Source organism: Rhizobium sp. PL01, assembly GCF_033447125.1.
GTDB lineage: Bacteria > Pseudomonadota > Alphaproteobacteria > Rhizobiales > Rhizobiaceae > Pararhizobium.
Genome location: NZ_JAWQUM010000004.1, coordinates 230,687 through 449,593, shown reverse-complemented (window position 1 = coordinate 449,593; position 218,907 = coordinate 230,687). Strand labels below are relative to the sequence as shown.

Here is a 218,907-nt window from a genome sequence, read left to right as displayed (position 1 = left end):
GCATCTTCCTTTCAGTACTTATGAGCGGTCAGCAGCCTCCGGTCTATGTTGGATCGGAGAAGACCTGTCGTGAGGTGATGATTGATTTCGGCCCCATCTGGCCGATGGCCCGAAACCATGAGTAAGGGAGCAACCGTTCGTCGCCGGGAAGCGACATACCGCAAGGGCTACCTTGCCGGCGCCAGTACTCTGCACGAAGCGATGAGGGTTACTGAGCAAGTTGCCGATGTCCTCAAAGAGGATGGCGGCGGCTGGATGTCATGCACAGGCTGCCACGAGACCGTCGATAGGCAGGAAACCGGGCGCTATCCGTGGAGCAATATTTTCGACTGCATCACAGGCTATGGATGCCGGGAATGCGGCGGCATCGGCGTACGTTGGCATGAGCCGATCACGGATGCTGATGTGAGGGCTATGTTGTCTTGCGACGAGGTCGCCTCATGAGTAGCCGCCGCGACCGCATCCGAGCGAAGATCATGGCGCGGGTCGAGATCGACCCCGTTACCGGCTGCTATAATTGGACAGGGCCGACTTCTGGCAACGAGGGTCGCGGCGCAGACTACCCACGTATGTCGCTCGATGGGCAGACTGTCGCCGTGCACAAGGCCATGTGGACTAACGAGCACGGTTTCATTCCCGGAAAGAAAGAATTGGATCACGTCTGCCGCAACCGCCGTTGCGTCCGGCCAGATAACGAAAATCACGTCCAGATGGTGACCCGAAAACGCAACGCGATGCGACGCGAAGAGGCGCGGCGGGCGAGGATGAGCTGTGAGGAGATCCTGTCGTGACCGTTCCAGCTTTCATCAAAAAGGCCGACCTCTCTCGCATGGCTGAAGTTGCCAGCGCGCAAAACGTCTGCGTTGAAGTCGAGATTAACGGCAGCAAGATCCGGGTTTTCCCGGCTCCGGAGGCTACTGCCGACACAAAAACCCTTGCGCCAAGAACCCGGATTAAGCTTTGATGCTAGATATGCCGCGCAAATTGCCCCTGAACGTCACCAAAGAGAAGAACCGCCACGGAACATGGGTGTTCTACTACCGTGTCGACAAAGGTCCGAGGACCCGTCTGCATGGCGAGCCTGATAGTGACCAGTTCAAGGCAGAATACAAAGCGGCAGTATCAGGAGCTCCTATTGAGAAGCGCCGGCAGACGGGTCCGGTTCAGTCGCTGCGCTGGCTCGTCGATCGTTACATGGAGTCTGCAGGTTGGAAAAATCTCAGCGTTGCAACACGCAAGCAGCGCAGCAACTTGTTCAAAAAGGCCATTGAGAATTCCGGGGATGCCGACTTCCGTGACATCACACAGGCGGATATGCGGGGCGCCGTTGACGATCGGGCCGACACGCCGGCGCAAGCTAACTGCCTCCTGAAGGCGATGCGCGGCCTATTTGAGTGGGCTTTGAAAAACAATCACGTCGATATCGACCCAACAGTAGGCGTCGAAACCATCAGCTACAAGTCGGACGGCTTCGCGGCATGGACGGTCGCGGACATCCGTTTGTTCTGCGCTAAGTGGAAGATTGGAACGAAGCCGAGGTTGGCGCTGGAGCTTCTCATGTGCTCCGGCCTCAGGAGATCGGATGTCGTTCACGCCGGCCGCCAACACATGAGCGGCAACCTATTCTCGATGCGGACGGCGAAAACCGGAACCGAAATCACCGTCGAGTTCACCGATCGCCTGATCAAGGTTATCAACGCCACGGAAACAGGCGACTTGCACTTCCTAATAAGCTCCCACGGAAAACCGTTCACGGTCGAGAGCTTTGGCAATTGGTTTAGGGATTGCTGCCGGGAAGCTGACATCGAAAAAAGCGCCCACGGCATCCGAAAGTTTGCAGCAACGATGGCTGCGAATGGCGGAGCGTCATCGCATGAGATCATGGCGCAGTTCGGATGGGCATCGGTGCGCCAGGCTGAAGTCTACACAAAGAAGGCCGATCGCAAGCGACTCGGCGTGAGCGGTTCGCGCGTCGCCGCAGAACAAACAGAGAAGGAACTTTCCCCGCACCTGATTTCCAGTGCGGGTAAAATTGGAAATAACAAAGCAAAATCAAAGGCGAAATAGCGCGGTGGTGCCCCGTGCCGGAATCGAACCAGCACTCCTCTCGGAACCTGATTTTGAGTCAGGCGCGTCTACCAATTCCGCCAACGGGGCACGGATACCTTTCGGGGTAGCAAAAAGCGTTTACACGAACCGTTTCGGAACGGTCAACCGGGATTTTGCAGATCGGCGGGCTGGAATCACAAAACTGTGCAATTCGCATCCGCAGCAAATCATTTACAGCATGGCCAATCCTGCCTAAAAGGCGGGAACTGAAACTGGAAATCCTTGATGCTTCGACGCCTTTACGACTGGACAATGTCGCTCGCCGCCCGGAAATCCGCCGAAGCGTGGCTCGCAGTCATCGCTTTCGTCGAGAGTTCCGTCTTCCTGGTTCCTGCCGACGTTCTGTTTCTGCCGATGGCGCTTGCCCGGCCGGAGCGTGCCTACCGTTATGCGCTGGTGGCGACGATCGCTTCCGTGCTCGGCGGCATTGCCGGCTGGTACATCGGCCACTATGCGTTCGAGGCACTGGCCAAGCCGATCCTGCATTTCTACGGCAAGCTTGAAGCCTTCGAGGCGATGAAGGCATCGGTCGGCTACGAGACACTCGTGCTTCTGCTCGTCACCTCTGGCTTGGCGCATTTGCCGCCGATCAAGGTCGTGACCATTTTGTCCGGCGCCGCCAACATCAATCTCGGACTGTTCATTGTCTCGGCGATCGTTGCCCGCGGTGCCCGCTTCTTCCTTTTGGCCTGGCTTTTGCAGCGCTACGGCGAAGAAATCCGCGATTTCATCGAAAAGCGCCTCGGTCTGTTGGCCGCCGCTGCCGCCGGCCTGCTGATCGCCATGTTCGCCGCCTACCGTTTCCTTGCCTGATATCCCGATGGAGCCCTCCGTGAGTGCAAGCCTGACCCAGCCATCCCGCGGCCTTCTGCCGTCCGTCCTCGCCACACTCGGCATGACAGGCACCGTTGGCGGCGCGCTCGCCTTCGAACATATCGGTGGCTATATTCCCTGCGCGCTCTGCCTGATGCAGCGCACCCCGTATTATTGGGGCATTCCGATCGGCGTCGTCGCGATCGCCGCTTCGGTTTTGAAGCTTCCCGCCTGGACGACGCGCGCACTGCTTGTCGTCATCGGTATCCTGATGCTGGTCGGTGCTGGTATCGGCGTCTATCACGCCGGCGTCGAATGGCATTTCTGGGAGGGGCCTGCGACCTGCGCAACATCGGCAGCAGGCGTTTCGGGCAATGTCGGCGATCTGCTTGGCGATCTCGACAGCAAGCATGGCCCATCCTGCGGGGATGCCGCTCTTCGGGTGCTCGGACTTTCCTTTGCTGGATGGAACGTCATCGCCAGCCTGATTCTGGCGGCAATTGCGCTTCGTGGCGCTGCCAAGGCGTAAACGGCTAGCCGAGAAGCGCACGGTTTTTCAAGCAGCATATCCTACCGTCCGTCATCCTCGCCCTTGTGGCGGGGATCCAGCTGCGCCATGTCCATGGCGCAAAAAGCCGCTCACACGACAGACGTCGCGTGGCTGGATTCCTGTGGCAGGCACAGGAATGACGGAGGATTTTGAGGCCAATTGCCTTGTTGGCAATCTCTAAAAATGGCCAAAGCCCTCAAGGCTGCAGTTCGACATCCCAGTAGAGATAGTCCATCCAGCTGTCATGCAGATGGTTTGGCGGGAACAAGCGGCCGTTGTTGTGGAGGTCCTGCACCGTCGGGTGGAACGGCTTCTGGTGCGGGAACATGGCTGCCTGCTTTGGCAGCTTGCCGCCTTTGCGCAGATTGCAGGGCGAGCAGGCGGCAACGACATTTTCCCAGGTGGTCTGGCCGCCGCAGCAGCGCGGGATCACATGGTCGAAGGTCAGATCATCCGGCGATCCGCAATACTGGCATTCGAACCGGTCACGCAGGAACACGTTGAACCGGGTAAACGCCGGATGGCGGGACGGCTGCACATAGCTTTTCAGGCAGACGACACTGGGCAGGCGCATGGAAAAGCTGGGGGAAGAGACCTGATGATCGTATTCGGCCAGGATATGCACACGGTCTAGGAAAACGGCCTTGATCGCGTCCTGCCAGGACCACAGCGACAAGGGGTAATAACTCAGCGGCCTATAGTCAGCGTTCAGCACGAGCGCCGGGAGGCCGTGTGGTGAGACTGCAATCGTCAAGCCAGTATACTCCTGCTCGATTCGGCACCTGCACCTTCTATATTAGGCCCGTTACGTCAGGATTGTGAAGCCAAAAGGAAAAAGGAAACAAAAGATTCGCTTTTTGCCTTATGGAGTGGCTGGCGTGCCATCCCGGCGCATTTCAGTGGCATAATAGGCCCAGAACAAACGCGCTGCGACACTGCGCCATGGCGCCCAGAGTTCGGTCAGCGAATCAAGCTCGCGCACCGAGGGGCGCATCTCCAGCATCAGCGCATGGCCGACCGCATTTTGCAGCGCCACATCACCCACCGGGAACACATCGGGATGACCGGCGCAAAACAGCAGATAGACCTCCGCCGTCCAGCGGCCGACGCCCTTGATGGCAGTCATTTCGCGGATCGCGGCACTACCCTCGACCGAACAGATCGCCTCCAGATCGAGTTCGCCGTCGAGCACGGCGCGGGCCACCCGCCGCAGCGTGTCGGCCTTGGCGTGGGACAGGCCAACCAGCCGGCAATCCGCGTCGGACATGGCCGTGACGCTGACGGCATCGATAGCGCCGAGTGCGGTTTCCATTCGGGTCCAGATGGCCGCCGCACTGGCTTTGGACACCATCTGCGAGACAATGATGTTGGCGATGCCCCGATAACCCGGGTCGGCACGGCGCAGCGGCACAGGCCCAGCTTTCGACACGACATGCTCCAGCCGCGCATCGAGCATCACCAGCCCGTTCAGGCCGGCATGGATATCCTCATGCGTGCGGATGATCCGCATCCCAAATCTCCTCCGGCGCCGTCGCCGCGCGGTCCTGTATATCGGCAAAACCCATGGCTGGAAGCCCGCTTCCATGCCAAGAAGAAACTATGAACAAAACTGTGTCAAAACAACCGGTGTTCCGGTTCGCACCGAGCCCGAACGGCCAGCTCCACCTTGGGCATGCGCTATCGGCTATCCTCAATCATGACATGGCAAAAGCAGAGCGCGGCCGCTTCCTGCTGCGGATCGAGGATATCGACATCGCTCGCTCCACGCCGGACTTCGAAGCCGGAATTGTCGAGGATCTCGAATGGTTGGGGCTCGACTGGGAAAAACCGGCGCGGCGGCAATCGGAGCATCTCGATCTCTACCGCCAGGCGCTCGGCAAACTGATCGACAGGGACCTGGTCTATCCGGCCTTCCTGACGCGGGGTGCGATCAAGACGGCAGTCGGCGAATTCGAGGCGAAGGGCAAAACCTGGCCGCGAGACCCGGACGGTGCACCGCTCTACCCCGGCGAGGAACGCAAGCTGTCGGCCGACGCCCGGCAGCGCGCGCTGGCCAGCGGTAAGCCACACGCTTGGCGGTTGGATATGACCAAGGCGCTGGCGCATGCGACAGAGCCGCTGACATGGCAGGAGAGCGGTAGCGGCCCGGACGGCGAAACCGGTGTGACCGCAGCAAACCCGGCGGCTTGGGGCGATGTCGTGCTGTCACGCTCGGATGCGCCATCGAGCTATCATCTGGCGGTGACGCTGGATGATGCGCTGCAGGGCGTCAGCCATGTGGTCAGGGGGCACGATCTCTTCCACGCGACATCGGTGCACCGGCTGCTGCAAAGCCTGCTCGACCTTCCCCAGCCGGCCTATCATCACCACCGGCTGATCCTTGGTCCGGATGGCCGCAAACTTTCGAAGAGCAATCGCGACACCGGCATCGCCGCGTTCCGCCAAGCCGGAAAGACACCGGACGATATCAGGACGATGATTCTATAGGACGTTTTCCCTGGGGACCTCTGTTTCCCCGGCCGCGTCCTCCATCTTAATCTCATCCTGCCTGCGTCCCATGATGTGGCGGATCACCATGCGCTTGACCTTGTATTTCATGATCGCCGCATTGATTTCCGCGCCGAGAATGAAGATGACCCCGACAATGTAGAGAAAGACGAGCGCGATCATGATCGAGGCGAGGCCAGCATAGGTCGAGACGTAGGTGGCGAAAGCGGCGATGTAGGAGGCAAAGACATAGGCGCCGATGGACCAGGCAATGAGCGTCAGGATGATGCCCGGCAGAACGTCCATGATTTTGCGGCGCCCATCCGGGAGCCAGAGGTGACTGACGATCAGGCCCGTGGTCAGCATGACGAACACGCCGACGAGGCTCCAGCTGTCGATCATGGTCAACAGGCCGTTGAACCACGGCAGATAGGTGCCGGCATAGCGGATGGCCAGCGGCACGGCGACGAGCAGCAGGCTGACGATAGCAAGGACCAGCACGCCGGCCAGAACGAAGGCAAGACTTGCTACCCGGGTCTTGTACCAGGGCCGGCTTTCGGCAACCCGGTAGGCGCGGTTGAGCGAGACGCGCAGCGCTTCGACGCCATTGGAGGCGAAATAGGCGGCGGCCAGAACCGACAGCGTCAACAGCCCGCCACGCGGAATGGTCAAAACCCGCACCACTTCATCGGAAATCGGCTTGGCGATCGATTCGGGCCAGGTATCGAAGATGAAATGCACCGCCGTCGTCGCAAACTGGTCAGCGCCCAGAAAGCTGCCCAGTGCCGTACCGAAGATCAGGAAAGGAAAGATCGCCAAGAGAGTGGAGAGCGCCACATGGCTCGCCATGGCCCAGCCATCGTCTTCACTGAAATGCCAGACGGCATCGAAGACGACCTTCCAGGCTATGCGAATGAAGGCCGGCATTCTCTCTCCAACTGTCTCATCATGCTGCTGCGATTGTAACCCGTTCATGAATATGGGAAACCGGGTGACAATTTCTACAGGAAACCACCCATAATGACCGACCGTCCCTCGATAATCGTTACCGGCTGCTCCTCCGGCATTGGCGCATGGTGCGCCCGCGCGCTCAAACAAGACGGCTGGCGGGTGTTTGCCACCGTCCGGCGGGCGGAGGATCTTACCCCTCTGGAAAAGGACGGTATCGAAGCCTTTGTGATGGATTACACCAAGCCAGACACCATATCCAAGCTTGTCGATGACGTGTTCGCCCTGACCGGCGGCAGGCTGGATGCGTTGTTTAACAATGGTGCCTATGGCCAGGCGGGCGCAGTCGAGGATCTTCCGGTGGAAGCGCTGCGCCTGCAACTCGAAACCAACGTGATCGGTTGGCACGATCTCACCCGCCGGATCATCCCGGCAATGCGGGCGCAGGGCCACGGACGGATCGTCCAGTGCTCATCCATTCTCGGTATCGTGCCGTTCAAATGGCGTGGCGCCTACAATGCCTCGAAGTTCGCTCTTGAAGGCCTGACGCTGACCATGCGCATGGAGCTCGAAGGCAGCGGCATTGAGGTCAGCCTGATCGAACCAGGACCAATCACGTCGCGCTTCACCGCCAATGCGCTGATCAATATCGAGCGGTTCATCGACCTCAAGGGCTCGGTGCATGCCGTGGAATACGAGAAGCAGCTGAAGCGGCTAAAAGGCGAGAGCGGACCTGCAAAAGGCAAACTTGAGCCCGATGCGGTGTATACTGTGCTGAAACGCGCATTGACCGCGAAGAGGCCGAAGCCGCATTACATCGTGACGCAGCCGGCCAAGCAGGGTGCGCTTTTGAAGAAACTGCTTCCGGCCGGGTTGTTTTATCGTGTTATCGGCCGCCTCGGCTGAGCTGAAAGGCAAGGGTTAAGTCACATGCATAGTTTTCTCACCGGTTTGACATTGCTCGTCATGGGCCTTGTCGCCATCGTTCTCATCCGCGGCCTCTTGCACATGGCAAAGGGCGGCGATGGCAATACATCCAACAAGCTGATGCAGGCCCGCGTGTTCCTGCAGGCGGTGGCGATCCTCCTGATCATGCTGACGCTGTGGATCACCGGCGGTGGCCGCTGATCGATGGTCAAACTCAACAAGATCTATACGAAAACCGGCGATGACGGCACAACGGGCCTGGCCACCGGCCCGCGCCGCCTGAAAAGCGACCTGCGCGTCGATGCCTATGGCACGATTGACGAAACCAACTCCTTCATCGGGCTGGCACGCCAGCATACGGTGGACATCGCCACGCTCGATGCCATGCTGATGCGCATCCAGAACGACCTGTTCGACCTTGGCGCCGACCTGTCGACACCGGATACCGGCGAGACGCTGGCCTATGAGCCGTTGCGGATCATCGCCGCTCAGGTGTCGCGGCTCGAGGCCGAGATCGACGAGTTGAACGCTGATCTCGATCCGCTGCGCTCGTTCGTTCTGCCCGGTGGTAGCGGTGCTGCAGCCACGTTGCACATCGCCAGAACCGTGTCCCGCCGGGCAGAACGGCTGATGGTGGACCTTGCCCGGATGGACGGCGAAATCGTCAGCAAGGACGCACTCGCCTATGTCAACCGTCTCTCGGATTTTCTCTTCGTCGCAGCCCGCTGGACCAACGACAAGGGCAAGTCGGATGTGCTTTGGGTTCCCGGCAAAAACAGATAAGCTAAAAACAAATAAGCTTGGCGTTCAACGCCGCCTTGAGGGACCGACGCGCCTATGTTCATACCGCTGCACGACGCGAATTCTCTGAAGCATATCAAGGTCCAATATGTCACGATCAGCCTGATCGTCATCAATACCCTCGTCTGGCTGATCACCGGGCCGCTGCTGGCGCCGGAAGAACTCACCAATGCCGCGACCATGGGCCTGGGCTACATTCCCGCCATCGCGTTTGACTACGCGCATCTGGCACCGAACCTCGTGCTCGTTCCCGAAGACGCCACCTACCTCACCTATTCCTTCCTGCACGGCGATTTCTGGCATCTGGCTGGCAATATGCTGTTCCTCTGGGTGTTCGGCGACAACGTGGAGGATGCGCTCGGGCATTTCCGCTTCCTGCTTTTCTATTTTCTATGTGCCGCCGCCGGAGCGCTGACGCACGGGCTGATCAACACGGAATCGCAGGCGCCACTGATCGGTGCGTCGGGCGCCATTTCCGGTGTTGTCGCCGCCTATTTCCTCCTGCATCCGAAGGTCCGCGTCTGGGTGCTGGTGCTGTTCCGTATCCCGCTGCCCCTGCCCGCTTTCATTCCCCTCGCCTTCTGGATCGGCCAGCAATTCTTCATGCTGCTCATCGACCCCGACGGCGGCGTTTCCTGGGGTGCGCATGTCGGCGGCATCATTGCCGGACTGATCCTGGTTGTCGTTTTGCGACGCCGGGATGTACCGCTGTTCGACCGGACGATCGTCACGCCACGCGCGGTGCGACATGTTGAAGCAACGGCTGCAACGCCGCCGGCGCCTGCAAGCGAACCCATCAAGAAGCCCACCCCCTGGGGCAGACCGACCTGACACCTGTTGTCGCAGTTCGGAGTTGCCGAAACATATCCATTGAAAACAGCATCTTGGCGGTAACGTGGTGGGGTCTGGACTTCAAAGGCACGAGAAAGACGGTTATCGCATTCTAATTTCATATTGACGCGCACGTAAACGTCAGTATTTTTCCCGTGGCAATCTTGCGAGGAGCTTAGGAGCAAAGATTGTAATTGGAGAAAAAACGCGTATCGATGTCGCCAACCGACAATCAGGCCGCTGCGTTAAAGCGCATTTTCTCGCAAACGTTTCGTAAGGAAGGACATCATGAAAGTTCTGGTCACCGTCAAGCGTGTCGTCGATTACAACGTGAAGATCCGGGTGAAGCCGGATGGTACGGGTGTCGAGCTTGCCAATGTGAAGATGTCGATGAACCCGTTCGACGAGATTTCGGTCGAGGAGGCGTTGCGGCTGAAGGAGGCCGGCAAGGTCGAGGAAGTGATCGTCGTTTCCGTCGGACCGGCCAAGGCCGAAGAGACGTTGCGCACGGCGCTGGCCATGGGCGCCGACCGGGCGATCCTGGTCGAGACCGACGATGCTGTCGAACCGCTGGCGGTTGCCAAGATCATCAAGGGTGTGGCGGAAGCCGAACAGCCCGGGCTGATCATCGTCGGCAAGCAGGCCATCGATGACGATTCAAACCAGACCGGCCAGATGCTGTCGGCGCTGCTCGGCTGGTCACAGGGCACATTTGCCTCGAAGATCGTACTCGGTTCGGACAAGGCGTCAGTGACCCGCGAAGTCGATGGCGGCCTGCAGACGATCGAGATCAAGCTGCCAGCCGTTGTGACCACCGACCTGCGCCTCAACGAGCCGCGTTACGCGTCACTGCCCAATATCATGAAGGCAAAGAAGAAGCCGCTGGACAAGAAGACCCCGGCTGACTTTGGCGTCGATACTGCGCCGCGTTTGAAGGTGCTGAAGACCGAGGAGCCCTCGGGCCGCAAGGCCGGCATCAAGGTCAAGAGCGTCGCCGAACTCGTCGACAAGCTGAAAAACGAAGCTGGCGTGCTTTAAAGGTCCAGGAAAAGGGAGACTAACACCATGGCCATTCTTCTTCTGGCTGACCACGACAACGCAACGCTGTCCGACCAGACCGCCAAGGCACTGACGGCCGCCCAGAAAATCGGCGGCGACGTGCATGTGCTGGTCGCAGGCAAGGGCGCTAAAGCCGCTGCCGACGCGGCTGCAAAGCTGTCCGGCGTTTCCAAGGTGCTGCTTGCCGAAAGCGACGACCTTGCCAACAATCTGGCTGAGCCTTTGGCGGCACTGATCGTTTCGCTCGCAGGCAGCTACGACACCATCCTGTCGGCCGCCACCTCGACCGGCAAGAACGTTTTGCCGCGCGTTGCAGCGCTGCTGGACATTGCCCAGATTTCGGAAATCACCGAAGTCGTGTCGTCCGACACGTTCAAGCGGCCGATCTATGCCGGCAATGCCATCCAGACGGTTCAATCGGGTGAAGCCAAAAAGGTGATCACCGTGCGCACAGCCTCGTTCGCCTCGGCATCCGAAGGCGGTTCGGCATCGGTCGAGACCATACCGGCTGCAGCCAATCCGGGTCTCTCGACCTTCGTCAAGGACGCGCTGTCCTCGTCGGATCGTCCGGAACTGACCTCGGCCAAGATCATCATCTCCGGCGGCCGGGCGCTCGGCTCGTCTGAAAAGTTCCAGGAGGTCATCCTGCCGGTGGCCGACAAACTCGGTGCCGCCGTCGGCGCATCGCGCGCTGCGGTCGACGCAGGCTACGCTCCGAACGACTGGCAGGTCGGCCAGACCGGCAAGGTGGTCGCACCGCAGCTCTACATCGCGGTCGGCATCTCCGGTGCCATCCAGCATCTGGCCGGCATGAAGGACAGCAAAGTCATCGTCGCCATCAACAAGGACGAGGAAGCCCCAATCTTCCAGGTCGCAGACTACGGCCTCGTCGGCGATCTGTTCGCCATCCTGCCGGAGCTTGAAAAAGCGCTGTAAGCCTTTTGAAAATACAACCCACGGCCGCGCAACTCTGCGCGGCCGTTTTTCGTTTTAGAAGCAACGTCTTTCCTGAACCCACAATGGCTTCCACCTCGAATAAAGGCTGGAAAATTGGCCGCGATGCCTTTATCACTGGCATCAGGATACCTCGCCCCTAAGGGCGTTTTGCTTTTGCACGAACGGAAGCGCGATCGCCCTTTCGTATGAATGATGGAAATCGGTTCGATGATCAAGAATGTCGGAATAGTTGGCGCTGGACAAATGGGCTGCGGCATTGCCCAGGTATCGGCTTCGGCCGGCTACAAGGTGCATATCTACGACATTTCCGCTGATCGCGTTGAAGCAGGCCTTGCAACCATCAACGGCAACATGGCGCGCCAGGTGTCTTCCGGCAAGCTGACGGACGAAGAGCGCAAGAAGGCGCTGTCGCTGATCAAGGGCTCCGCCGACGTCAACGACCTGTCGCCGATGGACCTAGTGATCGAGGCTGCCACCGAAGACGAAAGCGTCAAGCGCAAGATCTACGGCCAGATCTGTCCCGTTCTGAAGGCCGATGCCATTCTCGCAACCAATACCTCTTCCCTGTCGATCACGCGGCTTGCATCCGCGACCGACCGGCCGGAACGTTTCATGGGCATTCACTTCATGAACCCGGTTCCGGTGATGAAGCTGGTCGAACTGGTGCGCGGCATTGCCACCGAAGAAGGCACGTTTGCGACCGCCAAGCAATTCGTCGCCACACTCGACAAAACCATCACCGTTGCCGAAGACTTCCCGGCCTTCATCGTCAACCGCATCCTCCTGCCGATGATCAACGAGGCGATCTACACGCTCTATGAAGGCGTCGGCAGCGTCGATGCCATCGACACCGCCATGAAACTCGGCGCCAACCACCCGATGGGGCCGCTGCAGCTCGCAGACTTCATCGGGCTCGACACCTGCCTTTCGATCATGCAGGTGCTGCATGATGGGCTCGCAGATTCGAAATACCGCCCCTGCCCGCTGCTGGTCAAATATGTCGAGGCCGGCTGGCTTGGCCGCAAATCGGGACGCGGCTTCTACGACTATCGCGGCGAAGTTCCCGTTCCGACGCGCTGAACCGGTGATCATCTCCTAAATCAGCGGTAGAACATTCAAGCGATTTTAACCTGTTTCCGCCACGGTCAAGCCTCAGCAAAAGGCCGGGCCATGACAGTTCAGCGCAGACTACGCTTCGCAGCTTTCATGCTGTGTTTTACCGGCCTGTTCTTCGGCGCGCTTTACTACGTTCATTCGGCTTTCATCACCTCCTGGAACGAGACACAGTTGCGTCAGCTCGCCATCGACACGGTGACGCGCACCGAACTGGCGATCGATTCCGCCACCATGAAAATGAGCGACGTTATCGTCAACCGCAGCACATCCTGCGCCACCCTCGCCCCGATGGCGATGACCAGAGCACTCTACGGCACCAGCATCATGAAGAACATGCGGCTGGAGACGAAGGACGGTGCCTGCTGGAGCTACGACGAAAAGAACGAGGCGCTCGAACAGGCGATCGCAAACGCAAAGCACAATGAGACCAACAGCCCCGGCTACTCGCTCTTCTCCCTCGGCTTTCCGGGCTGGAGGGGCCTGGGTGTGCGCTGGCAGTACGGACAGGACGAAAACCTTGTCGAAGTGCTAGCAACCGGTGGCCTGTTGTTTGCCATTCTACCCGACCATCTGCGCGACAGCGCGCTGATGCAACTAACCCTTTCAGACGGCTCGTCCTTCGCCAGCTATCACCCCGAGCGGAAATGGGTGGCGGAAGACAACAACCTCGTCAACTTCGAAGAAAACTCCACGCGCTACCCCATCAAGTTCAGTTTGCAGGTGGATGCGGCCACTCTGGCTACATGGAACCATGCGTTGTCACCGCAACTGATCGCGATTGCCGCTGCGCTTGGCCTTGGCTTCGGTTTCCTTGCTGCCCGCGGCATGATGCGCAACACGTCCATTCTCGACGAACTCGACAGCGCTTTGACGAGCGGCCAGATCCAGCCCTATTTCCAGCCGATTTTCGACCTGGAGGACCGCAAACTTCTCGGCTTCGAAATGCTGGCCCGCTGGATCAAGCCGGATGGAACGATGATCCCGCCGCTGGCCTTTATTCCCCTTGCTGAAAGCAGCGGACGGATCGAGCGTCTGACAATTGAGCTGCTTCGACAGGCTGGAGCCCAGCTCGGCAGTCTGCTCCAGGTACAGACCCAGCTCAAGCTGACCTTCAACGTCACTCCCGATCAATATCTGGCGGATGATTTCGTCGACAGTCTGATTTCCAACACCACCCGTTTCAATCTCCCCCACCGCGCCCTCGTCGTTGAGGTCACGGAACGGCAGGCAATTGCCGACAAAAGCCGCGCCGCCATGGTCACCGGCAAACTGAACGATGCCGGCCTGCGCGTCGCCATCGACGACGCCGGAACCGGCCATAACGGACTATCGGCCATACACGCGCTGGGCGCCAACTACCTGAAGATCGACAAGTTCTTCATCGATGGCGTGACGCTCGATCGCAAATCGTCGGAACTGGTGGAAATGCTGGCCGGGCTGGCAACGAAATTCGGCATGATCGTCGTTGCCGAGGGTATCGAAACCGAAGAGCAGATCACCGCGTTGCTGCAGCTGGGCATCCGCGAAGGACAGGGTTTTGTCTATTCCCGCCCCGTTCCCGCCGCAGCGATTCTGGCGATGGCGACCAACGGATCAACCACACCGAAGAGAAAGAGCCCGTCCCGTTTTCTGCTGAGCGCATGAGATCCGTATCACGACGGCAAACGAACGATCATTTCGATCTCCAGCTGCAGGCCCGGCGCAGCCAAAGCGGCAACCCCGATGCCTGTGAGGCTCGGCTTCGCACCATCAAACAGGGCGTGGATATGCGGCCACAACACATCCAGTCGCTCCGGGGTCATATCGACCATATAGGCCCGCACCATGACGAGATCTTGCGCAGACGCGCCGATGGCGTCGAGAGCTGCCCTGGCATTCTTGACGACGAGCACAGCTTGTTCCGCCAGGCTTTCGGGTGCTGGCTCACCATTTGGCCGCCACGCGACCTGTCCCGAAATGAAAGCGAGTCTCCCCGGCTCGGCGATGGTGATCTGTGAATAGCCGATTGCGCCTGCGTCCGGCAGCGATGCCGGGTTCATACGCGTCAATGATTGTGCCATGTCTGTTTTTCCTTCCGCTGATAACATGGGCTTTCCTATAGCCGGTCAATTGGCGAACGGGCGTCCACACAGAAGCGAACGGCCGCAGCGCAGCGATGGTCACGGGCCGGAACTTTCGATCGATTACAGCAATCGAACGCCCTATATAGCCTGCCGGGCGCTACCCTAAATGTCTGCCCGAGTTGCCGGAGTTGCCCATGCTGCGTTCCAATCTGAACGATATTCTCGTCTTCATGGCCGTCGTTGATACCGGAAGCTTTATCGCCGGAGGAAAGACCATGGGCCTCTCCAGGTCGGCGGCAGGAAAGGCCATCATCCGCCTGGAAGACCGGCTTGGCGCACGCCTGCTCAATCGCACGACACGAACGCTTAGCGTCACCGATGAGGGCCGGGTGTTCTACGAACACGGGCTGCAAGTTCTCGCCTCCGTGGACGAAGCCGAGGCGAGCGTGGCAGGGCAGAGCGGTACGCCACGCGGTATCCTGCGGCTCACCCTCCCCGATGCCTTTGGACGGCTCGTGGTTCTTCCCCTGCTGAAGACCTATCTGGCCACCTGGCCGGACATTCAGGCCGAAGTGAGTTTTACCGATCGCGTTGCCGATATCGTTGATGAAGGATTCGATCTGGCGGTGCGAATCGGCGTGACGACGCCGGATACGCGGCTTGTTTCCCGGGTGGTCGCCACCCACAGAGCGCTGCTTTGCGCCGCGCCATCCTACCTTGATGAGCGTGGTAAACCGGGCGATATCGATGCGCTGTCAACACACGACTGCCTGATCTTCAGCAGCGGAAACCAGAGGCAAAGCTGGCGTTTTCGCGCTGATGGCGGCTCGTGGATCAAGGCGCAGGGCCGCAGCCGGTTGCGGCTGGATAGCGGAGAGGCAATCCGGGATGCCGCGATTGCCGGACTTGGCATCGCGTTTCTTCCAGACTTTCTTGTCGCAAACGACCTCAAAGCGGGCCGCCTGCAACAGGTTCTGCCCGGTCGCGCGGAAGAAGAGGTCAAGATCGTAGCGATCTATCCCAACCGACGCCTGCTGGAGCCCCGTGTCCGGCGCTTCATCGACTTGATGGTCGATGAGCTTGGAACACGAAACTCCAATGCAGTTGCCTCGAAATCCATCCGCAAGACACAACTGTAACACGTCAATCCACTGGCGCCTCGCTAATCCATTACTCCCTCGTCCCGAAGCGCGCGCTGGACTGCGGGCCGCGCCTCGACGTCGGCGATATAGGCGAGCAGCCTTTCAGGAACCGGCATTTCGATCATCCGTGCCCAACGCAGCGTCACATAGAGCAGGGCGTCGGCCACACTGAATCGGGATCCGAGCAGATAACGGTCGCTCATTTGTCCGGCAATCAGGACGAACCGCTCCTCGACCATGCTCCGAAGCATCGCCACCGCTTCGTCGCCGGGCAGGAAGAAGGAGAAGGCAAAGGGCTTTTGCACCTCGACTGACAGGAACGCCAGCATCTCGATCAGACGATGCCGCTCCATCCCGATTGCACCTTCATGGCCCGCCGTATGCTGATCGATCCAATCGAGGATCGCCACGGTTTCTGTCAGCGGCACGCCGTCTTCGATTTCGACCAGCGGGACGTAACCCTTCGGATTGATGGCAAGATAGTCGCCAGTGCGATCAATCGTGCGCGTCACGATATCGACCTCGAACAGCTCCGGTTCGAACCCGGCTTCCACAAGCGCAATATGCGCAGCAAGCGCGCTGGTGCCCGCTGAATAGTAGAGTTTCATCTTAGTAACCTTTCTTTGCGGCTGAGCCGTGCTTCAAGCGGCCCGCAGGTCGCGAGCGAGATAAGCGGCCAAGCCGTCGAGCATGGCGGCCCAGCCCTCCTTGTGGCCCTCCGGGCTGTCACCGTCGAAATAGAAGCCGGTCTCGGTCAGCCTGAAATCCGTTCCGCTAACCGTCTCAACGAGTTCCAGCAGGACAGTACCGGTAAACAGCAGGCCGTTTTCGTGCGAAACCGTGCTCGAGTAGACGATGAACTGATCGGCGCGAATGGCGTGATAGTGGACCGAGTTGATGTAGGGCTCGGCGCCAATAGGGCCAAATGTCAGGACATCGGTGTGGCCGACACGAAAGTCGAAAGCCCGGTAGACCATGTCCCACCCATTGCCCGGTGCGCTCCAGTCGAGAAGCGCCTCGCGGTCCGACCAGGCGGCAAAGACCTCCGATGGGGCAGCGGCAAGGCTGCGTTCAAGAACGATAGTGGCGTGATCGATGTTTGGCATTTTCATGTGCTTGTTCCCTGATGTGTGTTGAATACCGGGCAACCCTAGCCGCTTGCCACCAAGCGTTTGAGTGGCAGGATAGACAAAACCGGGGCATACGTGCCAAATTGCGATCATGTTTCCAAAACAGTTCACACCGCCACCGCTGCGCGTCAGCATTCTGGTTCTTCCGGAAACAGCACCGATGGCCGTCTACGGTCTCTACGAAGTGCTTGGATCGGTTGGAAAAATTTGGCCGCAGCTCACCGGCGAGGTCGAAAAGGTGAGGGAAATTGCCCCCCGTATCGTCGCAAAAGCGGCCGAACCTTTCACATCCGTCATCGGTGTTCCGATCACACCGCAGGCGGCAATCGGCGACGACGACGACGCCGATGTCGTCATTGTCTGCGATATCGAATTGCCGCTGCGTGGCGATCCCGAAGGCCGGTGGACGGAAGAGATTGCATGGGTGCGGGCGGCACTGGATAGGGGCGCACTCGTCTGTTCGACCTGCAGCGGCTCGGTGCTGCTTGCCGAGGCGGGCCTGCTCGACGGATGCGACGCAGCTTCCCACTGGAGTGCCGCCGAACTGTTTCGCGACCGCTACACAAGCGTCCGCTTCCGGCCCGACCGCATTCTCTGCGACAGTGGCCACGAGGGCCGGTTGCTGACCGCCGGTGGTGCATCGTCGTGGCAGGACCTGTCGCTCTATCTGATCGGACGGTATTGCGGATCGGCAGAGGCGATGCGCGCCTCAAAGATCTTTCTGATCGGCGATCGCAGCGGCGGACAATTGCCTTTTGCCGCGATGACGCGGCCGCGCCAGCACGACGATGCCGTCATCGCGGAAAGCCAGACCTGGATTGCCGACCACTACCCGGAGACAAATCCGGTGACGAAAATGGTGGCGCAATCGGGCTTGGCGGAACGCACCTTCAAGCGGCGTTTTACCAAGTCGACCGGCTATACCCCGGTCGACTATGTGCAGGCGATCCGCATCGAGGAGGCCAAGCAGATGCTGGAAAGCACCCGCGACAGCATAGACGGCATTGCCGCCGAAGTCGGGTATGAAGACCCGACTTTCTTTCGCCGCCTGTTCAAGCGCATCACAAGCCTCAGCCCGGCGCAATACCGGCAGCGGTTCCAGCCCGCCGCCATCCGGCCTGGAGCCTAAATCTACACGCCGCCGGTCGCAGCCTTCACCAGTGCCCTGGCATCCTCGCTATCCCAGGCGGCCGGACCGTTCATCGACGAGATCAGGCACCCCTTGTCGTCCATCAGCAGGGTGACGGGCAGACCGAAGGCAAGGCCTTCCTTCTTCAGCTGATTGAAGACACCCATCGACGCATCGCGATAAAAACCGAGATCGTGCACACCGGTTTCATTGAGGAAGGCCGTCGGCTTGGCATCGTCGCCGATATCGATATTGACGGCGACCACCTCGAACTTGTCGCTACCCGCCGCTTTCTGCAACGCGTTGAGAGCCGGCATTTCCTCACGGCAGGGTCCGCACCAGGTTGCCCAGAGGTTGAGCAGAACGGTCTTGCCGCCGAAATCAGCCAGCGTCAAATCCTTGCCGTCCTTGCCCTTGAAGGTCAGCCCCGACAACGGACGCGGCTCGCTGACCGGCGCCATGGCGGCGACCTGACCTTTAAGGAACGGCGTGATCGCTGCAACCTTGTCTTTTGCCGCCTCGCAGGTCTTTGCATCGGCGGTTTCCACCGCCACACCATTGCCAGACCCGCTTTCCCTGACGTATACCGCTGCCGCACCGGCGATCAGCCCACCGAGGGCAGCGATCATCACCAGTCTGGCGGGGGGAAAGCGTTTCTTCTTGTCGTTCACTTCATTTTCCAAAACAGGTCATTCTCCAGGGCGGGCATCTTCATGGGCGACGGCACTTCTGAAACCAAAAGCTCCAACCAAATGTGGGGCGGTCGCTTTGCTCAAGGACCGTCGGCGATCATGGAGGAGATAAATGCCTCGATCGGCTTCGACAAGAAGCTTTTCGCTCAGGACATCCGCGGCTCAATAGCGCATGCGACCATGCTGTCGCATCAAGGCATCATTTCGGCAGACGATAAAGACAAGATCGTTCACGGTCTCGACACGATCCTGTCAGAGATCGAAAGCGGCCAGTTCGAATTCTCCCGCCGCCTCGAAGACATCCACATGAACATCGAGGCGCGTCTCAGCGACTTGATCGGTCCGGCCGCCGGACGCCTGCACACTGCCCGCTCGCGCAACGACCAGGTGGCGCTCGATTTCCGCCTCTGGGTAAAGGAAGAGCTGCAGAAGTGCGAGGGCATGCTGACGAGCCTGATCGCCGCCTTCCTCGACCGCGCCGAAGAGCATGCCGAAACGGTGATGCCCGGCTTCACCCATCTGCAGACCGCCCAGCCCGTCACTTTCGGCCATCACTGCATGGCCTATGTCGAAATGTTCGGCCGTGACCGCCAGCGCGTGCGCCATGCCATCGAGCACATGGACGAAAGCCCGATCGGTGCTGCTGCCCTTGCCGGCACCGGCTTTCCGATCGACCGCCACATGACCGCCAAGGCACTCGGCTTCCGCGAGCCGACCCGCAACTCGATCGACACGGTATCGGACCGCGACTTCGCGCTGGAATTCCTGTCGATCGCCTCGATCTGCGCCGTGCACCTGTCGCGGCTGGCCGAAGAGATCGTCATCTGGTCGACACCACAATTCGGCTTCGTGCGCCTGTCGGATGCCTTTTCCACCGGCTCTTCGATCATGCCGCAGAAGAAGAACCCGGATGCCGCCGAACTGGTGCGCGCCAAGACCGGCCGTATCAACGGTTCGCTGATTGCGCTTCTCACCGTGATGAAGGGCCTGCCGCTCGCCTATTCCAAGGACATGCAGGAAGACAAGGAACAGGTGTTCGATTCGGCCGAGAGCCTGGAACTGGCGATTGCCGCGATGACCGGCATGGTCCGCGACATGACCATTCGCGTTGACCGGATGAAGGCTGCGGCCGGTTCCGGCTATTCCACCGCCACCGACCTTGCAGACTGGCTGGTGCGCGAGGCGGGCCTTCCCTTCCGCGACGCCCACCATGTCACCGGTCGCGCCGTGGCGTTGGCCGAGCAGAAGGCTTGCGAATTGGCTGAACTGTCGTTGGCAGATCTGCAGGCGATCCATCCGGATATCACCGACAAGGTTTTTGGCGTGCTGACCGTCGAGGCTTCGGTTGCCAGCCGTACATCCTTCGGCGGCACCGCACCGAGCGAAGTGCGCAAGCAGATTGCCTGGTGGCGAACCCGCAACTGAGGGTAAGATTCAGGGTGCACAATGTCCTGAAAAGCCGATATGAGTTTTGACGAATTTGCGAAGAAGGGCTGATTGCCCGGACCGGGAACCATAGATGCTGTCACGAAACACCACCATTTTGATTGCAGCCCTTGCCATAACCGGCCTGACGCTGTCCGGCTGCGGCCGTAAGGGCGACCTCGATCGTCCGGGTTCATCCGCGCCGATCAACACCAAGGCGGCGGCGGGCAGCGCCGAACAGAAGGATGAAGCGCCAGGCAAGCGTTTCTTCCTCGATCCCCTCCTGTAACAGAGCACACCAGTGAACCATTTCGAATATCGTGACGGCATTCTCTTTGCGGAAGACGTCTCCGTCATCGACATCGCCAAGGCGGTGGGCACACCGTTCTACTGCTATTCCACCGCAACGCTGGAACGGCACTACTCGGTCTTCTCCAAAGCCTTCGCCGATGTCGACGCCATGGTCTGCTACGCGATGAAGGCGAATTCGAACCAGGCCGTTTTGAAGACGCTCGGACGTCTGGGCGCCGGTGTCGACGTGGTATCGGGTGGCGAACTGCGCCGGGCGCTTGCGGCCGGCATTCCGGCCAACCGCATCATGTTTTCCGGTGTAGGCAAGACAGCCGCCGAAATGGACCTGGCGCTCGACGCCGGCATCTACTGCTTCAACGTCGAATCCGAACCCGAACTGGAAGTGCTGAACGCCCGCGCCGTACGTGAAGGCAAGAAGGCGCATGTGTCCTTCCGCATCAATCCGGATGTCGACGCCAAGACCCATGCGAAGATTTCGACCGGCAAGAAGGAAAACAAGTTCGGCATCGCCTATGAGCGCGCCCGCGCTGTTTATGCCCATGCTGCAACCCTGCCCGGCATTCAGGTGACCGGCATCGACATGCATATCGGCAGCCAGATCACCGATCTGCAACCCTTTGCCGACGCCTTCAAGCTGTTGCGTGAGCTGGTCGATGCGCTGCGCGCCGACGGCCACAACATCGATCACGTCGATGTCGGCGGCGGTCTGGGCGTGCCCTACAAGACGGACAATACCCCCCCGCCCTTGCCCGACGCCTATGCTGAAATCGTCAAAGACCAGCTGCGCGAACTCGGCTGCAAGATCATCATGGAGCCCGGCCGGCTGATCGTCGGCAATGCCGGCATCATGGTCACGGAAGTCATCTACGTGAAGGACGGCGGCTCCAAGACCTTCGTCATCGTCGATGGCGCCATGAATGATCTGATCCGCCCGACGCTTTACGAGGCCTATCACGAGATCCAGCCGGTGCGCATATCGGCCGCCAACGCCCCGCGCATCAAGGCCGATATCGTCGGCCCGGTTTGCGAGACCGGTGATTATCTGGCACTCGACCGCGAAATGGCCATGCCGAAGCCGGGTGACCTGATCTCGGTCGGAACGGCGGGTGCCTATGGCGCGGTTCAGGCTGGCACCTACAACAGCCGCCTGCTCGTGCCTGAAGTGCTTGTGAACGGCGGTCGCTTCCATGTGATTCGTCCGCGCACGACCTATGAGGACCTGATCGGCCTTGATTCGGTTCCTGACTGGCTCGATTGACCAGAGGCGGGAAGCTTCCGATCTGCCACTGTTGATAGCGCCGCTGCGAGCCGCGAAATCGATCACGATTGCGTTGTCGCCCTCGTCTTCGCCACAAAGAGTGTTATCCTTCACGGGCACGTTTCAATCGTTGAAAGGGAACGGATGACGGAAATCCGGCGGGATAGTTCGACGGCGGCGGCAGGCTTTATGAAAAGTCTCGCGGTCAAGCGGACGCTTGCGCGCCTGGTTCTCGTCGCTGAGCAAGCAGCCCCACGCGCCTTGCCGTTGTTGGCCGTCGTGCTGCTGTTTCTCTCCGCCACCTGGTTCGGCTTTTTCCGCGTTGCCCCCGGCTGGTTGCATGTGACGGCGCTTTTTGCCTTCGCAGCCGCTTTCATCATCTTCCTGATCCCGCTGTTTCGCCTACGCGTCCCCGGCATTGCCGAAGCGGACCGGATGCTGGAGGAGCGCAACGACCTGCCGCATCAGGCAATCCGCGTGCAGGACGATCAGCCGGCCACCAGCGGTGCCTTCGGCCAGGCGCTGTGGCACGAGCATCAGACGCGCATGGCGCGAATGATTGGCGCGCTGGAAGCAGGCCTTCCCAAACCCGACATTGCCCGCACCGACAGCTACGGTCTGCGCGCCGTTCCGGTGCTTTTGGCCTGCGTTGCCTTTGCTTATTCCTACTCCAACAAGGCCGGGCTCATTTCCGATGCGTTTCACCCGCCGCAGCAGATCGCTGCGACGCCGGATATCCGCATCGATGCCTGGGTGACGCCACCGGCCTATACCGGCCGCGCACCAGTCTTTCTGACTGGCCGGCAGGGCACGGAGCAGGTTGCCGACAGCGCCGAACCTCTGCGTATCCCGCAATTCAGCGAACTGACCGTGCGCATCACCAGCGGCGGTGAAGACACACCGGTGACTTACCTGGAAAACGGCGCGGCCCAGCCGCTGGTTATCGCGGCACAAGCTGCAAAGCCCGGCAAGGATAGCAAGGCTCCAGTCGAAGCAGCACCTGCCGATCCGGCAAAGCCCGGCAGCGACACCCATATGATGAAAATCACCAAGGACGGTTCGCTCTCCGTCGGCGGTGAACAATGGGCCTTCACGGTGATCCCGGACAGCGTTCCGGATATTGCCTTCGACGGCATTCCGCGGCCAACGGTGGCCGGTGCCCTGGAAATCGGTTTCGCGGCCAAGGACGACTATGGCATTCAGGAAGCCTGGGCCGAGATCGTCCCTCTGGACAAGCCCGCAGCTGACGCCCGGCCGCTCTATCCCTTGCCCGAGTATCGCCTTGACCTGCCAAAGCGCAATGCGCGCGAGGCAAAGGGGCTGACCAGCCGCAATCTCAGCGAACATCCACTGTCTGGAAAGCGCGTCCGCGTCACGCTGGTTGCAAAGGATGCGGCCGGACAGGAAGGCCGAAGCGTGCCGCAGGACATGATCCTGCCCGCCCGGCCATTCTTTGAACCGCTTGCAGGCGCGGTTGCCGAGCAGCGGCAGGTGCTTGCGCTCAATGCCAACGACCTGCCGCGCGCCATCGAACTCAATGACGCATTGTCGGTGCGTCCGGATGAAAATATTCCCAACCTGACACATTTCCTGCTGCTGCAGTCCGCGCGCACCCGCATGGCGCTGGCACGCAATGACGACATGCTGCGCGATGCGGCAGGCTATCTTTGGGATATCGCGCTCGGCATCGAAGGTGGCGACATGGCGCTGGCTGACAAGCGGCTGCGCGACGCCCAGCAGAAGCTGTCGGACGCTCTGGAGAAAGGCGCATCGGACGAAGAAATCACCAAGCTGATGCAGGAACTGCGCGATGCCATGAAGGACTACATGGAGGCGCTGGCCAAGCAGGCGGCCAAGAACCCGCAGGTGGCGGCCAATCCGAACCAGAACAACGTGCTGCGTCAGCAGGATCTGGAAAAGATGATGAACCAGATCGAGAACCTCGCCAAATCCGGTGCCAAGGACCAGGCGCGCCAGATGCTGTCGGAAATGCAGCGCATGATGAACAATCTCCAGGCCGGCCGGCCGCAGCAACAGCAGCAGGGCCAGGAGAACAGCGAGATGCGCAAGCAGATGGACAAGCTCGGCCAGCTGATGCAGGAGCAGCAGCGGTTGATGGACGAGACCTTCAAATACGATCAGGCCCTGCGCGACCGCATGCAGCGTGGCGATCCGCTGGAGGGGGAAGATCAGGAACTGTTCGGTCAGGACATGCCGCAGCAGCCCGGGCAGCAGCAGAACGAAGAGGCGCAGCAGCCCGGCCCGCTCGACAATATGACGGCGGAAGAGCTGGAGCAGGCGCTGAAGAACATGCAGGCCCAACAGGACCAGCTCGGCAAGCAGCTTGGCGAATTGCAGAAGGGCCTTGAAGGCATGGGCATCAAGCCAGGCAAGGGCTTTGGCGAGGCCGGCCGCGAGATGAAGGGAGCTTCAGGCGCCCTTGGCAAGGGACAGGGCGAACAGGCCGTCGGCAGCCAGGGCCGCGCGCTGCAGGCGCTGCGCGACGGCGCGCAGGACATGATGCAGCAGATGCAAAGCCAGGGACAAGGTCCCGGCCAAGGACAGGGCGTGCCGCAATACGGCCAGAATGGCCGCGACCCGCTCGGCCGCCGCCAGCAGAATACCGGCCCGGACTTCGGCGATCAGGTCAAAGTGCCGGATGAGATCGACACCCAACGCGCCCGCGAAATCCTCGACGAGATCCGCCGCCGCCTCGGCACGAATTCATCGCCGGAAACGGAGCGTCAGTATCTGGAAAGGCTGCTGGATATTCGGTGAAGCAGGAGGGAAATCGATGTTGCAGAGTCACACCTTGGCACGTGCGGTCGGCATTGGCCTGACAAGTGCCTGTCTTCTTTTCGTCAAGCCTCTGACCGCCGCCGATCAGGAGCGGTGGCCCGGCAGCAAAGTTGGAGAGCCCACTCCGAAAGCCGAGGGCATGCCGCCCGAACTGGCGAAACGCCTGGCGAATTTCGACGACCTCGATTTCCACGTCTACACTGGCCAGCAGTGGGAAGACCTCCACAAGAGCCACGCCAAGGATATCGTCGTGCACTACCCGGACGGCCACACCACCAAAGGTATTCCCGACCACATCAAGGAATTGGAGTTCTTGTGGACCTTTGCTCCCGATAACCGGATTACCGAACATCCGGTCAGATTTGGCACCGCCGACGCCGAATGGACTGCCGTGATGGGATCTCTGGACGGCACCTTTACCAAGCCCATGGCTCTTGCGAATGGAACGGTTATTCCCCCGACACATAAAACCTACCATTTACCTATGGCAACCTTGGGGCACTGGAACAAGGAAGGCACGATGGATGAAGAATATCTGTTTTGGGATAACGCCGCTTTCATGACGCAAATCGGGGTTGGTAAATAGGCGCGCTGTAATTTTTGGGTCAGCCTACTCGCTGGCCCCGCCCCTCATGGCGCTAAGACGCGCGCGACAGAAAGAGGCCTAAGGCATCGAGCATGGCCGTCAAACCTTCGGAATGGCTTGAAACTGCGACGAGCGGGCCGCTCAGGCCGCCAGCGCGACCGCGACCGCCTTACGAATATCCGGCAGGGTAAACGGCTTGGAGACGACATCAATGACCTTGCCGGTCAGATTGTCGGCGCGTTCGCGCTGTTCGGCATAGCCGGTCATCAACAGAATTTTCAGTGCCGGAAAGGCTGCCGATGCCTGATGGGCAAGTTCGATGCCGTCCATGACAGGCATGCGGATATCCGACAGCAACAGATCGAAATTTGCGTCATGAAGGCAGGCCAGCCCCTCGGCACCATCCGCCGCTTCGACGGTCTCATGACCATCCAGCTGCAAGGCACGGGCAACGAAACGGCGCAGGCCGTCCTCATCTTCGGTAATCAGGATCTTCGCCATCATGGCCTCCGTTTCGGCAACACCTCCGCCGGAAACCGCCCACCATTGATGGTGCCAGATCCCGACTGCAGCACAGCCGCTGCGGGATCAACACCACCAGAGTTTTCTTTGTTTTCCGTAAACGCGGATGACCAGATCAGGCGCTATCCACAGCCGGATGATTATTCGGCGTCGCCAGTGACGATGCCGACGAAAGGCAGTTCGCGGAAGGCGTAGGCCACGTCCATGCCGTAACCGACGACAAAATAGTCGGGGCATTCAAAGCCGACATAATTCGCTTCGAGATCGGTCTGGCGCTTGACCTTCTTGTCGAGGAGAACGGCGATGGTCACCGACTTGGCACCGCGCTCCAGCATCAGCTCCTTGGCAAAACGCAGGGTACGGCCTGATTCGAGGATATCGTCGATCAGGAGAACATCGCGTCCATGCACATCGCTATCGATGTCCTTGATGATCTTGACGCCCTGCGACACGGTGCCTGTGCCGTAGCTGGACAGCGTGATGAACTCGACTTCCGGGGCAAGGCCGACGGTGTGCATGGCACGGATCAGGTCGGCGGCGAAGATGAACGAGCCTTTGAGCACGGCAATGACCAGCAGATCGCTGAGCGGCCCCTTGGCAATTTGTTCCGCCATTTCAACGTTTCGCGCCGCAATCACTTCGGCGGTATAGAGCGGATCGATATTTTTTCCACGGACGACAGGCATAAGGATAGTCTCCAGAACAATAGTGGAGACTGCGTTTTATGCCTCCGGAAGCTAGCCGCTTAGCACAGTCAGGGCGCCGAATCACCCGGCTGACCAAAGGAAACCGCGACACCGGGCAGTTTTCCACCTGTGTGTAGGAGGCGTGTCGAGAAAGAACGGCTCTCGCCGGGGGCGAGAACGGCTGGGCTCTGCTCGATCCGGGTGGCTGTCCGGCGGTGGCCGTTGGCAATCACATCGACCTGGATAGCCGGAACCATCTTCGGTGCATCGGAGTGATTTTCAACCGCGCCATAGACCGACAGGATTTTCATGCCATTGGCGTCGTTGAGCGACGTGGTGACATCGCTGATCGACAATGCCGGTACGGAGGTAACAGCAGGCTGGTACTGTGGCAGGCTGGCGAACAGCAGGAAGACCGGAGCGCACAGGCACGTGACGAGGACGGCAAACGCCTTGGGGGATGCAGTCTGCAGCAGGCGCTCGAAATGGCTCACCGCCCATCCGAACGCCGATGCAACGCGGTGCGGGCTCTGCGCCGACTGAGGTACACGATTGTCGTTGAAAACCGGATAGACGTTGCGCCGGCCATGCGATGCGACAGTCTCGAATTCGGCATCGACGATATCGGTGCGAAACGGCTTGCCTCGTGCGGACGTGGCTCGCCCGCGACGTTCGGGCGGCAGGAAATCCATCCGGCCGGTGGTGCCGTTGGAGCGGAAAGCGTTCATCGTCTCTCCTTCGCAGCCCTCTCGGCCACGCCAGAATGCCCTGAGCATCAGGCAAGCCAGATTCGGGCATTGAAACAAACCTTTCCCAGACGTAAACCTAAATGGTTAATGCTTCGAAAATGACGCTGCCGCAGCGGTCTGTTTTCAGGCAAAATTAACCACTGTTTAACCATGTTGGCGCTGTAACAGCGATTGCTGCGCTATATGCTGCAACAAGGGCCATGAGCCTGCCGCGAATACGTGGCATGCTGGATCGAAGAGAAGCTGGACACTGACCCGTTGATTCATTTTGAAAATGTCGGATTGCGCTATGGAATGGGCCCGGAAATCCTCCGCGACCTGACCTTCGACATTCCCAAAAAATCGTTCCAGTTCCTGACCGGCCCTTCCGGCGCCGGCAAGACCACGCTGTTGCGGCTGCTGTTTTTATCGCTGCAACCGACACGCGGCCTGATTCGCATGTTCGACCGCAACATCTCGACAATTCCGCGCGAAGAATTCCCGATGCTGCGCCGTCGCGTCGGTATCGTCTTTCAGGATTTCCGGTTGCTCGATCATCTGACGACCTATGAGAATGTCGCTTTGCCCCTGCGCGTGCGCGGCAAGGACGAATCGTCCTATCGATCCGACGTTCTCGAGCTGCTTGGCTGGGTCGGGCTTGGCGAGCGCATCAACGTTTTACCGCCGGTTCTCTCGGGCGGTGAAAAGCAGCGCGCGGCAATCGCCCGCGCCCTGATTGACCGGCCGGAGATCCTGCTGGCAGACGAGCCGACGGGTAATGTCGATCCGCCGATGGCACGGCGGCTGCTCAATCTGTTCCTCGAGCTTAACAGGCTCGGCACCGCCGTCGTCATCGCGACGCACGACCTTTCGCTGATGGATCAGGTCGAGGCGCGCAGGATGATCCTGTCGCAGGGACGGCTCGATATCTATGAGTGAAGCCCCCGCCAGCAACCGAGCCGGTCCGGCTGCGCCGCAAGAGCGCAAGGCGCCCATGCGCGTGCGACCAACGGCGCCCATCGTTCCGCCAGGGAACGTCTCCGGCAATGCGCTGGTGCTGGTCATTGCCATCATGGCCTTCCTCGCCTGCCTGACGCTCGGAGCTGTCAGCATGGTACGCTCAACGGCGCAAAGCTGGGAGAGCCAGATTTCCCGCGAGATCACCATCCAGATCAAGCCGGACGAAAAGCTCGACATGGAAAAGGCACTGGCCGACGCCCGTGATCTTGCCCTGACCTTTAACGGCACGACGAATGGCACCATCGTCGACAAGGCAGCCACCGCCCGGCTGCTGGAGCCGTGGCTGGGGGCTGGCCTTGATCTCGACGATCTGCCGGTGCCGCGCCTCGTGATCATCACCATCGACGAACAGAACCCACCCGATTTCGCCGCCATGCGAACAATGCTGACGGAAACCATTCCGCAGGCCTATCTCGACGATCACCGCACCTGGGTCGACCGGCTGGTCGCCATGGCCCATACGACGGCACTGATCGGTACCGGCGTGTTGGTGCTGGTGTTTTCCGCCATGGTGCTGACCGTGGTCTTTGCCACGCGCGGAACGCTTTCCGGCAATCGCCACATTGTCGAGGTGCTGCATTTCGTCGGCGCCGAAGCAGGCTTCGTTGCTTCAGAATTCCAGAAGCACTTTTTGAAGATCAGCCTGAAAGGTGCCGGCGCCGGCGGCCTTCTGGCCGCGGCCTGCTTCGCAGTCGCAAGTTTCTGGCAATCGCGATCGCTGGCCACGCCGCAAAGCGACCAGACGAATGCCATGTTCGGCAGCTTCTCCATCGGCTATACCGGCTATCTCGGCATTGCCGCGATCATGATCGTCATCGCGCTTTTGACGACACTGACGGCCCGTTTCACCGTGATGCGCACCATTTACGAGATCGACCTCATCCGGTCCGATCCGGCACGCATCGACGGCAATCAGACCTGACCAGCATGACCGCCATGTTTTGCACCCATTCCTCGCCGCAATCTGCTTCTATTGGAGAATCACGGCTGGCGGAGCACCCAAGACAGCAATGAGCGACAGCGGCGAAACACGGCAGAAGGGAACGTTGGTGCGACGGCATGTGAGCCTGCGCCGCCGGATTGTTCGCCTGACATTTTACGTGCTTCTGCTGATCGCCGGAGTTGCCGCCGCCGGTTTCCTCTATTTCGCCGATTCCGTTGCCTCTCTTCAGCCACCGGACAATCCCAAGGCAGACGCCATCGTGGTTCTGACTGGCGGCTTCCAGCGGATCGACCAGGCCGTGGATCTGTTGAAAAACGGAGCCGGAAGGCGGCTATTGATCTCGGGCGTCCACCCCTCGACCACCGGCACCCAGATCCGCCGCAACACTCAGAGCTCTGCTGACCTGTTCAAATGCTGCGTCGATATCGGTCATGATGCGATCGATACGATCGGCAATGCCAACGAGACCGCCAACTGGATCCGTGACAACGGCTATCGCAGCATTCTGGTCGTCACCAACAATTACCATATGCCGCGCAGCCTGCTCGAGTTGCGCCGGGCCAATCCGGAAATCGAGTTCATTGCCTATCCCGTCGTCAATTCCGATTTGAAGAGCACCAACTGGCTGGCAAATCCGATAGTGCTGAAGACGATCCTTCTGGAATATCTCAAGCTGACGATCGCATCTGCGCGCGATGCGCTCGGCGCTCATCCGGCAAGCGGATTGCGAACCGAAACGAAGGATGCCAGCCGCAGCCCATAGACATCGTGCTTGATCGCGCCAACCCAGCTGTTTTCCTTGCTGGAATATTGGTGTAGGCAGCGGGCTAACCTTTTGCTGCGAAAGCCTGCCGATGATTATCCTGCGCTCCTTCCTGTTCAACATCGTGTTCTACATCAACATAGTCCTTCAGATGGTGGTGATGACGCCGTTCTATTTCCTGGCGCCGCGCAAGACCTCCTGGTTCGTTCCGAAGAACTGGGCACGCAGCAATCACTGGCTGTTCAGGGTTATGGTCGGCACGACGTTCGAAATCGAAGGGCTGGAGAATATCCCCGAGGGCGGCTACATCTTTGCACCCAAGCACCAGTCGTTCTGGGACGTCTACGCGCTGCTCCCGTGGCTGTCGGACCCGTTCTTCATCCTCAAGCGCGAACTGGTCTGGATCCCGCTGTTCGGCTGGTATGTGCAGAAGCAGCGTATGGTCCCGGTCAATCGCGGTGCGCGCGGCAAGGTGATGGCGGCGGTGATGCAGCGCGCCAAGGACGAACTGGCGACCGGCCGCCAGCTGATCATCTATCCCGAAGGCACCCGCCGCCCACCGGGCGCACCGCCCGAATACAAGTACGGCATTGCAAGGCTCTATCGTGATCTCAACATGCCGGTAATCCCTGTCGTCATGCATCCGGGCCTGTTCTGGCCGCGCCGCAAGTTCCTGCGCTATCCGGGCCATTTCAAGGTGCAAATCCTGCCGCCGATCCAGGCCGGGCTCGATCCGGACGTCTTCCTGAAGACGCTGGTCGATGTCATGGAAACCGCCAGCGATGCACTGCTGATAGAGACGGTGAAGAACAACCCGCATGTACCGCTGCCGCCAACAGCTGTGCAGCGTCTGAAAGAGCTCAAGGAACTTGGCACTCAGGGCTAGAGCTTCGCCCTCTCGACGATGGCGGCCACCTCTTCCAGCCAGTGATCGCGAATGCCCATCTCCTTCAGATGGGCGAGCGTGTTGACCACATAGTCGGTATTAGGCCCCGACTTTCCGTGGGACACGGCGACAGTGGCGGCGGCATCCTCGGCGCTCAGCGCACCTGCATATTGCGCGTGGGCGCGGTCAATCGTGTAGGTGAGAGCCGCAACCCGGCGGCCATCGGCAAGCAGGATCGGCATTGTGCGCTCGAGATAGACATGGGTGACCAGTTCGCGCTCGCGCAGGTAACCGACAACGTCGTCCTTATCCCTCAATGACACCTTGAAGGCCATGCCGCGGCAGGACCCGCCATGGTCGAGACCAAGCACAAGGCCGGGACGTTCCGGCGTTCCCCGGTGCACGAAGGAACGGACGCAAAGCGCGCGCCGGTAGCCGAAAGCCCGTGCCGCCATCTTGTCCTCGAAGGCAAAGCCGGGGTTCCACATCAGCGAACCGTAGCCAAACACCCAAAAATCGTCCATATCCACTGCCATTCATATCCATGCCATCCCGCCGCCACAAAACGGGGTCAGGAGCGATGGACAGATCACACTTGTGCTTTCCTAACGCATCTGTCCGGCAATCGGAATCGATTTCCTGCACGATCCTGGACGAGCGCAACAGTGGACAGCCAGACAGCAGACCGAAATTCTCGTGTCGCAGCACGGGAGCGAACGCCAGAGCCCGGAGCAGACTATGACCGCAGCAGATATCGCCGTCCCTTCGGCCGGCAGCCGGAAAATCAGATGGCTGGCGATCGGCATCGTGCTGTTCCTGATCACCTATTCCGGCGCATGGTTTCTGGCAGCCAACCAGATCGAGACGCGGCTGTCGGCTTTCCTGACAGAGAAGAAGGCGAGCGGCTCATCGGCCGAATGCGACGACATGAGCGTGCGCGGCTTTCCCTTCCGCATCGGCCTGTTCTGTGACAGCGTACGCCTCGATGACATGACCCGTGGGGCATCGGCATCGTTTGGTGCATTACGCTCGGCAGCCCAAGTCTACCGACCGGGGCATGCCATCATAGAACTCGACGGCCCGGCCGAAATCCGCTTCTCGCCCGGCATGACCGTCTCTGCAGACTGGCAATTGATGCATGCGAGCGTGCAGGCATCACTGTCGGGCCTCAATCGCACCTCTCTGACGTACGATCAGCTGGCCGGCACGGCCATGCTGCCGGCCTTCGAGGACGATGCAGCACCGGGTGACACCCATAAGGTCATGTTCAATGCCGGACACGGCGAGGCACATTTTCGCCAGAACGGCCCCGATCTCGACGCCGCCCTCAGTGTCGACACATTCGATCTGAAACTGGACAACGGCTTGAGCCTGTTGCCGCCTGTCAACGCCAGCACTGACATGACCTTCGTCGATCGTGCCACCTTGATGGAGCGAGGCGGATGGAAGCCCGGCGCTCTTCGCGGCAGCAAGGGCGAAATGCGCAACCTGACGCTCGATCTCGGCAACGGCATGGTGACATCCGCATCCGGCCCGTTCAGCGTCAACGACCAAGGGCTGATCTCGGGAGAATTCAGCGTCACGATGAAGAATATCGAAGGCTGGCGTCAAAACCTCGTCAAGGTGTTCGACGACGAGGACGGCACCGTCATGGTCAACAACATCGCCAACATGCTGACGGCCTTGGCCGACGGCAAAAACGAAGCGACCGTCAAGCTCAATGTTCGCGACGGAATCGCGTTTCTGGCGTTCTTCCCGATTGGAGAACTGCCGCAGCTTTAAGGGCTGACGCCTGCGCGGGCATACCTTACCCCTCAATCTCACCGACGGTAGAGGCCCCTCATCCGCCCTGTCGGGCACCTTCTCCCCGTCGTGACGGGGAGAAGGAATACGCGGCAAACTCCTTAGTTCCCCCTCCCCGGCTGTGAGAGGGCTAGAGTGAGGGGCTAAGCGTGACGACGTTTCTGCTATTTCTGATCCATCGCATGCCGCCCGAAGTCGGCCATGTCCGTATCCTGGCCGGCCTGGACGATCGAACGGCGAATAGTGCGGGTGCGGGTGAAGAGGTCGAACAGCTTGTCGCCGTCGCCCCAGCGGATCGCCCGCTGCAGATAGGCGAGATCCTCGGAAAATCGCGACAGCATTTCAAGGATCGCATCCTTGTTGTGCAGGCAGACGTCGCGCCACATGGTCGGGTCGGAGGCGGCAAGGCGCGTGAAATCGCGGAAACCGGAAGCGGAATATTTGATCACCTCCGATTCGGTCACCGCTTCCAGATCGTCGGCTGTACCGACGATGTTGTAGGCGATGATGTGCGGCAGATGCGAGACAATCGCCAGAACCTTGTCGTGGTGTTCCGGGTCCATGTCATCGACCATCGAGCCTAGCGTCTCCCAGAAGGTACGCAGCTTGGCCTTGGCCGTCTCGTCGGTATCCGGCAGCGGCGTCAGGATGCACCACCGGCCCTTGAACAGCCCGATAAAGCCCGCATCCGGGCCGGAATACTCGGTACCGGCAATCGGGTGACCCGGAATGAAATGCACGCCTTGCGGCATATGCGGCGCCATCTGAGCGATGACCGAGCCCTTGGTCGAGCCGACATCCGTGACAATCGCGCCGGGTTTCAGGTTCGCGGCGATCTCGGCGGCGACAGTGCCGGAGGCGCCGACAGGCACCGAGACGATCACCAGATCAGCATCCTTGACCGCATCGGCAGCCGATGTGGTGTAGCGGTCGCCGAGACCAAGCTCCTGCGCCCGCTTCAACGTCGCTTCGCTGCGTGTCGAGACCACGACGGAACCGGCAAGGCCCTTGTCCTTGATTTCGCGTGCGATCGACGAGCCGATCAGGCCGATGCCGATCAGCGCAATGGTTTCGAACTGCTTTGCCATCACGCCCGGCCCATAAACTCGGTGAGAGCCGCAATCACGCCCTCATTGGCTTCCGCCGAACCGATGGTCATGCGCAGCGCATTGGGCAGACCATAGCCACGCACTGCCCGCAGAATGAACCCACGGCTGGTGAGAAACTCGTCGGCTTCTGGCGCGCGCTTGCCGTCAACATCCGGGAAATGGATCAGCACGAAATTGGTAACCGACGGCGTCAGCCGCAGACCGAGCGACGAGAACGCATCGGTAAGCTTTCCGAGCCACAGCGAATTGTGCTCGAGGGCAGTCGCCATGAAAGCCTGGTCGCGGATGGCAGCAGAACCAGCGGCAATGGCCGGGGCGTTCATGTTGAACGGTCCGCGCACCCGGTTCAGAGCATCGATGATGGCAAGCGGCGCGTACATCCAGCCGACGCGCAGAGCCGCAAGCCCATGGATCTTCGAGAAGGTGCGGGTCATCACGACGTTCTGGTTGGACGATACCAGTTCGAGACCGGCCTCATAATCGTTGCGGCGGACGTATTCCGCATAGGCAGCGTCGAGAACGAGGATAACATTCTTCGGCAGACCGGCCTGCAGGCGTCGCACTTCGTCGACCGGGACATAGGTACCTGTCGGATTGCCTGGGTTTGCAAGGAACACCATCTTGGTGTTCGGCGTCACCGCGGCAAGGATGGCATCGACCGTGACATGGCAGTCGTTTTCCGGCACCGTGACCGGCGTAGCACCCGCGCCCATGATCTGGATCTTATAGACGAGGAAGCCATGCTCTGTGATGATGGCCTCATCGCCTGGGGCGAGATAGACGTGGCAAAGCAGGCCGAGCAGTTCGTCGGAGCCGTTGCCGCACATCAGATTTGCAGTGTTCAGACCGTAGACGGAGGCGATGGCTTCACGCAGTTCGATCGCCTGGCCATCCGGATAGATTTCGAGCTTCGCCGCTGCCTTTTGGAAGGCCTCGATCGCCTTCGGGCTCGGTCCCAACGGGGTCTCGTTCGAGGACAGCTTATAGACCTTGGCCACACCCGGCGCATGCTCCTTGCCCGGCACGTAAGCGGCAATATCGAGGATACCGGGGCGTGGTGTGGGGCTCTGGATGTCTGTGCTCATGGGATCAGCTTTCGGCGACAGGGAAATGACGCTCAGCCAATACCGGTGCAGCGGGTTTTTGTCGAGTGTGGCGCGGCGTCACAAATCGATTCGATGCGCTGGCCGCAACGGCCTTTCCCGCGTCGTCGGCACACCCTGCGGCGCCAGCACGGGCACGAAGACGCGGCGCGAGGCGCGGGCGGCCACCGGCAAGCCCTGATAGAGCCGTTTTTGCGCCTCGACGATGATCACGCCTGAAAACACCGGCCAGAGCGACCGGCCAATGCGCTCGAAGGCCTGGCGCATCTTCAGAATCACTTTGAGTTTGGAGGGTGGAAAGAACAGGGCATCGGCGGAAGCACCGGGGGTGAAATTGGTTTCGCGCAACAGTGCTGTCAGCTGTCCGCGCGAATAGGGACGGCCGGACCCGAAGGGGGTGTGCTCCATGCGCGCCCAAACGCCGCGGCGATTCGGCACGACGATTACCAGACGGCCGCCGGGTGCGAGAATCCGCCAGAGTTCCTTCATCGTCTCACGCGGGTTTTCCGCAAATTCGAGCGAATGCACCATCAACACCCGGTCGATCGACGAATCGGGCAAAGGCAATTCCTCGTCGAAGATCAGCGCCGTCGAGGAAAGTTCGGCGACCGGCCAGTTCACCGCCCCTTGGCCCGCCGGCATGAAGGCAAAGGTACGTTCGGTATCGGCGCGAAAGCGTTCGAGGTAGGGAACGGCATAGCCGAGCCCGACCAGCCGTTCTTCCGGCAACCTGGCCCAGACCGACGATAGCGCCATGCCGATCGATTGTTCGGCAAAGCGTCCGAGGCGGGAATGATAGAACTGGCGAAGGTCGACGATATCTGCGTGCATGCCCTCATGTTAGACTGGTACGGGTGGACTTCAAGACGGCGCTCGCTACATTCGATAACGACCCGCCCTCCGCAGGAATCCTTTCATGGCCAAACTCGACATCGAACTCTTCCCGTGCCGCACCGATAATTTCGGCGTGCTGATCCACGATCCGGAAAGCGGCGCAACCGCCTCGATCGATGCACCGGAGGAAGCGGCCATCCTGGCGGCGCTGAAACGCCGTGGCTGGACGCTGACGCATATTCTGACGACCCACCATCACCCTGACCATGTAGACGCCAATCTGGCGCTGAAGACGCGCTATGAGGCGACGATCATCGGCCCGGAAAACGAGGCCTCGAAAATTCCCGGCATCGACATGACCATCGGCGACGGCGGCGATTTCGAGTTTGCCGGTCACAAGGTGCATGTCTTTGAGACGCCAGGGCATACGGCCGGGCATATCTGTTTCTACTTGCCCGACGACAAGCTGCTGTTTTCTGCCGACACGCTGTTTGCGCTCGGTTGCGGGCGGCTGTTTGAGGGCACACCGGCGCAGATGTGGACCTCGCTGCAGAAACTGATGGCGCTGCCGGACGATACGGCCGTTTACTTCGGCCACGAATACACGCTGTCCAATGCGCGTTTCGCGGTGACGGTCGATCCGGACAACGCAGCCTTGAAAGCCCGTGCCGCCGAAATCGAGGCCCTGCGCGCCAAGGGCGTCTTTACCGCACCGACGACGCTGGGACTGGAAAAGACCACCAATCCCTTCCTGCGGCCGCACGACGCCGGAATACGGGCACATTTGGGACTGCAGAGCGCCTCGGATGCCGAAGTCTTTGCTGAAATCCGCAAGCGCAAGGACAATTTCTGATGGATGTTCAACTGCCCCTGTCGGCCCAGGCGATCATCGAGACCTTGAAAATGCAGCGCCATCCGGAAGGCGGCTGGTATATCCAGACGTTCAAGGATACGGCGGGCGGCCCGCGCGGCCATTCCACCGCCATCTATTATCTGCTGGAGCGTGGCGAAAACTCCCACTGGCACCGTGTGCGCGATGCGGTCGAGGTCTGGCACTTCTACGCAGGCGCACCGCTGACGCTGAGCATTGCCGAGGACGGCAGACCGGCGACGACCGTCACGCTCGGTTCCAACATCCTGATCGGCGAACTGCCGCAGGCCATTGTACCCGCCAACGGATGGCAGTCGGCAACCTCGCTCGGTGCCTGGACACTGGTCGGCTGCACCGTTTCGCCGGGCTTTGATTTTTCCGCCTTTGAGATGGCCCCGGCAGACTGGCAGCCACCGGAAGCGTAAACTTTATTCGGCAGGCTGCGCTGCGGTCGAGCGCTCACGGAAGATGATATCCTTGGCCGCCAGAACCGCACCGCCCGTGACGAACAGGCAGGCAAGCGCGATACGCCACGACGGTTCAGCAAAGCCGAAAGCGATCAGCACCAGCGTCGACAGAACCGGTGCCGCATAGCTGGCGACGCCGAGGATCTGGATATTGCCGTTCTTGACGCCGTAATCCCAGGCGTAGAACGCTGCCCCCACCGGCAAGAGGCCGAGACCCGCGACAGCGATCCACTGCGTGGCCGTTTCCGGCCAAACCGTCGTTTCAAGGCCGAGATGGCAGAGGAACGACAGAGCCGCCGTCGCCAGGCAGAAGCCGGTGACCACGTCCGTCGAGACGGCCTCGAATCGCCGCGTCAACAGCGAATAACCGGACCAGGTGAACGCGCAGGCCAAAGCCGCGCTGTAGCCCATGACGTAGGCATCATCGAACTGCACGCCGTTGCGCGCAACGATCAGGATCGTGCCGGCCAGGCCACAGATAGCCCCAGCGACATGATACCAGCGCAGCCGTTCACCCGGCAAAAGGGCTGAACCGACCACGATCAGCAATGGCCAGAGATAGGCGATCAGCCCGGCCTCGACCGCAGGGGCGTTCCGAAGTGCCGTAAAATACAAGAAATGATAGCCGAACAGTCCGGCAATGCCGACGATCCAGACTTTTGCGGGTTGCCGCAACAGCTTGAGCCGCTCCGGCTTGAGCGCAAGCACGACTAGGCCGGGAATGCTGCCGATGGAAAAGCAGATGGCGGAAAGCTGGAAGGGCGGCATGGTACCGGATGCTGCCGTGAACAAAGCCAGCAGCGACCACATCAGGACCGCAGAAAAGCCGATCAGCGTTGCCTTGACTTTCATGCGTATGCCCCCCGGCCTCAATGCAAATGTCAGCTTCCGAACCGCGTTGCCCAGATGGTGACCGGGCCATAGCTTGTCGGGATGCGGACATAGACCGGAGCATATACATTCACGGCGTCGGCCTTGGCAAACCAGATTTCCATGGTTTCCAGCTTGCGCAGGTAGTCGACGTCATCGCGCCCCTTGCGATAGCCGGACTTCGGCACGAACTTGATGCCACAAACGATTACATCGCCCTGAAAACCCTCTGTCTTGAAGGGGCGCGTACCCTTCGCGGAAAGTTTCAGGTCCATGCGCGATTCGCCGTCGAAGACCGGTACGCTTTTCGGGCAGACACGCGTATCACCCGGAAAAATCAGGCCCGACAGCGGATCGACGACATTGCGCATATCCGCTTGGGTAACCGGCACCCAGTTCTTCGGGATCTTGCGCGGCGGTTGCATGGAGGCCGAAACGACATCGCCGTCGCGGAACTGGACATCGATCGCCCGGCGCTTCTTGCCGGTCTGATAGCGGACTTGATATTCCGAGGCGCTCAACTTGTCGCGGCCGATAACGCCGGATACCGAGGTCTCGCCCGAGGTCTGGGCGAAGATATCGACAAGCCCCGCAGAATTCATCGTGCCGGAAATGGTGTAGCGCTTGTCGTTCAACGCGGTGTGGAACGATGCCTTTGCAATCGGCAGGCCGGCAAGCGAGATGCTGTAGTCCGTATTGTGCGTCACATCGACGGCATACGCCGTGCCTGTGGAAAACGTTGCCGTGGCAAACGCCAGAACCGCCGAGACACCGATGCGCAAGTTCATTCCAGATGCCCTTCCATTTTCGCTTACGCGACACGTCCGTTCCTGTAACCCTAGGCGATACGGCGGGTTTGCGGCATTTCTGCGCCGCGAAACCCGCTTTTGCCGCAAGCCTTTAACCCATGGACCAATAAAGTGGAATTGGCCGCCGCAAAGATGTATAGGGCGTGAAGAATCCAAACCGAACGATATCTCCGGCTTGAAAGACCCCGCGTTTCTCAAGAGTTTTTCCCGGAAAACGAAGGTTTGGCTTGACGCCACGGCTCTCGCTGACTATAGAACCGCAACTTTCCAATCATGGCCAACGGAATGCGGCCTGGGCTTATGGCCCGCCAACGCATGGACCGAAGGCGAAAAGAAAAATAGGTGCATCATGTCCCGTACTTGCGAATTGACCGGTAAGGGTGTCCAGTCCGGCAACAATGTGAGCCACGCAAACAACAAGACCAAGCGCAAGTTCCTTCCGAACCTGTGCCAGGTTACGTTGATTTCCGACGTGCTCGGTCAGCGTTACCGTCTGCGTGTTTCGGCCGCGGCCCTTCGTTCGGTTGAACACCGCGGTGGTCTCGACGCATTCCTGATCAAGGCTAGCGAAGTCGAGCTGTCGATGCGCGCGCGCCTGCTGCGTCGCCAGATCGTCAAGAAGACGGCTGAAGCCGTCGCTATCGCCGCTTAATTCAGCGGACTTGGCTCTACAGATTAAAAGGCTTGCCAGGGCAACTGGCGAGCCTTTTTCTCGTGTAAGATTGACACTCAACCGTTCGCGAGTTGCCGGGCACAAAGCTCGGTGAATTGCGGATTCAGATGACTCCAACTGGTGGCATACCCCAGGATAAAAAAATGCTGACAAACCGCACGTTCCTCACCTATGTCACGCTGATGACCCTCGTGGTCGTGGCCTCCAATTTCCTGGTCCAATACCCCCTGCCCGGCTCGATCGCTGGCATGCAGCTGGGTGATCTCCTGACCTGGGGCGCCTTCAGCTATCCGATCGCCTTCCTCGTAACCGATCTCACCAACCGTCAGTTCGGACCACGCACCGCCCGCAAGGTGGTAATGGCAGGCTTTGCCGTCGCCATCGTCCTGTCGGTGCTGGTCGCTACGCCACGCATCGCAATTGCCTCGGGTTCGGCCTTCCTGTTCGGTCAGCTTCTGGATATCTCGGTGTTCAACAAGTTGCGGACACAGAGCTGGTGGCGCGCGCCGCTGCTCGGCTCCTTGTTCGGCTCCTTCCTCGATACAGCGATCTTCTTTTCCTTCGCCTTCGCAGCCTTCTTCGTCTTCTTCGGCCCGAACGATCCGTTCGCGCTCGAAAATGCTCCGATCCTCGGCATGATGACGGCAGAAGCGCCGCGCTGGATCTCCTGGGCGCTCGGTGACCTCAGCGTCAAGATCATCGTCGGATTGGTGATGCTGCTGCCGTACGGCGCGCTGATGAGCGTGATCAAGCCGATGCCGGGAGCAAAGGCAAATGCCTGATTCGAGAACGGTCTAAAAGAATCAAACTCGCATCACCTCGTGATGCGAGTTTTTTCTTGGGCGCGATTCTATTCGATCAGCCGGAATTCCAGCATCAGGTTTCGCTCAAGGATAGAGTGATTGTCGTCGGAAACGATAATGAGGCGGATGTCGCCACCGGGCTCAACGACAACATCCAGACCTTCCATATTATCGATCTGGTAGCCCATGTCGGCGTTGAGCAAAATCTCACCGTCGACCACCGCGCCCGGCTTGATATCGTCGCCCTTGATACGGCGGATCTGCATGCCAATGCCTTCGGCAAAGCTGAAGCGCCGCTCTAGAATCAAAAAATCGCCATTGGGCAGAAACGCGCCGTCCGTCACCGCGAACGGACCTTTCCGGACAACCCCGAAAATGCCCTTGCGCGGACCATCAAGGACGGCGGCCAGAAGGTTTCCGTTCTTGTCGAAGCTCAGCTCTGAGACGACAGTAACACTGCCTGCAAGCGGGCTGTCCTTTGGTGAAACGGCGATGGTTTCAAGCCCACGATTGCCGCGCAGCGCAGTGAACGGGATCAGAAGCGGCATGGTCGCCACTGGCCCGGACTGGGCAAAGCCTGGATCCGGATAGACATCGACGCGGTGGAGCCCCTCATAGCTGGCGAGAACCTCACCGTCGCGCAGCGCCACGCCCTCACAGTCCATACGCTCCTTGACCTGCTCCGAGCGGCCGTTGGCATCGATCATCGAGGTGACCGTCAGATTGCTCGTGCCTGCCAGCCGGCCCTTCTGGTCGCGCTCTATTGCACCTTCGACCCAGTGGCCGGTGTCCATGATCGCGAGGAAAGATTTCCGATCCGGCCGAAAGCGGATCGACGAGATCGCACCGAGCAGCGCATTCGACGACGACATCTCGATGCCGCCTAGGAACTCCAGCTTGCCGAACAGCTTCTGGTCCGAGCCGATCTTGAAGTTTTCGATCTGCCGGCTCTTCACCGGAACGACTTCCGAAGGCGCCAGCGGGGCAGCAACCGACGGCACGACGGCCAGGAGCAGTGAAAAGGCGGCGGCCTGGATTAATGTCGCTTTCAAAAGACGTCCTTCCGGCATGCCGGCAGGGAACGCAAAACGGCTCCCGAAAAATCATCACGCAATATGGCAGGCAGGACCGGGACAACATGCCGTGCCCCGGTCAGACAACATTATGAGTTAGCCGCGCCGCCGCGCCGGAGCAGCCCGGCGGCGGGAACTCGCGTCGTCGAACAGTGACGCCAGCTGCTCGGTCATCGCGCCAGCCAGTTCATCGGCATCGACGATGGTCACGGCCTTGCGATAGTAGCGCGTCACATCGTGACCAATACCGATCGCCAGCAGTTCGACCGGCGAGCGCGTTTCGATCTGATCGATGACCGCACGCAGGTGGCGTTCGAGATAGTTGCCTGGATTGACCGACAAGGTGGAATCATCGACTGGCGCACCATCCGAAATCATCATCAGGATACGGCGCTGCTCGGAGCGGCCGAGCAACCGGTTATGCGCCCAGATCAGCGCCTCACCGTCGATGTTTTCCTTGAGCAAGCCTTCGCGCATCATCAGGCCGAGATTGCGCCGTGCGCGGCGCCACGGGGCGTCTGCGGACTTGTAGATGATGTGGCGCAGATCGTTGAGGCGGCCCGGCGTCTGTGGCTTGCCGCTGGCCAGCCATTTTTCACGCGACTGTCCGCCCTTCCAAGCCTTGGTGGTGAAACCGAGGATCTCGACCTTGACGCCGCAGCGCTCAAGCGTGCGAGCGAGAATATCGGCGCAGGTTGCAGCGACCGTGATCGGCCGGCCGCGCATCGAGCCGGAATTGTCGATCAGAAGCGTGACGACCGTATCGCGGAAATTGGTATCCTTTTCCCGCTTGAAGGAGAGTGGCTGCATCGGGTCGATGATCATGCGCGTTAGCCGCGCCGAATCGAGATAGCCCTCTTCCAGGTCGAATTCCCAGGAACGGTTCTGCTGCGCCATCAGGCGGCGCTGCAAGCGGTTTGCCAACCGGCCGACGGCGCCCTGCAAGTGTGCCAGCTGCTTGTCGAGGAAGGCCCGCAGACGGTCGAGCTCGGCTTCGTCGCAAAGCTCTTCGGCTGTGGTGGTTTCGTCGAACTCTTCGGTGAAGACGCCGTAGTCGACCTTCTCGTTGAAATCGTCGAAGGGATGGCTTGGCCGCTTGACCTCGCCGGGCGTTTCGCTGTCGTCCTCGCCATCATCCGACATCTCCTCTTCAGAGATTTCGGCGCCGTCCATTTCGCCTTCGTCCATCTGCTCGTCGGCAGATTCGTTTTCGTCGGCGGGGGCAGCGTCGGAACCGGCATCCTCGTCGGAGCTGTTTTCGTCCTGCTCCTGGCTGCGCGGCTGGTCTTCGTCGGTCTGGCTTTCCTGATCGTCGGGCTCGACATCGTCATCGCCGTATTTCTCGGCCATCTCCATCGAGGTCAGCATGTTGCGTATGACACGCGCGAACGCCTGCTGGTCATTGACCGCTGCAGACAATTCTTTCATGTCGCCGGCAGCTTTTTCTTCGATGAAATCGCGCCAAAGGTCCAGCACCTGGCCTGCGGAGGCCGGCGGCTTCTGGCCGGTCAGCTTTTCGCGCACGATCAGGGCAACCGCCTCTTCGATCGGAGCATCGGCCTGGCGGTCGATATTGCTGAAATTGGCGCGGGCGTATTTTTCATCCAGCATCGATGTGAGGTTGCTGGCGACACCGCTCATGCGCAGCGAACCGATCGCCTCGACGCGAGCCTGCTCGACAGCATCGAAAATGCCGCGCGCATCAGCGCCCTGCGGCGCCATCGTCGCGTGGATGCGGGCACTGTGGCAGGCCTTGCGCAAAGCCATCGAATCGCCGAGCCCGCGGGTGACCGCGAGCTCCTGGCGCGTCGGCCGCTTGGAGATTTCCGGTAGCCGCATACGCTCGCCGGAAAGTCCCGGACGCTCGTTGGCAAACACGACTTCGATTTCCGAATCTCCGGCAATCGAACGGATGCAACCGGTCAGTGCGCGGCGGAATGGCTCCACATCCACGACACCGGCCGGTCTTGCTTTCGAATTATCGCCCCGGCCTGCCATGGATCAGGCCGTGGCTTCGAGCACGATATTGGCAGCACTTTCTTTCAGCTCGACGCCGAAGGCGCGCTGATAGTGTTCCGCCACCAGTGCCCGCTCAAGCTCGTCACACTTGTTGAGGAAGGTGACGCGGAAAGCGAAGGCAATATCGCCGAAGATATGGGCGTTTTCAGCCCAGGTGATGACCGTACGCGGGCTCATGACGGTCGAGAGATCGCCGTTGATGAAGGCTGCACGGGTGAGATCGGCAACACGGACCATCTTCGAGACGGTGTCGCGGCCACGATCCTTGGTGAAGCCCTTGACCTTGGCGGCAACGATATCGACTTCGTTGTCGTGCGGCAGGTAGTTCAGCGTGGTGACGATCGACCAGCGGTCCATCTGCGCCTGATTGATCTGCTGCGTGCCGTGGTAGAGGCCGGTCGTATCGCCAAGCCCGACGGTGTTGGCCGTCGAAAACAGGCGGAAAGCCGGGTGCGGGCGAATGACGCGGCTCTGGTCGAGCAACGTCAGGCGGCCGGAGGATTCCAGCACACGCTGGATGACGAACATCACGTCCGGGCGGCCGGCGTCGTATTCGTCGAAGACCAGCGCGACATTGTGCTGGTAGGCCCAAGGCAGGATGCCGTCCTTGAATTCGGTGACCTGCATGCCGTCCTTGACGACGATGGCATCCTTGCCGACGAGATCGATGCGGCTGACATGGCTGTCGAGGTTGACACGCACGCAAGGCCAGTTGAGGCGGGCCGCGACCTGCTCGATATGGGTCGATTTACCCGTACCGTGATAACCGGACACCATGACGCGGCGATTATGGGCAAAGCCGGCGAGGATGGCGAGTGTCGTCTCGCGGTCGAAGAGATAGTCGGGATCGAAATCCGGCACATAGGCATCGGCCTTCGAATAGGCCGGCACGCGCAGATCGGTATCGATACGGAAAACGTCACGGACGGAAACTGTCGTATCGGGGAGGTTGGAAATATCGAGGTCTACCTTGCTCATCATGTCTCCAGCACGGTAAAGCCCCTTGACTCGAATGGCGGGGGCGTTCCCGTCTATGCCTTTATAAAAGTGTGACCGTAATAAAACGGGTTCCTAGCAGAAGCCAGCCTGTTTTAACAATTGATATGCCTGGATCACGGCGCGAAAACGCTCTTCCGATCCCCTGTCTCCGCCATTTGCATCGGGGTGATGCTTTTTTACAAGCCCTTTGTACGCCGTCTTCACATCTGCCGCAGTCGCATTGGCATGCAGACCGAGCGTTTCGAAGGCCTTGGCCTCCAATGTCTTCAATTTGCGATGCCGTGGTTCCTGCCGGTTAGCGCGGGCACGCGCCTGATCGACGAAGCCGAAAGGATCGCGCATGCGAGCCTGAGCGCCGGCCGACCCGGAGCGTTGCTGCGACTGCTGCGGCGCATTCTTGGCATTCTTGTTCACCCCCACCGTCCATGTCGGACGATGGCCGGTGATGGCTTCCTTCTGGTAGCGGGCGATCTCGTTATCGGACAGGCCAGAAAAGTAGTTGTAGCCCTTGTTGTATTCCTTGACGTGCTCGAAGCAGAACATGAAAAATTCATTTTCGGCGTTGCGGCCCACAGGCGCGCGGTGAACAGCATTCTCCTCGCACCCGTCCCACTGGCACTTGGGTGCCATCGGCTCGGGTTTCTGGGTCACCCTACGGCGCGTCCGGATCCCGTCAAAGTATTTTGAATCAAGTTTCATGGCGCTAATTATGGTGCGTGGCGGACGCCACAACAAGAATTGACAAATGGGAATGTTGCAGGCTTTGTGAGGCTATTTTGCACCGCGCAAAACGCAATCCCGCACGGGTCGTTCGTTTGATATCGATGCTTACGGAAAAGCCAGAAAAACGGGGCCAAAACATGTCACTTCAAAGCCGCATCGAAACAAAACTTAACGCCGCCTTTTCGCCGGAACGGCTGATCGTTGTCAACGAAAGCCATCTGCATGCTGGCCACCATCCGGACATCGACGGCACCGGCGAAACGCATATGCGGGTGCGGATCGTCTCCAGCGCATTCACCGGCATGACCCGTATTGCACGTCACCGCGCCATCAACGACGTGCTCAAGGAAGAGATCGATGCCGGGCTGCATGCGCTGGCACTTGAACCGGCTGTTCCCGGAGAAACAACGCGCTGGTAAAATATAGATAGGTTAAATTCCAGCAACAGCCTTGGCTCGCATGGTTTAGCTCTTGCGAATTGACGCGGTTACAGCCTGCACGTACAATTGCAGGTGGGGACTGAGAATATACGGGCCGCTGCGTCCGTCCAATATTATGACATATAGAAAATTTCATTATAGGCGGAGCCGGTTCAAGGTTGTCCGGGAAGCCTCTATTTTGGGGTGAAGATGATGCTCAGGAGGTTTGGGCTTGTCGCGGCGTTCTTCGCCGCATTTCTATCATTCAGCGAAGTATCGGCCGCAACGCCATCCGCTAAAAAAGTGGCGCTTGTCATGGGCAACAGTGCCTACAAGCACGCCGTCGAACTGCCGAACCCGAAAAACGACGCCAAACTGATGGCGGAAACATTCCGCACAGCAGGCTTCACCGTTATCGAGGGCGAGGACCTCGACAAGACGGCGATGAGCGCATTGGTCGATCAGTTCACCGAGCTCGCCTACGACGCCGACATTGCCGTCGTCTACTATGCCGGCCACGGCCTGCAGGTCGATGGGCGCAACTATCTCGTGCCAATCGACGCGCAGCTGGAAAAGGCCGCGCAGTTGCAGACGCGCACGGTGCCTGCCGAAAAATTCCTGGCCGCCCTGCCGCCGGATCCGGCCGTCAGCATCATCATTCTGGATGCCTGCCGTGATAATCTACTGGCCCGATCGCTGGCAAAGGCGCTGCCGGCCAGCCGTTCAGCCTCGATGGGCGTGGGTCTGGCACCGGTGCAAGCCAACAACCAGACGGCCGGTGCGGGCGGATTACTGATCGCCTATGCGACCGATCCCGGTGCCGTTGCTTATGACGGCAAAGGCATCAACAGCCCTTATACGACAGCACTTGCACGGCATCTGACGACACCCGGCCTCGAAATCCAGAGCGCCCTGACACGCGTCCGCGCCGATGTCTCGGAAGCGACCGGTGGCGCCCAGCACCCCTGGCACAATGCTTCGTTGTCTCGCGAAGTCTTCATTGGCGGAGAGCCTGCGGACGAACCTGCTGCAACGACGCCGCAAGAGGCTAAACCAGCGACTGCGGCGACCACCAGTGCCAACGACGTCAACTGGACGGTCGAACAGAAGCTTTGGGAAGAGGCCTCCAAACGCAACACCGCCGCGCATTACGAGCTTTACCTTCAGCAATATCCAAGCGGCAATTTCGCCACCCTTGCCAAGCTCAATCTCGACCAGCTGAAAGCGACGGCGACCGATGAAGTCGCCTCCGTTTCTCCAGCCGGCGAAGCAACGGCCTCCGCTTCCCAGGTCCGTACCGCAGTCGCCATGCCGGACGACGTCAAGCTCAGCGTCGGAACACCGGAAACGGAAACCGCCCTGAACCTCGACAAGGAAGGCAGGATCGATCTGCAGCTGCGGCTCGGCGCGCTGGGTCACGTCACCGGCGGTGCGGATGGTGCGCTTGGTGCCAAGTCACGGACAGCAATCGGCGCGTGGCAGCAGCAGAACGGCATGGTGGAAACAACCTATCTGACGCAGCAGCAACATATGTTCCTGGTGGTTCAGACCGACCCGATGATGCCGCAAATACGTGCCCAGTATGAGGCCCAGAAAGCTGCCATCGCTGTTCGCAAGACTCAGAACCCAGCCCGTCAGAAGGTGGCTGGACAGCGCGTCAAGCGACAACACAACGACGAAGCAACCCTGGAAGGCCCGGTCGAACGCAGCGGCAACAGCAGCGGAATGGACCCGGCAGGGGCGGCTTTCGCAGGCGGTCTGCTTGGTGGCACTCTCGGCGGCATTATCGGCAGCCGCTGAGACTGAGCCGTTTTAAGCTTGGTACGTCATTCAATGCCTTCGCTTTTCATCGGAAGCGGAGGCATTGTTGCATCGTCGGCAGGCCGTATCCGGAGCCGTGTGATCCGGTTCTTCACCCGCTTCATCACCGTGAAGCGTTTGCCGTAGAAAGTGAACGCCTGCCGCTCCTCGGGAATAGTCTTTGACTCATGGATGACGAGGCCGGCCACGGTCGTCGCCTCTTCATCCGGCAAGTTCCAGTCGAGTGCACGATTGAGATCGCGGATCGGCACGCTGCCATCGACCACGATCGAGCCGTCGGCTTCTTGGCGCACACCCTGGATTTCGATATCGTGCTCGTCGGAGATATCGCCGACGATTTCCTCAAGAATATCCTCCAACGTCACCAGCCCCTGAACCTCGCCATATTCATCGACGACGATGGCGAAATGCACCTTGCGCCGCAGGAAGGCGTTGAGCTGCTCTTTCAGATTGGTGGTTTCCGGCACGAACCACGGTTTTTGCGCAATCCGGACGATATCCAGATTTTCCGGCTCTACATCTGGTTCGGCCAGCGCCCGCAACAGGTCCTTGGCATGCACGACACCGATGATGTTATCAGTCGATCCGCGCCAGACCGGCATGCGGGTGTAAGGGCTTTCGAGCACGGTGCGAACCGCCACTTCCGGCGCATCGTCGGCATTGATACCGCGCATCGAGGTGCGGTGGATCATGATATCGGAGATTTCGAGTTCACCCAGATCGAGAACGCCGCCGAGCCGGTCGCGGTCTGCCTTGATGACGGACCCTTCGCGGTGGAGAAAATCGACGGCACCACGCAACTCTTCATGCGCGGTCAGCATCGGCATTTCCGACGACAGATTGATACCGAACACACCAAGGATGCGCCGCACGATCCAGTTCACCAGGCTGGAAACCGGGCCAACCACGAGGACAACGATATTGACAGTCCGCGCGACCGTCAGCGCAAACCGGTCCGGTGATGCGATCGCCCAGCTCTTCGGCAGCACTTCGGCAAAGATAACCAGAATGACGGTCATGGCGAGCGTCGCATAGGCAACGCCGGACGCACCGAAGAAATGCAGAAAGAGACTGGTGGCGATCGACGATGACAGGATGTTGGCCAGATTGTTACCGATCAGCAACGCCCCGATCAGCCGGTCACGGCGCTCGATCAAGCGGTTGACCATACCGGCCCGCTCATCGCCATTGGCCTCGAGCGTATGCATGCGGGATCGTGATGCCGCGGTGAGCGCGGTTTCCGAGCCCGAGAAGAACGCCGACAGCACGATCATCACAAGAATGATCAGGATGCCCGGACCGTAGTCCGTCACGAAAAGCGTGAATGTCTCGTTGCTCATCCCGGGTGCTTTTCCTTCAGAAAGGCGCTGACTTCCGATCCCGGAACATCGTCTGCAACAAACGACTGGCCGATACCCCGCGTCAGGATGAAGGTGAGTTTGCCACCGCTGACCTTCTTGTCCTGCGCAATCGCATCCATCAGCTTTTCCACAGGCGGCAGGGTGCCGGGGATCTCATCCATGCGGGTCGGCAGGCCGACCGTCCTCAGATGCGCTTCGACCCGTTTCGCGTCGTCAGGACTTGCGAGATTCATCCGCGCCGAAAACTGATGCGCCAGCACCATGCCGATCGCAACACCTTCGCCGTGGACCAGACGTGTCCCATCGTACTGTGTCGCCGCTTCCAGCGCATGTCCGAACGTGTGACCCAGATTGAGCAGGGCTCGCCGGCCATTCTCGCGCTCATCGGCTGCGACCACATCGGCCTTGGCCTGACAGCTGATGGCAATCGCCTCGATACGGGCGTCGCCACCGGCAAACACAGCCTGCCAGTTGTTCTCCAGCCAGGCGAAGAATTCCGGCTTGTCGATCAGACCGTATTTGGCAACTTCAGCATAACCGGCCTTGAATTCGCGCGGGCTCAGCGTATCCAGCACATCGGTATCGGCCAACACCAGATCCGGCTGGTGGAAAACGCCGATCAGGTTCTTGCCATGCGGCGAATTGATACCGGTCTTGCCGCCGACGGATGAATCCACCTGAGCCAAAAGCGATGTCGGGATCTGGATGAACCGCGATCCGCGCCGGGCAATGCCGGCGGCAAAACCGGTGAGATCGCCGATGACACCGCCGCCGAGCGCGATGACCGCATCGTTACGCTCGATCCGGGCGCCGAGGATCGCCTCGCAGACCGGGATCAGGTGTTCGAAGCTCTTGGTCTTTTCACCCGCCGGCAGAACCAGCGAGACGGCCGTAATGCCATTCGCTTTCAGGCTTTCCATCAGCGGCTCGAGATAGAGCGGCGCGACATGCTCGTCGGTGATGACGGCCATGCGGCGGCCCTTCAACCGCCCGGCGATCTCGCCGGCTGCGGTGGCGATCAGGCCGGGGCCGATGAGGATATCGTAGGAACGCTCGCCCAGATTGACACGGACGGTTTTACGGGCGGTGGATAGGCTGGCAGCGGTCATGGCTTCACTTCTTCGGGAGAGTGGCGAGAGCGGCGAGAACCTCTTCCACCATCACCTCTTTCTTGACATCTCGGGACAGTACCGTCAGGTCCGCCTGCGCATAGATCGGATAACGGGCGTGCATGAGATTTTCGAGCGTCTGTTTCGGGTTTTCGGTTTTCAGCAGCGGCCGGGTATCGCGCTTGTTGACGCGCTCCCACAGCACATCGAGTTCGGCATTCAGCCAGACGGAAACGCCATGGCGCTTGATATGCTTGCGGGTGCGCTCATTGATATAGGCGCCACCACCGGTGGAGACGATGCGCGGGCCGGTGTTCAGCAGCCGCTTGATGACCCGGGCCTCCAGCGCACGAAACTCGTCCTCGCCATAGGCTGCGAACAGTTCGCTGATGGTCATGCGCGAGACGCGCTCGATCTCATGATCGGAATCGACAAAGGGAACCCCGAGCGCCGACGCCGTCATTCGGCCAATCGCCGATTTTCCTGCCCCCATCAGACCGACGAAGACGAGGTTTCGTCGCCCGAGCGCGGCCTTCGCCCGCTCGATCAGCGCTTCGGAAACCGGTTCAATCACGTCGTTCATGCAGTTTTAATTTCCCCGTTCCGTTCCGGTATCGACAAAACAGCCGGAAGCGTCAAGACTTCACGACATACAACGCAACGCGAATCCGGCGCGATACAGCGGTTCTTGCACTTGCAAACAGGCATGGTCATATAGACCCCTGACCCTAGGAGTTGAAAATGCCCACCCTGTTCCGGTTCCTGTTCATCTGCGCCCTGATCGCCGGCGTGATCTATGGGACGATGGTGGCGCTGGTGACCTTCGTCAATCCTGTGGAGCGCGACGTGACCATCCGCATCCCCTCCGAACGGATCAACAAACCGCAATGATCGATCTCTCCGCCGCCCATATGGAATCCTTCCTGGAGATGATGAGCGCCGAGCGGGGTGCTGCCAACAACACGCTCATTTCCTATGAGCGCGATCTGGAGGACGCCTACTCTTTCCTCAAACAGCGCGGCGTCAAACCGACGGATGCCGCCTCGGAGGATCTGCGCGCCTATCTCTCGCATCTGGCACAGCAGGGCTTCAAGGCCTCGTCGCAGGCGCGGCGGCTGTCGGCATTGCGGCAATTCTACAAGTTTCTCTATGCCGAAGGTTTGCGCACCGACGACCCGACCGGCGTTCTCGACGCGCCGAAAAAAGGCCGCTCGCTACCGAAGGTGTTGAGCGTCGACGATGTTTCCAAGCTCATCGGCCAAGCGGAACAGGAAGCCGCACAGGGCGGCAACGATCCCGTTGCACGGCTGCGCATGCATGCGCTGATCGAACTGCTCTATGCCACCGGTATGCGGGTGAGCGAGCTTGTGTCGTTACCGGCATCGGTGCTGGCGCAGAACGGCCGCTTTCTCGTCGTCCGCGGCAAGGGCAACAAGGAACGCATGGTCCCACTGTCGCATTCGGCGATCCGCGCCATGCAGGCCTACGGCACCGCGATGGCACGAGACAATGCCGCGCAGAAAACGCCACCACCGGAAAGTCCGTGGCTTTTCCCCTCTTCAGGCAAGGCTGGCTACCTGCCGCGCCAGGTTTTCGCCCGCGACCTCAAGGATCTTGCCGCCCGCGCCGGCATCCGGGTTGCGGCGATCTCACCGCATGTGCTGCGCCATGCCTTTGCCAGCCATCTTCTGGCGAATGGCGCGGACCTTCGCGCCGTACAGGAACTTCTCGGACATTCGGACATTTCAACGACACAAATCTATACCCATGTACTGGAAGAACGGCTGCATCAGCTGGTTCAAAACCATCACCCTCTTGCCAAACAGGCGAAAAAACAGGATTAGGAGCGCCAGAACCCTTGGCCGGGACGACGGGATCGTCATGTCCGAAGCCACTGACGCAATATGATCGGAAACGCATCACATGCACAATTATCTCGATTTCGAAAAACCAATCTCCGATCTCGAAGGCAAGATTCACGAGCTGAAGAAGATTGCCAGCGAGGACGAGAGCATCGACACGGCCGACGAGGTCGAGCGTCTGGAAGTGCGCGCCCGCGAGGCGATGGCCGAAATCTATTCCAAGCTGAACCCCTGGCAGAAGACGCAGGTCGCGCGCCATCCGCAGCGCCCGCACTTTCAGGAATATGCCGCAAACCTCTTCACCGAATTCACGCCGCTGGCCGGCGACCGCAAGTTTGCCAATGACGAAGCCATTCAGGCCGGTCTGGCGCGCTTTCGCGGCACGCCTGTCGCCGTCATCGGCCAGGAAAAGGGCAACGACACCAAGTCGCGCATCAAGCACAATTTTGGCAGCGCCCGTCCGGAAGGCTACCGCAAGGCGATCCGCGTCATGGAAATGGCTGACCGGTTTGGCCTGCCGTTGATCACCCTGATCGATACCGCCGGCGCCTATCCCGGCATTGGCGCCGAAGAACGCGGCCAGGCGGAAGCCATCGCCCGTTCGACGGAAATGTGCCTCAACATGCGCGTTCCGATCGTCTCTGTCGTCATCGGCGAAGGCGGTTCCGGCGGCGCCATTGCCATTGCCACCGGCAGCCGCGTCTATATGCTTGAACACTCGATCTACAGCGTGATCTCGCCGGAAGGTGCGGCCTCCATTCTCTGGCGCGACAGTACCCGCGCCAAGGAAGCGGCAACCAACATGAAGATCACTGCCGAGGACCTGAAGTCGCTGGGTATTATCGACGGCATCATCACCGAGCCGGTCGGCGGCGCGCATCGCGATCCGAACGCCGTAATCGAGAAGACCGGTACCGTCATCGCCGACGCGCTCAAGGAACTTTCGGGCCGTACCGGCGACGAATTGCGCTCCGACCGCCGCCAGAAATACCTGTCGATCGGCCGTCAGCTCTGATCACATTTGCTGGCTTCTGAAGGGGTCACGCGGAAAATGGAGCGCACGGTCCAACCTTGGCCATATTCGTGCGCTCTGGAACGCTTGGGGCAAGGCGGTTTTGTAAGGTTAATATTTTGTGAAGTATAAGGGCATATTGATTCCCTGTGGACCGCCTGCACGGGAACGCCACGTTCGACAGTTTTCTTGATGGACCTTTGCCGATGCGTTTGACACATCTTGTTGCCACCGCTGCCATCGTTGCCCTGCTTGCGGGCTGCACCGCCAATGAGGTGGTGGATACCGTCGATGTCGACCTGAAAAAGGTCTCCAGCAAGGTCAATTATCAGCTATCCGGCAAGATCGTCCAGAAAATGCAGGCGATGAGCATGGCGAAGGATTCGCCGATCATGCTGCGTATCTTCAAGGAAGAAGGCATTCTCGAGGTCTGGAAGGCAAACTCTTCCAACCGCTTCGAGATGTTGCGCCAGTACAAGATCTGCGCCTGGTCGGGCAAGCTTGGCCCCAAGGTCAAGGAAGGCGACCGTCAGGCGCCGGAAGGGTTCTACCCGATTTCGCCGGGCCAGATGAACCCGAACTCCAGCTATTATCTCGCCATCAACACCGGCTTCCCCAACCGCTTCGATCAGGCCAACGGCCGTTTCGGCACCAATCTGATGATCCACGGCGCCTGCTCGTCGTCCGGCTGCTATTCGATGACCGACGAGCAGATGCAGGAAATCTTCTCGCTGTCGCGCGATGCCTACAAGGGCGGTCAGCAGGCAATCCAGTTGCAGGCCCTGCCCTTCCGCATGACAGCCGAGAACATGGCGCGCCATCGCAACAGCCCGAACATCGACTTCTGGAACATGCTGAAGCCCGGCTACGACCAGTTCGAGATCACCAAGCGGCCGCCGGAAATCAACATCTGCGAGAAGAAATATGTCTTCAACCAGCAGACCGATGGCAAATTCAGCCCGACGGGCCAATGCCCGGCCATGTCGACGCCGAATGTGATGCAGCTCGCGCTGGATTCCTACAATCGCAAATATAACGAAGATTACGCCAAGGCGACGAAGAAGCTCGACGGCATGGTCTGGTATGAGCCGAGTGAAGCGGAGCGCAAGGCGATCGTCGCCAAGCAGCGCGTCGGCAAGGAACTGGCCTATGCGCCAACAGGCACCTCGCTCGACGCCGGCAAGCTGATGAAGGTTGCCGACCTCGAAAAACAGGAAGCCCGCCGCACTGAGCTGGAAGACGCCAAAAAAGCGATCGAGATTCAGAAGGCGGAACTCGATAAATCCACCCGTAACGGCAAGAACGTACCGGTACCTGCAGAAAATCCTCTGCCCAAGCCGGTCCAACAGGCTGCCGTCGAGCAGCCAGGTGCCGTACGCAAAGGCTTCTGGAGTAGCCTGTTCTCCAAGGGCGGCGCCGATGCGCAGCCGCTGGAGCCCGCAGCCGTAGCCTCTGTCGATACGGCGCAGCAGCAGCCTGCCGATCAAAAGCGAGCGGTGCAGCAACCGGCAACCATAGCGACCACCCAGCCAGTCGCGTCCGCGACGGCAAAAAAGCCGGCTGATGCGGCAGCGCAGGCAGCAGCAGCCACCGAGGCAGCACCCGTGGTCGAGCAGGTCGTTGCCGAACAGCAGCCGAAGAAGCGGCCGTTCTGGAAAATCTGGGGCAATTGATGCCCGATGGCCTGACCTATGACCTCAAGGGGCTGAAATGCCCCTTGCCGGTCTTGAGAACCCGCAAGCGCATGCTCTCCCTTGCCCCCGGCACGTTGATCACGGTCGAAACGACCGACCCGCTCGCCATCATCGACATCCCACATTTCTGCAATGAAGACGGTCACAGCCTGGAGCAATCCGAGACGCTGGCTGGCGGACATCGTTTCGTCATCCGCAAGAAGGCCTAGGGCACAGAGCCCGTCGCTGATGCCATTTCGGACTTTCGCCACCCCCTCTATTCGGCTCGCCGATCCTCGTCTAAAAAATCTGAAAAAAATCAGGGGCGATGTCGATCGGGCCAAGGCTCGTTCGTCGTATGATCAGGAAAGTCATTCAGGCTTCCATCAATCAGAGGAGAAGACAATGCGTGTGATGGTTATCGTAAAGGCGACGGAAGATAGCGAAGCCGGCATCATGCCGACGACCGAGCTTCTGGAAGCCATGGGAAAATACAACGAAGAACTGGTCAATGCCGGTGTCATGATGGCCGGTGAAGGGCTGCACCCGTCGGTCAAAGGCAAGCGGATCGCTTTCGACGGTCCGGGCCGCGCCGTTATCGACGGCCCTTTTGCCGAAACCCGCGAGCTGATCGCTGGCTTCTGGCTCTGGGAGGTCAAGGACATGGCCGAAGCCGTCGAATGGGCAAAGCGCTGCCCGAACCCGATGGCTGGACCAAGCGAGCTCGAAATCCGCCAGGTGTTCGAGGCGGCCGATTTCGGCGAGGCGTTTACGCCGGAACTGGCCGAGCAGGAAGAACGGCTGCGCGAAAAAGCAGCCAAGCGCTGATATCAGTCGATCAGCGTCAAGCCGCCACCGCGGCTTGACGCAACCGCTGCCACTCGCTTAATCCGGAAGCATGGCGGCAAACGACATACATCAAGCAATTGAAACAGTTTTTCGGATCGAACAGGCCCGGCTCATCGGCGGCCTGGCGCGGATGGTGCGCGATGTCGGACTGGCCGAAGAGCTGGCGCAGGATGCCCTGGTGACCGCCATGACCGAATGGCCGAAGACCGGTGTGCCAAAAAATCCGGGAGCCTGGCTGATGGCCGCCGCCAAGCGCCGCGCCATCGATGGCTTCCGCCGAAAGAAGATGCTCGTCCGCAAACATGCCGAAATCGGCCGTGATCTCGAAGACGAGCGCGATACCAGCGTTGAGGATGTCGAGAGAGCGCTGGACGACGATCTCGGCGACGAACTGCTGGGTCTGCTTTTCGCCGCCTGCCATCCTGTCTTGTCTGCCGAGGCGCGTGCGGCGCTCACCCTTCGGCTGATCGGTGGGCTGACCACCGACGAAATCGCCCGTGCCTTTCTCTCCAATGAAGCGGCCATCGCCCAGCGCATCGTCCGGGCCAAGAAGACGATTGGCAATGCCGGGCTGACCTTTGCCGTACCGCGCGGACCAGAACGCAAGGAGCGCATCGCCTCGGTGCTGGAGGTGATCTACCTGATCTTCAACGAAGGCTATGCGGCGACCTCTGGCGAAGACCTGATCCGCCCTGCCCTGTGCGCTGAAGCCCAACGCCTTGGGCGCATCCTTGCTGGCTTGTTGCCGGATGAGCCGGAAGTGCTGGGCCTGCTGTCGCTGATGGAGATTCAGGCCTCCCGCCTGAACGCCCGTGTTGCCCCGGACGGTTCCCCGATCCTTTTGACGGAACAGAACCGTGCCCATTGGGACCAATTGCTGATCCGCCGCGGACTGGCGGCCCTGCAGCGCGCCGAAACGCTCGGCGGCGCCAACGGTCCCTATGCCCTGCAGGCGGCGCTGGCAGCCTGTCACGCACGCGCCCGCAAGGCGGAAGATACCGATTGGCAGAAGATCGCAGGCCTTTACGATACGCTGCGCGGTGTGATGCCGTCGCCGGTGGTCGATCTCAATCGGGCGGTGGCCCACAGCATGGCTTTCGGACCGGAAACCGGTCTCGCACGCCTCGACGAAATCGATCCGGCAGCGGGCTTGCACACCTATGTTCCACTACCCGCCGCAAGGGGAGATTTTCTGTTCCGTGCCGGGCGGCTGGCGGAAGCCAGAGTCGAATTCGAGCGTGCGGCCGACCTCACCCGCAATACCCGCGAAAAAGCGTTCTTCCTTGCCCGGGCTGCCGCTTGTGGCTGATCGGCTCGCACGGTCTAATCCGCCGGGCCATCGTCCGCCAACAGATTGTGATCGGCCCATTCACCTTTCGGAATCTCGCTGCCAACAGCGAAAGCAAACGATACGACCTTCTTCAAATCCGGCGTGACCTCGCAGATGAAACCGATATTGTACCAGCGGCGCTTGCTGCGAAACGCCCCGCCATCAGCCTTGAGTTTTTGCCCGGAAAGCTCGGTATCGGCCATCGCATAGGCCACCAGAAAATCCGGCTTCAGCGCCGCCTTCCGGATATGAACCTGCTCCATCGCCTCAATGTTGCAGAGCTGAACGATGCGCTCTGAAGGTGCGAGCTGCCCTAGGGCCTTGCGCGCCTTGGCGCTACGCGGATCGGCCAGCACCTTCGCCGACTGGAGATGCGTCGCCTTGACCATGACGCTTGGCTCCGGGCGGCGGCGGTCGGTCGGCAGTGCGGCAAAATCCGGCACTGGACTTGCGGTTGCTGGCTCCGGCAACGCTTCGCTCAAGGGCGCTGCGCGGGTATCAGTAATCGCCAGACGGCTTGCGGCTTCAAACTGCTGCTGCGTCAGCACATCGACAGTGACGCTGTCTTCTGATGACGATCCCTGCCGCCGCGGCGTCACGGCCAGAAGCAGGGCAAGACCGATCACCATATGGAAACCGCACGAGGCACTGAAGCTCCAGCCGCCGGGACGGCTCGGGGTATAGGCTGGCGCCCGCATGTTGCCGATGACTTCACCCGCCTCGAGTAACATGCCAGCCCCTTGCCCGGTGCGTTACATCCGCAAACCGGGAACCGCCAATGGATTGTCTTCCAGCGCCTGCCTGTCTGGCCGGTCGATGCGCGGCTTACCGGTAAAGGCATCAAAAAGATCGCGCACAAACGCTTCCGGCAGGTCCTTGGTGATCAGAACCATGCGGGTGCGCCGGTCTGACGGATCGGGCCACGCGGCCATGCGCTGAGGCATATGGAATACGGTCTGCACGCCATGCAGGATCAACGGCCGATCCGGATTGTCGGACATCGAGACGATCGCCTTCATCCGTAGCAGCTTTTCGCCATGAGCGGAGCGCAAGAGATCAACGAACATTTCCAGCGCCATCGGATCGATCGGCCGGTCGTGGACAAGGCTGAAAGAGCGGATATCGGCACCATGCCGGTTTTCGTCATGATGGTGGTGATCATGGTGATGGTGGTCATGACCACAGTTCTCGTGGCCGCAATGCTCATGGTCATGGTGATGATCGTGATCCGACGCCGCCTCGTCCTGCAGCCAGCGGCCGACATCGGCGATCTTGGTGGCCGGATCGTAGAGTCCGCAATGAAAGAGCTCTGCCTTGCCCGCCTCCGGCAGGTCGCCATCGATCATCGGTGCGCGCGGATTGAGCGCCCTGAGCCGTGCCTTCAGCGAAATCACCGTGTCCGGGGTCGCAAGCGACATCTTGCTGATCACCAGCCGGTCCGCCATTGCGACCTGCTTGACCGCCTCTTCGTGATGATCAAGCGTCGAAAGACCGTTTGCCGCATCGACCACAGTGACGACGCCATCGAGCCGGTAATTCTGGGCGATGATGGGATTGCCCATCACCGACTGCAGCACCGGTGCCGGATCGGCAAGGCCGGTCGTCTCGATGACCACCCGCTTCAACGGCTTGATCTTGCCGGTCTGCATCCGGTCCATGAGATCGGCCAGCGTATCGACCAGCTCGCCGCGCACCGTGCAGCAGAGGCAGCCGTCCGACAGTTCTATGATCCCGTCGCTCGATGCCTCGACCAGCAGGTGATCCAGCGAGACATCACCGAACTCGTTGATGATCACGGCGGTATCGGTGAGATCAGGATCCTTCAGAAGCCTGTTGAGAAGGGATGTCTTTCCAGCACCGAGAAAGCCGGTGAGGATCGACACCGGTACGGCGGTCGAAACAAGACTCATGAATTATCCGATCAGTAGGCGGAAGCTTAGAAAACGGGGCGAGGAACCGGGATCGGCACATTGGCGGCATCGCCCTGCGCGGCCTCCGTCTGCCCCTTGCCATTGACATCGGCCACCTTCTCGGTGCCCGGGATAAGCCCGGCGGCGACAAGATTCAGCGGGCGATTGATCTCGTGGATATAAGGCGACAGCAGTTTCTGCCGTCCGCCTTCATCACGATTTTCCGACCGGACCTTTGCTGCCTTCGGATTGCAGATGTCCTTGCTGACATCGATGACCGTGTCGCGGGTCTCGCCGTAGGGTGCGATCTGGCCAAGGCCCGGCTTACCCGCATTGCTTGACGTCAGGCCGAGCTGCAGCAAGCGTGCAGATTCATCCGCCCGTCCACCAAGGCTGTCTGCGCCGAGCACGACGGACACGACGGCGCGTCCGTTGCGGGTTGCCGAGGAGACCTGATTGAACCCGGAGGCGCAGATGAATCCGGTCTTCATACCGTCGGCACCGTCGAAACGGCCGATCAGCATGTTGAAATTCGGATAATTCTTCTTGCCGGTGGTGAAACCTTCATAGGCAAAATAGGCCGCATATTGCGGGAATTCGCGCTTGATCGTGATTGCCAGAACGGCAAGATCGCGGGCCGTCGTGTACTGGCCGGGCGCGGGCAGACCGTTCGGATTGACGAAATGCGACGACGTCATGCCGATCCGCACAGCTTCGGAATTCATCTGGTTGACGAACGCGGGCTCGGAGCCGGCAACCGTCTCGCCGATTGCAACGGCAATATCGTTGGCCGACTTGATCAGCATCATCTTCAGGGCGCTGTCGAGCGTCACCGCCTGGCCGGGCTTGTAGAACATCTTGCTCGGCGGTTCGCCGGCAGCGTTCTTCGACATCACGACTGGCGTTTCCAACGTCAGCTGGCCGGATTTCAGCGCGCGAAAGGTCGTGTAGGCCGTCATCAACTTGGTCAGCGAGGCCGGATACCACTTTTGGTAAATTTCCCGCTGCTCATAGACCTTCAGCGAACTGACATCGACAACCAGCTGCGGATTGGCCGCGCTCGGCAGGGCCGCCGAAAGCAGCGACGCGCAAGCGCCGGTCAGGACTGCGAGTAGCTTCAACGCGCCGCTCTTGCGAATTCCAGTTGTCACCACGTCAAACCTCGAAATTTCGGGAATTGCCTCGTATCGTCCCGCTATTTAACCTATATGGCGAGGTGATGGCAAAGACCATTCTTTTGCGCCGATGCCAAATATCCCGTATCCCATGCCCGCAATGGACCCACAGGAAGCCAAAATGCCTATTTTGAACCGCGCAGCAGAGCTCCAGACCGAAGTCACGGAATGGCGTCGCCACCTCCACACGAAGCCGGAACTGCTGTTTGCCGTCGAAAATACGGCGGCTTTCGTCGAAAATAAATTGAAAGAGTTCGGCGTTGACGAAATCGTGACAGGTCTCGGCCGCACCGGTGTCGTCGGCCTGATCAGGGGTAATCTTGGTGAAGGCCGCACCATCGGCATGCGCGCCGACATGGACGCGCTGCCGATGACAGAGACCAGTGGCAAGCCGTGGGCCTCGACCACGGCGGGCAAGATGCACGCCTGCGGCCATGACGGCCACACCGCCATGCTTCTGGGCGCTGCAAAATATCTCGCCGAGATACGCAATTTCAAAGGCGCGGTCGCGGTGATCTTCCAGCCGGCCGAAGAAGGTGGCGCGGGCGGCCATGAGATGGTCAAGGACGGCATGATGGAGCGGTTTGCCATTGAGGAAGTCTATGGCATGCACAATATGCCGGGCATGCCGGTTGGTCAGTTCGGCAGCCGTGTCGGGCCGATCATGGCCTCGACCGACGAATTCAACATCACCATCGATGGCCGCGGCGGCCACGCGGCCCAGCCGCACAAGACGATCGACCCGATCGTGATCGGCTCGCAGATCGTCAGTGCCTTGCAGACGATCGCCTCGCGCACCGCCGATCCGCTGGCGTCTGTCGTCGTCTCGGTCACCAAATTCAATGCAGGCTTTGCCCACAATATCATTCCGGAGCAGGCCATTCTTGCCGGCACCGTACGCACGCTGATGCCGGAAATGCGCGACATTGCCGAAGAGCGCATCAAGCAGATCTCCGAAAATCTGGGCGCCGCCTATGGCGCCAAGATCCGGGTTTCCTACGGCCGCAACTATCCGGTCACGGTCAACCACCGTCAGGAAACCGCCTATGCGCTTTCGGCGGCAGCAAACATCGCCGGAGAAACCCAGGTATCAGGTGACCTCGATCCAATGATGGGCGGCGAAGATTTCTCCTATATGCTGCTCGCCCGTCCGGGCGCATTCATCTTCATCGGCAATGGCGATACGGCCGGCCTGCACAACCCGGGCTACGACTTCAACGACGAGGCGATCCCGCACGGCATCTCCTACTGGGTTAAACTCGCCGAAATGCGGCTGGCAGCCTGAAACTGCCCCCGAATGGAGGATCGGACTCATGCCGATGCACGAGATAGACAAGATCGACCGGCGGATTCTCAATATCCTCCAGGCGGACGGCCGGATCACCAATCTGGAACTGGCCGACCGCATCGGGCTTTCCCCCACCGCCACCAGCGAGCGGCTACGCCGCTTGCTGAAGGAAGGTTATGTCTCGGGCTTCGGTGCGCGTCTGGATCCGCATAAGCTCGGCTTCGGGCTTCTCGTTTTCATCGAGGTGATGCTCGACAAGACGACACCCGAAGTGTTCGACAAGTTTGCCACCGCAGTCAAACAGGCGCCGTCAGTGCTCGAATGCCATATGGTCGCTGGCGGCTTCGATTATCTCGTCAAGACCCGCTTCGAGGACATGAACGCCTACCGCAATTTCCTCGGCCAGGTGCTCTGGACCCTGCCCGGCGTCAAGGAAACGCGGACCTACGCAGTGATGGAAGAGATCAAGAACGACGGGCCGCTTCCGTTGGGCTGAGCTGCGTCTGCGTCCACCCCGAACAACCGGCCCATAACGGATACTCACAACCCCATCAGGGCCGACCAGACTGCGCTGGCACGCGGCGTAAGCCTGCCGCAGTTATCCAAGCAATCTTGATGGTGCCTCGCCCCTCAATCTCAAGTTGCTGCCTTTCCAAAACTCCATATTGTGCGCACGTACGACGATCAGAGATGTGATTCTCGCTTCAACCTGAATGATAGCGGGCGCACGGTTGCGTCGTGCGATGGAGCGTTTTCTTTAACGTCAGTGGAAGTCGATCATGGCCTTAGCGCATCTGAAACACTGGAACATATCGTTTGGCGAGGGCCAGCCTCTAGCCGTTATCGCAGGCCTCAATGTCCTGGAAAATCTGGAATTAGCGCTGGATGTGGGGCGGCACCTGAAGGCCGTCACGGCCGATCTCGGCTTGCCTTTCGTGTTCAAAGCGAGCTTTGACAAGGCCAACCGCTCCTCAAATGCCAGCTATCGCGGTCCCGGGTTGCAGGATGGCCTCGCCATGCTTGCGGAACTCAAACGAACCTTGAATGTGCCGATCGCTACCGACATTCACCAGATCGATCAGGCAGAGGCGGTTGCCGCCGTTGCGGATCTGGTTCAGATTCCTGCATTCCTTTGCCGCCAGACGGACCTGATTGTTGCTGCTGCCATTGCCACAAGCCGTGCCGGTGGCCTGCTGCACGTCAAGAAAGCCCAGTTTCTCGCCCCTTGGGACTGCAAGAACATCATCGCCAAAGCGCGGGCGGTTGCACCCGATCTCCAGATCATCTTGTGTGAACGCGGCAGTTCCTTTGGCTATAACAATCTGATCGTGGACATGCTCGGCATTGCCGAAATGCAGCGCCTCGGCGTTCCGGTTACCATTGATGCGACCCATTCCGTGCAATTGCCGGGTGCAGATCCCCGCACCAACGGTTCTTCGACGGGCGGACGCCGCGAGGGTGTCCCCATCATCGCCAAGGCAGCTGTGGCGGCCGGTGCGGATGGCGTGTTCCTGGAGTTTCATCCAGACCCCGACCGCGCGCTTTGCGACGGGCCAAGCTGCCTTCCCCTCGACACGGCGGCAAGCCTGCTTTCGACCCTGTACGCGGTACATCAGGCGGTGCGAGGTGAACACAGAAGCTGACGCGAACAGTGGTTAAAGGCCAAAGTACCGTTCGCCCACATCACCACAATTTTGGTGCTTTTCAAACGGCACCGATTGCGCATAGGCTCACGTGCAGCTCGGTCATCGAGCCATTTTTTTGAGGGGTCCCATGAAGAAGATTGTTTTCGCCGCCGTACTTTTGCTCGCGGCCGCATCCACTGCGAATGCGCAAACCGTAAACGCCGGCAAATACACTGTCCAAGGCACCAATCTCGATGGGTCAAGCTATTCCGGCACGGCTGAGATAACGCTCGCCAGCGAAACCACCTGCGTCATCGAATGGAACACCGCCGGGGTCAAATCGACCGGCGTCTGCATGCTCAACGGCGATGCCTTTGCAGCAGGCTACGTCTTGGAAGATGAAATGGGACTGGTCGTCTACAAGGTCAACGGCAATGGCACGCTTGATGGCAAATGGACGATCACCGGCAAGGACGGTTCCGGCACGGAAGTGCTGACCGAAGTAAAATAACCCCTCTGACGGGGCGGACGCGATAAAAAGGCCGGCAAGGTGAACTTGCCGGCCTTTTCGTTTCCATGAATTACAGCGTTGCCATATCAATGACGAAGCGGTAGCGCACGTCGCTCTTGATGACACGTTCATAGGCTTCGTTGACCTGATCCATGCGGATCAGTTCGATTTCCGAGACAATGTTGTGCTCACCGCAGAAATCCAGCATTTCCTGGGTTTCCTTGATCGAACCGATCATCGAACCGGCAAGATTGCGACGGGCCGGAATGAGCGAGAAGGCATGCACAGGCACCGGTTTCTCCGGAACACCGAGCAGGACGAGCGTCCCGTCCACCTTCAAGAGCCCGAGATAGGCGTTCCAGTCGATCTCAGCCGAGACAGTGCACAGGATGAGGTCGAACGTGCTGGCCAGCTTGGTGAATGTTTCAGCGTCGGCGGTCGCATAATAATGGTCGGCGCCCAGCTTCAGGCCATCTTCCTTTTTCGACAGCGACTGGCTGAGGACGGTGACGTCAGCACCCATCGCATGGGCAAGCTTGACGCCCATATGGCCAAGACCGCCCATGCCGACGATTGCGACCTTCTTGCCGGGACCGGCGCCCCAGTTGCGCAGCGGCGAATAGAGCGTGATACCGGCGCATAGCAGCGGTGCTGTTGCCTCGAACGGCAGGTTCTCCGGAATGGAGAGGACGTAGCCTTCCTTGACGACAATAGAATCGGAATAGCCACCCTGGGTCGGCGTCTTGCCGTCCGCTTCGACGCTGTTATAGGTGCCGACAAGGCCGGGCATGTACTGTTCCAGATCGACATCGCGGCTGGCGCAGGCGGTGCAGCTATCGACGAAGCAGCCGACGCCGGCCCGGTCGCCGACCTTGAATTTCGTGACCTTCGCGCCGACCGCCGTAACAATGCCAGCGATTTCGTGGCCGGGAACCATTGGGAATACCGAGTTGCCCCACTCATTGCGGGCCTGATGGATATCCGAATGGCAGATACCGGAATATTTGATGCTGATGACGACGTCGTCCTCGCGGGGCTCGCGCCGTTCGAATGTGAAGGGCTGCAGCGGCTTCGACGCATCCGTCGCAGCATATCCTCTTGCCAGGGCCATGGGTCACTCCTTTATTTGATGAAGCGGGGATTGTGATGGAAGCACAGATCGCCTCTCCCCGAAAGCATACTGGCAGATCACGCCTGCAGAACGTTAGAGCAATCCTGCAAGATTATTGTACGATCCTGCAAAACGTGCCGCCAAGGTTTTGCATATTACCACAGAACGACTAAATTCCGGTTTGCGAGAAGAAATCTAAATAGCTGGAAAGACTTTCGATTATGACAGCTTCACGAACCCCGCGCAGTCAGGAACTGATTGATCTCATTGCCCGTTTCGCCAAGGAGGATGGCGATCATCAAACGGCCATTCCAGGTGTAAGCGTTCATCGGCGCTCAGGAACCGGCACGAAATCCTGCGGTTCCTACAAGCCGAGCCTGGCATTGATTGCACAAGGTGCAAAACAGGTAGTGCTCGGCGACGACGTCTACCGCTATGGCGGCGCCGATTATCTGCTGACCTCGATCGACCTGCCGGTCACCACGCAGATCGTCGAGGCTTCGGAGGAAAAACCCTATCTGAGCGTGACATTCGGGATCGATACCACACGCATTGCCGGATTGCTGGATCAGGCCGGCGCGCAAACCGGCACGCCGGCGCCTGCGACACGAGGCATGTCGGTAAGCTCGGTCACCCCGGACCTGGAAGATGCAGCCATCCGCTTGCTTCGGCTTCTGGACCGGCCGGACGACATTCCGGCTCTGCTCCCGCTGATCGAGCAGGAGATCATCTACAGGCTTTTGACCGGCCCACAGAGCGCGCGGCTGCGCCAGATGGCGGTCACTGAAAGCCAGTCACACCAGATCAGCCGTGCCTGCGTCTGGCTGAAGGAACATTACGCCCTGCCGCTGAAAATCGAGGATCTGGCCAGCCGCGTCAGCATGAGCGTCTCCTCGCTGCATCATCATTTCAAGGCGATCACCGCCATGAGCCCGATGCAGTACCAGAAGCAGCTACGGCTGCAGGAGGCACGGCGGCTGATGCTGGAGGATATGCTGGATGCAGGCTCCGCCGGTCATCAGGTCGGCTACGAGAGCCAGTCGCAGTTCAGCCGCGAATACGCCCGCCAGTTCGGCGAGCCGCCGCTACGCGACGTCGGCCGCGTCCGCCGCAGCCTGATGGACCGGTTGACTGGCGGCATGGAAATAATGAGCGAGGGATAACCACCCTTCGTGATGCGTTCGCCGCCCAACGGAAGGCTTCTGAAAAGCCGATTGCTAATATTCCGGCCGGCTTCGTGGTAAGCTGGTGGTGAGGAGAATCACCATGATGCCAATCACCGTGCGCCTGAGCTCATGGCGGGAGGGACAGCTTCTGCGGGAACCGGTGCTTCTGACGGCAATGGGATTGCGAGAAACTTTGCTTGTGGCCCTCGGCCATGACGAAGCCAGGGTTAATTTCGTCTGCCGCCAGGTGGAGGAAACAGGCGCCTACGAACTCTTCGACCTCAACGAATCCTCTACGAAGATCGAGAAGATCCTGCAATCCTAGGATCTCGTTGCGGGCTCTTGCGCTCGCCCTTCCGCATGGGCAGGCCGCTTGCTCCTACCTCACCTCATCCTAGCGTCTGATTGAAAAAGATACCGTGTGTGAGAGTGTGCCGTAGCAGTACCCGTTTAGATCAAAGAGACAAAGGCTGAGCCGACTGCGGTTGCGAGATAATATGAGGCAACGCAAGCGACTGCGAACAGCGCCATTGCAGCGATGACCATCAACCCATCCCGCTCCGCCAGCGAGACCGCGATCAAGGCAACCGCCAGTGCTGGAAGTGTGTTGCCGAATGGTATTGGCAGAGCAATCAGAATAGCGAGCAGCAAGATGGGGATGGCAAGCACGATGCGTGCCTTGCGCCCTGTCAGCACGGCAAGCCGTCCAGGCGACAACCAAGCCTCAAAACGCAAGACCCACGGCCGGGTCGCCGAAATGGTCGCCTCGACAGCCTTCAACGGAAGCACGCGACGCCCGATCCACTCGGGCAACCACAACCTGTTTGCCCCCACCATCATCTGAACAGCAACGAAGGCGAGACAGGTTCCGAAGATAAAGCCGAAAGGGCCTGGCATTGGAATGATTGTTGGCAGGGCCAGAATGAGAAGCGTAAAGGCGACACCGATCCGGCCTTCTCTTCCAAGAACGCGTTTCAATTCCAGCCCGTTGTCATGCCTAGCCCGATCGAGGAGTTCCAGCATGAAGTCGGACCCCTTGATCTTGTCTTCTTCGATCCGGCTCTCGATGCTTTCTGCGTCCAACGGCATCAATCCGTACAGTGACTATCGAGCAACGATTGGCGATGGCACGACTTCAGCAACTCGTTTGCCTCGTCATTGCTGAAGATGACGCCGTGCGCTTTCAGGTCGCCGGTCAATTTGGCGATGATATCGGCATCGCCGGCCATTTCATAATCGCTTTCGTGCGCGTCTCTTGCATAGGCGGACAAATCACCGCCCAAAAGGCCGAGCTTCTGACCAACCCAGTAACCGGCGAGGTGATTGCGTCTCGCGCGGATCTCGTTGATCGGAGAATGCTCGAGTTCGTCACCCACCTCTGTCACGGTGTTGTTTTTCATATCGGCGTTCATTTCTGTGTCACTGTTTCTGTTGCTTGATGTCAGAGGGAGGCCTCAAGAGGCCTCTTTCTGAAGTTCAGCGAGCGCAGCATCGCAGGCGGGATGAACGCCCGAAAGAAACTCTTCCGGCTGGTACCAGCCGACGGTGACGCCGACCACGGAGGTGACGGCCCAGACCGGCTGTTCGCCTGCTTTGGTGATCAGGAGCGGGGCACCTTCGCGCAGGCAAGTCTCGCTTTGCTCGACGATGGCAGGGGACGCATTCGCGCCGATGATTGCTTCACGCAAATCCGCTTTCGCGGGTTCAACGATCATCGAGGCTATTGCGGATGACATGATTTCGAGCAGCATTTTTCTTATCCTTATTGAGTGAATGAAGTGTCAGTCTGTGGGCTACCCTTAATGGGCAGCCGTGTTGTCCTTGCGGGTTTTCATCAAACTCCAGACCACGCCGCTCGCGATAATGGCGAAGGTCATCGACAAGGACAGAGCAGCCGGGAATTTCTCCAGGCCAAGAAGATAGGCCACGAAGACCTTGGAGCCGATGAACACCAACACGATGGCCAGAGCCGGCTTCAGGTATTTGAAACGGTGGATCATCGCATCCAGCGCAAAGTAGAGCGCGCGCAAACCCAGGATAGCAAAGATGTTGGAGGTATAGACAATGAACGGGTCGGTCGTGATCGCGAAGATCGCGGGAACCGAGTCGACGGCAAAGATCACGTCGGCAATTTCGATCAGCACCAGCGCCATGAACAACGGCGTGATGAACAAAACCATCTTTCCGGTCTTTGGATGCGGCTGCTTTACAAAGAACCGCTCACCATGATGCGTGTCCGTGACGTTGAATTTGCGGCGCATGAAGGACACCAGCGGATTGTTGGCAATGTCCGGATCGGACTCTCCAACGAACAGCATCTTCAAGCCGGTAAAGACAAGGAAGGCCGCGAAGATGTAGAGCACCCAGGAGAATTCGGTCACAAGTGTTGCGCCAAGGCCAATCATGATGGCGCGCAACACGATGACGCCGAGAATACCCCAGAACAGCACCCGATGCTGGTAAATGCGCGGTACGGCAAAGAATGAAAAGATCAGGGCGATGACGAAGACGTTATCCAGGGCCAGCGTCTTTTCGACGACAAAGCCGGTGATATAATTCATGCCGGCTTCAGCGCCGAGATACCACCACACCCATGCGCCGAACGACAGGCCAAGAGAGATGTAGAGCGCCGAAAGCTTGAGGCTTTCCTTGACGCCGATTTCCCGGTTTTCCTTATGCAGGACACCGAGGTCAAATGTGAGAATGAGAGCAACCAGCGTGATGAACGCTGCCCACATCCAGAGGGGAGATCCCATCCACTGGACGAGCATAAACGAAAGGTCCAAAGCCTTCTCCTTCGCCGGCATACAATGTCGAGGAAGGTCCGACATCGTAAAGCGCCGGCGGCTTTACCAGAGGGGCCCGGACCACGGGTCTCGCCCTAATTGGAGCTGCGGATCGGGCCGTTCAAGGGCCGCGCAAATTTTATTTCAAGGATCTTCGCTTTTCCGAGCGGTTGCCTTGCAACCTGCTGGCCCAAATGGGCGTCCGAAGCCAAATTGGCCTTTGAGGCAGGAATAGCGCTGTATATCTAACCGGTTACCAAGGATAATGCGGGACCTTGCGGCATGACACAAGCCGCTCGCGCTTACCGTAACGCTCTTCTAGAGCGCTACGTTAAGCGCCTGAATGTCGGCCCGTCCTGGGGTTCCTATGCGATCGCAGGCACCGCGAAATGATCCGGTTCTTGACCGTTGCGGGCGCGCGCAATCATCAGCTCGAACGCCTTTTCCAGATGACGTATGAAGCGCGTGGTATCAAACAGCGGCGCGACCGTACGCTGCGCGGCAACCTTGTCTTTCACTGCACGCAGTTCGTCCGGGTTTTTTGCCAGCGACACGCAGAGTTCGACGTAACGTTCTGGAGTATCCGCAACCAGTTCGCCAACCCCAAGCGCCCGCAGCAAGCTCTCCGTCACCCGGGAGGCAAAATGCGTGCCCTTAAAGGTTGGCACCGGCAGGCCCGCCCATAATTTGTCCGATGTCGTCGTGTGACCATTGTAGGGAAATGTATCCAGCCCGATATCCGCCGCCTGAAGGCGGGCAATGTGATCCGGATAGGCAACCGGATCGGCGAAGATGATCCGGTCACTGGCGATGCCTGCATTTTCCATCCAGCGCACCAGATTATCCTGCGCAAAACGATTCGAGCACATGACCCACAGCACGCTGTCATCCGTTCGCCGCAGAATATCCGCCCAGACCTCCGCCGTCGCCGGCGTTATTTTGCGTTGGGCGTTAAACGAAGCAAAGACGATGCGATCCTCCGGCAGGCCGAGTGCGCCGCGTGGGGTCGCGGGCGGCAGTGGACGGCCGATATTGTCATTGGACTGGTAGCTGTCTGGAAGCAGGCAGAATTTTTCGTGATAAAACGGCCGGCTCGTTTCCGGCGTCACAACGGCGTCGGTGAGGATATAATCGCAATCGATGCCTGTCCCCGATCCGGGAAATCCGAGATAGGCGACCTGGATCGGGGCAGCACCAAGATTGAGCAGCCCGGCGCGGGAACCCTTCGTATGTCCCTTGAGATCAACGAGAATATCGATGCCAGAATTTCGGATCACCGCCGCTGCATCCTGATCCGAGAGGTGTCCAATCCGTTGCAGGTTGGGATAGGTATCGCGTGATCCCTTGTCGATTTTGATCAGGTCATCGTCTGTGTTGCAGAAAAGCGCCACGTCGAAGCGCTCAGGGTCATGCTGGAGCAGCGCGCTCTGAAAAAGACGCATCGTGGCATGCTGATCGCTGAAATCCGCCGAGAGATAACCGATCTTGATCCTGCCGGAAAATCTATGCGGCACCGCCCGCCTTGATGCTCTCGACGCCGGCGTAAAAGCCATTGCGTCATGCACCTTCATCTGTCGCGCATTGATGCCCTCGTCGCCGCACCAGCCGATATGGCGATGCGGAAACTCTGCGGCCAGATAGCGTTCATCGCCGGCTTTCAGCCGGTCCAGAAAGCGCTGGTCATCCATCTGCGCCTCGTCGATGCACAGAAATTCGTGCAGACAACGGCGATAGGTTTCCTCGGCATTGGTATCGAACTCGCCGGTTTTCGCGGCGAGCCGAGCTATGTTCAAAGATGCAAAGGAATCGTCTGCTTCCTGCAGCATATTGGCAGCAAGTGCCCGCAGCATCGCCTGTTTTGGACCGCCCAGCTCCGCCGCCTTGATATAGAACGATGCCGCATCGGCGAATTTCTCCGTCTTTGCATAACATTGGGCAATCAGCAGAAGTTCGTTGAGTACGAAGGATTGCCGGCGGTCCGGCGACAGAATGCTCAATGCCCCGTGATAGTTACCATCATTGTAGTCACCGAGCGCTTTTGAAAAAGATGCCGACATCGACGGTCCAGACGTATCTGTTGATAAACCATCACTAGCGAAACCGGCTGGTGCAAGGCTGGATCGACTGGAAATGCCAGGTAAGCCTCGCGCACCCGACGCGGCCTAAAGCTGGAGACCTCAATCGCTTGGACACGCCTGATGACACAGCTTACCCTCTGCATGCCGAGCAATCGCGATCTCCGGCACTCTGCCTGCGCGATCGAAACGGCGCTGATCTACGCGGAAAAAAGGGATTGCCGGCTTGTCGTTTCCGACAACTCCAGAGATCCCCAAAAACGCGCGCGCTACGAAAACAGCCATCCACGTCTGACCTATGTTGTCCCGGCCGGTGATAACGGCCTGCAGAACATGATATCTGCTTTGTCAAAGGTCGAAACGCCCTTCCTGATGCCGATGGGCGATGACGACGAGATTTATGGCCTAGATGACAAGCAGCCGTTCGAATTTTCCGATCTTCCTGCCGATGTGATCGGCGTTCGTCCGCAAACATTCATCTGGACCAATGAAAAAGGGGTGCAGCAGGTCGATCGTTTTTCGATCATCGCCGATGACGCCGGCAGCCGGATGCTTGAATATAACGGCAAGGCCAACGGCAATAACGCGCTCTACTACAGCGTCTACCGCTCGGATCTCTTCAAAAGCCTGTATTCGCTGTTCTCACAAGCCCATCCGACACGGGGTGGTTATTGCGACTGGGCCTTGAGCTTTGCGCTGTGCGCCGCCGGAAAATTCCTCTCCGATGATTCGACGATCTACCGCTACGACCTCGGTCGCTGGGCGACGAGCAGCACGCTGGAAGCCGCAAAAGCCAACCTCTATCTGCAGGCAGGATTGCCCGAAACAGCAGAGCATTTTTCGGCTCTTCTGCGTTTCATAGATGTCCATGTCTTTCTGATCAGCCTGCCTCTTCCGGAGGCCGAGCGCCGGACTGCGCAGATGACCAATGCCCGGCTGGCGCTCCGGACGTTTATACACGAAGTCGCAAAAACGCCCGATCAATACGATTCCGAAGTGGTCTATCTGGCTGACTTGGTCAGTGCGACCCCGGACCTCGACACAGCTTTCCAAATCTCGCTGCTGATCATCGACCGGCTGCAGGAGGGATTGGCTGAGAAATATGTGCTATTCGTAAGGGCCGCGGGCGGAGTTGCTTGAGGATAGCCGCTACGGCGATTACGATCCCACGCCCCCTATATCAAACGCCATCATTCTCTATCATTATGCATTATTTTCAGACTCTTAATCTGGCACGACACATAAACTAAACATCCGCTACCAGTGTGCTACCAGGTCACTTCCACGACGCCCCCTTCCCGCGCGAGAAAGAGATGGCTCCGCCGTATCGGCATATCTAGCCCAAGTCAGGAAATTCAATCTTCCCAGCATCTTTGTAACGCGGTAGTGATGCCGAACAACCGGGGGGCGAGCTATGGGGTATCTAGGCAAGGATTTTGGCACAACGCCTGGGGATTTGCGGGCGCAACCGCCGGTCGCTATTCCTACGAAAAGCAGGTCGAAAAGCGCGTTCCAAAACATCCGGCGGCATATCACTCGCGATAAGAAGATCCTTGAAATCGGCCCCCTTCTTCGCCCGATGGCGGCAAAGCGCGACCGCTACAATGTTTACATCGTGGACAAACTCGACCGCGATGGCCTCATGCGGCACTACCGACATCTCGGAAGCGATGTCCATCTTATCGAAGAGGTAGATTTCGTCTGGGAAGACGGAACCCTCCTGGACTCGATTCCCAATGAACATCACAGCACCTTCGACGTCGTCTTTTTGAGCCATGTTCTTGAACACGTCCCCGACCCGTTGGGCTTCCTGAAAAGCTGCCATAGTCTGCTCAAACCAGGCGGAGTGATCTCCATCGCTCTGCCCGATAAGCGGTACTGCTTTGACCTGTTCCGACCTCTATCGACCACGGCCGACTGGCTCGAGGCGTCACGAAACCGTGACGCGGTTCATACCCGCAAAACACTTTTTGAGACGTCGATCACCGCCGTGGCGAAGCGCGGGATGATTTCGTGGCCCGATAAAGACGCGATCATTGCAGAGCAGATGACCTTCGTCACCATGTCACTCGGCGAGGCATTCAGGACCTATTACGGCGAGGGCCAAAGCAACGCCTACATTGATTGCCATGCGTGGGTCTTTACACCCGCAAGCTTCGCCCTCATCGCTCACGAATGCTATGCGCTGGGCGTCTGCGGCCTTTCTTTGGAAAGCGTCACAACTACGCAAAACGGAGAATTCTTTGCTCACCTGCAGTTCGCCGAACGGCGGGTTATCGATCATCACGAGCGCCTGCAGTTGATGGCATTGGCAACCCGCGAGCAGGTCGAGGGATACAAACTCATAGAGCCAGCCAGAAGCCGCCCTATGCGGGCGGCAGCCAGGGTGGTGGTCGCGGGTGTACCGAAGATGAAGCGTGCTATGCGCCAAGCTGTATTGGTGGTTTTGTCCAGCATCTTGCTCGAATGCGAGCCATTAGGATGGATCGCATTCTAAGCGGGGCTTGTTTGCGGACGCGTGTATCGATTCACGATAACTAATAAAATGTGGTAGCGGGAGAGGGACTCGAACCCCCGACACGCGGATTATGATTCCGCTGCTCTAACCACCTGAGCTACCCCGCCATCAGACTGAGACTTGGGCGCTTGGCCGCTGTCGTCGCCGTCAGTGGGCGGCTTATAGGGTGCGGTTCATGCCGGTGTCAAGCCGGGCCGTTTCAAAAAACAGGAAGTTTTTCAAGGGACGGTGAACATTGGCGGGGACGACACAGGATGGACCGTCCCCTGCCCTCAATCAGGCAGCAACCACACTCTGCAGCAGGTCCTTGAGCGCAGCTTCGGCAGCGGCCTCCCGTTCGGAGCGCAGGATGAAGCCGCCGCCATAGACACGCGCGTCCTCGCCGATACCGGAATAGAGCGCGCATGCCTGACCGGGGGCAACGCCCGCCTCGCCTTCCAGAAGCTCGACCGAGACGCCATCTGCATCGGCGCGCAGGATCGCAGGCGCCGGCTGACGGGTGGAGCGGACCTTGGCGAAACAGGCAAAGCCATCGGCCGCCACATCGAAAATATCGCCGTCACCCAGCCAGTTGATATCGCGCAGGTAGACGCGGCGCGTTTCCAGCGCTTCCTTCGGGCCGACGATGACGCGGCGCGAGCGGGCGTCGAGATGCACGACATAGAGCGGCTCGCCGGTGGCAACGCCGATGCCACGGCGCTGGCCTATCGTATAATGCAGAATGCCGTCATGGCTGCCGAGCACGCGGCCGTCGAGATGGACGATGTCGCCGCCCAGAGCCGCATTCGGCTTCAGCTTGTTGATGATATCGGCATATTTTCCCTGCGGCACGAAACAGATGTCCTGGCTGTCGGCCTTCTTGGCGACGACGAGACCCATGTCTTCGGCAAGCTGCCGGGTTTCCGCCTTGGTCAGATTGCCGAGCGGAAAACGCAGATAGTCGATCTGCTCCTGCGTGGTCGCAAACAGGAAATAGCTCTGGTCGCGATCGGCATCCGTCGGACGAAACAGCGCGCGGCGGCCCGGAGCGTCGGGCGTCGGGTTCGACCTCGACCGGATATAGTGGCCGGTGGCCAGTGCATCGGCACCGAGTTCCCGGGCGGTGGCCAGCAGATCGGCGAACTTGACGGTCTGGTTGCACGCAACGCAGGGTATCGGCGTTTCGCCAGCCACGTAGCTTTCGGCAAAGGGATTGATCACCGTTTCGCGAAAACGCTGCTCATAGTCGAGAACATAATGCGGAATGCCCAGCACCTCGCAGACGCGGCGGGCATCGTCGATGTCCTGGCCAGCACAGCAGGAACCGGCCCGGTGGACGGCGGCGCCATGATCATAGAGCTGCAGGGTGATACCGAGAACGTCGTAACCTTGCCGTTTCAGGATGCCGGCCACCACGGAACTGTCAACGCCGCCGGACATGGCAACGACGACGCGCGTATCTTCGGGCTTGCGATCAAAATCGAGACTGTTCACGGTATCCAATCCGGTATTCCGGTCCATCGGTGGGTTGTTCGGCATTTTCGCGCGACCATACCCTGTTTCCTGCAAACGGCCAACGCCGCAGCCGACGGTTCCCGGTTCAGACCGGCCATTCCGTAGCCGCTATATAGAAAGTCGCGGGGAATTGAACAAGGGCAAGGGGTTTGCCCGGCTCAGATCAGCTTCATCCGCATGGCGCGCGCGATCGCCTGCATGCGATTGACGGAATCCAGCTTGCGGGTAGCGGTCTTGAAGTAGCTGGAAACCGTATAGGCGGAAATGCCGAGGATGATGGCGATCTCGTCACTGCTCTTGCCAGCAGCAGCCCAACGCAGACATTCGATCTCGCGCGTCGACAGCTTGTCGCGTGCCGAGGCGCCGACTTCAAAGGTGCGCTCAAGCGTTTCGAACAGTTGCAGCAGGGTCAGATACAGATCGGCCGTCTCGGTCCTGTCCGGCTCGCCCCGCGATCCGCAGAGCAGGGCGGCAAATGCTTCCCCGTGGGTGGTGTGCAGCATGACAGCAAATGTATTGCTCATAGCCTGCCCGGCAAACAAGGCATCGACAGTGTCGCGCGCCGCGGTCCCATGCGCGTTGAGCAGGGATTGTGTTGCGCCGAAGATCGGCAGCTTCGTATGGCGCAACCGTTCGACCAGCGCGCTCGCCTGGAAAACCATCGCCGCGTCATATTCCCGTACAAGCTCCGACGGCCAGCTGCTCAAAACGAGACGTTCGGCGAAACGCTGCTGCTCGCCGAACGGAATGCGCGCGATCATGAAGTGGCTAAAGCCGAATTGCGCCGTGCACTGGCGCATCAGGTGGAGCACTTCGTACTCCGTCTGGACTGCGGAACTGTTCATGCCCGAAAGAAAATCAGCATAAGCCTCGCTTCGCAAGGCCAGCTTGTCAGGGTCTCTCATATTTTTAATCACCAACCTGCCGGCCACGGCGCCAGCTCTCCAAAAAATTCTCATTCCGGAATTTTTTCGGCAGCAGCACGATATATCCAACACCGACGAAACCCCGAGAGGCCACTAAGGACACATTCGAAGCGAAAAGACCGGCATTTTGAAATAAAATGGTGCATCGAGAGCATTCCGGAGCAACAAAATGTTGCTCATGCTCAATTACTGGCTGTGACTATCAATAATTTTATGAAAATTGAACCATTATATTTGCATAGCTCCTATGCATACATGGAAATTACACAACGAAGCTTGGAAGCTCCACAATAAAGAGGTGATCGAGAGCAGAATCGCGCTGAGCCGGGCACTGTTTTCGAGATCCGCAATTGGTCGAAGAGCGCGCCGGAAGTCTCTAAAATTATTAGCAAATTGTTACTACCTGCTTAGGCAAATGTTAAATGTGACAGGGTAAGTTGATCCCATATGGTCTTGAGTATGTGTAGAGAGTCCAATGACCGAAATGATACGACCCCGCGTGAAATATGTCATCGGACCCGATGGCAGCCCTTTGACAATTGCTGATCTGCCTCCGGCCAATACGCGCCGTTGGGTGATCCGCAGAAAGGCAGAAGTCGTCGCCGCCGTGCGTGGCGGACTGCTGAGCCTGGAAGAAGCCTGTGAACGTTATACCTTGACCGTCGAAGAATTCCTGTCTTGGCAGTCCTCGATCAGTGACCATGGTCTTGCCGGCCTGCGAACGACCCGCATCCAGCAATATCGCCACTGACGCGATAGACCCAAGCGCGTTTTCCCGGACAGCTGCTTCGAACTAGGCAGCTGTCCGAAACATTTTCAAGCCTCCCCCACCCTTCGTTTCGGCTCTGCCCCGTGCCATATAGGCGGGAGCCAACAAATGACGGGTGGACCATGGATATCAAGCTTGAAGAAAACGGCTCGCATGGCCGCTACAGCACAACAGTCGAAGGGCATACCGGCGAGATGACCTATTCCCGGTCATCGCCGACCCTGATCATCATCGATCATACCGCTGTTCCGGACGCGTTACGCGGCAAGGGCGTCGGCCAGGCGCTCGCAGCCCACGCGATCGACGCGGCCCGAAAGGGCGGCTGGAAAATCATTCCGCTCTGCCCCTTCATGCGTGCTCAGGCGCTGCGCCATCCCGAATGGCAGGATGTGATCCAGGCGTAAGCCGGAGCGTCCTTCAAAAAATTGCCCTAAAAATGCACAAGGCCCTTCTCACGAACTTGAGACAAGTTCGTGAGAAGGGCCTTTGGGCCTTGAGCAAAACCTCAAGCGCGCCTAGGCGCGCATACGAGCACCGCTATCGCGTTCTTCGAGCGCTGCGGCCTTGGCGAATTCCGCCTGAACCTCTTCCAGCGCAAGTTCCGCCGCATCCTGCTGCACCTTCAGTTCCCGGACCGAGACCTGAAGATTGTCTGCCCGCTGTCTCGCAGCCTTGGCAAACGTCGGATAGGCGAAATGGGCGGGATCGGTGATCCCCGATTTCTTTTCTTCGAACGTGATCTGGTTTTCCAATTCCTTGGTCATCCGCTCAAATTCGGACATCATCAGTTGCAACTGGCTCAACTGACGCTGTTTCTCCTTCACCTGAAATTCCTTCAGGCGAACAAGGCTCTCACGTGACTTCATACGCAATACTCCCGTGATGCGAGACCCCGGTTACTGGATTTGACCCGATTAACCGACCTTACGGTGTCGGAAACAAAAAAAATTACAGCGATATTAACAAAATCCTACCGCTGGTAACCTTTCGTTTACGGGCATCGTTAATCATAGGGACGATCATTTAAGGGTCAGTAAATGCCGGGCACAAAATTTAGGGTTCGGCATAGATTGAGTCAGATGAGTCAGATAGCCGATTTCCTTAATGTTGTGCGTTAAGGATGTCATTCTAGATTCACATGCAAAATCAGAGGACTGCAAAAAATATTTAACATTTTCGATACACCTTGCCAGAGTGAATCAGAATTTGTTAACCATTTGCTGGCAGCCTCCAAATCAGGCAACGACTGGATCCGTATCGCGTAAGGGGGCCACAACGACCTTTCGGCGGCGGAAAAGGGGACAATTATGCGGGTTCTACTCATCGAAGACGACAGCGCGACAGCGCAGAGCATCGAACTGATGCTCAAGTCGGAAAGTTTTAACGTTTACACCACCGATCTTGGTGAAGAGGGTGTCGATCTCGGCAAGCTCTATGATTACGACATCATTCTGCTTGATCTTAACCTGCCGGACATGTCCGGTTACGAGGTTCTGAGAACGCTGCGTCTGTCCAAGGTCAAGACACCAATCCTTATCCTTTCCGGCATGGCCGGTATCGAGGACAAGGTTCGTGGTCTCGGCTTCGGCGCTGACGACTACATGACCAAGCCTTTCCACAAGGACGAACTGGTTGCTCGCATCCATGCGATCGTGCGCCGTTCTAAGGGTCATGCACAGTCAGTCATCTCCACCGGCGAACTGATCGTCAACCTGGATGCAAAGACTGTCGAAGTCGGCGGACAGCGTGTTCACCTGACGGGCAAGGAATACCAGATGCTGGAGCTGCTTTCGCTCCGCAAGGGTACGACGCTGACCAAGGAAATGTTCCTCAACCACCTTTATGGCGGCATGGACGAACCGGAACTGAAGATCATCGACGTGTTCATCTGCAAGCTGCGCAAGAAGCTCGCAAATGCCGCTGGCGGCGCCAATTATATCGAAACCGTCTGGGGCCGCGGCTATGTGCTGCGCGAGCCGGAAGGCGAGTTGGCAGAAAGCGCCTGATACCACCGGCCATTCCAGCCGGCGGTGTTTCGCATCCCGCATAATGCAGGGACGCCACGGCTGATCGTGCCGAGAGTTTCGTTAAAGCCCGCCGATGATGGCGGGCTTTTGCGTTTCCGGGCTTTCCGCATGGTGCCCCGTTACCCCTCGTAAAGGGCACATAAAAAAGCCGCTGCCTGGAAAGGCAGCGGCTTTTTCGAGATAATATGGTTTGCTGAAGAATCAGGCGGCGATCGACAAGCTGCCGAAAACGCTGGTCAGGATCTTGCGATCGAACGGCTTCAGCAGGAAATCGTCGGCACCGGCACGCTTGCCGGCCATCATCTTCTTCAGATCCGCCTCAACGACGCAGTAGTAGATGCGCACGGCCTTGCCTTCGGGCAGGTTGCGGATATTGGCAATCAGATCGAGCGCGCCATCCAGACCCGCATCGACGATGATGATGTTGGGCAGCTCCGCTTCGCAACGCACGAGTGCTTCCAGACCGTTGGCGGCCTCGGAAACGAGAAAATTCAGGCCGGAGAGGATGCGTTTCCCGACCTTGCGTACGACGTCCGAATCATCGGCAATCATCAAGCGTTGCATCTCAAGCTCCCTCTCTGCGCGACAGCGGGAATTCGCTCCCTATCAACAACCGTATGCCGCTTTGGCAAAGAATCAGTTACCGCAACATCTAAAAGCGGATTTATCTCAGCTTTCGACTGCAACCATTTTCGCGGAAAACACGATTTCCTCGGATGTCGAGTTGACCTCGATCTCCATACCCGCCTCGTCGGCGAGCAGAACCGTGTAGTAGGGCTGGATCGTATGCGCATCGACGGCTTCTTCGAGCGTGCCCGAGAGAAGCTCGACCAGCTTCGGCGGTACGCGCATCATCCGGCCCTTGCAAATCAGCTTGAACGCCGCGTCATATTCCGGATTTTCCAGGATGATGTCGATCGAGCCACCACGCGGAATGGCGCCATAAGCGATCAGAAACAGGTTGAGCAGCAGCTTGACCCGGTTCTTGGCGATGATAACGCGCGGTCCGGTCCACGTGACTTCCGTCTTCTTTTCGACGGAAGCGAAATCCTTGGCCGCCTTTTCCGCTTCACCGGTATCGATCGAGGCGCCAGCTGAGCCGGACGCGCCAAAGGCCAGTCGTGCAAACTTCAAACGTACCGAGGCATTGAGCGCGCTGGTCCGGATGAGGTCCATGGCATCGGCATCCGCCCCGCCCTCATCGAGCAGTTCGAGGCCGTTGTTAATAGCGCCAACCGGCGAGATGATGTCGTGGCAGACACGGCTGCACAAAAGCGCTGCGAGATCGGGACCGGTCAAGGTCAGGTTCGGGTTCTTTCCCATGGTCGTATCCTCAATAGCCTTCGAGCGGCTCACAAGCGAGATCAGGCGGCCTTCCGCGATCCTCTTGCCCATTGTCTAACCCGCGAACATTGCGCGGGCATAGTCTCAGGGCGAAGATCATAAAGACACCACATTTGGTAAACCGATTGTTAAGATGATCGGTTCAAATTGCTGGCAATCAGCCCGAAACCCGTAACAGTCTGGAACGGGGCAGGCAGCAGCCCGCGAATGACATTGCAGGCGCTCCTGAGTCTACGGAGAAGAACATGCAGCGGATCGTCAATGCCGTGAAATTCCCACTCTTACGCACATTCGTGGCGATGATGGCTGCGTTCAGCCTCATGCCGGCGGCGCTTGCGCAGAGTAATGGCGGCGAACAATACACGATGCAGGAAATCGTCGATGCCGGTCACGGCTTCTTCGGCTCCACCTCTGGTGGACTTGCCAAGGTGGTCGAGAACGCATTTTCCAAATACGGCCTGCCGAACGGCTACATTCTCGGGCAAGAAGGATCCGGCGCATTCGTAGCTGGCCTGACCTATGGCGAAGGCGACCTCTATACCAAGAACGCCGGCCAGCATAACGTGTTCTGGCAGGGGCCGTCCCTCGGCCTCGACTGGGGTGGGCAAGGCAGCCGGACGATGATGCTGGTCTACAACCTGCCAGCCGTCCCCTCGCTCTACAAGCGCTTCGGCGGCGTCTCCGGCTCAGCCTATGTGGTCGCCGGGGTCGGCATGACGGTGCTCACGGACGAAAACATCGTTCTGGTTCCAATCCGAACTGGCCTTGGTGCCCGCCTCGGCATCAATGTCGGTTATCTGAAGCTGACCCAGCAGCCGACCTGGAACCCCTTCTGAAGCAAAACGCCGCCTGATTCTTCCAAAACTCTTTCCAGTCGCTGCCGTGACTGGAAAAATGCGCGTTCGCGGATACTTGAAGTGATATTGTCGTTCGTCTTTAGTACGAATGAAACGAAAACCATGGATTATAGCGTATCGCCGCGTGCTCTGAACTTGAAATGGCCAGCCCGTGATTGAATTCGCACTCCTGTTTGCTCTGGGTTTTCTCACCGCGGCTATGCTCGGCTTGCTGGTGGCGCCCGTCGTGCACCGGCGCATTGTCCGCTTTGCCGAGGAGCGGCTGACAGCAACGATGCCGCTATCGCCGCAGGAAGTTCGGGCGCAAAAGGACGCCGCTCGGGCTGGCTATGCGGCCGAAAATGCCAGAACCAGCCAGACGCTGAAACGCGAGCGCGACAAGAATGTTGCGCTTCTGCTGCAAAACGGTTCGACCCTGAAGGAAACCCAGCGCCTCGCCGGCGAAAACGCCGACCTGCATGCGCAACTTGCCGATATGAATGTCGAAGCGGCGGACCTGCGTTCCGCCGCCCGGCAGCTTGAGCAGAACATCGAGCGGCTAAAGGCGACACTTGCCGATGTCGAGCGCGACAGCGTCAAAAAGGACATCGACATCAAAACCCTGAACAGGCAGGTGGATCACCTGTCCGGCGATATGGACAGCCTGAAAATCGATGTCGCAGCCCATGATGCAGAAGCGGAAAACCTGAAGAGCCGTATTTCAGGCCTGAAGGATGAGCGCGAAATCATGCGCAACGACCTGAAAGCCGAAAGCACCAAGGCGCGGGAACTGGAGGTTCGGCTTGCGCGTGACGAAACCCGCCTGAAGCAGTTCGAAACCAAACTCGCCCGGGAAATGGCCACCAATGCCGACAAGGACAGTTTTCTTGAGCGCCGGGGCAGCGAGATCGAGCGTTTGAAGGCCAAGGTGAGGGACACGGGCACAGACTTGCGCGATGCCTCAAAAGCGCTGCGGGCTGCAGGTTTGACAATGCCCGTCCGCCGGGAAAAGAAACCCGCGGTAACGGATCCGGCAGCGGCCGGACCGGAACAGACTGAAACACAGGATAACGTTATGTCGCCAGTAGCAGCCATCGATCTGACCGTACCGGCCGACTATGCCCGCAATCGGGCCACAGCACTGTCTGACCAATTGACCAACTCGACGTCAACCACGCATGATGATGCCTTGCGCGAGGAAATTGCCGATATCGCGGCAACCATGGTGGCTTTGACTGCGGCCAAGGAAGGCCAGGGATCGCCGATACCCTCGCTTCTCTCAGTGACAGGCAAGCAATCCGCTACCACAGACAAAAGCCTCGCGGCCCGCGCCCGCGACATGCTGCCGCCGGAACAACAATAAGCTCTGGCCTCAGATAAAGCCGTTGATCATCGCCACCTGATGCAGCGCGATGCCTGTGGCGGTGGCGACGTTCAGGCTGTCGAGGCCCGGCCGCTGGCGAATGCTGGCGGTGTGGATCGATGCCATGATGTTTTCGGGCAGCCCCTCGCCTTCTGTCCCGGCAAGAAGCACCGTGCGCGGCGACGGTGGAATATCGTGCAGATCAGTCTTGCCGCGTGGCGATAGTCCCCAGATCGCAAAGCCTTCCGCCTGCAGCCGCCCGACAAGCGCCGTGACCGACCCTTCGCGGGCAAAGGGTACGCTCAGCACCGAGCCGACGGAGACCCGGATCGCCTTGCGGTACATCGGGTCACAGCTGGTCTCATCCATCAGGATGGCATCGACACCGAAGGCCGCAGCGTTGCGGAACATCGAGCCCATATTGTCATGGTTGGAAATACCGCAGGCGGCGAGAACCAGGCTATTTTCGGGAAGGCTGGTGACGAGCGCATCCAGACTGGGCGCAGATTGGCGTTTGCCGAGCGCCAGCACGCCACGGTGCATGTTGAAACCGGCTATGGCATCGAACACCGGAGCACTGGCAACATAGACCGGAATGCCCGCCGGGAAGTCGGCGAGGATGCCGCTGATACCATCGACGCGGTTTTCAAGCAGCAGGATGGCTTCAGCCTCGATGCCACGCCCGGCGCGATGGGCGGCCGCCAGCATCCGCAGTACGACCGTGCCCTCGGCTATGAACCGGCCATGGCGGCCCGTCAGGTCACGCTCCTTGATCGAGACGAAGCCGGCGATGCGTGGATCAGCCGGATCGTCAATGCGAAGCGGGGTCACGGCTGAGCCTTCTCAGTTGGTCTTGACGGAGACATCCGCAACGATGCGGCCGGCAGCGATATCGAAGACGATTGCCTTGCGATCTCCACCGGCAACCGCCCCGTAGAACAGGATCTGGCCGCCCGACAATGCAACATCGGAGACTTCGAACCCGGCAGGCAACGCAGCAATTGCCGTAACCGGCGCCTCACCCGGCACAGTGACAGAGACGCTTTGCGCCACATCAGCCTTGCCCGGACGTGTAACCTTGTAGACAATCGCTGAAAGCACGACCATAAGCATCACCAACATGACACCGGCCGAGACCAGCTGCAGCTTGACCATTTTGCGGCGCACGTTCTCCATCACCGGATCGAGCGGCTTGTCTTCCTGTTCGACTGGTTTCTGATTGGACATGGCTGGCCTTACCTGCGGAAATGGAACGAGAATGAACGACCCCTTTAAACAAGCCTCGGCGATTAGGAAAGTCCTCACGGCAAATGAGGACGCGGCGGGACGCATGGACGCGTATCTGACAGAGGCGCTGGGCGGCGAGTTTTCCCGCAACCGCATCAAGAGCCTGATCGAACAGGGCGAGGTCTCCGTCAACGGCAAGACAGTCAAGGAGGCCAAGAAAAAGGTGCAGCCCGGCGACGTCTTCGAGATCGGCATGCCCGAGGCGGAAGACCCCGAACCTAAGGGCGAGAACATCCCGCTCGACGTGCTCTATGAGGACGATGACCTGATCGTGCTGGTCAAGCCGCCGGGCCTGGTCGTTCATCCCGGTGCCGGCAACTGGACGGGTACGCTGGTCAACGCGCTGATCCATCATTGCGGCGCAAGCCTGTCAGGCATCGGCGGCGTCAAGCGCCCTGGCATCGTCCACCGGCTCGACAAGGACACCAGCGGTGTCATGGTGGTCGCCAAGAACGATATCGCCCATCGCCACCTCTCCGACCAGTTCGCCGACCACGGCCGAACCGGTCCTCTGGAGCGCGCCTATATGGCCATCGTCTGGGGCCGCCCACGCGGGCTGAAGGGCACGATCGACGCGCCGCTCGGGCGAGCCGGAGACAGGATCAAGCGCGCCGTCAAGCAGGAAGGGGCCGATGACGCCCGTGAAGCGATCACCCACTATCAGGTCGTCGAGCGCTATCTCGAAAAGCCGGACTCCACAGCGCTCGCAGCGATGGTCCGATGCAATCTCGAAACCGGCCGCACCCATCAGATCCGTGTCCACATGGCCTATATCGGTCATCCGCTGATCGGCGATCCCGATTACGGCGCCGCCTTCAAGACAAAAGCAAATCTGCTACCGGACGCGGCAAAGGCGGTCGTCAATCGTTTCCCGCGCCAGGCTCTGCATGCGTTCATGCTGGCGTTCGAGCACCCGACCACCGGCAAGACCATGCATTTCGAATCGCCGGTTCCCGACGACATGCAGGAACTGGTCGAAGCATTGCGTGGCTGATACGGCATCTTAGCGATCCGCTCTCAAGGCGAGTGGCGCGCCAAAAGTGCCGAGCGCCTGAGACCGAATTGTCGATCAGGCGCCAGACGGTTTTTGGTGCCAGTGTGCATCCTTTTATGCTCTGGCGCGTTGTCAGCGAGCAGTAACAAGGAGAAGCGCGATGATTGATGCCACACAGATCAAGGAACATGCCGAAATCATCAGTGCCGACGGCCTTCATGTCGGTACCGTCGATCACGTCGAAGGCGACCGCATCAAGATGACCAAGAAGGACAGTGGCTCCGGTCACGAGGGCCACCACCACTTTATCGCTCTTGAACTGGTCGCAAGCGTCGATGACAATCGTGTGCGCCTGAGCGCCAATGGCGACGTCGCCGTGATGTTCGAGGAAGAACAGGACAACTCGCCGATCCATTGATAGGCACGCACCAATCAAACTTACAAAATGTTACAAATGACCGGTTCCGCCCTTGATATTTCGGGGGCGGACACAATTTACAGGCTGTAACCCAACTGGAGCATGCGCTTCTCTGGCTTCACGTCTCTGTGAAACCGGAGTTCTTGAATCATGCTTTCGCCGCACTTATCTATGAGGATGTGGGGTCGGATAGACCCACATGCCCGGCCTGCCAAAAGGAGGCCGGAACGCGAAAGGGGGGTGCATCATGGCCCGCAGTACGTTGCCGTCAATTACCGCCGGAGAAGGCGGTCTTAACCGCTATCTCGATGAAATCCGCAAGTTTCCCATGCTTGAGCCGCAGGAAGAGTACATGCTCGCCAAGCGGTACCAGGAGCATGACGACCGCAAGGCAGCCCATCAGCTCGTGACCAGCCATCTGCGCCTCGTGGCGAAGATTGCCATGGGCTATCGCGGCTACGGCCTGCCGATCGGTGAAGTCGTATCCGAGGGCAATGTCGGCCTGATGCAGGCCGTCAAGAAATTTGACCCGGAGCGCGGCTTCCGTTTGGCCACCTATGCGATGTGGTGGATCAAGGCTTCGATCCAGGAATATATCCTGCGCTCGTGGTCACTGGTGAAAATGGGTACGACCGCCAATCAGAAGCGGCTGTTCTTCAACCTGCGCCGCCTCAAGGGCAAGATTCAAGCACTCGATGAGGGTGACCTGAAGCCCGACCAGGTTGCGCATATCGCTACAACCCTGAAAGTGTCCGAAGCCGAAGTGATTTCGATGAACCAGCGCCTCTCCGGAGACGCTTCGCTGAACGCGCCGATCAAGGCGGGCGAAGGCGAATCCGGTCAGTGGCAGGATTGGCTCGTTGATGATCACGACAATCAGGAACAAATCCTGATCGAACAGGACGAACTGGAAAACCGCCGCAGCCTTCTGTCGAGCGCGATGAACGTGTTGAACGACCGCGAGCGCCGCATCTTCGAGGCCCGCCGCCTGACGGAAGATCCGGTGACGCTCGAGGATCTGTCGACCGAGTTCGACATCAGCCGCGAACGCGTTCGCCAGATCGAGGTCCGCGCCTTCGAAAAGGTCCAGGACGCTGTGCGCAAGGCGGCACAGGATCGCCAGAATGCGCTTCGGGTCGTTGAAGACGCCTGAGACCGGCGATGACTGAACAAACAAAAACCCGGCTGGATCGCTCCAGCCGGGTTTCTTTTTGCGTTTGCAACAGAATTACTGACCAGCCGGGTCAGGCTTTACAGCGAGGCTCCAGGCCTGCATGGCCTTGGTGAAGGCCTCGGTGCCAGCGGCCCCCTTCTCCAGCGTCAACAGCGCGCGGCGGCCGTTGCGATAGGTCAATGGAATGTCCATCCAGCCGCGCGTGCGCAGAAGCTCGGTATTCGTCGCGACTGCCTCGGGGAAGTCGTTCAGCGCGATCATGTGGAAATCTTCGGTGATCTTGGCCGGAACCGCGATCAACGCATCGCCACGATCCTGTTCATTGCGCTTCATCGAAACGCGCTGGACGCTATCGATGCTGCCGCCTTCGAAATTCTCCGGCAACGAGAAGACGAACTCGATCACATGGCTGGCCGGCAGCGACGGATCGGCATTGCGCTTGATCGTCATGAGAGCCGTCAGGCCGCGCTCGGGAACATTGATCTGTGCCTGAACGACCGGTTCCGGCTTGGCATCGCCACCGGGGGATTCTTCCTTGACCGACCAGGCGACATTGCCCTCGATCGCCGTTGGCGCAGACTGGCCTAACCGCTCCTCATAGAGGAACATTTTCTGGGCCCCAGCTGGCACCTGCTGCGTTGCCGGATTTGCTGCTGCCTGCTGGCCGGGAACCGGCTGGGCAGGCTGCCCTTCAGTCGCTGCCTGGGCGGCCGGAGTGGTTGCCGTCGCCTGAGCGGTATCGACCGGCTTGCCGGCCTCCGTCTGCGCAGCCACCGACTTGCCTTCCACGGTCGCATTCGCGCCCGCGGGTGCCGTCGCCGGACCAGGATCGATCTCAGTACCGTCCTGTTGCAGGCGCTGCGTAAACTTGTTGCTGCTTTCGACGGCCGCGACGTCAGTATTTGCCGGCGTCTGCGTCTGGTTGTTCGTTTCCGGCGCAGTCAGGTCCTTTTTGCCCTCTTCAGGCACGGATGCTTCCGGCGTGGTCTGGCCCGGTAGCTTGGCAGCAACGGACGCCACGACGCCGGAGATCCACGAATTCACCGCTGTCTGATTTTGCCAATAGGCATAACCACCGCCGCCCACGATCAGCGCAAGTACTGCGGTAAGCCCGATAACCTTCACATTCAAGCGCGAGCGCTTCGGCTCCACCCGATAGGAAACCGGCCGCGCCGGCACTTCGACGTCCTCACCGACACCAGCTGAAGCCTTGCTTGCCTGTGATGCGGCGGCGGCACCAACGGCTGCAGCCGTGCCGCCATGCGCCAGAAGCTCGTCGATATCACTCCAGCTGTCATTGGCAGCCTTTCGCTGATCAGGATCAGCGGCAGCCGTCTTTTCGACCGGCCAGGACCAATCGGCAATTGCGGGTTCAGACGTTTCGGCTGCTACGGTAGCGGGGGCCTGGGTAAAGGGATCGTTATCGTCCCAAGCCCAGGCTGTCGCAGCTTCGACTGGCGCCTGTTCCTTGGCAGCGATTTCGTCGTTCAACGGTTTTACCGTCTCGACGGGCTCGTAATGCGTCAAGTCGGGGATTTCATCGGTAACAGGTGCTGCTTCCGCAGCCTCTGTCCAGACCGGCTCACTGTGGGCGGTCGCTGGAACCGGATCGTTCCATTCCGGCAGTTCCCACTCAGCGGAAGCTGCGGGCGCGGGTTTCTCTTCGGCTGGCTCGGCAGGCAATTCAACGGCCGGCTCGGCGAACACTTCCGGTTCTGGTGCAGTTTCCGGGACGTGAACCGTTTCCTCAACCGCCGCGACGCGCTGGTCCTGGGGCTCGAAAGCCGCAGGCGCCGGATACTCCGGCTCAGCAACAGGCTCGTGGCGATAGTCTTCCGGCTCTTCCGAATGGACCGGCTCGACCGGGGCACTGTGCTCTACAACAGCCACTGGGGTTTCAGCCTCGACCACTTCAGGTTCTGGCTGAGGAGCGACATAATAGTCCTCCACCGGTGGCTCGACGACCGCAACCGGCACAACGGCCACAACGGGTTCGGGCAGTTCCACCGGCGCTACGACTGGCTGCGGTTCGACTACAGGCTCTGGCCGCTTTTCCTCGGCGGCGTCCGCTTCGGGCTCCTGCACCTCCGCAACTGGTGGCATGCCGGCGCGGTCTTCGACTTCAACCGCTTCAGCGACCGAATCATCGTGCGGTTCGTCTATCGGGGGAAGCGCCTCGGCATGATCGTCCTCGACCTCGTTGATCGCCGCCTCGAGTTTGACCATCTGGCGTTCGATCATCTCGTCCGAGGGACGAGGCTTCATGCTTTCAAGCTGACGGCGGACGGCGCCGCGGGCCTTGTCATAGACCTTGGCCCGCATTTCGGGAACATTGTCCGACAGACCATCGACGGTCCTTCGAATAACTGCAACAAAATCCGCCATCAGAACTTTCTCATACCATCGGCGTGTTTACGCCAAACTCTTCCCTAGTCGTAAACGTGAGACTAGTCCTCAAATGGGTCCGTCACAAGTATGGTGTCGTCACGCTCCGGGCTGGTGGAAAGCAGGGCGACCGGCGCTCCGATCAGCTCTTCAACCTGACGCACATACTTGATCGCCTGGGCCGGAAGTTGTGCCCAGCTGCGAGCGCCCACAGTCGATTCTTTCCAGCCTTCCAGCGTGATGTAGCGCGGCTTCGCCTGGGCCTGCTGTGCCTGACTTGCTGGGAGATGATCGATATCGACACCGTCCAGAGTATAGCCAACGCAGATCTTCAACTCGTCGAGACCGTCGAGCACGTCGAGCTTGGTCAGTGCGATACCGGTGATGCCGTTGGTAGCAACAGACTGGCGCACGAGAGCGGCGTCAAACCAGCCGCAGCGGCGCTTGCGGCCGGTCACGGTGCCGAATTCATGGCCCTTTTCGCCAAGAAACTGGCCGATTTCATCGTGCAGTTCGGTCGGGAACGGGCCTTCGCCAACGCGGGTCGTGTAGGCCTTGGTGATGCCGAGGATATAGCCGAGCGCTCCCGGGCCCATGCCGGAGCCTGCAGCAGCCTGACCAGCAACGGTGTTGGACGAGGTCACGAAAGGATAGGTGCCGTGATCGATATCGAGCAGCGTGCCTTGCGCACCTTCGAACAGGATGCGGGCGCCCTTGCGGCGATGACGATCGAGCAGAAGCCAGACGGTTTCCATGAAGGGCAGAACGCGGGCAGCAATCGAGGACAGCTCAGTCATGATCGCTTCATGGCTCACTTCGGCTTCGCCAAGACCACGGCGCAGCGCATTGTGATGGGTGAGCAGGCGATCGATCTTGGCCGGCAACGTCTCGAGATCGGCGAGATCCATGACGCGGATGGCGCGGCGGCCGACCTTGTCTTCATAGGCCGGGCCGATACCACGGCGCGTCGTGCCGATCTTGGTGCCGCTGTTGGACGCAGCATCCTCGCGGATGCCGTCCAGCTCGCGATGCAGCGACAGGATCAGCGTGGCGTTGTCGGCGATGCGCAGGTTTTCCGGCGTAATGGTGACGCCCTGCTTGTCGAGCTTCTCGATTTCCGAAATCAGCGCATGCGGGTCGATGACCACACCATTGCCGATGACGGCGAGCTTGCCCGGGCGCACGACGCCGGATGGCAGAAGGGAAAGCTTGTAGCTGGTGCCGTCGATGACGAGGGTATGGCCGGCATTGTGCCCGCCCTGAAAGCGCACGACCACGTCGGCCCGCTCTGAGAGCCAGTCGACAATCTTGCCCTTGCCTTCGTCACCCCATTGAGATCCGACCACCACGACATTCGTCATTTCAGTTTTCCTGTTTCCACGCGCCTGTGATTGCGCTGTCTTCAAACCCGCGCATCTATACTGTTTTGTTTTTTGGAAAGCGACCCTGTTTAGGCCGGGATTCCGGGTTTTTGCATGGTAAAGACGGCATTTAGTCCTCAGGCTTAGCGTCCAGACGCTGTTTCACAAGACGGAATTAGCCGTGGATACTGCCGGAACGGCGCGGATCTGCCGAATATTCATGCCGATGGTACACCCATCGCGAGTGCACAGACAAGGGCCGGAAGCCCCTCAAGCACCGCCACACATATGCTGCGAGTCCGCCAGCGTCCAGGTTCCGCCGGTCCTCTTGTTGGTGGTCATGTAAACCCGCCCCCTGTCATCGCCGGCGGGACAATGGTGTGGGATTGAGATGAGGCACATGACGACCTCGTCTTTCGGCCGTGACGCGATCAACGCCTCGTCCCGCTCATAGGACACCTGATATCCGTCATTGGAGAATTCAACACCGGTCCCGGCGTCGAAGTCGTCACCGATGCGGGGATGCACTTCCAGCACTTGGGTGAGGACGCACTGCCCGACCTTTTCGGGTACAGATATCGATATCCCAACATGGCCATTGGCGATGGTTTCGGCGGTGATATCCTTTGGAATATCAACGGTGGCACCACGGTCACTGTAGCCATCAAGCGCACCGAGATAGGTGCTGAGAATACAGGCCCGGTCGGCGCCGCAGGCATGCCTGTCTGCCAGGAAATCCCGCGCCATGCGCGGCACGTTCTCATCTGGCGATGCCGCTTTCGCCTCCAGATAGGCAGGCTGCAGCAGCTTGTCCAATTGAGATAGTTGCGGAACATCGCAGACGATATGCTCATCAACCGCGGACGCTTTGGCACAGTCAAAACCGGCCGCAGACGCGAACATGCTGGAGAGCAACGTGAAGACAAGTGCCACGAGGATTTGCGTCATCAGATCCCTCCCATAGTCCAAACACAACCTGTCATGCTGTCCTTGTGGGGACAAGACCACCCACGGCCAATAATGCGGGCTTGCGTTCTGCTATCCGGATTGATTCAATGCACGGATGAAAGCTGCGTCGGCAAAAGCCGATACGGCAGCCTCCGTTTTTTACCGCCATCGCCATAGCTGCCATGCTTTGCCCTAGGGAACACCGTGCCCGTCAATCTGCAAGCCTATATCATTCTTTGCATCACCACCCTGATCTGGGGTGGGAATTCCGTCGCCGGGAAAATGGCGGTCGGCCATGTCAGCCCGATGATGCTGACCGGCATGCGTTGGGTGATCGCCTGCGCCGTACTGCTCATTTTTGCAGCCCCGCAGGTTCGCCGCGATTTTCCGGTGATCCGCAAAAACTGGTTGATCCTGCTCGGCTATGGTACCGTCGGTTTCACCGCTTTCAATGCTTTCCTCTATTCAGCGCTACAGTTTACCAGCGCCATCAATGCCGTCATCGAACAGGCCGGCATCCCGATGGTGATCTTCGTGATGAACTACGTGCTGTTCCGTACCGCATTTTCCATGGCACAGATTGCCGGCTTTACGTTGACGCTGTTCGGCGTTGCGTTGACGGCGTCGCATGGCGATCTCACCACCCTTCTCTCGCTCGATCTCAACCAGGGCGACGCGCTGATGATGGCGGCGGTCCTCGTCTATGCCGGCTATACGGTGGCATTGCGCTGGAAGCCGGAAATCCATTGGAAAAGCCTGATCGCGATCTCCGCCTTTGGCGCGCTTGTCAGCAGCATTCCGCTGGTCATCTGGGAGTTTTCCACTGGCCGGATGATCTGGCCCGACACGCAAGGCTGGGTCATCGTCGCCTATGCCGGCCTCCTGCCCTCCCTCGTTTCGCAGATTCTCTATGTGCGCGGCGTCGAGCTGATCGGCCCCAACCGGGCCGGCCTGTTCATCAACACCATTCCGATCTTCGGAACATTGCTGTCCATCGCGCTGATCGGCGAGGCGTTGCAAACCTTCCACATCGTCGCATTGGCACTGGTGCTGGGCGGCATTGCTGTCGCCGAAAAGGGGCGCCCGAAGATTTGACACGGGGGTGCGGTCAGAGAGGCCGCTCCATATAGACAGCGCCCTCGCCATAAATGACGAGGCGTTCTTCAAGCGCCTGCACGGACACCGGGCCGAAACCAAACCGGCGCCAGAAAATATCCGCGCCGCCCACAGCAATCAGCGCCATCGTGGTAAAACCCGCATTTCGGGCAAGGTCAGTTACCGCTTCGATCATGGCGCCTGCAGCGCCGCGTCCGCGTATCTCTGGCAGCACCGATAAGTCGTGAACATAGTAGGCGTCGCAGTCCGGGGATATGGAGCCGATCAAGGTATCGAGCGGCGGCGGGGCGGGACGATGAAAGGGGTGGGAAACCAAGTATCCCTTGATATCGCCGTCTTCCTCCACGACGAAAAATCCATCCGAATAGAGCCTCAACCGCTCTGCGAAAGTGGCCTTGGCCTCCTGGAAAGCGGGAAAGACGACCGCCTGAACAGTCAAGACGCCGTCGAGATCGTTCAAACCGGCCTTGCGAAACGTGAAACTGGCCATGGGCATGACTCAAGACCTATAGGCTGCTGACGACAAATGCGGAAATGCACAAGGGACATGCCGCGTTTGACGCGCGGCATGTCCCTTGAATGGCTGACGGCTTGAGACCGTTAGTCGACGTTGAACACCAGCGGCTTGGCGGCCCGGATGGCCGGGTTGGCGCGCAGCTTGTCGAGCACGTCTTCAGATACTGCGCCATCGACGTAGAGCAGTGCGATGGCATCGGCGCCGGCGTTGTGGCGGCCGAGCTGGAAGTTGGCGATGTTGACACCCGCATCACCCAGCGTCATGCCGATGAAACCGATCATGCCGGGAACGTCGGTATTGGTGATGTAGACCATGTGGTTGCCGACATCGGCGTCAAGGTTGATGTCCTTGATCTGGATGAAACGCGGCTTGCCGTCGGAGAATACTGTACCGGCGACCGAACGCGTCTGGTTCGCTGTCGTCACCGTCAACTTGATGTAGCCATCGAATACGCCCGACTTGTCGCGCTTGACCTCGGACAGGATAATGCCCTTTTCCTTGATCATCACAGGCGCCGAAACCATGTTGACGTCGGAAACCTGGCTGCGGATGATGCCAGCCAAGGCAGCGCTGGTCAGCGCCTTGGTGTTCATTCCCGCGGTCGATCCATCGTAGAGGATCTCGATTTCCTTGATCGCGCTTTCCGTCACCTGACCGACGAAGGCACCGAGAACATCGGCAAGCCGGATGAAGGGCTTCAGGAGCGGTGCTTCCTCAGCTGTGATCGACGGCATGTTGATGGCGTTGGAGACGGCACCCTTGACCAGATAATCCGACATCTGCTCGGCCACCTGCAGGGCAACATTCTCCTGCGCTTCCGTGGTGGAGGCGCCCAGATGCGGCGTGCAGACGACGTTCGGCAGGCCGAACAGCGGGCTTTCCGTCGCAGGCTCAACCTCGAACACGTCGAAACCGGCACCGGCGACATGGCCGGACTTGATCGCATCGGCAAGCGCCTGCTCATCGACCAAACCACCACGGGCGCAGTTGATGATGCGGACTCCGGGCTTGGTCTTTGCCAGAGCTTCGCGATTGAGGATGCCACGTGTCTTGTCGGTCATCGGCACGTGCAGGGTGATGAAATCGGCCTGGGCAAGCAACTCGTCCAGCTCGACCTTGGTGACGCCCATTTCTTCAGCCCGTTCCTTCGACAGGAAGGGGTCGTAGGCAAGCACATGCATCCTCAGACCGATAGCACGCGAGCAGACGATGCCGCCTATATTGCCGGCACCGATGACGCCAAGCGTCTTGCCGGTGATTTCGACGCCCATGAATTTCGACTTTTCCCACTTGCCGGCCTGGGTCGACGTATCGGCCTGCGGCAGCTGGCGGGCAACGGCAAACATCAGCGCAATCGCGTGTTCGGCCGTCGTGATCGAATTGCCGAACGGCGTGTTCATGACGATGATACCGCGGCGCGAGGCAGCCGGGATGTCGACATTGTCGACGCCGATGCCGGCGCGGCCGATGACCTTGAGGTTGGTCGCAGCAGCAATCAGCTTTTCGGTTGCCTTGGTGGCGGAGCGGATGGCGAGGCCATCATAGTTGCCGATGATCGCAGCAAGTTTTTCCTTGTCCTTGCCGAGCTGCGGCTGGAAATCGACTTCGACGCCGCGATCACGGAAAATCTGGACGGCAGTTTCCGACAGTTCATCGGATACGAGTACGCGAGGTGCCATGAGAGGCCTCCATTGGTTTCGTCAAAATTGAAAATGTGTGGGAGCGACCGCGCCCTGTTGGCGCGGTCAAAATCCGGTCAGGCAGCAGCCTGAGATAGCGTCGCCTTCTGGGTCGCAAAGGCCCAGTCGAACCAAGGCATCAACGCCTTGAGATCAGAGGTCTCAATCGTCGCACCGGCCCAGATACGGAAACCGGACGGCGCATCACGGTAAGCGCCGATATCGAGAGCAACGCCCTGCTTTTCGAGAAGGGCGACCATGCCCTTGGCAAAGGCATCTTGGCCCGCAGCATCAAGTGCAGAAACGTCCTTGTCTACGATCTTCAGGCAGACCGAGGTGTTGGACTGCGTTGCCGGATCGACGGCAAGATTGGCGATCCAGTCCGTCTTGGCGACGAAGTCATCGATGGCCTGCGCATTGGCATCGGCCCGGGCAATCAGCGCCGTGAGGCCACCGAGCGACTTTGCCCAGTTGAGCGCATCGATGTAATCTTCAACGCAAAGCATCGAGGGCGTGTTGATCGTTTCGCCCTGGAAGATGCCTTCGATGATCTTGCCGCCCTTGGTCATGCGGAAGATTTTTGGCAGCGGCCATGAAGGCTCATAGCTTTCCAGACGTTCGACAGCGCGTGGGCTGAGGATGAGAATACCGTGAGCACCCTCGCCGCCCAGAACCTTCTGCCAGGAGAAGGTGACGACATCGAGCTTGGCGAAATCAAGGTCCTGCGCAAACGCGGCGGATGTCGCATCGCAGATCGTCAGGCCCTTGCGGTCTGCGGGAATGAAATCGGCGTTGGCAACGCGGACGCCCGAGGTGGTGCCGTTCCAGGTGAAGACGACGTCGCGGTCGAAATCGACCTGGCTGAAATCGACAAGCTTGCCGTAATCGGCAACAAACTTGCGGGTGTCAGGAAGCTTCAGCTCCTTGACGAGATCGGAGACCCAGCCGGAGCCGAAGCTTTCCCAGGCAACCATGTCGACGCCACGCGGGCCGAGCAGCGACCAGAGCGCCATCTCGACGGCACCGGTGTCGGAAGCAGGTACGATACCGATGCGGTAGTCCGCCGGCACCTGAAGAATTTCGCGGGTGAGGTCGATCGCCTGCTTCAGCTTGCTCTTGCCAACCTTGGCACGGTGCGAGCGGCCCAGAGCCGCATCGGAGAGCGCATCAAGCGACCAACCGGGGCGCTTGGAGCAGGGACCAGAAGAAAAATGGGTGTTGACCGGACGCAATTCCGGTGTCGCAGGGGTCGTCATCAAAGCTATCCTTCCAGATAGAAAGCCTCTCGTTAGGGAGAGGTGGCCTGCCGCCGTGGATATTGCGGACAGGCCTGGAAGTCAAGATTGATGTGTCGTTTCTGAAAATATTTTTGGCGCAGGGAGCATTGCCGGATGCAGATGCCACTGTGCCTACCAGAGCGACCAGCGCAGACCGGCGCGGATTTCGTGACGGCCGAGACCGTCGTCGAGACCGTCGGTATCGCTGCCGTTGAACATGTCGCCATCGGTGATCTGTGAGTAGCGGTAGCCAACGTCAAGTTTCAGCTGCTCGGTCATGTTGTAGGAAAGGCCGGCCATCAGCGCATAGGTCAGGCGCCAGCTGCTTTCACCGTTAAAGGTCTGATCGACCGGTCCAGCACCGGAGCAACCTGCTAATCCGGGCACGCAACTGGTGCGCAACGCGACGTCGTTCCAGCGAAGCTGTGTCACGCCAAGACCGGCACCGACATAGGGGGTCAAGCCCGCCACCGTCGCCAGATCGACATAGCCATTCGCCATCAGGCCGATCGCCTTGTAGTCGGCATTGAGACCGCCGGCGCACGCGGTTCCCACAGATTCGCCGACGCACGGAATGTTCGCGCTGCCGCTTCCCCGAACGTCCCCTTCGAAATAGTCGCCGGTCAAATCGGCACGGAACATATCGTTGAACTGATAGCCGACGCCGAGTGTTCCGGAAAAGGGCTCGTCAAAATCATTGTCGAAGGACGCAGAGTTGGTGGTGCCGGTACCCGCATCGAACAGGCGCAGCGATGGGTCGCCACCGCGCGTCCATCCGGCATAACCGAGATCGCCGCGGAGGTAGAAGCCCTGGCCGACAGTTTCCATGGGCGAGATACTGACTTCCGGCGCTTCGAGAAGATCTGCCGCCATCGCCTGTCCAGCGGCAAACAGCAGGATCAGTGCAGATGCATTGAGGAGAGTGTGCCGCAACTTCATTGTGCTGTCCTTGGAAAAACGGTGACGGCGACAGTAATTGCTATCGCCCGTGTTTATGAACCTTCATCATCGCATCCTCCGGTTAACCTGAGGTTAAGCATGCTTCTTAACCATGCAGACCCGCAAAACCGAAAAGGCCGCCCGGAAACCGGACGGCCTTTTGAAACGAGAAGCGCGATACGCTTACTTGTAAACGATCGGCTCAGCCGGCGGCACGTAAGCTTCCGCGCAACCGCCGAAGGAGTAACGCAGACCGGCGCGGGCTTCATGGAGATACATGCCCTTGTCAGAACCCGGGCCGCTGTTTGCATTGTAGCCGAACATATCGCCACCAAGTACGTGACGGAAACGGTAGCCGACGTCAGCCTTGAGGTTACAAGTCAGGTCGATCGCCGTACCCGCCATCAGGGCGTAGGTGAAGCGCCACTTGCTGCTGCCTTCGTGTTCGAAGGTCGGATCGCAATTGGCCGGATTTCCGGTTTCGCAGCTTGTGTTTCGCAGCTTGTCCCACTTGACCTGCGTACCGCCGATACCGGCGCCGACGTAAGGGGTGAACGAACCGTAGGTGCCGATGTCAACATAGGCGTTGGCCATCAGGCTCCAGGCTGCAATCGCCGAAACATCGCGCGAGGTGCAGACGGCGGCAACACCGCAGCCGCCGGATGTCGAACCTTCGAAATCCGCATTGCCGAGATAATCGAGCGTGACGTCCGTACGCAGATAGTTGTTGATCTGGTAACCGACACCGACACCGGCCGTCCAGCTGTCATCGAGTTCCGCATCGTCGAAATCGCGAACATAGCGGCCCGGACCTTGATAGAAATTGGCACCACGGAGATTGGTGAAAGCATAGCCAACGTCACCGCGCAGATACCATCCACTGGCCTCAACCAATTGAACCGGCTCTGCAACGGGTTGCTCCATAGGCGGTTCATAAAGATCCGCGGCGAAGGTTGCGGTGCTGCCGAGCATAGCTGCAACAACGCCAATCAAGATAGTTTTCATGGCCACACTCCAATACTTCTTGCTGCCTGGTCGGCCAGAAAACCGGCCTCCAACAAATTGTGTTGACATGGATCATGAATAGGAAAGGTTAAGGTCTGATTAACTACAAAAATTTACCGTAGTTGTTAATGATTTTGCTTCCAGACAAAGCAACGCACACCGCTCCGTAAGCAACAAATAAAAAAGGCCGGAGAAAACCCGGCCTCTTCAAGTCTGGTGGGAGATGCAAATCAGGCGACGTTGCGCACGCCGCCGATTACGCTGATCAGTTCGTCGACGATGCGCTCCACCTGGCCTCTGTCATCGCCCTCCGCCATGACGCGGATCAAGGGCTCGGTGCCCGACGGGCGGATCAGCAAGCGGCCATTTTTGGCTAACTCGGATTCGGCGTCGGCAATGGCCTGGCGCACAGCGGCATTTTCAAGCGGCATACCGGCCGACACCCGGACGTTCTTCAACACCTGCGGCACAGGGTCGAAGCGATGGCAAACTTCGCTGACGGTTTTGCCCTGGCGCTTGACACACGCAAGGATCTGAAGGGCGGCAACAAGGCCGTCGCCGGTGGTGCCGAAGTCCGAAAGAACCAGATGGCCGGATTGCTCGCCACCGACGTTGAAGCCGTGCTGGCGCATATGCTCGACCACGTAGCGGTCGCCAACCTTGGTGCGGTGGAGATCGAGGCCACGGCCGTTGAGATAACGCTCCAGGCCGAGATTGGACATCACTGTCGCGACAATACCATTGCCCTTGAGCACGCCGTCGTCGGCCCAGCTGTTGGCGATAACCGCCATCAACTGATCACCGTCGATAACGGTGCCGTTCTCATCAACGATCAGAACGCGGTCGGCATCGCCATCAAGCGCGATACCGATATCAGCCCGCACCTCATGCACTTTCCGCGACAACGCAGCCGGATGCGTCGAGCCGCATTCAAGGTTGATATTGACGCCGTTCGGCTCGTTTCCGATGGTCACCACGTCGGCACCAAGTTCCCAAAGAGCCAGAGGTGCGACCTTGTAGGCAGCGCCGTTGGCGCAGTCGATGGCGACCCTCAGTCCCTGCAGAGTCACATCGCGCGGCAGCGTGCGCTTGGCATGTTCGATATAACGATAGATGTCGCCTTCAACGCGCTTGGCCCGCCCGATCTCCTGGGATTTGGCGAGCTGTGCCGTCATGTCCTTTTCGAGAAGATCTTCGATCTGAGCTTCGATCTCGTCGGATAGCTTGTAGCCGTCCGGGCCGAACAGCTTGATGCCATTGTCTTCAAACGGATTGTGCGAGGCCGAAATCATCACGCCGACATCGGCGCGCAGCGAGCGCGTCAGCATGGCGACGCCGGGCGTTGGAATAGGCCCAAGCAGAAACACGTCGAGGCCTGCAGCGGTAAAGCCGGCCACCAGCGCATTTTCCAGCATGTAGCCGGACAGCCGGGTGTCCTTGCCGATCACCACCCGGTGGCGATGCGCGCCGTTGCGGAAGATGGTGCCGACGGCAATGCCGACCCGCATGGCCAGATCAGGTGTCATTGGAAAGACATTGGACTGCCCGCGGATACCATCCGTGCCGAAATATTTGCGCTTCATAAAAACTCCAATTTTTTTCAGGGGTACCAGCGGCTCACCAGGAGAGCACGTCCGGCGACATCGCCCTGCATTCCATCTCAAGCCCAATGGGTCACTTCAAGAAGCTGTCGCCGGGGAGCGCCATAAACGACGGCTCTTCCACAGCGCTCCCGCTCTCAGTCATACCTGCGGATAAACCAAAATCCGACATGTCCCTTTGGGCATGCTGCGCTAAGTCATGCCATAAATCTTGCGCAACAACATCCCGTTGTATCATCAGAATTCATTACAGCACGTTACCAAGCTGGAGCCGGCCAAAACCAGTAGACACAAACGAAAACCGCCGCGCATCAGGGCGCGGCGGTTCCATTTCGATTTTTTTACTTCACGCAGACTATTGTGGCTGTGGTTCAAAACCGCCTTCAGCTTCATCGCCCTTGCCGACAGAACCGTCTTTCTTGGTTCCAGCCGACGGAACAGCCGAACCGCGGTGCGGTGTCGAATCGTCGCCAAGGTCACGGGCAGGCTTTTCGCCACGGATCAAGGCCTTGATCTCCTCACCGGTCAGCGTCTCGTATTCGAGCAAGCCTTCGGCGATCGCAACGAACTCGCTGTGCATCTCGGTAATGATCCGCCGAGCTTCCATATAAGCCTCGTCGATCAGGCGGCGAACTTCGTTGTCGATCTTCTGGGCCGTCGCTTCAGACACGTTTTTCGTCTGAGAAACCGAATGCCCGAGGAAAACCTCCTGCTGGTTTTCGCCATAGGAAACCTGTCCGAGCACATCGGAGAAGCCCCACTGCGTGACCATTGCCCGGGCAAGCTTTGTGGCCTGCTCGATGTCGGAAGACGCGCCGGAGGTGATGTTCTCCTTGCCGAATGTGATTTCCTCGGCAACGCGGCCGCCCATCATGATGGCGAGGCGCGAAACCATCCACTTGTAGCTCATCGAATAGCGGTCGCCTTCGGGGAGCTGCATGACCATGCCGAGCGCACGGCCGCGTGGAATGATCGTCGCCTTGTGCAGCGGATCGGCTACAGGAACCTTCAGCGCCATGATGGCATGACCAGCTTCGTGATAGGCAGTCAGCTTCTTTTCGGCTTCGGTCATGGCAGACGAGCGGCGTTCCGCGCCCATCATGATCTTGTCCTTGGCGTCTTCGAATTCCTGCATGGTGACGACGCGCTTGTTGCGGCGCGCAGCCATCAGGGCGGATTCGTTGACCAAGTTCATCAGGTCGGCACCGGAAAAGCCCGGTGTGCCACGTGCGAGAACCTTGAGATCGACATTCGGAGCCAAAGGCACGTTGCGGACGTGCACCTTGAGGATGCGTTCGCGGCCATTGATATCCGGGTTCGGGACGACAACCTGACGGTCGAAGCGGCCCGGACGCAACAGTGCCGGGTCAAGAACGTCGGGACGGTTGGTCGCAGCGATCAGGATGATGCCTTCATTGGCCTCAAACCCGTCCATCTCGACCAGCAACTGATTGAGCGTCTGTTCGCGCTCGTCGTTACCGCCGCCAAGCCCGGCACCGCGATGGCGGCCGACGGCGTCGATTTCGTCGATGAAGATGATGCAGGGCGCATTCTTCTTGGCTTGTTCGAACATGTCGCGAACACGGCTTGCGCCGACACCGACGAACATTTCAACGAAATCCGAACCGGAAATCGTAAAGAACGGTACGTTGGCTTCACCGGCGACTGAGCGGGCAAGAAGAGTCTTACCGGTGCCGGGAGGACCAACAAGCAGCACACCGCGCGGAATACGGCCACCAAGGCGCTGGAATTTCTGCGGGTCGCGCAGGAATTCGACAATTTCCTCGAGGTCCTGCTTGGCTTCATCCACGCCTGCGACGTCGTCAAACGTGACGCGCCCGTGCGCTTCGGTCAAAAGCTTGGCCTTGGACTTGCCGAAACCCATCGCACCACGTGAGCCACCCTGCATCTGGCGCATGAAGAACAGCCAGACACCGAGGATGAGCAGCATCGGCAGCAGCGTTCCGACATAGCTCAGGAAGCCGGACGAACCATCGGTTTCGGGGCGAACCGTCACGGTTACATTCTTGGCTTCCATCCGTTCGGTCAGGGCCGTGTCGATGGCAGGCGCATATGTCTGGAAAGTCGCGCCACTCTCGGCATACGAGCCGATCACCTTGTTGCCGGTGATCACCACTTCCTTGACGCGACTTCCGTCAACGTCCTTCAGGAACTGGGAAAAGGGAACTTCCTTCGAACCAGTGCGCTCGGTCGGCTGTTGGAACATGCTGAACAGCGCGATCAAAAGCAGGGCAATGATTGCCCAAAGTGCAAAATTTCTGAAATTAGGGTTCATCGAACTCCCCGGAACCTCTGTAGCAACCCGCAATGATTTGTGGCTGCATTCTTGCCCCTAACATAGGGTTGCGTGACCGGCTTGCCAAGGCAAACTCAAGACTAACCTGACTTTTCCGTCAAAACATCGTGAACCGGAGGAGTAAGATAGTGGTCACGGCCAAAGAGCGCGGCAATGCTGTTGGCCATCATCAGGTCGAAACACGGCAAAAAGGTGTCGTAAAGGTCAATATGGCTTTGCACGCAAGGCGTTGGCAGCAAAGGAACCGCAGCATCCGAATGAGATGATACCCCCTCCATAGCAAAAAGACCGATGGCCGATTTCACGGCGCGTTTGGCCACCGGTTCGGGTAGGCCTGCGGCAATCAGTCTCGCGCGCAATTCGGCCGTCTCACCGCCTGCGCGAACGGAAATACGGTCCGAACCTGTATTCCTGACCCTAAAGCGGCCATCCCAGAGGCCACGCTCACCCGGCTGGAGTTCGATTTGCGGCAGGTCTCTCGCCTCGCGATAGAGATAGAGCCCCGACTTGCGGCGATCGAAAACCACGCGCCCGGCCGTCATACGGCCGCCCTCTGCATCTCCTAGAAAGGTGGCAAGCCGCGCTGCGGTCTCGCGGCCGGCAAGATGGTGACGTCCACCCACTACGGCAGCGATGGATAAAACCGCACGCGCACTATCAGTGTCAGCCATGTTGGCAAAGAGCGCAGGGTCGACCCGCGCCACAAGTCCGTCGAATCCCTGCGCATGCCGGGCAAGTAGTAGCGCGGTACGCTCGCTCGAACCAATACGGGCTCTCCCTGCCGCCCGGATATCCGCAGACGACGTTCCGTCCCCGTTCAGTTCCTGCCGGACACGCACGCGCTCGAAACGCCGGTTGCTGTTGCTCGGATCGTCGAACCACCCCTCGCCGCGCGCCGCGAGAAATGCACGAATCTCAGCCCGGCACAGATGGAGAAAGGGACGCCAGACCCACGCGCGGCGGTCGACAAGAACCCCGGCGGCCATGCCGGCCAGACCAGGCGCGTCAGGCTCCGACCGGCTTTGCCGCATGGCAATCGTTTCAATCTGGTCGTCGATGGTATGGGCCGTGACGATGCAGATGGCGCCGGTACCCTGCGCCGCATCGGCGAGAAGCCCGTAGCGCGCTGCGCGGGCAGCCGCTTGAATGCCGGATACCGGCTTGTCGCCCTGCCATTGGCGGATGGTATGTGGAATGCCTTTTTCAGCGCAGAAGGCCGCGACCACGCGCGCTTCCTCAGCGGATTCGGGCCGCAGCGCATGATCGACGGTACAGGCGGACAAAGAAAAGGCTGAGAAGCCGCCAAGCGTGATCGCGTCATGCAGCGCCAGAAGCAGACCTTTTGAATCGCTGCCGCCGGAAACGGCGGCAAGGATCATGCCGGGTGTCTTGAATGTGGAGAGAAATTGTTTTGCCGAATCAATGGCGGCATGCGGCGCGGTGCGGTCCGCCTCAGCAGGCAAGGCGGCCCTGTTCGCTGGCAACCTTGGTCTTTACCGCCTGCGAAGCCTTCGGATAGCGCTTATTGACCTCGCGCAGCGTGGCGCAGGCCGTGTCCTTGTTGTCGAGCGCCGCCAGCGACATGCCGAGCTTCAACAGCATCTCCGGCGCCTTCGGCGACTTGCTGTAGGCTTGGTGCGCATTCAGGAACGTCTTGGCGGAATCGTTGAACTTGCCCTGGGAATACTGCGCCTCACCCATCCAGAAGCTGGCATCCGCGGCTTTTTCGCCTTTCGGGAACGCTTCGAGATAGGATCGGAATTCGTTTTCGGCCTTGCTGTAATCACCCGTCAGCACATGGCCATAGGCCGACTGATAGAGATCGCCGGGATTATCAAGCGCTGCCGTCTGCTGTTGGCTGTCCGGCGTCTCATTGATGCCCTGATCCGCACCCGGAAGCGTCGATTCAAGGCTCGATGTATCCTGGTTCGCAGCGACGGGATTGCCGTTTTCGTCAAAGACGATCTGGCCAAGCGTCGATGACGGTGTGCCAGGGCTCGTATTGGTATTGGCACCGGCAACGGTACCCGATCCCAAACCTGCGTTGGGATCGGTTGCCGTTGCCTGATCAGTCGCTGCCGGCGCGGTGCCGGAAGCCAGATCGTTGGTGCGCGGTGTTTCCAGCTGGCTCTTCTTGGTAGAGCCCGACTTGCCACCTTCCAGTTCCTGGAAACGAAACTCGTTGTCCTCCTGGAATTTGCGGATCTGCTCCTGCATCTGCAGAAGCTGGAAACTCATTTCTTCGATACGCCCGTTGAGCGAGCGGATCTGTTCCTCGAGCTGCCCGATGCGTCCAACCTCGTTCGACTGGATCTTCAGCAGCGGCGCCTTGCCCGGCGATTGGGCTTCGCCGTGGATTGCGCGGTTAAACAGCGCGGAAAGCGGCATGGCGGTCACTGTCTGTCCAAACCCCGCAAAGGCAGTCAGGCCGATCAATCCCGCCACGACAAAATGTTTCATGTCATGTGTCCTGTTTATGTATCCACTCTCATCCGAGCCGGTTCAAATCGGTTGACGGATGATTGCCGCACAGTTTTCCAATTGGTCTCAAAAAGCAACGGAGTTCGGTAAAAGTGTGACAAAAAAGAAAAGGCGGCCCGAATGACCGCCTTCTCGAGAGATTATTGAATGTCCGGCAATTACATGCCGGCGCCGCCGAGAACCGTGACAGCGCGACGGTTCTGCGACCAGCAGGAAATGTCGTCGCAGACGGCGACCGGCTTTTCCTTGCCGTAGGAGATCGTGCGGATCTTGGAGGCCGAGATCCCGCGCGAGGAGAGATATTCCTTGGCCGACGCGGCACGGCGTGCGCCAAGTGCCAGGTTGTATTCGCGGGTGCCGCGTTCGTCGGCATGGCCTTCGACCGTGATGGCGTAGTTCGGATACTTGGCCAGCCACTGCGCCTGACGATCAAGCGTTGCCTGGGCGTCTGCGCGGATCGACGTGGAGTCCGTATCGAAGAAGATGCGGTCGCCGACATTGACGGTGAAGTCCTGGGTCGAGCCCGGTGTCGCCGCGTTGGCACCGAGGCCGAGATCGCCAGCGCTGTTCATCGGCTTCTTTGCGCAGGCTGCGAGTGCCAGACTTGCAAAGAGAGCGATCATGATCGGGTTGCGGGCGATGGATTGCATGCGGCCTGCGGCCTGGGCGTGAATGCGGCTCATGGGCCGGTCTCCTTGGATGGTCTGTCTTAATTCAGGGTTGCCAGACTGTAACCGGAAGCGGTTAATCCCATTTCAACGGATATGGTTAGCAGACTGTTAAAATTCGCTTGGAGGCTTGCTAGATCAGTCCTTTGCGGCGAGAAAGCGGCAAATTCGCCATATTCCCCGCCGCACCGTCACAATGCTATTCGAGCAGTGGCGACCATGCCGGGTCGGACGCAAAGCCCTTCGTCTGGACCAGCTGTTCGTTATAGCCGGTCAGATCGATGGAATAGAGCTGCGGTCCGCCAGCACCAGAGTTCTGGCGGAAGAACATCAGGACGCGGCCATTCGGAGCCCAGGTCGGGCCTTCATTGTGGAAGCCGGTCGTCAGGATGCGTTCGCCCGAACCGTCTGGCTTCATCACGCCGATCGAGAACTTGCCGCCCGACTGCTTGGTGAAAGCGATCAGATCTCCGCGTGGTGACCAGACCGGGGTCGAATAGGAGCCGTCGCCGAACGAGATCCGGTTCTGTCCACCACCGCCGGAGCTCATGACATAGAGCTGCTGACGGCCGCCGCGGTCGCTTTCAAAGACGATCTGGCCGCCATCCGGCGAGTAGGATGGCGAGGTATCGATTGCCGCAGTCGATGTGAGGCGCGTCGTGGTGCGCGAACGCAGATCCATCGTGTAGATGTTGGCATTGCCATCCTGCTGCAGGCTCATGATCACCCGCTGGCCATCCGGCGAGAAGCGCGGCGCAAAGGTCATGCCGGGGAAATTACCGACCACTTCCCGCTGTCCGGTTTCGAGCTGCAGCAGATAGACGCGCGGCTCATTGCCCTCGAAGGACATGTAGGTGATTTCCTGCTTGTTCGGCGAGAAACGCGGCGTCAGCACGATATCGTTGGAATTGGTGATACCGCGCGCATTGGCGCCGTCCTGGTCCATGATGGCCAGCTGACGCTTGCGCGCCGTCTTCGGGCCGCTTTCGGCGACATAGACGATGCGGGTATCGAAATAGCCTTTTTCACCGGTGATCTGCTCATAGATCGCATCGGCGATGATATGCGCGACACGGCGCCAGTTTTCCGGCTGGGTGAAGAACTGCTGGCCTGCCATCTGCTGGCCGGCAAAGCTATCCCACAGGCGGAACTCAGCCTTCAGACGGCCATCGCCCTCCTGGGTGACACGGCCGGTGACCAGCGCCTGCGCATTGATGACCTTCCAGTCTTCAAAACGCGGAGCGGCATCCGGATTGGTGATCTTCTCGATGAAGGCAGTTTTGGCGATCGGCGCAAACAGGCCGGAGCGCTTCAGGTCGGCTGCGACGACGTCGGAAATCTTCTGGCCCAGCTCACCCTGCAGGAAATCGGTGATGGCGATTGGCAAAGGCTCGACATTGCCCTTGCTGATATTGATTTCCACGCGTGCATGTGCGGGTGCGGTCATCAATGTGACCATCGTCACGAGCGCGACGAGAAAACGGAAGGGGTTGCGTTTCAACATTGTAACGGAGCCTTTCAGCCATTCATTCTATGATATTCTAGAGCATGGAGCTTGGATCGAAATTGACGACCACTTCGCTCCAGGAATCGTATTTGTCTGCGGGCAGGTTATCGAACGGCGCCGACTTCATGATGGCGCGCCGCACGCTGCCCTCGAAGGTTCGCCGAGCAGCATCCGTTCCACCGGAGGCGACCACTTCAGGCCGTCCGATGATCTCGCCATCCTTGCCGAGCTGCATCGTGACCGTGATCGTCAGACCTTCGGCACCGGAGATTCCGGCAACAACGGACCAATTGTTCTCGATCCGGCCCCGCAGCGCATCCATTTCGCTGGCAGACAGCGTGTTGCCAGTCGTTTTCTTCGCACCGAGCGAAGCCGTTTCGGTGGACCGCTTCGTGCCGCCGCCAGACGAGTCCTGCTTGTTGAGGAGAGCCGACACTTCATCAGCATCGAAATCCGACTTCATCGCCGTCGATGTCTTCTTCTTTTCCGTCTTGGTTTCTTCGTTCTTGCGATCCGGCGTCTTGGCCGTCTGTGCCGGCTGCTCTACCTTGGGTTTTGCCATCGGCGTCGGAACCTTGTCCGGCAAGGCTTCCGCATCCGGTTTTTCCGCAGGCTTCTCCTCGGCGGGTGTCTCGGCAGGCTTAGGGTCGGGCTGAACCTCCTGCTTCGGCTCCGGCAACGCGGCAACTTCCGTCGCAGGCTCCGATGCCGGCTTTTCTTCGGTCACATCGGGCGTGTCTTCCTTCACCGGTTCAGGTGTCGGCAGTGGCTTTTCTTCAGACTTGATCGCCCCGGTCGATTCCTTCTCGATCGGCTTGGATTCTGGTTTTGGTGGTGTTTTCAGATCGACACTATTGTCACCGGTATTCTCACCAGTGTTGATTTCGGCCGGCTTTTTTGTCGGGATAGGCGAAGGCTTCTCGGACTTCGGAGCCTTTGCGTCTCCCTGCTGCAATTGGGTCAGCTCTTCGACAGACACCATATCGACCGGAATGGACTCCATGCTGGAGACCTCGAACGATTTGGGACTGCCAAGCGACACCAGCGCCCAGGTCAGAACCAGGCCATGCAGCACAGCGGATGTGATGAGACTGCTCTTCATCGTACGCGCTCTACTGGCCCTTCTGCGGCTGGGTGACGAGACCGATATTCTTGAATCCGGCTTCCTGGATGCGCGCCATGACATCGGCGATCACGCCATAAGGCGCCGTCGCATCACCACGCACGAAGATGCGCTCGCTGTAGCCTGTCGTCGCAATCGCCTCGAGCTTGGCTGCGACCTCTTCGACCGGGATCGGCGTTTCCTGCAGGAAGACCTGACCATCGGTCTTGACCGAAATGGTGATCGGCTGGGTTTCGGCATTCAGCGCCTTCGCCTGCGTTTCCGGCAGGTCGATCGGCACGCCGACCGTCATCATCGGAGCGGCAACCATGAAGATGATCAGAAGCACCAGCATGACGTCGACGAACGGCGTCACGTTGATTTCGCTCATGACGCCCTTGCCGCCGCGGCCACGGCCACGGCCACGACGGCCGCCACCCTTCGATCCACCACCTGCTGCTGACATACCCATGGTCTATCTCCGTATTCGTACCGTTCAGGCTTTTACTGCGCGGCTTATTGTGCAGCTTGGCGCGGCTGCAGCTTTTCATCGATCTGGCGCGAAAGAATGGCCGAGAATTCGTCGGCAAAACCTTCCATGCGCGCCGTCAGCTTGCCGGCATCAGCGGAGAATTTGTTGTAGGCGATAACCGCCGGGATAGCGGCGAGAAGGCCGATGGCGGTGGCCAGAAGCGCCTCGGCGATACCGGGAGCAACGACTGCGAGGTTGGTCGACTTCGAACCGGCGATCGCCTGGAACGAGGTCATGATACCGACGACCGTACCGAACAGGCCGACGAACGGGCCGGCGGAACCGATGGTTGCCAGCGATCCGAGCCGCGATTCCAGCGCTTCTGCCTCACGTGACAGCGTCACATCCATCGCCCGGTCGATACGCATCTGCAGACCGATCGGCGAACGGGCGCCGCGCTCGAACGACTTCTTCCATTCGCGCATGGCCGAGACAAAGATCGCGCCCATGCCGGAGTTCGTCCGGTCGGACAGCGTCCGGTAAAGCTCTTCCAGCGACTGGCCGGACCAGAATACCTGTTCAAAGGCATCCAGCTGGCGGCGTACCTTGCCGAATTTCATCGACTTGTCGACGACGATCGCCCAGGTCCAGATCGAAGCGCCAATCAGTCCCAGCATGACCAGCTTCACGACGAAGCCTGCTTGCATGAATAGCGACCACAGCGTCACATCTGTCGTCGCTGCAGCCAATCCAACCTGTTCCATAGTCTCAAATCCCCGAATCCAAACGCCCGGCAAGAGCAGTCACATGCTCACAGCCAGGGTGCTCAAACGTCATTGTTGCAAGATTGACCCGGCAGCCGCCGATAACCGGCTTCATGCCGATCTTTAAGCTTCCTGTCTGCCTTTTTGCGTTCAATCTTGGTGAAAGGATGACGTGCACTGCACAAAACCCTAATATGTGCATTAAGACATCATTATGGTTAAGAGAGTCTTACTATACTGCACTGCAATGACGTCTTCACAAAGACTTGGCTCGCGGAACAATCCCTGCCCTGCCGCGTTTGATCGCCATGAGCACCATCACGCCAAAAAAATCGCCCAAACGCCCCTCGCGGCGGCACTTCGATCACCGTGACCGCCTCATCCTTGCGCTCTACGCGCAGCTGAGAGCAGAACGAGAGACGCGCGAAGCACTGGAATGGGCAATCGAGAACGGTGCTATCTCGCCGGACGTATTGCAGGCCATGATATCTGATCCGGTACCTGTGATTACCAGCGAGGACGTGGCCGCTCTGGAACGTCTGCTGGCTCGCGACACCAGCGCGAATATTCCGCACTAAACCGACACACGGAAAAGGTGGCGACATGGTATCGCGTGCATTGTGGAAAGGGCAGCTGCGCCTTTCCCTCGTTTCCATCCCCGTTGAAGTGTTCAGCGCCACCAAGACCGGCGCGCGCTTTGCCTTCCGCCAGATCCACGAGCCCTCCGGCAAGCCTGTGCACTACGACAAGGTCGTCGATGGCATCGGGCCGGTCGACACCGACGAAATCGTCAAGGGCTACGAATATGAGAGCGGCAAGTATGTCCTGCTCGAACCGGAGGAAATCGACGCCGTCAAGCTCGAGACCAAGAAGACATTGGAACTGGTGCAGTTCGTCGATGCTTCCGAGATTTCGCCGATCTACTATGACAAACCCTATTACGTCGTTCCCTCCGACGATCTGGCAGAGGACGCCTATCGGGTGGTTCGGGATGCTCTTCGCAAATCGGGCAAGGTGGGGCTTGGCCAGCTGACGTTGCGCGGGCGCGAATACATTGCAGCCATCAAACCTTGCGGCGACGGCCTGCTTTTGGAGACCCTGCATTATGCCGACGAACTGCGCAAAGCAGACCCGATGTTCCATGGCCTTTCCGGTAAAACCTCCGATGACGATCTTTTGGAGGTGGCAACCGCCCTGATCGACAAGAAGACGGCACCATTCGACGCCACAACTTTCAAGGACAATTACTCGACGGCGCTGAAGGAACTGGTGCAGAGAAAACTGAAGGGCAAGAAGGCCAAGATCGAAGTCGAGGAAGAGGAAGACACCGGCAAGCGCGGCGACAATGTCGTCGATCTGATGTCGGCACTCAAGAAGAGCCTTGAAAGCAGCAGCGCCAAGGCCTCACCGAAGAAACCCGCTCAGAAGAAAAAATCCGCGTGAGGCACCACCATGGCCGAGCATCCCGATACCCTCTCAGAGTATAATCGCAAGCGCGACTTCACCAAGACCGCGGAGCCGAAAGGTGCATCGAAACGGGCCAAGGCGGGCAAACTTTTCCTGGTGCAGAAACACGATGCGACCCGGCTGCATTACGACTTCCGGCTGGAATGGAAGGGCGTTTTGAAGAGTTGGGCAGTGACGCGCGGTCCGAGCATCAATCCGGAAGACAAGCGTCTTGCGGTGCGCACCGAAGATCACCCAATGGCCTATGGTGACTTTGAAGGCACGATCCCGAAGAAGCAATATGGTGGTGGCACGGTGATGCTGTGGGATACCGGCTGGTGGGAACCGGACAACGATCCCGACGAAGGGCTGAAGGACGGCAAACTGAAATTCCACATCCACGGACAGCGCATGAATGGCGGTTGGACGCTGGTGCGGATGAAGCCGCGCAATGGCGAGAAGCGTGAGAACTGGCTGCTGATCAAGGAGCATGACGAGGAAACCGGCGAAGACGGCGAAAGCCTGCTGACGGACAACCTGACCAGCGTGAAAACCGGCCGTTCGATGGAGGAGATCGCCTCCGGCCAGGGCGAAAAAAATGCGCATGTCTGGGAATCCGACAAAAGTGCTGCCGATAATGTCAAAGCGGGCGCTATTGCTAAGGAGACACCCAAGCCGAGGCATGAACGGAAGCGCGCCGGCGATGCGCCTGGATTCGTCAAGCCGCAACTCGCGACACTCGTTGCGGACGCACCGGCAGGCGAAGACTGGCTGAATGAAGCCAAATTCGACGGCTACCGCCTGATGGTTTCCATCGGCAAGGATGGCATCACCTGCTTCACCCGCACAGGGCTCGACTGGACGGAAAAATTCCCCGACATCGCCCATGGGTTCGGGGCGCTGGATTGTGACAACGCTTTGATCGACGGTGAAGCCGTCGCGGCCTCAGACGAAGGCTCGAAATTTTCCGCCCTGCAGAGGGCCATCAAGACCGGCGGCGAAACCCGATTCTATGCCTTCGATCTCCTGCACCTCAATGGCAAGGATTTGCGCAAGACGCCTCTGGTCAAACGCAAGCAAGCCCTAAAAGCTCTCTTGGAAACACTGGGGCCAAGCCGTGCCATTCAGTATAGCGAGCATGTCCGTGGCAATGGCGAAAAGGTCTTCCAAGCCATGTGCAAGGCTGGTCAGGAAGGCATCATCGCCAAGAAAGCCGATGCGCCGTACCGGGAAGGCCGCGTCGGCAGCTGGCTGAAGATCAAATGCACCAAGAGGCAGGAATTCGTCATCGGCGGCTACTCGCCCTCCGACAAGCGCGGCCGGGCCTTCGCCTCGCTCTTGGTCGGCGCATATGAAGGCGAAAAATTCGTCTATCAGGGCCGCGTCGGCACCGGGTTCGACGAGGAGACGATGTCCGGCATGGCCGCCCGGTTTTCAAAACTCACGCGCAAGACCTCGCCGTTCGAGAGAGTCCCGAACGAGATCGCCCGCGACGCAATCTGGCTGAAACCCGAGCTTGTGGCGGAAGTCGATTTCGCCGAGTTTACCGATGATGGTCATATCCGCCATGGGGCCTTTCAGGGCCTGCGCGAGGACAAGGAGGCTTCTGCCGTGACGCCCGAAACAAAGAGATCACCAGTGCCACAAAAGGTTGCAGCGAAAGAACCGGCAGCCACCGCACAAAAACCCGAACCCGCTACCGACCAGAAACGCCCAGCGCGCAAAGACAAGGATGTAGACGGCGACGTGCTCGGTATCCGGATTACCCATGCCGACCGATTGCTGTTTTCCAATCCAGATATCACCAAGATCGATCTCGCCCGTTATTACGGCGTCGTTGCCGATCGTATGTTGCCGTTCGCCGCCAAACACCCGGCCTCGATCCTGCGCTGCCCGCAAGGGCCGGATCATCAGTGCTTTTACCAGAAACATGCAGGCGACGGCTTTCCCGATGAGATCCATCAGGTTCCCATCCAGGAATCCGACGGCAATACCGCCAATTACCTCTACGTCGATGATGCCAAGGGTTTGGTGGCCGCTGTCCAGATGGGCACGATCGAATTGCATATCTGGGGCTCGACCATCGACAATCTCGATGCCGCCGACCGGCTGGTCTTCGATCTCGATCCAGACCCGAGCGTTACGTTCGAAACGGTCAAGCAGGCGGCGATATCACTCCGGGGAGCGCTGGACGAGCTCGGTCTGAAATCCATCGCCATGATTTCTGGCGGCAAAGGCATTCATGTCATCGTGCCGCTGTCACGACGCGCGCCGTGGGAGGACGCCAAGGCGTTTGCCAAGGGACTTTCCGCCAAGATCGCCAATGACGATCCGGACAACTACATCGCCACAATGTCCAAAGCCAAGCGCAAAGGACGCATCTTCATTGACTGGCTGCGCAACGAACGCGGCTCCACCGCTGTCGCCCCCTATTCGGTGCGTGCCCGCGCCAATGGCCCGGTCGCCACGCCTATCAGCTGGGACGAACTGGACGATCTCGATGCCGCCAATGGCTTTCACATTCCCGATATTCTCGAGCGGCTGGAAAGCGGCATCGATCCCTGGGCGGAAGCAAACGACTGGAAACAGAGCCTGACCAAGGCGATGCTGAAAGCCGTCGAGGCCGACGGCTGACCTCAGCCCTCCCCGAGAAACTTCTTGCCCAAAGCCTCCGGCAACCGCCGCGGCCGCCCCTGACCGTTGATAACGGCAATGATCACCTTGGCTGCGATCAACAGCATGCCCTCGCGGCGGATTTCCTGGGCGAGCACCATCTTGGCGCCACCGGCCTTTTCCGTCGCCGTGGTGATCGTCAGGATATCGTCCATGCGGGCCGGCTGCTTGAAGTCAATCTCCATGCGGTGGACGACGAAGACAAGGCCTTCGGTATCGTCCTCGATCGCCAGCGTCGCCTGTTCGACACCGAGAAGACGCAGATAATCGGTGCGCGCCCGCTCCATGAAATGGAGATACCGGGCATGATAGACGACGCCGGAAAAATCCGTGTCCTCGTAATAGACGCGCTGCACCAGCCGATGTCCGGCATCCGTCAGCTCGCCGGAAAGCGCAATCAAGGTCATAGGCATCCTCTGGTTTTCTTTTTCTGTGGCGGAACAAACTGCTTTTGGCAAGCATTGTCGTCCTGTCACAATCCGCCCCTATCACCATCCCAATGGTCCACCTGAAGGAGTTGCCTGCATGAAAATTGCTGTCCTTGGCGGTGATGGTTTCGTCGGTTGGCCGACGGCCCTGCATTTGTCCGACGCCGGACACGAGATCCACATCCTCGACAATCTCTCGCGCCGCTGGATCGATACGGAGCTTGGCGTCCAGTCACTGACCCCGATGGACTCCATTCAGGAGCGCACCCGTATCTGGCACGCCGAAACCGGCCGCCGCATCCACTTCCATCTGATCGATCTTGCCCGCGACTATGAGCTTTTGAAAAATTGGCTCGCGGAAAACCGCCCGGATGCCGTCATCCACTTTGCCGAACAACGGGCCGCTCCCTATTCGATGAAGAGCGACCGCCACAAGAACTACACGGTCAACAACAACGTCAACGCCACCCATAACCTCTTGAATGCTTTGGTCGAAATCGGCCTCGATGCCCATCTCGTCCATCTCGGCACCATGGGCGTCTACGGTTACTCGACGGTCGGTGCAGCGATACCCGAAGGGTATCTTCCGGTTGGCATCGAGACCGAAAGCGGTGAAACCGCGAAACAGGATATTCTCTATCCGGCCAATCCCGGCTCGATCTATCACATGACCAAATGCCTCGATCAGTTGCTGTTCCAGTTCTATGCCAAGAATGACGGCATGCGCATCACCGACCTGCATCAGGGCATCGTCTGGGGCACGCATACCCAGCAGACCCGCCGCCACGAACAGTTGATCAATCGCTTCGACTATGACGGCGACTATGGCACCGTTCTCAACCGCTTCCTCATCCAGGCGGCAATTGGCTATCCGCTGACCGTGCATGGCACCGGCGGCCAGACCCGTGCCTTCATCCACATCCAGGACTCAGTCCGTTGCATCGAACTGGCGCTGGAAAACCCGCCGCAGCGTGGCGATCGCGTCGAGATCTTCAACCAGATGACCGAGACGCACCGGATTCGCGACCTTGCCGAAATGATCGCCGGTCTGACCGGTTCCGACATCGCCTGGCTGCCCAATCCGCGCAAGGAAGCCGCCGAAAACGATTTGGTGGTGCGCAACGAGAAATTCCGCGAACTGGGTCTTAATCCGATCCGGCTGCAGGACGGCCTGCTTGCAGAGATTGTCGATGTCGGCAAGAAATACGCTTACCGTGTCGACCGGAGCCGCGTGCCGGCCGTTTCGGCCTGGACCAAGGACATCGCCGCCAAGATCAACCACGATCCCGAAGGAAGAAGGCTGAAATCGGTTTCATGACACAGCCAGGCACGGCCTCAGAAGGTGTTGCGCCCTCCGGCCCTGCGCGATCGCGGTACGCATTCGTCACCCTGGTGACGAATGCCGACTACGCGATGGGCGCGACCGCGCTTGCACGGTCGATCCGGATGACAGGAACGCAGGCCGATATCGTTGTTCTCCATACTAGGGGTGTCGATGGGCATGCTCTGACACCACTCGCCGAGTTTGGCTGCCGGCTTGTCGCCACTGACCTGTTGCCGCTATCGGATGCCTTCAACGAACGGCATGCCCGCAAGAGTATTCACCGTACGGCCCCCTTCACTAAGGGCCGTAAACCGGACTTTCACTCGCCACTCGACAATTTCTGCAAGCTGCGGCTCTGGCAACTGATCGAATACGAGCGCTGCATCTTCATCGATGCAGATGCGCTGGTGCTGAAAAACATCGACCGTTACTTCGACTATCCAGAATTTTCAGCCGCACCGAATGTTTACGAAAGCCTTGCCGATTTTCAGCGGCTGAATTCGGGCGTCTTCGTTGCCACACCATCCGTGAAGACGTTCGAGGCGATGTTGCAACAGCTCGATACTCCGGAAGCCTTCTGGCCGCGCACCGATCAGACATTTCTGCAGGACTTTTTCCCGGAATGGCACGGGCTCCCGGTCACGATGAATATGCTGCAATATGTATGGTTCACCATGCCGGCGCTGTGGGATTGGTCATCGATCGCCGTGCTGCATTATCAATATGAAAAACCGTGGGAAAAAGACCATCCGAAAGCGGAAAGACTGCGCCCGCTGATCAATCTCTGGCATGCTTTCTTCAGCGGCAAGGCTATTCCGCATATCGCCGATCTGCCAAACCCCGGCCCGCCAAGCCCGGAGTGACATCAGGAAGCCCATGACACGCGTTCTCGTTTCCGGCGGCACCGGCTATGCCGGCCGTTTCATCGTCGAGCACCTGCTGGCCAATGGTTACAAGGTCACCGTTGGCGGCCGTACCGCGCCCGAGCCGGGCTTCTTTTCAAGAGACGTTGCCTTCGTGCCACTGCGGCTCGACCCGGATGCCGACCAGATCGAGGCCTTCGATCACGTCTATTACTTCGTGCACGCCGCCTTCGATCATGTGGCCGGAAAATATCGCGGCGGCGAAGGGGACGATCCCGAAGGGTTTCGGCGCGCCAACCTGGACGGAACCGTGCGGCTGTTCGAGACCGCCCGCGATGCCGGCGTGCGCCGCTGTGTTTTCCTGTCGAGCCGCGCCGCCTACGGGGCCCAAGCGCCCGGCATTGTGCTGAACGAGGGTATGGCCGGCAAGCCCGACACGCTGTATGGCGAGGTCAAGCTGCAGGCGGAGCGAAGCCTCGCCTCTCTCTGCGGCCACGGCTTCGTCACCGCAAGTATCAGGGCAACCGGCATCTACGGCCCTGCTGGACCGGGGCAGCGGCAGAAATGGGCCGGGCTGTTCGAAGACTATCTCGCAGGCAAACCTGTTTCGCCCCGCGCCAGCACCGAAGTGCACGGCGACGATGTCGCATCGGCCGTGCGGCTGATGCTGGAATCAGACACCGTGCGCATCAATGGCGAAACCTTCAACGTTTCCGATCTCCTGACAGACAACCGGGAGATCCTCTCCCTCCTGCAGCGCGCCACACACTGTCCGCATCCCTTGCCTGCCGCCGGCGATACGGCAGCCTGCAACCCGATGGGCACCTGCAAGATCGAGGCGCTGGGCTGGAAGCCCGGTAGCTTGGAGTTGCTCAGAGAGACAGTCGAACATCTGGCCTAGCCCGGCAGGCTGCGGCCAAGTCCGGTCATGGTCTATCCAAGGTCGACAACGACGATTTCCGGCGGTGAACCAAAACGGATGGGCAGGATCGAGCATCCCAGACCACCGGAAACGATCAGGTTGCGATCGTCTTCAACGATATGGCCATAGGCGTAGCGGTTGTGGTAGCGGGACGGCACGACCGGTGAATAGCCAAACAGGCGGATCTGCCCGCCATGCGTATGCCCCGACAGCGTCAGGGAGACCCGGCCGGGCACTTGCGGGAACACGTCCGGCTCATGCGCCATCAGGATAACCGGCGCATCATCGCTGACGTGCGCCATGGTGGCAGGCAGATCGTCGAAACCCGGCCAGGGGCCGATCTGGTCAGCCAGGCCTGCAAGCCAGAAGCCCTCGCCGTCCTTCTCGAAACGGCTGGCGCGGTTGTCATAAAGGGGAACGTTGATGGATGAGAGGGCCGTATGGACGAGCGTCGGTCCTTTCCCGGACGCCATCGCGCCGGGATCGTCGAGCCAGTCATGGTTCCCCATGACGGCGTGAACGCCGAGCGGCGCGGACAGAGCGGCAAGCTCACGTGCCCAGTCTTCCGGCGCCACATGTCCTGTCCTTACCCGCATACCGGATAGAAAATCCCCTAAAAGCAGGATCATGTCGCCGCCCAGTCCATTGGCCTGCCTGCAGATTTCACCGATCCGCTTTGGCGACATCCACGGATTACAGGCATGAATGTCGGCAAGGACAACAAGTCTCAACTTCAATCCGGCCGGCCATTTATCCGGAACGAGTGCATAGCGCTGCACGCGCGGCTGACGGACCGGCTCGATACCGACGGCATAAGCGCCCGTGGCTATGCCGGTCAGCATCATGGTTGCGACCGTCCCTAAAAAACCGCGCCGGGAAATCAATCAATCATCCTCTTGGAACAGGCGGAATTGGGTGGCTTCCAGATCCTTCGGGACCTGCAATCCTAGGTGTTTCCATGCATTTGCGGTCAAAATACGCCCGCGCGGTGTACGTTGGATGAAACCCTGCTGAATCATGTAGGGCTCGATGATATCCTCGATTGCATCGCGGGGTTCGGACAGCCCTGCCGCAATGGTCTCGATACCAACCGGGCCACCGCCAAAGTTGAGTGCGATCATCGTGAGATAGCGCTTGTCGAGTTGGTCGAGCCCCATATTGTCGACCAGCAACCGGGTCAGCGCCTCATCGGCGATCTGCTTGGTGACGGCTTCAGCTTTGGCGACCTCGGCAAAATCGCGCACCCGGCGCAAAAGCCGTCCAGCGATACGCGGCGTGCCACGCGCCCGGCGGGCAATCTCGCGTGCGCCGTCATCGGTAATGCCAAGTCCCATCAACCGTGCCCCCCGGCGCACGATCAATTCCAGTTCTTCGACCGTATAGAAGTTCAACCGCACCGGAATACCGAAACGATCCCGCAGCGGCGTCGTCAAAAGCCCGAGCCGGGTGGTGGCAGCGACCAGCGTGAATTTCGACAGGTCGATCTTGACCGAGCGTGCTGCAGGTCCTTCCCCGATGATCAGATCCAGCTGAAAATCCTCCATCGCAGGATAGAGAATTTCCTCGACAGCCGGGCTGAGCCGGTGGATCTCGTCGATGAACAGCACATCCCGGTCTTCGAGATTGGTCAGCAACGCCGCGAGATCCCCCGCCTTGGCGATCACCGGACCGGAGGTCGAGCGAAAATTGACACCGAGTTCCTTGGCCATGATCTGCGCCAAGGTCGTCTTGCCGAGGCCGGGGGGGCCGACGAACAGGACGTGATCCAGCGCCTCGCCCCGGTTTTTCGCCGCTTCGATAAAGACCTTCAGATTGGCGCGCGCTTCCGCCTGGCCGGTAAACTCATCCAGCGATTGGGGACGCAAGGTCGTATCGAGGTCCTCGCCGCGCTTTTCCGGTGCGATCAGTCTCTGCTCTTCACTCATGAACACTCAATCTCATGCCTTACACGTCAGGGCAACGCACTTAGCGCGCCAGTTCCTTTAGCCCCAGCCGGATCAGCTTGGCGCTATCCAGCCCCTCGCCGCCATTCTTGAGCGCCGCCGCCACCGCATTGGCTGCCTGATCGCGCGAATAGCCGAGATTGCTGAGCGCCGAGACCGCATCGGAGACCGGTGCAGAAGCAACGCCTTCACCCAGTTCCTGCTTCAAGCCGATATTGGCACTCGCCTCCCCGGCAAAGGCCGGAGCCTTGTTCTTCAACTCGGTGACGATGCGCACGGCAACCTTTGGCCCGACCCCTGGCGCCCGGGACACGGCTGTCTTGTCCTGCAGCGCAATGGCATTGGCCAGTTCGCCCGGCGTCAGAATAGACAGAACCGCAAGCGCGACCTTGGAGCCGACACCCTGAACGCTCTGCAACAGCCTGAACCATTCCCGCTCCAGCGCCGACAGGAAACCGAACAGCCGCAACTGGTCCTCGCGCACATAGGTCTCGATAAACAGCACGATCGCTTCGCCGGACGAACCGATTTTCGACAATGTCCGCGACGAGCAATGAGCGACATAGCCGACGCCGTGCACGTCCACCACGACATGGTCGTCGCCGATCTCGTCGATCGTTCCCTTGAGTTTGCCGATCATGGCGCAAAATCCTTCATGGGTGAGTTTCCGGTGTGATCAGTTCGACTGAGGGGAAGTACGTCCGATAACCTTTTGGGTCTCGGGTCAAAAGACTATGTCCCCGGATGGCCGCGTGTGCGCCGATCAGAAAGTCCGGCAGCACCCGCTCGCGCGCACCACCAGCCAACCTGTATCTGCGAAATGCAACGCCTGCCGCAAACGCCGCGCTCCAAGGCAGATTTTCGCGACTATAATCTGCTTCAGGCAGGAGATAATCGACATCTTCCATACGTTCGTAACGCACAGAAAACTCTGAATAGATGACTGGGTTGATGACAATGGCACCCCGTTTTGCTGCCGCAAAGATTTGGGCTTTGGACCAACCGTGCCAATTCGGATCCCGAACGGCAATATCGACCAGGACATTCGTATCCACCAAGGTCGCCATCTGCCTAGCGATCCCGCGTCATTTCCATGAGCCTGTCCGCATTGATCTCTTGATTGCCCGTCCCCTCCAGCCGCTGCAAAGATTCGAGGAACCGCTCCAGGCGGAGCCGATCTTCTAATTCTTGCTTGCCGTCTTTCGGAACGATCGTGAGCTTGCCGCCTTCCATCGCGAAAATGACCTCGCTGTTGGGCGCTATACCGGCCAGCTCCCGCAAATCCCGAGGGATGGTTACCTGGCCTTTTGACGTGACACGCATTGGCTTGCTCCTCTGAAGTAAGAAATATCCTTACCAATAGAACAAGTCAAGAACATATCAACCAGCCAGCGCCGCCATACGCATCCGCGCGCCGCCGCGATTGTGGGCGTGGCAGATGGCGATCGCCAGCGCGTCGGCAGCGTCGTCGCCTTTGAATTCCGCCTTCGGCATCAGAATCTTTAGCATCATGTGGATCTGGCGTTTCTCGCCGTGACCGACACCGATGACCGACTTCTTGACCGCGTTTGGCGCATATTCCGCCACCGGCAGCCCTGCACGTGCCGGAACCAGCATGGCGATACCACGTGCCTGTCCAAGCTTCAGCGTCGCCACGGCATCCTTGTTGACGAAGGTCTGCTCGACAGCCGCCTCGTCAGGTTTATGGGTATGGATCACATCGGCCAAGCCATCATGCAGCTGGCAAAGCCGGGAGGCCAGATCCATGTCGCCATCGGAGGTGACGGTACCGGAGGCGACGAAGCGCAGGGAATTTCCGAGCGTATCGATAACGCCCCAGCCAGTGCGGCGAAGGCCAGGATCGATGCCGATGATACGAATCGTGTTGTGCATGGTTGGAAGCTTAATACTCATGCCCGGATGCTGCCAGCAGAATGTGAACAAAACAAAAACATCGACTACAATTTGGCGATACAGGCTGATCACATGCCATCGGCGGACTTGGATTTACCAAATTCGATCTTACATTGGCTTCTATCAGTTCCATTCATCGAAGGCTTTTCCCATGGTGCCCTTTTCGATCCTCGACCTTTCCCCGATCACGCAGGGCTCGAACGCCTCCCAGGCGCTGAAGAACTCCCGGAGGCTGGCGCAGGAAGCCGAAGCATCCGGCTACAAACGCTTCTGGCTGGCCGAACATCACGGCATGAAGGGGATCGCCAGTGCGGCGACCTCGATCGTCATTTCGCATGTGGCGGCCGGCACCAAGACTATCCGCGTCGGTTCTGGCGGCATCATGCTGCCAAACCATTCGCCGCTGGTGATTGCGGAGCAGTTCGGAACGCTGGCAGCGCTCTATCCCGGCCGTATCGATCTCGGCCTTGGCCGCGCACCGGGGACGGATATGCGCACAGCATCGGCGCTTCGCCGTAACATGGAAGCCAGTGCCAACAATTTCCCCAATGATGTCGTCGAGTTGCAGGCACTGCTCGGCCCGCTCAAGGACGGTCAGGACCTGATCGCCGTGCCCGGCGCCGATAGCAATGTGCCGATCTGGTTGCTCGGCTCCAGCCATTTCAGCGCCCATCTCGCCGGCATGCTTGGCCTGCCCTTCGCGTTTGCCTCGCATTTCGCGCCGGACATGCTGCTGTCGGCGCTCGAAATCTATCGCGAGCGTTTCGAGCCATCGCAATATCTCGACCAGCCCTATGCCATGGTCGGCATCATGGGCGTTGCGGCCGATACCGATGACGAAGCCAACCACCTCTTCACCTCGATGCAACAGTCTTTCGTCGCTCTGCGCCGAAACGCCCGCGGTCAATTTCCTGCCCCAGTGGATTCGATGGACAGCCTATGGAGCGACAATGAGAAAATCTTCGTCGATCACGCCATGACCTATGCGGTCGTCGGCGGGCCTGAGACCATCAAGACGAAGCTCGACAAGTTCATCGACCAGACCGATGCCGATGAGGTGATCGTTTCCATGCCGATCTACGACATGGACGCCCGGCTGAAATCGGTGCGGCTGTTTGCGGATGCGCAACAGCAGCTCGCGAAAGCAGCATAAAAAATACCCCGGAGAAATCCGGGGTATCCGTTACCTCAATCGTGGATCAAGCCGAAACTTTGAAATCGAAGTGCTTGCGCACCGTTTCGAGGATTTCCCACGTACCTTTGAAGTCGGCCTCGACGACGAAGGCATCGCCTGCGCTGACGGTAACCGGCGTGCCGCCATCGGGTGTGATGATGATCTTGCCGGCGATCATGTGCACGAATTCGTAAGCCGTGTAGGTCGCGTGATAGGTGCCGGGCGTCGCTTCCCAATAGCCGGAGACCATCGAGCCGTCCGAGGACGTATGAAGCGCCCAGGTCTTCATTGTCGGCGTGCCGGCCACGACAACCCAGCCATCCAGTGTTGCCGGATCGCCGTCAGCGGGCACGGGTGTCGCAAGTTTCGTCACAGTCTGCATGATCAACATCCTCTCGAAAAGACAGGAGCCTAATGCTCAACTGTCGGAACTGGCTTGCCAATTCCGACAGGCGGTGACGTGAACTGGAATTTAGGCCGAAAGCTTGGCCATGACTTCGTCGGAGACTTCGAAATTGGTGTAGACGTTCTGAACGTCGTCGTCGTCTTCGAGTGTATCGATCAGCTTCATCAGCGACTGGGCGCGTTCTTCATCGACCGGCACGGTGTTCTGGGCTTTCCAGATCGCCTTGACCGTGTCGGCTTCGCCGAGTGTCGCTTCAAGCGCCTTGGAAACGTCGCCGATATCTTCGAAACCGCAGATGATGAAGTGCCCATCCTCGTCGGTCATCACATCCTCGGCACCGGCTTCGATTGCCGCTTCCATCACCTTGTCGGCATCGCCAGCCGAAAGCTTGTAGGAGATTTCGCCGACGCGATCGAACGAGAAGGACACCGAACCGGTTTCACCCAGCGCGCCGCCGGCCTTCGTGAAGGTCGAGCGGACGTTGGAGGCAGTGCGGTTGCGGTTGTCGGTCAGTGCCTCGACGATAACGGCAACGCCGCCCGGACCATAACCTTCGTAGCGGACTTCTTCGTAGTTCTCACCATCGGCGCCGGAGCCCTTCTTGATGGCGCGCTCGATATTGTCCTTCGGCATCGACTGTGCCTTGGCGTTCTGGATTGCCAGACGCAGGCGCGCATTCATCGTCGGATCAGGCAATCCACCCTTGACCGCGACGGTGATTTCGCGTGCGAGCTTGGAGAACATTTTCGACCGCACGGCATCCTGACGGCCCTTGCGGTGCATGATGTTTTTAAACTGTGAATGGCCGGCCATGGCGCCCTCTTCTCATACTCGTCATGTTTGGAATTGGGCGCCTTATAGTTTCATTGGAGCTTTGCGTCCAGAAGGGCCGGCTTTTTTTCAGTTGGCGGCAAGGCGCTTGCGGCTGAGGAAGAACGAATGGCCGTCGTTTCGCTCGCAGGAAAGGCCGGTGCGGGTCGAAAGGCAGGAGAACGGGCCGGCAGCCCAGGTCTGGCCATAGTCAAGCACCGGGCCTGCCGAGCAGCAGCTGGGATCACCGACATCATTGGCAATCGTCGCAGTCCCTTTGCGAGACAGTGTGGCGCGCACATAGCGAGGCTCGACCCGGTCACAGGACAGTTCCGGGCCACCATCCGCAGGCTGATAGACCTGCGTTCCGCCTTCCGGCGTATAGATACAGCCGATATTGCCGGAAGGCAAAACGAACTCTTCCTGACGCCCGAATGTTTTTGTTTCCGGCACAGTGACGGGCGTCTTGTCACCTTCCGCCGTCGGCGAGCGCGGTGGCGGGGCGGCATCGGCCAGAACCTGTTGTGTCATGGAGAGAACGGCAAGAAGGCAGGCTGCGAGAAATTTCATTCCATGAATCCCAAGGTCAGACACCCTGCAGGATATAAATCAGCGGCTTCTTTGGCAAGGAACGCATCGACACCGTGACGCTTGCCTGCGGCGCAAAGCTCTTGTCGAAACCATCACCGAACATCTGCAGGAAACTCGTGACCGGAGGGCCGCGCCGGTGCATCGGCAGGATCAGCGACGAGCGGAGCCGCGTCACCACCCGGCTCATGCTTTCCGCTCCCATCGTCAGGCCGCCATCGACCGGCACCATCAAAACATCCAGCCGCCCGATCTCTGCGTAATCCGTATCGTCAAGCTCGTGATGCAGATGACCGAGATGACCGATGCAGAGGCCCGCGACCTCGAAGATGAAGATCGAATTGCCGTCCGGCTCCATCATTGCCCCGCCTGCGCGGATATCCGTCGTGACGTTGCGGATATAGGCATCGCCGACCACGACATCGTGATCCGCCGGCTGACCATTGTCGCCCCACCCATGCAACACATGCTTGATCGCCGGATCCGGCGTCAGCGTATAATGGCTGGAATGCGCCTTGTTCATGGTGACCACGTCCGGCAGCTTCGGTGGTGCGTACCAGCCGCTATAGTCCGTGGCGATCGACACACCGCCCGGCGTTTCGATCAGAAACGTCGAATGACCGACATAGGTGATCTCAAGGGCGTCTCCCGCCGAAGCCTGAACGTTAAGGGCGGTCGACGGCTTGAAACTCGCGAAGGTAACGTCAGGGAGAGACCGGGCGATCGCCTGGCATTGGCTGACCGGTGGGCGCGCGCTCTGCGCGTGGGCCGGCATCGGCCACATGGTATGCAGAAGAACGATGGCGGCAAATGCAAGCAGGATCAATCGCGGCATCATGCACCTCATAGCACCAAGGTTGGCATGAGCGCAGAGGATAGACAGGCAAAGCGCGAGGTCCAGCCCGGATTGCTGGGCTGCCGCTCACAATTACGTCATTAGAATAATGATCAGCTCAGGGTTTTGCTTGCTTCAGGATCTCATTGACTCGAGCCTGCCAGCCCTTGCCAGTCGCCTTGAACTTCGCGATGACATCGGGATCAAGGCGCAGTGAAACCTGCTGTTTACGCACTTCAACGATCGGGCGCCCACGAGAACGACGGATGCTTTCCATCAGTTCAGGAAAAACCTCTGCAAAGGGACGCGCTAGCGACAGTTCCTCATCGGTCGCTTCCGGGCCGTCCGGATCGCTGGCTATCTTTCTTTGGATTTCTGCCTCTTGCTCATCCGTCAGCTGCGGGATTTGCGGCTTGTGAACGTTCATGAGCCAACCTTTCCTTTCTGCTTGCCAGGCGGTGCGAGATAATCGAAATACCTTCGGTGCCGAGCGTGACAAAAACCACGGAGACCACGCCGGGCCGCACGACACCGATCGCCATCAATCGGTCCTTCTTAACCGGAACGATCGTGGCGCTTGCAAAGAAGTCCAGCGTCAAATCCGCGAAATCAAACCCATGCTTCTCTAAATTGAGCTTCCGCTTGATCTCATCATAGACGATTTTCATAATTTTTGTATCACTTTTAATCGTGTGAAATTATGAAAGGGAAAGCTCAGACCCAGAACGCCGGGATCGTTTCGGCAAGCCGCGGCCCAATCCTGAGCGGCGCGATATTCTCGGCCAGTCCTGTACGGTCGGAAATCTCCACACCGACGCCGCAGAGGGTCGCCGGGCCGGAGGCGGCCTCGAAACGGCCCTTCGGCATCTTGGAGATGAAGCGGTTGAGCGGCTCTTCCTTTTCCATGCCGAGCGACGAGTCGTAATCGCCACACATGCCGGCATCCGACATATAGGCCGTGCCGCCATTGAGAATCTGTGCGTCTGCGGTCGGCACATGGGTGTGCGTGCCAACAACGAAACTGGCGCGTCCGTCGACGAAATGGCCAAAGCATTGCTTCTCGCTGGTCGCCTCCGCATGGAAATCGAAGATGATCGCGTCGGCCTGCTCCTTCAGCGGGCAGGCAGCAAGAATGCTTTCCGCCGCCTTGAAGGGGTCGTCGAGTTCCGGATGCATGAAGACGCGGCCCATGACATTGGCCACGAGAACACGGGCGCCGTTGCGGGCGAAAAAGAGGTTCGAGCCGCGCCCGGGGGTGCCGGCCGGATAGTTGGCTGGCCGCAGGAACTGGTCGTGCCGCTGGCAGAAGGAAACCGCTTCCTTCTGGTCCCAGACATGGTTGCCGGTGGTCACGACATCGGCACCGGCATTGATGGTTTCGAGGAAGATATCTTCGGTAATTCCGAAACCGCCGGCGGCGTTCTCGCCATTGACGATGACGAAATCGAGTTTCAGGTCGCTGATCAGGCCGGGGAGTTTTTCCCAGACCGCCGTCCGGCCAGTCTTGCCAACCATGTCACCCAGAAACAGAAGTCTCATATTTGCTTATTCCTAGCCCGAAAATCCGGAGGCCGCTTTCGGTCAGCAAGGCATCCAGCGCCACATCATGCGGCTCCGCCGGCACTGATGCCACTTCCTGGCAGTCAAATGCAATCCCGATCAGCCTTGGTTTGTGGCCTTTCAGGCGCAAACGTTCGATGGCGCGGTCATAATATCCGGCACCGTAGCCAATCCTGTGGCCTGCCCTGTCGAAGGCGGATAAAGGCACCAGCATGATATCCGGGTCGAGAACCGGCGCATCTTCCGCCGGTCCGGTGGTGCCGAAACCCGTTTCGATGATAGGCGCGCCCGGCACCAGTTCGCGAAAAACGATCGTCTGCTTGTCGATGATAGCCGGCAGGCAAAGCCGGGCACCACGCTCGCGCAGCCGCGCCATCAACGGCCGGATATCGACCTCCGAGCGGATCGGCCAGAAGCCGGAAATCACCAGACCAGGGTCAAATTCGATGGTGTCGCCGGCTTGATCAAGCATCGAAAGACTGGCTTCGATGCGCGCCTCAGGCGTCATCGCATCGCGCAACGCCAAGCGCTCCAAACGCAACGCAGCCTTCAGTTCCCTCGGTGTCATGCCTCGCTCTCCCAGCCAACAAGCTGTTCATTTCTAACGCAGAACGCGCCAGTAGGAAAACCGCGCATCCGCCCCTATCCGTCACTTTTTGCGACGGAATCACACACTTTTCCCAATCTGATACGATTTTAGAAGTCTGTTCATCATGCAGATCAGTTCTGCTTTCGCACGTCGTTAACGCCGTGCAAGAGAGAGCCTCGATTCAAATCAGGAAACAATTCAGTGCCCGCTTCCGGCGACGCGGGGAATTGTTCTGCTTTATGATGGAGCCGGATATGTCCATGAAGGACAAGATGCTGCAGGAACTCGACCCATTGGAATTGCGCTGCCTGTCACTGGCGGCGCGCGGGAGAACAAGGGAAGATATCACCCGCGAAACCGATATCTGCCATGAGAGAATAGAGCAGGCCTTTGCCTCGGCGATGGAGAAATTGCAGGCGGGTAACGTGGCAGAAGCGGTTTTCCGCGCTGCGCGGATGGATTTGATTTCATAACATCCAGAAACGGTGCCTCACGGCACCGTGTCCTTGATCGCGGCCGGTATCCATTCTGTCCAATCCGATATCCTCAAGCAGATGCGCGCTTTTACGCTGCGATATCTCTGCGAAAGCCCGCCGCGCCAGTCGCTTCTGCCGCCATTGCGCAAGCGCCTGGCAAACCCGGCTGCTCAGCCTGGCTTGCCACCGCCTTGTTCTGTGATCGTGCTTCATATCCGGACACTCCAACGTGTTCGCGTGGAGTATCGGACGTCCATTGACATCAATCCAACGAATTGCGAACATGCCTACCATCAGAAAACATGATGGCTGGCGCGATGTTTCCTCCTGTTGAAAGCGATCTTCTGCGTACCTTCGTGGCCGTGGCCGAAAGCGGCAACTTCACCAAGGCGGGAGAGACGGTCGGCCGGACGCAATCGGCCGTCAGCATGCAGATCAAGAAGCTCGAGGATATTCTGGGCGAGACCCTGTTCGAGCGCGGATCGCGGGGCGTCAACATGACCGGCCACGGCATCCGGCTGCTGGATAATGCCCGTCGTATCGTCACGCTTTTGGACGACACGGCCGCCTCGATCCGGCTGCCGGCGCTGGATGGCTCGGTCAGGATCGGTATTTCAGAGGAATATATCAACTCGACCCTGCCAAAGGCGCTGGGCGCCTTCGCCGCCGTCCATCCCGGCGTCGAAGTGACCGTGCAGCAGGGCGTCTCGATGTCCAACCTCGCAGCGCTCGACGCCGGCGAAATCGATATTGCCGTTGTCTTCGAGCCCGGCGGCCCGACGCGCAACGAAGTGCTGATGGTCGATCCGACGGTCTGGGTGACCTCCGACCAGCACTGCGCCCACACGCGCTATCCGCTGCCGATCGCCACCTATACCTACCTGAAAAACGGCTGGTGCGATGAACTGGCGCTGAGGAGCCTGACAAAACGCAACAAGGAAAGCCGCGTCGCTTATATCAGCCGCACCAGCAGCGGCCTGATCGCCGCGGTCACGTCAGGTCTGGCGATCGCCCCCCTCACCCGCTCAAGCATCCCCGCGGGATGCCGCGAGCTGACAGCTGCCGAGGGCTACGACGTCATCGATTTTTCCAATGTCGTGATGAAGACCCGGCCACGCGGCAACAAACGCATCGTCGAAACCATGTCCAACGCCATCCGCGAGGCCTTTCGGCCGACGGTGCAAGCTGGGGGATTCTAGGGAGAAAAGTGCGATCCACACAACCGATGGACTTTTTACGATCCTGGGTGCCTACAAACGTAGGTGGGCGCCATGTGACCTAGCCCACGGGCCAGGTCAGGGACAGCTCCCTTTGGATCGAGTATGGCCCCAGGGATTGTGGTGTCCTGTCGGGAAGCGCAGACCGCAACACGAATATAGAGTGCATCGATGGCTTGCGCCAGTGGCACTCGCCCAACTTGTCAAAATTCAGTGAGAAGCAGGCGCAGCCTTGCCACTGAGCTTGGCGGCAATCTCGTGAATCTGCGATGTGACCTCGGAGAGAGCCGAAGCCAGAGCATCCTCATTCTTCTGCTGGTCCGACAAGGTCGCAACGCGGCCCTGTTTCAGTGCGTCGGTCTCCGCCTGAACATTTTTCAGCTTGCGGTTCACTTCGCTGAGCTCGTCCATCACCATGATACCGGCCATCACCGTCAGGCGAAGGTCGCCGATCTCGCCGAACTGGCTCTTCAGGTGGCTGACATACTGGTCGAAGCGCGTGGCCAGTTCGGTCAGATGATCTTCCTGGCCCTCCTCGCATGCCATGCGATAGGCCTTGCCGTCGATCATCACCGTTACTTGTGCCATATGTCACCTGACCCGCAGGCTGACCGCGCCTTAGCGGTCCAGCACTGCCCTTATCGTTTCCATGGCCGTCACCAGACGGCGCGAGACTTCGCGGTTGACTTCCTCGAGACGGTTGGCACGGAATTGCGACTGGTCGAGTTCCTGGGCAAGCCGTGACCGGTCGGTATTGACGCGACGCACTTCGCCTTCGATCTCGCCGCGGTCCCGCTCCCGGTCGAACCGCCCATCAATGGCATTCTCGAGGCTGCTCAATGCACCACGCAACTCATCGATCGCCGCCTTGACTGTCTTTCCTGCCGCCATCACGCTTTCCTGATACGCGCCAGGCCGCGTCGAATCGCCGCCCGGAGCCTGTATTTCAAGCCAATCACACTAATAAACCCATTCGGCAAGTGTTCACAACGCCGACGGCCCGCACAGACTGCGGAACCTGTGGATCACGATCTTTAAATCGATTAGCATGCCTCATGCCCGTTTGCACGAACAGAGCATAAAACCCGTCCAAAAAGCGCCTTCCAGCCCAGTCAGAAAGCCCGTATTTGTTGACTCCGCAGAAGCAAGTGCTATGTGTCACCCGCTTCTCATACGGTCTTTGGAGGATAGAGACCGTCCCCTGTCCACCGAACTCAAGCGGAACAGACAATGATCTCTCGCGAAAAACACGACCGGATGGCAAATGCAATCCGATTCCTCTCCATGGATGCCGTCGAAAAGGCCAATTCCGGCCATCCCGGCCTGCCCATGGGTGCTGCCGATGTGGCAACGGTGCTATTCTCCCGTTTCCTGAAATTCGATCCGAAGGCGCCGCTCTGGGCAGACCGCGATCGTTTTGTCCTGTCGGCCGGCCATGGCTCGATGCTGCTCTACTCGCTGCTCTATCTGACGGGCTACGAGGACATGACCATCGAGGACATCAAGCAGTTCCGCCAGCTCGGTTCCAAGACCGCCGGCCATCCGGAATACGGCCATGCCTCGGGCATTGAGACCACCACCGGCCCGCTCGGCCAGGGCATTGCCAATGCCGTCGGCATGGCAATCGCCGAACGCAAGCTCGAAGAAGAGTTCGGCAGCGACCTGCAGAGCCATCACACCTATGTGCTCTGCGGCGACGGCTGCCTGATGGAAGGCATCAGCCACGAAGCCATCGCGCTTGCCGGCCACCTGAAGCTCAACAAGCTGGTGCTGTTCTGGGACGACAACAACATCACCATCGACGGCGCCGTTTCGCTGTCGGACTCGACCGACCAGATCGCCCGTTTCCAGGCCGTTCACTGGAACACGATCCGCGTTGACGGTCATGATCCCGACCAGATCGCAGCTGCCATCGAAGCAGCACAGAAGTCGGACCGCCCGACCTTCATCGCCTGCAAGACGACCATCGGCTTCGGCGCTCCGAACAAGCAGGGAACCCACAAGGTTCACGGCTCGCCGCTCGGCGCCGAGGAAATTGCAGCCACCCGCAAGGCGCTGAACTGGGAAGCCCCGGCCTTCGAAATCCCGGCCGACGTTCTCGACGCATGGCGTACAGCTGGCGGCCGCTCTGCCGGTCTGCGTGCGGAATGGGAAGGCCGTCTGGCCTCGACCGAAGCTGGCAAGAAGTCCGAGTTCACCCGCCGTTTTGCCGGCGTGCTTCCGGGCAATCTCGACGCAGCCATCGACACCTACAAGAAGAAGCTGGCCGACGCTCCGCCAGCAATCGCCACCCGCAAGGCATCTGAAGATGCGCTTGAAGTCATCAATGGCCTCGTGCCGGAAATGCTCGGCGGTTCGGCCGACCTGACGCCGTCCAACAACACCAAGACCAGCCAGATGACGTCGATCACCCCGACCGACTTCTCCGGACGCTACATGCACTGGGGCATCCGCGAACACGGCATGGCAGCTGCCATGAACGGCATCACACTGCACGGCGGTCTGATCCCCTACTCCGGCGGCTTCATGATCTTCTCGGACTACTGCCGTCCGTCGATCCGTCTCGCCGCCCTGATGGGCATCCGCGTTATCCACGTCCTGACGCATGACTCCATCGGCGTCGGCGAAGATGGCCCGACCCATGAGCCGGTCGAGCACATGGCAGCGCTGCGTGCGATCCCGAACCTCCTGATGTTCCGCCCGGCAGACGCGGTGGAAACCGCCGAATGCTGGCAGCAGGCACTGAAAGAACAGCATCGTCCGTCGGGCCTGGCGCTGACCCGCCAGAACCTTGCGCCGTCGCGCCTGACCTACTCGGCCGAAAACCTTTCTGCCAAGGGTGCCTATGAACTGATCGCCGCCGACAATGCCAAGGTCTCGATCTTCGCATCCGGTTCGGAAGTCGAACTGGCCGTCAAGGCTGCTGGCGAACTGAACGGCAAGGGCATTGCAACCCGCGTGGTTTCGGTTCCCTGCTTCGAACTGTTCCAGGAACAGCCGGCCGATTACCGCAAGGCCGTTATCGGCAATGCGCCGGTCAAGATCGCCGCCGAAGCCGCAGTCCGTCAGGGCTGGGATTACTTCATCGGCAACGATGGCGATTTCGTCGGCATGCACTCGTTCGGCGCTTCCGGCCCGGCCAAGGATCTGTTCAAGCATTTCGGCATCACCTCCGACGCGATCGTCGCGGCTGCCGAAAAGAAGCTTGCCTGATTTTCCTCTACGGAGCGCGTCCCAACGCGCTCCGTTTTCCACATCGAGACCTTAGACAGGGAGAGACCTGAAATGACTGTAAAAGTTGCCATCAACGGCTTCGGCCGCATCGGCCGCAACGTCCTTCGCGCCATCGTCGAATCCGGCCGCACCGATATTGAAGTCGTTGCCATCAACGATCTCGGCCCTGTCGAGACCAATGCACATCTGCTGCGCTACGATTCCGTCCACGGCCGGTTCCCGGCTGAGGTCAAGGTCGAAGGCGACACCATCTCCGTTGCTGGTGGCAAGCCGATCAAGGTTACGGCGATCAAGGATCCGGCAACCCTGCCGCATGCCGCAATGGGCGTCGACATCGCTCTGGAATGCACCGGCATCTTCACCACGCGCGACAAGGCCGCACTGCACCTGCAGGCAGGCGCCAAGCGCGTCATCGTTTCGGCTCCGGCCGACGGTGCTGACCTGACTGTTGTCTTCGGCGTCAACCACAACGAACTGACCAAGGAACACCTGGTCATTTCCAACGCATCCTGCACGACCAACTGCCTGGTTCCGGTCGTCAAGACACTGGACGACGCCGTCGGCATCGACCATGGCTTCATGACGACGATCCACGCCTATACCGGCGACCAGCCGACGCTCGACACGATGCACAAGGATCTCTATCGCGCCCGCGCTGCGGCGCTGTCGATGATCCCGACCTCGACCGGTGCCGCCAAGGCCGTCGGCCTCGTGCTGCCGCACCTCAAGGGCAAGCTCGACGGCACCTCGATCCGCGTTCCGACCCCGAACGTATCGGTCGTCGACTTCAAGTTCGTTGCCAAGCGCGACACGACGGTTGCGGAAATCAACGCTGCGATCAAGGCAGCCTCCGACGGCGCGCTGAAGGGTATCCTCGGCTATACCGACGAGCCGCTGGTTTCGCGCGACTTCAACCATGACAGCCATTCGTCGATCTTCGCCAACGACCAGACCAAGGTTCTCGAAGGCAAGTTCGTGCGTGTCCTGTCCTGGTACGACAATGAATGGGGCTTCTCCAACCGCATGGCCGACACCGCCGTTGCGATGGCAAAGCTGATCTAAAGTCATGTTTCGGCGCCCTTCCCTCAAGACGGCACGCTGGCGTCCGCTCGAAGGGGAAGGGCTCGAACATCTGACGATCGGACCGGTCAATGGCGCATCGATCCGCGCCAGCAGTGTCCTGATCGGCGAACGCGGCGGCCGCCCTTACGGCGTTCGCTACATCATCGACTGCGATGAGACCTGGACCGTGATGTCCTTCAGCATCGACACGACAGATGGCCGACAGCTTGCTCTCGCCTCCGACGGCAAGGGACATTGGCGCGACGCCGATGGCACGCACCTTTCCGCATTCGACGGTTGCATCGATATCGACCTTGCCGGAACGCCCTTTACCAATACCCTGCCGATCCGCCGTCTCGGCCTGACGCCGCAAGACGGCACTGCAAAACTCACCATGCTCTTTGTGCCTTTCGATACGTTCGAGCCCTTTCCCGACGGCCAGAACTACACCTGCCTTGAGGAAGGCCGGCTCTATCGATACGAGGCCGAGGACCGTTCTTTTACCGCCGACCTGCCGGTGGACGAGGACGGGCTGGTGATGGATTATCCCACCCTTTTCATAAGACTATGACCGGAGACCGCCCATGACTTTCAAGACCCTCGACGACCTCACCGACATTGCCGGCAAGCGCGTGCTTGTCCGCGTCGATCTCAACGTTCCGGTCAAAGACGGCCAGGTAACGGACGCGACCCGCATCGAGCGCGTCGTGCCGACGATCCGCGAACTTTCGGAAAAGGGCGCCAAGGTCATCCTGCTCGCCCATTTCGGCCGCCCGAAGGGCGAACCGGTCGCCGACATGTCGCTGTCGCTGATCGCGCCTGCGGTTGAAGATATCCTCGACCAGCGCGTCCATTTCGCTGCCGATTGCATCGGCGAGAAGGCAGCCACTGCCATTGCCGGCATGAACGACGGCGATGTGTTGCTGCTCGAAAACACCCGCTTCCACAAGGGCGAGGAAAAGAACGACGCCGAGTTCACCAAGGCGCTGGCCGCCAATGGCGATATCTATGTTAACGACGCCTTCTCCGCCGCGCACCGCGCCCATTCCTCGACCGAAGGTCTTGCCCGCCTGCTGCCAGCCTATGCCGGCCGCACCATGCAGGCCGAGCTTGAGGCGCTGGAAAAGGGCCTTGGCAATCCCAAGCGTCCGGTCGTTGCCATCGTCGGCGGCGCCAAGGTCTCCACCAAGATCGACCTGTTGATGAACCTGGTAAAGAAGGTCGATGCCCTCGTCATCGGCGGCGGCATGGCCAACACCTTCATCGCCGCCCGCGGCACCAATGTCGGCAAGTCGCTGTGCGAACATGACCTCGCAGACACCGCAAAGCAGATCATGATCGAGGCTGCGACAGCCGGTTGCGCCATCGTGCTGCCGGTCGACGGCGTTGTTGCCCGCGAGTTCAAGGCTGGCGCCGACAATGAAGTTGTCGATATCGAAGCCATCCCGGCCGATGCCATGGTGCTCGACGTCGGACCGAAGTCGATCGCCGCCATCAACGAGTGGGTGAGCAAAGCCGAAACGCTGGTCTGGAACGGTCCGCTCGGCGCCTTCGAGATCGCTCCGTTCGACAAGGCCACCGTCGCGGTTGCCAAGCATGCCGCAAGCCGTACCAAGAGCGGCGCGCTCGTGTCCGTTGCCGGTGGCGGCGATACGGTCTCGGCAATGAACCACGCGGGCGTTGCCGACGACCTCACCTATGTCTCGACCGCCGGTGGCGCATTCCTCGAATGGATGGAAGGCAAGCCGCTTCCGGGCGTCGATATCCTGCACCAGCAGAAGTAAGCGCCACCGCGCAAAACGCACTGCGGCGTACTCCCCTTGCCCCGGCCTCGCGCCGGGGCTTTTCGTTGCAGCGCACCGCATTTTTGATGCAACGCAAAAATAATCCCAATATTTCAAACGATTAAATTTATTTTAATCGTTTTAAACAATTTAACTTCCATTTTCGTTGCCGTATTCTTCTGTTATCGGCGATCCATCACGACAAACAGGAGAACGCATATGAGCGAAAGACTGGAAGACATCGCAGCAGCCATGGTCGCCACCGGCAAGGGTCTGCTGGCAGCCGACGAATCCACTGCGACGATCGGCAAGCGCTTCGAAACGATCAACCTGACATCGACGGATACGTCGCGCCGTGATTACCGCGAAATGCTGTTTCGCGCCGACGAGGCGATGAAAGCCTACATCTCCGGCGTCATCCTCTATGAGGAGACCCTGCTCCAGAAAGCCGCCGACGGCACGCCGCTCGTCGATGTCATCCGCGCCGCTGGCGCCGTTCCCGGCATCAAGGTCGATACCGGTGCCAAGCCGATGGCAAAGTTCCCGGGCGAGACGATCACCGAAGGCCTCGATGGCCTCGCCGCCCGCCTGAAGACCTATTATGACGCAGGCGCCCGTTTCGCCAAATGGCGCGGCGTGATCTCCGTTTCAGACGTTCTGCCAAGCTTCGGCGCCATCAAGGCCAACGCGCAGGCGCTCGCGCGCTACGCCGCCCTTTGCCAGGAGGCAGGTATCGTGCCGATCGTCGAGCCGGAAGTGCTGATGGACGGCGCACCGGGTACCCATTCGATCGAACGCTCGGAGGAAGTCACCGAACTGACATTGCGCATCGTGTTCGAAGAGCTGAACGACGCCCGCGTCAGCCTCGAAGGCATGATCCTCAAGCCAAGCATGGTCATCGACGGCAAGAAAGCCCGTAAGGCTTCAGTCGCCGAAGTGGCAGAGCGTACCATCAAGGTTCTGAAGCGCACCGTGCCGTCAGCGGTTCCAGGCATTGCCTTCCTCTCTGGCGGCCAGTCCACCGAAGAAGCAACCGCGCACCTCTCCGCCATGAAGGCCGGCTACGAACTGCCTTGGGGCATGACCTTCTCCTATGGCCGCGCCCTGCAGACCGAGGCGCTCAACGCCTGGGGTGGCAAGCCTGAAAACGTCGCCGCCGGCCAGCGCGCCTTCAGCCACCGTGCCGAAATGTGCAGCCTGGCCGCCAAGGGCGGCTGGAAGAAGGAACTCGAAAAAGCCGCGTAATTTCAAAGTTACGGAGGAAGAGACAAAGGCCCGGTTGCGCGAGCATCCGGGCCTTTTGCGTGATCGCGAGACCGAACCGCCGCGGAAGCGGCGTTCAATTGTCATGGTGACAAAAACCCGTGTTCGCGCCGCCGCCGCTCTGCGCTATCCCCGATACAGGGATCAATCTGGCGGAGGATCAGCCATCATGAACAGCGTCGCCTATGTCACCGTCGATGTTTTCACCACGGAGCGATTTGCCGGCAACCAGCTTGCGGTGATCCCGGATGCACGCGGCCTGTCCGATGCACAGATGCAGGCGATTGCCACCGAGTTCCGTTACTCCGAAATTACCTTTGTTCTCCCGCCGGAAGACACCGCCAACACCGCCCGCGTCCGGATCTTTACGCCAACGATGGAGATCCCCTTCGCCGGTCATCCGAATGTCGGCACAGCCTTTGTTCTCGGCTCGCAGCCGGAGATTTTCGGCAAGCCGCCCGGCGACATCCTCCGGTTCGAGGAAAAGGCAGGCCTCGTCGAGGCGACGCTGATTCGTGACGCTCGGGCGCGCGTCGATGGAGCCGGGATTCTGGCGCCGGAAGCCTTGTCTCTCGGGCCGCAGGTCGACACCGACACCATTGCCAGCTGCGCCTCGATCCCCGCCAGTTCCATCCGCACAGACGCCCACGCGCCGATCATCGCGTCCGTTGGCCTGCCATTCGCCATTGCTGAACTGGCTGATCTCGAGACGCTCGCCGGTGCGTGCCCCAACCTGGCCGCCTTCACCGCTGCCGGCCGGCGGTATTCACCGGAAGACGATCAGTTCTCGCTGTTTCTTTACACCCAGCCGCCGGGAAAACCCGGACATCTGCGCGCCCGTATGTTTGCCCCGCTCGACGATGTCATCGAAGACCCGGCGACCGGAAGCGCATCCGGCGCGCTTGCAGCACTTCTCGCCTCGCTGCGGCCGGATGCCGAACTCAGCCTCGATATCGTCATCGAGCAAGGTGTCGAAATGGGGCGCCGGAGCCTGATCGAGTTGAATGTCCGAAAATCGGGTGGCATGGTACGGGTTGTGCGGATCTCCGGACGCTGCGTTGCCGTCATGCAGGGCTCGATCAGCCTTTAGGGCCGGATCAGCACCGTCAGCATCATCACTGCGATCGCAAACACGGCGATCTTCCAGAAATCACTGCGGCGACGCAGCCCTGGCAGGTTGAGCGGTTTCAAAACCTGGATCAGCATCGCCAAAAGCAGGAGAACCATTAACGCTTTCGACATTGTTTTCTCATTTGTTGAAAAGAGCTTAGCGACGCTTCCAGCCCGTCACACGCGCGTCACTTTTGCGCGCGATCAGGGTTAGAGCGTCTTTTGCTTACTCACTCAATAAAAAATTCCGGCTGGCAATTGTGGCAGCATGGCCCTACCTTTCGGTGCAGCCCGGAACCAGCGGATTTCATATGCGAAAAAACCTTCTTCCCGTCGCCGCACTCCTGCTCGGAACGCTGTTTCTCTTTCTTGGAAACGGCCTGCACAGCCTGTTGCTGCCGGTACGCGGCACGACGGAAGGCTATTCGACCACATTGCTCGGCCTGCTCGGCACATCCTGGGCCAGCGGTTTTGTGCTCGGCTGCCTGCTTGCCCCGACCATCGTCAAGCGCGCTGGCCACGTGCGCGCCTTCAGCGGCTTTGCAGCACTTCTGGCCATCATTGCGCTTTTGACAGGTCTGCTGGTCGATCCGATCTGGTGGGTGGTGCTGCGCGCCTTTACCGGCTTTTCCACCGCCGGCACATCGATGATCATCGAAAGCTGGTTGAACGAGCGTGCCACCAATGAAAGCCGTGGCGCAATCTTCTCGCTCTACATCGCCATCACCCTGATGGGTGTCGTTGGTGGTCAGTTGATGATCCCTTTCGGCGACACCGGGGCAACGACGTTCTTCATGATCTGCGGCATCGTCTATTGCCTGGCCATGCTGCCGACATTGCTCTCGACCGCAGCCTCGCCGCAGCCGCTGAAACAGGTGAGCCTTGACCTGCGCGGTCTCTATCGCAACTCACCAATTTCCTTCCTCGGCATCCTGCTGGTCGGCATTGCCAACGGTGCCTACGGCACGCTCGGCGCCGTCTTCGGCCGCCAGGTGGGACTGACAGACAGCAACGTGGCGCTGATGATGAGTACGACGATCTTTGCCGGTGCGGTGATGCAGTTTCCCGCCGGCCGTCTCTCCGACATGATCGACCGCCGCTATGTTCTGGCAGCGCTCGCGGCCGTCGCGGCTGTGGCCGGCACCTTGATCTTCCTGATCGAACCAACCCATGTGATCATGCTGATCACACTGGTCGGCATTTATGGCGCGACAGCCAACGCGCTCTATCCGATAGCCGTTTCACATGCCAACGACTTTGCAACGCCCGAGGATTTCGTCAAGATTTCTGGCGGACTGCTGCTGCTCTATGGCATCGGCACGATTATCGGCCCGACCATCGGCGGCCCGATCATGACCGTCACCGGCCCCTACGGCCTGTTCATGATCACCGCCTGTGCCCATGTGCTGATCACTATCTACGCGATCTTCCGCAGCCGCATGCGCGCCGCCGTGCCAGCGGCCGAGCGCGATGCCTACTCGACGATCAACCCGGGCACGCTGACCACGCCCGAGAGCCTGCAACTGTCGCCACGCGCCGCTCCGTTCGAGGAGGAGCCGAATGGCGAAGAGCCGGAAAGGAAGCCGCAATGAGCCTGTTTGACGATGACCGTCCGAAGAAACAGCTGGCCCACGAGATCGGCTCGGATCTCGCGTTGCTGTCGGCCGACGAACTCTCTCTGCGCATTGAGTTGCTGAAACAGGAGATCGAGCGGCTGGAAGCCGAGCGAACGAGAAAGTCGGCAAGCAAATCTGCCGCCGAGAACTTCTTTCGTTAATAGTTTCATATCTCGTAGAGACGCTATCGTCGGGCATTGAAAACAAGGCAAAATTCACCCTGATCTTGTCCTCCGAAAGACTCCATTAAGCATTATAAGGTATTACTGAGCTATCCGGATCGCTCTGGACTCAGACATTTCACCATTGGCGAATGGTCTGATTTTTCTCCCTGTTTTACCTTGAGAGCCGCTTTAAGCGGCTCTTTTTTTGTCTTTTTTTCCACAGTTTGCAGAGAATTGTGGAGATTAACCCTTTCTTAAGAATAGGCTTGCGCGGAATGCGCTATGGGATCATGTTCAAGCTATCAAACGGGCAGCAAGAAACTTTTTGTTAACTCACCCGTTACCTGACCAAGTCGATGCGTTTAACCAGGGAATCAAACCATGTCCGAACGGGGATTGAATACTGTGAGCTTCGCGGGGCACGCTGCGTCTTCGGCGCAGTTCAAGGTGCTATACGCTGAAGGCATGGGCCTGGTTGAAGAAACGGCAAGCTATCTCGACGGCCCCGGCCGTACCGCATCAAAGGTCCTGCCACGCATGGCATCCGTACTTTACGCAGCGGAATCGATGCGTCTCACCACCCGTCTGATGCAGATGGCATCCTGGCTTTTGCTGCAGCGCGCCGTCAACAATGGCGAGATGAACCGCGAGCAGGTCCTGTCGGAAAAAAACAAGGTTCGCCTCGACAGCTTCAATGTCGACCGCACCGCACCGGGCTGGAACGATCTGCCGGAAGGTTTTCGCGACCTGATCGACCGGTCGCTGCGCCTTCAGAACCGTGTCGCCCTGCTCGACCGTGAAATCTACCGTCCGCAGGAAGCCCAGAACTTCCTTCCGGACAACCAGAACGGCGTCAAAGCCCAGCTCAACCTGCTGCAGACCGCCTTCGGCACGAACTGATCTAAGCCAACAGGCGACCTGATATTTCGAACCCGGCCATCGAGCCGGGTTTCTTGTTTTTCCGGTGTGTAAGCTGAAGCTATGGCCTGACGGTTTCTTTCAGGCGAAGCACCAATGTCCGGCCGCGGCGGATTGCCGTCAGTGCTGCTCCGATGGCAACGACCCACAGCGCCGCAGTCAACACCTGATTGTGGCCGTCCCACAGCGGCTCCAGAATAGAGATGGCCGCAGCCGCCGTGATCGCCGCCATGCGGTGCTGCTTGGCCATCGGGCCTGAAAAGTCGCTCGGCTGTCCGGTGGCGCGGCCAAGTTCGCGGACATAGGCGGTGAGCACGGCAAAAGCCCCCACCGCCCAGCCGAGACCCGGCATGCCGATACCATACCCAACACCGGCAAAAATCAGCAGATCCGCCACCCGGTCCGGAAACTCGTTCCAGAAAGGACCGTCCGGCGCACCCTTGCCACCTTCCACCGCGACCATGCCGTCGAAAAGATTGCACAGCAGCCGCCCTTGGCAAAACAGGATCGCCAGCAGCAGGCAGGCAATCCGCAGCCCGCCCGTACTCTGTCCTGCCAGCAGGAACGCACCGCCGGCGAGCCCCGCCGCGACCATGCTGGCCTGGGAGATCTGGTTGGGCGTAATTGCCCGCGCCGCCAGCCACCGCGCGATAGCACCAGCCCATCGGGTGTTACGGCTTGCCAGGGGCCGCCGGTCGCCTGTTTCGGTCATGGTCCAGCATCCCTCTTTCTGGAAATCGAATAATTGTAGATCGACACATAGCTGGTGGACACCATGAGCGGCACCGCGACGGTTCTGGCTATTTCAGGTGTTCCGATCAGCGCATGCAGCGCCGTAAGCAGGCTTGCCGACCCAAGGCAAGCAATCAGTGGCGGCGCCCAAAATCGCGCGACGCCGGTAAAGCGCTTGGATAGGACATCGATCAGGGATTTCAAAAACAGCGTCAGGCAAGCCGACAGTACCCCCTGCAGAAGTCCCGAATAAAGCGGCTGTGGCATGGCATGACCCCGATTGGCAAAAACGGCCCAACCACCCATCGCCAGAAAGGCAAACAGAACATGCACGATGCCGCTACCGGCCCATCGCCGGAGCGTATCCGTCACGAGAGCGACCACCAATAGCGCACGATATGGAAGAAGATCGGTGCCGAAAAGACAACCGAATCCAGCCTGTCGATCAACCCGCCATGTCCCTCAATCAGATTGCCCCAGTCCTTGACGCCACGATCGCGCTTGATCGCCGACATGACCAGCCCGCCGAAGAAGCCCATGAGCGTGATAATAAAGGCCAGAACGCCCGCCTGGAACGGTGTGAATGGGGTGATCCATGACAGCGATGCACCGATCAGGGTGGCGCTGATCACCCCACCGACAAAGCCTTCAACCGTCTTCGACGGCGACAGGTTCGGCGCGATCTTGGTGCGCCCGAACAGCTTGCCCCAGACATATTGAAGGACATCGCTGAGCTGCACGACGATCACCAGGAAGGCGATCAAGAGCACATTGCGTCCCTCATAGCCGGGAATATTGAGGGTGAGCAGTGCCGGCACATGCGACGCGCAGAAAACGCAGATCATCAGCGCCCATTGCAGTTCGGCTATTCGCAAGAGGAAACGCTCGGTATCACCCCTCAGAACCGAAATGATTGGCATCAAAAGGAAGGCATAGACCGGAATGAAGATGGCGAAGATGCCGTATTCCTTTGTCCAGAGCAGATAATACTGGATCGGCAGAACGATGAAGAAGGCCGAGGCCAGCGCCCAGTGATCCGCGCGCCGGGTATTGATCAGGGTGACGAATTCCCGCAGGGCAGCAAAGGAGCAGAAGGCGAAGAGAATGAGGACACCAACCCGGCCGGCGATGAACGCAATGCCGATCAGGATGACCATGACCCACCAGGCCTTGATGCGGGCATTGAGGTTTTCCACCGCAGCATTCGGCCCATCGGCGGAAAAGCGCCGCTGCAGCACATAGCCGATCACGGACGCAAAGATCAGTACGCCGAAAATGCCAAAAACCAGGGTCAGAAGGTCTGCGCTTGCCGTATTCATTCGCCGCTTCCCAATGGTTTTGGAGCCAAGGCCAGCAGCGCCGCCTGCGTTCGCTCAAGGAAGGCGTCCTTGCTCTCGTTGGGTGCGACCCGCAGGGCGTCGCCAAAAGTGACGGTGCAGATCAACGGTATCGGCACGATCTCGCCTTTTGGCATGACGCGGTTCAGATTGTTGATCCAGACCGGCACCAGCTCGACGTCCGGGCGCGCCGAGACCAGATGAAAGAGGCCGCTCTTGAAAGGCAGGAGCCGCGCTTCCGTCTGGTTGCGCGTTCCCTCCGGGAAAAGGATCAGCGACGAGCCATCGTCAATCGCCGTGGTCATCAGTTCGATCGGGTCCTGCGTCCGCTTTTCCCGTTCACGCTCGATCAGCACCGCGTTGAAGACATCACGACCGATGAAGGTGCTGATCTTCGATTTCAGCCAATATTCGGCACCAGCCACCGGCCGGGCCAGCTTCCGCAGCCGGGGCGGCAGCACCGCCCAGACCAGCACGAAATCGCCATGGCTGGAATGATTGGCAAAATAGACGCAAGGGCGCGATGGCAATCCATGCTCTGGCCAGATGGCGCGAACCGCAGTGATCGCGCGGGCAAACAGAACGAAGGCCGCCGCAGCGAACTCCGCAAACATAATCTTCATGCGTATCCCATCCCCGTCAGCTCAGTGACGCCAACGGGAACTCTAGCGATGGTTGCGCCGTGAGGGAAGCGGGCATTGGCGCTTCATGGGCAAAGCAGACGCCTTATCGTTATGTTTGCGGCATCTTGTCGAATTTCGGCAGGTCCGGATCAAGGTGATCCCAGCCATAACCGCGCGCATGGTAAGTCACCGCTTGCGGCTTGAACCGGCCCGGATCGTCAAGGCTCGCCGCATGCACCGTGAAAAAGTCCGGCATTGCCGCAAACGTCAGATAGACCGGTGATCCGCAGGTCGGGCAAAAGGCATGTCTCTTGATCCCGCCGCTATCGCCAGCGACCTCCCACTGCGTCGCCTCTCCTTTCAGCTTCACATCCTCACGGCCGGCGAATGTCAGGTAAGAACCATGTCCGGTCCCGCTTCTCTGCTGACAGTCCCGGCATTGGCACTCGTTCATGAAAATCGGTTCAGCGGAAATTTCATAGCGGATCGCACCGCAGGCACATCCACCAATAAAAGCCTTGCTCATCTCACTTCTCCTCAAGATGTAATCGAAAACAGATTTTTCCGCGCACGGGTTCGTCCTGCCGCACGCGGACAGACCGGGATACCTTGATCGGCAGCAGTGATTGATCTCAGCGGGCAGGCTCGACCTGCGGTGTCGTCAATGCAGGGACGTTGCCCCATCCTGCTCGGCCGCAACGGCGTCCAGGTTTCGAACAACCTTTTTCCAACCATTGCTCATGTTCTGGTAAGCAACATCGTTCTTCGGCAGCACAAAGCCGGAATGAACAAGCCGGACGCGCGTGCCGCTTTCAGCCGTAGTCAGCACCCAGGTAACGACCGTATCGAGCGGCGAACCATAGCCGGCATTTCCCGCGTGGCCGCCTTTCCAGGCGTAGGCCAAACGCTGATTTGGGATTACCTGCAGTACCTGACAGCGGATGACTCCGTCCCATTCACCCGCCGGTGTCGTCTGGTAGGTGAAACGCGTGCCCTCAACTGCCTCAAATCCGGTCGGCTTCATCAGCCAGCGTGCGATCAGGTCACCCGATGTCAACGCCTTCCAGATCGTCTCGGGCGCATGCGGGAACACCTCGTCAACCACGATATCCTGCGTATCAGCCTTTAATGCAGCGTCGTTCATTGATCGATCTCCTTGAGCAGGTTTCTAAGATTGGCAAAGCGGTCACGCCAGAAAGCGCCGTAGTCACCCATCCAGTCTGCCAGTGGCTCCAGACCTTCCGGCCGGGCACGATAGTAGACATTGCGGCCCTCCGGCCGCTCTACGACCAGACCCGCTTTCTTCAGCGATTTGAGATGCTGGGAGATGGCACCTTGCGTGACACCACTGCCGCGCGTCAGTTCGACCACGGTAATTTCGTCGGAACCAACGACGCGCTCGAAAACGGCGCGCCGTGTCGGGTCGGCAAGAGTCCGCAGGACAGTGGTGATATCGGTGGCTTCAATCATGACTAATCAAATAGCCAACACTAATTGATTAGTCAATACTATTGTTTTGGATTTAACGAACCGGAGCGCCACGCCTCGAACGCCACGAAACATGACAAGACCGGCTCCAGATTGATGATTACGCCGCCTGCTTCCGAAAGACGCCCGGCTCGGAGCCCGACGCAAAAGGCAACTCCTCATCGGCCCATCCGGTGATGCCACCGATCATGATCTTCACCGGCCGCCCGAGACGCGCAAGCTTCAGCGCAGCCTGATCTGCTCCGTTGCAATGCGGGCCAGCGCAATAGGTGACGAACAGCTTATCTTCCGGCCACTCCGCCATGCGCTCTCGCGATATGTCGCGGTGTGGCAGGTGGAGCGCGCCCGGGACATGCCGGCGCTCATAGGCATCGGGCGAACCGACGACATGGAGAAGAACAAAGTCCTGCTCGCCGGAGACCAGAGCAGACGCCACGTCCGAGCAATCGGTTTCCATGGAAAGTCGCTTCGAGAAGTGATCGATGGCGGTATCAGGCGATGCGGCGGGGTAGTCTGTTACAAAACTCATTTTGGCCTCCATTGTGATGACGCGGACATTCGTAGACCACATCCGGCCTGAGTTGCAGATGGCATCATTGCCATATAGGGTCAATATCATGCCAAACACTCTTCAACCTTCGCCCGGCCCAAGTCGCCTCGTTGTCGCCATCGCCTATGATGGCCTCTGCACGTTCGAATTCGGCGTTGCCGTTGAGGTCTTTGGCCTGTCACGGCCAGAAATGGGACCGGACTGGTACCGCTTTGCAGTGGCCGGGATTGACGATGGCGAAATGCGCGCGACCGGCGGCATACGATTTGTCGTCGATGGAGGTCTGGAACTCCTGTCGCAGGCGGATACGATTATCGTTCCGGGCTGGCGCGGCGTGGAGACGCCGGTGCCCGCCGATCTGTGTGATGCGCTGAGCAAGGCGCACGGCCGGGGCGCGCGCATCCTGTCCATCTGCTCCGGCGTCTTCGTTCTTGCCGCAGCTGGTCTTCTTTCCGGAAAGCGCGCGACAACGCATTGGCGCTATACGGAAACCCTGAAGGAGCAATATCCCGACATTCTGGTGACGCCCGATGTGCTTTATGTCGACGAGGGAAACGTCCTAACGTCGGCAGGCAGTGCCGCTGGCCTTGATCTCTGCCTGCATCTGATCCGCCGCGACTACGGCACGGCCGCCGCAAACACAGTCGCGCGCCGCCTCGTCGTTCCACCCCACCGGGATGGCGGACAGGCGCAGTTCATCGCGCAGGCCGTCCCGAAGCCGCACGAAAGCAGCCGGCTCGGGCCTTTACTGGATCATATGAGGGGACAGCTGGGTGGCGACCACTCTGTCGAGGCTTTGGCAACACGCGCCGGCATGAGCACACGCACCTTTCTTCGCCGTTTCGAAGCAGCCACCGGCATGACACCGGCACGCTGGCTTCTGGGTGAACGCCTGTCACGCGCACGGGACCTACTGGAGACGTCGGACGCATCCGTCGAAAAGGTCGCCGAGATTGCCGGCTTTGGAACGACCGCCACATTGCGTCATCACTTCCGCAAACATCTGTCCACGACACCCGCCGCCTACAAGGAGGCGTTCGGCAAGGCGCCATGACAATGCCCGGAAAGCCAGACAATCCGCAACGCAAAAAAGCCCGGACAAACCGGGCTCTTTCAAAATCATCTTCCAACAGGAAAGGCTTAGAGGCCGAGGCCTTCGAAGCGCTTCTTGAACTTGGAAACGCGGCCGCCACGGTCCAGCATCTGCTGGTTGCCGCCGGTCCATGCCGGATGCGACGTCGGGTCGATTTCGAGGTTCATGGTCTGGCCTTCCGAACCCCAAGTCGAGCGGGTTTCGTAGGTCGTGCCGTCTGTCATGACGACTTTGATCATGTGGTAATCGGGATGGATATCAGCCTTCATAACAATCTTCCTGCAAGTTCCAGGGTCCAATTGTCGCAAGCCATTTGCGGGCCATTGCGGCATGGGGACCGAACACGTAAATGAAACCGCAGACCACTGAAGGGACCACGGCTTCCCAATTTGATGCCGTGCCTATACATGATGGTCATTAGGATAACAAGTACCACCGGAGAAGACTCATGCGAGTTTTGCAGCTTCTTCCGGTATTGGAGGTCATGTGTCGAATGAGGTCGTTCAACCGGCGGGACGGAAGTCAGTCCGCCCGCTGGTCAAGCTGCTGCCCTACATCCAGCGCTATCGCAATCTCGTCATAGGTGCCGGTATTTCGCTGGTCGCCGCGGCCGTGACAACCCTGACGCTGCCGATGGCCGTGCGCCGGATGATCGATCACGGTTTCTCCAATTCCGATTCCGGTTTCATCAACACATACTTCTCCATGCTGATGATCCTGGCGATCATTCTGGCCCTCGCGAGCGCCTGCCGTTACTATTTCGTCATCACGCTCGGCGAGCGTATCGTCGCTGATCTGCGCCGCGATGTGTTCGATCATGTCACCCGGCTTTCGCCGTCCTTCTTCGATGTCAATCAGTCCGGCGAGATCGTCTCGCGGCTGACGGCCGATACGACGCAGATCAAGTCCGCAGTCGGTGCAACGGCCTCCGTCGCACTGCGCAATATCATCCTGTGTCTCGGGGCCATCGGCATGATGGTCTATACAAGCCCAAAACTGTCGAGCCTGGTGATTGCAGCAATCCCGGTCATCGTTTTCCCTCTGGTGGGTTTCGGCCGCTCGGTGCGCCGCCGGTCGCGCGAAGCACAGGACACGCTTGCCAGCGCCTCGGCCTATGCCGGCGAGGCCATTTCGGCCGCCCGCACCGTTCAGGCCTTCAATGGCGAAGCTGCGGCGCAGGCCCGCTATGGCAGCTCCGTCGAAAGCGCCTATCAGGCCGCGCGCTCCGCAATCAAGGCCCGCTCGATCCTCACAGCGTTTGCCATCACCATGATCTTCGGCAGTGTCGTCGCCGTCCTTTGGTTCGGTGCGCAGGACGTGCTGTCCGGTACCCTATCTGCCGGCACACTCGGCCAGTTCCTGCTTTACTCGGTCTTTGCCGCCGGTAGTCTTGGCGCGCTTTCGGAAGTCTGGGGCGAACTCTCCCAGGCCGCAGGTGCTGCCGAGCGCTTGAGCGAGCTGCTGGCTGAACAGCCCGAGATTACCGCCCCAGCCAATCCGCTGCCGATGCCGGAGCCGGCAGTGGGTGCCGTGACCTTCGACGATGTGCACTTCGCCTATCCGTCGCGGCCGGGCTACAAGAGCGTTAAGGGCCTGAGCTTTGCCGTCAAACCGGGCGAAACGGTTGCGATCGTCGGCCCGTCGGGTGCTGGCAAGAGCACGGTCTTCTCTCTGCTTCTGAGATTCTACGATCCGGTAAAGGGTGCAATCAGCGTTGATGGCGCCGATATCCGTGCCGTCGATCCGGAAGCCCTGCGCCGCCGCATCGCCATCGTACCGCAGGACGTGACTATCTTTGCCGCCTCGATCCACGACAACATCGCCTTCGGCCTGCCATCGGCATCACGCGACATGGTGAAAGCCGCCGCCGTCGCGGCACAAGCCGATGAGTTCATTGCCCGGCTCGATCAGGGATATGACACGCAGGTCGGCGAGCGCGGCATCACTCTGTCAGGCGGCCAGCGTCAGCGCATCGCCATTGCCCGCGCCATCCTGAAGAACGCGCCGGTTCTGCTGCTCGACGAGGCGACCTCCGCGCTCGACGCCGAGAGCGAAACGCTGGTGCAAAAAGCGTTGGACGGCCTGATGCGCGAACGCACCACGCTGGTTATCGCCCATCGCCTGGCAACGGTGCTGAAGGCCGACCGCATCCTGGTCATGGATCAGGGCAAGATCGTCGAAGAGGGCACGCACGCTTCCCTCGTCCGCCAGGGCGGCCTCTATGCCAAGCTCGCCCGGCTGCAATTCGACTACGATGCGCCCGAGGCAAGCAATGTTATCACGCTCGGCTAAGACGTTTAACGGTTAATCTCCCACCAAAGGTTGCCCTGCGGGCTTGCAGCGCTATTGTTGCCCGCAGCAACGTCTTTGGGAGGAGATTTGAATGGCATTGTCTTTGTTAAAGCGGCGGACTGCACTTGCTCTTGCGATGGTGGCGGCGTCAGCACTTGCGCTCGGTACGGCGGCGCAGGCGCAGGAATTCCCCGATCGCCCAGTTACCCTCGTGGTCCCATTTGCGGCTGGCGGCTCGACAGACGTCGTCGCCCGTATCATCGGGCAGAAGATGTCCGAGGATCTCGGCCAGCAGATCGTCGTTGAAAACGTCGCAGGCGCTGGTGGCAATCTCGGCGCCGACCGGGTGGCGCGCGCCGAAGCAGATGGCTACACCATCCTGATGGGCACGGTTGCGACGCACGCACTCAACCCCTTGATCCTGAAAACCAAACCCTACGATCCGGAAAAGGATTTCGCGCCGGTCTCGCTGCTGGTGCTTGTCCCCAACGTGCTGGTGGTGAACCCGGAACTTCCGGCAAAGAACGTCGCCGAACTGGTGGCATTGCTGAAGGCAGCGCCGGAGCAATATTCCTATGCGTCGTCGGGCAATGGTACACCACTGCATCTCTCCGGCGAATTGTTCAAGAAGATAGCCGGCGTCAACATTCAGCACGTGCCCTATAAGGGAGCAGGCCCGGCCCTGAACGACGTTATCGGCAACCAGGTGCCGATCATGTTCGACAATCTTCCCTCGTCTTCCAGCCATATCAAGTCCGGCACGTTGCGGGCGCTTGCCGTCACGACAAAGGACCGCGCGCCGTCCTTTCCGGATGTGCCGACGATCGCCGAAACCATCCCAGGCTATGAGACCTATACCTGGAATGCGCTGTTTGCCCCGGCAGGCACCCCGAAGGAAGCTGTCGACCGGCTGAATGCGGCGGCGAAGAAAGCCTTGGCAGACCCGGCAGTGGCTGAGAAGATGAAGGATTTCAGCGCCACCATCGTCGCTTCGACGCCGGAAGAACTGGCCACCCATGTCACCGCGGAGCTCGCCAAATGGGGTCCTGTCGTCAAGGACGCCAACGTCCAGCTGGATTGATTTAAAAACGCTCTCCGGTCATTCCGGGGAGCGGTTTTTCTCGCGCGCCGATCAGGCGCCGACGCTGCGCCCGGCAATGCGTCCCGAAAATAGGCACCCACCAAGGAACGTGCCTTCCAGCGCATTGTAACCATGCATGCCGCCGCCGCCGAAACCGGCCACCTCGCCGACCGCGTAGAGCCCCGGAACCGGTTCGCCTGACAGTTCCAGCACCCGGCCATTCAGATCGGTCTGGAGACCACCCAGCGTTTTCCGTGTGAGAATATTCAGCCTCACTGCAATCAGCGGCCCAGCCTTCGGATCAAGCAGCCGGTGCGGCTTCGCCGTCCGCATCAGCCTGTCGCCGAGATAATTGCGTGCGCCACGAATGGCAGTGACCTGCGCGTCCTTGGAGAACGGATTGCCGATCTCGCGGTCCCGCGCCTCGATCTGGCCACGCAGATGCTCCAGCGAAAGCCTCCCCTCACCGGTCAAGGCGTTCATCGCCTCGACCAGATCCTCCAGCCGGTCGCGAACGATGAAATCCTCGCCCTTGTCCATGAACGCCTGTACCGGCCCCGGTGGGTTCTTACCAAGGCGCTTCAACAGCAGCGGTATATTCTTTCCCGTCAGATCTGGGTTCTGCTCGGAGCCGGACAGCGCGAACTCTTTCTTGATGATCGCTTTGGTCAGGATGAACCAGCTGTAGTCCGCGCCACTTTTGCGGATCGCCTTCAAGGTACCGAGCGTATCGAAGCCCGGCATGGCGGGTGCTGCAAACCGGTTGCCATCCGCATCGCACCAGAACGAGGATGGCCCGGGCAGGATGCGGATACCGTGGTTCGTCCAGACCGGATCGAAGTTTCGGAGGCCCTCGGTATAGTGCCACATGCGATCCTTGTTGATCACCGATCCGCGCGCATGCTCGGCAATCTCCACCATCCGGCCATCGACATAATCCGGCACACCGCTGACCATGAATTTCGGCGGCGGACCGAGGCGATCGACCGGCCACTGGCGGCGGACCATATCGTGATTGCCGCCGATGCCACCGGACGAGACGACGACAGCGCCCGCCTCGAACCAGAACTCGTCGATAACTTCGCGCGAACTGCGCCGCCCGCGCGGCACACCGTCGTTTTTCAGAACCGAACCGCGCGCACCGGTGACCGCACCATTGCTCATGATCAATTCATCCACCTGATGGCGGAACCGGAAGCGAATGCGCCCTCTTGCCTCCAGCACTCGGGCCCGTGCAATGAACGGCGCCAGAACGCCAGGACCCGTTCCCCACGTCACATGAAAACGCGGCACCGAGTTTCCGTGCCCATCAGCGAGCCCACCGCCGCGCTCCGCCCAGCCGACCACCGGAAACCAGCGCATACCCTGGCCATGCAGCCAGGCGCGCTTTTCACCTGCCGCGAAATCGAGATAGGCCTCCGCCCAGCGGCGCGGCCAATAGTCCTCCGGACGATCAAATTGCGCCGACCCCATCCAGTCCTGACGCGCGAGATCAAGCGTATCGCGGATACGCATGCGCCTCTGCTCGGGACTGTCGACGAATAGAAGCCCTCCGAGCGACCAAAAGGCTTGCCCTCCGAGATTCTGCTCACCTTCCTGATCGAGTACGATGACCCTCAGACCGCGATCGGCAGCCTCCACGGCCGTCACAAGACCCGCAAGCCCTGCCCCGATCACCAGAACATCGCAATCCATCATCGCCCTCCTGCAATTCCACCAACCCACTCAGACATTACGCACACGTAAACGTCAGGGCAACGGGGAAACACAGCAGACAAATCGAGCGCGGTGACAGTGAACGCCGCGTCGAAAGACGGCGGCCGCTACTTCTCTGTGAGCTTCAACTCGATACGGCGGTTCTGCGACCGTGCTTCCGGCGTGTCGCCCTCGGCAATCGGCTGGAACTCGCCAAAACCGGCGGCAACCAGACGGTTGGCAGGCACCCCCTTCGAAATCAGGAATTTGACGACCGACGTCGCGCGGGCCGACGAAAGCTCCCAGTTGTCGACATAGCGCCCGGTGCCGGACAGCGGCACGTTATCGGTATGTCCGTCAACACGCAGAACCCAGTTGATCTCGGAGGGAATTTCCTTGGCGAGATCAAGCAGCGCCGAGGCAAGCTTGGCCATCTCTTCCTGTCCTGCGGGGTTCAGCTCATTGCCGCCTGAAGGGAACAGAACCTCCGACTGGAAAACGAAGCGGTCGCCGACAATGCGGATATTTTCGCGGTCGGAGAGAATTTCCCGCAGACGGCCGAAGAAGTCGGAGCGATAGCGGTTGAGTTCCTGCACGCGCTGCGCCAGCGCCACGTTCAGACGGCGGCCCAGATCGGAGATCTTCGTCTGCGACGCATTATCCTTTGCCTCAGACGCCTGCAACGCGCCCTCGATGGCAGCGATCTGGCTGCGCAGTGCTGCGATTTGCTGATTGAGCAGGTCGATCTGGCTCATTGCCCGGGTGCTGACCTGCTTTTCGGCATCGAGCTTGCCGGTGAGGTCACCAATCTGTTGATTGGCTGTGTCCGAACTGCCGGCCCCCTGTTCCAAAAGTGTCTGCAACCGTGAGCGCTCGCCTTCCGACGACGCGAGCGACGCCTGCAGATTGGCCAGCGAATCCTCGAGGTCCTGCTTGCCGCCCTTTTCCAGCGCGAGAAGCTGGGTCAACTCGTTGATCTGGCTGTTCAGCCGGTTGAGCACATCATCCTTGCCGCTGATTTCGCGGCTGAGCAGAAACTGCCCAAGTACGAACACGCAGAGCAGGAACATGATGGACAGAAGCAGCGTCGACAGGGCGTCGACAAAACCCGGCCAGTAATCGACAGTCCTCTGGCTGCGGCCCTTACGCGCCAGTGCCATCAGTCATTTCCTCCGGTGTCTTCAACGTGGGCGAGCTTGGGTGGGGCTCTGTCAGGATGCGCCGGGATCTTGTCCGCTTGTCCGATGCGGGCCGAAAGCTTGTCGAGCGTCTTGCGCATCGACTTTGCCTCTTCCTGCTGCGCCTCGATCCAGTCGCGCAGCATCTGCTGCTCGCCACGCATATTCTTGACCAGACCTTGAATGCCCTCCGCAAGACTTGCCATGGCTGCCGTGGTGCGCTGGTTCATGCCGCCGTCTTGATTGAGACGAGCCAACTGTTCCGTCAGCTGGCGCAATTCCTCGACCGGAGCAGTCAGCGGTTCGCCGTGAGCCGCCGTCCGGTCAGAATTGACATCGGTAACTGACGACAGCCAGTTTTCCAGTTCGGTATAGAAGCGGTTTTGCGCGCGGCCGGCCTGAAGATCGAGAAAGCCGAGAATCAGCGAACTCGACAGACCGAAAAGCGATGTCGAGAAAGCCGTGCCCATACCGGTCAACGGCGCCGACAGACCGGTTTTCAGGGCGGAGAGAACGTCCTCGGTGCTTCCGGTTCCAGCATCCAGCGACTGGATAACGGTATTGATCGAGCCGATCGTGCCGAGCAGGCCCCAGAACGTGCCGAGCAGACCGAGGAAGACCAGAAGGCCGATCAGGTATCGCGAGGTATCGCGTGATTCGTCGAGCCGGGTGGCAATCGAATCGAGAATGGATCGCAGCGCCGTCGTCGAGATCGACATCGAATGCCGCTGACCGATCAGTGCCCGCATCGGCGCCAGAAGTACCGGGTCGCGCCCAACCTTCTCGGCGCTACCTGCCGCGCGAAAGGAATTGAACCAGCGGACTTCCGGCCGCAGGCTGAAGACATGGTTGAAAACCAGCAGGACGCCAATCAGCAGAACGCCGAAAATCAGGCCATTCAGGCCGGGATTACTGAGGAAAGCCGCCTGCGCCTGGCGAAACAGGATGGCTGCAACGAACCCAACGATGATCAGGAAGATCACCATGGTCCAGAAGAAGACCATCGGGCTCGACAGCTTGTTGGGATTGTACCCCTCGTTCAAACCTCCGCCGGCATCCCATCCCGACAGTTCCAATTTCGCCATGGGGCTCTACTCTCCGGTTTGCCAGTACTGAGGCCTTGCCTGCCAAACAGGTAGGGCGACGCTGGGCGGAGACTAGAGGAACTTTGCGCCAAATTGAAGGGGAAACAACGGGCAACATCAACAGGATGAAACAGCTGCCCGTTCAGACCATTTGCGCTTACTTGCCCGGAATGGGGCGGTGCAGCACGTCGTGCAGCGCCTTGCGGATATATTCGTTGCCCGCGACGATCGAGCCGTCGTCCATTGGCTTGTTGCCACCGTCGATATCAGCAACCCAACCACCGGCTTCGCGAATCAGGAGAATGCCCGCAGCCAGATCCCACGGCATCAGGCCGCGCTCCCAGAAGCCGTCGAAACGGCCGGCCGCGACATAGGCGAGATCGAGCGACGCAGAGCCCATGCGGCGTACGCCGGCAACTTCGCCCATCACATGGCGCAGCTCGACCAGATAGGTGCCGTGGTTACCGGCGCCCAGATGCGGTGTCCCGGTGCCGATGACGGCGTCCGACAGATTCTTGCGGGCAGCAACGCGCAGACGGCGGTCGTTGAGGAAGGCTCCACCGCCACGTTCGGCTGTGTAGAGTTCGTCAGTTGCCGGATTGAGCATGACAGCAGCGACAACTTCTCCCTGACGCTCAAGCGCCACCGAAATGGCGAAATGCGGAATGCCGTGCAGGAAGTTGGTCGTGCCATCGAGCGGATCGACGATCCAGCGATGCGCACCGTCGGTGCCGATGACCTCTTCGCTTTCCTCGCCGAGGAAGCCATAGGTCGGGCGGGCCTTCATCAGTTCTTCGCGCAGCAGCTTTTCTGCTTTGCGATCGGCCTGCGAAACGTAATCGCCGGGGCCTTTCAGCGAGACCTGCAGGTTCTGCACTTCGCCGAAATCGCGCGCCAGGGACTTGCCGGCCTTGAACGCGGCCTGAACCATGACATTGAGAAGAGCTGAGCGTGCCATTTTGGCTTTCCTTCGAAACAGAAAACCGGCCGCAGGAACAGCCGGAGAAATTCAGATGTGCCGCTGCGGATCAGTCCGCGCGGCGGAGATAGGTAATTTCATTGGTATCGACCAGAATGCGCTCTCCAGTCGCGACGAACGGTGGAACCATGACGCGAACGCCATTTTCCATGATCGCCGGCTTGTAGGAGGACGCTGCCGTCTGTCCCTTCACCACCGGATCGGCTTCCGCAATCGTCAGAACCACCTGGTCCGGCAACGAGATGCCGATCGGCTTCTCGTCGTAAAGCTTCACCGTCACCATCATGCCGTCCTGCAGGAAGGTGGCGCGATCGCCGACGAAATCCTTCTGCAATTCCAGCTGTTCATAGCTCTCATTGTCCATGAACACCAGCGCGTCGCCCTGTTCATAGAGAAACTGGAAGTCTTTCAGTTCAAGGCTGACCAGTTCAACGGTTTCCGACGAGCGAAAACGCTCGTTCAGCTTGGTGCCATCGATCAGGTTCTTGAGCTCCACCTGATTGAAAGCACCACCCTTGCCGGGCTTGACGGTATTGCATTTCACGGCGGCCCAAAGACCGCCATTGTGCTCGACCACGCTGCCGGGGCGAATTTCATTACCGTTGATTTTCATGGGGAGCATTCCCTAAAGAACTCGGAGCCGCCCCTACGGCCAGCCAATCCGGCGCTTCAAGACCACAAAACCCCCGAAAGTTCAAGTCTGCTGCATACCTCCTTCAATCGGAATCGTTTTCAGGAAAGGATTATGCAGCAGTTCAAAGCGTTAGAGCGCTCTTTGCGCCTTTCGAAAGACGCGCTGCGCCGTAACGCCAAAAACAGGATCAGGACGAGCGGTATTTGTTGGCAGCGCTCAAAGCTGCCTTATGCTGTTCATCCGTCAGCCCCAGATAGAAGTCCTCGAGGACATCGTCCTTCAACCCGGCACGGCGCGACAAGACATACCATTTGGCCGCCTCGATCGGGTCAGGCCGCGTGCCGATCGCGTTGACATAGAGGTGCGAAAGCTTGTTCTGCGCCACGACATTGCCGCCTCCGGCTGCCCGCGACATCCACTTGAAGCCTTCCTCAAGATTGCGGTCACCGCCGATGCCATCGACCAGCCATATGGCAAGATCCAGCTGGGCGGTATCGAACCCGGCCTTGGCTGCCCTGAGCAACCAACCACGCGCCATCGACCGTTTGTTGTCATCGATGCCGTCGACATTCAGATAGATCTGCGACAGGGCATATTGCGCATCGGCAATGCCCTGCTCGGCGGATTTCTCATAATAGGGTAGCGCCGCCTTCAGGCCTTTTTCGCCCGGCATGTCGGCGACCAGCAGTTGGCCATAATTGAATTGCGCGGAAGAATTGCCGAGATCGGCAGCCTTCTTCATCAACTCTTCCGACCTCTTCTTGTCGCGCGTAACATCCCGCCCTTCCATCAAAAGCAGCGCGTATTTGAACATGGCCGCCGGATCACCGGAATTGGCCGCCTGGCCATACCAGAACGCCGCATCCTTCTTGTTGCGGGCAACGCCAAGGCCTTGCGAAAAAATTTCTGCGACCAGCGTTTGCGCCGCCGCATCCCCAAGCTGGGCACGCGGCAAGGCCAGTTCCATTGCTGTCAGGTAGTAGCCACGCTGAAATGCGCCATAGGCGTCGTCCGCCTTGCCTTCAAACGGCTTTTCCTGCGGCAAGGCCGGCAGTTCGGCGCCCATCCGTTCCAGCACATTGACGCCGGACGAAGGCTCGAGCTTTTTGACATCAGCCTTCTTCGCCTCGTCGTCGGCCTTCTTGGCATCTTCAGGAGATTGCAAGGCCGGGATCTCGCCCTCGGGCAGCGCCGCGCCATTGAAGGGCGTGATGCGGCCACGTTTGGCAACGACCCCCTCATCGTTTTCATCCTGCACGACAGCTGGCGCGGCCTCGTTGACACCCGGAAGCGCATCGTCGGCACGAAGGCCAGACGGCACAGCCAGAAGGGCAACTCCCAGCACAAGGAGAGGAATTCGGCACAGCGATGAATAAGGACGGATCAACATGGAAATGTCTTAAGCTTCAAACCGTGGCGCTTTTTCGTCAAGAAGTGCATTGACGCTCGCAACAATGGCGGGTGCCTGTTCCGGCTCTGCAAACACAGCCAGCCGCAACGCCACGAACTCCGCTCCGCTTTCGGCGACGGCCAGCACCGATTCCGGATCGGTGCCGCCCATGACGATGCAGGGAATTTCAATCATCGAGGCCCACCATTCGGCCAGCGCCACATTCTTTGGATGCGCTTCCGGCTTGATGTCGCCATCGACCTTGCCGAAGAACACATAGTCCGGGCGGACTTCGCCCATTTCCAGCGCATGGTGACGGTCAGTGGCATTGCCGCCGCCGACGATCAGCTTGGGCGAGAACTTTTCCATCGCCTCCGCCAGTTCCGCCGCATTGCCGGTGACATGCAGGCCATCGGCCTTGACCCGGCCCGCAACCCGCGTGTCGCCAGCAACCAACGCCGCAGCGCCAGCCTCCTGGATCAGCGGCACGAGTGCTTCGGCATGCTTCTGGAAAGTCTGATCGTCCAGCCCGTATTGCGGCACGATCACCGAGGCCACGTCGCCGCCACGCAGCGCGCCGCTGAGGATTTGCGCGCGGCTGTCGATATCGGCGATATCCGGCACGATAAGGACGAGGCGGCAGCGATTGTCTGTATTGCTCATAATGTCTCTGTTCCCGGTGAAATACGCGCCCGCGCAACACCCCTACTCGATTTCAATCTGCAAAAGCGATAGACCCTAGCGGCAAAAGGATCAACCGATACCCATGCTTCCTGATTTTCAATTCTATGCCATCGCCATTCCGGCGGTCCTGCTCGTCGGCTTCAGCAAGGGTGGCATGGGCGAAGCGCTTTCGCTGATGGGCGTGCCGCTTCTATCGCTGGCCGTCTCGCCGGTACAGGCGGCTGCCCTTCTTTTACCAATCCTGATTGCCATGGATCTGGTGGCGCTATGGACATGGCGAAAGCATGGCGACATGACGACGCTCAAGATCCTGCTGCCCGGCGCACTCGTCGGCATTGCTGTCGGCTGGGCCACAGCGGCCTATGTGCCGCGCGATGCGCTGCGATTGATCATCGGGGCGATCACCGTTCTTTTCGTGCTGCGCTATGTCTACAATCTCTGGCGGGCACGGCAGGGTATCATCACACCCGCCAAGCCACAGAGGCCGGTTCAGGCGACATTTTTCGGTGGTCTCGCTGGTTATGGTAGTTTCGTCGCCCATGCCGGTGGCCCACCATTCCAGATCTACACCCTGCCACTGAAATTGCCGCCGCGCGAATATACCGGCACGATCGTACGGTTCTTCGCCATTCTCAACGCCGTCAAGCTCATCCCCTACTTCGCACTCGGACAACTCGATCTCAGCAATCTCACCACGTCACTGACGCTGTTTCCGCTGGCGATGCTGGCAACGATGGCTGGCGCTTGGGTGGTCCGGCGCATGCAGCCGCAGGTATTTTATCCGTTCATGTACACGATGGCATTTCTGGCCGGCTCCAAGCTCGTCTATGACGGAATCCTTGCGCTTGTAGCAGGATCCTGACCATCCGGCGGCACCTGTCTTAAAAAGTCTGATATGAAGGTAGCGATTAGACACGCAGCGCTTGCATTTTGCAGAGCAAAATTTCTCTACCGCACTGCACAATTTACTTGCCGGGAGCCGCTATTTCTCTTAGCTTTTGCCCATGTCACACGCTGATCCCTTCGATGCGATCTCGGACCCGAACCGGCGGTATCTGCTGGAGGAATTGCGGCGCGCGCCGCGGACCGTCAACGAGTTGGCCGAAGGGCTGCCGATCAGCCGCCCTGCCGTGTCGCAGCATTTGAAGGCATTGCTGGATTCAAATCTGGTTTCCGTGTCGGCCAGCGGCACGAGACGGATCTACGCAATCAACAAACCGGGCTTTGACCGGGTCAATCTCTGGCTGGATCAGTTCTGGTCATGAGGGGTTTGGGCCGCTGAGGGCCAATCATCGGGAAACTCAATACTTGCGGGCTTTTGGCGGACATCATATCCGCACCAACCAAGTCCACGTATCAACAGCGCTTGAAACCGGCCTTCAAAATTCGCTTTGGCTTTCCGGTGGCCAATATATGCGCTGGAACAAAAGTCTCCCGATGAATGAGATTGCTTTAAGTAATCAGTGAGTTGAAGAACGAATCTTCTCAATTTCGTCCTTCAAGCGCAGCTTCCGACGCTTGAGGTCAGCAATGTGCTGGTCCTGGACAGATGGCTGGGTGAGGGCCGAGTGGAGCTCCTGCTCCAAAACACCATGTTTTTTCTCAAGCGTTGCAAGATGAGCCTCAATGGTCATGTGGCAGTCCCTTCCTTTTGCTTGCACCCGATCGGTAGATGCCGGGTGTTCCACGTATTAACCGAGATAGTGTGCCATGCTATTTTTCATTTGTCGAAGGCGAAATCGTGGCGAAGGATAACTTCCCGTTACCGACAATTCTGTGCTAGAGCGACGTTCGATTTATGGGGAACATTGCATGCCAGATCAGGATCAGGCCGAACTCAGACTGAGCGTAGCGCGGCTGAGGCAGGAACATGAAGACTATGATGTTGCGATCAACGCCATGATCCAGACAGGATGCGATGCCCTACGCATCCAGCGGATGAAAAAGAAGAAGCTGGTCATCAAGGACAGGATCACCAAGATCGAAGACCTGATCATTCCCGATATCATCGCCTGAAGCCGTGCGTGTCCGCCACGGATACGCTGCGAACGCTCCGGCCAGACCTTTGGCCCTGTAACAAAGCGGAACCAACAACGTGACGAAAGCAGCAACCCCGCCCGTCGCCATTATCATGGGCAGCCAGTCCGACTGGGAAACCATGAAGAATGCAGCCGACACGCTTGACGCCCTCGACGTCGCCTATGATGCCCGCATCGTTTCGGCACATCGCACGGTCGACCGGCTGATCAATTTTGCCAGAGGCGCACGCGACGAGGGCTTCAAGGTGATCATCGCCGGCGCCGGCGGTGCCGCGCACCTGCCCGGCATGACGGCGGCGATGACGCCTCTCCCGGTGTTCGGCGTTCCCGTCCAGTCCAAGGCACTCTCCGGCCAGGACAGCCTGCTCTCTATCGTCCAGATGCCGGCCGGCATTCCCGTCGGTACCCTGGCCATCGGCCGCGCCGGTGCGATCAATGCAGCTCTGCTTGCCGCCGCCGTTCTGGCGCTCAGCGACCCCGATCTTGCCGACCGGCTCGACGATTGGCGCGAACAGCAAAGCGCTGCGGTCGCCGAATACCCCGTGGACCAGGCATGAGAACGATCGGCATCATCGGCGGCGGCCAGCTCGGCCGCATGCTTGCTATGGCCGCAGCCCGGCTGAATTTCCGCACCATCATTCTGGAACCGCAGGTCGACTGTCCGGCAGCGCAGGTTGCCAATAGCCAGATTGTCGCCGCCTATGACGACCCGACGGCACTGGAACGGCTTGCTGCCGAATGTGATGTCGTCACCTACGAATTCGAGAATGTTCCCGTCGATGCAGCGGAACGTCTTTCCCGCTCCCTCCCCGTCTTTCCGCCGCCGAAGGCTCTGGAAGTGTCGCAGGACCGGGTAACCGAAAAACAATTCCTCAACGGCTGCGGCATCGAGACCGCGCGTTTTCACGCGATCGACAGCCAAGCCGATCTCGAGCAGGCGCTTGCCGACTTCTCCGGCAAAGGCGTCTTGAAAACCCGCCGCCTCGGTTACGACGGCAAAGGCCAGCGCGTGTTCAAGGATGCAACCGATGATGCCACAGGCGCCTATGCGGCACTGGGCGGCGTACCGTCGATCCTGGAGAGCTTCGTGCCGTTCGAGCGTGAAATCTCGATCATTGCCGCCCGCGGCATAGACGGCACAATCTCCTGCTATGATCCGGCCGAGAACATCCACCGCAACGGCATCCTCCACACGTCGACGGTCCCAGCCTCGATCAACGGTGCAACGGCTGAGGCTGCCCGCCTTGCCGCCACTGCCGTATTGACGGCACTTGGCTATGTCGGCGTCATCGGTATGGAGTTCTTCGTTCTTGCCGACGGCACGCTGATTGCAAACGAGATTGCCCCCCGCGTTCACAATTCCGGCCATTGGACGGAGGCCGCCTGTGTGGTCTCGCAGTTCGAGCAGCATATCCGCGCCATCAGCGGGCTGGCACTTGCAGACGGGTCCAAACACTCTGGCTGCATCATGCAGAATCTGATCGGCGATGATATTGACGATCTGCCAGTCTGGCTCGCCAAACCCAACGCCATGATTCACCTTTACGGCAAGACAGAAGCGCGGCCGGGGCGTAAAATGGGGCATGTCACCTGGCTTGCCTGAGGGTTTAACCCACAGAAAAGCCGCCAACCGCTGCGAAAACAGGCTCTCTGCGGTTGACACTTTTGCGATGCCGGGTTATTTGCCTGCCACCCTAAGAGCGCGCTCGGCCTTAACGGTCTGCAAGCGTGCTTTTCATTGTTAAAGACCGGCGAATTCAAAATCGCCGAAACTGCGGATCAGAAAAATGAAGATCAAAAATTCGCTTAAGTCGCTGAAGGCCCGTCACCGCGAGAACCGTCTGGTTCGCCGCAAGGGTCGCGTCTACATCATCAACAAGCTGAACCCGCGCTTCAAGGCCCGTCAGGGCTGATCCATCGTGCGCGCCGGAAGTTTGTGCTTTCGGAACGATCACGCATGGATTGAGTGCGCTCGCATACGCTTGCTTTCAACAAAGCCGGCAATCCGAGCGGTTCATCAGTTTGATGTCTCAAATTTGATTTGATCTTCGGCCATGGCGGACTACCTTATCTGCCATGGTTAAACTCATGCCTTCATTTTTGATTCTCGGCACTATGCTGGCCACCATCGCCAGTAGCACACTACCCGCCTTTGCCGCTGACGCAGCCCAGGCATCGGTGACGTCTGAACTGACGACGCCCAAGCAGCGGCTTGACACACTTTTTGCCGAATTGAAGCGTGAACGCTATCAAGACAAGGCGCGCGAGATTTCCAACCGGATCCGCGTGGAGTGGCAGGATTCCGGCAGCGCCACCATCAATCTCCTGATGCAATGGGCATCCAAAGCCGTCGAAACCAACAAGCAGGCTGCGGCGCTGGATATTCTCGACCAGGTCATCAGCCTCTCCCCGCTCTATGTCGAAGGTTGGAACCAGCGGGCGACGCTGCATTACCAGATGGGCAACTACCGTAAGTCCATGTCCGACATCAACCGGGTTCTGGCGCTCGAGCCCCGTCATTTCGGCGCCCTTGCCGGAATGGCTGCGATCCTGACCTCCTCCGGACAGGATGAGCTGGCGTTGCGCGCCTGGGAACAATTCCTCGATATCTATCCTTCCGACCGCAAGGCTCAGGAGCAGCTTGGCGAGCTTGAAGAAAAACTTGCCGGCAACCGCACATAATTCTGCCTGCGCGGCGAAACCGTAGCGCCTTTCTCTTCGTATCGCACGATAACCGAGCCATCCGGCCGATTGCCCCAACCGGCAGATTGCGTAGACGCGCGGAAGAACAATTGATGAAATTTGCTTTCAGGAAAGTCATGCTGCTCGTTGCATCCCTCTTCCTTGCCGCCCTCGTGACGGGATTCGGTTTCAGCTCCTATCAGGCAGCGGCCTTCGAACGGGACAATCCCAATACCGGCGAACGGATCGATATCGGCGGCTACCGGATGAACAGCGTCTACGTTCCCCGCCCGAAGAACGCAGACCTACCCACTCTGGTCTTCATCCATGGAGCGAGCGCCAATCTTCGCGATCCGATGGTTGCCTTCAGAGCGAAGCTTGAGGGCCGCGCCGACATGCTGTTCCTTGACCGTCCCGGGTTCGGCTTTTCCGATCGTGGTGGGCCCCAGAACGCCTATCCCGATGGCCAGGCCGATGCGATCGCGGCCTTGATGAAAAAACGCGGCATCAAGAAGGCCATCATCGTCAGCCACTCCTTCGGCGGCGCAATTGCGGCAACCTTCGCCCTGAACCACAAGGACATGGTGGCGGGCCTGTTGTTTCTATCCCCTGCCACGCATCCCTGGCCTGGAGGCATCGAATGGTATTACAGCGTCACCAAAACGCCTGTGCTCGGCTGGCTGTTCGCGACGCTGGTGGCGCCACCCATAGGCCTTGCATCGATCGACAAGGCAACCAAATACGTCTTTGCCCCCAATCCCCGCCCTGACACCTATATCGAGGATACAGCCGCCTATCTGGCCATCAGACCGGCTACCTTTCGCAGCAACGCCATCGATATCGCCAATCTGCTCGACTACGTGAAGCGGGTCTCACCGCGGTACAAGGAGATCAAGGCGCCAACCGTGATCATCACCGGCGATGCTGATCGCGTCGTCTTGCCGGAGATCCACTCGCGGCAACTGCATGAAGATATCGCAGGCTCGATACTGCTGCGCATCCACAATCTCGGCCACAAGCCGGATTACATCGTCACCGACTTGGCGATTTCCGCAATCGAATCGTTGGCGGGAAAGAAGCGCGACCTGAACGCACTCGCGGCACAGGCAGAGGCCGGGATTACAGTGGTAAACTAGTCGATTTCAGCAACTTACACGCTCACACGCCAGCCCCACACAAGCCGTTGAATGCAACGTGCGGCCTCAATCTGGAGGCTCTTCATGCACATCGGCGGCATTGCCACAATCTATTCCTTACGAACCACGCCAGCGGCCGCAGGGGCATCGTCTGCCGTTGCACAGGACGCCCCACAAAGCCCGCAGAACCGAGCGCTCACGATGCTGAAGAGCGTTACAGAGACCGAAACCGATGCCATAAAAGCGCGCGCCAGAGAACGTTTGGAAGACGCCAAGAAGCAGCTGGAATTCCTGCGCCGCTGGAATTTCGATCCGGAAATCCTGGCCCGGCAGGCAGGCCATCTGGCCCGTGAAGTCGGCGATGCAGCCAAGGACTTTGCATCGGCGGTGACTGCCGGTTCATCGACAGAATCCGCAGCAAACGGCGCGACGACGGCAGCAATGCTTGCCGGGCAGTCTGACGCGGAAACAACCGGGACGACCGAGAGCGGCGAAGACGATTTGTCCTTTGCCCAGAAGGCCTACCAGGACACGATGAAAGACGGCACCGGGCAAAAGACCGTCTCCGCCGGCGACCGCAAGACGCTTGAGGAATTCAAGGCCGTGGCGCAAGAGATCAAGGCGCTGCTCGAAGAAGCGCTACGCCGCATGCGTGAACAGAAGAATGCCGACCAGTATGCCATCGCGGAAGCACAGAAGTCCGGGCATAGCCTCAACCAAGCCATTCAGGGTGTGAACGCCGCGCTCGGTGGCGGCTCACCAGTTGGCGCTCCGGGCATGACGGTCGCAATACCCACCAGCATCACTATCTGAGCGGATACGCCGCGCAACAAAAAACCGCCGGATCGCTCCGGCGGTTTTTTTCGTAAATGGCAAAGACTTGTCTCAGACGCCGCTGAGGCCGTCGGAGCCGATATAGGCGATGCGCAGCATGTTGGTGGCACCCGGTGTCCCGAGCGGCACGCCGGCCGAAATGATCACCCGGTCGCCCGGCTTACCGAAACCTTCGGTGGCGACGATGCGGCAGGCGCGGTTGACCATGTCGTCCAGATCGGTCGCATCGGACGTGACGACGCAGTGCAGACCCCAGACGACGGAGAGACGGCGTGCCGTCTGGATAACCGGCGAGAGAGCAAGGATCGGAACCTGCGGACGCTCGCGCGCGGTGCGCAGGCCGGTCGTACCGGACGACGTATAACAGACGATAGCCGAAAGCTTGAGGGTTTCGGCGATCTGGTGGGCAGCCAGCGAAATCGCGTCGGCGCCAGTGGCTTCCGGCGGCGTGCGCTGGGCGTAGATAATGCCCGGATAATGCGGATCGGTTTCGATCTTGCTGGCAATCGACGCCATCGTGGCAACCGATTCCACCGGATAGTCACCGGAAGCCGATTCAGCCGAGAGCATGATCGCGTCAGCGCCTTCAAACACGGCGGTCGCCACGTCAGAGACTTCGGCGCGGGTCGGAACCGGAGCGGAAATCATCGATTCCAGCATCTGCGTAGCAACGACGACTGGCTTTCCGGAACGGCGGGCAGCGCGGATCAATTGCTTCTGCAGGCCGGGAACGGCTTCGAGCGGCATTTCAACGCCCAGGTCGCCACGGGCAACCATCAGCGCATCGGACAACTCGATGATCTCGTCGATCCGCTCGATCGCCTGCGGCTTTTCGATCTTCGACATCAAGCCGACGCGGCCGCGCGAGATCTTGCGGACTTCGGATAGGTCTTCCGGGCGCTGAATGAACGACAGGGCAACCCAGTCGACATCATCGGTTTCGAGCACGGCGTCGAGATCGGCGCGGTCCTTTTCGGTCAACGCGCCGACGCTGAGCAGCGTATCGGGCAGGCTGACGCCCTTGCGGTCGGAAATCTTGGTGCCGGCGATAACCGTGCAGACGATGCTCTTGCCATCAGATTTGTCGGCGCGCAGATGCAGCTTACCGTCGTCGATCAGCAGGCGGTGGCCGGCCTTGACCGATTCAAGGATTTCCGGATGCGGAAGGTAGACGCGGGTTGCGTCGCCCGGTTCGTCCTTGTTGTCGAGCGTAAACGTCTGGCCGGGAACCAGATCGACCTTGCCGGCAGCAAACTTGCCGACGCGCAGCTTCGGGCCCTGAAGGTCGGCGAGAATGCCGATCGGGCGGCCACAGCGCGCCTCGACATTGCGGATACGCTTGATCAGCGTGCGCATCATGTCGTGGCTGGCATGGCTCATGTTGATCCGGAAAAGATCAGCCCCCGCCTCATGCAGCTTCTGGATCATCTCTTCTTCGCTCGATGCCGGTCCGAGCGTTGCGAGGATTTTGACTTTTCTATTCCGCTTCATCAGTTGTGGCTTTCTTGAGTCCCTGGGGTATCGGACAACTGAACCATCCAGCTTCCCTGACGCCCCGTGTCATATTCTTTGAACCCCATCCGCTGAAAGCCGCGCGCAAAGCAATCCTGCACGCCGGTCACTTTGAACTCATTTTCGGCAACGCACATATTGACGTCGCCGGTCCAGCGTCCACCGCGAGCCGCATCTTCAGCATAGAGGTAATAGTATCGTGATTGGAGTTCGCCCTCGATCAGCGTCGCACACGTCGTTGCGGGAACCTGCCACCACCCTTCGGTGATCCAGCCTTCCTTGGCACGATAGCCGATAGCGACACCGACCAGATTCTGGGTACCATTGCAGACGCGGAACTCGGCGTGGGCTTCACTTGCGATCAGGGCCGGCGAAAACGCGGTCAGAACGAAGAGGAGAACAGCGCTTAAAGACCAGCTCCGCAGATTCAGCCTGGAAAAAGGATATCTGGACACGGTTTCCAATGGGTCTCCGTTGCGATTTGTCGAGGGACTTTCTTGCGACGATGGGGCTCGAATGTCAACGCGACTCTAATCGATTACATCCGGCTTTTTGTTGTCGGAAAGATCGTAAAATGGCCATTGTCTTGCGATTACCAGCACAGCGTGTCATCAAATTCCGTCAAGAGTGAAACGAGTTGATACTGTATGCTGCAAACATCGTCTTTCGAGATCATTGAAGGAAACAGTGCAGCCGGGTTGGTACTGCTGGCCGATCATGCCACCAACCGGTTGCCAGCGGAATATGGCCGGCTCGGCCTTCCGGAAAGCGCCTTCTCCCGCCACATTGCCTATGACATCGGCGTCGAGGCCCTCGTCCGCCGGCTGGCCATGCAGTTGGGCGTTCCCGCCGTACTCAGCTGTTTTTCGCGGTTGCTGATCGATCCCAACCGGGGTGAAGACGATCCGACGCTGATCATGAAGATTTCCGATGGAGCCATCATTCCCGGCAACCACCCGATTACCCCGGAAGAATGGGAAATCCGCCTCAATCGTTTCCATCGTCCCTATCACCGTGCGGTCTCGCAAACCATCGCTGATGTCAGCGCAGCCAGCGGCAATGCACCGCTGGTCATCTCCATCCATTCTTATACGCCATCATGGAAGGGCGTGCCGCGTCCATGGCATGCCGCCGTTCTCTGGGATAGCGATCCGCGTGCGGTCACCCCGTTGATTGAAGCGCTAGAGGTTTCCGGCGATATCCTTGTCGGCGATAACGAACCGTATGATGGCGCGCTGCGCGGCGACACGATGTTTCGCCACTGCATGGAAACCGGCATTGCCCACGCGCTGATCGAAGTGCGCCAGGACCTGATCGGCGACGATAGCGGCGTTGCCGAATGGGATGCCCGGCTTGGGCCGATCCTTGCAGATTTGAATGCCCGCCCCGAATTGCACGAAATCAGGCGCTACCCTTCGCGCACTGGCCCCTACGCATTCTGACAGTTGAAAGAGACCGACGATGAGCGACCTGACACCACAACAACAGCTTGAATTCGAAGCCGCCGCTTTTCGCCGCCTGGTTTCCCACTTACGTGAACGCAACGATGTGCAGAACATCGACATGATGAACCTGGCCGGCTTTTGCCGCAACTGCCTGTCCAACTGGTACCGCGATGCCGCCAATGCCGCAGGCGTCGATATGGACAAGGAAGCATCGCGCGAGATCGTCTACGGCATGCCTTACGAGGAATGGCGGACGCTCAACCAGCGGGAGGCGTCCAGCGAACAGAAGGCCGCCTTTGAAGCGAGCAAGCCCAAGGAATAACGTCCGCAGGGGCCTCTCCAAGCCTAAAATTAGCGCGATGTTACGCAATGTCACTTGACCTCGACCGCACTTCACGGCAGGTCACAGCCTCACAAATTCAGTCCCACCCTCATTGATATCCCCCAACAAGGAGAACACCATGTCGGATGCCCACGGCGTCGCACGCGACCAGCTTCGTTCGTTCATCGAGCGCATCGAGCGGCTGGAAGAAGAAAAGAAAACCATCGCTGACGACATCAAGGATGTGTACGGCGAAGCGAAGGGTACCGGCTTCGACACGAAGATCCTCAAAAAGGTCATCGCGATCCGCAAGCAGGACAAGGATGAGCGCCTGGAACAGGAAGCCATCCTCGACACCTATCTCGCTGCACTGGGCATGATCGAAGCCCCGGAAGCCGAATAACATTCTCTCCACGCAGATGACGCCACGGCCAAAACGGCCGGCGTGCATCAGGATTCAAAAAGGCCGGTCCCATGACCGGCCTTTTATCATTCAACAAGCCCGTCAAGGCTGGCCTTGACGGGGTGTTTCCTCACGCAGCCGCTTCACTGCCCTTGTCACGGCGCGGTAGTTTCCAGCCCGGACGGATGAAGTGGCAGGTGTAGCCGTTCGGAATCCGCTCCAGGTAATCCTGGTGCTCGGGTTCGGCCTCCCAGAAATCGCTGACAGGTTCGACTTCCGTAACCACTTTGCCCGGCCATAGTCCGGAGGCATCAACGTCGGCAATGGTTTCCAAGGCAACCCGCTTCTGCTCGTCGCTGGTATAATAGATCGCCGAGCGATAGCTCGCACCCCTGTCATTGCCTTGGCGATCGGCAGTCGATGGATCGTGGATCTGGAAAAAGAACTCCAGCAGATCGCGATAGCTGATCCGCGCCGGATCGAAGGTGATTTCGATGCCTTCAGCATGGCTTCCATGGTTGCGATAGGTCGCATTCCTGACGTCACCGCCGGTATAACCGACCCGGGTATCGATCACGCCATCGTAACGGCGGATCAGGTCCTGCATGCCCCAGAAGCAGCCGCCGGCCAGCACTGCGCGTTCAGTTGTCATCGGATTTCCTCCACCTGATCGAGATAATCACCATAGCCTTCCGCCTCCATCCTGTCGCGATCGACGAAGCGGAGCGAGGCCGAATTGATGCAATAGCGCAGTCCACCACGATCGCTCGGACCATCGGTAAACACATGACCGAGATGGCTGTCGCCATGAGCGGAGCGAACCTCGATACGCACCATGCCATGCGAGGCATCGCGCAACTCGGCAACGTGGGCCGGCTCTATCGGTTTCGTGAAGCTCGGCCACCCGCAGCCAGATTCATACTTGTCGGATGACGCAAACAGCGGCTCGCCGGAGACGATATCGACATAAATGCCCGGCTTCTTGTTGTCGTTATATTGGCCGGTACCCGGCCGCTCCGTGCCATTCTCCTGCGTGACGCGATACTGTTCCGGAGACAATTTCGCAACCGCTTCCGGGGTCTTGCTGTATTTCGACATTCGCATACTCCTTGTCCGCTTCAAACGGGATCATCTCTTCCGGCCTTCCAGTGCATGCGTACCACGTCGCGCAAAAAACTAAAGCGAGCGAGAAAACGCGCGGTCAGTGAAAGAGATGGTCGTGATATAGGAAGGTGGATGGGCTTTTGCCACGCCTGCAAAGGGCGGAAACCGCTTCAGGTCCACACATCATGCACACGTTCCTGTGATGCCGGCGGGCAAAACCGGAGATGGAAAAACGTAAAAAGCCCGCTGTCGCCAGCGGGCTATATCTGTTGTTCGACCGGCCGGGTCAGTTGGTGCTGAATTTCTTCACTTCCAGAAAGTTGACGGCAGTTCCGCTGAACCGGGCCGTATCGGCTGAAACGGCTTCGTTCGAGAAACCCGCCGAATAGACCGTCGTCGGCGAAGCACGCAGTGCCTTACTGACAAAGCGCGGTGCCTTGACCGGCTTGGACAGGGTCGCCATACGGCCGTTGGTCAAAGCCCAGGAAGAAATGATCTGCTGGGTCAGCTTGGGTTCCGTGCGCACGGACGAGCGGGTCGCTGCATCGGCCTCCTGCTTCTTCGGGCGCTTGCCCTTGGCAGGCGCTTCGACATTACCATCGAAAGCATCATCAAACACTGCGGCACGTGCCGCAGCAGTGGGTTGCGGCACGAATGCAGCCATTTCCACCGGCTGTTCCTGCTGCGTCGGTTGTGCCAACGCAACGCGTGTCTGCGCCTCGGCAGCGGCTTCCACCGGCTTCTGCGCCACGGCAACGGCCTGCGGCTGTACCCGTTCGGCAAACGACGGAACGGCAACATTGGCGTCGGCCACGGCCATCAGCGCTTCCTCGCCAGCAGGGCGAGCGCCAGGAACAGGGACAAAGCCAAGGGCGGCGACATCTTCAGGCAGTACCGCCGCATTCGGGTCGGTCGAGGCCATCAGCGTATCGGTGCCTGCATCGCCGTTCGAGCCACGCTTGCCGAGCATCTGAGGCACCGGAATCTTGTAGGCCGTCAGATCGGCAAATTGGCTTTCGGTGGTTGCAGCGGGCGTCGGCAAAGCTGCAGCCCAGGCTTCCTGCGAGGTTTCCTTGGTGGGCGCAACCAGTGCCGTCTGAATACCGGCGTCGGCATCCTTGAAGGCCGGCCTTACGCCGGGAACCGGAGCAGCGACATCCTTCTGTTGGGCAGCTGTCTGTGCAACGGAGTTGTCCACGCCAGGCAGAGCCTGTTCTGCCGCAGCAACCTGTGTAACCTTCGCCTTGGCGACCGGCTGTTCGTCAGAGCCTTCGAGATCGGCACTGGCGATTGCGTTGGGTTCTTCATCCTCATCGCCACTACCGCCACCAAACAACATGGCAAACAGATTGCCCTTGCGCTTGGTCGTATCCTTGTCACCGGAACCCTTGGTGCCGCCACCTGCCACTTCGATGCCACTGGCACCAACGCGACGCTTGTAGTCTGCAACGGCCAGCTCATACCCTGGCAACGGCTTTCCGTCAGCCGGAACATGCAACGTCTTGCCGTCGGGGAACAGCCTGACGAGTTCGTTGCGGCTCATGCGCGGCCATGCGCGAACGCCGCCGACATCCATGTGCACAAACGGCGACCCGGAGGTCGGATAAAAGCCGACACCACCAACCTGGAACTTCATGCCGATTTCGCGCAGGTTCTTCAGCTTGACGTCGGGCAGATAGAAATCCATCGCCTTGCCGAGCATGTGCTGGCTTTTCTGAGCAACACCCTTGGAGCGCGACCGCAGCATGCCGTTGGTGGCTGGCGAGCGATAGGCCGAAACCACATGGATATAATCGCGCGATCCGCTCTTCTGGTAAACTTCCCACACGAGGTCGAGAAGACGTGGATCCATCTTCGTCGGCTCATTGCGGCGCCAGTCGCGCAGGAAGCGGTTGATCTCCTGCAGGCCCTTGGCATCGTAGCGGCCATTGCGCTTGAAGGTGATCGACGCCTTTTCCTGGGTGTGAATGAAATAGAGCTTGAGCGTACGCGTTTGACCTGCTGCTTCCACAGGCGGCGCAAAGCCAGGCGTGACCATCGACGCAGCGATCAGGAGCGATGCGAGAACACGCGGCACCTTACGGGTTACCGCGGCGCAAAAGCGGGCTATCACGGAGCCGTTAGGCTTCTTGAATCCGAACAAATTTTGCAAACTCAATCCCCGTCCGACGGACAACGCGTCCCGTGGCTGCTCAGATGACTGTCAATTGCGGTGACAGCATGGCAAATATGCCACAGTCATCGGTTATCCTTATAATATAGTGAATGGTTCACTAACAAGGTCTAAACGACAACACCCAAATACGACGGAACGCGACGGATCGTTATCCCTGCTTTTATGCGGCTTCACTGAAGGGATCGTCCGGATTAATGCCATAATCCTTGAGTTTGCGGTACAACGTCGAGCGTCCGATGCCGAGTTTGCGCGCCACTTGGCTCATCTGCCCGCGGTAGAATTTCAGCGCGAACCGAATCAGTTCCTCTTCGACATCGGCCAGTTTTCGCACATTTCCGCCGTCATCGACACTTGCAATCGCATTGTCAGAATGCGGATCGGGCGCGGCGTTGCGCAAGTCTGCCTTCTCGGCAGCGCTGAAATGCGGGTAGACCGGCGGCAAATAATTGGCGTCCGTGACCGTTCCCTTTGCCGGCCCCGTCTCTTCCCAGGTAAAGCCTGACTTCTCCGCGACGACATAGCCGGGGATCTGCGTGGCGATCTGCGGGAAATCCTTCACCGTCAGCTCAGCGCCTTCGGCAAGAACGACAGCCCGGAAAATTGCATTTTCCAGCTGGCGGATATTGCCCGGCCAATCATAGGCCGTGAGAAGCGCCATCGCCCCGCTCGACACCGAAAGAGATGATGCCAGCCGCTGCTCCAGAGCGAAACGCTCGACGAACGTCCGCACCAGAACCGGAATATCTTCCTTGCGCTTGCGCAGCGCCGGCATGGCGATTGGAAACACATTCAGCCGGTAATAGAGATCCTCACGGAAGCGGCCTTCGCGCACCTCGTTGATCAGGTCCTTGTTGGTGGCCGAAATCAGCCGGACATTGACCTTCTGCGGATGACGCGCGCCGATCGTCTCGATCTCGCCCTGCTGGACCGCGCGCAGCAGCTTGACCTGAACCTCGAGCGGCAGGTCGCCGATCTCGTCGAGGAACAGCGTGCCGCCGTCGGCATCGGCAAACTTGCCGGAATGCTTTTCAGTCGCGCCGGTGAAGGAACCCTTCTCGTGGCCGAAGAGAATGCTTTCGACCAGATTGTGCGGGATGGCGCCGCAATTGACCGTGATAAACGGCTTGCTGGCGCGCTCGCTGGCATGCTGGATGGCCCGGGCGACCATTTCCTTGCCGACTCCGGATTCTCCTTCGAGCACGATCGGAATATTGGATTGCGCCGCACGGCGAGCGAGATCCAGAACGCGGATCATAGCCGGGCTTGCCGAGACGACATCATCGAAGCCGACGGAACCACTGCGCGAGCGTTTTGGTGCACGGCCTTTGCTATCGCGATGATCGAGCTTCAGGGCGTTGGTGATGGCGACGGAAAGCCGCTCGGGGGACACCGGCTTGACGACGAAATCGAAGGCACCGGCCTGCATGGCAAGAACCACCGTCTCGATACCGCCCTGCCCCGTCTGCACGATAACCGGCGTCTCGATGCCACGTTCGGCGATCGCTTCCAGAAAACCGTGGCCGTTCATTTCCGGCATCATCAGGTCGAGAAGGATGACGCTAATGAGCCCGCGCTTGCGCTCCAGCAGCTCCAGACCGCTGCGGCCATTATCGGCGAGATGGGCAATATGACCGAGACGCTCGATCATGTTCGTCAGCAGCCGGCGCTGGACCGGATCGTCATCGATGACGAGAATTTGGGATGTCATGAAGGCCTCCTGCTTTCCGCGTAGAACCCGATCGCCACATCATGTGCCGTATCGTGAGAAGCATTCCTGTCAGAAAGGCCTGAAAATCCTCTTTTGAGAAATGCTTGCATTTTATCCATTGCCGACGTTAGGTCATGGCCCCATATCCGACCTCTGCTTCGCCGACCGAATCCGGGGCGGCATCGACAAAAAGAGTGACCGCCCATGCACCATTTTCCTGGCCTCCAGACATCTTCGCGCATTGCTCTGGCGGCTGCGTCCGTTGGCGCGCACGCTGCCGAACTCGGCGATCTGCCGTCCTGGAAACTGGAAGATCTCTACCCCTCGGCAACGTCGGTGGAATATCTCGGCGACCTCGAAAAGGCAGACACCCTGTCCAAGGCGTTCGAGACCAAATGGAAAGGCAAGCTTGCCAATGCAGCAACGCTTGCCGGTGACGCGGGTATCGGCGCCGCCGTGCGGGAATACGAAGTGCTCGAAGACCTGATGGGAAAGATTGGCTCCTTTGCCGGCCTCACCTACTTCTCCGACACCTCCAACCCGGCCAACGGCAAGCTCTACGGCGATGCCCAGACCAAGCTCACCGACATGGCGAGCCATCTCCTGTTCTTCGCGCTGGAACTGAACCGGATCGACGACGCCATTATCGATACAGCGCTGGAAAACGACACACTGGCAGCTCATTACAAGCCGTGGATCGTCGATCTGCGCATGGACAAACCCTACCAGCTTGACGACAAGATCGAGCAGCTTTTCCTCGAAAAATCGATGACCGGCGCCAGCGCCTTCAACCGGCTGTTCGATGAAACCATGGCGGCGCTGACCTTCGAGGTCGATGGCGAGACACTACCGCTCGAAGTGACGCTCAGCATGCTGCAGGAAGCCGATCCGGCGATCCGCAAGAAGGCGGCGCAGGCGCTGACGAAGACCTTCAAGGACAATATCCGCACCTTCACGCTGATCACCAACACGCTCGCCAAGGACAAGGAGATCTCCGATCGCTGGCGCGGCTTTACCGACATCGCCGACAGCCGCCACCTGGCCAACCGTGTCGAACGCGACGTGGTCGATGCTCTGGCTGCTGCCGTGAAAGATGCCTATCCGCGCCTGTCGCATCGCTATTACGCGATGAAGGCCAGGTGGCTCGGCATGGAACAGATGGAATTCTGGGACCGCAACGCGCCACTGCCGGAAACGCCGACAACGCTGATCCCCTGGAGCGAAGCGAAGGAAACCGTGCTGTCAGCCTATGGCGTCTTCGAGCCCGAGATGGCCGATATCGCCCGCCGCTTCTTCGACGGCGGCTGGATCGATGCGCCGGTTCGCCCCGGCAAGGCGCCGGGCGCCTTTGCGCATCCGACCGTGCCTTCTGCTCACCCCTATGTTCTCGTCAACTATATGGGCAAGCCACGCGACGTGATGACGCTTGCACACGAGCTCGGTCATGGCGTCCATCAGGTTCTGGCCGGCGGCCAGGGCGCGCTGATGGCTTCGACGCCGCTGACGCTTGCCGAAACTGCTTCCGTCTTCGGCGAAATGCTCACCTTCCGCGCCCTTCTCGACAAAACCAGGGACAAGCGAGAACGCAAGGCCATGCTCGCCCAGAAGGTCGAGGACATGATCAACACGGTCGTGCGCCAGATCGCCTTCTACGAATTCGAACGCAAGGTTCACACCGCCCGCAAGAACGGCGAACTGACTGCCGACGATATCGGCCAGCTCTGGCTGTCGGTGCAGGAGGAAAGCCTAGGTCCGGCCATCCGGATTTCCGAGGGATACGAGACCTATTGGGCCTATATCCCCCACTTCATCCATTCTCCGTTCTATGTGTATGCCTATGCCTTCGGCGATTGCCTGGTGAACTCGCTCTATGCCGTCTACCAGAAGGCGGAAACCGGCTTCCAGCAGAAGTATTTCGAGCTTCTGAAGGCCGGCGGTACCAAGCATCATTCCGAGCTGCTTGCTCCGTTCGGCCTCGACGCCACCGATCCGTCGTTCTGGGCACAGGGCCTGTCGATGCTGGAGGGGCTGATCGACGAGTTGGAAGTGCTTGATAGACAGGCGTAATCAAGACCCTCCATCGGCGATCCATGGTATGACCGACACCGGCCCCTATGTCCTGTTCCGGGACGACAGCGAAGACAGGACAACCGTCTTCGCTGAGCCGTCGCATGTGATCACCGCCCATACCCAGGCGGAGTTCTGGCGCGGCCTGAAGGAGATGGAGGCCGCCCACAAGGCCGGCAAATGGCTGGCCGGTTTCATGAGTTATGAAGCGGGCGATTTGTTCGAAAACAAACTCGCCCCCTTCGCGGAAGAAAACCGCCGCACGCCGCTGATGTCGTTCGGCGTGTTCGATGGCCCTGCCGAACGGCATGCGTTGGCAGAGCCTCGCCGCCGGATCGAAAACGAGCCGTTCATCACCGCGCCTCGCGCCAGCTGGAATTTCGATACCTACAAACAACGCTTCGACCGGCTGCACCAACACCTGCGGCAGGGCGATTGTTACCAGGCGAACCTGACAATGCGGATCAACGCCCGCTGGAATGGCGATCCGCTGGCCGCGTTCTGGTCGCTGATCGAGCGGCAGCCGGTGAAATATGGCGCATTGGTTTCGCTTGGGGGACCCACGCTTTTGTCACGCTCGCCCGAGCTGTTCTTCCGGATCGACAAGGACGGCTGGATCGAGACGCATCCGATGAAAGGCACGGCCCGGCGCGGCGCAACGCCTGCCGAAGATCAGGACCTGATCCGCGAAATGCGGGAGGATCCAAAATCCCAGGCCGAAAACCGCATGATCGTCGATCTCCTGCGCAATGACATTTCCCGCATCACCGAGGTCGGCACGCTGGATGTGCCAAAGTTGTTCGACATCGAGACTTATCCGACCGTGCACCAGATGGTCAGCCACGTCCGGGCAAAACTGCTGCCCGATATCGGCATTACCGAGATTTTCGAGGCGCTGTTTCCCTGCGGTTCGATCACCGGCGCGCCCAAAATACGGGCGATGGAAATCCTGCACGATCTGGAGGATGGACCGCGTGATGCCTATTGCGGCTCGATCGGCTTCATCGCACCGGATGGGACCATGCGCTTCAACGTCGCCATTCGCACGCTGTCACTCTTTCCCGAAGGCGAGGCGATCTTCAATGTCGGCGGCGGCATCGTCTTTGATTCCACCGCCGCAGCCGAATATGACGAATGCCTGCTCAAGGCACGTTTCGCCGTCGGCGACGCCTGGATCGACCGATGAGCGACTTCTCGCTGATCGAAACGATGCGATGGGAGCCGGGCACCGGCATTATCCGCCTGCGTCTGCATCTGGCCCGGTTGAAACGCTCGGCAGGCCGCCTGGGGTTTTCAGGCGCGGACAAGGCGGCTGAAAAGCTGGCGGAGGTTCGCGGCGAAAGCCTGCCGCTCCGGGTCCGCCTGACACTCAGTCCCTCCGGCGACATTGCCATCACCACCGCGCCGTTCTCCCCTTTGCCCGAGGACACAATCTGGCGCGTCGCGATTGCTTCCAAACGGCTCGATTCCACCAACAGGCTGCTGCGCCACAAGACCACCCGCCGCGGCATCTACGAGACGGCGCGCGCTGAATATCCGACGGCGGAAGCGGATGAGGTCCTGCTTCTCAACGAGAAGGGCGAGCCCTGTGAAGGCACGATCACTTCGATCTTTCTCGATGATGGCTCCGGCATCCTGAAAACGCCGCCGATCGCCTGCGGCCTGCTCGCAGGCGTGCTGCGAACGGACATGATCTGCGCCCGCCGTGCCCGCGTCCAGCACCTGACACTGGCCGATCTGCAGACGGGCACACTCTATATGGGCAACTCGCTGCGCGGACTGATCCACGCAAAACTCTTAACCGGGAACTGACCATGTTCATCCTGTCGCTGACCTATACCGCCGAACTGTCCGACGTGGATCTCCACATCGAGCCGCATGTGGACTGGGTGAAGGATGGCTATGACAGAGGCATCTTTCTCGCATCGGGACGGAAAAACCCGCGCACCGGCGGGGTGATTTTTGCACGGGGTACCAAGGCTGAAATCGATGAAATCGTTGCCACAGACCCGTTCACTGTCCATGGCGTCGCCGATTACCAGATCACCGAAGTCGCAATGACCCGGGCAGCCCCCGGCCTTGAAGGTCTGACAGAGTAATTCAGCGCGCGCCGACCGCCATCCGGTCGCGGCCGGAATGCTTGGCATCGTAAAGCGCGGCATCGGCGCGGGAATAGATTTCCTTTGCGGTCTCGCCCGGCTGCAGGGCGGCGATACCAGCCGAGCAGGTGTAGGAAAACAGCGGCACCGACAGCAACGGGCGGGCCGTGCGCACCGTTTCCAGCACCCGATCGACGATCCATTCCCCTTCGGCAAGCGTTGTTTCCGGAAAGATCAACATGAATTCCTCGCCGCCGATGCGCCCGAAACAATCGTGCCGCCGGACGATTGGATGGACCCGCCGGGCAAAGTCCAGGAGGATCTCGTCGCCGGTCTGGTGACCGTAGAGATCGTTGATCCCCTTGAAGAAGTCGATATCGAGAATGGAAATGCAGCCGTTGACGGGACCGTCCGCCGGCTGGCTGCGGATCATCGCCTCCAGCTGCGCCATCATGTAGCGGCGGTTGGAGATGCCGGTCAGCTCATCCGTCTGCGATGCCTTGAGTGCAAAATCGCGATCCTGCCGCAGGGTCCGCTCGTCGGCACGCAAATGGGTGATGTCATTGGCGATGCACAGCATCCAACCGCTGCGATTGACGGTCTCGGTCATCCAAAGCCAGCGTCCATCGACCAGGTCCGTCTCGAACGCCCTGAACGGCACCTTGCCGCGCCGCGATTGTGCAGAGACGACCCAGGCCTCGAAATCCGGTACGCTGATAACAGTGCCGAGACCAAGCATGTGATTGCGCCGCATCAAATCCGGCCAGAACGGCGTTTCCATGTCATCGAGCGCAAACGCCGTGCGAAAAGCCCTGTTGGCATAACGCAGGCAATCCTGTTGATCGTAGAGCGCGACGAACACCGCAGTATCATCCCGCAATGACGCCAGTTTCGCCTGTAAGTCATCCATCGCACTGATTCCGTATCACTGTATTCATGATACCAGCCATAACGGTCACCGTGACACAATAATGCCGATTGCGCGATTTCCCCCCGATGGGCAGTCTCTATGCCTAACAAAATCCTACCAATGACCCAAAGCGAAACAGCGATGGGCATCTGTCACCAGTACTAGCGTTTTTCCGACCACTCGTGGACGTTTGGAGGGCCGCGACGACGGATACTATCCAGACCCAAAACACAAAAAGCCCCGCCGATTCGCAATCGACGGGGCTCTGGATGAGACAGAGTGCGCTTACTCAGCGGCGGCGGCCGGTTTCAGCACGCCGCGGCGGATCTGATCGGCCTCGATCGATTCGAACAGCGCACGGAAGTTGCCCTCGCCAAAGCCTTCATCACCCTTGCGCTGGATGAACTCGAAGAAGATAGGCCCGATCACGGTCTTCGAGAAAATCTGCAGCAGGATGCGCGTCAAGCCGCCATCCACCACGCCCTCGCCGTCAATCAGGATGCCGTGTTTTTTCATCTGCTCGATCGGCTCGTCATGGCCGTTCACGCGGTCATGCGATAGGTCGTAATAGGTTTCCGGCGGTCCCGGCATGAACTTCAGGTCGTTCGCCGCCAGTTTGTCGGTTGCCTCGTAGATACCGTCGGTTCCAACGGCGATGTGCTGGATGCCCTCGCCCTTGTACTTGCGCAGATATTCCTCGATCTGGCTGGTATCGTCCTTGGACTCGTTCAGCGGAATGCGGATCTTGCCGCAGGCCGAGGTGATCGCCCGGCTCGTCAGTCCCGTGATACGGCCATCGATATTGAAGAAATGGATCTGCTTGAAGCCGAACAGTTCGCGGTAGAAATCCCACCAGGTGTCCATATTACCGCGATAGACATTGTGGGTGAGGTGATCGAGATAATAGAAGCCGACGCCCTCCGGCTTCGGATCGCGTTCGCCCAGCCATTCGAATTCGGCGTCATAGGGCGAGCCCTTCTGGCCATAGGTATCGATGAAATAGAGCAGCGAACCACCAATGCCGACAATGGCCGGAACATCCAGCGCCTTGTCACTGCCTTCGTAGGGCGTCGCGCCCTTGGAAACGGCGTGCTCCAGCGCGTGTTTCGCGTCGGTGACACGCCAGGCCATGGACGGCGCGCAAGGACCGTGATCCTCGACAAACCGCATGGCATGGCTGCCAGGTTCGGCATTCAGGAGATAGTTGATGTCGCCCTGGCGCCAGACACTGATATCCTTGGTGCGATGCTTGGCAACGCAGGAATAGCCCATGCGGGTGAAGAGTTCGCGCAGCTTTTCCGGCTCCGGATGGGCGAACTCGACAAACTCGAAACCATCGGTACCAGCCGGGTTTTCAACTGTGATTCCGGATGGCGCGGTGTCATGCGGGAAGGGGCCCATCGTTCTCTCCTCTGAACGTCTCAATTTGAGGCCCATAATGCCGAAAATCCCACGCATTGTGCTTGCATTCTTGCACGATTTGGCAAAATCTATGCACGGATCATGCGAGATTTGGAGGATTGACGCACAGATGGAACAGCTCGACGGATATGACCTGAAGATTCTCTCCGAACTGCAGTGCGATGGACGGCTGACCAACAACGAACTGTCGGAACGGATCGCGCTGTCACCTTCGCAATGTTCCCGCCGCAGGGCACGGCTTGAGGCAGAAGGCTTCATCCAGACCTACCGGGCGATGCTTGATCGCGGCCGGCTAGGGCTCGATCTCATGGTGGTCATCGCCGTCACACTTGCCACCCACAACCGCGACAATTCCAAACGGTTTGCCGCGCTGATTGCCGATCTGCCGGAAGTGCTTGAATGTTACGCCTTGACCGGCGAGATGGACTACCACCTGAAGGTCGTGGCGCCAGACCTGGCCGGGCTTGCCCATTTCGTCAATGAAGTGCTTTTGCCGCATGACAGCGTGCAGCATGTGAAGACATCGATCGTGCTCGCGACATTGAAGGATTTTGAAGGGCTGCCCGTGCGTCAGCGCGGCAGACCTTAGGCTGGTCTCTTCGCCATAGCCTTTTCGACAGCAGCCAGTCCCGAGGAAAGGGCGAGCAAACCCTCCTGCCCCACCAGCCCGGACAGTTCAGCCGAATAGTCGCGCGCCAGCCGCGTCAGATCCTGGTATGCCTTTGCCCCGGCAGCCGTCAGCTCCAGGTGCTCGGCACGGCGGTCGTCCTCATCTTGCGTCCGCTTCAGCCAGCGGCGCTCTTCCAGCGCAAACACCGCACGGCTGACCTTGGTCTTGTGCATGGTCGAATGGGTGCCGACCTCGGTCGCCGTCATCCGTCCAGAACTGCCCAGGGCCGCCAATGTCCGCCATTCCGGCCGTGTCAGCCCGTATTCCGCCTTGTAGGCGGCGGCAAAACGCAGCGCGATGAATTCTGCCGCACGGTTGAGGCGAAACGGCAGGAACTGTTCGAGATCGAAATCGCCTGCATTCTCAGCGTTCATGGCTTCCTTGATAGTTACAAAATAGACAGTTACATTTGTAACCATATACATGGAGGAGGATCAAGCCATGCTGGAAAAAACCCGGACAGCCACCGTCGATGTGCTGGCCAACAGCCCGCAATACATGCCCGGCTTCGGCAACGACTTCGAGACCGAATCCCTCCCCGGCGCATTGCCCCAGGGCCAGAACAGCCCGCAGAAATGCAACTATGGCCTCTATGCCGAGCAGCTGTCCGGCTCGCCCTTCACCGCGCCGCGCGGCACCAATGAGCGCTCCTGGCTCTACCGCATCCGCCCGAGCGTGCGCCACACGCGCCGCTTTTCCAATGCCAGCTACCCCTTCTGGAAATCGGCGCCTTGCCTCGACGATCACTCGCTGCCGCTCGGCCAATTGCGCTGGAACCCGATCCCGGAACCGTCGGAAACACTCAATTTCCTCTCCGGCATCCGCACCATGACCGCCGCCGGCGATGTGATGACGCAGGTCGGCATGGCCGCGCACGCCTATATCTTCAACGACGACATGATCGACGATTACTTCTTCAATGCCGATGGCGAATTGCTGGTCGTGCCGCAGCTCGGCACCATCCGCGTGTTCACCGAAATGGGCATCATGGATGTCGAGCCATCGGAGATCTGCCTCATCCCGCGCGGCATGATGTTCAAGGTTTCACGTCTTGGCGAAGGCACCGCATGGCGCGGCTATATCTGCGAGAATTACGGTGCCAAATTCACCTTGCCTGACCGCGGCCCGATCGGCGCCAACTGCCTTGCCAACCCGCGCGACTTCAAGACGCCGGTGGCAGCTTACGAAGACAAGGAAACACCCTGCCGTGTGCATGTGAAATGGTGCGGCAAGTTCTATGTCACCGAAATCGGCCATTCACCGCTCGATGTGGTCGCTTGGCACGGCAATTACGCACCATTCAAATACGACCTGCGCACCTTCTCTCCCGTCGGCGCCATCCTGTTCGATCATCCCGACCCGTCGATCTTCACCGTGCTGACCGCCCCAACGGAGGAAGCCGGCACCGCCAATGTCGATTTCGTCATCTTCCCGCCGCGCTGGCTGGTGGCCGAGCACACGTTCCGCCCGCCGTGGTATCACCGCAATATCATGAGCGAATTCATGGGCCTGATCCATGGCCAGTATGACGCCAAGGAAGAAGGCTTCGTGCCCGGCGGCATGAGCCTGCACAACATGATGCTACCGCACGGACCAGACGCGCCGGGCTTTGAAAAAGCCTCCAACACGGATCTCAAGCCGGTGAAGCTCGACCACACCATGGCCTTCATGTTCGAGACCCGCTACCCGCAGCAACTGACCCGCTACGCCGCCGAACTCGAAACCTTGCAGGACAATTATCTCGAATGCTGGGACGGCCTGGAGCGCAAATTCGACGGCACGCCCGGTATCAAATGAGGTAGACTGCTCGAGCGTGGATTGTACCTGATCGTCAATGACCATCGTGCCAGACAATCGCCCCTCATCCGCCCTGTCGGGCACCTTCTCCCCGTCAAAACGGGGAGAAGGAACAAGCGGCGGCCTCGGTTATCCCCTCTCCCCGCCTGCGGGGAGAGGGCTAGGGTGAGGGGCAAGGCCGCGAAGAACCAAGTCGGTGTTGTGCAAGGTCAATAAGTAAAGAAAGCGAAGAACATGAAGCTCGCCACACTCAAGGATAGCACCCGCGATGGCCGCCTGGTCGTTGTCTCCAAGGATTTGACCCGCTGTTCCGAAGTCAGCCACATCGCCCGCAAGTTGCAAGCGGCGCTGGATGATTGGGCCTATGTTGGCCCACGGCTGAGCGAAGTGGCGGAAGGTCTCGAAACCGGTGCACAGCCCTCCATGCGGTTTCATGAAAGTGAAGCCGCCTCCCCCTTGCCCCGCGCCTATCAGTGGGCGGATGGCTCGGCCTACGTCAATCACGTCGAACTGGTCCGCCGCGCCCGCAATGCTGAGATGCCAGCAACATTCTGGACCGAGCCGCTGATGTATCAGGGCGGCTCGGACACGTTTCTGGCTCCCCGCGACCCGATCGTCATGGCCGACGAGGCCTATGGCATCGATATGGAGGCCGAGATCGCCGTCATCGTCGATGACGTGCCGATGGGGGCGACCGCCGAGCAGGCGCGGACCGCGATCCGCCTGATCATGCTGGTCAACGACGTTTCCCTGCGCGGCCTGATCCCGGCCGAACTCGCCAAGGGCTTTGGGTTCTTCCAATCCAAGCCGTCCTCTGCCTTCTCGCCGGTTGCCGTGACACCGGAAGAACTCGGCGATGCCTGGGATGGTGGCAAACTACATCTGCCGCTGCTTGTCGATCTCAACGAAAAACCTTTCGGCCGCGCCAATGCCGGCATCGACATGACCTTCGATTTCGGCCAACTCGTCGCCCATGCGGCGAAAACCCGGCCACTCTCAACCGGAACCATCATCGGCTCCGGCACCGTCTCCAACAAGCTCAACGGCGGCCCCGGAAAACCGATTTCCGAAGGCGGTGTCGGCTATTCCTGCATCGCTGAAATCCGCACCATCGAAACCATCGAGAAGGGCGGGCCAACCACGCCGTTCATGCATTTCGGCGATACCGTCCGCATCGAAATGAAGGACCGGACAGGCCATTCGATCTTCGGCGCGATCGAGCAGACCGTCACCAAGTATGAACCCCGCTGAGGCAGCCCGATGACCGATACGGTTCTGTTCGATTACTGGCGCTCGTCGGCCAGCTACCGGGTGCGGATCGCGCTCGGCATGTTGGGGATTCCTTACAGCTCTGTTCCCGTCGATCTTCTGAAGGGAGAGCACAAGCAGGCAAAGCACCTTGCCCGTAACCCACAGGGTCTGGTCCCGGCCTTGCAGATTGACGGACAGATGCTGACGCAATCCCTCGCCATCATCGAATACCTGGCAGAGACCCGGCCGAACATCACCCTGTTGCCTGCGGATCCGCTTGGCCGCCACCGCGTCCGCGCACTGGCCTATGCCATCGCCATGGACATCCACCCGACCTGCAATCTCGGCGTCGTCTTTCACGTCATGCAGCAATCGCAAGACCCGGATGCAGCTCGATCCGCCTGGATGCGCAAATTCATCGGCGAAGGCCTGCAGGCCTTCGAACGACTACTCGACAATCCGGCAAGCGGCGACTTCTGTCATGGCGATACACCAAACATGGCCGATCTCTGCCTTGTGCCGCAAATCTACAATGCCCGGCGCTGGGCCGTCGATCTCACCGCCTGCCCGCGCACGGTGGCAATCGCCGACAGATGTGCAGCACTTCCCGCCTTTGTTGCAGCTCATCCAGATCAGACCGCACCAAAATAGCAGAGGGTGCAACAGACTGCTTTCCGCCGCAGATTGTTTTTGGCATAAGGATCGCCTCGGCCGGTATCGGCCTTTTTATTAAGCGGGCGCGAGGGTTCATCATGGATCAGGACTTTCTCATCGATGGCCCATCCGATGCAGCCGTCACCATCCTGTTTGCCCATGGCGCCGGTTCGCCGATGGATTCCGCATCGATGAATGAAGCCACGGCAGCGCTTGTCGCTGCAGGGTTTCGCGTGGTCCGTTTCGAGTTCGCCTACATGGCCGCCCGCCGCAACTCCGATACCCGCAAGCCGCCGCCAAAGGCTGAGCTTCTGATCCCGGAATATAGGGCGGCCATCGAACGGCTCGGTGCAAGCGGTCCGTTGATCATCGGCGGCAAGTCGATGGGCGGCCGGGTTGCCAGCATGGTGGCCGATGACCTTTTGTCGCGGGGGGCTATCACCGGATTGCTGTGCCTCAGCTATCCCTTCCATCCGCCCGGCAAGCCTGAAAACCTGCGCACCCAGCATCTGGCGGAGTTGAAGACGCCGGCGCTCATCTGCCAGGGAACCCGCGACGAATTCGGAATGCGCGAGGAGGTTGCAGACTACACGTTGTCCAGCAACATCCGCATTCTCTGGCTTGAAGACGGCGATCATGCCCTCAAGACACGCAAGACGCTCTCCGGCGTCTCGACCGCCGACCACTTGAAGAACGTGGCCGAGACGGTGAAGGCGTGGTCTGCTGAGATTGCTCGCAGGGCCTGAGAACCGGCTCTACTCAATCCCCGCAAACCTGTCATAAGTGGCGTGCTACAAACCGGTCGAGTTGCCGTGTCACCCTTTATTGTGACAGAAATCTGTGCTCTAGGGCCTTTCAACTCAAGGGCAGGCACGATATGCCCTTCCACATCCAGACGAACCCGTCCGCAGGAGACAAAACGAAATGGCAGAAACAACTTACCCGGTTCACGGCGAAATCACCGGTCCGATCGTGATGATCGGCTTCGGCTCCATCGGCCGCGGCACCCTGCCCCTGATCGAGCGCCACTTCAAATTCGACAAGAGCCGGATGGTTGTCATCGACCCGCGCGAAGACGCAGGCGACATGGAAATCCTGGCGAAGCACGGCGTCCGCCACATCAAGGAATATGTCACCAAGGACAACTACAAGGACCTGCTGAAGCCGCTCCTGACCGAAGGTGAAGGCCAGGGCTTCTGCGTCAACCTGTCGGTTGATACTGGCTCGCTCGACCTGATGAGGCTCTGCCGCAAGCTCGACGTGCTATACATCGATACGGTTATCGAGCCTTGGCTCGGCTTCTATTTCGACAAGAGCATGAAGAACGCCGACCGCACCAACTATGCGCTGCGCGAAACCCTGCGCAAGGAAAAGGCCAAGAACCCAGGCGGCACGACAGCCGTTTCCACCTGCGGCGCAAACCCGGGCATGGTGTCCTGGTTCGTCAAGCAGGCGCTGGTCAATCTTGCCAACGATCTCGACATCAAGTTCGAAGAGCCCGACCAGCATGACCGCGAAGGCTGGGCCAAGCTGATGAAGAAGACCGGCGTCAAGGGCGTGCATATCGCTGAACGCGATACGCAGCTGACCAAGAATCCGAAGCCGCTCAACGTCTTCTGGAACACATGGTCGGTCGAAGGCTTCATTTCCGAAGGCCTGCAGCCCGCCGAACTCGGCTGGGGCACCCACGAAAACTGGATGCCGAAGAACGCCAAGAAGCACAAGAAGGGCAACAAGGCAGCGATCTATCTGGAGCAGCCGGGCGCCAACACCCGCGTTCGCACCTGGTGCCCAACGCCAGGTCCGCAGTATGGCTTCCTCGTCACCCACAATGAATCGATCTCGATCGCCGACTACTTCACGGTGAAGGACAAGGACGGCGACGTAACCTTCCGTCCGACCTGCCACTATGCCTACCATCCGGCCAACGATGCCGTGCTGTCGCTGCACGAAATGTTCGGCAATGGCGGCAATGCGCAGCCGGTTCACCACGTTCTCGACGAGCACGAACTGGTCGAGGGCATCGATGAGCTCGGCGTCCTGCTCTATGGTCACGACAAGAATGCCTACTGGTATGGCTCGCGCCTGTCGCTGGAAGAAACCCGCCGCATCGCGCCGTACCAGAACGCGACCGGCCTGCAGGTAACCTCGGCAGTTCTCGCCGGCATGGTGTGGGCGCTGGAAAACCCGAGCGCCGGCATCGTTGAAGCCGACGAGGTCGATTACAAGCGCTGCCTCGAAGTGCAGACGCCGTATCTCGGCCCGGTTGAAGGCCATTACACGGACTGGACCCCGCTTGACGGCCGCCCGGGCCTGTTCCCGGAAGAGCTGGACACGAAGGATCCTTGGCAGTTCAAGAACATCCTCGTTCGCTGAACTGACTGATTACACTTGAATATTGAACGCCCGGGGAACCATCCCCGGGCGTTTTTCGTTGAAGATCGAATATTACCTGCCGTGCTCCTGCCCCACTCTTGCTTTCAACTCCTGATCACGGCATGGTTTTTTCAATCGAAAGACAGCTTTCCGCGCAGCCTCCAGGAGACCCATATGAAGCCGATCGCCATCCTGACAGTTCTGTCCGCCGCAGCCTTGGCCTCTTGCCAGGGTGGGGGACAAGTGCGGGAACTGCCGCAAAACCGCCCGATGGCGCAGGCCGGTGTCGAAGGCGCATGGGTCGATCCGAATGGCATCGTCTCGACATTCTCGTCCGGGACGTTCACCACCCGCACCACCGACACCAACCAGGTTCTCGCGTCCGGAAATTATATCAATCTGTCGCCGAAACTGGTCGAGATCAACATGACCTCGATGGTCCGCAACACCCAGTCCAAGGTCAATTGCGCCATGGTGACGATGTCGCAGCTTAACTGCACCACGGATTCCGGCGCGCAGTTCTCGCTGTCCCGCAAGGTCTGACAGCCTTAACTTCAAAGGTGATTTTCAGGTTTCGTTTGCGGCCAAAGCGACCATCGCTTTGGCCGTTTCCGCGTTTGCCGGAAAGAACGCTTCGATCGTGACTTCGGACAGCGTAACATCCACGGCCGTACCGAACACCGTCGTCGTGCTCAGGAAGGAAAGTGGCCCGGCCTTGCTCTCCAGCACCAGAGGCACCGCAATTTCAGCATGACCGGACCGATCCGGTCTGCGCAGCGCGCCGGCCTGTGGCGGGATCGGATAGGCCTTGAGCTCCTCGAAAAGAGCCGTAAGCTGCGGGTCGGCCGAAATATCGATGTCATGCGACAATCGCTTGAGGATGTGGTCGCGCCACTCCCGGAAATTCAGGATCCGCCCGGCGATCCCGTCCGGGTGCATGCTGACGCGCAGCACGTTCACTGGCCCGGAGAGCAAATGATCGGCAACGCCGGTGAGCAGCACCCCAACCGCCGCATTTGAAGCCAGAAGCGTCCAGTGCCGGTCGACGGCCAGTGCCGGGTGCGGATCGTGGCCATCGAGAATACGCGCGATCACACCACGGGCAGCGGCAAGTTCGGGGGCTTCCAGCGGCCTGTCGCGATAAAGCGGCGCAAAGCCCGCCGCCACCAGAATGGCGTTCTGCTCCCTCAAGGGAACCGCCAGCTTTTCGGTCAAACGCAACACCATGTCCCGGCTTGGCAAAGCGCGCCCTGACTCCAGGAAGCTCAGGTGCCGTTGCGAAATATCGGCATCGACGGCCAGCGCCAGTTGGCTCAACCGCCGTCGTTGACGCCAGTCTCGCAGCAAGTCTCCGGCGGAGGAAGGTTTCTCGTTCATGCCGCGACTATGGCGGCAGCTGGTAGTAATTACAATTACCTCGGACGTAATCGACTGGCTTACCGAACTGCGCCAGGATTGCGGTCAAGGCGCTGCAATGGATGCAGGCTTGTTGACCAACAACGAGGACAGATCATGCCGAAAATCAACGAAATTTCATTGAAGACACTGATCACCGTGGACGCGCTCACGTGCACGGCAATGGGAGTTGTCCTTCTCTTTGCGTCTGCTCCAATCAGCGCCATCACCCATATTCCGCAAGCCCTGCTGCATTGGGCTGGCCTTAGCCTCCTTCCGATTGCCGCCTTCATGGCAATAACCGCCGCCGCATCTGCGCCGCGATGGGCGGTCAGCCTCGTCATTCTCGGTAATCTGCTCTGGGCCATCGCCAGCATTATCCTGCCGGCCGGTGGCTTCATCACCCCAAACGCATTCGGCTGGATTGTCATGATCGGTCAGGCGGCAATCGTCGCATTCCTCGCGAAACTCGAACTCGATGCGTCACGCACCCCGCTGGCAACAACCCACTCCTAATCGTCGCCATATTCCGCCGCAAACTTCGGAGACATCACATGACATCCTTTGCCGTCGCACATCTGCGCAACGTCACCATGGGGCCGGACATCGTCGCCTATCTCACCGCCATCGATGCGACACTTGCACCTTTTCAAGGACAGTTTGTCGTCCACGGCAGTGACAAGCAGGAACTCGAAGGCAGCTGGGCCGGCGACCTCGTCGTCATCAGCTTTCCGGACAGGCAAACCGCCCGCGCATGGTATGCGTCGCCTGCTTATCAGGCGATTTTGGCTCTGCGCACCGGAAATTCTGAAGGTGATATTATCCTCGTCGATTGCGTCGAGGATAACCATCGCGCCATCGATATCCTGTTGGCTTGAACGTTCCCCGGACCGGTCCTGCCCGTTGCTTCGGCAGGCCGGTCTGCCACCTGTGATTTTAACCTTGCTCGGAAGCTACCGTTAATTCTGGCGAATTACCGCTTGATGTCGGCGCCTGCAGATGAAAACATCGGCGCCGACCGCGGTGTCACGGGCTAACGCAGCCGGTGCCTCATACCGCCGCAGACAGACCAAACGCCACAACAGGGAGACAATCATGATCAGACATTTGCGAACCGGGCTAATGACGGCCTCGATCCTTGCGCTTTCGTCAGGCGCCGCCTTCGCCGATTATGAATTGAACATCCTCCATATCAACGATTTCCACTCGCGCATCGAATCCATCAACAAATACGATTCCACTTGCTCGACTGAAGAAGAAGGCAAGAACGAGTGCTTCGGCGGCGTCGCCCGCCTGAAAGTCGCCATCGATGGGAAGCGTCAGGAATTGACCGGCAAGAACGTGCTGTTGCTGAACGCCGGCGACAATTTCCAGGGTTCGCTGTTCTTCACCACCTACAAGGGCGCGGCCGAAGCCGAATTTCTCAATCTGATGAAGTTCGACGCCATGACCATCGGCAACCATGAATTCGACGAAGGCGAAGATGGCCTTGTCACCTTCCTCGACAAGGTCACCTTCCCGGTGATCTCCTCCAACGTTCTCGCCGGATACAAGTCGAAGCTCATCGACCGTATCAAGCCCTCGCTGGTCCTTGACGTCGGCGGCCAGAAAATCGGCATCGTCGGCGCGGTCGCCAATGACACACCCGAAATCTCGTCGCCAGGCGACGATGTGCTGATCGGCGTGGATGTCGATACGATCACTGCCGCCGTTCAGGACCTGAAAAAGCAGGGCGTCGACAAGATTATCGCGCTCACCCATGTCGGCTATCCGCGCGATCTCGCGGTCATCGCCAAGATTCCCGATGTCGATATCGTTGTCGGTGGCCATTCGCACAGCCTGTTGTCCAACACCGACGAGAAGGCCGAAGGTCCCTATCCGACGATGGTCGACAATCCCGGCGGCTACAAGGTTCCAGTCGTCCAGGCCGGCTCCTACAGCAAGTATCTCGGCGATCTCGTCGTCAATTTCGACGATAACGGCGTCGTCAAATCCGCCAAGGGCGATCCGATCCTCATCGATTCCAAATTCAAGCCCGACGAAGCGGTGCTTGCCCGCGTCAAGGAAATGGCCAAGCCGATCGACGATCTGAAGGCCAAGATCATCGGCAAGACGGAAGCAGCGATCGACGGCACCCGTGAATCCTGCCGCGCCAAGGAATGCGAGATGGGCGACCTTGTGGCCGATGCCATGCTTGATCGCGTCAAGGGCCAGGGCGTGACCATCGCCATCACCAATGGTGGCGGTCTGCGTGCTTCCATCGATGCCGGCGACGTGTCCATGAGCGAAGCGATTACCGTGCTGCCGTTCCAGAACACGGTTGCGACCTTCCAGATCAAGGGCGCCGACATCAGCGCCGCGCTGGAAAATGGCCTCAGCCAGCTCGAGGAAGCCGGTGGCCGCTTCCCGCAGGTGGCCGGCATGAAGTTCTCCTTCGACAAGTCCCGCCCGATCGGCAGCCGCCTCTCGGTCGTCGAAGTCAAGGAAGGTGAAGCCTATGTGCCGCTCGATGCGGGCAAGACCTACAGTGTCGTCACCAACAACTTCATGCGCAATGGCGGCGACGGATACAGCATCTTCAAGACCAAGGCCGAAAATGCCTATGACTACGGTCCGGGATTGGAGACGGTTCTTGCCGACTATCTGACAGCCAACAATCCCTACAAGCCGATGACTGACGGCCGCATCACCGAGATTGCCGCCGCGACACCAGCAGAGCCATCGACGCAGACCAGCACCGACACGGCTGTGACCACCGATGCCAAGCCGGCTGAGGCAACGACCGCTACGGAAACGGCAATGCCGGAAGCCAAGCCCGCAACAACAGCAGAAAGCAAGCATGTCATCGTCAAGGGCGACACGCTCTGGGATCTGGCCAAGGCCGTCTATGGCAATGGCGAAATGTGGAAGACGATTGCCAAGGCGAATGGCAACCCGGCCCCGAAGCACCTGGAAATCGGCAAGGAGTTGGCGATTCCAGCCAAGTAAGACAATATGTCTCTTGTCAATCAGCCGGTCCGGGGTTCCCCGGGCCGGTTTTTCTTTTTAAGAACGGCATGAACCGCAAGCACCCGTTGCCGTATAACAGACGCCGCCCCGTACACTGCAGGATATGCCATGACCGCCGCCACCGAAATGACTGCCCCCAACCATCCGCCCGTCAAGTTTGGCAAGGTGGGTGTTCTGCTGGTCAATCTCGGCACGCCCGATGGCACCGACAAGGTGTCGATGCGGCGTTATCTCAAGGAATTCCTGATGGACCGCCGGGTGATCGAGTGGTCACCGTTCTTCTGGTACCCGATCCTGTTCGGCATCGTGCTCAACACACGGCCTGCCAAGGTCGGCAAGGCCTATGAGACGATCTGGAACAAGGAACTCAACGAGAGCTACCTGCGCACCTATACCCGCAACCAGGCTGAGACGATGGCAAAATCCTTCGCCGATTTGCCGAACGTCCGCATCGACTGGGCGATGCGCTACGGCCAGCCGTCGATCAAATCGAAGATGGACGAGTTGCAGAAGGACGGCTGCGAAAAGATCCTCGTCTTCCCGCTCTATCCACAATATGCAGCGGCGACGACCGCGACCGTCAACGACGAAGCTTTCAAGACGCTGTTGAAAATGCGCTGGCAACCGGCCCTGCGTACGGTTGCGCCCTACCATGACGACCCGGTCTACATCGAGGCACTGGCCAATTCGATCACCAACCATCTTGCCACGCTTGATTGGGAGCCGGAAGTGGTTCTCACCTCCTTCCACGGCATCCCGCAATCGTATTTCGAGAAGGGCGACCCCTATTACTGTCAGTGTCAGAAGACAGCGCGGCTGGTGCGCGAAAAGCTCGGATGGTCCAAGGAGAAGCTGCAAGTCACCTTCCAGTCCCGCTTCGGGCCGGAAGAATGGCTGCAGCCTTATACCGACAAGACCGTCGAGAAACTCGGCAAGGAAGGCATCAAACGTATCGCCGTGATCAATCCGGGCTTCGTTTCTGATTGCCTGGAGACGCTGGAAGAAATCGCGGTGGAAGCCGCCGAGACGTTCCATCACGCCGGCGGCGAGAAGTTTACGCATATCCCGTGCCTGAACGACAGCGAGGGTGGCATGACCGTGCTGGAACACGTGGTGCGGCGGGAGTTGCAGGGCTGGGTCTGATCCATCCGGCCTCACCTGCTACGGAGTGAGCATCACAAGCGGGTCAAACACCCCGCTTGTTACCCCAGAGCATGACATGCAGTTGCGGCAGCACACGCGCCTCAAACCAGCGGTCCTCCACCACCCTGGCAACGAGCCAGAGCATGCGATCCGTCACGCCGTCGATATCGATGAACGCATCATGATCATCGGCGGGCGGCGGCGTATGGTTGCCGGGCTGCAGATAGACCGGCAAATGCGGATAGTGCGCAGCAACCGTCTTGGCATAGGCGTAGTCCGTCTCGTCGAACACGACAATCTTCAGCACCGTCTCGGGCTTGTCTCCAGCCATCTCCAGACAGAGATCGATGGTGTGCCAGTCGGTATCCATCCCGCTTGAGGGCGGTTTGGGGCTGAGCACCAGCACATCGAGATCGGCAAACCACGCGCGGGCAACCGAGCCTTGCGTCTCAAGCGCAAACTTGTAGCCGGCCTCATGACCACGTTTAATCACGCCGCCCAACGGCTGGATCGCCGGGTTGCCACCGGACAGCGAAACCATCACCGGCTTGCCGCCCGAAAGCTCGACGATCTCCTGCCAGATCTCGTTCACCGACATCGGCCGCCACGTATCTCGGAAACTGCTGTCCACCGCATGCAGGCTGTCGCACCACGAACAGCGAAAATCGCAGCCCCCGGTCCTGACGAAAACCGTCGGCAGGCCGATCAACACGCCCTCGCCCTGGATGGTCGGGCCGAATATCTCGCTGACGCGGATGTCGGCTTGCCCTGCCCGGCTCATGGCCGATATTCCGCCCAGGTCTTCGCCGTCTCGCTGACACGGACGGCGGAGGTTTCCGGCAGACGTTCCTTGCACCACTCGTAGAAATGCTGCGCCAGGCATTCCGCCGTCACCCGGTCATGGCCGAGCACATCATTGAGGTGGCGATGATCGAAACTGTCATCGATGTAGCGCTTCAAGGGCGCCAACTCGTGATAGTCGCGCACAAAACCATGCTCGTTCAGCGCCTCGCCGGACAATTCCACCTCGACGACGTAGTTATGACCATGCAGCCGGGCGCATTGGTGATCGGCCGGCAGGCTCTTCAACTGGTGCGAGGCGGAGAAGTGGAATTCCTTGGTGATCCGGAACATCAGCGCACCTCCTCGGCAACAAAGCCACTGGTCGCCGCGATCCAGAAGTCCTTGTCCTCGTAATCCGTCGGATCGCTAACGCCGGCCAGATGAAAGGCTTCGCGGCGTTCGACGCAGGTGCCACAGCGCCCGCAATGGCGCTCACCGCCCTTGTAGCAGGACCAGGTCTCGACGAACGGCGTCCCGTTTTTCGTTCCGTCCGTGACAATGTCAGCCTTCGAGATCGTCACATAGGGCGTATAGAGGGTCACGTTGGCATAGCCCTCCAGCGCATGGTTCTGCATGGTCTGGAACGCGTCGATGAAACCGGGCCGGCAATCGGGATAGATGAAGTGATCACCGCCATGGACGGCCGCCGCCACGGCATCGGCCTTGACGGCCGCGGCAACGCCGAAGGCAATGGCGAGCATGATGGCATTGCGGTTCGGGACCACCGTCGCCTTCATGGTCTCCTCGGCATAATGCCCGTCGGGCACCGCCACATCGTCCGTCAGCGCCGAGCCCGTCAGGTGACGGCCGGTGGCGCTGATATCAATGATCTGGTGGGGAACGCCAAGCCTTTCGGCGCAAGTGGCTGCATAATTGAGCTCCTTGCGATGTCTTTGGCCGTAGTCGAACGAGAGAAGCGACAATAGTTCGTGTTCGGCCGCGACCTTGTACGCAAGCGAAACGGAGTCCAATCCGCCGGAGCAGATGACGATAGTCTTCATATCAGGTGTCCTTGTTTTGACCGGGTAGGCTGCGACCGGTTATTTACAGCGCGCTCTTTAGGCCAAAGATCGCGCCCTGTGAACGAAAATTTAATGCGCCGCCGAGATTGCGGGTTCGACCGGCCGTTCCCACCTACAACCTGCACCGAATATTCTGGCTTCCAGGCGCGTCTGGGGTAAGGTAATGGTTCGGCAACAAATTAGAAAAAAAGGGATAAGCTATTGGCCGGACTGGACATCGTCGTCATCGCCTTCGTGGTACTCGTCATCCTTGTGCTGTTTGCGGGCATCAAGACTGTGCCGCAAGGCTATCGCTACACGGTGGAACGGTTTGGCCGCTACACACGCACGCTTGAGCCCGGCCTGAACATCATTATCCCGTTCATCGACAAGATCGGCGCCCGGATGAACGTCATGGAACAGGTGCTCGATGTCCCGACGCAGGAGGTCATCACCCGCGACAATGCCAGCTGCGCTGCCGATGCCGTTGCCTTCTACCAGGTGTTGAACGCCGCAGAGGCAGCCTATCAAGTCTCCGATCTGCAGAGCGCCATTCTCAACCTGACGATGACCAACATCCGCTCGGTGATGGGCTCGATGGATCTCGACGAACTGCTGTCGAACCGTGAGGTAATCAACGACAAGCTGTTGAAAGTCGTCGACGAAGCCGTCGGCCCCTGGGGTATCAAGGTCACCCGCGTCGAGATCAAGGATATCCAGCCACCGAAGGATCTGGTCGACGCCATGGCACGCCAGATGAAGGCCGAACGTGAAAAACGCGCCCAGGTTCTGGAAGCTGAAGGCTCGCGCAACGCCCAGATCCTGCGCGCCGAAGGTGCCAAGCAGTCGGCCATTCTGCAGGCCGAAGGCCAGCGCGAAGCCGCCTTCCGTGATGCTGAAGCCCGCGAACGTCTGGCCGAGGCCGAGGCCAAGGCCACCAGGATGGTCTCGGAAGCCATTGCCGCCGGCGACGTGCAGGCGATCAACTACTTCGTTGCCCAGAAATACACCGAGGCGATGGCCGCAATCGGCACGGCGCCGAATTCCAAGATCGTGCTGATGCCAATGGAAGCCTCCTCGCTGATCGGCTCGCTCGGCGGTATTGGTGCGATTGCCCGCGAAGTGTTCGGCAACGGTGGCGGCGATACTCCGGCCCGTCTGCCGCTGCCGCGAACAGTTCCGGTCCGCAATCCGTTCGATACGGCCAAACAGGAAGGCTGATCGATGATCGAGCGCGTCATCCTCGAACTTGGCCCCTGGAGCTGGTGGGTGCTGGGCCTCGTGCTCTTGGCAGCCGAAGTTGTCGCGCCCGGCGTCTTTCTCGTCTGGATCGGCATTGCCGCCATTATCACCGGCGCCCTCTCGCTGCTGCTCTGGGATGCCGGTTTCTGGGTCTGGCAGGCACAGCTTGTGTTCTTTGCCATACTCTCCGTCGCAGCCGCTGTCATCGGCCGCCGGTTGCTCGCCCGCTCGGGCGATACGTCCGACGAGCCGTTGCTCAACCAGCGTGGCGCGAGGCTCATCGGCCGCACCGCCGTGCTGGAACAGCCGATTGCCGAGGGACGCGGCCGGATCCGGCTCGACGCCACCACCTGGACCGTCAACGGACCGGACCTACCGGCCGGTAGCCGCGTCAAGGTCATCGGCAGCGACGGCGGCCGGCTGACGGTCGAAAGCGCCTGAAAATAAAGCCGAATGCCATTTCGGAAAGGAATGGTTAACCACATCCGTTTACGGTTGCTCAGCACTCGTAAACGGATTTCCGGGCATTCGGCAGATGACGCCATTCTATTCACGCACGAAGAGGAAAACCCTCGCGCGACCGGCGGCCACTGCGGCTTGGCTGATGGCCAGCTGTGCGCTGTTTCTGCCGCACGACGTCTCCGCCCAAGCCCTTCTTCCAGCATCCGGTAACACATCCACAACCGGCAAAGCGACACCGAACGCCGTCACATTGCCGGGCGCTACGCCTGCGCAGGATGCCGCGATCACCACCGGGTCGATCATCAGCACCGATGCCGGCGAGCCCTTGCTCAATGACCCGACGGTCGATGAGGACATGGCGCGTACCAATCTGCGTGAAAATACCGTCGATGGACTCAGATCGCAGCTCGATATCGATCGCAACGATGCGCAGGGCGTCCGGTTTGGCAGTTTCATCCTGAAGCCGACGCTCGGCCAGACCTACAATTTCGAAAGCAACAAGACCGGCAGTTCCAAGGAAAACCGCAGCTATCTCGAGACCGGCCTGAAAGGCACGTTAACCTCCGACTGGTCACGTCATCAGCTGACAGTCACCGGCGAAGGCACCTGGCAGCGCAATGTCTCCGGCACCGGCGAGACCGAACCGACCGCCGACATCGAAGCGGCCCTCAGGCTCGATCTCTCCGAGCAGACGACCGCGACGCTGAAGGCCGGCTATCATTTCGAGCGCGAGGATTCGACCGATCCAAACGCCATCAGCCGCGCAAGCACACAGTCCGGTGTCAATCAATATACACTCGGTGCAGGCATAGAGCGCGATTTCGGTATCCTGCGCGGTTCCGCCAAGGTTGATTTCGATCGCTATACCTATGGCGATGCAGAACTCGAAAACGGCGGCAGCCTCTCGCGGAAGGATCGAAACCGTAACGCGGGTGCGCTCACCGTCCGCGTTGGTTATGAACTTTCACCGGCACTGATTCCGTTCATCGAGGCATCGGCAGGGAAATCGATCTATGACCTGCGTCGGGATATGCTCGGGTTCGAACGGTCCTATGACAGCTATGGCGCCCGCGCCGGGATTGAGGCCGATCTCGGCGAAAAGCTTAATGGCGAGATCGCGCTCGGCTATCAAACCTACCGGTTTGACGACAACCGGCTCGATGAATTGAAGGGGTTTACCGTCGACGGCTTGATCAACTGGTCACCGCAACGCGGCACCAACGTGACCTATGGCGTTTCCACCGGCATCGAACCATCGACGACCCCCGGCGAAAGCGGCGCGATGGTCTATACGCTGAGCAGCAGGGCAACCCACGAGTTGCGCACCGCGCTCGTGGCACGGCTGTCGAACAGCCTGACCTTCCGCAATTTCCCCAGCGGCAACTCGGATGACGAGAAAGTCTGGCTGACGGGTGCCGGCCTCACCTGGGATCTCAACCGCTATCTCGCCCTGACAGGCGATGTCAGCTACGAGCACACGACCCGCGACAGCGGCCCGGCAACCAATGTCGCCCGTGTCGGCGTCGGTCTGACACTACGCCGCTGATCCGGAAAACGGCCTAAAAACAAAAGAGCCCGCTGACGTTTCGCCAGCGGGCTCTTTTTGCGTTATCGGCCTCTTACTTGAGGCCCTGCAGCAGGGTTTTCAGAGGCCCCTCGACGCCCGGCCGGATGTCGCCGCGCGCCAGGGCGAATGCAACGTTTGCCAGGATGAAGCCCTCTTTCATGCCGCAGTCATAGGTATTGCCGCGAAAATGATAACCGGCAAAGTCCTGCGTCTGAGCAAGCTTCAGCATGCCATCGGTCAGCTGAATCTCGTTACCGGCGCCGCGTTCCTGTGTTGACAGGATCGAGAAGATTTCCGGCTGCAGGATGTAGCGGCCGTTGATGAAGAAGTTCGACGGTGCCGTGCCCTGTGGCGGCTTTTCGACCATCTTGGTGATCTTGAACCCGTCGCCGACTTTGTCGCCCGCGCCGACAATACCGTATTTATGGGTCTGGTCGGGGGCACATTCTTCCACGGCGATGACGTTGCCGCCGCTCTGCTCATAAAGTTCGACCATGCCCTTGAGGCAGCCCTTTTCGGCCTGCATGATCATGTCGGGCAAGAGCAGCGCGAAAGGCTCGTCGCCGACCAGTTCGCGTGCACACCAGACGGCATGGCCAAGTCCGAGCGGCGACTGCTGGCGGGTAAAGCTGGTGCTGCCGGCAACCGGCAGGATGCTCTCAAGAAGCGTCAGCTCGGCCGTCTTGTTGCGCTCGCGCAGCGTCTGTTCCAGTTCGACCTGGATATCGAAATAGTCCTCGATCACGTGCTTGCTGCGGCCGGTGACGAAGATCAGGTGTTCGATGCCCGCATCCAGCGCCTCGTCCACGACATACTGGATCACCGGTTTGTCGACGACGGTCAGCATTTCCTTGGGAACGGCTTTTGTCGCGGGCAGGAATCGGGTTCCAAGACCGGCGACAGGGAAAACGGCTTTACGAACTTTACGTTTGTCAGTCATTGACATCTCCAGGATCACGGCACTGTGATTTAAAACGGTCAGGGTTTGTATCAATAGGGCATAAACGTCAAATTGCTATTTTTTTGCAAAGGAAGACGACACCAACCATTCATGGTAAAGAATTTGTTGACTTCATTTTCGTAAGATTTCGGTTCTGGCGGTTGCCTCCCCGGCTGAACCGCCCGAGAATGGAACCACGTGTATGCACCTCATGCATGAAGCTGGCTCTAAGACTGTAAATTTGCGCACCGCCGATCACTCCCTGATCGCAGCAGAGCGCCGACCAACGGAAACGACAGCTGATGACAAAGACCCGACACACTCTCCTTCGCTATGCTGCCGCCGCATTCATGACAGCAGCAACCCTGTTCTCCCCGTCAACAGCTTCAGCTGACGCGGGTTTCGAGACCTGGATCAACAGCTTCTATGCCACCGCAGCCAAGAGCGGCATCACCAAGGCGACTTATCGCCAGGCCTTTGCCGGCGTGAAGTCACCCGATCCAGATGTGCTGCAGAAGGCTGCCTATCAGCCTGAGTTCAAAAGCAAAATCTGGGAATATATCGACAGCCGCGTCAATCCCTACACCCGCAAGGTCGGGCAGGAGATGGCGGTTAAGCATGCCCGCACGCTTTCAGCGCTGGAGAAGCATTTCGGTGTCGACAGGAACGTGCTCCTGGCCATCTGGTCAATGGAATCCAATTACGGCGCCGTGCTGGAAAAGGACGATCGCCTGCATTACGTGCCGCGCGCGCTCGCCACGCTTGCCTATGCCGACCCGAAACGGGCCAAATATGCCAAGACGCAATTGATCGCGGCTTTGAAGATTCTGCAGAACGGCGATGTAACCCCGCGCGAGCTGAACGGATCCTGGGCCGGCGCCATGGGACACACGCAGTTCATTCCGACCAGCTATCTGCTTTACGCCGTTGATGCCGACGGCAATGGCCACAAGGACATCTGGAACTCGATTCCGGACGCCCTGGCGACCGCAGCCAACCTGTTGAAGAAGAACGGCTGGCAGTCGGGGCAAACCTGGGGCTATGAAGTCTCGCCGCCGCGGAACGGCAGCCAGTACGCCGGCCAGACAAAGACTGTTGCCCAATGGGCGGCGCTCGGCTTCACCCGGCCGAACGGCAAGGGCTTCCGCAACGGCGATGCCCGGGCGGAGCTGAAAATGCCAGGAGGGGACGGCAGCCCAGGCTTCCTGATGACCAAGAACTTCTTCGTCATCAAGCGCTACAATGCCTCGGATTCCTATGCGCTGGGCGTTGGTCTCCTGGCCGACGAGATTGCCGGTTATGGCGGCATGCAGCAGGCATGGAGCCGTCCGGACGGTTCGCTTGATATCAAGCAAAAGTTCGAACTGCAGTCCCGCCTGAAGGAACTCGGCTATTACGACGGTGAGGTCGATGGCAATTTTGGCTCAGGCTCCAAGGCCGCCATCCAGGCCTTCCAGAACCGCAATGGCCTGTCGCCGGATGGTGAACCGACCCAACACCTGCTGAAGGCGCTGCGGAAGTAACATCCCGGCGCAGGGAGCGCTCTCAATTGCGGCGCAATCCGAATGCAGTCTTGACGGCAACGCCTTTCGAAAGAAAGGCGTTGCGCGCTTGCGCAGAGACACTTTAAACGCCGGGCCAGAACAATGCGGAACAGGTGCATGAGCGGCAGAGACAGCAGCAAAAACCTTCACCGGCTGTTCAACGGCCTGATCGTCATCGCGATCAGCCTGACTGCGTTCGCCATCGAACCGCCCCGCCAAGCCCAGGCGCAAGAGCGCCGGACCATTCTCGACATGCTGTTCGGATTTGGTCGCCGGCAAGCGCCCCCTGTCTATGACGACGCTCCGATCTATGAGCCACGGCAAAGACAACCGCAGCAGCAACAACAACGTCCGAAAGTCAGAAAGACACAGCAGAAGGCCAAACCGGCCCCCGTCGAGCCTGTCCCCGTCGTCGTCGAAAAGCTGGAGACGGCCAAGAAGGTCCTTGTCGTCGGCGACTTCGTTGCCGGCAGCCTTGGTGACGGATTGAAGACAGCCTTCGAGACGACCCCGGGCATCGTCATCGAAACCCGCGCCAATGGGTCGTCCGGGCTGGTGCGTGACGACTATTTCAACTGGCCGGAAAATCTGCCCGCCTATATCGCCGAAACCAAACCTGCGCTGATCATCATCAGTCTAGGCGCCAACGAGCGCCAGCAGATGTCGATCGGCGGTGAAAAGGAAAAATTCCGCACCGATAGCTGGCTCGCGGAATATACCCGCCGGGCCGGCGCGTTCGCTGCCCTTGCCCGCAAGGACAAGACACCGCTGCTCTGGGTCGGCATGCCGCCATTCCAGTCCACATCGATGACCGCCGATATGGTCACTCTCAACGGCATCTTCCGTACGGAAACCGAAAAGGTCGGCGGTACGTTTGTCGACATCTGGGATGGCTTCGTCGATGAGGACGGTAAATTCGTCATGACGGGCTCGGATATCAACGGCCAGCAGGTCCGCCTGCGCGGATCGGACGGTATCAATCTGACCAAGGCCGGCAAGCGCAAGCTCGCCTTCTATGTCGAAAAAGATATCCGCAAACTATTGGGCGATGCAGCCGCCTCGGCCCAGGACATTCCCGGCGCTGACGGCATGAAGGATCTTGTCGTAGCCGCCCCCACGGGCAACGAGGATATCCTCCAGACCCGGCCAATCGGCCTCGACGATCCCGAGCTGGACGGTAGCGCCACCCTTCTCGGCGGCGGTGCGGTGCTCACAAGCAATGGCAAGAGCCCGCGTGATCGTCTGGTGGAAAAGGGTGAAGTTGCCGAAGCCCCCGTGGGGCGGGTGGATGACTTCCGGTTGTCGAAACCGGAAACGGTGATCAGTAATCCGGTGTTCCGCAACTGACCTTTCAAGTCACATAGAAACCCCGTCCTCCTTCCGCCAGGAGAACGGGGCCTTCAACAGCTCGCATCTCGCGATTAAAGCTGCCAACCGAAGTCAGGCTGCGGCGAACGGTACGGCGATGAAGGTCTTCTGATCGCCGCGCTCGATGAGCAGCAGCACCGACTTGCGGCCGGACTTCACCGCATTGGCGATTGCCATCTTCACATCACGGGCACCAAGGACTGCCTTGTCGTTGACCGAGACGATAACGTCGCCTGTCTGGATACCGGCAGCGGCGGCCGGCTTGTCAGGGTTGACCTTGGCAACGACGGCACCGGTCACATCGTCAGGCAGCTTCAGTTCCTGGCGGACATCCGGTGTCAGGTCGGCAAGAGCTACGCCAATGCTCGGGCCTGTCTGCATCTTGCTGTCGTCCTTGGCGGCCGAAGCCTGCTTCTGATCGCCATCATTGCCCCCGACGGTGACACTGAGGTCCACGGTCTTGCCATCACGCCAGACGGTCATGGCTTCCTTTGCGCCCGGCGACAGGTCAGCAACCAGCCGCGACAGATCGTGGGGCGACTTCACCGCCTCGCTGCCAACAGTCATGATGATATCGCCAGTCTTTAGACCTGCATGCGCTGCAGGCGTATCCGTGTTGACGGCCGCGACCAGAGCGCCTTCAGCTTTGGTCAGGCCAACGGCGTCGGCGACATCCGCCGTCACCGGCTGAATCTGCACGCCGAGATAACCATGATCGATCGATCCGCTCTTTTCCAGCTTGGCGACGATCTTCTGCGCCTGATCGGACGGGATTGCAAAACCAACACCGACGCTACCGCCATTTGGCGAGTAGATTGCGGTATTGATGCCGACGACATTACCGGAGTGGTCAACAAGCGGACCACCGGAATTGCCATGGTTGATCGGCGCGTCGATCTGGATGAAATCGTCATAGGGGCCACTGTGCAGATCGCGGCCGCGGGCCGAGACGATACCGGCGGTGACCGTCGTGCCGATGCCAAAGGGGTTGCCGATCGCCAAAATCTGGTCGCCCAGCTTTAATGCGTCGGAATCGCCCCAGGCGATAGTAGCAAGCGGCTTGCTAGCCGTGATCTTGAGCACAGCGAGGTCGGACTTCGGGTCAGCACCCAAAAGCTTGGCCGGCAGCACTGTTCCGTCATCAAGCGTCACGTTGATGTCGATCGCGTTGTCGATCACATGGTTATTGGTAACGATGATGCCATCGCTGCTGACGATGAACCCGGATCCAAGTGCCATTCCGCGTCCACCGTCCTGGTGTTGCGGAGCCTGCTTGGGCATCGGAATGCCCTGTTGCTCGAAGAACTGGCGGAACTGCTCATCCATTGGCGAGTTGCTGCTGCTGTCGCTGACGTCGGTCGCCTTCATCGTGGTGATAATGGTCACGACGGCCGGCTTGTCGGCGGAGACAACATCCGCGAAGGAGCCGTTGGAAACCTGTGGCGCGGTGGCTGGCACGGAGGCTGCCATCGCTGTCGCTGGATGGATGGTAAAGGGCAACGCCGCCGCGCCGACCAAGATGGCGGCTCCGACCAGCGCTGCGGCACGGTGAGTCAGGAGAATGTTGGACATGACAATGGGTCCCTTACGAACTCGTTGGGGTGCGGCGTCATGATCCCTGTGACGGGAACGGGCGTCGGGTGATCGGCAGCGTTCTTTTCAAGAAGAAACTTCAGAAGACCGTCAGTATTGGCGGAAAATACTGAATTCCCAAGAACTACGCTTGAGATCAATATTATAGGTACTGCGAATATTTACAAATTAAAGGTTTATTACCGTTTCATTGCAGCAAGTTAATGTTGCATCGGATCTCGCCGTCATACTTCAACCCAAATGCAGGCGACGTCCCGGTTGCAACAGAACGGCAAACGCCGCGCACCAGCCCAGCGCGCGGCGTTTGCATTTGAACCATATCTCGCGAAAAACGCGGAGTTGGCTAGCGCGGCAGGATTGTCGAGCCCATCAGCGCCTCATCGATCGCCCGGGCCGCTTGACGGCCTTCACGGATCGCCCAAACGACCAGTGACTGGCCACGGCGCACGTCGCCTGCTGCCCAGACCTTGTCGACCGAGGTCCGGTAGTCCTTGTCATTGGCAGTGACGAAGGAGCCACCACGCTTGTCCTTGCCAACAGCCAGCTTCTCGCCCATGTCCTTCAGCACGCTGTCCGTACCCGGCCCGCTGAAACCGATAGCGATGAATGCGAGATCGGCCTTGATGACGAATTCCGTACCGGCAATCGGCTTGCGGCGCTCATCGACCTGACAGCATTTGACGCCGGTCAGAACGCCATCTTCACCGACGAACTCAAGCGTTGCGACCTGGAATTCGCGCACAGCACCTTCGGCCTGGGAGGACGAGGTGCGCATTTTGGTCGCCCAGAATGGCCAGACGGCAAGCTTGTCTTCCTTTTCCGGCGGTTGCGGGCGGATGTCGAGCTGCGTGACCTTGACGGCACCCTGACGGAACGCAGTACCAACACAGTCGGATGCGGTATCACCACCGCCGACGACGACGATATGCTTGGCACCGGCAAGGATCGGGTCTGATGGCCAGCCGACACTGTCGATGTTTTCGCGGCCGACGCGACGGTTCTGCTGGACGAGATACGGCATCGCGTCATGTACGCCGGCAAACTCGACACCCGGAATACCGGCATCGCGCGGGGTTTCCGAACCGCCGCAATAGAGCACGGCATCATGGTCTTCGATCAGGCTGTCAACGGTGCGGTCAACACCGACATTGACGCCACAATGAAAGGTGACCCCTTCGCCACGCATCTGGTCGACGCGGCGATCGATGAAGTTCTTCTCCATCTTGAAGTCCGGGATGCCGTAGCGCAGCAGACCACCGGGCTTGGATTCGCGCTCGTAGACATGAACTTCATGGCCAGCGCGGGCAAGCTGCTGGGCCGCTGCCATGCCGGCAGGGCCTGAACCTATGATCGCCACCTTCTTGCCGGTCTTGGTGACGGCCGGCTGCGGCACGATGTAGCCCATCTCATAGGCCTTGTCGGCAATCGCCTGCTCGACAGTCTTGATCGTCACCGGTGCATCTTCGAGGTTCAGCGTGCACGCTTCCTCGCAGGGCGCCGGGCAGATACGACCGGTGAATTCCGGAAAATTGTTGGTCGAGTGCAGGTTGCGGATCGCCTCGTCCCAGTTGCCGTTATAGACCAGATCGTTCCAGTCGGGGATTTGGTTGTGCACCGGGCAACCGGTCGGGCCATGGCAATAGGGGATGCCACAGTCCATGCAGCGCGCGGCCTGTTTCTGCACTTCCGGTTCCGACATCGGGATTGTGAACTCGCGGAAATGCCGAATGCGGTCCGACGCCGGCTGATACTTTGCCAGCTGCCGGTCGATTTCCATGAAGCCTGTGACCTTGCCCATTTACTCGTCCCTTATTTCATAGCGGGGGCCACGTGGGACCCCAATACCAGAAGGCGAAGCCGATCAGCGCCCCCAGCAGGATGAATTCCAAATTGATCTCGCCGTTCACCATGAACGCGGTCGCTGGAACAGCGACAGCGACACCCGCCGAGATCACCCGATGAATGACAGCACCACGCGGCATTATTCCGCCGCGACGCCCATCCGCATACGCTCCATTTCCTCAAGCGCACGCCGGTATTCGATCGGCATGACCTTGCGGAATTTCGGCCGGAACTCGACCCAGTGATCGAGAATTTCCTTGGCGCGCGGCGAGCCCGTGTAGTGCAGATGGTTGGAGATCAGCTGGTAGAGCCGCTCGTCGTCATGGCGCGTCATGTCACCAGCGACATCGACCATGCCCTTGTGCATGAGGTCGCCGCCATGATGATGCAGCTTCTCCAGCATGTCGTCTTCTTCCGGAACCGGCTCGAGCTCGACCATCGCCATGTTGCAACGTTTCGGGAAATCGTCGCTTTCATCCAGCACATAGGCGACACCGCCCGACATGCCGGCTGCAAAGTTGCGGCCGGTTTCGCCGAGAACCACGACCACACCGCCGGTCATGTATTCGCAACCATGGTCACCCACGCCCTCGACAACCGCGATGGCACCGGAGTTGCGCACGGCGAAGCGTTCACCGGCAACACCGTTGAAGTAGCACTCTCCTGCGATCGCGCCGTAAAGCACGGTGTTGCCGACAATGATCGACTTCGCCGCAACGATCTTGGAGTTTTCCGGCGGACGCACGACGATGCGGCCACCCGAAAGACCCTTGCCGACATAGTCGTTGCCATCGCCGATCAGTTCGAAGGTGATGCCGTTCGCCAGGAACGCACCGAACGACTGACCCGCCGTACCGGTGAGCTTCACCGTGATGGTATCGTCCTTGAGCCCTTTGTGACGGTAGCGCTTGGCCACTTCACCGGACAACATCGCACCGGCCGAACGGTCGACGTTCTTGATATCGACTTCGATGGTGACAGGCGTCTTCGATTCCAGAGCCGGCATCGCTTCTGCAATCAGCTTGCGGTCGAGAATGTCGTGGATCGGGTGGTTCTGCCTTTCGGTCCAGTAGGTCTTTTCCTTCGGCGCATCGACCTTGTGGAAGATGCGGGAGAAATCGAGACCATTGGCCTTCCAGTGCGAGATCATCGTGTCCTTTTCGAGCAGTTCGGAAAGGCCGATAACCTCGTCGAATTTGCTACAGCCGAGCGACGCCAGAATTTCGCGCACCTCTTCGGCGACGAAGAAGAAGTAGTTGACCACATGCTCGGGCGCACCCTTGAAGCGCTTGCGCAGGACCGGGTCCTGCGTTGCCACGCCCACTGGACAGGTGTTGAGGTGGCACTTGCGCATCATGATGCAGCCAGCGGCAATCAGCGGCGCGGTCGAGAAACCGAACTCGTCGGCCCCCAAAAGCGCACCGATGATAACGTCGCGGCCGGTCTTCAGGCCGCCATCCACCTGCAGCGCGATGCGCGAACGCAGCCCGTTCAGCACCAGCGTCTGATGGGTTTCGGCAAGGCCGATTTCCCATGGAGATCCAGCGTGCTTCAGCGAAGTCAGCGGCGAAGCACCCGTGCCGCCGTCATAGCCGGAGACGGTGATATGGTCGGCGCGTGCCTTGGCAACGCCAGCCGCAACCGTGCCGACACCGACTTCGGAAACCAGCTTGACGGAGATATCCGCTTCCGGATTGACGTTCTTCAGGTCGTAGATCAGCTGGGCCAGATCCTCGATCGAATAGATGTCATGGTGCGGCGGCGGCGAGATCAGGCCAACGCCCGGTGTGGAATGCCGGGTCTTGGCAACAGTCGCATCCACCTTGTGGCCGGGCAACTGGCCACCTTCGCCGGGCTTGGCACCCTGCGCCACCTTGATCTGCAGCATATCGGCATTGACCAGATACTCTGTCGTGACGCCAAAGCGGCCGGAAGCAATCTGCTTGATCGCCGAACGCTCCGGGTTCCGCGACCCATCGTAGAGCGGCAGGTAACGGTCGGCTTCCTCGCCGCCCTCGCCGGTGTTCGACTTGCCGCCGATGCTGTTCATGGCGATCGCCAGCGTCGTATGGGCTTCGCGCGAAATCGATCCGAACGACATGGCACCCGTCGAGAACCGCTTGACGATATCGACGGCCGGCTCGACCTCATCAATCGAGATCGGCTTGCGGCCAATGGCTTCAGCGCCCTTGATCGAAAACAGCCCGCGAATGGTGTTCATCCGCAGTGCTGCGCCATTCACCATCTCGGCGAATTCGCGGTAGCGATCCTCGGCATTGCCGCGCACGGCGTGCTGCAGCGAGGCAACCGCGTCCGGCGACCAGGCATGGCCTTCGCCGCGCATGCGGTAGGCATATTCGCCGCCAATATCGAGCGTGTTCTTCAACAGCGGATCGGCACCGAAGGCCGCCTGATGGCGGTTGAAGGTTTCCTTGGCGATCTCCTCAAGACCGATGCCTTCGATCTGCGTTGCAGTGCCGAAGAAATACCGGTCGACCAATTCAGAGTTCAAACCGATCGCATCGAAGATCTGACCGCCGCAATAGGACTGATAGGTCGAGATGCCCATCTTCGACATGACCTTGAGGATGCCCTTGCCGACAGCCTTGATGTAGCGATAGACGACTTCGCTGCCATCGACCTCCTTCGGAAACTCACCGCGCTTGTGCATGTCGGTCAGCGTGTCGAAGGCAAGGTAAGGGTTGATCGCCTCGGCACCGTAGCCTGCCAGCAAGCAGAAATGGTGCACTTCGCGCGGTTCGCCGGTTTCAACGACGAGACCGACGGAGGTGCGAAGCCCCTTGCGGATCAGATGATGGTGCACGGCAGCGGTTGCCAGAAGCGCCGGGATCGCCATGCGGTCCGGGCCGATCTGGCGGTCGGAGAGCACGATGATGTTGTAACCGCCCTTGACGGCCGCCTCGGCCCGCTCGCACAGCCGGTCGAGAATTTCCGGCATGCCTTCGGCACCGCGCGTCACGTCATAGGTGAAGTCGAGCGTCTTGGTGTCGAAACGGTCTTCTGTGTGGCCGATCGAGCGGATCTTTTCGAGATCGCCATTGGTCAGGATTGGCTGGCGCACTTCCATCCGCTTGGCATGGGCCATGCCGGCATGGTCGAGCAGGTTCGGCCGCGGGCCGATGAACGACACGAGGCTCATCACCAGTTCTTCGCGGATCGGGTCGATCGGCGGGTTGGTGACCTGCGCGAAGTTCTGCTTGAAATAGGTGTAGAGCAGCTTGGTCTTGTCCGACATCGCCGAGATCGGCGTGTCGGTACCCATCGAGCCAATGGCTTCCTGGCCGGTCGTCGCCATCGGCGACATCAGGATCTTGGTGTCTTCCAGAGTATAGCCGAACGCCTGCTGGCGATCGAGCAGCGACACGTCGCGGCGCAGCGCACGCGGTTCCACCGGCTTCAGGTCTTCGAGGATGAGCTGGGTGTTGTCCAGCCACTGACGGTAGGGATGCTGGTTGGCAAGGGTCGACTTCAGCTCCTCATCGGAGATGATCCTGCCCTCTTCCATGTCGATCAGGAGCATCTTGCCCGGCTGCAGACGCCACTTCTTGATGATGCTTTCTTCCTTCACCGGTAGGGTACCGGCTTCGGAAGCAAGGATGACGCGATCGTCGTCGGTGACAATGTAACGGGCCGGACGCAGGCCGTTGCGGTCGAGCGTTGCGCCGATCTGCTTGCCATCGGTAAAGCAGACGGCGGCAGGACCATCCCACGGCTCCATCAGCGCAGCATGATACTCGTAGAATGCCTTGCGTTCGGGCGCCATCAGCTGGTTGCCGGCCCAGGCTTCCGGGATCAGCATCATGACGGCGTGCGACAGCGGATAACCACCCTGCACGAGGAACTCGAGCGCGTTATCGAAACAGGCCGTATCCGACTGGCCTTCATAGGAAATTGGCCACAGCTTGGAAATATCCTCACCGAACAGCGGCGAGGATACCGATGCCTGGCGTGCGGCCATCCAGTTGACGTTGGCGCGCAGTGTGTTGATTTCGCCGTTATGCGCGACCATCCGGTAGGGATGCGCCAGCTTCCACGACGGGAACGTGTTGGTCGAGAAACGCTGATGCACGAGAGCGACAGCCGATTCAAAGCGCGGATCAGCCAGATCCTTGAAATAGGCGGCAACCTGATAGGCCAGGAACATGCCCTTGTAGACAATGGTCTTGGTCGACAGCGATACCGGATAGAAACCGGTCTCGGCCCCTTCAAAAGCATCATAGATACGGTTGGAAATCACCTTGCGCAGCGTGAACAGGCGGCGTTCGAATTCGGCATTGGTCGCGGCGTCGCGGCCGGCACCGATGAACACCTGCACATGGTGCGGCTCGGTCGCGGCAATGTGCTCCGCCTTGGACAGTGAAGCGTTATCAACAGGCACTTCACGGAAACCGAGAAGCGTCTGGCCCTCCTCGGCCACGACATCGGTGATCACCTGCTTGAAATGGGCGATCTGCGCCTCGTCCTGCGGCATAAAGAGGTAGCCGACGGCATATTCCCCGGCCTTCGGCAGGATGACGCCCTGCAGGGCCATTTCTTCGCGGAAAAAGCGGTCCGGGATCTGCACCAGAATGCCAGCACCATCGCCCATCAGCGGGTCGGCGCCGACAGCACCGCGGTGCGTCAGGTTTTCCAGGATGAACAGGCCATCCTTGACGATCTGGTGGGACTTCTGACCCTTCATATGCGCGACGAAGCCGACGCCGCAGGCATCGTGCTCGTTGCGCGGATCATAAAGACCCTGTTTTTTCGGCAGGCCCGGAAATGCGGTATTTTTCTCAACCGTCGCCGTTTGGCGCGCAGTGTTGAAACCAGTTACGGTGGATGGCGTAAAGTCCGTCATCGTCTTCCCTCCTGTTAACCCGGCATGGCCGGATATTTCCGCAGTCCAGGCAGGCTTTTGCGGGCAAGAGTCCCGTCGAGGCCGGCACCGGCATTATCGTTGCATGATCCTGATCCGGTCGCAAATGAAGCATTGACTGCATCAGGCACAGAGTGCTCGCGACCATCGCGACTGTCCCGCCGGCCCGGACAAGGAAGCGTCCGGCGCGGTCTCCAATCATCAGCCAGTAGCCGCTTCGGGCGGGCTTTCCGGCATCCTTCCGGTCTTGAGACCGAAATAGGACAGTCATACTGTCCTATTTCATAGGCTCTATGCCAGAAAGCATCCTCCTCTGCAAGACCACTAATGCAAAATATTCGACCCTATTTTGCCGAACATTGCGGCTAATTTCGTCTTTTTGTAATTTTCTTTCGCAAACCCCTTCTTTTCTTCAATTTGGTTTCAAACTGGTCTGATATTGTCCTTATCTCGCCTTGCCTGGATTGATTGCCGCGACGGCATCCGTATGGTCTCTTCTGACCATTCAATTCGGGGCGTATTTCCCCGGAACAGCAGGAATCCATCATGATTTTCTCTTCCGATAATTGGGCGGGCGCCCATCCCGTGATAGCCGAAAGCCTCGTCAAGGCGGCTGGCGGCTTTGCCTCTGCTTACGGGACGAGCGACCTCGACAAGAAGGTCGAGAAGAAACTGTCGGACGTGTTCGAGCGCGAGGTCGCCGTGTTCTTCGTCGCCACCGGAACCGCCGCCAACTCGTTGGCGCTGGCCAGCACCAATCGCCCGGGCGGCCACGTGCTCTGCCACCGTGAAGCGCATGTGAATGCCGATGAGTGCGGCGCGCCGGAATTCTTCTCGCATGGCGCAAAGCTTGCCCCGGTCGATGGGCCGAATGGCAAGATGGACCCAAGCCGGCTGGAGAAGGAAATCCAGCGCACCCGTGGCGGCGGCGTCCACGGCGGGCAGCCGATGGCAATCACCATGACGCAGGCGACTGAAGCCGGCACCGTCTACAGTCTTGACGAGATCGATACGATCTCCGCCATCGCCAAATCGGCAAAGCTCCCCTTGCATATGGACGGTGCCCGTTTCGCCAATGCACTGGTGACGCTCGGCACAACACCCGCCGAAATGACCTGGAAACGCGGCATCGACCTGCTCTCCTTCGGCGGCACAAAGAACGGCTGCTGGTGCGCCGAGGCACTGATCATGTTCGACACTTCTAAGGCCGAGGAAATGGGCTACCTCCGCAAGCGCTCCGCCCAGCTTTTTTCAAAGTCGCGCTTCATCGCCGCCCAATTCGATGCCTATCTTGAGGGCGATCTCTGGCTCGATCTTGCCCGCCACGCCAACAGCATGGCAGACAGGCTTGCCGCGGGCATCGAAAGATCGAACAGCGCCCACCTTGCCTGGCCGAGCGGCTCCAATGAGCTTTTCGTTGTCCTGAAGAAAGAGATAGCAGCAAAGCTTCAGGCCGATGGTGCCGTCTTTTACGACTGGCCGGTCCCGCACACGCTGTCGGACGCCGTTGCTGAAGATGAAGGCCTCTACCGCCTGGTCACCAGCTTTGCAACGACGCCTGATAATGTCGACCAGTTCCTGAAGGCGCTTTGATCAGAGCGCTGTTTTGCCTATCCCGGTGGCGGCTTGCGGGCCGCCGACCGTGGTCAAAATCTCGCTGGACAGGGCCTCCACCAGAGCCCTGTCCGCGCCGCGCCGCGCCACCAGCACGAATTCCACATCTTCAAGCCGTGGCAGCCTGTCTGACGTCATCTCGCGCAGTCCTGCCGGCGCCATGCTGCGCGGTTGCACCAGAACGCCCATCCCTGCGCGCGCGGCCGCAGTCAGGCCACTGAGACTGCCGCAGGTACAGACGATCCGCCACGGGACGCCCGCCCGTTCCAGCGCTTCCAGTGCAACGCTGCGGGTAATGCTCGGCGGCGGGAAAGCAATCAGCGGCAGCACCTCCCCCCGCATCACCCGCTCCGGATCGCGTGCCAGCCAAACCAGCGGCTCGCGATAGACCAGTTGACCGCGCGCATCACCAATCCGCCGTTTGGCCAGCACTAAGTCGAGCGCCCCCTCATCCTGCATTTGATAAAGCGTACCGCTCAGGGCCACGGTCAACTCGAGATCGACTGAGGCATGCGCCCGGGTAAAATCCTCAAGCACAGCCGGCAAACGGCTCATGACGAAATCTTCCGACACACCCAGATGCAGCCGCCCATGTAGACTGCGCTCGGCAAACAGAGATTTCACCTGCCCGTCCAGCGACAGCATGGCTCTCGCCGGTCCCAGCAGCGCTTCGCCATCCGCCGTCAACGACACATGATGCGTGTCGCGCTCGACCAGCTTGCGGCCGAGATCGGCTTCCAGCCGGCGAATATGCTGGCTGACCGTCGATTGCCCAAGCCCCAGCCGCTCGGCCGCCAAGGTAAAGCTCGCCATCTGTTCGACCGCGAGAAAACTGCGAAGTTGCACCAGATCAAGCATCTGCCATCCTGAAATATGATAACCGTTATTTCTTGCATTCGATATCACAATGACAATGATGCCGCCATCTGCTTTCACATTCTCCGGACGACCGATATGCGCCGCTTCCTGCCCGACACCTTTACGATCCTGCTTGTCTGCACGGTGATCCTTGCATCGCTGCTGCCCATTTCCGGCGAACCGGCGGAGTGGTTCGGCCTCGCCACGAAGATCGCCATCGGCCTTCTATTCTTCCTTCACGGCGCGCGGCTGTCGCGTGATGTCGTGGTGGCGGGCCTGCTGCACTGGCGGCTGCATCTCGTCATCCTCGCATCGACCTTCGTGCTCTTCCCGTTGCTTGGCCTTGCGGTCGGCTTCCTGCCTGAAAGCGTTCTGCCACCGGCGCTCTATACCGGCATCCTCTTCCTCTGCGTCCTGCCCTCGACCGTACAGTCGTCGATCGCCTTCACCTCGATGGCCGGCGGCAATGTCCCCGCCGCCATCTGTGCAGCGTCGGCTTCCAATATTTTCGGCATGTTTCTGACACCGCTTTTGGTTGGCCTGCTGTTTACCGCCGGCGGCCATGGGGGTTTCTCGTTCGATGCGCTGGAGCAGATCCTGCTGCAGCTTCTCGCCCCGTTCATCCTCGGCCAGATCCTTCAGCCATGGATCGGCAATTTCATCCGCGCCCGCAAAAAACTTCTGATGCCGGTCGATCGCGGTTCGATCCTGATGGTCGTCTATCTCGCCTTCAGCGAAGCGGTGACCGAACATATCTGGAGCACGTTCTCCATCCGCGATATCGCCGTCGTTATCATCCTCGACATTCTGCTTCTGGCCGTCGTGCTGGTGGTCACGATGTACGGCAGCCGCATGCTCGGCTTTTCGAGAGAAGACGAGATTGCCATCACCTTCTGCGGCTCGAAGAAGAGCCTTGCCAGCGGCGTGCCGATGGCCAATGTCATCTTCGCCGGCCAAGGTATCGGCAGTATCGTCCTGCCCCTGATGCTGTTCCACCAGATCCAGCTGATGGCCTGTGCGGTGATCGCCCAGAAATATGCCGAACGCAGCCGGCGCCTGGCGGTTGCTGCAGCGGAATAGAAGCAGGAGCTAGAAGAACTCGTCCAGCAACTGATAATAGTCGAGCTTGGCCCGATCGGGCTTGGGGACACCGTAGAGATCAAGAAACGGCTGCCCCCAAGCCTCGCCAAGGTTTTCGCACACACTGCGATAAGCCAGCGCCAGATCCTGGTAGCGGTCTGCGACACCCAGCCGGGCGCAATCGATAAACCCGCTGAACCGGCCCTCATGCTCCAGCAGATTCGGCAGGCACGCATCGCCATGTGTCACAACAAGATCGGCGGCATCCGGTTTCCGGCTTTCGAGAATCCGGAAAAGGTCATCGGCGGATTGGCCAAGCCGCTCATCATCAAAATCGTCCTCATCAACCTCGCCAGCCTCCATCCGCGCCTTGGCAAGCGCCAGGCGATTGGAAAGGCTATGATCAAACGGGCAGGTGCTGATATCGATCGCGTGCAACAGCCGCAGCGCCTTGGCCAGTATTTCGATGCACTGCTGCGGCGTAATGGAGACAGCGGATAAATCCCGCCCCGGCATAGCACTGACGAGCAGCCAGTTCTGGCCGTCATGACGATCCTGCGCAATGACGTCAGGGCAATCAATCCCCGCTCCCGCGAGCCATCCTAGCCGCGTCGCCTCATCGGGCAATTCGGCAAAAGGGCCAGCCAGCTCACGCTTGAGGAAGAGGCTCGGCTCTCGATCACCGACCAGCTTGAAGACACCCGCCGACGAACGGCCAACCGCGTCGCGCTCGAAGCGATAGCGTGACAACCGGATGCGCCACTGCGGCGGTAGATCGCCAGCTTGCAGCAGGGGTGACAGGTCACGCATCGAAATCCTCCTCAGGCACGTAATGACGGTATCGCAGCCATTGCGCAGCGTCTCCATACAAAAAGCCGTCTGCAACCCTCGGCTGCAAACGGCTCTCGATTGTCAGCGGCGCCCGTTCGGGCACCGCGTCTCTATGTTCTGATCAACAGCTTAGTTGGCGCTGCCGTTCACCTGTGTTGCTTCGATCTGCTTCGGCGCCGACTGCGCGGCAACGATGTCGATGCGGCGCGGCTTGGCAGCTTCCGGGATCTCGCGCAGGAGATCGATGTGAAGCAGGCCGTTCCTCAGCGAAGCGGACTGGATTTCCACGTGATCGGCGAGTTGGAACCGGCGCTCGAAGGCGCGCTTGGCGATGCCGCGATACAGGAACTGGTTGTCAGTCACCTTTTCTTCGCTCTTCTCGCCCTTGACGGTCAACGTATGCTCGCGGGCTTCGATCGAAAGTTCGCTTTCGTCAAAACCGGCAACGGCCATGGTGATCCGGTAGGTGCTCTCGCCGGTCCGCTCGATATTGTAGGGCGGATAGGTCTGCGACTGGTCCGGCTGGCCAAGGCTGTCGAGCATGGTGAAAAGACGGTCGAAACCGACGGTGGAGCGGTAAAGGGGGGAAAAATCAACGTGACGCATGGTGTCCTCTTGTGAGCAACTGGTGTGCGATCTTGGCTCTGTCACCCCGTAAGCGGCGATGGCAGAACCGGTGAACGAGCCCGGTTTCGGCGCCCGTGAGGATGAGATGGGAATTGTTTTTGCGGCCTTCAAGACCCCGGCAAAACAAGATGAAAACATCACCCGGAAGACGCGATCTCTTGATAAATGCAGGATGAACGGCCGGTTCGAGCTGCGTTCAGCTTCAGCGCGATAAAACTGCGACATCGGAAGACGAGGCTGGCAGCGGCGGTGAACGTCCCTTCTCCCACATGCTGCCTGTCCTCAACCGACCGACTGTCTCTGGCCGGGAACGGTAATTCGTCCCCCCACCGTTTCCGGCCCTTTTTCCCAACCTTTTCTTTGACCGGGTAAGTCGCCTCCCTTATCGCTATTGTCTGGCCTGCACCGTTCCTTAATCGGTATCGATCAAGGATGAGCCATCATAAATCCGGTGCATTGCCGGCGCACCCTTGTGCCGCCATTGCACCTTCAAAGACCGGCCGGACACGGACTTGCCCATGACATCAACGCTTCATTCCACCCCGGACAATCCGATCCCCGGCAATCATACCGTCGGCTTCTTCGACGGCGTGGGTAACCGCAAGATTCGCTATGCGATCTTCAAGTCGGATGCGCCGGTCGCCAGGGGCACCGTCGTGCTGCTGCAGGGGCGCAATGAATCGATCGAGAAATATGCCGAGACGATCGGCGAGCTCACCGCGCGCGGACTGTGGGTGGCAACCTTCGACTGGCGCGGTCAGGCTGGCTCCGAGCGACTGCTGAAACAGCCGCGCCGCGGTCACGTCAGGCGCTTTGCCGATTATGAGAGCGATCTATCGACATTCCTCGAAAAGATCGTGCTGCCCGATACGCGCCTGCCCTTCTTCATGCTGGCTCATTCAATGGGTGCGCTTGTCGCCCTATCGCAGGCACCGATGCTGGCGAGCCGCATCGACCGGCTGGCCATCGCAGCTCCCTTCATGGCGCTCGGCGGCCAGAAGGTCGGCCATGGCATGATCAGCTTCATGGCGGCCGTTTTCAGCATTTGCGGCCTCGGCTCCCTGCCGTTGTTACGCGACAAGGGTTCGCGGCCCTTCCCGGAAAACCTTTTGACATCGGATGCCCGGCGCTTTGCCCGCAACAAGGCATTGACCGACGCCCACCCGGAGCTGGCGCTCGGACCACCCACCGCCCGCTGGCTGCACGAAACCTTCAAGGCCATCAAGCGCGTTTCAGCCCGCGAACACCTGACACGAATCCGCGTGCCGACCATCGTGCTCGCACCGACGCAGGACCAGTTGGTGCCGCATCTGGCTGTGGAGACACTTGCCCGCAACTTCCGCGCCGGTCACATGATCCCGATCGACGGCGCCCGTCACGAACTTCTGCAGGAAGCCGACCACTATCGCGCCCAGGCGATTGCGGCCATCGAAGCCTTCATCCCCGGAAGCACGGCGGACACGGTATTGGTCGACAGCGAAGACCTGTCAGCCTGATGCGTCCGCTGGCTTTTAGCCCTTCAGGATAGCCAGAGCCTGTGCGTGGATTTCAGCACTGCCGGCCGCGATGACTTCGCCGCCCATTTCGGCCGGGCCGCCATTCCAGTCGGTGATGATGCCGCCTGCCTGCTCGATCAGCGGAATGATCCCACCGACATCATAGGGCTTCAGGCCGCATTCGATGACGAGGTCGATATGACCGGCCGCCAGCAGCGCGAAGGCATAACAATCGCAGCCGTAGCGGGCGAGTTGCACCTTGCTCTGCACCGCCTCGAAGCGGGTCTTGATATCGCCGGTGTAAAGATGCGGCGAAGTGGTGAAGAGGATCGCCTGGCTCAGATCGGCGCAGGGCCGCGTCGAGACCACTTTGTCTTCGCCCGGACCGCGATAATGTGTGTTCTTGCCATCGGCAAAATAGCGCTCGCCGGTAAACGGCTGGTCCATCAGCCCCATCACCGCCTCGCCCTTGTGATAGAGGCCGATCAGCGTGCCCCAGACCGGCAGGCCGGAGATGAAGGCGCGAGTTCCATCGATCGGATCGATGACCCAGACATAATCGCGGTCGAGCCCGACATTGCCGAATTCTTCGCCGAGAATGCCATGCTCGGGGAAATGCGCCTCGATCAGCGCGCGGATCGCCGTCTCGGCCGCTCGGTCGCCCTCGGTGACCGGATCGAAACCGGCAGCCTCCTTGTTGGCGACACTGATGCCGGTCCGGAAACGCGGCAGGGTCTGCGCCTTGGCAGCATCGGCAAGGCGGTCGAAAAATTCACGGTCCGGCAGCATGAAACCTCACGAAGATCGGGAAATGGAAGGCTGATTGTGCTTATGGCACATTTTTTTGAAAAAGAAGTCTTCGGCGAAAAAATCGGTAAAAATCGCGCGGATCGGCAGATGCGAAAGCAGTCTTGCCCCGGATTATCGAAGAACGTGCCTCAGAAATCAAAAAACGCGCCCAAACCGGATGTTTATGGCAGTTTAGTGAACTCTGACTTTGGCGCAGCGCACCAATTGTGGCCAAATCTGGCTTGACAATTGTGCACCGCAATATTAGATTTTTCGTACAGTCACTTGTGGCTGTAAATACCCTCCTTGGGTGTTTCCTCCCTAGACTTAGCCGCGCCAAAAGCGCGGTTTTTTTTGTCTTTATGGCAGGGACAAGGGCTGTTTATTCCGCAGCGAGCGACGTGCTTGGCGTGTAGGTTTCCACATGCGCCGCCAATCCATTGAGGAACATGCCGATAGCCTCGGCCAGCATCGGAAAGTCCCTCTTCTTCTGCAGCGTCGCTTCATCGACATAGAGACCGCGATTGATCTCGATCTGCAACGCATGCAGTCCTCGCGCAGGCCGGCCGTAATGCTCGGTGATAAAACCGCCGGCATAAGGCTTGTTGCGGGCCACGGAGAACCCGAGATCCTCGAGCAGTGACACCGCTGTCCGCGAGAGATCAGCCGAGGCGCTTGTGCCATAGCGGTCGCCGATGATGAAGTCCGGCCGCTGGCCCGTTCCGGCCAGCCGGATATTGCCCGGCATCGAATGGCAGTCAATCAACACCGCCAGACCGAACTGAACATGCGTACGGGCAATCAGCCGCCGCAGGCAAGCATGGTAGGGCTTGTAGATGGTCTCGATCCGCTCGAGCGCTTCGGCAACCGGAAAGCGGCCACGGTAGATTTCCATATTTTCCGCCACCAGTCGCGGCACGGTACCGAGACCGCCGGCCACCCGCATCGAAGTGATATTCGCATGCGGCGGCAGCGGCCCGTCAAACATCCGTGGATCGAGTTCATAGGGCTCGCGGTTGACGTCGAGAAAGGCGCGCGGGAAATGCGCCATTAACAATGGCGCGCCCAGATCTGTTACGGAATGGAACAGTTCATCGACGAAGTGATCCTCCGACCGGCGGATCGACAGTTCGTCCAGACGGGATTTTTCCAGGAAGGACCGGCTGTAAACCCTGCCGCTGTGGGGGGAATTGAAGACAAAGGGAATGCGCTGCATTTCCGGCTCGCGAACTTCGAACTGTTCGGTTTCGCTGACGTTCTGCGTCATCGCAGCCCTTTTTTACCATGTCACAATCTTGATGCTTCGTGTATGTTGCCAGCAGGCAGCAATCATGTCCATAGTCGTTTCCTGCCAGTGAACAGGGCTTGATCTCATGTCTTCACCGGATATTTACCCACATGCGGTTTCATGATGTGATCGCAATTCCCCACATCGACACGTAAGGTGCAACGGCTTTAATCCATGAGTCCAAAAATCCTCCTCGCCGAAGACGATAACGACATGCGCCGCTTCCTGGTGAAAGCCCTGGAAAAGGCCGGCTACAAGGTAATGTCGTTCGATAATGGCGCCAGCGCCTACGACCGGCTGCGCGAAGAGCCGTTTTCGCTTCTTCTGACCGACATCGTCATGCCCGAAATGGACGGCATCGAGCTCGCCCGCCGGGCGACCGAACTCGATCCCGATCTCAAGGTCATGTTCATCACCGGCTTTGCCGCCGTGGCGCTGAACCCTGATTCGAAAGCTCCGAAGGACGCAAAGGTCCTGTCCAAGCCTTTCCATCTGCGTGATCTTGTGGACGAAGTGAACAAGATGCTGGCCGCATAGCCTACGCCGCAAGGGCTGTAAAACTTCCTGTCAAAAAGCCGAAAAAAGCCTATTGACGCCTCCGGAGGTTTATGGTCTATGCGCCAACATTGGATGGGCGTATAGCTCAGCGGGAGAGCACTACGTTGACATCGTAGGGGTCACAGGTTCAATCCCTGTTACGCCCACCATCCAGTTTCTAAAGGCCTTTCGGGAAACCGGGAGGCCTTTTTCGTTTGGCACCCTGCCGGGAAAACGGCACTCTAGAACCGGGGAACGGACCGGTTGACTTTGCCCTCCAGCGTCCGGATCATCACCCAGCGCCAGAGTGCACATCACAGAACAACAGATCGGTGAAAGCCTGCAACCAAGGATGATTTCGCCTGTGAATGAACCGCGTTATGAACTCCATCAGGAGAAGAATGGCACCTGGACCGTGATCGACGTGGTCACGCGTTTGCCGGCAGCCTCGGACGGACGCGATCTGGCTGGCCTTGATCGCGACGACGCCAGGGACATCATGCAGGCTCTCAACAGGGATCATCTTGCCGGGCGCAAAAGCCCGCTGGTGTAGAACCCAAAATCCCCTCCCCGTTACCGGAGAGGAGATTTATACAATGGTTTACGTGATGAAATTGCCGGGTTGCAAAGTGTCCAGCACCGGCAATAAAGAATGAAACGCCGCCGCACGCATCCCCCAAACAAGGTAGGCGCACACCGTTCTTCTTCGAAATCAATCAGTTGAGCAGGAATCCCGCCAACAGTGGCTGGAAAACACGGCAAGTCCGGCCAAACGTGCAATTTTGAGCTATCCCGCAGCAAGACAATCCATCCAGGCGTGCACGATGGAGACCCGCGTGGTATAATCATCGTCTAAAAAACACGAAATATTGTTACGAAATTCGTGACGCGGGCGCAGTTTTGCGATAGGAACCGCTGAAATTGTGGTCCCTGAACCCTATATCTGCCGTTCACCCAGACAAGATCAAGGAAGACGTCCATGCCTGCCTATCGCTCCCGCACCACCACCCACGGCCGCAACATGGCCGGCGCTCGCGGCCTCTGGCGCGCGACGGGCATGAAGGACGGCGACTTCGGCAAGCCGATTATTGCGGTGGTGAACTCGTTCACCCAGTTCGTGCCCGGCCACGTGCACCTCAAGGACCTTGGCCAGCTGGTCGCCCGCGAGATCGAAGCCCATGGCGGCGTCGCCAAGGAATTCAACACAATCGCGGTCGATGACGGCATCGCCATGGGCCATGACGGCATGCTCTATTCGCTGCCATCGCGCGAGATCATCGCCGATAGCGTCGAGTATATGGTCAACGCCCACTGTGCCGATGCGATGGTCTGCATCTCCAACTGCGACAAGATCACGCCCGGCATGCTGATGGCCTCGCTGCGCCTCAACATCCCGACCATCTTCGTCTCCGGCGGCCCGATGGAAGCCGGCAAGGTCTTGCTCTCCGATGGCAAGATCCACGCGCTCGATCTGGTCGATGCGATGGTCGCTGCTGCCGACGAAAACATGTCGGACGAGGACGTCCAGACCATCGAGCGCGCCGCCTGCCCGACCTGCGGCTCCTGCTCCGGCATGTTCACTGCCAATTCCATGAACTGTCTGACTGAAGCACTTGGTCTGTCCCTGCCCGGCAACGGTTCGACGCTGGCGACCCATTCCGATCGTGAAAAATTGTTCCTGGAAGCCGGCCGCCGCATCGTCGGTCTGGCCAAGCGCTACTATGAGCACGACGACGAAACCACTTTGCCGCGCACAATCGCCTCGAAGGGTGCTTTCGAAAATGCCATGGCGCTCGATATCGCCATGGGCGGCTCGACCAACACCGTACTGCACATCCTGGCCGCCGCCCATGAAGGCGAAATCGATTTCAATCTGGACGACATCGACCGCCTGTCGCGCAAGGTCCCGTGCCTCTCCAAGGTCGCGCCCGCCAAGGCCGACGTGCACATGGAAGACGTACACCGCGCCGGCGGCATCATGGCGATCCTCGGCGAACTCAACCGCGCCGGCCTGCTCAATGCCGACCTGCCGACGGTGCATGCGAAAACCCTTGGCGACGCCCTGTCGCAATGGGATATTTCCGTCACCGACAATCCCGCAGCACTCGAACTGTTCAGCGCAGCCCCCGGCGGCGTGCCGACGCAGGTGGCGTTCAGCCAGAGCGCCCGCTGGAAGGAACTCGATCTCGACCGCGAAAAGGGCGTTATCCGCGACGCCCAGCACCCCTTTTCAAAGGATGGTGGTCTCGCTGTCCTGAAGGGCAATATCGCGCCCAACGGCTGCATCGTGAAAACGGCCGGCGTTGACGAGTCGATCCTGAAATTCTCCGGCCCGGCCCGCGTCTTCGAAAGCCAGGACTCGTCGGTCAAGGCGATCCTTTCCAATGAGGTCAAGGCCGGCGACGTCGTCGTTATCCGTTATGAAGGCCCGAAGGGTGGCCCGGGCATGCAGGAAATGCTCTATCCGACCAGCTACCTGAAGTCGAAGGGTCTCGGCAAAGCCTGCGCCTTGATCACCGACGGCCGCTTCTCGGGCGGCACATCCGGTCTCTCTATCGGCCACGTTTCGCCGGAAGCTGCCAATGGCGGCCTGATCGGCATCGTGCGCGAAGGCGACATGATCGACATCGATATCCCCAACCGGACGATCTCGCTGCGCGTCAGCGAAGAAGAGATTGCCGCCCGCTGCATCGAACAGGACGCCAAGGGCTGGAAGCCGGCCGAACTGCGCAAACGCAAGGTCACCACGGCGCTGAAGGCCTACGCCGCCTTCGCGACCTCGGCCGACCGCGGCGCCGTGCGCGATCTGGGCGACCTCGGCTAAAAGAGCCAACAGGCCTTCGTCGAATATCTGGACACCCCTTAATCCCAACGGATTGAGGGGTGTTTCTTTTTCCACCACACAAACTGTTCTGGAGCATGCGAAGAGCGACAACCGGACGCGTGGTTGCACTTCTTTGCAGAGCCGCCATTCAGCCGTCATTCCGATATAGGCAAATGCGCGAAACGCGCCCACAATCTCTCGTCCAATCCCGTCCTCAAGCCCATCTCCCCGAGCAAAGCCATGCAAGCCGAACAGACTGTCCTGAAAATCTCCATTGCCGTGACCATCCTCATCGCTTGTTCCGGCATCGCGTTCGGCATCGTCACCGGCTCCTTCTCGATCGCCTTCGATGGCGTCTACTCGCTGGCCGATGCCAGCATGAGCACGCTGGCGCTGGTGGTCGCCCGGTTGATTGCCACCGACGCTGACCCGAGCCGCGGCAAGGGAAAGCTGCGGGCGCGGTTTTCCCTCGGGTTCTGGCACCTTGAGCCGATCGTGCTCGGACTGAATGGCATTCTTTTGATGAGCGTCGCCGTCTACGCCCTGATCAACGCGATCATCAGCATCCTGTCGGGCGGCCATGCGCTCGAATTCGACTATGCGATCCTCTACACCGCCGTGACTCTGGTGGCCTGCCTGATCATGGCAACCGTTGTCAGGAAGAAAAACGCCACCATCCGCTCTGAGTTTCTCACCCTCGACGCCACAGCTTGGCTGATGTCCGCCGGCATCACCGCCGCCCTTTTGATCGCCTTCATCGGCGGATTTTTCGTTGAAGGCACATCCCTTGCCTGGATCACGCCCTATATCGATCCGGCTGTCCTGGCACTCGTGTCCGTCGTCATCATCCCGATGCCCATCGGCACGGTGCGACAGGCACTATCGGATATTCTGCTGATGACGCCGGAGCCGTTGCGGGCACGGATCGATGATGTGGCAAGCGATGTGGTCAGGGAACAGTCTTTCCTCTCCCACCGCGCCTATGTGGCCCGCATCGGGCGGTTGATGCAGGTGGAACTCTATTTCATCGTGCCGGCCGGCATGCCCGCCCGAACGATCGAGCAATGGGACCAGTTGCGCGATGACATTGGCTCTCGCATTGGCGGCGAAGGCCCCAACCGCTGGCTGACCATCGCCTTTACGGCCGATACGGAATGG

Annotated in this window: 232 protein-coding genes, 3 tRNA genes and 1 other RNA gene (1 of these 236 running past the window's edge); 119 read left to right on the top strand and 117 right to left on the bottom strand. The window is 59.5% G+C overall.

Annotated features, from left to right (window positions below; translation table 11 throughout):
* The first annotated feature begins 117 nt into the window (after positions 1-117).
* The 4 genes from R6X40_RS12670 to R6X40_RS12655 are packed head-to-tail and all read left to right on the top strand — an operon-like array spanning position 118 to position 2,067.
* Positions 118-444: a hypothetical protein gene (locus R6X40_RS12670; RefSeq protein ID WP_318414028.1), complete on the top strand. Its 327-nt coding sequence runs from the start codon at positions 118-120 to the stop codon at positions 442-444.
* Entirely contained in the window at positions 441-791 is a 351-nt protein-coding gene (locus R6X40_RS12665) for an HNH endonuclease signature motif containing protein (RefSeq protein WP_318414027.1), read from the top strand. The genes R6X40_RS12670 and R6X40_RS12665 overlap by 4 nt, the downstream gene beginning before the upstream one ends.
* Entirely contained in the window at positions 788-964 is a 177-nt protein-coding gene (locus R6X40_RS12660) for a hypothetical protein (protein WP_318414025.1), read from the top strand. Before R6X40_RS12665 ends, R6X40_RS12660 begins: the two co-directional genes overlap by 4 nt.
* Entirely contained in the window at positions 964-2,067 is a 1,104-nt protein-coding gene (locus R6X40_RS12655) for a tyrosine-type recombinase/integrase (protein ID WP_318414023.1), read from the top strand. The genes R6X40_RS12660 and R6X40_RS12655 overlap by 1 nt, the downstream gene beginning before the upstream one ends.
* 5 nt (positions 2,068-2,072) lie before the next feature.
* On the opposite strand, the gene R6X40_RS12650 is transcribed toward R6X40_RS12655, so the two are convergent.
* Positions 2,073-2,157, bottom strand: a tRNA-Leu gene (locus R6X40_RS12650).
* Between the two features lie 177 nt (positions 2,158-2,334).
* On the opposite strand from R6X40_RS12650, the gene R6X40_RS12645 reads away from it, so the two are divergent.
* Positions 2,335-2,922 carry a YqaA family protein gene (locus R6X40_RS12645; protein WP_318414022.1) on the top strand — a complete coding sequence of 196 codons (588 nt, stop codon included), beginning with the start codon at positions 2,335-2,337 and terminating at the stop codon, positions 2,920-2,922.
* Between the two features lie 7 nt (positions 2,923-2,929).
* On the top strand, positions 2,930-3,451 hold the full coding sequence (locus R6X40_RS12640) for a disulfide bond formation protein B (RefSeq protein ID WP_318414021.1): 522 nt from the start codon (positions 2,930-2,932) through the stop codon (positions 3,449-3,451).
* Positions 3,452-3,668: 217 nt separating this feature from the next.
* On the opposite strand, the gene R6X40_RS12635 is transcribed toward R6X40_RS12640, so the two are convergent.
* Positions 3,669-4,226 (bottom strand): HNH endonuclease, encoded by a 558-nt coding sequence (locus tag R6X40_RS12635; RefSeq protein ID WP_318414019.1) that lies wholly within the window; start codon positions 4,224-4,226, stop codon positions 3,669-3,671.
* Positions 4,227-4,334: 108 nt separating this feature from the next.
* Positions 4,335-4,982 (bottom strand): DNA-3-methyladenine glycosylase, encoded by a 648-nt coding sequence (locus R6X40_RS12630; protein ID WP_318414018.1) that lies wholly within the window; start codon positions 4,980-4,982, stop codon positions 4,335-4,337.
* An 89-nt stretch (positions 4,983-5,071) separates the two neighbouring features.
* Here R6X40_RS12630 and gluQRS point away from each other — a divergent pair, with 89 nt between their 5' ends.
* Positions 5,072-5,959, top strand: a complete 888-nt coding sequence (gluQRS, locus tag R6X40_RS12625) for a tRNA glutamyl-Q(34) synthetase GluQRS (RefSeq protein WP_318414016.1) — start codon at positions 5,072-5,074, stop codon at positions 5,957-5,959.
* Here gluQRS and R6X40_RS12620 read toward each other — a convergent pair.
* Complete coding sequence (locus tag R6X40_RS12620; protein WP_318414014.1) at positions 5,954-6,886, bottom strand: YihY/virulence factor BrkB family protein; 933 nt, start codon at positions 6,884-6,886, stop codon at positions 5,954-5,956. The two genes, gluQRS and R6X40_RS12620, sit on opposite strands and share 6 nt — an antisense overlap.
* Before the next feature lie 93 nt (positions 6,887-6,979).
* Between R6X40_RS12620 and R6X40_RS12615 the strand changes: the two genes are divergently transcribed.
* The 8 genes from R6X40_RS12615 (at position 6,980) to R6X40_RS12580 (ending at position 14,242) form a co-directional block, all read left to right on the top strand.
* A complete protein-coding gene (locus tag R6X40_RS12615; protein ID WP_318414013.1) occupies positions 6,980-7,813 on the top strand; it encodes an SDR family oxidoreductase in 834 nt (277 codons plus the stop codon).
* A 24-nt stretch (positions 7,814-7,837) separates the two neighbouring features.
* Positions 7,838-8,035 carry a twin transmembrane helix small protein gene (locus tag R6X40_RS12610; protein ID WP_318414012.1) on the top strand — a complete coding sequence of 66 codons (198 nt, stop codon included), beginning with the start codon at positions 7,838-7,840 and terminating at the stop codon, positions 8,033-8,035.
* A gap of 3 nt (positions 8,036-8,038) precedes the next feature.
* A complete protein-coding gene (locus tag R6X40_RS12605) occupies positions 8,039-8,617 on the top strand; it encodes a cob(I)yrinic acid a,c-diamide adenosyltransferase (RefSeq protein ID WP_318414010.1) in 579 nt (192 codons plus the stop codon).
* Between the two features lie 54 nt (positions 8,618-8,671).
* Positions 8,672-9,466 (top strand): rhomboid family intramembrane serine protease, encoded by a 795-nt coding sequence (locus R6X40_RS12600; protein WP_318414008.1) that lies wholly within the window; start codon positions 8,672-8,674, stop codon positions 9,464-9,466.
* A gap of 288 nt (positions 9,467-9,754) precedes the next feature.
* Entirely contained in the window at positions 9,755-10,504 is a 750-nt protein-coding gene (locus tag R6X40_RS12595; RefSeq protein ID WP_318414007.1) for an electron transfer flavoprotein subunit beta/FixA family protein, read from the top strand.
* Between the two features lie 27 nt (positions 10,505-10,531).
* Entirely contained in the window at positions 10,532-11,461 is a 930-nt protein-coding gene (locus tag R6X40_RS12590) for an electron transfer flavoprotein subunit alpha/FixB family protein (protein ID WP_318414005.1), read from the top strand.
* 228 nt (positions 11,462-11,689) lie between these two features.
* Complete coding sequence (locus R6X40_RS12585; protein WP_318414004.1) at positions 11,690-12,562, top strand: 3-hydroxybutyryl-CoA dehydrogenase; 873 nt, start codon at positions 11,690-11,692, stop codon at positions 12,560-12,562.
* 90 nt (positions 12,563-12,652) lie between these two features.
* Positions 12,653-14,242 carry an EAL domain-containing protein gene (locus R6X40_RS12580; protein WP_318414002.1) on the top strand — a complete coding sequence of 530 codons (1,590 nt, stop codon included), beginning with the start codon at positions 12,653-12,655 and terminating at the stop codon, positions 14,240-14,242.
* A gap of 8 nt (positions 14,243-14,250) precedes the next feature.
* Here R6X40_RS12580 and R6X40_RS12575 read toward each other — a convergent pair whose 3' ends face one another.
* Positions 14,251-14,658: a RidA family protein gene (locus tag R6X40_RS12575; RefSeq protein WP_318414001.1), complete on the bottom strand. Its 408-nt coding sequence runs from the start codon at positions 14,656-14,658 to the stop codon at positions 14,251-14,253.
* Positions 14,659-14,855: 197 nt separating this feature from the next.
* On the opposite strand from R6X40_RS12575, the gene R6X40_RS12570 reads away from it, so the two are divergent.
* On the top strand, positions 14,856-15,800 hold the full coding sequence (locus R6X40_RS12570) for a LysR family transcriptional regulator (protein ID WP_318414000.1): 945 nt from the start codon (positions 14,856-14,858) through the stop codon (positions 15,798-15,800).
* Between the two features lie 23 nt (positions 15,801-15,823).
* Here R6X40_RS12570 and R6X40_RS12565 read toward each other — a convergent pair whose 3' ends face one another.
* Positions 15,824-16,411, bottom strand: a complete 588-nt coding sequence (locus R6X40_RS12565; protein WP_318413999.1) for a glutathione S-transferase C-terminal domain-containing protein — start codon at positions 16,409-16,411, stop codon at positions 15,824-15,826.
* Positions 16,412-16,444: 33 nt separating this feature from the next.
* On the bottom strand, positions 16,445-16,915 hold the full coding sequence (locus R6X40_RS12560; protein ID WP_318413998.1) for an SRPBCC domain-containing protein: 471 nt from the start codon (positions 16,913-16,915) through the stop codon (positions 16,445-16,447).
* A gap of 109 nt (positions 16,916-17,024) precedes the next feature.
* Between R6X40_RS12560 and R6X40_RS12555 the strand changes: the two genes are divergently transcribed.
* Complete coding sequence (locus tag R6X40_RS12555; RefSeq protein ID WP_318413996.1) at positions 17,025-18,062, top strand: GlxA family transcriptional regulator; 1,038 nt, start codon at positions 17,025-17,027, stop codon at positions 18,060-18,062.
* Between the two features lie 2 nt (positions 18,063-18,064).
* Here R6X40_RS12555 and tlpA read toward each other — a convergent pair whose 3' ends face one another.
* On the bottom strand, positions 18,065-18,733 hold the full coding sequence (gene tlpA / locus R6X40_RS12550; RefSeq protein WP_318413994.1) for a thiol:disulfide interchange protein TlpA: 669 nt from the start codon (positions 18,731-18,733) through the stop codon (positions 18,065-18,067).
* A 42-nt stretch (positions 18,734-18,775) separates the two neighbouring features.
* Here tlpA and argH point away from each other — a divergent pair, with 42 nt between their 5' ends.
* The 5 genes from argH to R6X40_RS12525 all read left to right on the top strand — a co-directional run bounded on the left by argH (position 18,776) and on the right by R6X40_RS12525 (position 25,134).
* On the top strand, positions 18,776-20,179 hold the full coding sequence (gene argH, locus R6X40_RS12545) for an argininosuccinate lyase (RefSeq protein WP_318413992.1): 1,404 nt from the start codon (positions 18,776-18,778) through the stop codon (positions 20,177-20,179).
* A 94-nt stretch (positions 20,180-20,273) separates the two neighbouring features.
* A complete protein-coding gene (gene lptM, locus R6X40_RS12540; RefSeq protein WP_318413990.1) occupies positions 20,274-20,468 on the top strand; it encodes an LPS translocon maturation chaperone LptM in 195 nt (64 codons plus the stop codon).
* Between the two features lie 12 nt (positions 20,469-20,480).
* On the top strand, positions 20,481-21,749 hold the full coding sequence (gene lysA / locus R6X40_RS12535) for a diaminopimelate decarboxylase (protein WP_318413989.1): 1,269 nt from the start codon (positions 20,481-20,483) through the stop codon (positions 21,747-21,749).
* Between the two features lie 144 nt (positions 21,750-21,893).
* On the top strand, positions 21,894-24,527 hold the full coding sequence (locus R6X40_RS12530; RefSeq protein ID WP_318413988.1) for a TIGR02302 family protein: 2,634 nt from the start codon (positions 21,894-21,896) through the stop codon (positions 24,525-24,527).
* Positions 24,528-24,543: 16 nt separating this feature from the next.
* A complete protein-coding gene (locus R6X40_RS12525) occupies positions 24,544-25,134 on the top strand; it encodes an ester cyclase (RefSeq protein ID WP_318413987.1) in 591 nt (196 codons plus the stop codon).
* Positions 25,135-25,275: 141 nt separating this feature from the next.
* Here the strand turns inward: R6X40_RS12525 and R6X40_RS12520 are convergent, their stop codons facing one another.
* From R6X40_RS12520 to R6X40_RS12510, 3 genes are all read right to left on the bottom strand, one after another.
* A complete protein-coding gene (locus R6X40_RS12520) occupies positions 25,276-25,635 on the bottom strand; it encodes a response regulator (protein ID WP_318414224.1) in 360 nt (119 codons plus the stop codon).
* Between the two features lie 161 nt (positions 25,636-25,796).
* Positions 25,797-26,342: a hypoxanthine phosphoribosyltransferase gene (gene hpt, locus R6X40_RS12515; protein ID WP_318413985.1), complete on the bottom strand. Its 546-nt coding sequence runs from the start codon at positions 26,340-26,342 to the stop codon at positions 25,797-25,799.
* 68 nt (positions 26,343-26,410) lie between these two features.
* Positions 26,411-27,070, bottom strand: a complete 660-nt coding sequence (locus R6X40_RS12510) for a hypothetical protein (protein ID WP_318413984.1) — start codon at positions 27,068-27,070, stop codon at positions 26,411-26,413.
* Positions 27,071-27,349: 279 nt separating this feature from the next.
* On the opposite strand from R6X40_RS12510, the gene ftsE reads away from it, so the two are divergent.
* The 4 genes from ftsE to R6X40_RS12490 all read left to right on the top strand — a co-directional run bounded on the left by ftsE (position 27,350) and on the right by R6X40_RS12490 (position 30,682).
* Positions 27,350-28,009, top strand: coding sequence for a cell division ATP-binding protein FtsE (gene ftsE / locus R6X40_RS12505; protein ID WP_318413983.1), 660 nt, complete (start codon positions 27,350-27,352; stop codon positions 28,007-28,009).
* Positions 28,002-29,012, top strand: a complete 1,011-nt coding sequence (locus R6X40_RS12500) for an ABC transporter permease (protein ID WP_318413981.1) — start codon at positions 28,002-28,004, stop codon at positions 29,010-29,012. Before ftsE ends, R6X40_RS12500 begins: the two co-directional genes overlap by 8 nt.
* An 88-nt stretch (positions 29,013-29,100) precedes the next feature.
* Positions 29,101-29,796, top strand: coding sequence for a YdcF family protein (locus R6X40_RS12495; RefSeq protein ID WP_318413980.1), 696 nt, complete (start codon positions 29,101-29,103; stop codon positions 29,794-29,796).
* Between the two features lie 91 nt (positions 29,797-29,887).
* A complete protein-coding gene (locus tag R6X40_RS12490) occupies positions 29,888-30,682 on the top strand; it encodes a 1-acyl-sn-glycerol-3-phosphate acyltransferase (protein WP_318413978.1) in 795 nt (264 codons plus the stop codon).
* Here R6X40_RS12490 and R6X40_RS12485 read toward each other — a convergent pair.
* Positions 30,679-31,218: a gamma-glutamylcyclotransferase gene (locus tag R6X40_RS12485; RefSeq protein ID WP_318413976.1), complete on the bottom strand. Its 540-nt coding sequence runs from the start codon at positions 31,216-31,218 to the stop codon at positions 30,679-30,681. The two genes, R6X40_RS12490 and R6X40_RS12485, sit on opposite strands and share 4 nt — an antisense overlap.
* A gap of 202 nt (positions 31,219-31,420) precedes the next feature.
* Between R6X40_RS12485 and R6X40_RS12480 the strand changes: the two genes are divergently transcribed.
* Entirely contained in the window at positions 31,421-32,464 is a 1,044-nt protein-coding gene (locus R6X40_RS12480) for a DUF2125 domain-containing protein (protein WP_318413974.1), read from the top strand.
* 185 nt (positions 32,465-32,649) lie between these two features.
* On the opposite strand, the gene R6X40_RS12475 is transcribed toward R6X40_RS12480, so the two are convergent.
* From R6X40_RS12475 to R6X40_RS12465, 3 genes are all read right to left on the bottom strand, one after another.
* The gene (locus R6X40_RS12475) at positions 32,650-33,576 is read right to left on the bottom strand and encodes a prephenate/arogenate dehydrogenase family protein (RefSeq protein WP_318413973.1); all 927 of its coding nucleotides are present in this window, start codon (positions 33,574-33,576) and stop codon (positions 32,650-32,652) included.
* Positions 33,573-34,679, bottom strand: a complete 1,107-nt coding sequence (gene hisC / locus R6X40_RS12470; RefSeq protein ID WP_318413972.1) for a histidinol-phosphate transaminase — start codon at positions 34,677-34,679, stop codon at positions 33,573-33,575. Before hisC ends, R6X40_RS12475 begins: the two co-directional genes overlap by 4 nt.
* Positions 34,680-34,757: 78 nt before the next feature.
* A complete protein-coding gene (locus tag R6X40_RS12465) occupies positions 34,758-35,528 on the bottom strand; it encodes a class I SAM-dependent methyltransferase (RefSeq protein ID WP_318413971.1) in 771 nt (256 codons plus the stop codon).
* Between the two features lie 85 nt (positions 35,529-35,613).
* Here R6X40_RS12465 and gloB point away from each other — a divergent pair, with 85 nt between their 5' ends.
* Positions 35,614-36,384 carry a hydroxyacylglutathione hydrolase gene (gene gloB / locus R6X40_RS12460; protein WP_318413970.1) on the top strand — a complete coding sequence of 257 codons (771 nt, stop codon included), beginning with the start codon at positions 35,614-35,616 and terminating at the stop codon, positions 36,382-36,384.
* Positions 36,384-36,827, top strand: coding sequence for a cupin domain-containing protein (locus R6X40_RS12455; RefSeq protein ID WP_318413968.1), 444 nt, complete (start codon positions 36,384-36,386; stop codon positions 36,825-36,827). The genes gloB and R6X40_RS12455 overlap by 1 nt, the downstream gene beginning before the upstream one ends.
* A 3-nt stretch (positions 36,828-36,830) precedes the next feature.
* Here the strand turns inward: R6X40_RS12455 and R6X40_RS12450 are convergent, their stop codons facing one another.
* Complete coding sequence (locus tag R6X40_RS12450; protein ID WP_318413967.1) at positions 36,831-37,721, bottom strand: DMT family transporter; 891 nt, start codon at positions 37,719-37,721, stop codon at positions 36,831-36,833.
* Between the two features lie 29 nt (positions 37,722-37,750).
* Entirely contained in the window at positions 37,751-38,527 is a 777-nt protein-coding gene (locus R6X40_RS12445; protein WP_318413966.1) for a DUF3108 domain-containing protein, read from the bottom strand.
* A gap of 370 nt (positions 38,528-38,897) precedes the next feature.
* On the opposite strand from R6X40_RS12445, the gene rpmB reads away from it, so the two are divergent.
* The gene (rpmB, locus tag R6X40_RS12440; protein ID WP_318413964.1) at positions 38,898-39,200 is read left to right on the top strand and encodes a 50S ribosomal protein L28; all 303 of its coding nucleotides are present in this window, start codon (positions 38,898-38,900) and stop codon (positions 39,198-39,200) included.
* 164 nt (positions 39,201-39,364) lie between these two features.
* Positions 39,365-40,003 carry a queuosine precursor transporter gene (locus R6X40_RS12435; protein ID WP_318413963.1) on the top strand — a complete coding sequence of 213 codons (639 nt, stop codon included), beginning with the start codon at positions 39,365-39,367 and terminating at the stop codon, positions 40,001-40,003.
* 68 nt (positions 40,004-40,071) lie between these two features.
* Here R6X40_RS12435 and R6X40_RS12430 read toward each other — a convergent pair whose 3' ends face one another.
* From R6X40_RS12430 to R6X40_RS12415, 4 genes are all read right to left on the bottom strand, one after another.
* Complete coding sequence (locus R6X40_RS12430) at positions 40,072-41,094, bottom strand: esterase-like activity of phytase family protein (protein WP_318413961.1); 1,023 nt, start codon at positions 41,092-41,094, stop codon at positions 40,072-40,074.
* Positions 41,095-41,193: 99 nt separating this feature from the next.
* The gene (cobT, locus tag R6X40_RS12425; RefSeq protein WP_318413960.1) at positions 41,194-43,095 is read right to left on the bottom strand and encodes a cobaltochelatase subunit CobT; all 1,902 of its coding nucleotides are present in this window, start codon (positions 43,093-43,095) and stop codon (positions 41,194-41,196) included.
* A gap of 3 nt (positions 43,096-43,098) precedes the next feature.
* Positions 43,099-44,094 carry a cobaltochelatase subunit CobS gene (gene cobS, locus R6X40_RS12420; protein ID WP_113241926.1) on the bottom strand — a complete coding sequence of 332 codons (996 nt, stop codon included), beginning with the start codon at positions 44,092-44,094 and terminating at the stop codon, positions 43,099-43,101.
* A gap of 93 nt (positions 44,095-44,187) precedes the next feature.
* Positions 44,188-44,823: a J domain-containing protein gene (locus R6X40_RS12415; RefSeq protein WP_318414222.1), complete on the bottom strand. Its 636-nt coding sequence runs from the start codon at positions 44,821-44,823 to the stop codon at positions 44,188-44,190.
* Positions 44,824-44,975: 152 nt separating this feature from the next.
* On the opposite strand from R6X40_RS12415, the gene R6X40_RS12410 reads away from it, so the two are divergent.
* Both R6X40_RS12410 and R6X40_RS12405 read left to right on the top strand, forming a co-directional pair.
* Positions 44,976-45,257 carry a BolA family transcriptional regulator gene (locus R6X40_RS12410; RefSeq protein ID WP_318413958.1) on the top strand — a complete coding sequence of 94 codons (282 nt, stop codon included), beginning with the start codon at positions 44,976-44,978 and terminating at the stop codon, positions 45,255-45,257.
* A gap of 210 nt (positions 45,258-45,467) precedes the next feature.
* Entirely contained in the window at positions 45,468-47,057 is a 1,590-nt protein-coding gene (locus R6X40_RS12405; protein ID WP_318413957.1) for a caspase family protein, read from the top strand.
* A 26-nt stretch (positions 47,058-47,083) separates the two neighbouring features.
* On the opposite strand, the gene R6X40_RS12400 is transcribed toward R6X40_RS12405, so the two are convergent.
* Genes R6X40_RS12400 through R6X40_RS12390 form a run of 3 tightly spaced genes read right to left on the bottom strand, consistent with a single transcriptional unit; the run spans position 47,084 to position 50,131 of the window.
* Positions 47,084-48,418, bottom strand: coding sequence for an HlyC/CorC family transporter (locus R6X40_RS12400; protein WP_318413956.1), 1,335 nt, complete (start codon positions 48,416-48,418; stop codon positions 47,084-47,086).
* The gene (gene aroB, locus R6X40_RS12395; protein WP_318413955.1) at positions 48,415-49,548 is read right to left on the bottom strand and encodes a 3-dehydroquinate synthase; all 1,134 of its coding nucleotides are present in this window, start codon (positions 49,546-49,548) and stop codon (positions 48,415-48,417) included. Before aroB ends, R6X40_RS12400 begins: the two co-directional genes overlap by 4 nt.
* A gap of 4 nt (positions 49,549-49,552) precedes the next feature.
* On the bottom strand, positions 49,553-50,131 hold the full coding sequence (locus R6X40_RS12390; RefSeq protein WP_318413954.1) for a shikimate kinase: 579 nt from the start codon (positions 50,129-50,131) through the stop codon (positions 49,553-49,555).
* A 158-nt stretch (positions 50,132-50,289) separates the two neighbouring features.
* Between R6X40_RS12390 and R6X40_RS12385 the strand changes: the two genes are divergently transcribed.
* The 7 genes from R6X40_RS12385 to R6X40_RS12355 all read left to right on the top strand — a co-directional run bounded on the left by R6X40_RS12385 (position 50,290) and on the right by R6X40_RS12355 (position 56,253).
* Positions 50,290-50,439 (top strand): hypothetical protein, encoded by a 150-nt coding sequence (locus tag R6X40_RS12385; protein ID WP_037163889.1) that lies wholly within the window; start codon positions 50,290-50,292, stop codon positions 50,437-50,439.
* Positions 50,436-51,392: a site-specific tyrosine recombinase XerD gene (gene xerD / locus R6X40_RS12380; RefSeq protein ID WP_318413952.1), complete on the top strand. Its 957-nt coding sequence runs from the start codon at positions 50,436-50,438 to the stop codon at positions 51,390-51,392. The genes R6X40_RS12385 and xerD overlap by 4 nt, the downstream gene beginning before the upstream one ends.
* 79 nt (positions 51,393-51,471) lie before the next feature.
* Positions 51,472-52,425 (top strand): acetyl-CoA carboxylase carboxyltransferase subunit alpha, encoded by a 954-nt coding sequence (locus R6X40_RS12375; protein ID WP_318413951.1) that lies wholly within the window; start codon positions 51,472-51,474, stop codon positions 52,423-52,425.
* Positions 52,426-52,628: 203 nt separating this feature from the next.
* A complete protein-coding gene (locus R6X40_RS12370; protein ID WP_318413950.1) occupies positions 52,629-54,095 on the top strand; it encodes a murein L,D-transpeptidase family protein in 1,467 nt (488 codons plus the stop codon).
* The gene (locus R6X40_RS12365; protein ID WP_318413949.1) at positions 54,095-54,325 is read left to right on the top strand and encodes a sulfurtransferase TusA family protein; all 231 of its coding nucleotides are present in this window, start codon (positions 54,095-54,097) and stop codon (positions 54,323-54,325) included. The genes R6X40_RS12370 and R6X40_RS12365 overlap by 1 nt, the downstream gene beginning before the upstream one ends.
* A 175-nt stretch (positions 54,326-54,500) precedes the next feature.
* Positions 54,501-54,923 carry a YciI family protein gene (locus R6X40_RS12360; RefSeq protein ID WP_318413947.1) on the top strand — a complete coding sequence of 141 codons (423 nt, stop codon included), beginning with the start codon at positions 54,501-54,503 and terminating at the stop codon, positions 54,921-54,923.
* 70 nt (positions 54,924-54,993) lie between these two features.
* Entirely contained in the window at positions 54,994-56,253 is a 1,260-nt protein-coding gene (locus tag R6X40_RS12355) for an RNA polymerase sigma factor (protein ID WP_318413945.1), read from the top strand.
* A gap of 14 nt (positions 56,254-56,267) precedes the next feature.
* Here the strand turns inward: R6X40_RS12355 and R6X40_RS12350 are convergent, their stop codons facing one another.
* The 3 genes from R6X40_RS12350 to R6X40_RS12340 are packed head-to-tail and all read right to left on the bottom strand — an operon-like array spanning position 56,268 to position 59,305.
* On the bottom strand, positions 56,268-57,005 hold the full coding sequence (locus R6X40_RS12350) for a DUF930 domain-containing protein (RefSeq protein ID WP_318413943.1): 738 nt from the start codon (positions 57,003-57,005) through the stop codon (positions 56,268-56,270).
* Positions 57,006-57,026: 21 nt separating this feature from the next.
* On the bottom strand, positions 57,027-58,184 hold the full coding sequence (locus tag R6X40_RS12345; protein ID WP_318413941.1) for a GTP-binding protein: 1,158 nt from the start codon (positions 58,182-58,184) through the stop codon (positions 57,027-57,029).
* A gap of 26 nt (positions 58,185-58,210) precedes the next feature.
* Positions 58,211-59,305: a D-alanyl-D-alanine carboxypeptidase family protein gene (locus tag R6X40_RS12340; protein WP_318414221.1), complete on the bottom strand. Its 1,095-nt coding sequence runs from the start codon at positions 59,303-59,305 to the stop codon at positions 58,211-58,213.
* Positions 59,306-59,480: 175 nt separating this feature from the next.
* On the opposite strand from R6X40_RS12340, the gene R6X40_RS12335 reads away from it, so the two are divergent.
* The 4 genes from R6X40_RS12335 to R6X40_RS12320 all read left to right on the top strand — a co-directional run bounded on the left by R6X40_RS12335 (position 59,481) and on the right by R6X40_RS12320 (position 62,783).
* Positions 59,481-60,644 (top strand): M20 aminoacylase family protein, encoded by a 1,164-nt coding sequence (locus R6X40_RS12335; RefSeq protein ID WP_318413939.1) that lies wholly within the window; start codon positions 59,481-59,483, stop codon positions 60,642-60,644.
* Between the two features lie 34 nt (positions 60,645-60,678).
* Positions 60,679-61,143, top strand: coding sequence for an Lrp/AsnC ligand binding domain-containing protein (locus R6X40_RS12330; RefSeq protein WP_318414220.1), 465 nt, complete (start codon positions 60,679-60,681; stop codon positions 61,141-61,143).
* Between the two features lie 283 nt (positions 61,144-61,426).
* Positions 61,427-62,290, top strand: a complete 864-nt coding sequence (gene kdsA, locus R6X40_RS12325) for a 3-deoxy-8-phosphooctulonate synthase (RefSeq protein ID WP_318413937.1) — start codon at positions 61,427-61,429, stop codon at positions 62,288-62,290.
* Between the two features lie 130 nt (positions 62,291-62,420).
* The gene (locus R6X40_RS12320) at positions 62,421-62,783 is read left to right on the top strand and encodes a hypothetical protein (RefSeq protein WP_318413935.1); all 363 of its coding nucleotides are present in this window, start codon (positions 62,421-62,423) and stop codon (positions 62,781-62,783) included.
* A gap of 70 nt (positions 62,784-62,853) precedes the next feature.
* On the opposite strand, the gene R6X40_RS12315 is transcribed toward R6X40_RS12320, so the two are convergent.
* Positions 62,854-63,894, bottom strand: coding sequence for an NAD(P)-dependent alcohol dehydrogenase (locus tag R6X40_RS12315; protein WP_318413934.1), 1,041 nt, complete (start codon positions 63,892-63,894; stop codon positions 62,854-62,856).
* Between the two features lie 221 nt (positions 63,895-64,115).
* Between R6X40_RS12315 and R6X40_RS12310 the strand changes: the two genes are divergently transcribed.
* Together R6X40_RS12310 and R6X40_RS12305 are read left to right on the top strand one after the other, a co-directional pair.
* Positions 64,116-65,057 carry an AraC family transcriptional regulator gene (locus R6X40_RS12310; RefSeq protein ID WP_318413933.1) on the top strand — a complete coding sequence of 314 codons (942 nt, stop codon included), beginning with the start codon at positions 64,116-64,118 and terminating at the stop codon, positions 65,055-65,057.
* A gap of 103 nt (positions 65,058-65,160) precedes the next feature.
* Positions 65,161-65,385 carry a hypothetical protein gene (locus R6X40_RS12305; RefSeq protein ID WP_318413931.1) on the top strand — a complete coding sequence of 75 codons (225 nt, stop codon included), beginning with the start codon at positions 65,161-65,163 and terminating at the stop codon, positions 65,383-65,385.
* Positions 65,386-65,510: 125 nt separating this feature from the next.
* On the opposite strand, the gene R6X40_RS12300 is transcribed toward R6X40_RS12305, so the two are convergent.
* From R6X40_RS12300 to R6X40_RS12280, 5 genes are all read right to left on the bottom strand, one after another.
* A complete protein-coding gene (locus R6X40_RS12300) occupies positions 65,511-66,143 on the bottom strand; it encodes an exopolysaccharide biosynthesis protein (RefSeq protein ID WP_318413930.1) in 633 nt (210 codons plus the stop codon).
* Between the two features lie 5 nt (positions 66,144-66,148).
* Positions 66,149-66,460, bottom strand: a complete 312-nt coding sequence (locus R6X40_RS12295; protein ID WP_318413928.1) for an ATPase inhibitor subunit zeta — start codon at positions 66,458-66,460, stop codon at positions 66,149-66,151.
* 54 nt (positions 66,461-66,514) lie between these two features.
* On the bottom strand, positions 66,515-66,811 hold the full coding sequence (locus R6X40_RS12290; RefSeq protein WP_318413927.1) for a hypothetical protein: 297 nt from the start codon (positions 66,809-66,811) through the stop codon (positions 66,515-66,517).
* A gap of 48 nt (positions 66,812-66,859) precedes the next feature.
* Positions 66,860-67,846 (bottom strand): TerC family protein, encoded by a 987-nt coding sequence (locus R6X40_RS12285; protein WP_318413925.1) that lies wholly within the window; start codon positions 67,844-67,846, stop codon positions 66,860-66,862.
* 365 nt (positions 67,847-68,211) lie between these two features.
* Positions 68,212-69,903 carry a hypothetical protein gene (locus R6X40_RS12280; protein WP_318413923.1) on the bottom strand — a complete coding sequence of 564 codons (1,692 nt, stop codon included), beginning with the start codon at positions 69,901-69,903 and terminating at the stop codon, positions 68,212-68,214.
* Positions 69,904-70,044: 141 nt separating this feature from the next.
* Between R6X40_RS12280 and R6X40_RS12275 the strand changes: the two genes are divergently transcribed.
* Both R6X40_RS12275 and R6X40_RS12270 read left to right on the top strand, forming a co-directional pair.
* A complete protein-coding gene (locus tag R6X40_RS12275; RefSeq protein WP_318413922.1) occupies positions 70,045-71,061 on the top strand; it encodes a hypothetical protein in 1,017 nt (338 codons plus the stop codon).
* Between the two features lie 274 nt (positions 71,062-71,335).
* On the top strand, positions 71,336-72,418 hold the full coding sequence (locus R6X40_RS12270; RefSeq protein WP_318413920.1) for a class I SAM-dependent methyltransferase: 1,083 nt from the start codon (positions 71,336-71,338) through the stop codon (positions 72,416-72,418).
* Between the two features lie 51 nt (positions 72,419-72,469).
* Here R6X40_RS12270 and R6X40_RS12265 read toward each other — a convergent pair.
* The 3 genes from R6X40_RS12265 to R6X40_RS12255 form a co-directional block, all read right to left on the bottom strand.
* A tRNA-Met gene (locus tag R6X40_RS12265) sits at positions 72,470-72,546 on the bottom strand.
* 169 nt (positions 72,547-72,715) lie between these two features.
* Complete coding sequence (gene mnmA, locus R6X40_RS12260; RefSeq protein ID WP_318414218.1) at positions 72,716-73,939, bottom strand: tRNA 2-thiouridine(34) synthase MnmA; 1,224 nt, start codon at positions 73,937-73,939, stop codon at positions 72,716-72,718.
* A 152-nt stretch (positions 73,940-74,091) separates the two neighbouring features.
* Positions 74,092-74,838: a helix-turn-helix transcriptional regulator gene (locus R6X40_RS12255; RefSeq protein WP_318413918.1), complete on the bottom strand. Its 747-nt coding sequence runs from the start codon at positions 74,836-74,838 to the stop codon at positions 74,092-74,094.
* Positions 74,839-75,334: 496 nt separating this feature from the next.
* Between R6X40_RS12255 and R6X40_RS12250 the strand changes: the two genes are divergently transcribed.
* Both R6X40_RS12250 and R6X40_RS12245 read left to right on the top strand, forming a co-directional pair.
* On the top strand, positions 75,335-75,610 hold the full coding sequence (locus R6X40_RS12250; RefSeq protein WP_004430042.1) for a DUF1153 domain-containing protein: 276 nt from the start codon (positions 75,335-75,337) through the stop codon (positions 75,608-75,610).
* Between the two features lie 140 nt (positions 75,611-75,750).
* On the top strand, positions 75,751-76,032 hold the full coding sequence (locus R6X40_RS12245) for a GNAT family N-acetyltransferase (RefSeq protein WP_318413917.1): 282 nt from the start codon (positions 75,751-75,753) through the stop codon (positions 76,030-76,032).
* Positions 76,033-76,143: 111 nt separating this feature from the next.
* Here R6X40_RS12245 and R6X40_RS12240 read toward each other — a convergent pair whose 3' ends face one another.
* Complete coding sequence (locus R6X40_RS12240; protein WP_113241951.1) at positions 76,144-76,494, bottom strand: flagellar export protein FliJ; 351 nt, start codon at positions 76,492-76,494, stop codon at positions 76,144-76,146.
* A gap of 441 nt (positions 76,495-76,935) precedes the next feature.
* On the opposite strand from R6X40_RS12240, the gene ctrA reads away from it, so the two are divergent.
* Positions 76,936-77,634, top strand: coding sequence for a response regulator transcription factor CtrA (gene ctrA, locus R6X40_RS12235; RefSeq protein WP_037099813.1), 699 nt, complete (start codon positions 76,936-76,938; stop codon positions 77,632-77,634).
* 222 nt (positions 77,635-77,856) lie between these two features.
* On the opposite strand, the gene R6X40_RS12230 is transcribed toward ctrA, so the two are convergent.
* Both R6X40_RS12230 and chpT read right to left on the bottom strand, forming a co-directional pair.
* Positions 77,857-78,219: a response regulator gene (locus tag R6X40_RS12230; RefSeq protein WP_318413914.1), complete on the bottom strand. Its 363-nt coding sequence runs from the start codon at positions 78,217-78,219 to the stop codon at positions 77,857-77,859.
* Between the two features lie 105 nt (positions 78,220-78,324).
* Positions 78,325-78,978: a histidine phosphotransferase ChpT gene (gene chpT, locus R6X40_RS12225; protein ID WP_318414216.1), complete on the bottom strand. Its 654-nt coding sequence runs from the start codon at positions 78,976-78,978 to the stop codon at positions 78,325-78,327.
* 320 nt (positions 78,979-79,298) lie between these two features.
* Between chpT and R6X40_RS12220 the strand changes: the two genes are divergently transcribed.
* Both R6X40_RS12220 and R6X40_RS12215 read left to right on the top strand, forming a co-directional pair.
* Positions 79,299-79,835 (top strand): DUF1134 domain-containing protein, encoded by a 537-nt coding sequence (locus tag R6X40_RS12220; RefSeq protein WP_412178375.1) that lies wholly within the window; start codon positions 79,299-79,301, stop codon positions 79,833-79,835.
* Between the two features lie 172 nt (positions 79,836-80,007).
* Complete coding sequence (locus R6X40_RS12215; RefSeq protein WP_318413910.1) at positions 80,008-81,198, top strand: hypothetical protein; 1,191 nt, start codon at positions 80,008-80,010, stop codon at positions 81,196-81,198.
* A gap of 9 nt (positions 81,199-81,207) precedes the next feature.
* On the opposite strand, the gene R6X40_RS12210 is transcribed toward R6X40_RS12215, so the two are convergent.
* The gene (locus tag R6X40_RS12210) at positions 81,208-82,029 is read right to left on the bottom strand and encodes an RNA methyltransferase (protein WP_318413908.1); all 822 of its coding nucleotides are present in this window, start codon (positions 82,027-82,029) and stop codon (positions 81,208-81,210) included.
* A gap of 12 nt (positions 82,030-82,041) precedes the next feature.
* Complete coding sequence (locus R6X40_RS12205) at positions 82,042-82,425, bottom strand: hypothetical protein (protein ID WP_318413907.1); 384 nt, start codon at positions 82,423-82,425, stop codon at positions 82,042-82,044.
* 31 nt (positions 82,426-82,456) lie between these two features.
* On the opposite strand from R6X40_RS12205, the gene R6X40_RS12200 reads away from it, so the two are divergent.
* From R6X40_RS12200 to rpoH, 3 genes are all read left to right on the top strand, one after another.
* Positions 82,457-83,479, top strand: a complete 1,023-nt coding sequence (locus R6X40_RS12200; RefSeq protein ID WP_318413906.1) for an RluA family pseudouridine synthase — start codon at positions 82,457-82,459, stop codon at positions 83,477-83,479.
* A 160-nt stretch (positions 83,480-83,639) separates the two neighbouring features.
* Positions 83,640-83,897 (top strand): DUF2171 domain-containing protein, encoded by a 258-nt coding sequence (locus R6X40_RS12195; protein WP_318413904.1) that lies wholly within the window; start codon positions 83,640-83,642, stop codon positions 83,895-83,897.
* 247 nt (positions 83,898-84,144) lie between these two features.
* Complete coding sequence (gene rpoH / locus R6X40_RS12190; protein WP_318413902.1) at positions 84,145-85,050, top strand: RNA polymerase sigma factor RpoH; 906 nt, start codon at positions 84,145-84,147, stop codon at positions 85,048-85,050.
* 75 nt (positions 85,051-85,125) lie between these two features.
* Here the strand turns inward: rpoH and R6X40_RS12185 are convergent, their stop codons facing one another.
* From R6X40_RS12185 to R6X40_RS12175, 3 genes are all read right to left on the bottom strand, one after another.
* Positions 85,126-87,456, bottom strand: coding sequence for a hypothetical protein (locus R6X40_RS12185; RefSeq protein WP_318413900.1), 2,331 nt, complete (start codon positions 87,454-87,456; stop codon positions 85,126-85,128).
* A gap of 62 nt (positions 87,457-87,518) precedes the next feature.
* Positions 87,519-88,817, bottom strand: coding sequence for an adenylosuccinate synthase (locus R6X40_RS12180; protein WP_318413898.1), 1,299 nt, complete (start codon positions 88,815-88,817; stop codon positions 87,519-87,521).
* Between the two features lie 270 nt (positions 88,818-89,087).
* Entirely contained in the window at positions 89,088-89,765 is a 678-nt protein-coding gene (locus R6X40_RS12175) for a hypothetical protein (protein WP_318413897.1), read from the bottom strand.
* 204 nt (positions 89,766-89,969) lie between these two features.
* Between R6X40_RS12175 and R6X40_RS12170 the strand changes: the two genes are divergently transcribed.
* A complete protein-coding gene (locus R6X40_RS12170) occupies positions 89,970-90,860 on the top strand; it encodes a DMT family transporter (protein ID WP_318413895.1) in 891 nt (296 codons plus the stop codon).
* Positions 90,861-90,873: 13 nt separating this feature from the next.
* Here the strand turns inward: R6X40_RS12170 and R6X40_RS12165 are convergent, their stop codons facing one another.
* The 14 genes from R6X40_RS12165 to tolQ all read right to left on the bottom strand — a co-directional run bounded on the left by R6X40_RS12165 (position 90,874) and on the right by tolQ (position 107,210).
* Positions 90,874-91,371, bottom strand: coding sequence for a GNAT family N-acetyltransferase (locus R6X40_RS12165; RefSeq protein WP_318413893.1), 498 nt, complete (start codon positions 91,369-91,371; stop codon positions 90,874-90,876).
* Positions 91,372-91,481: 110 nt separating this feature from the next.
* Complete coding sequence (serA, locus tag R6X40_RS12160) at positions 91,482-93,077, bottom strand: phosphoglycerate dehydrogenase (RefSeq protein WP_318413891.1); 1,596 nt, start codon at positions 93,075-93,077, stop codon at positions 91,482-91,484.
* Between the two features lie 77 nt (positions 93,078-93,154).
* Positions 93,155-94,333, bottom strand: coding sequence for a phosphoserine transaminase (locus R6X40_RS12155; protein ID WP_318413889.1), 1,179 nt, complete (start codon positions 94,331-94,333; stop codon positions 93,155-93,157).
* A gap of 153 nt (positions 94,334-94,486) precedes the next feature.
* A complete protein-coding gene (locus R6X40_RS12150; protein ID WP_318413888.1) occupies positions 94,487-95,293 on the bottom strand; it encodes an outer membrane protein in 807 nt (268 codons plus the stop codon).
* Positions 95,294-95,476: 183 nt separating this feature from the next.
* Positions 95,477-96,298 (bottom strand): outer membrane protein, encoded by an 822-nt coding sequence (locus R6X40_RS12145; RefSeq protein WP_318413886.1) that lies wholly within the window; start codon positions 96,296-96,298, stop codon positions 95,477-95,479.
* A 230-nt stretch (positions 96,299-96,528) separates the two neighbouring features.
* Positions 96,529-97,881, bottom strand: a complete 1,353-nt coding sequence (gene glmM, locus R6X40_RS12140) for a phosphoglucosamine mutase (protein WP_318413885.1) — start codon at positions 97,879-97,881, stop codon at positions 96,529-96,531.
* Between the two features lie 373 nt (positions 97,882-98,254).
* Positions 98,255-100,195 (bottom strand): ATP-dependent zinc metalloprotease FtsH, encoded by a 1,941-nt coding sequence (gene ftsH / locus R6X40_RS12135; protein WP_318413883.1) that lies wholly within the window; start codon positions 100,193-100,195, stop codon positions 98,255-98,257.
* A gap of 101 nt (positions 100,196-100,296) precedes the next feature.
* Positions 100,297-101,595, bottom strand: coding sequence for a tRNA lysidine(34) synthetase TilS (tilS, locus tag R6X40_RS12130; RefSeq protein ID WP_318414214.1), 1,299 nt, complete (start codon positions 101,593-101,595; stop codon positions 100,297-100,299).
* A 73-nt stretch (positions 101,596-101,668) separates the two neighbouring features.
* Complete coding sequence (ybgF, locus tag R6X40_RS12125; protein ID WP_318413881.1) at positions 101,669-102,676, bottom strand: tol-pal system protein YbgF; 1,008 nt, start codon at positions 102,674-102,676, stop codon at positions 101,669-101,671.
* A gap of 179 nt (positions 102,677-102,855) precedes the next feature.
* A complete protein-coding gene (gene pal / locus R6X40_RS12120; RefSeq protein WP_318413879.1) occupies positions 102,856-103,380 on the bottom strand; it encodes a peptidoglycan-associated lipoprotein Pal in 525 nt (174 codons plus the stop codon).
* A 184-nt stretch (positions 103,381-103,564) separates the two neighbouring features.
* Positions 103,565-104,869, bottom strand: a complete 1,305-nt coding sequence (gene tolB, locus R6X40_RS12115) for a Tol-Pal system beta propeller repeat protein TolB (RefSeq protein ID WP_318413878.1) — start codon at positions 104,867-104,869, stop codon at positions 103,565-103,567.
* A gap of 37 nt (positions 104,870-104,906) precedes the next feature.
* Positions 104,907-105,974: a cell envelope integrity protein TolA gene (locus R6X40_RS12110; RefSeq protein ID WP_318413876.1), complete on the bottom strand. Its 1,068-nt coding sequence runs from the start codon at positions 105,972-105,974 to the stop codon at positions 104,907-104,909.
* A 10-nt stretch (positions 105,975-105,984) separates the two neighbouring features.
* A complete protein-coding gene (gene tolR, locus R6X40_RS12105; RefSeq protein WP_318413875.1) occupies positions 105,985-106,446 on the bottom strand; it encodes a protein TolR in 462 nt (153 codons plus the stop codon).
* A gap of 44 nt (positions 106,447-106,490) precedes the next feature.
* Positions 106,491-107,210, bottom strand: a complete 720-nt coding sequence (gene tolQ, locus R6X40_RS12100) for a protein TolQ (protein ID WP_318413873.1) — start codon at positions 107,208-107,210, stop codon at positions 106,491-106,493.
* 308 nt (positions 107,211-107,518) lie between these two features.
* Between tolQ and R6X40_RS12095 the strand changes: the two genes are divergently transcribed.
* From R6X40_RS12095 to ligD, 3 genes are read left to right on the top strand one after another with little or no spacing between them, the layout of a single operon-like run.
* Entirely contained in the window at positions 107,519-107,788 is a 270-nt protein-coding gene (locus tag R6X40_RS12095; protein ID WP_318413871.1) for a hypothetical protein, read from the top strand.
* A gap of 25 nt (positions 107,789-107,813) precedes the next feature.
* Entirely contained in the window at positions 107,814-108,653 is an 840-nt protein-coding gene (locus tag R6X40_RS12090; RefSeq protein WP_318413870.1) for a Ku protein, read from the top strand.
* Between the two features lie 9 nt (positions 108,654-108,662).
* Entirely contained in the window at positions 108,663-111,290 is a 2,628-nt protein-coding gene (gene ligD / locus R6X40_RS12085) for a DNA ligase D (RefSeq protein ID WP_318413868.1), read from the top strand.
* A 2-nt stretch (positions 111,291-111,292) separates the two neighbouring features.
* On the opposite strand, the gene ybgC is transcribed toward ligD, so the two are convergent.
* Positions 111,293-111,736 (bottom strand): tol-pal system-associated acyl-CoA thioesterase, encoded by a 444-nt coding sequence (ybgC, locus tag R6X40_RS12080; RefSeq protein WP_318414213.1) that lies wholly within the window; start codon positions 111,734-111,736, stop codon positions 111,293-111,295.
* A 118-nt stretch (positions 111,737-111,854) separates the two neighbouring features.
* Between ybgC and R6X40_RS12075 the strand changes: the two genes are divergently transcribed.
* The 3 genes from R6X40_RS12075 to R6X40_RS12065 are packed head-to-tail and all read left to right on the top strand — an operon-like array spanning position 111,855 to position 114,845.
* Entirely contained in the window at positions 111,855-113,075 is a 1,221-nt protein-coding gene (locus tag R6X40_RS12075) for an NAD-dependent epimerase/dehydratase family protein (protein ID WP_318413867.1), read from the top strand.
* Positions 113,072-113,944, top strand: a complete 873-nt coding sequence (locus R6X40_RS12070; protein ID WP_318413865.1) for a glycosyltransferase — start codon at positions 113,072-113,074, stop codon at positions 113,942-113,944. The genes R6X40_RS12075 and R6X40_RS12070 overlap by 4 nt, the downstream gene beginning before the upstream one ends.
* A gap of 13 nt (positions 113,945-113,957) precedes the next feature.
* The gene (locus R6X40_RS12065; RefSeq protein WP_318413863.1) at positions 113,958-114,845 is read left to right on the top strand and encodes an NAD(P)-dependent oxidoreductase; all 888 of its coding nucleotides are present in this window, start codon (positions 113,958-113,960) and stop codon (positions 114,843-114,845) included.
* Between the two features lie 32 nt (positions 114,846-114,877).
* Here R6X40_RS12065 and R6X40_RS12060 read toward each other — a convergent pair whose 3' ends face one another.
* The 6 genes from R6X40_RS12060 to ruvC are packed head-to-tail and all read right to left on the bottom strand — an operon-like array spanning position 114,878 to position 118,702.
* Positions 114,878-115,750, bottom strand: a complete 873-nt coding sequence (locus R6X40_RS12060; RefSeq protein WP_318413862.1) for a metallophosphoesterase — start codon at positions 115,748-115,750, stop codon at positions 114,878-114,880.
* Positions 115,751-116,791: a Holliday junction branch migration DNA helicase RuvB gene (gene ruvB / locus R6X40_RS12055; protein ID WP_318413860.1), complete on the bottom strand. Its 1,041-nt coding sequence runs from the start codon at positions 116,789-116,791 to the stop codon at positions 115,751-115,753.
* A 40-nt stretch (positions 116,792-116,831) separates the two neighbouring features.
* On the bottom strand, positions 116,832-117,449 hold the full coding sequence (gene ruvA / locus R6X40_RS12050) for a Holliday junction branch migration protein RuvA (protein WP_318413858.1): 618 nt from the start codon (positions 117,447-117,449) through the stop codon (positions 116,832-116,834).
* 13 nt (positions 117,450-117,462) lie between these two features.
* Entirely contained in the window at positions 117,463-117,876 is a 414-nt protein-coding gene (locus R6X40_RS12045) for a type II toxin-antitoxin system VapC family toxin (RefSeq protein WP_318413857.1), read from the bottom strand.
* A 4-nt stretch (positions 117,877-117,880) separates the two neighbouring features.
* The gene (locus R6X40_RS12040; protein WP_318413855.1) at positions 117,881-118,132 is read right to left on the bottom strand and encodes an AbrB/MazE/SpoVT family DNA-binding domain-containing protein; all 252 of its coding nucleotides are present in this window, start codon (positions 118,130-118,132) and stop codon (positions 117,881-117,883) included.
* 57 nt (positions 118,133-118,189) lie between these two features.
* On the bottom strand, positions 118,190-118,702 hold the full coding sequence (gene ruvC / locus R6X40_RS12035; RefSeq protein ID WP_318414211.1) for a crossover junction endodeoxyribonuclease RuvC: 513 nt from the start codon (positions 118,700-118,702) through the stop codon (positions 118,190-118,192).
* Positions 118,703-118,874: 172 nt separating this feature from the next.
* On the opposite strand from ruvC, the gene R6X40_RS12030 reads away from it, so the two are divergent.
* Complete coding sequence (locus R6X40_RS12030) at positions 118,875-119,876, top strand: LLM class flavin-dependent oxidoreductase (protein ID WP_318413853.1); 1,002 nt, start codon at positions 118,875-118,877, stop codon at positions 119,874-119,876.
* Between the two features lie 46 nt (positions 119,877-119,922).
* On the opposite strand, the gene R6X40_RS12025 is transcribed toward R6X40_RS12030, so the two are convergent.
* From R6X40_RS12025 to R6X40_RS11990, 8 genes are all read right to left on the bottom strand, one after another.
* On the bottom strand, positions 119,923-120,279 hold the full coding sequence (locus tag R6X40_RS12025; RefSeq protein WP_318413851.1) for a cupin domain-containing protein: 357 nt from the start codon (positions 120,277-120,279) through the stop codon (positions 119,923-119,925).
* A gap of 90 nt (positions 120,280-120,369) precedes the next feature.
* Positions 120,370-121,116, bottom strand: a complete 747-nt coding sequence (locus R6X40_RS12020) for a YebC/PmpR family DNA-binding transcriptional regulator (protein ID WP_318413850.1) — start codon at positions 121,114-121,116, stop codon at positions 120,370-120,372.
* Positions 121,117-121,203: 87 nt separating this feature from the next.
* A complete protein-coding gene (locus tag R6X40_RS12015; protein ID WP_318413848.1) occupies positions 121,204-121,683 on the bottom strand; it encodes a hypothetical protein in 480 nt (159 codons plus the stop codon).
* Positions 121,684-121,699: 16 nt separating this feature from the next.
* Complete coding sequence (locus tag R6X40_RS12010; RefSeq protein ID WP_318413846.1) at positions 121,700-122,539, bottom strand: MBL fold metallo-hydrolase; 840 nt, start codon at positions 122,537-122,539, stop codon at positions 121,700-121,702.
* A gap of 115 nt (positions 122,540-122,654) precedes the next feature.
* The gene (locus R6X40_RS12005; protein WP_318413844.1) at positions 122,655-122,963 is read right to left on the bottom strand and encodes a BrnA antitoxin family protein; all 309 of its coding nucleotides are present in this window, start codon (positions 122,961-122,963) and stop codon (positions 122,655-122,657) included.
* Positions 122,923-123,204 (bottom strand): BrnT family toxin, encoded by a 282-nt coding sequence (locus tag R6X40_RS12000; protein ID WP_318413843.1) that lies wholly within the window; start codon positions 123,202-123,204, stop codon positions 122,923-122,925. Before R6X40_RS12000 ends, R6X40_RS12005 begins: the two co-directional genes overlap by 41 nt.
* A gap of 46 nt (positions 123,205-123,250) precedes the next feature.
* Entirely contained in the window at positions 123,251-124,075 is an 825-nt protein-coding gene (locus R6X40_RS11995) for a TIGR00282 family metallophosphoesterase (protein WP_318413841.1), read from the bottom strand.
* Entirely contained in the window at positions 124,053-124,664 is a 612-nt protein-coding gene (locus R6X40_RS11990) for a 5-formyltetrahydrofolate cyclo-ligase (protein WP_318413839.1), read from the bottom strand. The genes R6X40_RS11995 and R6X40_RS11990 overlap by 23 nt, the downstream gene beginning before the upstream one ends.
* A 281-nt stretch (positions 124,665-124,945) precedes the next feature.
* On the opposite strand from R6X40_RS11990, the gene R6X40_RS11985 reads away from it, so the two are divergent.
* Positions 124,946-125,158, top strand: coding sequence for a LuxR C-terminal-related transcriptional regulator (locus R6X40_RS11985; RefSeq protein WP_162743548.1), 213 nt, complete (start codon positions 124,946-124,948; stop codon positions 125,156-125,158).
* 320 nt (positions 125,159-125,478) lie between these two features.
* On the top strand, positions 125,479-126,360 hold the full coding sequence (locus tag R6X40_RS11980) for a LysR family transcriptional regulator (protein ID WP_318413836.1): 882 nt from the start codon (positions 125,479-125,481) through the stop codon (positions 126,358-126,360).
* Between the two features lie 8 nt (positions 126,361-126,368).
* Here the strand turns inward: R6X40_RS11980 and ssrS are convergent.
* From ssrS to R6X40_RS11965, 3 genes are all read right to left on the bottom strand, one after another.
* A non-coding RNA gene (gene ssrS, locus R6X40_RS11975) (6S RNA) lies at positions 126,369-126,528 on the bottom strand.
* A 60-nt stretch (positions 126,529-126,588) separates the two neighbouring features.
* Positions 126,589-126,966, bottom strand: a complete 378-nt coding sequence (locus tag R6X40_RS11970) for a cell division protein ZapA (RefSeq protein ID WP_318413835.1) — start codon at positions 126,964-126,966, stop codon at positions 126,589-126,591.
* Between the two features lie 30 nt (positions 126,967-126,996).
* On the bottom strand, positions 126,997-127,269 hold the full coding sequence (locus R6X40_RS11965; RefSeq protein ID WP_318413834.1) for a DUF4164 domain-containing protein: 273 nt from the start codon (positions 127,267-127,269) through the stop codon (positions 126,997-126,999).
* A gap of 339 nt (positions 127,270-127,608) precedes the next feature.
* On the opposite strand from R6X40_RS11965, the gene tkt reads away from it, so the two are divergent.
* The 6 genes from tkt to R6X40_RS11935 all read left to right on the top strand — a co-directional run bounded on the left by tkt (position 127,609) and on the right by R6X40_RS11935 (position 134,811).
* Complete coding sequence (gene tkt / locus R6X40_RS11960) at positions 127,609-129,591, top strand: transketolase (protein WP_318413832.1); 1,983 nt, start codon at positions 127,609-127,611, stop codon at positions 129,589-129,591.
* Positions 129,592-129,663: 72 nt separating this feature from the next.
* Complete coding sequence (gene gap, locus R6X40_RS11955) at positions 129,664-130,674, top strand: type I glyceraldehyde-3-phosphate dehydrogenase (RefSeq protein ID WP_318413831.1); 1,011 nt, start codon at positions 129,664-129,666, stop codon at positions 130,672-130,674.
* 4 nt (positions 130,675-130,678) lie between these two features.
* Positions 130,679-131,245 (top strand): putative glycolipid-binding domain-containing protein, encoded by a 567-nt coding sequence (locus tag R6X40_RS11950; protein ID WP_318413830.1) that lies wholly within the window; start codon positions 130,679-130,681, stop codon positions 131,243-131,245.
* 13 nt (positions 131,246-131,258) lie between these two features.
* A complete protein-coding gene (locus tag R6X40_RS11945) occupies positions 131,259-132,458 on the top strand; it encodes a phosphoglycerate kinase (protein ID WP_318413828.1) in 1,200 nt (399 codons plus the stop codon).
* 219 nt (positions 132,459-132,677) lie between these two features.
* Entirely contained in the window at positions 132,678-133,703 is a 1,026-nt protein-coding gene (locus tag R6X40_RS11940) for a class I fructose-bisphosphate aldolase (RefSeq protein ID WP_318413827.1), read from the top strand.
* A gap of 187 nt (positions 133,704-133,890) precedes the next feature.
* The gene (locus tag R6X40_RS11935; protein ID WP_318413826.1) at positions 133,891-134,811 is read left to right on the top strand and encodes a PhzF family phenazine biosynthesis protein; all 921 of its coding nucleotides are present in this window, start codon (positions 133,891-133,893) and stop codon (positions 134,809-134,811) included.
* Here the strand turns inward: R6X40_RS11935 and R6X40_RS11930 are convergent.
* Positions 134,808-134,963, bottom strand: a complete 156-nt coding sequence (locus tag R6X40_RS11930) for a hypothetical protein (protein WP_318413824.1) — start codon at positions 134,961-134,963, stop codon at positions 134,808-134,810. The genes R6X40_RS11935 and R6X40_RS11930 overlap by 4 nt on opposite strands.
* A 179-nt stretch (positions 134,964-135,142) precedes the next feature.
* On the opposite strand from R6X40_RS11930, the gene R6X40_RS11925 reads away from it, so the two are divergent.
* From R6X40_RS11925 to R6X40_RS11915, 3 genes are all read left to right on the top strand, one after another.
* A complete protein-coding gene (locus tag R6X40_RS11925) occupies positions 135,143-136,423 on the top strand; it encodes an MFS transporter (RefSeq protein WP_318413822.1) in 1,281 nt (426 codons plus the stop codon).
* Positions 136,420-136,608, top strand: coding sequence for a DUF1192 domain-containing protein (locus R6X40_RS11920; RefSeq protein ID WP_318413820.1), 189 nt, complete (start codon positions 136,420-136,422; stop codon positions 136,606-136,608). The genes R6X40_RS11925 and R6X40_RS11920 overlap by 4 nt, the downstream gene beginning before the upstream one ends.
* A 384-nt stretch (positions 136,609-136,992) precedes the next feature.
* Positions 136,993-137,511: a DUF1465 family protein gene (locus tag R6X40_RS11915; protein ID WP_037099944.1), complete on the top strand. Its 519-nt coding sequence runs from the start codon at positions 136,993-136,995 to the stop codon at positions 137,509-137,511.
* A gap of 79 nt (positions 137,512-137,590) precedes the next feature.
* Here R6X40_RS11915 and R6X40_RS11910 read toward each other — a convergent pair whose 3' ends face one another.
* The 8 genes from R6X40_RS11910 to R6X40_RS11875 form a co-directional block, all read right to left on the bottom strand.
* Complete coding sequence (locus R6X40_RS11910; RefSeq protein ID WP_318413817.1) at positions 137,591-138,241, bottom strand: CDP-alcohol phosphatidyltransferase family protein; 651 nt, start codon at positions 138,239-138,241, stop codon at positions 137,591-137,593.
* A complete protein-coding gene (locus tag R6X40_RS11905; RefSeq protein WP_412178368.1) occupies positions 138,238-138,633 on the bottom strand; it encodes a hypothetical protein in 396 nt (131 codons plus the stop codon). The genes R6X40_RS11910 and R6X40_RS11905 overlap by 4 nt, the downstream gene beginning before the upstream one ends.
* Complete coding sequence (locus tag R6X40_RS11900; RefSeq protein ID WP_318413814.1) at positions 138,630-139,580, bottom strand: phosphatidate cytidylyltransferase; 951 nt, start codon at positions 139,578-139,580, stop codon at positions 138,630-138,632. The genes R6X40_RS11905 and R6X40_RS11900 overlap by 4 nt, the downstream gene beginning before the upstream one ends.
* On the bottom strand, positions 139,577-140,221 hold the full coding sequence (locus R6X40_RS11895; protein WP_318413812.1) for a lysophospholipid acyltransferase family protein: 645 nt from the start codon (positions 140,219-140,221) through the stop codon (positions 139,577-139,579). Before R6X40_RS11895 ends, R6X40_RS11900 begins: the two co-directional genes overlap by 4 nt.
* A 109-nt stretch (positions 140,222-140,330) precedes the next feature.
* Complete coding sequence (locus R6X40_RS11890) at positions 140,331-140,747, bottom strand: GFA family protein (protein WP_318413810.1); 417 nt, start codon at positions 140,745-140,747, stop codon at positions 140,331-140,333.
* A 135-nt stretch (positions 140,748-140,882) separates the two neighbouring features.
* Positions 140,883-141,365: an SRPBCC domain-containing protein gene (locus R6X40_RS11885; RefSeq protein WP_318413808.1), complete on the bottom strand. Its 483-nt coding sequence runs from the start codon at positions 141,363-141,365 to the stop codon at positions 140,883-140,885.
* Entirely contained in the window at positions 141,362-141,691 is a 330-nt protein-coding gene (locus R6X40_RS11880; RefSeq protein WP_318413806.1) for a metalloregulator ArsR/SmtB family transcription factor, read from the bottom strand. The genes R6X40_RS11885 and R6X40_RS11880 overlap by 4 nt, the downstream gene beginning before the upstream one ends.
* Before the next feature lie 118 nt (positions 141,692-141,809).
* Positions 141,810-142,238, bottom strand: coding sequence for a rhodanese-like domain-containing protein (locus R6X40_RS11875; protein ID WP_318413804.1), 429 nt, complete (start codon positions 142,236-142,238; stop codon positions 141,810-141,812).
* A gap of 88 nt (positions 142,239-142,326) precedes the next feature.
* On the opposite strand from R6X40_RS11875, the gene ftrA reads away from it, so the two are divergent.
* Positions 142,327-143,313, top strand: a complete 987-nt coding sequence (gene ftrA, locus R6X40_RS11870; RefSeq protein WP_318413802.1) for a transcriptional regulator FtrA — start codon at positions 142,327-142,329, stop codon at positions 143,311-143,313.
* A gap of 86 nt (positions 143,314-143,399) precedes the next feature.
* Here ftrA and rpmE read toward each other — a convergent pair whose 3' ends face one another.
* A complete protein-coding gene (rpmE, locus tag R6X40_RS11865) occupies positions 143,400-143,621 on the bottom strand; it encodes a 50S ribosomal protein L31 (protein ID WP_318413800.1) in 222 nt (73 codons plus the stop codon).
* Positions 143,622-143,838: 217 nt separating this feature from the next.
* Between rpmE and R6X40_RS11860 the strand changes: the two genes are divergently transcribed.
* A complete protein-coding gene (locus tag R6X40_RS11860) occupies positions 143,839-145,644 on the top strand; it encodes an ABC transporter ATP-binding protein/permease (RefSeq protein ID WP_318413798.1) in 1,806 nt (601 codons plus the stop codon).
* Between the two features lie 91 nt (positions 145,645-145,735).
* Positions 145,736-146,725 carry a tripartite tricarboxylate transporter substrate binding protein gene (locus R6X40_RS11855; protein ID WP_318413797.1) on the top strand — a complete coding sequence of 330 codons (990 nt, stop codon included), beginning with the start codon at positions 145,736-145,738 and terminating at the stop codon, positions 146,723-146,725.
* Positions 146,726-146,776: 51 nt separating this feature from the next.
* Here the strand turns inward: R6X40_RS11855 and R6X40_RS11850 are convergent, their stop codons facing one another.
* The 7 genes from R6X40_RS11850 to R6X40_RS11820 all read right to left on the bottom strand — a co-directional run bounded on the left by R6X40_RS11850 (position 146,777) and on the right by R6X40_RS11820 (position 154,349).
* On the bottom strand, positions 146,777-148,423 hold the full coding sequence (locus R6X40_RS11850) for an FAD-binding dehydrogenase (protein ID WP_318413796.1): 1,647 nt from the start codon (positions 148,421-148,423) through the stop codon (positions 146,777-146,779).
* 125 nt (positions 148,424-148,548) lie between these two features.
* A complete protein-coding gene (locus R6X40_RS11845) occupies positions 148,549-149,580 on the bottom strand; it encodes a peptidoglycan -binding protein (protein ID WP_318413794.1) in 1,032 nt (343 codons plus the stop codon).
* On the bottom strand, positions 149,580-150,683 hold the full coding sequence (locus R6X40_RS11840; RefSeq protein WP_318413793.1) for a MotA/TolQ/ExbB proton channel family protein: 1,104 nt from the start codon (positions 150,681-150,683) through the stop codon (positions 149,580-149,582). Before R6X40_RS11840 ends, R6X40_RS11845 begins: the two co-directional genes overlap by 1 nt.
* Positions 150,684-150,840: 157 nt before the next feature.
* Positions 150,841-151,641, bottom strand: a complete 801-nt coding sequence (locus tag R6X40_RS11835; protein ID WP_318413791.1) for an inositol monophosphatase family protein — start codon at positions 151,639-151,641, stop codon at positions 150,841-150,843.
* Positions 151,642-151,711: 70 nt separating this feature from the next.
* Positions 151,712-152,275 (bottom strand): elongation factor P, encoded by a 564-nt coding sequence (efp, locus tag R6X40_RS11830; RefSeq protein ID WP_318413790.1) that lies wholly within the window; start codon positions 152,273-152,275, stop codon positions 151,712-151,714.
* A gap of 208 nt (positions 152,276-152,483) precedes the next feature.
* The gene (locus R6X40_RS11825; RefSeq protein ID WP_318413788.1) at positions 152,484-153,686 is read right to left on the bottom strand and encodes a tetratricopeptide repeat protein; all 1,203 of its coding nucleotides are present in this window, start codon (positions 153,684-153,686) and stop codon (positions 152,484-152,486) included.
* Positions 153,687-153,695: 9 nt separating this feature from the next.
* Positions 153,696-154,349, bottom strand: coding sequence for a thiamine phosphate synthase (locus R6X40_RS11820; RefSeq protein WP_318413787.1), 654 nt, complete (start codon positions 154,347-154,349; stop codon positions 153,696-153,698).
* A gap of 103 nt (positions 154,350-154,452) precedes the next feature.
* Here R6X40_RS11820 and R6X40_RS11815 point away from each other — a divergent pair, with 103 nt between their 5' ends.
* Complete coding sequence (locus R6X40_RS11815; protein ID WP_318413785.1) at positions 154,453-155,232, top strand: sulfite exporter TauE/SafE family protein; 780 nt, start codon at positions 154,453-154,455, stop codon at positions 155,230-155,232.
* A gap of 142 nt (positions 155,233-155,374) precedes the next feature.
* Entirely contained in the window at positions 155,375-155,635 is a 261-nt protein-coding gene (locus R6X40_RS11810; RefSeq protein ID WP_113317104.1) for an ArsR/SmtB family transcription factor, read from the top strand.
* Between the two features lie 195 nt (positions 155,636-155,830).
* Here R6X40_RS11810 and R6X40_RS11805 read toward each other — a convergent pair whose 3' ends face one another.
* Positions 155,831-156,004 (bottom strand): YdcH family protein, encoded by a 174-nt coding sequence (locus R6X40_RS11805; RefSeq protein ID WP_318413782.1) that lies wholly within the window; start codon positions 156,002-156,004, stop codon positions 155,831-155,833.
* A 178-nt stretch (positions 156,005-156,182) separates the two neighbouring features.
* Between R6X40_RS11805 and R6X40_RS11800 the strand changes: the two genes are divergently transcribed.
* From R6X40_RS11800 to R6X40_RS11770, 7 genes are all read left to right on the top strand, one after another.
* Positions 156,183-156,386: a YdcH family protein gene (locus R6X40_RS11800; RefSeq protein WP_318413781.1), complete on the top strand. Its 204-nt coding sequence runs from the start codon at positions 156,183-156,185 to the stop codon at positions 156,384-156,386.
* A gap of 115 nt (positions 156,387-156,501) precedes the next feature.
* The gene (gene purE, locus R6X40_RS11795) at positions 156,502-156,966 is read left to right on the top strand and encodes a 5-(carboxyamino)imidazole ribonucleotide mutase (protein WP_318414210.1); all 465 of its coding nucleotides are present in this window, start codon (positions 156,502-156,504) and stop codon (positions 156,964-156,966) included.
* The gene (locus R6X40_RS11790; RefSeq protein WP_318413779.1) at positions 156,963-158,012 is read left to right on the top strand and encodes a 5-(carboxyamino)imidazole ribonucleotide synthase; all 1,050 of its coding nucleotides are present in this window, start codon (positions 156,963-156,965) and stop codon (positions 158,010-158,012) included. Before purE ends, R6X40_RS11790 begins: the two co-directional genes overlap by 4 nt.
* A 184-nt stretch (positions 158,013-158,196) precedes the next feature.
* Positions 158,197-158,322 carry a type B 50S ribosomal protein L36 gene (gene ykgO, locus R6X40_RS11785; RefSeq protein WP_034855034.1) on the top strand — a complete coding sequence of 42 codons (126 nt, stop codon included), beginning with the start codon at positions 158,197-158,199 and terminating at the stop codon, positions 158,320-158,322.
* Positions 158,323-158,497: 175 nt separating this feature from the next.
* Positions 158,498-159,091 (top strand): hypothetical protein, encoded by a 594-nt coding sequence (locus R6X40_RS11780; protein WP_318413771.1) that lies wholly within the window; start codon positions 158,498-158,500, stop codon positions 159,089-159,091.
* A gap of 137 nt (positions 159,092-159,228) precedes the next feature.
* Positions 159,229-160,227 (top strand): alpha/beta hydrolase, encoded by a 999-nt coding sequence (locus R6X40_RS11775; RefSeq protein WP_318414209.1) that lies wholly within the window; start codon positions 159,229-159,231, stop codon positions 160,225-160,227.
* An 84-nt stretch (positions 160,228-160,311) separates the two neighbouring features.
* Positions 160,312-161,040, top strand: a complete 729-nt coding sequence (locus R6X40_RS11770; RefSeq protein ID WP_318413769.1) for a hypothetical protein — start codon at positions 160,312-160,314, stop codon at positions 161,038-161,040.
* Positions 161,041-161,112: 72 nt separating this feature from the next.
* Here the strand turns inward: R6X40_RS11770 and pyk are convergent, their stop codons facing one another.
* Positions 161,113-162,552: a pyruvate kinase gene (gene pyk / locus R6X40_RS11765; RefSeq protein ID WP_318413768.1), complete on the bottom strand. Its 1,440-nt coding sequence runs from the start codon at positions 162,550-162,552 to the stop codon at positions 161,113-161,115.
* Positions 162,552-163,004, bottom strand: coding sequence for a DUF1036 domain-containing protein (locus R6X40_RS11760; RefSeq protein ID WP_407951310.1), 453 nt, complete (start codon positions 163,002-163,004; stop codon positions 162,552-162,554). Before R6X40_RS11760 ends, pyk begins: the two co-directional genes overlap by 1 nt.
* 216 nt (positions 163,005-163,220) lie before the next feature.
* Between R6X40_RS11760 and R6X40_RS11755 the strand changes: the two genes are divergently transcribed.
* The 3 genes from R6X40_RS11755 (at position 163,221) to R6X40_RS11745 (ending at position 164,743) form a co-directional block, all read left to right on the top strand.
* The gene (locus R6X40_RS11755) at positions 163,221-164,015 is read left to right on the top strand and encodes an N-formylglutamate amidohydrolase (RefSeq protein ID WP_318413767.1); all 795 of its coding nucleotides are present in this window, start codon (positions 163,221-163,223) and stop codon (positions 164,013-164,015) included.
* A 19-nt stretch (positions 164,016-164,034) separates the two neighbouring features.
* Positions 164,035-164,340, top strand: coding sequence for a DUF1244 domain-containing protein (locus tag R6X40_RS11750; RefSeq protein WP_318413766.1), 306 nt, complete (start codon positions 164,035-164,037; stop codon positions 164,338-164,340).
* Between the two features lie 139 nt (positions 164,341-164,479).
* A complete protein-coding gene (locus R6X40_RS11745; protein WP_318413764.1) occupies positions 164,480-164,743 on the top strand; it encodes a DUF2312 domain-containing protein in 264 nt (87 codons plus the stop codon).
* Between the two features lie 130 nt (positions 164,744-164,873).
* On the opposite strand, the gene msrA is transcribed toward R6X40_RS11745, so the two are convergent.
* From msrA to R6X40_RS11725, 4 genes are all read right to left on the bottom strand, one after another.
* A complete protein-coding gene (gene msrA, locus R6X40_RS11740) occupies positions 164,874-165,395 on the bottom strand; it encodes a peptide-methionine (S)-S-oxide reductase MsrA (RefSeq protein ID WP_318413762.1) in 522 nt (173 codons plus the stop codon).
* Complete coding sequence (gene msrB / locus R6X40_RS11735; RefSeq protein WP_318413761.1) at positions 165,392-165,841, bottom strand: peptide-methionine (R)-S-oxide reductase MsrB; 450 nt, start codon at positions 165,839-165,841, stop codon at positions 165,392-165,394. The genes msrA and msrB overlap by 4 nt, the downstream gene beginning before the upstream one ends.
* A 292-nt stretch (positions 165,842-166,133) precedes the next feature.
* Positions 166,134-167,999 (bottom strand): DUF882 domain-containing protein, encoded by a 1,866-nt coding sequence (locus R6X40_RS11730; protein ID WP_318413759.1) that lies wholly within the window; start codon positions 167,997-167,999, stop codon positions 166,134-166,136.
* A 184-nt stretch (positions 168,000-168,183) separates the two neighbouring features.
* Complete coding sequence (locus R6X40_RS11725) at positions 168,184-169,731, bottom strand: sigma-54 dependent transcriptional regulator (RefSeq protein WP_318413757.1); 1,548 nt, start codon at positions 169,729-169,731, stop codon at positions 168,184-168,186.
* 204 nt (positions 169,732-169,935) lie between these two features.
* On the opposite strand from R6X40_RS11725, the gene R6X40_RS11720 reads away from it, so the two are divergent.
* From R6X40_RS11720 to R6X40_RS11705, 4 genes are read left to right on the top strand one after another with little or no spacing between them, the layout of a single operon-like run.
* Positions 169,936-171,798 (top strand): M3 family oligoendopeptidase, encoded by a 1,863-nt coding sequence (locus tag R6X40_RS11720; protein ID WP_318413756.1) that lies wholly within the window; start codon positions 169,936-169,938, stop codon positions 171,796-171,798.
* Positions 171,799-171,826: 28 nt separating this feature from the next.
* Positions 171,827-172,984, top strand: coding sequence for an aminodeoxychorismate synthase component I (locus R6X40_RS11715; RefSeq protein WP_318413755.1), 1,158 nt, complete (start codon positions 171,827-171,829; stop codon positions 172,982-172,984).
* Positions 172,981-173,610, top strand: a complete 630-nt coding sequence (locus R6X40_RS11710; protein ID WP_318413753.1) for an aminotransferase class IV family protein — start codon at positions 172,981-172,983, stop codon at positions 173,608-173,610. Before R6X40_RS11715 ends, R6X40_RS11710 begins: the two co-directional genes overlap by 4 nt.
* A 2-nt stretch (positions 173,611-173,612) precedes the next feature.
* Positions 173,613-173,897, top strand: a complete 285-nt coding sequence (locus R6X40_RS11705) for a YciI family protein (protein ID WP_318413751.1) — start codon at positions 173,613-173,615, stop codon at positions 173,895-173,897.
* A gap of 1 nt (position 173,898) precedes the next feature.
* Here R6X40_RS11705 and R6X40_RS11700 read toward each other — a convergent pair whose 3' ends face one another.
* Positions 173,899-174,807, bottom strand: coding sequence for a GGDEF domain-containing protein (locus R6X40_RS11700; protein WP_318413749.1), 909 nt, complete (start codon positions 174,805-174,807; stop codon positions 173,899-173,901).
* A 285-nt stretch (positions 174,808-175,092) separates the two neighbouring features.
* Complete coding sequence (gene hppD, locus R6X40_RS11695; RefSeq protein WP_318413747.1) at positions 175,093-176,208, bottom strand: 4-hydroxyphenylpyruvate dioxygenase; 1,116 nt, start codon at positions 176,206-176,208, stop codon at positions 175,093-175,095.
* 130 nt (positions 176,209-176,338) lie between these two features.
* Between hppD and R6X40_RS11690 the strand changes: the two genes are divergently transcribed.
* Positions 176,339-176,818 (top strand): Lrp/AsnC family transcriptional regulator, encoded by a 480-nt coding sequence (locus R6X40_RS11690; protein WP_318413745.1) that lies wholly within the window; start codon positions 176,339-176,341, stop codon positions 176,816-176,818.
* On the opposite strand, the gene R6X40_RS11685 is transcribed toward R6X40_RS11690, so the two are convergent.
* Complete coding sequence (locus tag R6X40_RS11685; protein ID WP_318413743.1) at positions 176,815-177,273, bottom strand: MarR family winged helix-turn-helix transcriptional regulator; 459 nt, start codon at positions 177,271-177,273, stop codon at positions 176,815-176,817. The genes R6X40_RS11690 and R6X40_RS11685 overlap by 4 nt on opposite strands.
* A 67-nt stretch (positions 177,274-177,340) precedes the next feature.
* Here R6X40_RS11685 and hmgA point away from each other — a divergent pair, with 67 nt between their 5' ends.
* The 6 genes from hmgA (at position 177,341) to omp10 (ending at position 183,520) form a co-directional block, all read left to right on the top strand.
* Positions 177,341-178,696: a homogentisate 1,2-dioxygenase gene (gene hmgA / locus R6X40_RS11680; protein ID WP_318413742.1), complete on the top strand. Its 1,356-nt coding sequence runs from the start codon at positions 177,341-177,343 to the stop codon at positions 178,694-178,696.
* Positions 178,697-178,930: 234 nt separating this feature from the next.
* On the top strand, positions 178,931-179,947 hold the full coding sequence (locus R6X40_RS11675) for a fumarylacetoacetate hydrolase family protein (protein ID WP_318413741.1): 1,017 nt from the start codon (positions 178,931-178,933) through the stop codon (positions 179,945-179,947).
* Positions 179,948-179,956: 9 nt separating this feature from the next.
* Positions 179,957-180,598, top strand: coding sequence for a maleylacetoacetate isomerase (gene maiA, locus R6X40_RS11670; protein ID WP_318413740.1), 642 nt, complete (start codon positions 179,957-179,959; stop codon positions 180,596-180,598).
* 101 nt (positions 180,599-180,699) lie between these two features.
* Complete coding sequence (locus tag R6X40_RS11665; RefSeq protein ID WP_318413739.1) at positions 180,700-181,347, top strand: alpha/beta fold hydrolase; 648 nt, start codon at positions 180,700-180,702, stop codon at positions 181,345-181,347.
* Between the two features lie 178 nt (positions 181,348-181,525).
* Positions 181,526-182,977, top strand: coding sequence for a homospermidine synthase (locus tag R6X40_RS11660; protein WP_318413737.1), 1,452 nt, complete (start codon positions 181,526-181,528; stop codon positions 182,975-182,977).
* A 174-nt stretch (positions 182,978-183,151) separates the two neighbouring features.
* Entirely contained in the window at positions 183,152-183,520 is a 369-nt protein-coding gene (gene omp10, locus R6X40_RS11655; RefSeq protein ID WP_318413735.1) for an outer membrane lipoprotein Omp10, read from the top strand.
* A 24-nt stretch (positions 183,521-183,544) separates the two neighbouring features.
* Here omp10 and R6X40_RS11650 read toward each other — a convergent pair whose 3' ends face one another.
* Positions 183,545-184,354: a helix-turn-helix transcriptional regulator gene (locus tag R6X40_RS11650; RefSeq protein ID WP_318413733.1), complete on the bottom strand. Its 810-nt coding sequence runs from the start codon at positions 184,352-184,354 to the stop codon at positions 183,545-183,547.
* Between the two features lie 135 nt (positions 184,355-184,489).
* Between R6X40_RS11650 and R6X40_RS11645 the strand changes: the two genes are divergently transcribed.
* The 4 genes from R6X40_RS11645 to hemH all read left to right on the top strand — a co-directional run bounded on the left by R6X40_RS11645 (position 184,490) and on the right by hemH (position 188,524).
* Positions 184,490-184,888 carry a hypothetical protein gene (locus R6X40_RS11645; RefSeq protein WP_318413732.1) on the top strand — a complete coding sequence of 133 codons (399 nt, stop codon included), beginning with the start codon at positions 184,490-184,492 and terminating at the stop codon, positions 184,886-184,888.
* A 38-nt stretch (positions 184,889-184,926) separates the two neighbouring features.
* Positions 184,927-185,250, top strand: coding sequence for a DUF1330 domain-containing protein (locus R6X40_RS11640; RefSeq protein WP_318413730.1), 324 nt, complete (start codon positions 184,927-184,929; stop codon positions 185,248-185,250).
* A 217-nt stretch (positions 185,251-185,467) separates the two neighbouring features.
* Positions 185,468-187,360: a 5'-nucleotidase C-terminal domain-containing protein gene (locus R6X40_RS11635; RefSeq protein WP_318413729.1), complete on the top strand. Its 1,893-nt coding sequence runs from the start codon at positions 185,468-185,470 to the stop codon at positions 187,358-187,360.
* A 129-nt stretch (positions 187,361-187,489) separates the two neighbouring features.
* A complete protein-coding gene (hemH, locus tag R6X40_RS11630; protein ID WP_318413727.1) occupies positions 187,490-188,524 on the top strand; it encodes a ferrochelatase in 1,035 nt (344 codons plus the stop codon).
* 43 nt (positions 188,525-188,567) lie between these two features.
* On the opposite strand, the gene queE is transcribed toward hemH, so the two are convergent.
* The 3 genes from queE to queC are packed head-to-tail and all read right to left on the bottom strand — an operon-like array spanning position 188,568 to position 190,368.
* Positions 188,568-189,305: a 7-carboxy-7-deazaguanine synthase QueE gene (gene queE, locus R6X40_RS11625; RefSeq protein WP_318413725.1), complete on the bottom strand. Its 738-nt coding sequence runs from the start codon at positions 189,303-189,305 to the stop codon at positions 188,568-188,570.
* The gene (queD, locus tag R6X40_RS11620) at positions 189,302-189,658 is read right to left on the bottom strand and encodes a 6-carboxytetrahydropterin synthase QueD (RefSeq protein ID WP_318413723.1); all 357 of its coding nucleotides are present in this window, start codon (positions 189,656-189,658) and stop codon (positions 189,302-189,304) included. Before queD ends, queE begins: the two co-directional genes overlap by 4 nt.
* Entirely contained in the window at positions 189,658-190,368 is a 711-nt protein-coding gene (queC, locus tag R6X40_RS11615) for a 7-cyano-7-deazaguanine synthase QueC (protein WP_318413722.1), read from the bottom strand. The genes queD and queC overlap by 1 nt, the downstream gene beginning before the upstream one ends.
* A 222-nt stretch (positions 190,369-190,590) precedes the next feature.
* Between queC and R6X40_RS11610 the strand changes: the two genes are divergently transcribed.
* The 3 genes from R6X40_RS11610 (at position 190,591) to R6X40_RS11600 (ending at position 193,618) form a co-directional block, all read left to right on the top strand.
* Positions 190,591-191,589, top strand: coding sequence for an SPFH domain-containing protein (locus R6X40_RS11610; protein ID WP_318413720.1), 999 nt, complete (start codon positions 190,591-190,593; stop codon positions 191,587-191,589).
* 3 nt (positions 191,590-191,592) lie between these two features.
* A complete protein-coding gene (locus R6X40_RS11605) occupies positions 191,593-192,051 on the top strand; it encodes an NfeD family protein (protein ID WP_318413718.1) in 459 nt (152 codons plus the stop codon).
* Positions 192,052-192,145: 94 nt separating this feature from the next.
* A complete protein-coding gene (locus tag R6X40_RS11600; RefSeq protein WP_412178367.1) occupies positions 192,146-193,618 on the top strand; it encodes an outer membrane beta-barrel protein in 1,473 nt (490 codons plus the stop codon).
* A 73-nt stretch (positions 193,619-193,691) separates the two neighbouring features.
* On the opposite strand, the gene galU is transcribed toward R6X40_RS11600, so the two are convergent.
* Positions 193,692-194,579, bottom strand: coding sequence for a UTP--glucose-1-phosphate uridylyltransferase GalU (galU, locus tag R6X40_RS11595; RefSeq protein WP_318413715.1), 888 nt, complete (start codon positions 194,577-194,579; stop codon positions 193,692-193,694).
* 302 nt (positions 194,580-194,881) lie between these two features.
* Here galU and R6X40_RS11590 point away from each other — a divergent pair, with 302 nt between their 5' ends.
* Positions 194,882-196,102 (top strand): lytic murein transglycosylase, encoded by a 1,221-nt coding sequence (locus R6X40_RS11590; protein ID WP_318413713.1) that lies wholly within the window; start codon positions 194,882-194,884, stop codon positions 196,100-196,102.
* 138 nt (positions 196,103-196,240) lie between these two features.
* Complete coding sequence (locus R6X40_RS11585) at positions 196,241-197,470, top strand: DUF459 domain-containing protein (RefSeq protein ID WP_318413711.1); 1,230 nt, start codon at positions 196,241-196,243, stop codon at positions 197,468-197,470.
* 93 nt (positions 197,471-197,563) lie between these two features.
* On the opposite strand, the gene R6X40_RS11580 is transcribed toward R6X40_RS11585, so the two are convergent.
* The 4 genes from R6X40_RS11580 to gltB form a co-directional block, all read right to left on the bottom strand.
* Entirely contained in the window at positions 197,564-199,063 is a 1,500-nt protein-coding gene (locus tag R6X40_RS11580) for a DegQ family serine endoprotease (protein WP_318413709.1), read from the bottom strand.
* Between the two features lie 364 nt (positions 199,064-199,427).
* A complete protein-coding gene (locus tag R6X40_RS11575) occupies positions 199,428-200,882 on the bottom strand; it encodes a glutamate synthase subunit beta (protein WP_318413707.1) in 1,455 nt (484 codons plus the stop codon).
* 16 nt (positions 200,883-200,898) lie between these two features.
* Positions 200,899-201,066: a hypothetical protein gene (locus R6X40_RS11570; protein WP_318413705.1), complete on the bottom strand. Its 168-nt coding sequence runs from the start codon at positions 201,064-201,066 to the stop codon at positions 200,899-200,901.
* Positions 201,066-205,787 (bottom strand): glutamate synthase large subunit, encoded by a 4,722-nt coding sequence (gene gltB, locus R6X40_RS11565; protein ID WP_318413703.1) that lies wholly within the window; start codon positions 205,785-205,787, stop codon positions 201,066-201,068. The genes R6X40_RS11570 and gltB overlap by 1 nt, the downstream gene beginning before the upstream one ends.
* A 564-nt stretch (positions 205,788-206,351) precedes the next feature.
* On the opposite strand from gltB, the gene R6X40_RS11560 reads away from it, so the two are divergent.
* Positions 206,352-207,398 (top strand): low specificity L-threonine aldolase, encoded by a 1,047-nt coding sequence (locus R6X40_RS11560; RefSeq protein WP_318413702.1) that lies wholly within the window; start codon positions 206,352-206,354, stop codon positions 207,396-207,398.
* Here R6X40_RS11560 and R6X40_RS11555 read toward each other — a convergent pair whose 3' ends face one another.
* The gene (locus R6X40_RS11555; protein ID WP_318413701.1) at positions 207,399-208,277 is read right to left on the bottom strand and encodes a LysR substrate-binding domain-containing protein; all 879 of its coding nucleotides are present in this window, start codon (positions 208,275-208,277) and stop codon (positions 207,399-207,401) included. It lies immediately after the preceding gene.
* Positions 208,278-208,373: 96 nt separating this feature from the next.
* Here R6X40_RS11555 and R6X40_RS11550 point away from each other — a divergent pair, with 96 nt between their 5' ends.
* Positions 208,374-209,357 carry a bile acid:sodium symporter family protein gene (locus R6X40_RS11550; RefSeq protein ID WP_318413699.1) on the top strand — a complete coding sequence of 328 codons (984 nt, stop codon included), beginning with the start codon at positions 208,374-208,376 and terminating at the stop codon, positions 209,355-209,357.
* A 9-nt stretch (positions 209,358-209,366) separates the two neighbouring features.
* On the opposite strand, the gene R6X40_RS11545 is transcribed toward R6X40_RS11550, so the two are convergent.
* Together R6X40_RS11545 and R6X40_RS11540 are read right to left on the bottom strand one after the other, a co-directional pair.
* Entirely contained in the window at positions 209,367-210,167 is an 801-nt protein-coding gene (locus R6X40_RS11545; RefSeq protein ID WP_318413697.1) for an APH(3') family aminoglycoside O-phosphotransferase, read from the bottom strand.
* Positions 210,168-210,317: 150 nt separating this feature from the next.
* Positions 210,318-210,794, bottom strand: coding sequence for an Hsp20 family protein (locus R6X40_RS11540; RefSeq protein ID WP_318413695.1), 477 nt, complete (start codon positions 210,792-210,794; stop codon positions 210,318-210,320).
* A gap of 539 nt (positions 210,795-211,333) precedes the next feature.
* On the opposite strand from R6X40_RS11540, the gene R6X40_RS11535 reads away from it, so the two are divergent.
* Complete coding sequence (locus R6X40_RS11535) at positions 211,334-212,311, top strand: alpha/beta hydrolase (RefSeq protein ID WP_318413694.1); 978 nt, start codon at positions 211,334-211,336, stop codon at positions 212,309-212,311.
* Positions 212,312-212,326: 15 nt separating this feature from the next.
* On the opposite strand, the gene hisN is transcribed toward R6X40_RS11535, so the two are convergent.
* Positions 212,327-213,100, bottom strand: a complete 774-nt coding sequence (hisN, locus tag R6X40_RS11530; RefSeq protein ID WP_037100079.1) for a histidinol-phosphatase — start codon at positions 213,098-213,100, stop codon at positions 212,327-212,329.
* 42 nt (positions 213,101-213,142) lie between these two features.
* Here hisN and R6X40_RS11525 point away from each other — a divergent pair, with 42 nt between their 5' ends.
* Positions 213,143-213,346 (top strand): hypothetical protein, encoded by a 204-nt coding sequence (locus tag R6X40_RS11525; protein ID WP_318413693.1) that lies wholly within the window; start codon positions 213,143-213,145, stop codon positions 213,344-213,346.
* A 136-nt stretch (positions 213,347-213,482) separates the two neighbouring features.
* Here the strand turns inward: R6X40_RS11525 and R6X40_RS11520 are convergent, their stop codons facing one another.
* Positions 213,483-214,367: an N-formylglutamate amidohydrolase gene (locus R6X40_RS11520; RefSeq protein ID WP_318413691.1), complete on the bottom strand. Its 885-nt coding sequence runs from the start codon at positions 214,365-214,367 to the stop codon at positions 213,483-213,485.
* A gap of 195 nt (positions 214,368-214,562) precedes the next feature.
* Between R6X40_RS11520 and cpdR1 the strand changes: the two genes are divergently transcribed.
* The 5 genes from cpdR1 to R6X40_RS11495 form a co-directional block, all read left to right on the top strand.
* The gene (gene cpdR1 / locus R6X40_RS11515) at positions 214,563-214,925 is read left to right on the top strand and encodes a response regulator CpdR1 (RefSeq protein WP_113242088.1); all 363 of its coding nucleotides are present in this window, start codon (positions 214,563-214,565) and stop codon (positions 214,923-214,925) included.
* 95 nt (positions 214,926-215,020) lie between these two features.
* Positions 215,021-215,095: transfer RNA gene (locus R6X40_RS11510), tRNA-Val, on the top strand.
* A gap of 194 nt (positions 215,096-215,289) precedes the next feature.
* Positions 215,290-215,478 (top strand): hypothetical protein, encoded by a 189-nt coding sequence (locus R6X40_RS11505; RefSeq protein ID WP_318413687.1) that lies wholly within the window; start codon positions 215,290-215,292, stop codon positions 215,476-215,478.
* Positions 215,479-215,904: 426 nt separating this feature from the next.
* Entirely contained in the window at positions 215,905-217,749 is a 1,845-nt protein-coding gene (ilvD, locus tag R6X40_RS11500) for a dihydroxy-acid dehydratase (protein WP_318413685.1), read from the top strand.
* Positions 217,750-217,989: 240 nt separating this feature from the next.
* A protein-coding gene (locus R6X40_RS11495) for a cation diffusion facilitator family transporter (protein ID WP_318413683.1) crosses the window boundary here: on the top strand, positions 217,990-218,907 show its 5' portion. The gene runs 9 nt beyond the window's last position; only the first 918 of its 927 coding nucleotides appear in the window; its start codon is at positions 217,990-217,992; its stop codon lies off the right edge, out of view.

What these genes read in the sequence shown, in the direction of transcription:
- R6X40_RS12670 (WP_318414028.1), top strand. Translation starts at nt 118, where the DNA reads ATGAGTAAGGGAGCAACCGTTCGTCGCCGGGAAGCGACATACCGCAAG.
- R6X40_RS12665 (WP_318414027.1), top strand. Translation starts at nt 441, where the DNA reads ATGAGTAGCCGCCGCGACCGCATCCGAGCGAAGATCATGGCGCGGGTC.
- R6X40_RS12655 (WP_318414023.1), top strand. Translation starts at nt 964, where the DNA reads ATGCTAGATATGCCGCGCAAATTGCCCCTGAACGTCACCAAAGAGAAG.
- R6X40_RS12645 (WP_318414022.1), top strand. Translation starts at nt 2,335, where the DNA reads ATGCTTCGACGCCTTTACGACTGGACAATGTCGCTCGCCGCCCGGAAA.
- R6X40_RS12640 (WP_318414021.1), top strand. Translation starts at nt 2,930, where the DNA reads ATGGAGCCCTCCGTGAGTGCAAGCCTGACCCAGCCATCCCGCGGCCTT.
- R6X40_RS12630 (WP_318414018.1), bottom strand. Translation starts at nt 4,982, where the DNA reads ATGCGGATCATCCGCACGCATGAGGATATCCATGCCGGCCTGAACGGG.
- gluQRS (WP_318414016.1), top strand. Translation starts at nt 5,072, where the DNA reads ATGAACAAAACTGTGTCAAAACAACCGGTGTTCCGGTTCGCACCGAGC.
- R6X40_RS12620 (WP_318414014.1), bottom strand. Translation starts at nt 6,886, where the DNA reads ATGCCGGCCTTCATTCGCATAGCCTGGAAGGTCGTCTTCGATGCCGTC.
- R6X40_RS12615 (WP_318414013.1), top strand. Translation starts at nt 6,980, where the DNA reads ATGACCGACCGTCCCTCGATAATCGTTACCGGCTGCTCCTCCGGCATT.
- R6X40_RS12610 (WP_318414012.1), top strand. Translation starts at nt 7,838, where the DNA reads ATGCATAGTTTTCTCACCGGTTTGACATTGCTCGTCATGGGCCTTGTC.
- R6X40_RS12605 (WP_318414010.1), top strand. Translation starts at nt 8,039, where the DNA reads ATGGTCAAACTCAACAAGATCTATACGAAAACCGGCGATGACGGCACA.
- R6X40_RS12600 (WP_318414008.1), top strand. Translation starts at nt 8,672, where the DNA reads ATGTTCATACCGCTGCACGACGCGAATTCTCTGAAGCATATCAAGGTC.
- R6X40_RS12595 (WP_318414007.1), top strand. Translation starts at nt 9,755, where the DNA reads ATGAAAGTTCTGGTCACCGTCAAGCGTGTCGTCGATTACAACGTGAAG.
- R6X40_RS12590 (WP_318414005.1), top strand. Translation starts at nt 10,532, where the DNA reads ATGGCCATTCTTCTTCTGGCTGACCACGACAACGCAACGCTGTCCGAC.
- R6X40_RS12585 (WP_318414004.1), top strand. Translation starts at nt 11,690, where the DNA reads ATGATCAAGAATGTCGGAATAGTTGGCGCTGGACAAATGGGCTGCGGC.
- R6X40_RS12580 (WP_318414002.1), top strand. Translation starts at nt 12,653, where the DNA reads ATGACAGTTCAGCGCAGACTACGCTTCGCAGCTTTCATGCTGTGTTTT.
- R6X40_RS12575 (WP_318414001.1), bottom strand. Translation starts at nt 14,658, where the DNA reads ATGGCACAATCATTGACGCGTATGAACCCGGCATCGCTGCCGGACGCA.
- R6X40_RS12570 (WP_318414000.1), top strand. Translation starts at nt 14,856, where the DNA reads ATGCTGCGTTCCAATCTGAACGATATTCTCGTCTTCATGGCCGTCGTT.
- R6X40_RS12565 (WP_318413999.1), bottom strand. Translation starts at nt 16,411, where the DNA reads ATGAAACTCTACTATTCAGCGGGCACCAGCGCGCTTGCTGCGCATATT.
- R6X40_RS12560 (WP_318413998.1), bottom strand. Translation starts at nt 16,915, where the DNA reads ATGAAAATGCCAAACATCGATCACGCCACTATCGTTCTTGAACGCAGC.
- R6X40_RS12555 (WP_318413996.1), top strand. Translation starts at nt 17,025, where the DNA reads ATGTTTCCAAAACAGTTCACACCGCCACCGCTGCGCGTCAGCATTCTG.
- argH (WP_318413992.1), top strand. Translation starts at nt 18,776, where the DNA reads ATGGGCGACGGCACTTCTGAAACCAAAAGCTCCAACCAAATGTGGGGC.
- lptM (WP_318413990.1), top strand. Translation starts at nt 20,274, where the DNA reads ATGCTGTCACGAAACACCACCATTTTGATTGCAGCCCTTGCCATAACC.
- R6X40_RS12530 (WP_318413988.1), top strand. Translation starts at nt 21,894, where the DNA reads ATGACGGAAATCCGGCGGGATAGTTCGACGGCGGCGGCAGGCTTTATG.
- R6X40_RS12525 (WP_318413987.1), top strand. Translation starts at nt 24,544, where the DNA reads ATGTTGCAGAGTCACACCTTGGCACGTGCGGTCGGCATTGGCCTGACA.
- R6X40_RS12520 (WP_318414224.1), bottom strand. Translation starts at nt 25,635, where the DNA reads ATGGCGAAGATCCTGATTACCGAAGATGAGGACGGCCTGCGCCGTTTC.
- hpt (WP_318413985.1), bottom strand. Translation starts at nt 26,342, where the DNA reads ATGCCTGTCGTCCGTGGAAAAAATATCGATCCGCTCTATACCGCCGAA.
- R6X40_RS12510 (WP_318413984.1), bottom strand. Translation starts at nt 27,070, where the DNA reads ATGAACGCTTTCCGCTCCAACGGCACCACCGGCCGGATGGATTTCCTG.
- R6X40_RS12500 (WP_318413981.1), top strand. Translation starts at nt 28,002, where the DNA reads ATGAGTGAAGCCCCCGCCAGCAACCGAGCCGGTCCGGCTGCGCCGCAA.
- R6X40_RS12495 (WP_318413980.1), top strand. Translation starts at nt 29,101, where the DNA reads ATGAGCGACAGCGGCGAAACACGGCAGAAGGGAACGTTGGTGCGACGG.
- R6X40_RS12490 (WP_318413978.1), top strand. Translation starts at nt 29,888, where the DNA reads ATGATTATCCTGCGCTCCTTCCTGTTCAACATCGTGTTCTACATCAAC.
- R6X40_RS12485 (WP_318413976.1), bottom strand. Translation starts at nt 31,218, where the DNA reads ATGGCAGTGGATATGGACGATTTTTGGGTGTTTGGCTACGGTTCGCTG.
- R6X40_RS12480 (WP_318413974.1), top strand. Translation starts at nt 31,421, where the DNA reads ATGACCGCAGCAGATATCGCCGTCCCTTCGGCCGGCAGCCGGAAAATC.
- hisC (WP_318413972.1), bottom strand. Translation starts at nt 34,679, where the DNA reads ATGAGCACAGACATCCAGAGCCCCACACCACGCCCCGGTATCCTCGAT.
- R6X40_RS12465 (WP_318413971.1), bottom strand. Translation starts at nt 35,528, where the DNA reads ATGCACGCAGATATCGTCGACCTTCGCCAGTTCTATCATTCCCGCCTC.
- gloB (WP_318413970.1), top strand. Translation starts at nt 35,614, where the DNA reads ATGGCCAAACTCGACATCGAACTCTTCCCGTGCCGCACCGATAATTTC.
- R6X40_RS12455 (WP_318413968.1), top strand. Translation starts at nt 36,384, where the DNA reads ATGGATGTTCAACTGCCCCTGTCGGCCCAGGCGATCATCGAGACCTTG.
- R6X40_RS12450 (WP_318413967.1), bottom strand. Translation starts at nt 37,721, where the DNA reads ATGAAAGTCAAGGCAACGCTGATCGGCTTTTCTGCGGTCCTGATGTGG.
- R6X40_RS12445 (WP_318413966.1), bottom strand. Translation starts at nt 38,527, where the DNA reads ATGAACTTGCGCATCGGTGTCTCGGCGGTTCTGGCGTTTGCCACGGCA.
- rpmB (WP_318413964.1), top strand. Translation starts at nt 38,898, where the DNA reads ATGTCCCGTACTTGCGAATTGACCGGTAAGGGTGTCCAGTCCGGCAAC.
- R6X40_RS12435 (WP_318413963.1), top strand. Translation starts at nt 39,365, where the DNA reads ATGCTGACAAACCGCACGTTCCTCACCTATGTCACGCTGATGACCCTC.
- R6X40_RS12430 (WP_318413961.1), bottom strand. Translation starts at nt 41,094, where the DNA reads ATGCCGGAAGGACGTCTTTTGAAAGCGACATTAATCCAGGCCGCCGCC.
- cobT (WP_318413960.1), bottom strand. Translation starts at nt 43,095, where the DNA reads ATGGCAGGCCGGGGCGATAATTCGAAAGCAAGACCGGCCGGTGTCGTG.
- cobS (WP_113241926.1), bottom strand. Translation starts at nt 44,094, where the DNA reads ATGAGCAAGGTAGACCTCGATATTTCCAACCTCCCCGATACGACAGTT.
- R6X40_RS12410 (WP_318413958.1), top strand. Translation starts at nt 44,976, where the DNA reads ATGTCACTTCAAAGCCGCATCGAAACAAAACTTAACGCCGCCTTTTCG.
- R6X40_RS12405 (WP_318413957.1), top strand. Translation starts at nt 45,468, where the DNA reads ATGATGCTCAGGAGGTTTGGGCTTGTCGCGGCGTTCTTCGCCGCATTT.
- R6X40_RS12400 (WP_318413956.1), bottom strand. Translation starts at nt 48,418, where the DNA reads ATGAGCAACGAGACATTCACGCTTTTCGTGACGGACTACGGTCCGGGC.
- aroB (WP_318413955.1), bottom strand. Translation starts at nt 49,548, where the DNA reads ATGACCGCTGCCAGCCTATCCACCGCCCGTAAAACCGTCCGTGTCAAT.
- R6X40_RS12390 (WP_318413954.1), bottom strand. Translation starts at nt 50,131, where the DNA reads ATGAACGACGTGATTGAACCGGTTTCCGAAGCGCTGATCGAGCGGGCG.
- R6X40_RS12385 (WP_037163889.1), top strand. Translation starts at nt 50,290, where the DNA reads ATGCCCACCCTGTTCCGGTTCCTGTTCATCTGCGCCCTGATCGCCGGC.
- xerD (WP_318413952.1), top strand. Translation starts at nt 50,436, where the DNA reads ATGATCGATCTCTCCGCCGCCCATATGGAATCCTTCCTGGAGATGATG.
- R6X40_RS12375 (WP_318413951.1), top strand. Translation starts at nt 51,472, where the DNA reads ATGCACAATTATCTCGATTTCGAAAAACCAATCTCCGATCTCGAAGGC.
- R6X40_RS12370 (WP_318413950.1), top strand. Translation starts at nt 52,629, where the DNA reads ATGCGTTTGACACATCTTGTTGCCACCGCTGCCATCGTTGCCCTGCTT.
- R6X40_RS12365 (WP_318413949.1), top strand. Translation starts at nt 54,095, where the DNA reads ATGCCCGATGGCCTGACCTATGACCTCAAGGGGCTGAAATGCCCCTTG.
- R6X40_RS12360 (WP_318413947.1), top strand. Translation starts at nt 54,501, where the DNA reads ATGCGTGTGATGGTTATCGTAAAGGCGACGGAAGATAGCGAAGCCGGC.
- R6X40_RS12355 (WP_318413945.1), top strand. Translation starts at nt 54,994, where the DNA reads ATGGCGGCAAACGACATACATCAAGCAATTGAAACAGTTTTTCGGATC.
- R6X40_RS12350 (WP_318413943.1), bottom strand. Translation starts at nt 57,005, where the DNA reads ATGTTACTCGAGGCGGGTGAAGTCATCGGCAACATGCGGGCGCCAGCC.
- R6X40_RS12345 (WP_318413941.1), bottom strand. Translation starts at nt 58,184, where the DNA reads ATGAGTCTTGTTTCGACCGCCGTACCGGTGTCGATCCTCACCGGCTTT.
- R6X40_RS12335 (WP_318413939.1), top strand. Translation starts at nt 59,481, where the DNA reads ATGCCTATTTTGAACCGCGCAGCAGAGCTCCAGACCGAAGTCACGGAA.
- R6X40_RS12330 (WP_318414220.1), top strand. Translation starts at nt 60,679, where the DNA reads ATGCACGAGATAGACAAGATCGACCGGCGGATTCTCAATATCCTCCAG.
- kdsA (WP_318413937.1), top strand. Translation starts at nt 61,427, where the DNA reads ATGGCCTTAGCGCATCTGAAACACTGGAACATATCGTTTGGCGAGGGC.
- R6X40_RS12320 (WP_318413935.1), top strand. Translation starts at nt 62,421, where the DNA reads ATGAAGAAGATTGTTTTCGCCGCCGTACTTTTGCTCGCGGCCGCATCC.
- R6X40_RS12315 (WP_318413934.1), bottom strand. Translation starts at nt 63,894, where the DNA reads ATGGCCCTGGCAAGAGGATATGCTGCGACGGATGCGTCGAAGCCGCTG.
- R6X40_RS12310 (WP_318413933.1), top strand. Translation starts at nt 64,116, where the DNA reads ATGACAGCTTCACGAACCCCGCGCAGTCAGGAACTGATTGATCTCATT.
- R6X40_RS12305 (WP_318413931.1), top strand. Translation starts at nt 65,161, where the DNA reads ATGATGCCAATCACCGTGCGCCTGAGCTCATGGCGGGAGGGACAGCTT.
- R6X40_RS12295 (WP_318413928.1), bottom strand. Translation starts at nt 66,460, where the DNA reads ATGAAAAACAACACCGTGACAGAGGTGGGTGACGAACTCGAGCATTCT.
- R6X40_RS12290 (WP_318413927.1), bottom strand. Translation starts at nt 66,811, where the DNA reads ATGCTGCTCGAAATCATGTCATCCGCAATAGCCTCGATGATCGTTGAA.
- R6X40_RS12280 (WP_318413923.1), bottom strand. Translation starts at nt 69,903, where the DNA reads ATGTCGGCATCTTTTTCAAAAGCGCTCGGTGACTACAATGATGGTAAC.
- R6X40_RS12275 (WP_318413922.1), top strand. Translation starts at nt 70,045, where the DNA reads ATGACACAGCTTACCCTCTGCATGCCGAGCAATCGCGATCTCCGGCAC.
- R6X40_RS12270 (WP_318413920.1), top strand. Translation starts at nt 71,336, where the DNA reads ATGGGGTATCTAGGCAAGGATTTTGGCACAACGCCTGGGGATTTGCGG.
- mnmA (WP_318414218.1), bottom strand. Translation starts at nt 73,939, where the DNA reads ATGGACCGGAATACCGGATTGGATACCGTGAACAGTCTCGATTTTGAT.
- R6X40_RS12255 (WP_318413918.1), bottom strand. Translation starts at nt 74,838, where the DNA reads ATGAGAGACCCTGACAAGCTGGCCTTGCGAAGCGAGGCTTATGCTGAT.
- R6X40_RS12250 (WP_004430042.1), top strand. Translation starts at nt 75,335, where the DNA reads ATGACCGAAATGATACGACCCCGCGTGAAATATGTCATCGGACCCGAT.
- R6X40_RS12245 (WP_318413917.1), top strand. Translation starts at nt 75,751, where the DNA reads ATGGATATCAAGCTTGAAGAAAACGGCTCGCATGGCCGCTACAGCACA.
- R6X40_RS12240 (WP_113241951.1), bottom strand. Translation starts at nt 76,494, where the DNA reads ATGAAGTCACGTGAGAGCCTTGTTCGCCTGAAGGAATTTCAGGTGAAG.
- ctrA (WP_037099813.1), top strand. Translation starts at nt 76,936, where the DNA reads ATGCGGGTTCTACTCATCGAAGACGACAGCGCGACAGCGCAGAGCATC.
- R6X40_RS12230 (WP_318413914.1), bottom strand. Translation starts at nt 78,219, where the DNA reads ATGCAACGCTTGATGATTGCCGATGATTCGGACGTCGTACGCAAGGTC.
- chpT (WP_318414216.1), bottom strand. Translation starts at nt 78,978, where the DNA reads ATGGGAAAGAACCCGAACCTGACCTTGACCGGTCCCGATCTCGCAGCG.
- R6X40_RS12220 (WP_412178375.1), top strand. Translation starts at nt 79,299, where the DNA reads ATGATGGCTGCGTTCAGCCTCATGCCGGCGGCGCTTGCGCAGAGTAAT.
- R6X40_RS12205 (WP_318413907.1), bottom strand. Translation starts at nt 82,425, where the DNA reads ATGTCCAATCAGAAACCAGTCGAACAGGAAGACAAGCCGCTCGATCCG.
- R6X40_RS12200 (WP_318413906.1), top strand. Translation starts at nt 82,457, where the DNA reads ATGAACGACCCCTTTAAACAAGCCTCGGCGATTAGGAAAGTCCTCACG.
- R6X40_RS12195 (WP_318413904.1), top strand. Translation starts at nt 83,640, where the DNA reads ATGATTGATGCCACACAGATCAAGGAACATGCCGAAATCATCAGTGCC.
- rpoH (WP_318413902.1), top strand. Translation starts at nt 84,145, where the DNA reads ATGGCCCGCAGTACGTTGCCGTCAATTACCGCCGGAGAAGGCGGTCTT.
- R6X40_RS12185 (WP_318413900.1), bottom strand. Translation starts at nt 87,456, where the DNA reads ATGGCGGATTTTGTTGCAGTTATTCGAAGGACCGTCGATGGTCTGTCG.
- R6X40_RS12180 (WP_318413898.1), bottom strand. Translation starts at nt 88,817, where the DNA reads ATGACGAATGTCGTGGTGGTCGGATCTCAATGGGGTGACGAAGGCAAG.
- R6X40_RS12175 (WP_318413897.1), bottom strand. Translation starts at nt 89,765, where the DNA reads ATGACGCAAATCCTCGTGGCACTTGTCTTCACGTTGCTCTCCAGCATG.
- R6X40_RS12165 (WP_318413893.1), bottom strand. Translation starts at nt 91,371, where the DNA reads ATGGCCAGTTTCACGTTTCGCAAGGCCGGTTTGAACGATCTCGACGGC.
- serA (WP_318413891.1), bottom strand. Translation starts at nt 93,077, where the DNA reads ATGGCACCTCGCGTACTCGTATCCGATGAACTGTCGGAAACTGCCGTC.
- R6X40_RS12155 (WP_318413889.1), bottom strand. Translation starts at nt 94,333, where the DNA reads ATGACGACCCCTGCGACACCGGAATTGCGTCCGGTCAACACCCATTTT.
- R6X40_RS12150 (WP_318413888.1), bottom strand. Translation starts at nt 95,293, where the DNA reads ATGAAGTTGCGGCACACTCTCCTCAATGCATCTGCACTGATCCTGCTG.
- R6X40_RS12145 (WP_318413886.1), bottom strand. Translation starts at nt 96,298, where the DNA reads ATGAAAACTATCTTGATTGGCGTTGTTGCAGCTATGCTCGGCAGCACC.
- glmM (WP_318413885.1), bottom strand. Translation starts at nt 97,881, where the DNA reads ATGAAGCGCAAATATTTCGGCACGGATGGTATCCGCGGGCAGTCCAAT.
- ftsH (WP_318413883.1), bottom strand. Translation starts at nt 100,195, where the DNA reads ATGAACCCTAATTTCAGAAATTTTGCACTTTGGGCAATCATTGCCCTG.
- tilS (WP_318414214.1), bottom strand. Translation starts at nt 101,595, where the DNA reads ATGATCCTTGCCGCCGTTTCCGGCGGCAGCGATTCAAAAGGTCTGCTT.
- ybgF (WP_318413881.1), bottom strand. Translation starts at nt 102,676, where the DNA reads ATGAAACATTTTGTCGTGGCGGGATTGATCGGCCTGACTGCCTTTGCG.
- pal (WP_318413879.1), bottom strand. Translation starts at nt 103,380, where the DNA reads ATGAGCCGCATTCACGCCCAGGCCGCAGGCCGCATGCAATCCATCGCC.
- tolB (WP_318413878.1), bottom strand. Translation starts at nt 104,869, where the DNA reads ATGTTGAAACGCAACCCCTTCCGTTTTCTCGTCGCGCTCGTGACGATG.
- R6X40_RS12110 (WP_318413876.1), bottom strand. Translation starts at nt 105,974, where the DNA reads ATGAAGAGCAGTCTCATCACATCCGCTGTGCTGCATGGCCTGGTTCTG.
- tolR (WP_318413875.1), bottom strand. Translation starts at nt 106,446, where the DNA reads ATGGGTATGTCAGCAGCAGGTGGTGGATCGAAGGGTGGCGGCCGTCGT.
- tolQ (WP_318413873.1), bottom strand. Translation starts at nt 107,210, where the DNA reads ATGGAACAGGTTGGATTGGCTGCAGCGACGACAGATGTGACGCTGTGG.
- R6X40_RS12095 (WP_318413871.1), top strand. Translation starts at nt 107,519, where the DNA reads ATGAGCACCATCACGCCAAAAAAATCGCCCAAACGCCCCTCGCGGCGG.
- R6X40_RS12090 (WP_318413870.1), top strand. Translation starts at nt 107,814, where the DNA reads ATGGTATCGCGTGCATTGTGGAAAGGGCAGCTGCGCCTTTCCCTCGTT.
- ligD (WP_318413868.1), top strand. Translation starts at nt 108,663, where the DNA reads ATGGCCGAGCATCCCGATACCCTCTCAGAGTATAATCGCAAGCGCGAC.
- ybgC (WP_318414213.1), bottom strand. Translation starts at nt 111,736, where the DNA reads ATGACCTTGATTGCGCTTTCCGGCGAGCTGACGGATGCCGGACATCGG.
- R6X40_RS12075 (WP_318413867.1), top strand. Translation starts at nt 111,855, where the DNA reads ATGAAAATTGCTGTCCTTGGCGGTGATGGTTTCGTCGGTTGGCCGACG.
- R6X40_RS12070 (WP_318413865.1), top strand. Translation starts at nt 113,072, where the DNA reads ATGACACAGCCAGGCACGGCCTCAGAAGGTGTTGCGCCCTCCGGCCCT.
- R6X40_RS12065 (WP_318413863.1), top strand. Translation starts at nt 113,958, where the DNA reads ATGACACGCGTTCTCGTTTCCGGCGGCACCGGCTATGCCGGCCGTTTC.
- ruvB (WP_318413860.1), bottom strand. Translation starts at nt 116,791, where the DNA reads ATGAGTGAAGAGCAGAGACTGATCGCACCGGAAAAGCGCGGCGAGGAC.
- ruvA (WP_318413858.1), bottom strand. Translation starts at nt 117,449, where the DNA reads ATGATCGGCAAACTCAAGGGAACGATCGACGAGATCGGCGACGACCAT.
- R6X40_RS12045 (WP_318413857.1), bottom strand. Translation starts at nt 117,876, where the DNA reads ATGGCGACCTTGGTGGATACGAATGTCCTGGTCGATATTGCCGTTCGG.
- R6X40_RS12040 (WP_318413855.1), bottom strand. Translation starts at nt 118,132, where the DNA reads ATGCGTGTCACGTCAAAAGGCCAGGTAACCATCCCTCGGGATTTGCGG.
- ruvC (WP_318414211.1), bottom strand. Translation starts at nt 118,702, where the DNA reads ATGCACAACACGATTCGTATCATCGGCATCGATCCTGGCCTTCGCCGC.
- R6X40_RS12030 (WP_318413853.1), top strand. Translation starts at nt 118,875, where the DNA reads ATGGTGCCCTTTTCGATCCTCGACCTTTCCCCGATCACGCAGGGCTCG.
- R6X40_RS12025 (WP_318413851.1), bottom strand. Translation starts at nt 120,279, where the DNA reads ATGCAGACTGTGACGAAACTTGCGACACCCGTGCCCGCTGACGGCGAT.
- R6X40_RS12020 (WP_318413850.1), bottom strand. Translation starts at nt 121,116, where the DNA reads ATGGCCGGCCATTCACAGTTTAAAAACATCATGCACCGCAAGGGCCGT.
- R6X40_RS12015 (WP_318413848.1), bottom strand. Translation starts at nt 121,683, where the DNA reads ATGAAATTTCTCGCAGCCTGCCTTCTTGCCGTTCTCTCCATGACACAA.
- R6X40_RS12010 (WP_318413846.1), bottom strand. Translation starts at nt 122,539, where the DNA reads ATGATGCCGCGATTGATCCTGCTTGCATTTGCCGCCATCGTTCTTCTG.
- R6X40_RS12005 (WP_318413844.1), bottom strand. Translation starts at nt 122,963, where the DNA reads ATGAACGTTCACAAGCCGCAAATCCCGCAGCTGACGGATGAGCAAGAG.
- R6X40_RS12000 (WP_318413843.1), bottom strand. Translation starts at nt 123,204, where the DNA reads ATGAAAATCGTCTATGATGAGATCAAGCGGAAGCTCAATTTAGAGAAG.
- R6X40_RS11995 (WP_318413841.1), bottom strand. Translation starts at nt 124,075, where the DNA reads ATGAGACTTCTGTTTCTGGGTGACATGGTTGGCAAGACTGGCCGGACG.
- R6X40_RS11990 (WP_318413839.1), bottom strand. Translation starts at nt 124,664, where the DNA reads ATGACACCGAGGGAACTGAAGGCTGCGTTGCGTTTGGAGCGCTTGGCG.
- R6X40_RS11985 (WP_162743548.1), top strand. Translation starts at nt 124,946, where the DNA reads ATGAAGGACAAGATGCTGCAGGAACTCGACCCATTGGAATTGCGCTGC.
- R6X40_RS11980 (WP_318413836.1), top strand. Translation starts at nt 125,479, where the DNA reads ATGTTTCCTCCTGTTGAAAGCGATCTTCTGCGTACCTTCGTGGCCGTG.
- R6X40_RS11970 (WP_318413835.1), bottom strand. Translation starts at nt 126,966, where the DNA reads ATGGCACAAGTAACGGTGATGATCGACGGCAAGGCCTATCGCATGGCA.
- R6X40_RS11965 (WP_318413834.1), bottom strand. Translation starts at nt 127,269, where the DNA reads ATGGCGGCAGGAAAGACAGTCAAGGCGGCGATCGATGAGTTGCGTGGT.
- tkt (WP_318413832.1), top strand. Translation starts at nt 127,609, where the DNA reads ATGATCTCTCGCGAAAAACACGACCGGATGGCAAATGCAATCCGATTC.
- gap (WP_318413831.1), top strand. Translation starts at nt 129,664, where the DNA reads ATGACTGTAAAAGTTGCCATCAACGGCTTCGGCCGCATCGGCCGCAAC.
- R6X40_RS11950 (WP_318413830.1), top strand. Translation starts at nt 130,679, where the DNA reads ATGTTTCGGCGCCCTTCCCTCAAGACGGCACGCTGGCGTCCGCTCGAA.
- R6X40_RS11945 (WP_318413828.1), top strand. Translation starts at nt 131,259, where the DNA reads ATGACTTTCAAGACCCTCGACGACCTCACCGACATTGCCGGCAAGCGC.
- R6X40_RS11940 (WP_318413827.1), top strand. Translation starts at nt 132,678, where the DNA reads ATGAGCGAAAGACTGGAAGACATCGCAGCAGCCATGGTCGCCACCGGC.
- R6X40_RS11935 (WP_318413826.1), top strand. Translation starts at nt 133,891, where the DNA reads ATGAACAGCGTCGCCTATGTCACCGTCGATGTTTTCACCACGGAGCGA.
- R6X40_RS11930 (WP_318413824.1), bottom strand. Translation starts at nt 134,963, where the DNA reads ATGTCGAAAGCGTTAATGGTTCTCCTGCTTTTGGCGATGCTGATCCAG.
- R6X40_RS11925 (WP_318413822.1), top strand. Translation starts at nt 135,143, where the DNA reads ATGCGAAAAAACCTTCTTCCCGTCGCCGCACTCCTGCTCGGAACGCTG.
- R6X40_RS11920 (WP_318413820.1), top strand. Translation starts at nt 136,420, where the DNA reads ATGAGCCTGTTTGACGATGACCGTCCGAAGAAACAGCTGGCCCACGAG.
- R6X40_RS11915 (WP_037099944.1), top strand. Translation starts at nt 136,993, where the DNA reads ATGTCCGAACGGGGATTGAATACTGTGAGCTTCGCGGGGCACGCTGCG.
- R6X40_RS11910 (WP_318413817.1), bottom strand. Translation starts at nt 138,241, where the DNA reads ATGACCGAAACAGGCGACCGGCGGCCCCTGGCAAGCCGTAACACCCGA.
- R6X40_RS11900 (WP_318413814.1), bottom strand. Translation starts at nt 139,580, where the DNA reads ATGAATACGGCAAGCGCAGACCTTCTGACCCTGGTTTTTGGCATTTTC.
- R6X40_RS11895 (WP_318413812.1), bottom strand. Translation starts at nt 140,221, where the DNA reads ATGAAGATTATGTTTGCGGAGTTCGCTGCGGCGGCCTTCGTTCTGTTT.
- R6X40_RS11890 (WP_318413810.1), bottom strand. Translation starts at nt 140,747, where the DNA reads ATGAGCAAGGCTTTTATTGGTGGATGTGCCTGCGGTGCGATCCGCTAT.
- R6X40_RS11885 (WP_318413808.1), bottom strand. Translation starts at nt 141,365, where the DNA reads ATGAACGACGCTGCATTAAAGGCTGATACGCAGGATATCGTGGTTGAC.
- R6X40_RS11880 (WP_318413806.1), bottom strand. Translation starts at nt 141,691, where the DNA reads ATGATTGAAGCCACCGATATCACCACTGTCCTGCGGACTCTTGCCGAC.
- R6X40_RS11875 (WP_318413804.1), bottom strand. Translation starts at nt 142,238, where the DNA reads ATGAGTTTTGTAACAGACTACCCCGCCGCATCGCCTGATACCGCCATC.
- ftrA (WP_318413802.1), top strand. Translation starts at nt 142,327, where the DNA reads ATGCCAAACACTCTTCAACCTTCGCCCGGCCCAAGTCGCCTCGTTGTC.
- rpmE (WP_318413800.1), bottom strand. Translation starts at nt 143,621, where the DNA reads ATGAAGGCTGATATCCATCCCGATTACCACATGATCAAAGTCGTCATG.
- R6X40_RS11855 (WP_318413797.1), top strand. Translation starts at nt 145,736, where the DNA reads ATGGCATTGTCTTTGTTAAAGCGGCGGACTGCACTTGCTCTTGCGATG.
- R6X40_RS11850 (WP_318413796.1), bottom strand. Translation starts at nt 148,423, where the DNA reads ATGATGGATTGCGATGTTCTGGTGATCGGGGCAGGGCTTGCGGGTCTT.
- R6X40_RS11845 (WP_318413794.1), bottom strand. Translation starts at nt 149,580, where the DNA reads ATGGCACTGGCGCGTAAGGGCCGCAGCCAGAGGACTGTCGATTACTGG.
- R6X40_RS11840 (WP_318413793.1), bottom strand. Translation starts at nt 150,683, where the DNA reads ATGGCGAAATTGGAACTGTCGGGATGGGATGCCGGCGGAGGTTTGAAC.
- R6X40_RS11835 (WP_318413791.1), bottom strand. Translation starts at nt 151,641, where the DNA reads ATGGCACGCTCAGCTCTTCTCAATGTCATGGTTCAGGCCGCGTTCAAG.
- efp (WP_318413790.1), bottom strand. Translation starts at nt 152,275, where the DNA reads ATGAAAATCAACGGTAATGAAATTCGCCCCGGCAGCGTGGTCGAGCAC.
- R6X40_RS11825 (WP_318413788.1), bottom strand. Translation starts at nt 153,686, where the DNA reads ATGTTGATCCGTCCTTATTCATCGCTGTGCCGAATTCCTCTCCTTGTG.
- R6X40_RS11820 (WP_318413787.1), bottom strand. Translation starts at nt 154,349, where the DNA reads ATGAGCAATACAGACAATCGCTGCCGCCTCGTCCTTATCGTGCCGGAT.
- R6X40_RS11815 (WP_318413785.1), top strand. Translation starts at nt 154,453, where the DNA reads ATGCTTCCTGATTTTCAATTCTATGCCATCGCCATTCCGGCGGTCCTG.
- R6X40_RS11810 (WP_113317104.1), top strand. Translation starts at nt 155,375, where the DNA reads ATGTCACACGCTGATCCCTTCGATGCGATCTCGGACCCGAACCGGCGG.
- R6X40_RS11805 (WP_318413782.1), bottom strand. Translation starts at nt 156,004, where the DNA reads ATGACCATTGAGGCTCATCTTGCAACGCTTGAGAAAAAACATGGTGTT.
- R6X40_RS11800 (WP_318413781.1), top strand. Translation starts at nt 156,183, where the DNA reads ATGCCAGATCAGGATCAGGCCGAACTCAGACTGAGCGTAGCGCGGCTG.
- purE (WP_318414210.1), top strand. Translation starts at nt 156,502, where the DNA reads ATGGGCAGCCAGTCCGACTGGGAAACCATGAAGAATGCAGCCGACACG.
- R6X40_RS11790 (WP_318413779.1), top strand. Translation starts at nt 156,963, where the DNA reads ATGAGAACGATCGGCATCATCGGCGGCGGCCAGCTCGGCCGCATGCTT.
- ykgO (WP_034855034.1), top strand. Translation starts at nt 158,197, where the DNA reads ATGAAGATCAAAAATTCGCTTAAGTCGCTGAAGGCCCGTCACCGCGAG.
- R6X40_RS11780 (WP_318413771.1), top strand. Translation starts at nt 158,498, where the DNA reads ATGCCTTCATTTTTGATTCTCGGCACTATGCTGGCCACCATCGCCAGT.
- R6X40_RS11775 (WP_318414209.1), top strand. Translation starts at nt 159,229, where the DNA reads ATGCTGCTCGTTGCATCCCTCTTCCTTGCCGCCCTCGTGACGGGATTC.
- R6X40_RS11770 (WP_318413769.1), top strand. Translation starts at nt 160,312, where the DNA reads ATGCACATCGGCGGCATTGCCACAATCTATTCCTTACGAACCACGCCA.
- pyk (WP_318413768.1), bottom strand. Translation starts at nt 162,552, where the DNA reads ATGAAGCGGAATAGAAAAGTCAAAATCCTCGCAACGCTCGGACCGGCA.
- R6X40_RS11755 (WP_318413767.1), top strand. Translation starts at nt 163,221, where the DNA reads ATGCTGCAAACATCGTCTTTCGAGATCATTGAAGGAAACAGTGCAGCC.
- R6X40_RS11750 (WP_318413766.1), top strand. Translation starts at nt 164,035, where the DNA reads ATGAGCGACCTGACACCACAACAACAGCTTGAATTCGAAGCCGCCGCT.
- R6X40_RS11745 (WP_318413764.1), top strand. Translation starts at nt 164,480, where the DNA reads ATGTCGGATGCCCACGGCGTCGCACGCGACCAGCTTCGTTCGTTCATC.
- msrA (WP_318413762.1), bottom strand. Translation starts at nt 165,395, where the DNA reads ATGACAACTGAACGCGCAGTGCTGGCCGGCGGCTGCTTCTGGGGCATG.
- msrB (WP_318413761.1), bottom strand. Translation starts at nt 165,841, where the DNA reads ATGTCGAAATACAGCAAGACCCCGGAAGCGGTTGCGAAATTGTCTCCG.
- R6X40_RS11725 (WP_318413757.1), bottom strand. Translation starts at nt 169,731, where the DNA reads ATGACATCCCAAATTCTCGTCATCGATGACGATCCGGTCCAGCGCCGG.
- R6X40_RS11720 (WP_318413756.1), top strand. Translation starts at nt 169,936, where the DNA reads ATGCACCATTTTCCTGGCCTCCAGACATCTTCGCGCATTGCTCTGGCG.
- R6X40_RS11715 (WP_318413755.1), top strand. Translation starts at nt 171,827, where the DNA reads ATGACCGACACCGGCCCCTATGTCCTGTTCCGGGACGACAGCGAAGAC.
- R6X40_RS11710 (WP_318413753.1), top strand. Translation starts at nt 172,981, where the DNA reads ATGAGCGACTTCTCGCTGATCGAAACGATGCGATGGGAGCCGGGCACC.
- R6X40_RS11705 (WP_318413751.1), top strand. Translation starts at nt 173,613, where the DNA reads ATGTTCATCCTGTCGCTGACCTATACCGCCGAACTGTCCGACGTGGAT.
- R6X40_RS11700 (WP_318413749.1), bottom strand. Translation starts at nt 174,807, where the DNA reads ATGGATGACTTACAGGCGAAACTGGCGTCATTGCGGGATGATACTGCG.
- hppD (WP_318413747.1), bottom strand. Translation starts at nt 176,208, where the DNA reads ATGGGCCCCTTCCCGCATGACACCGCGCCATCCGGAATCACAGTTGAA.
- R6X40_RS11690 (WP_318413745.1), top strand. Translation starts at nt 176,339, where the DNA reads ATGGAACAGCTCGACGGATATGACCTGAAGATTCTCTCCGAACTGCAG.
- R6X40_RS11685 (WP_318413743.1), bottom strand. Translation starts at nt 177,273, where the DNA reads ATGAACGCTGAGAATGCAGGCGATTTCGATCTCGAACAGTTCCTGCCG.
- hmgA (WP_318413742.1), top strand. Translation starts at nt 177,341, where the DNA reads ATGCTGGAAAAAACCCGGACAGCCACCGTCGATGTGCTGGCCAACAGC.
- R6X40_RS11675 (WP_318413741.1), top strand. Translation starts at nt 178,931, where the DNA reads ATGAAGCTCGCCACACTCAAGGATAGCACCCGCGATGGCCGCCTGGTC.
- maiA (WP_318413740.1), top strand. Translation starts at nt 179,957, where the DNA reads ATGACCGATACGGTTCTGTTCGATTACTGGCGCTCGTCGGCCAGCTAC.
- R6X40_RS11665 (WP_318413739.1), top strand. Translation starts at nt 180,700, where the DNA reads ATGGATCAGGACTTTCTCATCGATGGCCCATCCGATGCAGCCGTCACC.
- R6X40_RS11660 (WP_318413737.1), top strand. Translation starts at nt 181,526, where the DNA reads ATGGCAGAAACAACTTACCCGGTTCACGGCGAAATCACCGGTCCGATC.
- omp10 (WP_318413735.1), top strand. Translation starts at nt 183,152, where the DNA reads ATGAAGCCGATCGCCATCCTGACAGTTCTGTCCGCCGCAGCCTTGGCC.
- R6X40_RS11650 (WP_318413733.1), bottom strand. Translation starts at nt 184,354, where the DNA reads ATGAACGAGAAACCTTCCTCCGCCGGAGACTTGCTGCGAGACTGGCGT.
- R6X40_RS11645 (WP_318413732.1), top strand. Translation starts at nt 184,490, where the DNA reads ATGCCGAAAATCAACGAAATTTCATTGAAGACACTGATCACCGTGGAC.
- R6X40_RS11640 (WP_318413730.1), top strand. Translation starts at nt 184,927, where the DNA reads ATGACATCCTTTGCCGTCGCACATCTGCGCAACGTCACCATGGGGCCG.
- R6X40_RS11635 (WP_318413729.1), top strand. Translation starts at nt 185,468, where the DNA reads ATGATCAGACATTTGCGAACCGGGCTAATGACGGCCTCGATCCTTGCG.
- hemH (WP_318413727.1), top strand. Translation starts at nt 187,490, where the DNA reads ATGACCGCCGCCACCGAAATGACTGCCCCCAACCATCCGCCCGTCAAG.
- queE (WP_318413725.1), bottom strand. Translation starts at nt 189,305, where the DNA reads ATGAGCCGGGCAGGGCAAGCCGACATCCGCGTCAGCGAGATATTCGGC.
- queD (WP_318413723.1), bottom strand. Translation starts at nt 189,658, where the DNA reads ATGTTCCGGATCACCAAGGAATTCCACTTCTCCGCCTCGCACCAGTTG.
- queC (WP_318413722.1), bottom strand. Translation starts at nt 190,368, where the DNA reads ATGAAGACTATCGTCATCTGCTCCGGCGGATTGGACTCCGTTTCGCTT.
- R6X40_RS11605 (WP_318413718.1), top strand. Translation starts at nt 191,593, where the DNA reads ATGATCGAGCGCGTCATCCTCGAACTTGGCCCCTGGAGCTGGTGGGTG.
- R6X40_RS11600 (WP_412178367.1), top strand. Translation starts at nt 192,146, where the DNA reads ATGACGCCATTCTATTCACGCACGAAGAGGAAAACCCTCGCGCGACCG.
- galU (WP_318413715.1), bottom strand. Translation starts at nt 194,579, where the DNA reads ATGACTGACAAACGTAAAGTTCGTAAAGCCGTTTTCCCTGTCGCCGGT.
- R6X40_RS11590 (WP_318413713.1), top strand. Translation starts at nt 194,882, where the DNA reads ATGACAAAGACCCGACACACTCTCCTTCGCTATGCTGCCGCCGCATTC.
- R6X40_RS11585 (WP_318413711.1), top strand. Translation starts at nt 196,241, where the DNA reads ATGAGCGGCAGAGACAGCAGCAAAAACCTTCACCGGCTGTTCAACGGC.
- R6X40_RS11580 (WP_318413709.1), bottom strand. Translation starts at nt 199,063, where the DNA reads ATGTCCAACATTCTCCTGACTCACCGTGCCGCAGCGCTGGTCGGAGCC.
- R6X40_RS11575 (WP_318413707.1), bottom strand. Translation starts at nt 200,882, where the DNA reads ATGGGCAAGGTCACAGGCTTCATGGAAATCGACCGGCAGCTGGCAAAG.
- R6X40_RS11570 (WP_318413705.1), bottom strand. Translation starts at nt 201,066, where the DNA reads ATGCCGCGTGGTGCTGTCATTCATCGGGTGATCTCGGCGGGTGTCGCT.
- gltB (WP_318413703.1), bottom strand. Translation starts at nt 205,787, where the DNA reads ATGACGGACTTTACGCCATCCACCGTAACTGGTTTCAACACTGCGCGC.
- R6X40_RS11560 (WP_318413702.1), top strand. Translation starts at nt 206,352, where the DNA reads ATGATTTTCTCTTCCGATAATTGGGCGGGCGCCCATCCCGTGATAGCC.
- R6X40_RS11555 (WP_318413701.1), bottom strand. Translation starts at nt 208,277, where the DNA reads ATGCTTGATCTGGTGCAACTTCGCAGTTTTCTCGCGGTCGAACAGATG.
- R6X40_RS11550 (WP_318413699.1), top strand. Translation starts at nt 208,374, where the DNA reads ATGCGCCGCTTCCTGCCCGACACCTTTACGATCCTGCTTGTCTGCACG.
- R6X40_RS11545 (WP_318413697.1), bottom strand. Translation starts at nt 210,167, where the DNA reads ATGCGTGACCTGTCACCCCTGCTGCAAGCTGGCGATCTACCGCCGCAG.
- R6X40_RS11540 (WP_318413695.1), bottom strand. Translation starts at nt 210,794, where the DNA reads ATGCGTCACGTTGATTTTTCCCCCCTTTACCGCTCCACCGTCGGTTTC.
- R6X40_RS11535 (WP_318413694.1), top strand. Translation starts at nt 211,334, where the DNA reads ATGACATCAACGCTTCATTCCACCCCGGACAATCCGATCCCCGGCAAT.
- hisN (WP_037100079.1), bottom strand. Translation starts at nt 213,100, where the DNA reads ATGCTGCCGGACCGTGAATTTTTCGACCGCCTTGCCGATGCTGCCAAG.
- R6X40_RS11525 (WP_318413693.1), top strand. Translation starts at nt 213,143, where the DNA reads ATGGCACATTTTTTTGAAAAAGAAGTCTTCGGCGAAAAAATCGGTAAA.
- R6X40_RS11520 (WP_318413691.1), bottom strand. Translation starts at nt 214,367, where the DNA reads ATGACGCAGAACGTCAGCGAAACCGAACAGTTCGAAGTTCGCGAGCCG.
- cpdR1 (WP_113242088.1), top strand. Translation starts at nt 214,563, where the DNA reads ATGAGTCCAAAAATCCTCCTCGCCGAAGACGATAACGACATGCGCCGC.
- ilvD (WP_318413685.1), top strand. Translation starts at nt 215,905, where the DNA reads ATGCCTGCCTATCGCTCCCGCACCACCACCCACGGCCGCAACATGGCC.